Origin of the sequence: Dictyoglomus sp. NZ13-RE01 (assembly GCA_002878375.1) — a bacterium.
Classification (GTDB): domain Bacteria; phylum Dictyoglomota; class Dictyoglomia; order Dictyoglomales; family Dictyoglomaceae; genus NZ13-RE01.
Genome location: NIRF01000001.1, coordinates 230,685 through 461,370 on the forward strand (window position 1 = coordinate 230,685; position 230,686 = coordinate 461,370).

Annotated in this window: 226 protein-coding genes, 13 tRNA genes, 1 other RNA gene and 7 pseudogenes (2 of these 247 only partly in view); 56 read left to right on the forward strand and 191 right to left on the reverse strand. The window is 33.0% G+C overall.

Annotation, left to right across the window (positions count from 1 at the left end; translation table 11 throughout):
* From CBR30_01190 to CBR30_01245, 12 genes are all read right to left on the reverse strand, one after another.
* Positions 1–1,170 carry the 5' portion of an ATP-dependent DNA helicase RecG gene (locus tag CBR30_01190; GenBank protein ID PMQ02296.1) on the reverse strand. 1,167 nt of this gene lie to the left of the window's left edge, so only the first 1,170 of its 2,337 coding nucleotides appear in the window; the start codon lies at positions 1,168–1,170; its stop codon lies beyond the left edge, outside the window.
* Entirely contained in the window at positions 1,167–2,804 is a 1,638-nt protein-coding gene (locus CBR30_01195; protein PMQ02297.1) for a fatty acid-binding protein DegV, read from the reverse strand. Before CBR30_01195 ends, CBR30_01190 begins: the two co-directional genes overlap by 4 nt.
* A 1-nt stretch (position 2,805) precedes the next feature.
* Positions 2,806–3,240, reverse strand: coding sequence for an Asp23/Gls24 family envelope stress response protein (locus tag CBR30_01200; protein ID PMQ02298.1), 435 nt, complete (start codon positions 3,238–3,240; stop codon positions 2,806–2,808).
* Positions 3,212–4,078: a peptide ABC transporter permease gene (locus CBR30_01205; GenBank protein PMQ02545.1), complete on the reverse strand. Its 867-nt coding sequence runs from the start codon at positions 4,076–4,078 to the stop codon at positions 3,212–3,214. The genes CBR30_01200 and CBR30_01205 overlap by 29 nt, the downstream gene beginning before the upstream one ends.
* Positions 4,079–4,110: 32 nt before the next feature.
* On the reverse strand, positions 4,111–5,040 hold the full coding sequence (locus CBR30_01210) for a peptide ABC transporter permease (GenBank protein ID PMQ02299.1): 930 nt from the start codon (positions 5,038–5,040) through the stop codon (positions 4,111–4,113).
* 65 nt (positions 5,041–5,105) lie between these two features.
* On the reverse strand, positions 5,106–6,668 hold the full coding sequence (locus CBR30_01215; GenBank protein ID PMQ02300.1) for a peptide ABC transporter substrate-binding protein: 1,563 nt from the start codon (positions 6,666–6,668) through the stop codon (positions 5,106–5,108).
* 62 nt (positions 6,669–6,730) lie between these two features.
* Positions 6,731–6,952 (reverse strand): preprotein translocase subunit SecG, encoded by a 222-nt coding sequence (secG, locus tag CBR30_01220; protein ID PMQ02301.1) that lies wholly within the window; start codon positions 6,950–6,952, stop codon positions 6,731–6,733.
* Between the two features lie 17 nt (positions 6,953–6,969).
* Positions 6,970–7,719, reverse strand: coding sequence for a triose-phosphate isomerase (locus tag CBR30_01225; GenBank protein PMQ02302.1), 750 nt, complete (start codon positions 7,717–7,719; stop codon positions 6,970–6,972).
* 23 nt (positions 7,720–7,742) lie between these two features.
* A complete protein-coding gene (locus CBR30_01230) occupies positions 7,743–8,102 on the reverse strand; it encodes a dynein regulation protein LC7 (GenBank protein PMQ02303.1) in 360 nt (119 codons plus the stop codon).
* Positions 8,103–8,120: 18 nt separating this feature from the next.
* A complete protein-coding gene (pgk, locus tag CBR30_01235) occupies positions 8,121–9,311 on the reverse strand; it encodes a phosphoglycerate kinase (GenBank protein PMQ02304.1) in 1,191 nt (396 codons plus the stop codon).
* 61 nt (positions 9,312–9,372) lie between these two features.
* The gene (locus tag CBR30_01240) at positions 9,373–10,335 is read right to left on the reverse strand and encodes a hypothetical protein (protein PMQ02305.1); all 963 of its coding nucleotides are present in this window, start codon (positions 10,333–10,335) and stop codon (positions 9,373–9,375) included.
* Complete coding sequence (locus CBR30_01245) at positions 10,325–11,206, reverse strand: RNase adaptor protein RapZ (GenBank protein PMQ02306.1); 882 nt, start codon at positions 11,204–11,206, stop codon at positions 10,325–10,327. The genes CBR30_01240 and CBR30_01245 overlap by 11 nt, the downstream gene beginning before the upstream one ends.
* A gap of 73 nt (positions 11,207–11,279) precedes the next feature.
* Between CBR30_01245 and CBR30_01250 the strand changes: the two genes are divergently transcribed.
* Positions 11,280–13,205: a penicillin-binding protein gene (locus CBR30_01250; GenBank protein PMQ02307.1), complete on the forward strand. Its 1,926-nt coding sequence runs from the start codon at positions 11,280–11,282 to the stop codon at positions 13,203–13,205.
* On the opposite strand, the gene CBR30_01255 is transcribed toward CBR30_01250, so the two are convergent.
* From CBR30_01255 to CBR30_01295, 9 genes are read right to left on the reverse strand one after another with little or no spacing between them, the layout of a single operon-like run.
* Positions 13,192–13,821 carry a bifunctional phosphoribosyl-AMP cyclohydrolase/phosphoribosyl-ATP pyrophosphatase gene (locus CBR30_01255; GenBank protein PMQ02308.1) on the reverse strand — a complete coding sequence of 210 codons (630 nt, stop codon included), beginning with the start codon at positions 13,819–13,821 and terminating at the stop codon, positions 13,192–13,194. The genes CBR30_01250 and CBR30_01255 overlap by 14 nt on opposite strands.
* 2 nt (positions 13,822–13,823) lie before the next feature.
* Positions 13,824–14,582 carry an imidazole glycerol phosphate synthase subunit HisF gene (locus tag CBR30_01260; protein PMQ02309.1) on the reverse strand — a complete coding sequence of 253 codons (759 nt, stop codon included), beginning with the start codon at positions 14,580–14,582 and terminating at the stop codon, positions 13,824–13,826.
* Positions 14,576–15,292, reverse strand: coding sequence for a 1-(5-phosphoribosyl)-5-((5-phosphoribosylamino)methylideneamino)imidazole-4-carboxamide isomerase (locus CBR30_01265; protein ID PMQ02310.1), 717 nt, complete (start codon positions 15,290–15,292; stop codon positions 14,576–14,578). The genes CBR30_01260 and CBR30_01265 overlap by 7 nt, the downstream gene beginning before the upstream one ends.
* Positions 15,270–15,893: an imidazole glycerol phosphate synthase subunit HisH gene (gene hisH, locus CBR30_01270; protein PMQ02311.1), complete on the reverse strand. Its 624-nt coding sequence runs from the start codon at positions 15,891–15,893 to the stop codon at positions 15,270–15,272. The genes CBR30_01265 and hisH overlap by 23 nt, the downstream gene beginning before the upstream one ends.
* A complete protein-coding gene (locus CBR30_01275) occupies positions 15,890–16,453 on the reverse strand; it encodes an imidazoleglycerol-phosphate dehydratase (GenBank protein ID PMQ02312.1) in 564 nt (187 codons plus the stop codon). The genes hisH and CBR30_01275 overlap by 4 nt, the downstream gene beginning before the upstream one ends.
* Positions 16,450–17,499: a histidinol-phosphate transaminase gene (gene hisC, locus CBR30_01280; GenBank protein ID PMQ02313.1), complete on the reverse strand. Its 1,050-nt coding sequence runs from the start codon at positions 17,497–17,499 to the stop codon at positions 16,450–16,452. The genes CBR30_01275 and hisC overlap by 4 nt, the downstream gene beginning before the upstream one ends.
* A complete protein-coding gene (gene hisD / locus CBR30_01285; GenBank protein PMQ02314.1) occupies positions 17,499–18,779 on the reverse strand; it encodes a histidinol dehydrogenase in 1,281 nt (426 codons plus the stop codon). The genes hisC and hisD overlap by 1 nt, the downstream gene beginning before the upstream one ends.
* Entirely contained in the window at positions 18,763–19,416 is a 654-nt protein-coding gene (locus CBR30_01290) for an ATP phosphoribosyltransferase (GenBank protein PMQ02315.1), read from the reverse strand. Before CBR30_01290 ends, hisD begins: the two co-directional genes overlap by 17 nt.
* Positions 19,409–20,233 (reverse strand): ATP phosphoribosyltransferase regulatory subunit, encoded by an 825-nt coding sequence (locus tag CBR30_01295; protein ID PMQ02316.1) that lies wholly within the window; start codon positions 20,231–20,233, stop codon positions 19,409–19,411. Before CBR30_01295 ends, CBR30_01290 begins: the two co-directional genes overlap by 8 nt.
* Before the next feature lie 110 nt (positions 20,234–20,343).
* Here CBR30_01295 and CBR30_01300 point away from each other — a divergent pair, with 110 nt between their 5' ends.
* The 3 genes from CBR30_01300 (at position 20,344) to CBR30_01310 (ending at position 22,627) form a co-directional block, all read left to right on the forward strand.
* On the forward strand, positions 20,344–21,078 hold the full coding sequence (locus tag CBR30_01300; protein ID PMQ02317.1) for a 16S rRNA (guanine(527)-N(7))-methyltransferase RsmG: 735 nt from the start codon (positions 20,344–20,346) through the stop codon (positions 21,076–21,078).
* Between the two features lie 41 nt (positions 21,079–21,119).
* The gene (locus CBR30_01305) at positions 21,120–22,244 is read left to right on the forward strand and encodes an N-acetyltransferase (GenBank protein PMQ02318.1); all 1,125 of its coding nucleotides are present in this window, start codon (positions 21,120–21,122) and stop codon (positions 22,242–22,244) included.
* A gap of 68 nt (positions 22,245–22,312) precedes the next feature.
* Positions 22,313–22,627, forward strand: a complete 315-nt coding sequence (locus tag CBR30_01310; protein ID PMQ02319.1) for a transcriptional regulator — start codon at positions 22,313–22,315, stop codon at positions 22,625–22,627.
* A 52-nt stretch (positions 22,628–22,679) separates the two neighbouring features.
* On the opposite strand, the gene CBR30_01315 is transcribed toward CBR30_01310, so the two are convergent.
* Positions 22,680–23,927, reverse strand: coding sequence for a hypothetical protein (locus CBR30_01315; protein PMQ02320.1), 1,248 nt, complete (start codon positions 23,925–23,927; stop codon positions 22,680–22,682).
* 180 nt (positions 23,928–24,107) lie between these two features.
* Between CBR30_01315 and CBR30_01320 the strand changes: the two genes are divergently transcribed.
* Genes CBR30_01320 through CBR30_01330 form a run of 3 tightly spaced genes read left to right on the forward strand, consistent with a single transcriptional unit; the run spans position 24,108 to position 27,974 of the window.
* On the forward strand, positions 24,108–24,509 hold the full coding sequence (locus CBR30_01320; GenBank protein ID PMQ02321.1) for a heat-shock protein: 402 nt from the start codon (positions 24,108–24,110) through the stop codon (positions 24,507–24,509).
* Between the two features lie 17 nt (positions 24,510–24,526).
* Positions 24,527–26,911 (forward strand): endopeptidase La, encoded by a 2,385-nt coding sequence (lon, locus tag CBR30_01325; protein PMQ02322.1) that lies wholly within the window; start codon positions 24,527–24,529, stop codon positions 26,909–26,911.
* Positions 26,871–27,974 carry a hypothetical protein gene (locus tag CBR30_01330; protein ID PMQ02323.1) on the forward strand — a complete coding sequence of 368 codons (1,104 nt, stop codon included), beginning with the start codon at positions 26,871–26,873 and terminating at the stop codon, positions 27,972–27,974. The genes lon and CBR30_01330 overlap by 41 nt, the downstream gene beginning before the upstream one ends.
* A 28-nt stretch (positions 27,975–28,002) precedes the next feature.
* Here the strand turns inward: CBR30_01330 and gap are convergent, their stop codons facing one another.
* The 5 genes from gap to CBR30_01355 all read right to left on the reverse strand — a co-directional run bounded on the left by gap (position 28,003) and on the right by CBR30_01355 (position 36,404).
* Positions 28,003–29,016 carry a type I glyceraldehyde-3-phosphate dehydrogenase gene (gene gap, locus CBR30_01335; protein ID PMQ02324.1) on the reverse strand — a complete coding sequence of 338 codons (1,014 nt, stop codon included), beginning with the start codon at positions 29,014–29,016 and terminating at the stop codon, positions 28,003–28,005.
* Positions 29,017–29,103: 87 nt separating this feature from the next.
* Positions 29,104–31,530, reverse strand: coding sequence for a leucine--tRNA ligase (locus tag CBR30_01340; GenBank protein PMQ02325.1), 2,427 nt, complete (start codon positions 31,528–31,530; stop codon positions 29,104–29,106).
* Between the two features lie 76 nt (positions 31,531–31,606).
* A complete protein-coding gene (locus tag CBR30_01345; GenBank protein ID PMQ02326.1) occupies positions 31,607–34,387 on the reverse strand; it encodes a hypothetical protein in 2,781 nt (926 codons plus the stop codon).
* Positions 34,388–34,392: 5 nt separating this feature from the next.
* On the reverse strand, positions 34,393–35,685 hold the full coding sequence (locus CBR30_01350) for an ABC transporter (protein ID PMQ02327.1): 1,293 nt from the start codon (positions 35,683–35,685) through the stop codon (positions 34,393–34,395).
* Positions 35,682–36,404 (reverse strand): multidrug ABC transporter ATP-binding protein, encoded by a 723-nt coding sequence (locus CBR30_01355; protein ID PMQ02328.1) that lies wholly within the window; start codon positions 36,402–36,404, stop codon positions 35,682–35,684. The genes CBR30_01350 and CBR30_01355 overlap by 4 nt, the downstream gene beginning before the upstream one ends.
* A gap of 170 nt (positions 36,405–36,574) precedes the next feature.
* On the opposite strand from CBR30_01355, the gene CBR30_01360 reads away from it, so the two are divergent.
* The 4 genes from CBR30_01360 to CBR30_01375 are packed head-to-tail and all read left to right on the forward strand — an operon-like array spanning position 36,575 to position 39,398.
* Positions 36,575–37,024, forward strand: coding sequence for a transcriptional repressor (locus CBR30_01360; protein PMQ02329.1), 450 nt, complete (start codon positions 36,575–36,577; stop codon positions 37,022–37,024).
* Positions 36,996–37,238: a ferrous iron transport protein A gene (locus CBR30_01365; GenBank protein PMQ02330.1), complete on the forward strand. Its 243-nt coding sequence runs from the start codon at positions 36,996–36,998 to the stop codon at positions 37,236–37,238. The genes CBR30_01360 and CBR30_01365 overlap by 29 nt, the downstream gene beginning before the upstream one ends.
* The gene (gene feoB, locus CBR30_01370) at positions 37,222–39,192 is read left to right on the forward strand and encodes a ferrous iron transport protein B (protein PMQ02331.1); all 1,971 of its coding nucleotides are present in this window, start codon (positions 37,222–37,224) and stop codon (positions 39,190–39,192) included. The genes CBR30_01365 and feoB overlap by 17 nt, the downstream gene beginning before the upstream one ends.
* The gene (locus CBR30_01375; protein PMQ02332.1) at positions 39,180–39,398 is read left to right on the forward strand and encodes a hypothetical protein; all 219 of its coding nucleotides are present in this window, start codon (positions 39,180–39,182) and stop codon (positions 39,396–39,398) included. Before feoB ends, CBR30_01375 begins: the two co-directional genes overlap by 13 nt.
* Here the strand turns inward: CBR30_01375 and pyrF are convergent.
* From pyrF to CBR30_01405, 6 genes are read right to left on the reverse strand one after another with little or no spacing between them, the layout of a single operon-like run.
* Positions 39,358–40,086 (reverse strand): orotidine-5'-phosphate decarboxylase, encoded by a 729-nt coding sequence (gene pyrF / locus CBR30_01380; protein ID PMQ02333.1) that lies wholly within the window; start codon positions 40,084–40,086, stop codon positions 39,358–39,360. The two genes, CBR30_01375 and pyrF, sit on opposite strands and share 41 nt — an antisense overlap.
* A complete protein-coding gene (locus tag CBR30_01385; protein PMQ02334.1) occupies positions 40,083–41,006 on the reverse strand; it encodes a dihydroorotate dehydrogenase B catalytic subunit in 924 nt (307 codons plus the stop codon). Before CBR30_01385 ends, pyrF begins: the two co-directional genes overlap by 4 nt.
* Positions 41,003–41,749 carry a dihydroorotate dehydrogenase electron transfer subunit gene (locus tag CBR30_01390; GenBank protein ID PMQ02335.1) on the reverse strand — a complete coding sequence of 249 codons (747 nt, stop codon included), beginning with the start codon at positions 41,747–41,749 and terminating at the stop codon, positions 41,003–41,005. Before CBR30_01390 ends, CBR30_01385 begins: the two co-directional genes overlap by 4 nt.
* Entirely contained in the window at positions 41,742–43,040 is a 1,299-nt protein-coding gene (locus CBR30_01395; protein ID PMQ02336.1) for a dihydroorotase, read from the reverse strand. Before CBR30_01395 ends, CBR30_01390 begins: the two co-directional genes overlap by 8 nt.
* A complete protein-coding gene (locus CBR30_01400; protein PMQ02337.1) occupies positions 43,021–43,965 on the reverse strand; it encodes an aspartate carbamoyltransferase in 945 nt (314 codons plus the stop codon). Before CBR30_01400 ends, CBR30_01395 begins: the two co-directional genes overlap by 20 nt.
* Positions 43,966–43,975: 10 nt before the next feature.
* Entirely contained in the window at positions 43,976–44,527 is a 552-nt protein-coding gene (locus CBR30_01405; protein ID PMQ02338.1) for a bifunctional pyr operon transcriptional regulator/uracil phosphoribosyltransferase, read from the reverse strand.
* A gap of 208 nt (positions 44,528–44,735) precedes the next feature.
* On the opposite strand from CBR30_01405, the gene CBR30_01410 reads away from it, so the two are divergent.
* Both CBR30_01410 and CBR30_01415 read left to right on the forward strand, forming a co-directional pair.
* Positions 44,736–45,473 carry a hypothetical protein gene (locus CBR30_01410; GenBank protein ID PMQ02339.1) on the forward strand — a complete coding sequence of 246 codons (738 nt, stop codon included), beginning with the start codon at positions 44,736–44,738 and terminating at the stop codon, positions 45,471–45,473.
* A gap of 24 nt (positions 45,474–45,497) precedes the next feature.
* Positions 45,498–46,267: pseudogene (locus CBR30_01415) on the forward strand (alpha/beta hydrolase).
* A 55-nt stretch (positions 46,268–46,322) separates the two neighbouring features.
* Here CBR30_01415 and CBR30_01420 read toward each other — a convergent pair.
* Together CBR30_01420 and CBR30_01425 are read right to left on the reverse strand one after the other, a co-directional pair.
* A pseudogene (locus tag CBR30_01420) lies at positions 46,323–47,552 on the reverse strand (histidine kinase).
* Positions 47,553–47,738: 186 nt separating this feature from the next.
* A complete protein-coding gene (locus CBR30_01425) occupies positions 47,739–47,921 on the reverse strand; it encodes a hypothetical protein (protein PMQ02340.1) in 183 nt (60 codons plus the stop codon).
* 150 nt (positions 47,922–48,071) lie between these two features.
* Between CBR30_01425 and CBR30_01430 the strand changes: the two genes are divergently transcribed.
* Together CBR30_01430 and CBR30_01435 are read left to right on the forward strand one after the other, a co-directional pair.
* Positions 48,072–49,814, forward strand: coding sequence for a DNA polymerase III (locus CBR30_01430; protein PMQ02341.1), 1,743 nt, complete (start codon positions 48,072–48,074; stop codon positions 49,812–49,814).
* On the forward strand, positions 49,798–50,661 hold the full coding sequence (locus CBR30_01435; GenBank protein ID PMQ02342.1) for a tRNA (adenine-N1)-methyltransferase: 864 nt from the start codon (positions 49,798–49,800) through the stop codon (positions 50,659–50,661). The genes CBR30_01430 and CBR30_01435 overlap by 17 nt, the downstream gene beginning before the upstream one ends.
* Here CBR30_01435 and recJ read toward each other — a convergent pair.
* From recJ to CBR30_01520, 17 genes are all read right to left on the reverse strand, one after another.
* On the reverse strand, positions 50,561–53,056 hold the full coding sequence (recJ, locus tag CBR30_01440; protein PMQ02343.1) for a single-stranded-DNA-specific exonuclease RecJ: 2,496 nt from the start codon (positions 53,054–53,056) through the stop codon (positions 50,561–50,563). The two genes, CBR30_01435 and recJ, sit on opposite strands and share 101 nt — an antisense overlap.
* Positions 53,057–53,929 (reverse strand): protein translocase subunit SecF, encoded by an 873-nt coding sequence (secF, locus tag CBR30_01445; protein PMQ02344.1) that lies wholly within the window; start codon positions 53,927–53,929, stop codon positions 53,057–53,059.
* Between the two features lie 22 nt (positions 53,930–53,951).
* Entirely contained in the window at positions 53,952–55,151 is a 1,200-nt protein-coding gene (gene secD, locus CBR30_01450) for a protein translocase subunit SecD (GenBank protein ID PMQ02345.1), read from the reverse strand.
* Between the two features lie 28 nt (positions 55,152–55,179).
* Positions 55,180–55,461 (reverse strand): preprotein translocase subunit YajC, encoded by a 282-nt coding sequence (gene yajC / locus CBR30_01455; protein PMQ02346.1) that lies wholly within the window; start codon positions 55,459–55,461, stop codon positions 55,180–55,182.
* The gene (locus CBR30_01460) at positions 55,437–56,600 is read right to left on the reverse strand and encodes a tRNA guanosine(34) transglycosylase Tgt (protein PMQ02347.1); all 1,164 of its coding nucleotides are present in this window, start codon (positions 56,598–56,600) and stop codon (positions 55,437–55,439) included. Before CBR30_01460 ends, yajC begins: the two co-directional genes overlap by 25 nt.
* Before the next feature lie 8 nt (positions 56,601–56,608).
* Positions 56,609–57,628, reverse strand: coding sequence for a tRNA preQ1(34) S-adenosylmethionine ribosyltransferase-isomerase QueA (locus CBR30_01465; GenBank protein ID PMQ02348.1), 1,020 nt, complete (start codon positions 57,626–57,628; stop codon positions 56,609–56,611).
* A complete protein-coding gene (locus tag CBR30_01470) occupies positions 57,619–58,701 on the reverse strand; it encodes a hypothetical protein (protein PMQ02349.1) in 1,083 nt (360 codons plus the stop codon). The genes CBR30_01465 and CBR30_01470 overlap by 10 nt, the downstream gene beginning before the upstream one ends.
* Positions 58,698–58,922 carry a hypothetical protein gene (locus CBR30_01475; protein ID PMQ02350.1) on the reverse strand — a complete coding sequence of 75 codons (225 nt, stop codon included), beginning with the start codon at positions 58,920–58,922 and terminating at the stop codon, positions 58,698–58,700. Before CBR30_01475 ends, CBR30_01470 begins: the two co-directional genes overlap by 4 nt.
* Positions 58,916–59,797: a diacylglycerol kinase gene (locus CBR30_01480; GenBank protein PMQ02351.1), complete on the reverse strand. Its 882-nt coding sequence runs from the start codon at positions 59,795–59,797 to the stop codon at positions 58,916–58,918. The genes CBR30_01475 and CBR30_01480 overlap by 7 nt, the downstream gene beginning before the upstream one ends.
* A complete protein-coding gene (locus CBR30_01485; GenBank protein ID PMQ02352.1) occupies positions 59,794–60,339 on the reverse strand; it encodes a hypothetical protein in 546 nt (181 codons plus the stop codon). The genes CBR30_01480 and CBR30_01485 overlap by 4 nt, the downstream gene beginning before the upstream one ends.
* Positions 60,336–61,328, reverse strand: a complete 993-nt coding sequence (locus tag CBR30_01490) for a Holliday junction branch migration DNA helicase RuvB (protein PMQ02353.1) — start codon at positions 61,326–61,328, stop codon at positions 60,336–60,338. The genes CBR30_01485 and CBR30_01490 overlap by 4 nt, the downstream gene beginning before the upstream one ends.
* Positions 61,329–61,332: 4 nt before the next feature.
* Entirely contained in the window at positions 61,333–61,905 is a 573-nt protein-coding gene (gene ruvA, locus CBR30_01495) for a Holliday junction branch migration protein RuvA (protein ID PMQ02354.1), read from the reverse strand.
* Positions 61,902–62,381, reverse strand: coding sequence for a crossover junction endodeoxyribonuclease RuvC (locus CBR30_01500; protein PMQ02355.1), 480 nt, complete (start codon positions 62,379–62,381; stop codon positions 61,902–61,904). The genes ruvA and CBR30_01500 overlap by 4 nt, the downstream gene beginning before the upstream one ends.
* Positions 62,382–63,131, reverse strand: coding sequence for a YebC/PmpR family DNA-binding transcriptional regulator (locus CBR30_01505; GenBank protein PMQ02356.1), 750 nt, complete (start codon positions 63,129–63,131; stop codon positions 62,382–62,384).
* A 98-nt stretch (positions 63,132–63,229) separates the two neighbouring features.
* A complete protein-coding gene (locus tag CBR30_01510; GenBank protein PMQ02357.1) occupies positions 63,230–64,765 on the reverse strand; it encodes a bifunctional ADP-dependent NAD(P)H-hydrate dehydratase/NAD(P)H-hydrate epimerase in 1,536 nt (511 codons plus the stop codon).
* On the reverse strand, positions 64,762–65,103 hold the full coding sequence (locus CBR30_01515) for a hypothetical protein (protein PMQ02358.1): 342 nt from the start codon (positions 65,101–65,103) through the stop codon (positions 64,762–64,764). Before CBR30_01515 ends, CBR30_01510 begins: the two co-directional genes overlap by 4 nt.
* A gap of 32 nt (positions 65,104–65,135) precedes the next feature.
* Positions 65,136–66,413: a phosphopyruvate hydratase gene (locus CBR30_01520; protein ID PMQ02359.1), complete on the reverse strand. Its 1,278-nt coding sequence runs from the start codon at positions 66,411–66,413 to the stop codon at positions 65,136–65,138.
* A gap of 123 nt (positions 66,414–66,536) precedes the next feature.
* On the opposite strand from CBR30_01520, the gene CBR30_01525 reads away from it, so the two are divergent.
* The 5 genes and pseudogenes from CBR30_01525 to CBR30_01545 all read left to right on the forward strand — a co-directional run bounded on the left by CBR30_01525 (position 66,537) and on the right by CBR30_01545 (position 73,307).
* On the forward strand, positions 66,537–67,121 hold the full coding sequence (locus CBR30_01525) for a phosphoribosyltransferase (protein PMQ02360.1): 585 nt from the start codon (positions 66,537–66,539) through the stop codon (positions 67,119–67,121).
* A pseudogene (locus tag CBR30_01530) lies at positions 67,118–68,715 on the forward strand (glycosyl transferase family 1). The gene CBR30_01525 and the pseudogene CBR30_01530 overlap by 4 nt, the downstream one beginning before the upstream one ends.
* Before the next feature lie 12 nt (positions 68,716–68,727).
* Entirely contained in the window at positions 68,728–71,205 is a 2,478-nt protein-coding gene (locus CBR30_01535) for a mannose-1-phosphate guanyltransferase (protein PMQ02361.1), read from the forward strand.
* Entirely contained in the window at positions 71,202–72,089 is an 888-nt protein-coding gene (locus CBR30_01540) for a hypothetical protein (GenBank protein PMQ02362.1), read from the forward strand. The genes CBR30_01535 and CBR30_01540 overlap by 4 nt, the downstream gene beginning before the upstream one ends.
* A 15-nt stretch (positions 72,090–72,104) precedes the next feature.
* A complete protein-coding gene (locus tag CBR30_01545) occupies positions 72,105–73,307 on the forward strand; it encodes a 3-dehydroquinate synthase (protein ID PMQ02363.1) in 1,203 nt (400 codons plus the stop codon).
* A gap of 6 nt (positions 73,308–73,313) precedes the next feature.
* Here CBR30_01545 and CBR30_01550 read toward each other — a convergent pair.
* From CBR30_01550 to CBR30_01570, 5 genes are all read right to left on the reverse strand, one after another.
* A tRNA-Arg gene (locus tag CBR30_01550) sits at positions 73,314–73,390 on the reverse strand.
* Between the two features lie 16 nt (positions 73,391–73,406).
* A tRNA-His gene (locus CBR30_01555) sits at positions 73,407–73,483 on the reverse strand.
* Between the two features lie 19 nt (positions 73,484–73,502).
* Positions 73,503–73,579 (reverse strand) — tRNA-Arg (locus CBR30_01560).
* Positions 73,580–73,587: 8 nt separating this feature from the next.
* Positions 73,588–73,662 (reverse strand) — tRNA-Gly (locus CBR30_01565).
* A 5-nt stretch (positions 73,663–73,667) separates the two neighbouring features.
* A tRNA-Pro gene (locus CBR30_01570) sits at positions 73,668–73,744 on the reverse strand.
* A 201-nt stretch (positions 73,745–73,945) separates the two neighbouring features.
* On the opposite strand from CBR30_01570, the gene CBR30_01575 reads away from it, so the two are divergent.
* A complete protein-coding gene (locus tag CBR30_01575) occupies positions 73,946–74,461 on the forward strand; it encodes a hypothetical protein (GenBank protein PMQ02364.1) in 516 nt (171 codons plus the stop codon).
* 106 nt (positions 74,462–74,567) lie between these two features.
* On the opposite strand, the gene CBR30_01580 is transcribed toward CBR30_01575, so the two are convergent.
* The 10 genes and pseudogenes from CBR30_01580 to rplU all read right to left on the reverse strand — a co-directional run bounded on the left by CBR30_01580 (position 74,568) and on the right by rplU (position 83,057).
* A complete protein-coding gene (locus CBR30_01580) occupies positions 74,568–74,975 on the reverse strand; it encodes a cupin (protein ID PMQ02365.1) in 408 nt (135 codons plus the stop codon).
* 19 nt (positions 74,976–74,994) lie between these two features.
* Entirely contained in the window at positions 74,995–75,525 is a 531-nt protein-coding gene (locus CBR30_01585; GenBank protein PMQ02366.1) for a flavodoxin, read from the reverse strand.
* 30 nt (positions 75,526–75,555) lie between these two features.
* The gene (locus tag CBR30_01590) at positions 75,556–77,514 is read right to left on the reverse strand and encodes an esterase (protein ID PMQ02367.1); all 1,959 of its coding nucleotides are present in this window, start codon (positions 77,512–77,514) and stop codon (positions 75,556–75,558) included.
* An 88-nt stretch (positions 77,515–77,602) separates the two neighbouring features.
* On the reverse strand, positions 77,603–78,460 hold the full coding sequence (locus tag CBR30_01595) for a 2,5-diketo-D-gluconic acid reductase (GenBank protein ID PMQ02368.1): 858 nt from the start codon (positions 78,458–78,460) through the stop codon (positions 77,603–77,605).
* Positions 78,461–78,484: 24 nt separating this feature from the next.
* Positions 78,485–79,689, reverse strand: a pseudogene (locus CBR30_01600) (alcohol dehydrogenase).
* An 80-nt stretch (positions 79,690–79,769) separates the two neighbouring features.
* Positions 79,770–80,110 (reverse strand): annotated as a pseudogene (locus CBR30_01605) (aldo/keto reductase).
* Between the two features lie 453 nt (positions 80,111–80,563).
* On the reverse strand, positions 80,564–81,157 hold the full coding sequence (locus CBR30_01610; GenBank protein PMQ02369.1) for a nicotinic acid mononucleotide adenylyltransferase: 594 nt from the start codon (positions 81,155–81,157) through the stop codon (positions 80,564–80,566).
* The gene (locus CBR30_01615) at positions 81,147–82,445 is read right to left on the reverse strand and encodes a GTPase ObgE (GenBank protein ID PMQ02370.1); all 1,299 of its coding nucleotides are present in this window, start codon (positions 82,443–82,445) and stop codon (positions 81,147–81,149) included. Before CBR30_01615 ends, CBR30_01610 begins: the two co-directional genes overlap by 11 nt.
* Positions 82,446–82,733 carry a 50S ribosomal protein L27 gene (locus tag CBR30_01620; GenBank protein ID PMQ02371.1) on the reverse strand — a complete coding sequence of 96 codons (288 nt, stop codon included), beginning with the start codon at positions 82,731–82,733 and terminating at the stop codon, positions 82,446–82,448.
* Between the two features lie 12 nt (positions 82,734–82,745).
* Positions 82,746–83,057 carry a 50S ribosomal protein L21 gene (gene rplU, locus CBR30_01625; GenBank protein ID PMQ02372.1) on the reverse strand — a complete coding sequence of 104 codons (312 nt, stop codon included), beginning with the start codon at positions 83,055–83,057 and terminating at the stop codon, positions 82,746–82,748.
* Positions 83,058–83,333: 276 nt separating this feature from the next.
* Here rplU and CBR30_01630 point away from each other — a divergent pair.
* The 8 genes and pseudogenes from CBR30_01630 (at position 83,334) to CBR30_01665 (ending at position 90,623) form a co-directional block, all read left to right on the forward strand.
* Positions 83,334–83,409, forward strand: a tRNA-Lys gene (locus CBR30_01630).
* 9 nt (positions 83,410–83,418) lie between these two features.
* Positions 83,419–83,496 (forward strand) — tRNA-Glu (locus tag CBR30_01635).
* 3 nt (positions 83,497–83,499) lie between these two features.
* Positions 83,500–83,575 (forward strand) — tRNA-Val (locus CBR30_01640).
* Positions 83,576–83,672: 97 nt separating this feature from the next.
* Positions 83,673–84,332: pseudogene (locus CBR30_01645) on the forward strand (hypothetical protein).
* Between the two features lie 300 nt (positions 84,333–84,632).
* On the forward strand, positions 84,633–86,156 hold the full coding sequence (locus CBR30_01650; protein ID PMQ02373.1) for a DNA methyltransferase: 1,524 nt from the start codon (positions 84,633–84,635) through the stop codon (positions 86,154–86,156).
* Positions 86,153–87,421: a restriction endonuclease gene (locus tag CBR30_01655; GenBank protein ID PMQ02374.1), complete on the forward strand. Its 1,269-nt coding sequence runs from the start codon at positions 86,153–86,155 to the stop codon at positions 87,419–87,421. The genes CBR30_01650 and CBR30_01655 overlap by 4 nt, the downstream gene beginning before the upstream one ends.
* Positions 87,418–90,306 carry a deoxyribonuclease HsdR gene (locus CBR30_01660; protein PMQ02375.1) on the forward strand — a complete coding sequence of 963 codons (2,889 nt, stop codon included), beginning with the start codon at positions 87,418–87,420 and terminating at the stop codon, positions 90,304–90,306. The genes CBR30_01655 and CBR30_01660 overlap by 4 nt, the downstream gene beginning before the upstream one ends.
* A complete protein-coding gene (locus CBR30_01665; GenBank protein ID PMQ02376.1) occupies positions 90,303–90,623 on the forward strand; it encodes a metal-dependent hydrolase in 321 nt (106 codons plus the stop codon). Before CBR30_01660 ends, CBR30_01665 begins: the two co-directional genes overlap by 4 nt.
* 277 nt (positions 90,624–90,900) lie before the next feature.
* Here CBR30_01665 and CBR30_01670 read toward each other — a convergent pair whose 3' ends face one another.
* The 13 genes from CBR30_01670 to CBR30_01730 form a co-directional block, all read right to left on the reverse strand.
* Positions 90,901–91,071 (reverse strand): YvrJ family protein, encoded by a 171-nt coding sequence (locus CBR30_01670; protein PMQ02546.1) that lies wholly within the window; start codon positions 91,069–91,071, stop codon positions 90,901–90,903.
* Between the two features lie 21 nt (positions 91,072–91,092).
* Positions 91,093–91,518, reverse strand: coding sequence for a hypothetical protein (locus tag CBR30_01675; protein ID PMQ02377.1), 426 nt, complete (start codon positions 91,516–91,518; stop codon positions 91,093–91,095).
* Positions 91,519–91,520: 2 nt separating this feature from the next.
* Positions 91,521–91,757 carry a hypothetical protein gene (locus CBR30_01680; protein ID PMQ02378.1) on the reverse strand — a complete coding sequence of 79 codons (237 nt, stop codon included), beginning with the start codon at positions 91,755–91,757 and terminating at the stop codon, positions 91,521–91,523.
* 82 nt (positions 91,758–91,839) lie between these two features.
* A complete protein-coding gene (locus CBR30_01685) occupies positions 91,840–92,064 on the reverse strand; it encodes a hypothetical protein (GenBank protein ID PMQ02379.1) in 225 nt (74 codons plus the stop codon).
* A gap of 30 nt (positions 92,065–92,094) precedes the next feature.
* Complete coding sequence (locus tag CBR30_01690) at positions 92,095–92,319, reverse strand: hypothetical protein (protein ID PMQ02380.1); 225 nt, start codon at positions 92,317–92,319, stop codon at positions 92,095–92,097.
* 168 nt (positions 92,320–92,487) lie between these two features.
* Positions 92,488–93,957: a hypothetical protein gene (locus tag CBR30_01695; protein PMQ02381.1), complete on the reverse strand. Its 1,470-nt coding sequence runs from the start codon at positions 93,955–93,957 to the stop codon at positions 92,488–92,490.
* 113 nt (positions 93,958–94,070) lie between these two features.
* Positions 94,071–94,271: a hypothetical protein gene (locus tag CBR30_01700; protein ID PMQ02382.1), complete on the reverse strand. Its 201-nt coding sequence runs from the start codon at positions 94,269–94,271 to the stop codon at positions 94,071–94,073.
* Positions 94,268–94,558, reverse strand: coding sequence for a hypothetical protein (locus CBR30_01705; GenBank protein PMQ02383.1), 291 nt, complete (start codon positions 94,556–94,558; stop codon positions 94,268–94,270). The genes CBR30_01700 and CBR30_01705 overlap by 4 nt, the downstream gene beginning before the upstream one ends.
* A 1-nt stretch (position 94,559) precedes the next feature.
* Positions 94,560–95,453, reverse strand: coding sequence for a hypothetical protein (locus CBR30_01710; protein PMQ02384.1), 894 nt, complete (start codon positions 95,451–95,453; stop codon positions 94,560–94,562).
* Complete coding sequence (locus CBR30_01715) at positions 95,296–96,006, reverse strand: hypothetical protein (protein ID PMQ02385.1); 711 nt, start codon at positions 96,004–96,006, stop codon at positions 95,296–95,298. Before CBR30_01715 ends, CBR30_01710 begins: the two co-directional genes overlap by 158 nt.
* Entirely contained in the window at positions 95,996–96,325 is a 330-nt protein-coding gene (locus CBR30_01720) for a hypothetical protein (protein ID PMQ02386.1), read from the reverse strand. Before CBR30_01720 ends, CBR30_01715 begins: the two co-directional genes overlap by 11 nt.
* Positions 96,322–96,531, reverse strand: a complete 210-nt coding sequence (locus tag CBR30_01725) for a transcriptional regulator (GenBank protein ID PMQ02387.1) — start codon at positions 96,529–96,531, stop codon at positions 96,322–96,324. The genes CBR30_01720 and CBR30_01725 overlap by 4 nt, the downstream gene beginning before the upstream one ends.
* A gap of 34 nt (positions 96,532–96,565) precedes the next feature.
* Entirely contained in the window at positions 96,566–96,811 is a 246-nt protein-coding gene (locus CBR30_01730; GenBank protein PMQ02388.1) for a hypothetical protein, read from the reverse strand.
* Between the two features lie 131 nt (positions 96,812–96,942).
* Here CBR30_01730 and CBR30_01735 point away from each other — a divergent pair, with 131 nt between their 5' ends.
* The 10 genes from CBR30_01735 to CBR30_01780 all read left to right on the forward strand — a co-directional run bounded on the left by CBR30_01735 (position 96,943) and on the right by CBR30_01780 (position 102,603).
* Positions 96,943–97,263 carry a transcriptional regulator gene (locus CBR30_01735; GenBank protein PMQ02389.1) on the forward strand — a complete coding sequence of 107 codons (321 nt, stop codon included), beginning with the start codon at positions 96,943–96,945 and terminating at the stop codon, positions 97,261–97,263.
* Between the two features lie 14 nt (positions 97,264–97,277).
* Positions 97,278–97,727 (forward strand): hypothetical protein, encoded by a 450-nt coding sequence (locus CBR30_01740; GenBank protein PMQ02390.1) that lies wholly within the window; start codon positions 97,278–97,280, stop codon positions 97,725–97,727.
* Between the two features lie 316 nt (positions 97,728–98,043).
* Positions 98,044–98,122, forward strand: a tRNA-Asp gene (locus CBR30_01745).
* Between the two features lie 20 nt (positions 98,123–98,142).
* Positions 98,143–98,219: transfer RNA gene (locus CBR30_01750), tRNA-Thr, on the forward strand.
* 7 nt (positions 98,220–98,226) lie between these two features.
* The gene (locus CBR30_01755) at positions 98,227–98,649 is read left to right on the forward strand and encodes a polyunsaturated fatty acid synthase PfaC (protein PMQ02391.1); all 423 of its coding nucleotides are present in this window, start codon (positions 98,227–98,229) and stop codon (positions 98,647–98,649) included.
* The gene (locus CBR30_01760) at positions 98,636–98,887 is read left to right on the forward strand and encodes a 2-oxoglutarate:ferredoxin oxidoreductase (protein PMQ02392.1); all 252 of its coding nucleotides are present in this window, start codon (positions 98,636–98,638) and stop codon (positions 98,885–98,887) included. Before CBR30_01755 ends, CBR30_01760 begins: the two co-directional genes overlap by 14 nt.
* A 13-nt stretch (positions 98,888–98,900) precedes the next feature.
* A complete protein-coding gene (locus CBR30_01765) occupies positions 98,901–100,148 on the forward strand; it encodes a glutamate-5-semialdehyde dehydrogenase (protein ID PMQ02393.1) in 1,248 nt (415 codons plus the stop codon).
* Between the two features lie 9 nt (positions 100,149–100,157).
* Complete coding sequence (proC, locus tag CBR30_01770) at positions 100,158–100,970, forward strand: pyrroline-5-carboxylate reductase (GenBank protein ID PMQ02394.1); 813 nt, start codon at positions 100,158–100,160, stop codon at positions 100,968–100,970.
* A gap of 4 nt (positions 100,971–100,974) precedes the next feature.
* Complete coding sequence (locus CBR30_01775) at positions 100,975–102,141, forward strand: serine protease (GenBank protein PMQ02395.1); 1,167 nt, start codon at positions 100,975–100,977, stop codon at positions 102,139–102,141.
* Entirely contained in the window at positions 102,142–102,603 is a 462-nt protein-coding gene (locus tag CBR30_01780; protein PMQ02396.1) for a 23S rRNA (pseudouridine(1915)-N(3))-methyltransferase RlmH, read from the forward strand.
* Here the strand turns inward: CBR30_01780 and CBR30_01785 are convergent.
* From CBR30_01785 to hrcA, 27 genes are all read right to left on the reverse strand, one after another.
* Complete coding sequence (locus CBR30_01785) at positions 102,600–103,670, reverse strand: permease (GenBank protein ID PMQ02397.1); 1,071 nt, start codon at positions 103,668–103,670, stop codon at positions 102,600–102,602. The two genes, CBR30_01780 and CBR30_01785, sit on opposite strands and share 4 nt — an antisense overlap.
* Before the next feature lies 1 nt (position 103,671).
* Entirely contained in the window at positions 103,672–106,008 is a 2,337-nt protein-coding gene (locus tag CBR30_01790) for an endonuclease MutS2 (protein ID PMQ02398.1), read from the reverse strand.
* On the reverse strand, positions 106,005–108,410 hold the full coding sequence (locus CBR30_01795) for a phenylalanine--tRNA ligase subunit beta (protein PMQ02399.1): 2,406 nt from the start codon (positions 108,408–108,410) through the stop codon (positions 106,005–106,007). The genes CBR30_01790 and CBR30_01795 overlap by 4 nt, the downstream gene beginning before the upstream one ends.
* 15 nt (positions 108,411–108,425) lie before the next feature.
* Positions 108,426–109,448, reverse strand: a complete 1,023-nt coding sequence (locus CBR30_01800) for a phenylalanine--tRNA ligase subunit alpha (protein ID PMQ02400.1) — start codon at positions 109,446–109,448, stop codon at positions 108,426–108,428.
* Positions 109,445–110,248 (reverse strand): 23S rRNA methyltransferase, encoded by an 804-nt coding sequence (locus CBR30_01805; GenBank protein PMQ02401.1) that lies wholly within the window; start codon positions 110,246–110,248, stop codon positions 109,445–109,447. Before CBR30_01805 ends, CBR30_01800 begins: the two co-directional genes overlap by 4 nt.
* On the reverse strand, positions 110,248–110,589 hold the full coding sequence (locus tag CBR30_01810) for a 50S ribosomal protein L20 (protein PMQ02402.1): 342 nt from the start codon (positions 110,587–110,589) through the stop codon (positions 110,248–110,250). Before CBR30_01810 ends, CBR30_01805 begins: the two co-directional genes overlap by 1 nt.
* Positions 110,590–110,607: 18 nt before the next feature.
* Positions 110,608–110,811 carry a 50S ribosomal protein L35 gene (rpmI, locus tag CBR30_01815; GenBank protein PMQ02403.1) on the reverse strand — a complete coding sequence of 68 codons (204 nt, stop codon included), beginning with the start codon at positions 110,809–110,811 and terminating at the stop codon, positions 110,608–110,610.
* On the reverse strand, positions 110,801–111,355 hold the full coding sequence (locus CBR30_01820) for a translation initiation factor IF-3 (protein ID PMQ02404.1): 555 nt from the start codon (positions 111,353–111,355) through the stop codon (positions 110,801–110,803). Before CBR30_01820 ends, rpmI begins: the two co-directional genes overlap by 11 nt.
* A gap of 22 nt (positions 111,356–111,377) precedes the next feature.
* The gene (rpoD, locus tag CBR30_01825) at positions 111,378–112,403 is read right to left on the reverse strand and encodes an RNA polymerase sigma factor RpoD (protein ID PMQ02405.1); all 1,026 of its coding nucleotides are present in this window, start codon (positions 112,401–112,403) and stop codon (positions 111,378–111,380) included.
* 27 nt (positions 112,404–112,430) lie between these two features.
* Positions 112,431–114,182: a DNA primase gene (locus CBR30_01830; protein PMQ02406.1), complete on the reverse strand. Its 1,752-nt coding sequence runs from the start codon at positions 114,180–114,182 to the stop codon at positions 112,431–112,433.
* Complete coding sequence (locus CBR30_01835; protein PMQ02407.1) at positions 114,182–115,216, reverse strand: deoxyguanosinetriphosphate triphosphohydrolase; 1,035 nt, start codon at positions 115,214–115,216, stop codon at positions 114,182–114,184. Before CBR30_01835 ends, CBR30_01830 begins: the two co-directional genes overlap by 1 nt.
* A gap of 45 nt (positions 115,217–115,261) precedes the next feature.
* Positions 115,262–117,934 (reverse strand): pyruvate, phosphate dikinase, encoded by a 2,673-nt coding sequence (locus CBR30_01840; protein ID PMQ02408.1) that lies wholly within the window; start codon positions 117,932–117,934, stop codon positions 115,262–115,264.
* Positions 117,935–118,013: 79 nt separating this feature from the next.
* The gene (locus tag CBR30_01845; GenBank protein PMQ02409.1) at positions 118,014–120,086 is read right to left on the reverse strand and encodes a glycine--tRNA ligase subunit beta; all 2,073 of its coding nucleotides are present in this window, start codon (positions 120,084–120,086) and stop codon (positions 118,014–118,016) included.
* A complete protein-coding gene (gene glyQ, locus CBR30_01850) occupies positions 120,079–120,981 on the reverse strand; it encodes a glycine--tRNA ligase subunit alpha (GenBank protein PMQ02410.1) in 903 nt (300 codons plus the stop codon). The genes CBR30_01845 and glyQ overlap by 8 nt, the downstream gene beginning before the upstream one ends.
* 14 nt (positions 120,982–120,995) lie before the next feature.
* On the reverse strand, positions 120,996–121,682 hold the full coding sequence (gene recO / locus CBR30_01855; GenBank protein ID PMQ02411.1) for a DNA repair protein RecO: 687 nt from the start codon (positions 121,680–121,682) through the stop codon (positions 120,996–120,998).
* Complete coding sequence (gene deoC, locus CBR30_01860; GenBank protein PMQ02412.1) at positions 121,675–122,334, reverse strand: deoxyribose-phosphate aldolase; 660 nt, start codon at positions 122,332–122,334, stop codon at positions 121,675–121,677. The genes recO and deoC overlap by 8 nt, the downstream gene beginning before the upstream one ends.
* A gap of 10 nt (positions 122,335–122,344) precedes the next feature.
* On the reverse strand, positions 122,345–123,241 hold the full coding sequence (locus CBR30_01865) for a GTPase Era (GenBank protein ID PMQ02413.1): 897 nt from the start codon (positions 123,239–123,241) through the stop codon (positions 122,345–122,347).
* Between the two features lie 13 nt (positions 123,242–123,254).
* Positions 123,255–123,641 (reverse strand): cytidine deaminase, encoded by a 387-nt coding sequence (cdd, locus tag CBR30_01870; GenBank protein ID PMQ02414.1) that lies wholly within the window; start codon positions 123,639–123,641, stop codon positions 123,255–123,257.
* The gene (locus tag CBR30_01875) at positions 123,634–125,232 is read right to left on the reverse strand and encodes a CTP synthetase (protein PMQ02415.1); all 1,599 of its coding nucleotides are present in this window, start codon (positions 125,230–125,232) and stop codon (positions 123,634–123,636) included. Before CBR30_01875 ends, cdd begins: the two co-directional genes overlap by 8 nt.
* The gene (locus CBR30_01880) at positions 125,225–126,505 is read right to left on the reverse strand and encodes a gliding motility protein GldE (protein ID PMQ02416.1); all 1,281 of its coding nucleotides are present in this window, start codon (positions 126,503–126,505) and stop codon (positions 125,225–125,227) included. The genes CBR30_01875 and CBR30_01880 overlap by 8 nt, the downstream gene beginning before the upstream one ends.
* A 6-nt stretch (positions 126,506–126,511) precedes the next feature.
* The gene (locus tag CBR30_01885) at positions 126,512–126,895 is read right to left on the reverse strand and encodes a diacylglycerol kinase (GenBank protein ID PMQ02417.1); all 384 of its coding nucleotides are present in this window, start codon (positions 126,893–126,895) and stop codon (positions 126,512–126,514) included.
* Positions 126,895–127,329: an rRNA maturation RNase YbeY gene (gene ybeY, locus CBR30_01890; protein ID PMQ02418.1), complete on the reverse strand. Its 435-nt coding sequence runs from the start codon at positions 127,327–127,329 to the stop codon at positions 126,895–126,897. The genes CBR30_01885 and ybeY overlap by 1 nt, the downstream gene beginning before the upstream one ends.
* The gene (locus CBR30_01895) at positions 127,310–128,224 is read right to left on the reverse strand and encodes a phosphate starvation-inducible protein PhoH (GenBank protein ID PMQ02419.1); all 915 of its coding nucleotides are present in this window, start codon (positions 128,222–128,224) and stop codon (positions 127,310–127,312) included. The genes ybeY and CBR30_01895 overlap by 20 nt, the downstream gene beginning before the upstream one ends.
* A gap of 12 nt (positions 128,225–128,236) precedes the next feature.
* Entirely contained in the window at positions 128,237–128,407 is a 171-nt protein-coding gene (locus CBR30_01900; protein PMQ02420.1) for a 30S ribosomal protein S21, read from the reverse strand.
* Between the two features lie 25 nt (positions 128,408–128,432).
* Positions 128,433–129,686 carry a tRNA (N(6)-L-threonylcarbamoyladenosine(37)-C(2))-methylthiotransferase MtaB gene (locus CBR30_01905; protein ID PMQ02547.1) on the reverse strand — a complete coding sequence of 418 codons (1,254 nt, stop codon included), beginning with the start codon at positions 129,684–129,686 and terminating at the stop codon, positions 128,433–128,435.
* A gap of 10 nt (positions 129,687–129,696) precedes the next feature.
* A complete protein-coding gene (locus CBR30_01910; protein PMQ02421.1) occupies positions 129,697–130,440 on the reverse strand; it encodes a hypothetical protein in 744 nt (247 codons plus the stop codon).
* A gap of 3 nt (positions 130,441–130,443) precedes the next feature.
* Positions 130,444–131,472, reverse strand: coding sequence for a heat-inducible transcription repressor HrcA (hrcA, locus tag CBR30_01915; protein ID PMQ02422.1), 1,029 nt, complete (start codon positions 131,470–131,472; stop codon positions 130,444–130,446).
* Positions 131,473–131,606: 134 nt separating this feature from the next.
* On the opposite strand from hrcA, the gene nagA reads away from it, so the two are divergent.
* Positions 131,607–132,752, forward strand: coding sequence for an N-acetylglucosamine-6-phosphate deacetylase (gene nagA / locus CBR30_01920; protein PMQ02548.1), 1,146 nt, complete (start codon positions 131,607–131,609; stop codon positions 132,750–132,752).
* Here nagA and CBR30_01925 read toward each other — a convergent pair.
* The 8 genes from CBR30_01925 to CBR30_01960 are packed head-to-tail and all read right to left on the reverse strand — an operon-like array spanning position 132,749 to position 141,366.
* The gene (locus CBR30_01925) at positions 132,749–133,990 is read right to left on the reverse strand and encodes a phosphoribosylamine--glycine ligase (GenBank protein ID PMQ02423.1); all 1,242 of its coding nucleotides are present in this window, start codon (positions 133,988–133,990) and stop codon (positions 132,749–132,751) included. The two genes, nagA and CBR30_01925, sit on opposite strands and share 4 nt — an antisense overlap.
* A gap of 12 nt (positions 133,991–134,002) precedes the next feature.
* Positions 134,003–134,611 (reverse strand): phosphoribosylglycinamide formyltransferase, encoded by a 609-nt coding sequence (locus tag CBR30_01930; protein PMQ02424.1) that lies wholly within the window; start codon positions 134,609–134,611, stop codon positions 134,003–134,005.
* Positions 134,608–135,636 (reverse strand): phosphoribosylformylglycinamidine cyclo-ligase, encoded by a 1,029-nt coding sequence (locus CBR30_01935; GenBank protein ID PMQ02425.1) that lies wholly within the window; start codon positions 135,634–135,636, stop codon positions 134,608–134,610. Before CBR30_01935 ends, CBR30_01930 begins: the two co-directional genes overlap by 4 nt.
* Positions 135,609–136,997, reverse strand: a complete 1,389-nt coding sequence (locus CBR30_01940; protein ID PMQ02426.1) for an amidophosphoribosyltransferase — start codon at positions 136,995–136,997, stop codon at positions 135,609–135,611. The genes CBR30_01935 and CBR30_01940 overlap by 28 nt, the downstream gene beginning before the upstream one ends.
* A gap of 2 nt (positions 136,998–136,999) precedes the next feature.
* Positions 137,000–139,135, reverse strand: a complete 2,136-nt coding sequence (locus CBR30_01945) for a phosphoribosylformylglycinamidine synthase II (protein PMQ02427.1) — start codon at positions 139,133–139,135, stop codon at positions 137,000–137,002.
* A gap of 10 nt (positions 139,136–139,145) precedes the next feature.
* Complete coding sequence (gene purQ, locus CBR30_01950; protein ID PMQ02428.1) at positions 139,146–139,823, reverse strand: phosphoribosylformylglycinamidine synthase I; 678 nt, start codon at positions 139,821–139,823, stop codon at positions 139,146–139,148.
* Positions 139,814–140,074: a phosphoribosylformylglycinamidine synthase gene (locus tag CBR30_01955; GenBank protein PMQ02429.1), complete on the reverse strand. Its 261-nt coding sequence runs from the start codon at positions 140,072–140,074 to the stop codon at positions 139,814–139,816. Before CBR30_01955 ends, purQ begins: the two co-directional genes overlap by 10 nt.
* Positions 140,071–141,366 (reverse strand): adenylosuccinate lyase, encoded by a 1,296-nt coding sequence (locus CBR30_01960; GenBank protein PMQ02430.1) that lies wholly within the window; start codon positions 141,364–141,366, stop codon positions 140,071–140,073. The genes CBR30_01955 and CBR30_01960 overlap by 4 nt, the downstream gene beginning before the upstream one ends.
* A 158-nt stretch (positions 141,367–141,524) precedes the next feature.
* Between CBR30_01960 and CBR30_01965 the strand changes: the two genes are divergently transcribed.
* Complete coding sequence (locus CBR30_01965) at positions 141,525–142,082, forward strand: macrodomain protein (protein PMQ02431.1); 558 nt, start codon at positions 141,525–141,527, stop codon at positions 142,080–142,082.
* Here the strand turns inward: CBR30_01965 and CBR30_01970 are convergent.
* Complete coding sequence (locus tag CBR30_01970) at positions 142,059–142,703, reverse strand: lysine transporter LysE (GenBank protein ID PMQ02432.1); 645 nt, start codon at positions 142,701–142,703, stop codon at positions 142,059–142,061. The two genes, CBR30_01965 and CBR30_01970, sit on opposite strands and share 24 nt — an antisense overlap.
* Positions 142,704–144,527, reverse strand: a complete 1,824-nt coding sequence (locus tag CBR30_01975) for a hypothetical protein (GenBank protein ID PMQ02433.1) — start codon at positions 144,525–144,527, stop codon at positions 142,704–142,706. It lies immediately after the preceding gene.
* A 67-nt stretch (positions 144,528–144,594) separates the two neighbouring features.
* Between CBR30_01975 and CBR30_01980 the strand changes: the two genes are divergently transcribed.
* Complete coding sequence (locus CBR30_01980; protein PMQ02434.1) at positions 144,595–146,871, forward strand: alpha-glucosidase; 2,277 nt, start codon at positions 144,595–144,597, stop codon at positions 146,869–146,871.
* Positions 146,852–147,814 (forward strand): glycerophosphodiester phosphodiesterase, encoded by a 963-nt coding sequence (locus CBR30_01985; protein ID PMQ02549.1) that lies wholly within the window; start codon positions 146,852–146,854, stop codon positions 147,812–147,814. Before CBR30_01980 ends, CBR30_01985 begins: the two co-directional genes overlap by 20 nt.
* Here CBR30_01985 and CBR30_01990 read toward each other — a convergent pair.
* On the reverse strand, positions 147,809–149,056 hold the full coding sequence (locus CBR30_01990) for an MFS transporter (GenBank protein ID PMQ02435.1): 1,248 nt from the start codon (positions 149,054–149,056) through the stop codon (positions 147,809–147,811). The two genes, CBR30_01985 and CBR30_01990, sit on opposite strands and share 6 nt — an antisense overlap.
* Positions 149,057–149,135: 79 nt before the next feature.
* Here CBR30_01990 and CBR30_01995 point away from each other — a divergent pair, with 79 nt between their 5' ends.
* The 3 genes from CBR30_01995 to CBR30_02005 are packed head-to-tail and all read left to right on the forward strand — an operon-like array spanning position 149,136 to position 151,200.
* Complete coding sequence (locus CBR30_01995; protein ID PMQ02436.1) at positions 149,136–150,158, forward strand: polysaccharide deacetylase; 1,023 nt, start codon at positions 149,136–149,138, stop codon at positions 150,156–150,158.
* Positions 150,158–150,505, forward strand: coding sequence for an endonuclease (locus CBR30_02000; protein ID PMQ02437.1), 348 nt, complete (start codon positions 150,158–150,160; stop codon positions 150,503–150,505). Before CBR30_01995 ends, CBR30_02000 begins: the two co-directional genes overlap by 1 nt.
* 2 nt (positions 150,506–150,507) lie before the next feature.
* On the forward strand, positions 150,508–151,200 hold the full coding sequence (locus CBR30_02005; protein ID PMQ02438.1) for an RNA pseudouridine synthase: 693 nt from the start codon (positions 150,508–150,510) through the stop codon (positions 151,198–151,200).
* Positions 151,201–151,210: 10 nt separating this feature from the next.
* On the opposite strand, the gene CBR30_02010 is transcribed toward CBR30_02005, so the two are convergent.
* Together CBR30_02010 and CBR30_02015 are read right to left on the reverse strand one after the other, a co-directional pair.
* Positions 151,211–151,879 carry a hypothetical protein gene (locus tag CBR30_02010; GenBank protein PMQ02439.1) on the reverse strand — a complete coding sequence of 223 codons (669 nt, stop codon included), beginning with the start codon at positions 151,877–151,879 and terminating at the stop codon, positions 151,211–151,213.
* Positions 151,876–152,979 carry a hypothetical protein gene (locus CBR30_02015; protein ID PMQ02440.1) on the reverse strand — a complete coding sequence of 368 codons (1,104 nt, stop codon included), beginning with the start codon at positions 152,977–152,979 and terminating at the stop codon, positions 151,876–151,878. The genes CBR30_02010 and CBR30_02015 overlap by 4 nt, the downstream gene beginning before the upstream one ends.
* 181 nt (positions 152,980–153,160) lie before the next feature.
* Between CBR30_02015 and CBR30_02020 the strand changes: the two genes are divergently transcribed.
* Both CBR30_02020 and CBR30_02025 read left to right on the forward strand, forming a co-directional pair.
* Entirely contained in the window at positions 153,161–154,474 is a 1,314-nt protein-coding gene (locus tag CBR30_02020) for an alkaline phosphatase (GenBank protein ID PMQ02441.1), read from the forward strand.
* Entirely contained in the window at positions 154,474–154,653 is a 180-nt protein-coding gene (locus CBR30_02025; protein PMQ02442.1) for a hypothetical protein, read from the forward strand. Before CBR30_02020 ends, CBR30_02025 begins: the two co-directional genes overlap by 1 nt.
* 28 nt (positions 154,654–154,681) lie before the next feature.
* Here CBR30_02025 and CBR30_02030 read toward each other — a convergent pair whose 3' ends face one another.
* The 11 genes from CBR30_02030 to CBR30_02080 form a co-directional block, all read right to left on the reverse strand.
* A complete protein-coding gene (locus CBR30_02030; GenBank protein ID PMQ02443.1) occupies positions 154,682–155,764 on the reverse strand; it encodes a 1,4-beta-xylanase in 1,083 nt (360 codons plus the stop codon).
* 74 nt (positions 155,765–155,838) lie between these two features.
* On the reverse strand, positions 155,839–156,699 hold the full coding sequence (locus CBR30_02035; GenBank protein ID PMQ02444.1) for a 50S ribosomal protein L11 methyltransferase: 861 nt from the start codon (positions 156,697–156,699) through the stop codon (positions 155,839–155,841).
* A 2-nt stretch (positions 156,700–156,701) separates the two neighbouring features.
* Complete coding sequence (locus CBR30_02040) at positions 156,702–157,451, reverse strand: hypothetical protein (GenBank protein ID PMQ02445.1); 750 nt, start codon at positions 157,449–157,451, stop codon at positions 156,702–156,704.
* Between the two features lie 51 nt (positions 157,452–157,502).
* Positions 157,503–159,767: an alpha-glucosidase gene (locus CBR30_02045; protein PMQ02446.1), complete on the reverse strand. Its 2,265-nt coding sequence runs from the start codon at positions 159,765–159,767 to the stop codon at positions 157,503–157,505.
* A gap of 18 nt (positions 159,768–159,785) precedes the next feature.
* On the reverse strand, positions 159,786–160,823 hold the full coding sequence (locus CBR30_02050; GenBank protein PMQ02447.1) for a LacI family transcriptional regulator: 1,038 nt from the start codon (positions 160,821–160,823) through the stop codon (positions 159,786–159,788).
* A complete protein-coding gene (locus tag CBR30_02055; protein PMQ02448.1) occupies positions 160,804–161,430 on the reverse strand; it encodes a hypothetical protein in 627 nt (208 codons plus the stop codon). Before CBR30_02055 ends, CBR30_02050 begins: the two co-directional genes overlap by 20 nt.
* Before the next feature lie 13 nt (positions 161,431–161,443).
* Positions 161,444–162,910, reverse strand: coding sequence for a hypothetical protein (locus CBR30_02060; GenBank protein PMQ02449.1), 1,467 nt, complete (start codon positions 162,908–162,910; stop codon positions 161,444–161,446).
* 27 nt (positions 162,911–162,937) lie between these two features.
* On the reverse strand, positions 162,938–163,795 hold the full coding sequence (locus CBR30_02065) for an ABC transporter (GenBank protein PMQ02450.1): 858 nt from the start codon (positions 163,793–163,795) through the stop codon (positions 162,938–162,940).
* A gap of 11 nt (positions 163,796–163,806) precedes the next feature.
* The gene (locus tag CBR30_02070) at positions 163,807–164,667 is read right to left on the reverse strand and encodes an ABC transporter (GenBank protein ID PMQ02451.1); all 861 of its coding nucleotides are present in this window, start codon (positions 164,665–164,667) and stop codon (positions 163,807–163,809) included.
* Between the two features lie 61 nt (positions 164,668–164,728).
* Positions 164,729–166,123: a sugar ABC transporter substrate-binding protein gene (locus CBR30_02075; GenBank protein ID PMQ02452.1), complete on the reverse strand. Its 1,395-nt coding sequence runs from the start codon at positions 166,121–166,123 to the stop codon at positions 164,729–164,731.
* 108 nt (positions 166,124–166,231) lie between these two features.
* Positions 166,232–166,744: a hypothetical protein gene (locus CBR30_02080; GenBank protein ID PMQ02453.1), complete on the reverse strand. Its 513-nt coding sequence runs from the start codon at positions 166,742–166,744 to the stop codon at positions 166,232–166,234.
* A gap of 473 nt (positions 166,745–167,217) precedes the next feature.
* Between CBR30_02080 and CBR30_02085 the strand changes: the two genes are divergently transcribed.
* The 6 genes from CBR30_02085 (at position 167,218) to CBR30_02110 (ending at position 173,991) form a co-directional block, all read left to right on the forward strand.
* Positions 167,218–169,110: a laminarinase gene (locus tag CBR30_02085; protein PMQ02454.1), complete on the forward strand. Its 1,893-nt coding sequence runs from the start codon at positions 167,218–167,220 to the stop codon at positions 169,108–169,110.
* Between the two features lie 84 nt (positions 169,111–169,194).
* Positions 169,195–170,274 carry a tRNA guanosine(34) transglycosylase Tgt gene (tgt, locus tag CBR30_02090; GenBank protein PMQ02550.1) on the forward strand — a complete coding sequence of 360 codons (1,080 nt, stop codon included), beginning with the start codon at positions 169,195–169,197 and terminating at the stop codon, positions 170,272–170,274.
* Positions 170,256–171,044: a hypothetical protein gene (locus tag CBR30_02095; protein ID PMQ02455.1), complete on the forward strand. Its 789-nt coding sequence runs from the start codon at positions 170,256–170,258 to the stop codon at positions 171,042–171,044. Before tgt ends, CBR30_02095 begins: the two co-directional genes overlap by 19 nt.
* Positions 171,037–171,909: a 16S rRNA (cytidine(1402)-2'-O)-methyltransferase gene (gene rsmI / locus CBR30_02100; protein PMQ02456.1), complete on the forward strand. Its 873-nt coding sequence runs from the start codon at positions 171,037–171,039 to the stop codon at positions 171,907–171,909. Before CBR30_02095 ends, rsmI begins: the two co-directional genes overlap by 8 nt.
* Entirely contained in the window at positions 171,906–172,913 is a 1,008-nt protein-coding gene (locus tag CBR30_02105) for a phosphate--acyl-ACP acyltransferase (GenBank protein PMQ02457.1), read from the forward strand. Before rsmI ends, CBR30_02105 begins: the two co-directional genes overlap by 4 nt.
* 1 nt (position 172,914) lies before the next feature.
* On the forward strand, positions 172,915–173,991 hold the full coding sequence (locus CBR30_02110; GenBank protein ID PMQ02458.1) for a type IV pili twitching motility protein PilT: 1,077 nt from the start codon (positions 172,915–172,917) through the stop codon (positions 173,989–173,991).
* On the opposite strand, the gene CBR30_02115 is transcribed toward CBR30_02110, so the two are convergent.
* The 6 genes from CBR30_02115 to CBR30_02140 all read right to left on the reverse strand — a co-directional run bounded on the left by CBR30_02115 (position 173,978) and on the right by CBR30_02140 (position 182,175).
* Complete coding sequence (locus CBR30_02115; GenBank protein ID PMQ02459.1) at positions 173,978–174,532, reverse strand: YfcE family phosphodiesterase; 555 nt, start codon at positions 174,530–174,532, stop codon at positions 173,978–173,980. The two genes, CBR30_02110 and CBR30_02115, sit on opposite strands and share 14 nt — an antisense overlap.
* Before the next feature lie 7 nt (positions 174,533–174,539).
* The gene (locus CBR30_02120) at positions 174,540–175,265 is read right to left on the reverse strand and encodes a serine/threonine protein phosphatase (GenBank protein ID PMQ02460.1); all 726 of its coding nucleotides are present in this window, start codon (positions 175,263–175,265) and stop codon (positions 174,540–174,542) included.
* Entirely contained in the window at positions 175,262–175,768 is a 507-nt protein-coding gene (locus CBR30_02125) for a spore gernimation protein (GenBank protein ID PMQ02461.1), read from the reverse strand. Before CBR30_02125 ends, CBR30_02120 begins: the two co-directional genes overlap by 4 nt.
* Positions 175,769–175,786: 18 nt before the next feature.
* Positions 175,787–177,184 (reverse strand): transcription termination factor Rho, encoded by a 1,398-nt coding sequence (locus CBR30_02130; GenBank protein ID PMQ02551.1) that lies wholly within the window; start codon positions 177,182–177,184, stop codon positions 175,787–175,789.
* Between the two features lie 130 nt (positions 177,185–177,314).
* A complete protein-coding gene (locus CBR30_02135; GenBank protein PMQ02462.1) occupies positions 177,315–179,561 on the reverse strand; it encodes a ribonucleoside-diphosphate reductase, adenosylcobalamin-dependent in 2,247 nt (748 codons plus the stop codon).
* A 1-nt stretch (position 179,562) separates the two neighbouring features.
* Entirely contained in the window at positions 179,563–182,175 is a 2,613-nt protein-coding gene (locus CBR30_02140; GenBank protein PMQ02463.1) for a hypothetical protein, read from the reverse strand.
* Between the two features lie 116 nt (positions 182,176–182,291).
* On the opposite strand from CBR30_02140, the gene CBR30_02145 reads away from it, so the two are divergent.
* On the forward strand, positions 182,292–183,332 hold the full coding sequence (locus CBR30_02145) for a 6-phosphofructokinase (GenBank protein PMQ02464.1): 1,041 nt from the start codon (positions 182,292–182,294) through the stop codon (positions 183,330–183,332).
* A 4-nt stretch (positions 183,333–183,336) separates the two neighbouring features.
* Here CBR30_02145 and CBR30_02150 read toward each other — a convergent pair whose 3' ends face one another.
* Positions 183,337–183,807, reverse strand: a complete 471-nt coding sequence (locus CBR30_02150; GenBank protein ID PMQ02465.1) for a hypothetical protein — start codon at positions 183,805–183,807, stop codon at positions 183,337–183,339.
* Positions 183,785–184,288 carry an HIT family hydrolase gene (locus CBR30_02155; GenBank protein PMQ02552.1) on the reverse strand — a complete coding sequence of 168 codons (504 nt, stop codon included), beginning with the start codon at positions 184,286–184,288 and terminating at the stop codon, positions 183,785–183,787. Before CBR30_02155 ends, CBR30_02150 begins: the two co-directional genes overlap by 23 nt.
* Positions 184,289–184,365: 77 nt before the next feature.
* Here CBR30_02155 and CBR30_02160 point away from each other — a divergent pair.
* A tRNA-Leu gene (locus CBR30_02160) sits at positions 184,366–184,455 on the forward strand.
* A 3-nt stretch (positions 184,456–184,458) separates the two neighbouring features.
* Here the strand turns inward: CBR30_02160 and pfkA are convergent.
* The 52 genes and pseudogenes from pfkA to CBR30_02420 form a co-directional block, all read right to left on the reverse strand.
* Positions 184,459–185,415, reverse strand: a complete 957-nt coding sequence (pfkA, locus tag CBR30_02165) for a 6-phosphofructokinase (GenBank protein ID PMQ02466.1) — start codon at positions 185,413–185,415, stop codon at positions 184,459–184,461.
* Positions 185,412–186,230, reverse strand: coding sequence for an acetyl-CoA carboxylase carboxyl transferase subunit alpha (locus CBR30_02170; protein PMQ02467.1), 819 nt, complete (start codon positions 186,228–186,230; stop codon positions 185,412–185,414). The genes pfkA and CBR30_02170 overlap by 4 nt, the downstream gene beginning before the upstream one ends.
* Entirely contained in the window at positions 186,227–187,075 is an 849-nt protein-coding gene (locus CBR30_02175; protein PMQ02468.1) for an acetyl-CoA carboxylase, carboxyltransferase subunit beta, read from the reverse strand. Before CBR30_02175 ends, CBR30_02170 begins: the two co-directional genes overlap by 4 nt.
* A gap of 29 nt (positions 187,076–187,104) precedes the next feature.
* Positions 187,105–190,485 carry a DNA polymerase III subunit alpha gene (locus CBR30_02180; GenBank protein ID PMQ02469.1) on the reverse strand — a complete coding sequence of 1,127 codons (3,381 nt, stop codon included), beginning with the start codon at positions 190,483–190,485 and terminating at the stop codon, positions 187,105–187,107.
* A gap of 19 nt (positions 190,486–190,504) precedes the next feature.
* A complete protein-coding gene (locus CBR30_02185) occupies positions 190,505–190,804 on the reverse strand; it encodes a hypothetical protein (protein ID PMQ02470.1) in 300 nt (99 codons plus the stop codon).
* Positions 190,805–190,828: 24 nt separating this feature from the next.
* Positions 190,829–191,431 (reverse strand): uracil-DNA glycosylase, encoded by a 603-nt coding sequence (locus CBR30_02190; protein ID PMQ02553.1) that lies wholly within the window; start codon positions 191,429–191,431, stop codon positions 190,829–190,831.
* Positions 191,424–192,086: a protein-L-isoaspartate O-methyltransferase gene (locus CBR30_02195; GenBank protein ID PMQ02471.1), complete on the reverse strand. Its 663-nt coding sequence runs from the start codon at positions 192,084–192,086 to the stop codon at positions 191,424–191,426. The genes CBR30_02190 and CBR30_02195 overlap by 8 nt, the downstream gene beginning before the upstream one ends.
* Position 192,087: 1 nt before the next feature.
* Entirely contained in the window at positions 192,088–192,939 is an 852-nt protein-coding gene (locus CBR30_02200; GenBank protein PMQ02472.1) for a spermidine synthase, read from the reverse strand.
* Between the two features lie 13 nt (positions 192,940–192,952).
* Positions 192,953–193,225, reverse strand: coding sequence for an acylphosphatase (locus tag CBR30_02205; protein ID PMQ02473.1), 273 nt, complete (start codon positions 193,223–193,225; stop codon positions 192,953–192,955).
* 12 nt (positions 193,226–193,237) lie between these two features.
* A tRNA-Pro gene (locus CBR30_02210) sits at positions 193,238–193,313 on the reverse strand.
* Positions 193,314–193,325: 12 nt separating this feature from the next.
* Positions 193,326–193,401: transfer RNA gene (locus CBR30_02215), tRNA-Pro, on the reverse strand.
* A 26-nt stretch (positions 193,402–193,427) separates the two neighbouring features.
* Positions 193,428–193,658: a cell division topological specificity factor MinE gene (minE, locus tag CBR30_02220; protein PMQ02474.1), complete on the reverse strand. Its 231-nt coding sequence runs from the start codon at positions 193,656–193,658 to the stop codon at positions 193,428–193,430.
* Between the two features lie 10 nt (positions 193,659–193,668).
* Positions 193,669–194,463, reverse strand: a complete 795-nt coding sequence (gene minD, locus CBR30_02225; GenBank protein ID PMQ02475.1) for a septum site-determining protein MinD — start codon at positions 194,461–194,463, stop codon at positions 193,669–193,671.
* A 9-nt stretch (positions 194,464–194,472) separates the two neighbouring features.
* Positions 194,473–195,060, reverse strand: a complete 588-nt coding sequence (locus CBR30_02230; protein ID PMQ02476.1) for a septum site-determining protein MinC — start codon at positions 195,058–195,060, stop codon at positions 194,473–194,475.
* Complete coding sequence (gene mrdA, locus CBR30_02235; protein PMQ02477.1) at positions 195,041–196,786, reverse strand: penicillin-binding protein 2; 1,746 nt, start codon at positions 196,784–196,786, stop codon at positions 195,041–195,043. The genes CBR30_02230 and mrdA overlap by 20 nt, the downstream gene beginning before the upstream one ends.
* Positions 196,773–197,219 carry a hypothetical protein gene (locus CBR30_02240; GenBank protein ID PMQ02478.1) on the reverse strand — a complete coding sequence of 149 codons (447 nt, stop codon included), beginning with the start codon at positions 197,217–197,219 and terminating at the stop codon, positions 196,773–196,775. The genes mrdA and CBR30_02240 overlap by 14 nt, the downstream gene beginning before the upstream one ends.
* Complete coding sequence (locus CBR30_02245; protein ID PMQ02479.1) at positions 197,204–197,989, reverse strand: rod shape-determining protein MreC; 786 nt, start codon at positions 197,987–197,989, stop codon at positions 197,204–197,206. The genes CBR30_02240 and CBR30_02245 overlap by 16 nt, the downstream gene beginning before the upstream one ends.
* The gene (locus tag CBR30_02250; protein ID PMQ02480.1) at positions 197,989–199,029 is read right to left on the reverse strand and encodes a rod shape-determining protein; all 1,041 of its coding nucleotides are present in this window, start codon (positions 199,027–199,029) and stop codon (positions 197,989–197,991) included. Before CBR30_02250 ends, CBR30_02245 begins: the two co-directional genes overlap by 1 nt.
* A gap of 19 nt (positions 199,030–199,048) precedes the next feature.
* On the reverse strand, positions 199,049–199,627 hold the full coding sequence (locus tag CBR30_02255) for a septum formation inhibitor Maf (protein PMQ02481.1): 579 nt from the start codon (positions 199,625–199,627) through the stop codon (positions 199,049–199,051).
* Complete coding sequence (locus CBR30_02260; GenBank protein PMQ02482.1) at positions 199,620–200,462, reverse strand: hypothetical protein; 843 nt, start codon at positions 200,460–200,462, stop codon at positions 199,620–199,622. The genes CBR30_02255 and CBR30_02260 overlap by 8 nt, the downstream gene beginning before the upstream one ends.
* Positions 200,447–201,178, reverse strand: coding sequence for a lipopolysaccharide biosynthesis protein (locus CBR30_02265; GenBank protein PMQ02483.1), 732 nt, complete (start codon positions 201,176–201,178; stop codon positions 200,447–200,449). Before CBR30_02265 ends, CBR30_02260 begins: the two co-directional genes overlap by 16 nt.
* Complete coding sequence (gene csaB, locus CBR30_02270) at positions 201,175–202,182, reverse strand: polysaccharide pyruvyl transferase CsaB (GenBank protein ID PMQ02484.1); 1,008 nt, start codon at positions 202,180–202,182, stop codon at positions 201,175–201,177. The genes CBR30_02265 and csaB overlap by 4 nt, the downstream gene beginning before the upstream one ends.
* Positions 202,179–203,213: a peptide chain release factor 2 gene (locus tag CBR30_02275; protein ID PMQ02485.1), complete on the reverse strand. Its 1,035-nt coding sequence runs from the start codon at positions 203,211–203,213 to the stop codon at positions 202,179–202,181. Before CBR30_02275 ends, csaB begins: the two co-directional genes overlap by 4 nt.
* An 81-nt stretch (positions 203,214–203,294) precedes the next feature.
* Complete coding sequence (locus CBR30_02280) at positions 203,295–205,760, reverse strand: preprotein translocase subunit SecA (GenBank protein ID PMQ02486.1); 2,466 nt, start codon at positions 205,758–205,760, stop codon at positions 203,295–203,297.
* Positions 205,761–206,297 (reverse strand): ribosomal subunit interface protein, encoded by a 537-nt coding sequence (raiA, locus tag CBR30_02285; GenBank protein ID PMQ02487.1) that lies wholly within the window; start codon positions 206,295–206,297, stop codon positions 205,761–205,763. It lies immediately after the preceding gene.
* An 18-nt stretch (positions 206,298–206,315) separates the two neighbouring features.
* Positions 206,316–207,032, reverse strand: a complete 717-nt coding sequence (locus CBR30_02290) for a hypothetical protein (protein ID PMQ02488.1) — start codon at positions 207,030–207,032, stop codon at positions 206,316–206,318.
* A complete protein-coding gene (locus CBR30_02295) occupies positions 207,013–208,155 on the reverse strand; it encodes a UDP-N-acetylglucosamine 2-epimerase (non-hydrolyzing) (GenBank protein ID PMQ02489.1) in 1,143 nt (380 codons plus the stop codon). The genes CBR30_02290 and CBR30_02295 overlap by 20 nt, the downstream gene beginning before the upstream one ends.
* Positions 208,152–209,030 carry an agmatinase gene (speB, locus tag CBR30_02300; GenBank protein ID PMQ02490.1) on the reverse strand — a complete coding sequence of 293 codons (879 nt, stop codon included), beginning with the start codon at positions 209,028–209,030 and terminating at the stop codon, positions 208,152–208,154. The genes CBR30_02295 and speB overlap by 4 nt, the downstream gene beginning before the upstream one ends.
* Positions 209,017–209,418 (reverse strand): adenosylmethionine decarboxylase, encoded by a 402-nt coding sequence (speD, locus tag CBR30_02305; protein ID PMQ02491.1) that lies wholly within the window; start codon positions 209,416–209,418, stop codon positions 209,017–209,019. Before speD ends, speB begins: the two co-directional genes overlap by 14 nt.
* Positions 209,419–209,504: 86 nt before the next feature.
* Positions 209,505–210,332, reverse strand: a complete 828-nt coding sequence (locus tag CBR30_02310) for a hypothetical protein (protein PMQ02492.1) — start codon at positions 210,330–210,332, stop codon at positions 209,505–209,507.
* A gap of 15 nt (positions 210,333–210,347) precedes the next feature.
* A complete protein-coding gene (locus CBR30_02315; protein ID PMQ02493.1) occupies positions 210,348–211,028 on the reverse strand; it encodes a rhomboid family intramembrane serine protease in 681 nt (226 codons plus the stop codon).
* Between the two features lie 6 nt (positions 211,029–211,034).
* Positions 211,035–211,412, reverse strand: coding sequence for a reactive intermediate/imine deaminase (locus tag CBR30_02320; GenBank protein PMQ02494.1), 378 nt, complete (start codon positions 211,410–211,412; stop codon positions 211,035–211,037).
* A complete protein-coding gene (gene rdgB, locus CBR30_02325; protein ID PMQ02495.1) occupies positions 211,387–212,022 on the reverse strand; it encodes a non-canonical purine NTP pyrophosphatase, RdgB/HAM1 family in 636 nt (211 codons plus the stop codon). Before rdgB ends, CBR30_02320 begins: the two co-directional genes overlap by 26 nt.
* Entirely contained in the window at positions 212,016–212,738 is a 723-nt protein-coding gene (locus CBR30_02330) for a ribonuclease PH (GenBank protein PMQ02496.1), read from the reverse strand. The genes rdgB and CBR30_02330 overlap by 7 nt, the downstream gene beginning before the upstream one ends.
* A gap of 4 nt (positions 212,739–212,742) precedes the next feature.
* Positions 212,743–213,663 (reverse strand): lantibiotic ABC transporter, encoded by a 921-nt coding sequence (locus tag CBR30_02335; protein PMQ02497.1) that lies wholly within the window; start codon positions 213,661–213,663, stop codon positions 212,743–212,745.
* Complete coding sequence (locus tag CBR30_02340) at positions 213,660–214,187, reverse strand: fumarate hydratase (protein ID PMQ02498.1); 528 nt, start codon at positions 214,185–214,187, stop codon at positions 213,660–213,662. Before CBR30_02340 ends, CBR30_02335 begins: the two co-directional genes overlap by 4 nt.
* Positions 214,184–215,023: a fumarate hydratase gene (locus tag CBR30_02345; protein ID PMQ02499.1), complete on the reverse strand. Its 840-nt coding sequence runs from the start codon at positions 215,021–215,023 to the stop codon at positions 214,184–214,186. Before CBR30_02345 ends, CBR30_02340 begins: the two co-directional genes overlap by 4 nt.
* Entirely contained in the window at positions 215,010–215,330 is a 321-nt protein-coding gene (locus tag CBR30_02350; GenBank protein ID PMQ02500.1) for an acyl-CoA synthetase, read from the reverse strand. Before CBR30_02350 ends, CBR30_02345 begins: the two co-directional genes overlap by 14 nt.
* Before the next feature lie 3 nt (positions 215,331–215,333).
* Positions 215,334–216,674, reverse strand: a complete 1,341-nt coding sequence (locus CBR30_02355; protein PMQ02501.1) for a 3-methylaspartate ammonia-lyase — start codon at positions 216,672–216,674, stop codon at positions 215,334–215,336.
* On the reverse strand, positions 216,675–217,919 hold the full coding sequence (locus CBR30_02360) for a methylaspartate ammonia-lyase (protein PMQ02502.1): 1,245 nt from the start codon (positions 217,917–217,919) through the stop codon (positions 216,675–216,677).
* A 6-nt stretch (positions 217,920–217,925) separates the two neighbouring features.
* Entirely contained in the window at positions 217,926–219,377 is a 1,452-nt protein-coding gene (locus CBR30_02365) for a methylaspartate mutase subunit E (GenBank protein PMQ02503.1), read from the reverse strand.
* Positions 219,361–220,758 (reverse strand): glutamate mutase, encoded by a 1,398-nt coding sequence (locus CBR30_02370; GenBank protein ID PMQ02504.1) that lies wholly within the window; start codon positions 220,756–220,758, stop codon positions 219,361–219,363. The genes CBR30_02365 and CBR30_02370 overlap by 17 nt, the downstream gene beginning before the upstream one ends.
* A gap of 1 nt (position 220,759) precedes the next feature.
* Positions 220,760–221,173 carry a methylaspartate mutase subunit S gene (locus CBR30_02375; protein ID PMQ02505.1) on the reverse strand — a complete coding sequence of 138 codons (414 nt, stop codon included), beginning with the start codon at positions 221,171–221,173 and terminating at the stop codon, positions 220,760–220,762.
* A gap of 3 nt (positions 221,174–221,176) precedes the next feature.
* The gene (locus tag CBR30_02380; GenBank protein ID PMQ02506.1) at positions 221,177–222,277 is read right to left on the reverse strand and encodes a peptidase; all 1,101 of its coding nucleotides are present in this window, start codon (positions 222,275–222,277) and stop codon (positions 221,177–221,179) included.
* A complete protein-coding gene (gene murI / locus CBR30_02385) occupies positions 222,249–223,061 on the reverse strand; it encodes a glutamate racemase (protein PMQ02507.1) in 813 nt (270 codons plus the stop codon). Before murI ends, CBR30_02380 begins: the two co-directional genes overlap by 29 nt.
* Positions 223,037–224,593, reverse strand: coding sequence for a hypothetical protein (locus CBR30_02390; protein ID PMQ02508.1), 1,557 nt, complete (start codon positions 224,591–224,593; stop codon positions 223,037–223,039). The genes murI and CBR30_02390 overlap by 25 nt, the downstream gene beginning before the upstream one ends.
* A 115-nt stretch (positions 224,594–224,708) precedes the next feature.
* Positions 224,709–225,060, reverse strand: a transfer-messenger RNA (tmRNA) gene (ssrA, locus tag CBR30_02395).
* A 1-nt stretch (position 225,061) separates the two neighbouring features.
* Entirely contained in the window at positions 225,062–225,523 is a 462-nt protein-coding gene (locus CBR30_02400) for an SsrA-binding protein (GenBank protein PMQ02509.1), read from the reverse strand.
* Positions 225,524–225,542: 19 nt separating this feature from the next.
* Positions 225,543–226,535, reverse strand: coding sequence for a UDP-glucose 4-epimerase GalE (gene galE, locus CBR30_02405; GenBank protein ID PMQ02510.1), 993 nt, complete (start codon positions 226,533–226,535; stop codon positions 225,543–225,545).
* A gap of 3 nt (positions 226,536–226,538) precedes the next feature.
* Positions 226,539–227,906, reverse strand: a complete 1,368-nt coding sequence (locus tag CBR30_02410) for a lipopolysaccharide biosynthesis protein (protein PMQ02554.1) — start codon at positions 227,904–227,906, stop codon at positions 226,539–226,541.
* Between the two features lie 9 nt (positions 227,907–227,915).
* Positions 227,916–229,654 (reverse strand): annotated as a pseudogene (locus CBR30_02415) (polysaccharide biosynthesis protein).
* A 7-nt stretch (positions 229,655–229,661) separates the two neighbouring features.
* A protein-coding gene (locus CBR30_02420) for a polysaccharide biosynthesis protein (protein PMQ02511.1) crosses the window boundary here: on the reverse strand, positions 229,662–230,686 show its 3' portion. It continues 391 nt past the right edge of the window; only the last 1,025 of its 1,416 coding nucleotides appear in the window; the start codon falls outside the window, past its right edge; the stop codon is at positions 229,662–229,664.

A 230,686-nucleotide genomic window follows, 5' to 3' on the forward strand; every position in this document is an offset into this window, starting at 1 on the left:
GGTCTTACCAGAACCAACATCACCCTGAAGAAGCCTATGCATGGGTCTTCCAGAAGCAAGATCCACTTTTATCTCTTCCCAGACCCTTTCTTGAGCAGGAGTTAATTTAAAGGGTAGATCTTCAATAAATTTTTTAACTAAAGGTGTATCTGTTTTAAAAACAGGAGCATTGCAAAATTCAATCTCTTTCTTTTTTTGTACCAAAAGAATCTGCATCAAAAGAAGTTCCTCAAAAACAAGCCTTTTAGTGGCACTTCCCATTAATAGGAAGGATGTAGGAAAATGCTTCTCAAATACACTAATAGGCTTATCCATTAAATTGTATTTTTCTTTCAATCTTGGTGGCAAATTATCTTCTATAAAGGGAGCGTACTGGTTCAATACATCATATATTAACTGTCTCATAACCTTTTGAGACAGACCTTCAGTTAAAGAATAGATAGGAACAATTCTCCCTACATGTAAAGTTTCCTCTTTTCCTTCCTCCAATATTTCATATTCTGGATTCTCTATCTCAAGGTATCTGTATCCTTTTTGTACAATTCCAGAGAGTAAAATTTCTGAACCGATAGGAATATTTTTCTTTATAAATTTTTGATTGTACCAAATAGCATAAATAAAACTTGATCCATCTGTTAATTTGGCACGAAGTATAGGTATACCTTTATACGGTGTTTTTCCCTCCTCATAATCAATTACTTTTACCCTTAAAGTGACTTTTTCCCCTATTCCTACTTGTGATATCCTTTTTAAACGGGATCGATCATCATAGTCTCTTGGATAGTAATATATTAAATCCTCTAAGGTATGTATCTCTAACTTCTCCAGTAGTTTTGCCCTTTTTGGACCAACCCCTTTTATAAACTGGACAGGTTTTTGGAAGAAATCCTCATCGGTATAGTATTCAATAGCTAAATCAAGAATATCAAAAATTTGGGATATAGCTTTTTTTCTCTCTTCTAAGTTTTTTTCAGAATAACCAGTGATTAACTCCAATACTTTTGAAGTCCAATATCCTTTCCATTGAGGAAATTGATTAATAATAGCTTTGGTTGTTTTTTCTAAACCATATTTTATGCTTTTATCGGAATAATTAGTAGAAATTTCGTTCTCTAATATTTCCTTTAATCTTTTTAGTAATTTTATGCGATCTTTACTGAGAACATTCATTCTAACCCTAAGTAGTAATAGTAAAAGGGTTGTCCACCATACATTAATTCAATAGTTAAATTGGGATATGTTTCTGTTAATTTATTATAAAGTTTTTCCGCCTCTTCTTTACTAACTTCCTTCCCATAATACAAAGTAATAAGCTCTATTTTTTTCTCCTGGTTAATAATGTTATTAATTAGATTTATAACTACTTCTTCTATACTTTTACCAACATACACTATTTTATCATCAACTATACCTAATATATCTCCTTCACTAATAGAAAAGCCATTTATATTTGAATCTCTAATGGCTTTAGTTACTTCACCTACTCTTATCTTATTAATGCTATTTTCAAATTTACTCTTTATTTGTTCAATGGAATCCCTTGGATTATATTCTATTAATGCTCTTATCCCCTCTAAAACATGCTTTGTCGGAATTATTATAACCTTGTCATTATATAACTTTTCTACTTGTTGAGCTGCTAATATAACATTCTTGTTATTTGGAAATAGAAAGATTTTTTTTGCATTTACCTGCTCAATAGCACTAATCAATGATTCTACACTGGGATTTAGTGTTTGACCACCATTTATAATGTAATCAACAGAAAAGCTTCTAAATATTTCATTTATTCCATCTCCCCATGAAACTACCACAAATCCAATCTCTTTTTCTTCCTTCTTTTTTGTGGCTTGAGAATCTATCTCTTTTCTAATTCTCTCCTCATGCTGTTCCGCCATATTGTCTATTTTTATTCTTGATAGGCTTCCAAATTGTAGAGCTTTATCCAAAACCTTTCCAGGATTATTTGTATGTATGTGGACCTTTAACATTCCAGGAGCCTCTGCAGTTACGATACTATCTCCTTGCGATTGCAAGAAACTTTTGAATTCTGAAAAATCGACATTTTCCTGAGATACAATGACAAACTCTGTACAATACTGATATGTAAGAACCTGTTTTTCAATTACCTCTAACTCAGGTCTTTCTTTTATTAGTGTCTCTTCCTTCTCAACCTTTATTCTTTCTCCTAATAGTCCCCTATAGAATCCTTCCCAAAAATAAACAAGTCCTTGTCCACCTGCATCTACGACTTGGGCTTCTTTTAAAATTGGCAAAAGATTAGGAGTATTTAAAAGGGCTTCTTTTGCTTTTTCCAACATTCTCCTTGTTATTTCTACAATATCTTTTGTATCCTTAAGGGAGCGTGTTGCTTCTTTAACTCCTTCTCTAAGTACTGTAAGAATTGTTCCCTCTGTTGGTTTTAATACTGCTCTATAGGCAACCTTAGTTGCTTCTTGCCAAGCCTTTACCCATGTAATTGCATCTACTTTTTCTTTGTCCCTTATATACTCTGCGAATCCTCTTATTATCTGAGAAAGAATAACACCTGAATTTCCCCTTGCTCCCATAAGTGAGCCTTTTATTGCAGATTCTGCAACGTTTTTCAAGGTTTTAACTTTTTGCTTTTTAATTTCATTAAGGGTTGATTTTAATGTATATAACATGTTTGTGCCTGTATCTCCATCGGGTACAGGAAAAACATTTAATAAATCAACCTCTTCCCTATGTAGTTCCAATTGATTTACTGCATTTTCAAATAAACTTTCTAATAATTCTCCATTTATCTCCAATACCTTTTGCAAGCTAACCTTCCTCCCAATTAAATGTTTCTTCTTTTTTATCCTCCATAACTCTTATTCCCCATACATTCACATTAATTTCTTTTATTGATAAGCCAGTTATTCTCTCCAAATTCCATTTTACTCTTTCCATAACATTATGAGCAACCTCTGGAATTCTCACTCCATAAGCAACAATTACATAAAGCTCTATGATTAATCCCTCTTCAGTTACATGGACTTGAACCCCTTTATTTATCTCTTCTAAATGGAGGAGTTCTGATATTCCATCCATTATACTTCTAACAGCCATTCCTACTATACCATAGCTTTGCAATGCAGAAAGACTTGCCAATGTAGCAATGGCATTCTCTGAGATTTCCACCCAGCCAATCTCTGTATAGTACCTTTGAGAAGATTTATTTCCAGTCTTATATATATAATCTCGGATCCAACGCATCTCTTAAACCATCCCCTAAAAGATTAAAGCCAAAAACTACTATCATAATGACAACACCTGGGGCTACAGGATACCACCATCTACTCCTCAAATAAGCTAATCCAGCCTGCACCATAGAGCCCCAACTTGGAGTTGGTGCCTGCACACCTAAGCCAAGAAAACTTAACCCAGCCTCTAACATGATCATACCGCCCATTCCTAAAGTAGCCTCAATGATTATTGGAGATAAAGCATTGGGAAGAATATGTCTAAATAGAATTCTCCATGTTGATGCACCAATTGCTTTTGCACTGGCAATAAAATCTCTTTCTCTTAAACTCAATACTTGTCCTCTAACAATTCTTGAGACGCCCGCCCATCCTATAAGAGCCACCGCTATGTATAAATTTTGAATGCCTGTTCCTAAGGTTGCCACTACCGCTATAACGAAAAGAAGAAAAGGAAAGGCAAAAAGAATTTCTACTATTCTCATTATAAGATCATCAATCCATCCGCCATAATATCCTGCAATTAGTCCCATAACAGTTCCTAAGGAGATGGATATAATCTGAGCAAAAAAGGCAATTTGAAGAGAGGTACGAGCCCCATGGATTAGTCTACTTAGTATGTCTCTACCAAACTCGTCAGTTCCTAAAATATGTTCTCTGTTTGGAGGAAGTAGGGATTTGGACAAATCTACTTGTAGAGGATCGTAAGGAGCAATATGGGGAGCAAATAGAGCAACAATGACAAAAACTAATACTATAATAAAGCCAACAATCGCTAATTTATTCTTAATTAATCTTTTTATAGCAATTCTCCATAAGCTTCTTGGTTTTCTAACTCCCTGACTTTTCATAACATTTTCTACGGCCATTTATTAAAACCTCCTTATTCATAACGAATCCTTGGATCAATAAGTGCATACGAAATATCTACAACCAAATTTGCAATAATATAGATAAAAGCAATAAATAATACTGTACCCTGAATAATAGGAAGGTCTCTATCCAGAATCCCTTGCACAGTTAATCTACCAAGACCTGGCCAAGCAAAAATGGTCTCTGTCAATACTGCTCCGGTTAAAAGATCACCAACAACCATACCTGCATAGGTAACAACAGGTATAAGTGCATTTCTCAAAGCATGTTTAAATATAACTAATCTTTCGGGCACTCCCTTTGCCCTTGCTGTAATAATATATTCTTGCCTTATAACTTCTAACATTGATGACCTTGCGAGTCGAGCAAAATAAGCAGCAGGTCTTGTTCCTAAAGCAATTGCAGGAAGCACGACCGCCTTTAACCCATATTCACTTATGTATCCTCCTAAAGGGAACCATCCCAAATTATAACTAAAAATCAATAAAAGAATAATACCAACCCAATAAACAGGGGCAGATACCCCTAATAAAGCAATAACCATGGCTGTATAATCAAACACAGAATACTGTTTTACTGCGGATATGATTCCTGCAGTAACTCCAAGTCCAATAGCAATAATAAAAGCAAATAAAGCCAAAACTATAGTAGCCTTAAATCTTTCTAAAATAGATTCTAATACTGGAATATTTGTTTTAAATGATCTTCCAAAATCAAGCCTTATTATTCTACCTAAAAATAAAAAATATTGAATATACCAAGGTCTATCTAATCCCCAACTCTTTCTAATCTGTTCTAATACTTCGGGATCTGCACGTTGTCCTGCAATTAATCGGGCTGGATCTCCAGGAGCAATATAAAATAACGCAAATGTAATCAATGTAACTCCAATAAATACTGGTATTGCTTGAATTAATCTTCTTATTAGATATCTATACAACTCTTATCTCTCCTCCTTCTATATAATTTCAGGAGGGGAAATTTCCCCTCCTGAGACAAGATAAATTATTTCTTAGATAACCAAACAACTCTATATCTTACACCGGAAAGTCCTGTTAATGGATCTACATACAATCCATGGACCCATGGTTGATATATTGGTTGAGAAACGTAGTAGTAAATAGGTACAATAGGCATATCCTCTAATATGATTCTTTCTGCCTCATTATAGTATTTAACTCTTAAATTCCAACTGGATACTTTTCTTGCTTTATTAGTTAACTCATCAACCTTTGGATTCTCATAGAAGCTATGATTTCCACCCTCTCCAAAGTTTGCTGAGTTGAAGAGTACCCATAGGAAGTTGTCTGGATCAATATAGTCTGCAACCCATCCAAGTCTATATACAGGAAGCTTACCTTTATCTAATAGGTCTAAGTAAACTGCCCAGTCATAATTCTGTATCTTTGCATTAATACCTATAGCTAATAAATTAGCCTGAATTGCTTCCATAATTCTTTGATGAGCCTTGCTTGAGTTATAGTATATTACAACCTCAGGAAGTCCTTTTCCACCAGGATATCCTGCTTTCTCTAATAATTTCTTTGCCTCTTCCACATTATAACTGAAGTTTTCTTTTGCCCAATTATATAAGTCTTTACTGAAACCAGGCATTGATGGAGGAAGAATTGTATATGCAACTTCCGCTCTATTTCTTCTTATAACTTTTACAATAGAATCTTTATCTATAGCTCTCGCTATTGCCCATCTTAGATATTTGTTATCAAAGGGTTTCTGTTTTACATTAAATCCTAAGTAATAAATACCAAGAATTGGTTTCGATAAGATATATGGTTTGTATTTTGGATCGTTACTTACCCTATCCCATTCAGGATCAGGAACACCCGTTATATCAAGATTCCCTTTCTCAAAATTCATAAAGTCTACATTCTCATCAGGAATTATTGCCCATTCTATTGCATCGGTATATGGTCTTCCTCTAAAGTATTTTAGATTGGCTTTAACTCTTATTTTTACATCATGTTTCCATTCATCAAATATATAAGCTCCAGTTCCTACAGGCTTAGTTGCAAAATCTTTTCCAAGTTTCTCAACCTCTTCCTTAGGAACAACCCAGAAACATGAATAAGTTAAAGTAGATAGGAAGGGAGCAAAAGGTTCTTTTAATGTTATTTCTAATATGTATTTACTTTTTGCCACCACATCCTTGATTGGGTCTGTGAAGTTTGCCCTTGGTGATGCAGTCTTTGGATCCATTACTCTCTTTATTGAGTATACGAAGTCCTCTGCAGTAACTTTTCTTCCGTTATGGAAGTATACATCATCTCTTAAATAAAAGGTATACTTGAGCCCATCATTAGATATACTCCAACTTTTTGCTATAACAGGGACTACTTTCCCATTAGGATCATATTCTACCAAACCATCAAATATTTGCCTTGCTACCTCATCGGATGCTGTATCTGTTATCATCGCAGGGTCTAATGTTGGTGGATCATTTACCAAACTTCTTCTCAATACACCACCATATTGGGGTGTTTGAGCTAAAGAAGACCCAAATAAGGTAATTAAGAAAACTAATAAAAGAAGAATACTTATACGTTTCATAGCATACCTCCTTACAAAATATAAACTTTTTTTGGAAAAAATTTTTTAAGTAAATCACCTCCTCATTTAATTAAGAATAAAAGAGTAGAAGTAATCATGAAAAGAATTGCAAGAACTACCGTAGCTTGTTTTAAGGTTCTCTCCATTTTTCTCTTTGCTTTATAAAATACAGAAGCTCCACCACCAATGAAGCCCAAACCTTCTCCAACTTCAGATTGGAATAATATTACCGCAATTAACCCAATTGATATTAGAAAATGAAGAATCAAAAGTACTGTAAACATTCTCATCTCTCCTTATTTTAAATTTTTACTATTTCCCAAAAGCTTTTTGCCTTTAAACTTGCTCCACCCACTAAAGCGCCGTCAATTTCTGGCTGTGACAAAAATTCACCAATATTATTTGGATTTACACTCCCCCCATACTGAATTCTAACCTTTTGGGCTACCTCCTGAGAATATTTTTCCTTTATAACATTCCTAATTAAAAGGGCTACTTCATTTGCATCCTCACCTTTTGCTGAGTGCCCTGTTCCAATAGCCCATACAGGTTCGTATGCTATTACTAAATTTTGCAATTTATCTCCATCAATTCCTTCTATTGCTTTAGAAACTTGTCTTATAATTACTTCCTCAGTTTTACCTTTCTCTCTTTCTTCCCATTTTTCTCCTACACATAGAATTGGAGTTAGTCCAAATTCATATGCAGATTTTATTTTTTTGTTTACATTTTCATCAGTCTCTCCAAAATATTGTCTTCTTTCAGAATGCCCAATAATAACATACTCACAGTCTAAGTCTTTAAGCATTATTGGAGAAATCTCCCCCGTAAAAGCACCTTCTTTTTCCCAAAAAAGATTTTGTGCTCCTAATTTAAAAGGAGTACCTTTCAGTAAATTCCGAGCCACATAAAGGGATGTAAAGGGTGGACAAATTACTACTTCTTTATCTTCGTAATTAGAAGCAAGCTCTATAAACTCCCTTATAAATTCCTCCGTCTCATGGGTAGTCTTATACATCTTCCAGTTTGCAGCTATAATTTTTTTTCTCATACTTCCTCCTTATTACACTAATCTTATTGTATTAATCTTATAAGTTTGTAAATAACCTTCTTTATAGCATTTCTTATTTTCCCAAAATTTGCTCCAGGATTCGCTACAACAACTAATGTTGCAGGCTTTCCTTCAATTGGATAAATAAAAACTGCTCCCTCCTCAAATATGATTATTACTTCCTTTGTGGAACCCTTTGCTAATTCATTTCCTATCATAGTAGTAGCTCTTAACCCACCCGATGCAACAGCCCCCAGAGCCTCTGGATCTATTGAATCCTTAGTTGCTTTATCAATTACTAAACCATCATCACTGGCAAGAAGAGAAACCTGGACACCCTCAATTTCAAGAATCTCATTTAAAATAGGTTGAAAGTCAGCCAAAGTCTCCCCCTCTAAATTTTATTTATCTTTAAGAACCGCAATACCGGGCAAAGTTTTCCCCTCGAGAAATTCTAAAGAGGCTCCTCCACCTGTGGATATATGTGTAAATTTATCCTCAAGACCAAATTTTGCCACGGCAGATGCGGTATCTCCACCTCCCACAATACTTACACAATTCTTATTATTGGCAATAGCCTCTGCAATCTTCTTCGTTCCCTCAGCAAATTTGTCCATCTCGAATATTCCCATTGGTCCATTCCAAATAATAGTCTTTGCATTTTTAATCTCTTCAACAAACTTACTTATAGAATTTGGACCGATATCTACACCTATATCATCTGGTGCAAATTCCCCCATTTTCTTTATAGTAGTCTCTGTATTCTCAGAAATTTCTTTTACTACAACTGCATCATCTGCAATAATAAGTTTTACTCCCTTTTCTTTTGCCATATTTATAAATTCCTTAGCTAACTCTATTTTATCTTCTTCCAGTTTTGATTTACCTACTTCATATCCAAGAGCCTTCCAAAAAGTAAACATCATTCCTCCACCAATTAGTAACGCATCTACCTTACCAAGAAGATTCTGAATAACTCCTATCTTATCAGAAACCTTTGCACCACCCAAAATACATACAAAGGGTCTTTCTGGACTCTCTAACGCCTTTCCCATAATTTCTATTTCTTTTTTTACCAATAAACCAGCATAAGCAGGTAAATATTGAGCAACACCAGCAGTTGAGGCATGGGCTCTATGAACAGTACCAAAAGCGTCACTTACATAAATATCTCCTAATTTTGCTAATTTCTTGGCAAATTCAGGATCATTTGCCTCTTCCTCTTTATAGAATCTAACATTCTCCAATAAAATTACTTCCCCTGGTTTCATATTATTTACTTCTTTTTCAACTTCCTCACCAATACAATCATTAAGTTTTTTCACTGGTCTTCCTAAAAGCTCACTTAATCTTTTTGCTACAGGATCAAGACGTAAATCATCCTGAAATCCCTTTGGTCTTCCTAAATGAGACATAAGAATAACTTTTGCCTGTTTTTCTATTAGGTATTGAATTGTAGGTAAGGCTTCTCTAATCCTTCTATCATCTGTAATAACTCCGTTCTTTATAGGAACATTAAAATCAACTCTTACTAATACCCTCTTTCCCCTCAGTTCTTCATCCTTTAAATCCAATATCGTCATTTTAGCCATTATCAATTCCTCCCTTCTTTTAAGAATATTATAGAATTGTGAGTTTTTTTGTCAAATGAAATTAATATAAAAACTTATTAATTATGAATTTTGCTAATTTATCAGGATCGTGTCTAACCATATCATTTTCATATATAAATTCACCCGTTAAAACCTCAACATCAAATTTTCCAAAATTCTCAATATCTGGATAAACTATATCTGCCCCTACAGCTCTATACTTTTTCAATAACTCTTCCTTTGGCACTTGAGTATTTATTATAACATAATCTACAGGAACAAACCCCAAATGCTCCACTATTACCCTTAAATGATCAGAGGCAGAGAAACCAATAGTCTCAAAAGGTTGAGTCATTACGTTACATATATAAACCTTTGGTACATTCACTTTTTTAAGAACATTCTTGATATCTTCAATCAAAAGGTTAGGAAGAATACTTGTGTAAAGACTACCAGGTCCAATTACTATTAAATGCGAATTTTTCAATGCATATAATGCCTCTGGTGTTGCTGTGATAGGGGTATCAGATACTAAAAAAAGTCTTTTTATCCTGCTTTTATGATATGAGGAGATAGCTGTTTCTCCAATTATTTCCTCACCGTTTTCAAACAATGCCTTAAGTTTTACTTTACACAAGGTTGATGGAAAAACCTGTCCTTTTATAGCTAATACCTTACTTGCCTCCTTAATCCCTAAAAGAAAATCCCCAAGAATATCCGCCATTGCTGCAAGAAACAAATTCCCAAAAGAGTGTCCCTTCAATTCTCCATTATTAAATCTATACTGGAACAGTTTTGTCATTAATGCTTCTTCATCAGCTAAAGCGACAAGACAATTTCTAATATCACCAGGTGGTAGAATATCTAAATCCCTTCTTAATCTTCCAGAGCTTCCCCCATCATCACTTACTGTAACGATAGCATTAAGCTTTAGAGGATATTTCTTCAATCCTCTTAATACTGTTGAGAGCCCTGTTCCTCCACCAATTATAGTTACGCTTTTCAATTCTTTCTTATGATACATCCTTATCAATATCTCTATGAAAAACTTTTACATAATATTTTGAGGACAAATAATCCTTTAATTCTTCAGCAATAACAACCGCTCTGTGTCTTCCTCCAGTACAGCCTATAGATATGTTAAGATAAGTTTTTCCCTCTTCCTGATACAACGGGATTAAAAAATCAAGAAGATTCTTTAGTTTGTTAAGAAACTCTTGAGTTTCTTTTCTCTCCAATACAAAATTTTTTACTTCCTTATCGAGTCCTGAAAGCTTTCTTAAATTTGGGTCATAAAAAGGATTAGGTAAAAATCTAACATCAAAGATTAAATGAGAGTCCAATGGAATTCCATATTTAAATCCAAAGGAGTATATTGTAATATTTAAATTTATTTTTAAGTTATATCCAAAATCTTCAATATATTGCAATATGATCTCTTTTAATTCCTTTGTCGTAGTTTTACTTGTATCAATAATGTAAGTTGCTAAGCTCCTTATGTCATTTAATCTTTCTTTTTCTAACCTAATACTCTCTAAAATACTTCTTCCCTCTTTTAATAAAGGATGTCTTCTCCTCGTCTCATTATATCTCCTAATTAAAACTTCTTCGTCCGCTTCTAAGAATAAAAGTATATATTTAGGAATAATCTTTTTTAGATCATTTAAGACGTCTCTAAAATTTTGAAGAAATTCCTCACTTCTAATATCAGAAACTAAAGCCACTTGGGATATTTTCCCATCAGTATTCATACATAAATCCACTAAAGTAGGTATCAAATTAGGTGGTAGATTATCAACACAGAAAAATCCACTATCCTCTAAAATATGTAATACTTGAGATTTTCCTGCGCCAGAAAGCCCTGTAATAATTATTAGCTGAAAATCATTCCTCATAGACTTTATTATATCTTATTTTTGATATAAAATAAATACTAAGTTTAATTTATTTTGGAGGGATAAAGGAAGGATGAATAAAAAAGCAATAAACGAAATATCAGTAATGCCAAAAAAAGAAAGAAAATTTTGGAAGGTTTTAAAATTTACAATTCTTACAGCTTTAATTTTAGTACTAATTTCTTTTACCTTTGCTTCCATATACGTAGTATCTGTACTAAAATCCGCTCCATCCATTGAGAAATGGACGGAGATAAGACCAAGTCAAACAACAATTATATATAGCAGTGACAATAAAATCTTAGGAAGGATCTATAAAGAGAATAGAATAATTGTTCCCCTCTATAAAATATCTCCATATTTACAAAAAGCAGTAATTGCTTCTGAAGATAAAGACTTCTATAACCATTCAGGAGTTAGCATAAGAGGAACAATTAGGGCTTTATGGAAAGATTTAACTGGTACAGGACCTTTGCAAGGAGGAAGTACAATAACACAACAAGTAGCTAAACTACTATTCTTGTCTCCAGAAAGAACCATAAGAAGAAAAATACAGGAAATTTACATTGCAACAAAATTAGAAAAATATTACACAAAACAGGAAATATTAGAGATATATTTGAATTTAGTTTACTGGGGAAATGGAGCATACGGTGCGGAGTCTGCAGCACAAACATACTTTGGAAAATCTGCAAAGGATCTAAATTTAGAGGAAAGTGCAATGCTTGCTGGAATACTCCCTGCACCTGAGTTATACAATCCCTTCAAAAATATTGAAAAGGCAAAACAATTAAGAAACATTGTCTTAGAAAAAATGTTAGAAGAAGGTTATATAAGCCAAGAAGAGTTTAAAAAGGCATATAACTCTCCAATTAAGTTAATAACTAAAAAAACATCCCAATATCTTGCTCCATATTTTTTTAATTATGTCCTCAAAGAATTAATTCAAAGATTTGGTGAAGAAACAGTTTATAAAGGTGGATTAAAAGTATACACAACGCTTGATCTAAATTTACAAAAATTTGCGGAGGATGCATTAAACAAAATTATTAATAAATATGGCAAAGACTACCATGTAAGCCAGGGAGCATTAATTGCTATAGAACCTAATACGGGATATATTAGAGCATATGTAGGAGGATTAGATTATAATAAAAGCCAGTTTGATAGGGTAAGTCAAGCAAAAAGACAACCTGGTTCAGCTTTCAAACCTTTTGTTTATCTCACTGCTATTCAGAGGGGATTTAAGCCCACAGATCTTCTTGAGGAAAGAGAGATATCCTATAAATTTGCAGGAAAAGTATGGAAGCCTCAAAACTATGATCAGAAATTACATGGAACAGTAACTTTAGAGGAAGCTTTAAAAAATTCTTACAATATAGCTACGATTATGTTATTAGAAGAGATAGGCGTGAGCGATGTTATAAAAAATGTAAAGAAAATGGGCATAGAAAGCGAAATAGAGCCAAGCTTAGCATTAGCTTTAGGATCGTATGTTGTTACACCATTAGAGCTAACAAGAGCCTACGCATGTATTGCAAATGGTGGATATAGAATAAATCCTATTGCCATACTGAGGGTTGAAGATAGCAAAGGGAATATACTTCTTTCAAATGAACCTCAATTAACAAAAGTTCTAGATACAGAGGTAGTAGCTACTTTGGTAAAGATGATGAAAAAAGTCATATTGGAAGGGACAGGGACAAGAGCAAATATAGGCAGACCATGTGCTGGAAAAACTGGAACTACTGATGATTATAGGGATGCATGGTTTATCGGATTTACTCCCGATCTTTGTACAGGCGTTTGGGTAGGAAATGATGACTATTCTCAAACCAAAAAAGTTGTAGGAGGATTTATTCCTGCTTTGATTTGGAGAGAATTTATGTCAAATGCTTTAAAAGATAAGCCGGCAAAAGACTTTGACTTTTTATATGCTCCTCCCCCAGAGGAAACATATACGGATACTCAAAGCCAAACAGAAACTAAAGCTCCATAGGATCTTTATGTCTTCTTATAAGTTCCTTAATAATATCCCTTAAGGAAAGATCTTTTGATACTAAAGCAATTAGTAAATGGTATAAAAGATCTGATGCCTCATAGATTAGCTCTTCTTTTTTATTTTTAATGCCTGAAATAACTGTCTCTATAGCTTCTTCTCCAACCTTCTGAAATATCCTCTCTTCACCCTCCCTAAAAAGCTCCGCAGTATAAGATCCCTCAGGTAATTTTTCTTTTCTATCTTTAATTACTTCTTCCAAATGAAACAAAAAATTTTCTTCTAAATTTTTAATTCCTCTAAAAAAGCAACTGAAATTTCCTGTATGACATGCCACACCTATCTGCTCAACCATTAACAAAAGAGTATCTCCATCACAATCTATTTTTATATCCTTCACTTTTTGTATATTACCAGAGGTTTCGCCCTTATGCCATAACTCTTTTCTACTTCTACTCCAATACCAGGCTTCTTTTGTTTCAATCGTCTTTATCAATGCTTCTTTATTCATATAAGCAAGCATTAATACCCTTCCAGTAATATAATCCTGTACTATGACTGGAATTAATCCTTTCTCATCAAATCTTACCAAACTTACAAGTTCATCAAAATCCATTATTACACCTCTCTAATATGTACATTCTTATTTTTCAAATAATCTTTTACTTCTTTCACAGTGTATTCACCGTAGTGAAAAATAGATGCAGCAAGCACTGCATCAGCACCAGACATTAAAGCTAAATAAAGATCTTCAAGCGAACCTGCACCACCTGATGCTATTAATGGAATATTTAATATAGAAGATGCTCTTTTTATTAAATCCAAATCGTAACCTCTTCTATGACCATCCGCATCTATACTCGTTAATAAAATTTCTCCAGCTCCCCTATTCTGCACCTCTCTCAGCCATTCAAAAACATCTATTCCTGTAGACTCCTTTCCACTTTTAATATATACCTCCCATTTACCTTGTGAAATCCTCTTAGCATCCACAGCAATAACCAGGCATTGACTTCCAAATTCATCTCTTACCCTATTTATTATCTCAGGATTTAATACAGCAAAGGTATTTAAGGAAACTTTATCCGCTCCAGCCCTTAATAAATTACGAATATCTTCTATACTCTTAATCCCGCCCCCCACTGTTAAAGGTATAAAAATCCTTTTTGCAATATCTTCTACAAGCTTTAAAAAGGTCTTTCTATTTTCCAGTGTTGCAGTTATATCTAACAAAACTAATTCATCCGCTCCTTCTTTTTCATATCTTTCTGCAAATTCTATGGCAGGACCTATCACCTGAAGGTTTTCAAAACTCCTTCCTTTAACTACATTTTCACCAATTGTATCAAGACAGGGTATAATTCTTTTTGCTAACATATAAACTCTCCTAAATCTATTTTTCCTTCATATAATGCTCTTCCAACAATTACTCCTTTTATTCGATTTCCATAGTCACCATTAATCTCTTTAAGCTTTTCAATATCCATGGTAGAAGATATACCACCTGCAATCCATAAGTAAAAATTTGTATTTTCTAACACATTTCTTATTAGTTTCACGTTAATTCCTTGTAGAGTACCATCTCTACTAACATCTGTAAAAATTACCTCCCTAAAACCTGCGTACTCTATCTTATCTATTACTTCATTCCATGATATGTTCTCTTTCCATCCTTTAATTACCACAGAATTTCCCATCACATCTATACTTGGTATAATTTTTTCTCCAAATTGGAGCCTTAAATTTCTTAAAAAATCTTTATTCTCCTTTAATAAACTACTGAAAATGACTCGCCAAGCACCAAAAGATAAAATTTTTTCAATTTTTTCTATGGTTCTAATACCTCCTCCTACCTCAACAGGTATTGGGATATTTTTTATTATCTTTTCAATTATTGGAAGACTTTCTTCATCTCCAACTATGGCGCCCTGTAAATCAATCACATGTAATGCTTTAGCGCCTTTCTTATACCAGTAAAAAGCCACATCAAAGGGATTTTCTAAACTAAAAAGGATTTTACTCTCTCTCCCTTGTTCCATTCTCACAGTCTTGCCTTGGTAAATATCAACAGCAGGAATAACTATCATATACATGCTCCACAAAGTTTTTTATTATCTTTAGTCCCAAGGTACTACTTTTTTCAGGATGAAACTGTACACCAAAAATATTATCCTTCTGAATTATGGATGGAAATGTGCCCTCATAATCGGTTAAACCTACAATGATGTCTTTTTCACATTCTACATAATAAGAATGTACAAAATAAAAGAAAGAATTATTAGGGATATCTTTTAAAATGACAGAAGGATTAATAATCTCTACCTGATTCCAACCAAGATGTGGAAGTTTAAAGCTCTTCAATTTCTTTACTTTACCCTTCAAAATACTTAGCCCTTTCATTTCCATATCTACCGCCTCTTCGCTTTCTTCAAATAAAATCTGCATACCCAAGCATATACCCAAATAGGGTTTCTCTCCAAGTAAATCCTTCAATGTATAAAAATTCCCATTCAGACGCAAGTTTTCTACTGCTTGTACAAAATTCCCTTGCCCAGGAAAAACTAAAGCATTACTTTTCTCCCACTCTCTTGGATCAGAAGAAATTTCAGCTCTTATTTTTAAAAAATCAAAAGCCTTTTTAATACTAAATAAATTTCCTCCACCATAATCAATAATGGCTATTTTCATATTATCCCCTTTGTAGAAGTTGTTGTGTCAGAAATTTCACAAGCCTCCTTTAAAGCCATGCCTAAAGACTTGAAAATTGCCTCCTGTATATGATGTATGTTTTCTCCATATAAAATAATTACATGTAATGTAATTTTACTTTCGTTCACAAAAGCCCTTAAGAACTCCTTAACTAATTCATGCTCAGTTGTCCTATATTGAGAATTATCTTTAAAATTCAAATATGGTCTTCTACTTATATCTAACGAAGTCATTACCAAAGCATCATCCATAGGAACTATTTTATTGGAAAACCTCTTAAAATTATACTTATAAATTATGTTATAAAAAGCAGTTCCAAGACAAAGTCCTACATCCTCAACTAAGTGATGAAAATCTACATCAATATCACCTTCCGCCTTCATCTCCAAATCAAAAGAAGCATAAAATATTAAAGTCTCCAATAAATGTTTCCAATATGGGATAGGAAAATCTCCAATAAATCTTCCTTTTCCATCAAGATTTAGCTTTAGTTTTATTTTTGTTTCCCTTGTTGTTCTTTCTAATTCATATTTCCTCATGATAACACCTCTGATAAACAATTTAAAAACTTCTCATTTTCCTCTCTACTTCCAATTGTAACCCGTAGACAGTTTTCTAATAGAGGCTCTTTGCTAAAATCCCTTAGGGCAATCCCCCAATCAACAAGCTTTCTATCCAACAACTCTTTCTTTTCGGTTCTAAAGAGCAAAAAGTTTGTTGTTGATGGAAAAACCTTAATGTTTTCAAACTTTCTCATTGTAGAATATACTTCCTCTTTATACCTTAAAATTTCCTCTATTCTTTTCTCTAAAATATCCCAATATTTAAGTACTATAGTCCCTGTAATCTGAGAAAAAATATTTAAGTTATAAGGAAGTCTAAAGTTTTCCAAGTAATTTATCAAATTTCTATGGGCAACAAGATATCCTAATCTTACACCTGCACAGGAAAAAGCTTTTGAGAAAGTCCTAAGGATCATAATATTTGGATAATCATTTATCAAGTCAATAAAGGAAACTTTTGAAAACTCATAATAAGCCTCATCAATAAGAATGATACTATTAAAATCTAAAATCTTATCTAAATCTGAAGGCTCAATTAATAAATTTCCCGTTGGATTATTAGGATTACATATTACAATTAATTTAATACTTCTTTTTTTATAGCTATCCAATTTTTCCCATGGCATTGAAAAATCTTCTTTATTTAAAAACAAGTCATGAATAATTACATCTTTTTGTTGAAAGATCTTTTTATAGAGAGGAAATGTTGGTTGAGGGAGTATTACTTCATCTCCTTCTGATAGAAGGGCATTCGATATGATGTTTATAATTTCCCCTGAGCCATTACCAAGTAGAATATTCTCATAAGGAATTTTTAAAAAATCCGCTAATGCATTTTTTAACTCATAAGCCTTGCTATCAGGATACCTATTCCAAGGCGTATTTAATAACTTATTAATTACCTCTTGTTTTATTTCCAATGGTAAATCATAGGGATTTTCATTTCTTGCCAAAGAAATAGGTAAATCTTTAACCTCAACCTTATATCCTGTATAATCTTTTTTAATTATCTCTTCCCACATTAACTTTTTCCCCCAAAATAGTTTTTTAGACTTTTTTCATGCATAAAGAATCCCTCTTCTCTTGCTATTATACTTCCATATTTTGAAATTTCTCTAATATCTTCATCACTTAAATTGACAAAACTAATTCTTTTTATAAAAGTGTTTACACTTAATCCTGATGAAAAGATTGCTCTTCTACCTGTAGGTAAAACATGACTTGGTCCTGCTATAAAATCTCCAAAAATAGAGGAATGATTTATAAATATGGCACCTGCATTATTAATATGTGGTATATATTCCATGTAATTATTACTAAGAATTTCTAAATGCTCAGGGGCTATATGATTAATGATTTCTATAGCATTCTTCTTATCTTCTACTAATATTATAAAACTATTTTTCATTGATTCTTTTAGAATAGCACTTCTCATTGCCTTTTCAATCTCAATATTTATCTCTTTTACTATATCATCTACTATTTCTTCATTTTCAGTTATGATCCATCCTCTGTCATATGGGGAGTGTTCTATTTGAGCCAAAAAGTCACAAACAACTTTCTTAATATCTATTTCTTTTTCCTTATCAATCAAAATAGCAATTTCACTGGGTCCATTAATACCATCAATACCAACTTCCCCAAAAACCATCTTTTTAGCTAAAGCTACATATATATTTCCTGGGCCAACAATCATATCCACTCTTGGAATACTTTCTGTTCCATAAGAAAAAGCAAATATAGCTTGAGCTCCCCCTAAGGTATAAAATTTTGAAAAGTTTAATACTTTCAGTGTATATAAAAATAATTCATTATAAGTTTGTTGGGGAGGAGTAGTAATATAAATTTCTTTAACCCCTGCAATTAATGCTGGAATTGTAGTCATAATAATTGTTGAGGGATAAACGGCTCTTCCCCCTGGTACATATATTAATACCTTTTCAACAGGTTTTATAATCTGCCCCAATAAGCTATTTTTATCATTAGTAAAAAACCAAGAATTAATCCTTTCTCTTTCATGAAATTCACTTACTCTCTTGATCATTACATTAATGCTATACTTAACCTCATCTTCTATACTTAAAGTATCCGCTTTAATATTTTCCAAACTATATATGAAACCTTTTTCACTTAGATCAATATTGTCAAACTTTTTAGTCAAAGAAATTAAAGCATTATCTCCATACATCAGTACTTCTTGCATAATATTTTTCAATTCTTCCTCTACTTTATACTCCCACTTCTTCCTTTCCACTTCAAAATCGACTTTAAAAAAATCACTGCCTTTAATCACTCTGATCATTCTCCGCCTCCTCCATTTTAGCTATCAAATCTAAAACCTCATCCTTCTTAAAAGCAAAACTTACCTCATTAATAATAAGCATCGCTGATGTTTCAAATATGACATCCTTTATCTCTAATCCATTCTCTCTTAAAGTATTTCCTGTCTCCACAAGATCTATGATACAGTCCGCTATGTTAGCTATAGGAGCAAGCTCAACAGATCCATTCAACTTAACAATTTCATAATCTATTCCTTTCCATTTATTATTAAAATATTCTTCCGAAACCTTAGGATATTTTGAAGCAACCTTAACAGATTCTTTACTTTTTATGTCCCATTCAGGATAGCTTGCCAAAACCATCTTACAATAACCAAACCTAAATCTTCCCATTATAACCACATTACTTTTTCTCTCTCTAATTACATCTCCCCCTACAATTCCAATCTCCGTAATTTTTTCCTCCACATAAACGGGAATGTCCCAAGGTTTCACCAAATAAATCTCAAAAACATTACCTCTCCATACTAACTTACGAGATAACTCATCTAATTCAGGTAGAGAGCTATCTATTTCCCTTAATAAGTTCCAACTTCTATTAAATAATCTTCCAGTAGGAATTGCTATCTTCAACAACAAAACCAGCTCCTTATTTATAGATTTCTCTTAAATTATCCTCAATAAAAGCAAAACCAATCCCACTTATCTTTTCTCCCTTTTCATTATACTTAATATAACTTCCCCCACCACCAATAGCTTTTTTAAGATTAGAAATATAAACCTGAAAAATAATGCCATCGTAATATTCATATGGTCTTAAAAGTATTGGAGAAATAGAAATTTTTTCATTATCTATACCGCCCTTTATTAACTCATCTTTAAAAGATTTTAGTTCTTCAAGGACTGTATTAATGTCATTATCCTTGATAACACTTCTTGGATAATAAACCAAAGATTTCATTAATTCCTTATTTAAAGACTCTTCTATTAAACTCACATAATCTCTTTTCAAGGCAAATTTCCTCAGTTTTTCCATATTTTCTTCTTTTTCTTTGGAGTACAAATAGTTCCAAATTTTAGTGGAATTTATCTCGATGATGAACTCCTTTATATTTAGTTTTGAAAATATCTCATATATAAGATATATAGCCTCAAAATCTCTTGAAATTTTATTCTCTTCAATTAACTCCCACCCTATTTGATATCTCTCCTGAATTTCCCCATTTATATAGGAAAATATTGGTCCCATATAATAAAGTCTTAGGGGTTCTCCATAATAGGAAACTTTTTGTATTACAAGGGATGTTATTTCTGGTCTTAATGCAACTACCCTACCTTTCCCATCTATAATCTTCACAATATTGTTTTCTTTCCATAAGGAAAGATCTCCCATTGTGGGGACTATAATCTCTTTATAACCCCTTTTTCTTAATGTATCTCTAATAATCTCAGATATATTCTCTACTATCTGCATACTTTATTTCTTTAAAGTATTAATATGATAAAATTATAAAGACAAAATTCAAAAATGTCAAATTCTTTTTATTATTGACAGAACCAATCATATTTTTTAGACTGAAAAACATGGAAAGATATAAGTTTGAAAAAAGCTTAAAAGATAAACTATTTAATTTTAATATAAATCTTACCCAGTCTGAGATTGATTTGTTTTATACATATTACGAAATACTCGTTTTTTGGAATAAAAAATTCAATTTAACTGCTATAGAAGATGAACAGGAAATAATATTAAAACACTTTGTAGATTCTTTAATACTAAAATTAACCATTGAAAATGAGGAGCTCGAAAAAGTTATTGATATAGGAACTGGAGCAGGTTTTCCAGGAGTCCCATTAAAAATAATAAATCAAAATTGGAAATTAACACTTCTTGAAGCCCAAAAGAAAAAAGTTGAATTCCTTAAAGAGCTAATAAAGGAACTTAATTTAAAAGATGTAGAAATTTTATGGGATAGAGCGGAAAATTTGGGAAGAATGAGAGGTTTCAGAGAAAATTTTGACCTGGTATTAGCAAGAGGCGTGGCAAAACCAGAGATTGTTTTAGAATATGCTGTTCCTTTTGTAAAAATTAATAAGATCTATTTAGCTCAAACAACTCCTAAAAGTATTGATCATTGGAAAGAAGTTTCAAAAATATCTGAGATGTTAGGAGCTAAATGGGAAAAAGAATATTACTTTTCCTTTGATGACAATAATAGAGCTGTAATTAAGTTTAGAAAAATAAGATCTACTCCTGAAAAATACCCAAGAAAGCCGGGAATTCCCGAAAAAAGACCATTAGATCCAAGCAAATTATGATATAATCTTAAAAAATTTTTAAGAAAGGGAGAGAGGAAAAAATGGAAATTGTAGAGGTTGTATCAAAAAAAGAGAAGAAAGACTTTATAATGTTTCCTTTTGAATTATATAAAAACGATCCTTTATGGGTACCTCCTTTAATTAGTGATATGAAGAAAATAATTAATGGAGAGGGAAGCCTTCTTTTTCAAAGTGGTCCACACACATTTTTCTTAGCTTATAAAGGGAACAAGGTTGTAGGAAGACTTGCTGTAGGTATAGATGAAAAGACAAATAAAATTCAAAATAAAAGTGAAGGATATATCACTTTATTTGAGAGTATAAATGATAGAGAAGTAGCCTTTTCTCTTATTGATACCGCAATAAAATGGTTGAAATCAAAAGGCATTACCTATGTTTCAGCCTTTGTATCTCCAACAAACGGTGATGATTACAGAGGAATGTTAATTGAAAATTTTCAAGATCCACCCCTCATCTATACAACTTATAACCCTCCTTATTATATTGATCTTTTTGAAAATTATGGATTTAAAAAAGACCATGTTTTCTTAGCTTTTAAATACAATTTAAAATCTCTACCTTTAGATAACGCATTAAAGGTAATAGAATATGCTAAGAGAAAATATAATTTTATAGTAAGACCTGCAGACTACTCTCGTGTTAGAGAAGAGGCATTAGCAATACAAAAGGTTATTGCAAGATCTTTAATACCTTTGGAGTACGATTACCTTCTTCCCCCAACAGAGGAAGAAATGCTTGCTATTGCAAAAGACCTAAAGAGTTTTATTCCCCCACAATTTGTTCAATTAGCCTGGTCAGGTGATGAACCTATAGGTGTTGCCGTAGCCATTCCAGATTATAATCAGGTATTGAAAAAACTAAATGGTAGGTTATTTCCCATTGGTTGGTTAAAATATCTTTGGTATAAGAGAAAAATAACAAGAGCAAGAGTATTTATACTTTTTGTAGTACCAGAATATCAGTCAAAAGGTGTGCCATCCGCTCTCTTTATTGAGTTACTTAAGCATGCAAGAAACATTGGATATGAATTTGCGGAGGGGTCTACAATAAATATTAATAATGAAAAGATGTGTAGAGAAGCTGAAGGAGCAGGTGGTATTCCTTATAAAAAATATGCCATATATGGAAAAAGTATTGAATCTTGACAATTACTCATCTTATTTTATAATGTATAAAGTTATTAAAATTTTAAAAGAAAAGAGGTAAGGGTGATATGGAGAAGGAGAAGAATAAATTAACAATCGAAGAGTGTGAAGGCTTAGCAGATGTTTTTAAATCTCTTTCAAGCTCTGTAAGAGTACATATACTTTGTACTCTATCAGAGGGAGAAAAGAGTGCTGGAGAAATTGCAAAAGCAGTCAATGCATCCTTTGCTAACACATCCCAAAACCTAAAAGACCTATATAATTTAGGTCTATTAAAGAAGAAGAGAGTTGGACAACATGTTTATTATGCTCTTGCTAATGATGATGTAATGGAATTATTAAAGTTGGTTTATAAGCTTAGATATAGAACTGTAACTAAATAATCTTAGTTGCGAGGGGTCGGAAGGGGGTCAACCGACCCCTCGCCCTTTACCCTTAGAACTGTATTGAACCAGATATAGAAGCTACCAAAGGTTGAGTATTCTGAATAGTCTCTACTATGGATCCCTGGGCTAAGTAACCTAATCCTGCATCAACTCTTATAAACAATAAGTTTACTCCTGCGCCTAATGTATAGTACAGTGGAGTAAAGTTAGGATCTAATATGGCACCGCCTCTTACCACAAATACAAGTAATGGTTGTTCTACTCCCAATCTGTAAAGGACTGGCTGGAAGTTGTTATTTAAATCTACATCAAAGGCAACCCTTGTATTCAAAGTAGGAACCTTTAATAATGCACCTGCTTTTAATGTGAGAGGAGGAATATTTATTTGGTCTGAAGATATATAGTATGGTCCATCTGTATAGGTGCTATCATAAACTAATATTGGTTCTCCACTCTGTGTATCTATCTCCCAATGGTAATATTTAATATGATGGTGTATATCTCCCTCAATACCTTGACCATAAACATTTTGAGCAGAAATTCCAAGAGCAAAGTTATCAGAAAGTTTTAAATACCCACCTAAATCTAATACCCAGTATTTATAGAGTTCTTCATAATCTTCTACTTTTAGGTAATTTTCAAATCCTGTATTTTCACTGTAAGTTTCTAATGCTAAACCAGCTGGAGTTAATTTTGAATCTATTTTAATAGGTTTTGCATATCCATTTATATTAACTCTAAAGTTAGCACCTACAGAAAGTTTCAAATCTCTACTGTTTATAATAGGTAATGCAATTGTTAAGGCTCCATTTGCATCAAAATTACTATCTAAGTAAACATTTGCTTCAAAAAGTGTATATGTAGTATAGGTAGCCTTATAATAATTAAAACTTGGTGATGCATCTCCCCAGAGTGTTAACCCAACCCTTCCAATTCCAAGATTAGCATATCCTGTTAAGAAAACATTTCCTGATAGCTCGTCATCAGGTGGCTCTTGGTCATTCATAAACATCTTGAGATATTCTACAAACTTGTTAAGACTTTCAAGGGTAGTTTCATCAACTGGAGCAGATCCAAGTCCAGCCTTTAGAGTAAAGCTATTATATTCACCCATTAAAGCAGGATTAAATATGGCAGAGGTTGGAGAATCACCAAGAGCGGTCATTGCTCCTGCCATACCAAGGGCTCTTGGATCCTTTGCAAGAGAAGTTATAGGATCCTCAAATGTTACTGCCCAGGTATAGATAGGAATTAAAAGGAACGCTAAGATTAGAAGAGATATAATTTTGGTTCTCATATTTTATCCTCCCTTCAAAATTATTCTTATTTAAGTTTATCATTTTCAATTTGATAATACAAATTTTCAACTTCATTGTCTGTGATGTATATCACACTTTCTTTGTGATTTTAGACACATGATAGCTTTAAATGGTATAATTAGTTTAAAAGGAAATTAAGTTTAGTAATGGAGGCAAAAATGAAGAAAGATGAAATCTTTTTAAAAGAAAGTGACTATTTCCGCAGTCAAATATACAGATTGGTTGATTGTTTTTATAGGCAAGGTAGTAGGGTACCTTTTCAATGGGGTGCCTGGATACCAGCAGTAGATGTGTATGAAACAGAGGATAAAATAGTAGTCTTAGTAGATATTGCAGGTGTAAGCAAAGATAACATTGATCTGACCTTTCAACAAAATAAGTTGATTATAAAGGGAACAAGACCTGCAAAAGTATATTCAGACCCAGAAATATATTATCAAATGGAGATAAATTTTGGACCTTTTGAGAGAGTTATAGAACTACCATGTCCAGTGGATGGAGAAAATGCAGAAGCAATTTACAAAGAAGGTTTCTTAGAGATCATTCTTCCCAAAAAGTAAAGAAAGGAGGAAAGTTAATGGACGAACAAGAATTAAAAAATCTACCCGAAATTCCAGAGATATTGCCTATTTTGCCTCTAAGGGAAACTGTTGTCTACCCCCAAATGTTAATTCCGTTAGTTGTTGGAAGGGAGAAAAGCCTAAAGCTTATTGAGGATGCTGCAGCAGGGAATAAAATTATAGGACTTTGCATGCAGAAAACTCCTGTGGAAGAGCCCACTTACGATGATATACATAGAATAGGAACAGCTGGAATAATAGTAAGAATGTTAAGATTTCCAGACAATACTATAAGACTATTTGTCCAAGGTTTACAAAGAATAAAAATAGAAGAGTTTATACAGAGTGAGCCATACTTCAAAGCTAAAGTCTCTCTTATAAAAGAAACCTACGAAAAAACTATAGAAATAGAGGGAGCAATGAGAAATATTATCTCCCTCTTCCAAAGAATGGCATCCCTAATACCTCAATTCCCAGAAGAGCTTTTAATTAATGCAATGAACATTCAGGATCCAGGAAGATTAGCAGACTTCATTGCCTTTAATCTAAACATTAATGTAAATGAAAAGCAAGAAATTTTAGAAACCATAGATATTAAGGAGAGACTTCAAAAAGTTACCTTCTATCTCAATAGAGAAATAGAAATATTAGAAATAGCAAATAAAATTCAAAATGATGTTAAGAACGAGATAGAGAAAAGCCAAAGAGAATACTTCTTAAGACAACAAATGAAAGCTATACAAAAGGAGTTAGGAGAAATTGATCCTCGTGAAATGGAGGTAAATGAACTAAGACAAAAATTACAAGAGGCAAAACTACCTCCAGAAGCAATGAAAGAGGCAGAAAGGGAATTAGAAAGACTTGCCCAGATGCCCCCAGGATCTGCCGAATACACTGTAACAAGAACTTACTTGGATTGGATGATTTCTCTACCTTGGAGTAAGAGTACTGTAGATAATTTAGATATACAAAAGGCGAAAGAAGTATTGGATGAAGATCATTATGATTTAGAAAAAGTAAAGGAAAGAATATTAGAATACTTAGCGGTGAGAAAATTAAAAGAGGATATGAAAGGACCTATTCTTTGCTTTGTAGGACCCCCAGGAGTTGGTAAAACATCCTTAGGTAAATCTATAGCAAGAGCCTTAGGAAGAAAATTTGTAAGGATATCCTTAGGTGGAATAAGAGATGAGGCAGAGATAAGAGGTCATAGAAGAACATACGTTGGAGCATTACCAGGTAGAATAATACAAGGAATGAGAAAGGCGGAGTCAAACAATCCTGTATTTATGCTTGATGAAATTGACAAAATTGGTACAGACTTTAGAGGAGATCCTGCAGCAGCATTATTAGAAGTTTTAGATCCCGAACAGAATAATAGCTTTGTAGATAATTACTTAGGAGTTCCCTTTGATCTTTCTAAGGTAATGTTTATAGCAACTGCAAATGTGCTTTATACAATTCCTCCAGCTCTTTTAGATAGAATGGAGATCTTGGAGCTTCCAGGATATACTGAAATAGAAAAGATTGGAATTGCAAAGGGATTCCTTATCCCAAGACAATTAAAAGAACATGGTCTAAGTGAGGAACAACTTAGTTTTGAGGAAGATGCTATTAGAAAGATTATAAGAGAATATACAAGAGAAGCAGGGGTAAGAAACTTAGAGAGAGAAATAGCATCAATATGTAGAAAGGTTGCAAAAGGATATGCAGAGGGGAGTATTACTGAGAAAGTAGTTATTACTGAAGAGGAGATTCCTAAATATTTAGGTGTCCCAAAATATACATATGGCATGAAGGGAGAAAAAGACGAAATAGGAGTTGCTACAGGTTTAGCATGGACTGAAGCTGGAGGAGACATCTTATTTGTAGAAGCATTGGTAGTTGAAGGAAGAGGTAATTTAATATTGACAGGTAAATTAGGAGAAGTAATGCAGGAGTCTGCCAAAGCGGCACTTTCTTATGTTAGATCAAAGGCAAAAGAGTTAAATATCAACTACGAAATCTTTGAAAAGTCAGATATACATATTCATGTGCCATCTGGTGCCATACCTAAGGATGGTCCATCCGCAGGAGTAACCATTGCAACTGCCCTTGCATCTGCTCTTACTAAAAGACCTGTCAAGAAAGATATTGGAATGACTGGTGAGATCACATTGAGAGGTAAAGTTCTTCCTGTAGGAGGAATTAGGGAGAAAGTTTTAGCAGCACATAGAGCAGGACTTTCCGCAGTAATTATGCCTAAAGAAAATGAGAAGGACTTAGAAGAGATTCCAGAAATAGTAAGGAAAGAATTGAAGTTTTACTTTGTAGAGCATGCGGACGAGGTTTTAAATCTTGCCCTTTTGGAGGTGAAGGCGAGTGATACTGAAAGAAAGCCTGAGGAGGTTAGGGGATCTTAACTTTAGCCCCTACCTCATAACTTCCCTTTATCTAAATATTTCACCTTTGGATTATCCGAAAGGTGAGTATAGGTTGATCTGGAAAAATTTTCAGAAGGAGATTGAAAAATACAACACAGAAGATAGAGATATAAAAATGTCTCTTCTTGGTGATGCGGAAAGAATATCACAATTTCTTGATCAGGAAATTACAACTCATGCAAATACTTTAGTATTTTTCTCCTGTAGTAGCAAAGATTGGTTTGAAGTTTATCCTTTGTATCCAAAATTAAAGTCAAAATTAGTTATAGATAAGGATCCATATACAAAACCTATTGCAAGGCTTCTTGCCTCCCAAAACCCATATTTAATATTACTTGTATCAAAAGATAAGGCACGAATATTTACATACTATTTAGGAGAGTTAAGCGAGGAAGAAGATGTAAGCACAGAAATTCCAAAAAAACACAAACAGGGAGGATGGTCTGCAGCTACATGGCAGAGATGGCATGAAACTCATGTTACATGGCATCTTAAAGATGTTGTTGAACATACTTTAAAAATTGTTGACGATAAAAAAATAATTCTTGGAGGAACTCTTCCTACTATAGCAGAATTTAAAGATCTATTACCCAAATCACTATCAGAAAAGGTAGTTGGGGAATTTACTGTAGAATTTGAAGCACCAATAAAAGAGGTATTAGAAAAAGCGGAAGAATTTATAGATAATTATGAGAAAAGAACAACTGAAGAATTAGTAGAAAGAATATATACTAATACGAAGAAAGGGAAAGAATCAACTTTTGGTTTAGACGAAGTCGCATATATGGTTTATCAAAATAGAGTACATACTTTATTAGTAAGCGAAAATTTTGAGAAACCTGGTTATCAATGCCCTAAATGTTCCTTTATAAGCTCATACTTAGAAATTTGTTCATTTTGCAATGTTCCTATGGAAAAAAGAGCGGACATAGTAGATGAAACCATAGAGATGGCTATCAACAAAGATGCAAGATTAATATTCATAAAGGATCAAGAGTTAGGAAAGAAAATTGAAAATATAGGTGCTTTATTGAGGTTTTAAAAAAAGGGGGCAAAAATGCCCCCTTTTTTTATAGTCTTTCTGCAATAAAGTTTGTTAAATCTGCTAATCTACAAGAATAGCCCCACTCGTTATCATACCAAGCAAATACTTTTACTAAATTTCCTCCAATTACGATAGTTGATGGTAAGTCTACAACAGTAGAATATGTTGTTCCCTTGAAATCAGAAGATACTAATTCTTCCTCTGTAACTCCTAAGATTCCCTTCATTCTTCCCTCAGCAGCCTTCTTAAATGCAGAGTTTACTTCTTCTACTGTAACATTCTTTTGGAGTACACAAACTAAATCTGTTACTGATACTGTTGGAGTTGGAACCCTTAATGCAACTCCATGCATTTTACCATCGAGTTCTGGTATAACTTTACCAATAGCCTTTGCAGCACCAGTAGAAGTAGGAATAATATTTAGTGCTGCAGCTCTTGCTCTTCTTAGATCTTTGTGGGGTAAATCTAAGACTCTTTGGTCGTTTGTGTAGGAGTGTACAGTAGTCATCAAGCCCTTTTCAATACCAAAATTATCTAACAATACTTTTGCGACTGGAGCCAAACTGTTGGTTGTACAAGAGGCATTAGAAATTATATGATGTTTTTCTGGATCATACTTTTCCTCGTTAACTCCAAGTACGATAGTAATATCTTCACCTTTAGCTGGTGCAGAGATAATTACTTTCTTTGCTCCTCCGGAAGTAATATGTACCTTTGCTTTCTCTGCATCAGTAAATAATCCAGTAGATTCTATAACTACTTGTACTCCAAGATCCTTCCAAGGTAAATTAGCTGGGTCTTTTTCTGCAAATACTTTAATTTCCTTTCCATCTATAACAATTGATTTATCAGTGTATTTTACATCACCTTTAAAGGCTCCATAGTTGGAATCATATTTAAATAAATGAGCAAGAGTTTTGGTGTCAGTAATATCATTAACAGCCACTACTTCAATTTTATCAGCATAAAAATCTAATAAAGCCTTCAAAACTTGTCTACCAATTCTACCAAAGCCATTTATACCTACTTTTACCGCCATAATACACCTCCTATGGACTTATTTAATTATTTTACAAACTTGATTATATCACAAATATATTCTACTTTTATTAAAAAAGTTTTAAAATTATACATAAAAACTTAATAATTTACCTGGCACAAAGACTATCTTTTTTGGATTTTTATCACTTAGATATTTTTTAACATTCTCCCTCTGCATCGCTAACCTTACAGCAGTATCCTCGTCTATATCAGCAGGCACTTCAATTCTATCTCTTACTTTTCCATTTATCTGTATTACTAAAGTTACAACATCCTCTTTAATTAATTCTGGATCATAATTCGGCCATGATTGCATGTGTATTGAATATTGATAACCTAATTCTTGCCATAATTCTTCAGTTATATGAGGGACAAAAGGAGAGAGTAAAAGCAATACATTCTTTATACCTTCATTAAAAATTTTTGTTCTTCCATACTTTCTTTTATATTCTGTTAATGCATTAGTAAATTCCATAATCATTGCTATGGCTGTATTGAATTTGAAATTTTCAATATCTTCTGTTACCTTCTTAATAGTCTTATGAAGCATTCTCAATATTTTTTTATCTTCCTCAGAGTCTTGCTCTTTTGGTTCCTCCTCTTCTAAAGCTAACCTCCAAAGTCTATTCAAAAACCTATTTGCTCCTTCTACCCCCTCATCACTCCACTCCATATCGACTTCAGGAGGTGCTACAAAAAGAATAAATAATCTTGCAGTATCAGCCCCATAATTTTCAACCATATAATCAACAGATACAATATTCCCTAAGGATTTTGACATGATCTGTCCATCCTTGTATACCATTCCTTGTGTGAACAATCTTTTGAAAGGCTCCCTCACAGGACTATATCCTGCATCATAGAGCACTTTTGTTATAAATCTTGAATAGAGTAAATGTAGTATTGCATGCTCAATTCCACCTGTATATTGATCAACAGGAAGCCAATACTCCGCTTTCTCTCTTGAGAAGGGTTCTTTATCATTATGAGGATCTGTATATCGGAAATAATACCAAGAAGAATCTACAAAGGTGGCAAGAGTATCTGTTTCTCTTCTTGCAGGTCCTCCACACTTTGGACATTTTGTATTAACAAATTCTGGCACTTTAGCTAATGGACTTTCTCCTGTACCTGTCGGCTGAAAATCATTTAAATCAGGAAGTAAAACAGGAAGATCCTCATATGGTACTGGGACTATGCCACAATTTGGGCAGTAGATGATAGGTATTGGAGCCCCCCAATATCTCTGTCTTGAGATCAACCAATCTCTTAATCTATACTGTACTTTTCTTTTGCCTAAACCAAGTTTTTCAAACTTTTCTATAATTAAATTCCAAAATTCTTTGCTATTTAAACCATTATATTCACCAGAATTTATCATAATACCTTCCCCTTCATAGGGAAGCTCAGGTTCTTCACCATTTTCTAAAGCAATAACCGTTTTTATAGGAAGATTAAACTCTTTTGCAAATTCAAAATCTCTTGAGTCATGGGCAGGAACTGCCATTATTGCTCCTGTCCCATAACCACCAAGTACATAATCCGCCACATATATTGGAACTAATTCTTCTGTAAGAGGATGAATGGCATAACTTCCTGTGAATACTCCTGTTTTCTTTTTCTCTAAGGTTCTTTCAAGTTCGCTTTTATTTTTTGCTCTTGTAACATACTCCCTTACTTTATCCAAATACTCTGGCTTAGTTAACTTTTCCACTAAAGGATGTTCTGGAGCCAAAACCACAAAAGTAATACCAAAAATAGTATCAGGTCTTGTAGTAAAGACAAAAATCTTCTCATTAGAATCTTTAACTTTAAAATAAAATTCAAGACCCTCGGATCTACCTATCCAGTTTTTCTGCATCAACTTAACTTTTTCTGGCCAATACTCTAAGGTATCAAGATCCTTTAGTAAATCTTCTGCATATTCTGTGATCTTAAAGAACCATTGTTCAAATTCTCTCTTTTCAACCTCTGATTTACATCTCCAACATTTACCATCAATAACTTCTTCATTTGCAAGCACTGTTTTACATGTAGGACACCAATTAGCAGGAGCCTTCTTCCTATAAGCAAGTCCTCTCTCATAAAGCTTTAAAAATATCCATTGGGTCCATTTATAGTAATCAGGAGAACAGGCTGTGACTTCCCTATCCCAGTCATAGACAACTCCCATCTTAAAGAGTTGTTCTTTCATCCTTGCAATATTTCTATAGGTCCAATCTTTTGGATGGACACCATGTTTAATAGCTGCATTTTCTGCAGGTTGTCCAAAGGCATCCCATCCCATAGGATTTAAAACGTTATAACCTCTCATAGTATAGTATCTTGCTATCACATCTCCAATGGTATAATTTCTCATATGTCCCATATGAAGATCGCCAGATGGATAAGGAAACATAACTAAGGTATAATATTTTGGCTTGTCCTTAACCTCAGTTACATAATATAATCTATCACTTTGCCATTTCTTCTGCCACTTTGGTTCTATCTCCTGAGGATTATATTTTTTCATATCTCTCCCTCTCTTCTCTTTACAAATTTTGTAATATATTGTGTATTATATAAAAGTAGAGAAGAAAGGTAAAGTATTAAAAGCCTTCTCCAACCCCAATCGTTAGATAGTAATTGCCATTTTCATTTGGATTTTTCAGCCCTTGATATACTGGAAAGGCATATCCTATATTCAAGGAAATAGGTAAATCAAGAAAAGTTGTGAAATTGTAACTAAGCTCAAAACCTAAACCTAATTTCAATCCCTTTTCATCTATCTTATCCTGTGTATTCCAAACTCCTCCCAACTCAGAAAACACTTTAAAATTCAAAGACCTAAAAATGAATAGGTTAAGAATTTTCATCTCTTGTTCTCTAATAATTGGTAAACTCCAAGTTGTTTTCAAAGTCCACTTAAAATTGCCAGTGTACTTATCTTTTAAAGACATCCAATCACTTAGATCAAAAATTTCATCTTCCGGAGAATTTACCGATGTATATCCTAATTTATTACTCACACTTAAATAGCTATGAGGAAAGACTAAGAAGAACTTATTTAAGGACCACTCAACCTTAATAAAGTTTTCTTGCTGGAAAGGGATAGAAGTTCTTATATGAAAATCATTTTGCATTGCTAAAGAATAATAGTCGTTAAGCTTAGAAATATTAACATCAAAATAGCCATAATTGATATATCCTAAGGTTAGTCTTAGTTGATAAGCAGGTTGCCACAAGTTTCCACTAACGCCAAGATCAAACTTCTGCCAGAAGTTTTTTGTTAATGAGGCTTCTCCTGCAAAATAGTTTGGATATATCCAGAGTAGTGAGAATGAAAAATTATCATTTCTTGGTAGATATCTAACAAATTGGAAGAAAGTTCCTTGATATGTTTCTTCTTTATCCTGCAAATAAAAGCTCTCAAGACTCCACTTATGATCAATAGGATCGTACCCTTCTATATGATAGGAAAGGTATGATATCTGCCCTGTTGTAAGATCAATGAAAAATGATGGAATTAAATCATAGTATATGACATATGCATCTAATGGTATTACTCTTTTTGATGTATAAATAATTTTTCTGGGCATTGAATTATTTAGTCTATTAATATCGGGGATTTTTGAATCAGGATCTAATAAAACCCTTACAACCTTTGATTTTGTTTGATAATTCAAATTCACATCCTTTTCATTTCCATAGTAGATATCCTTTACTTCTTCTCCATTCTCCAAAACAAGTAAAATCTCTACAGGAAGTATCCCCTCCCCTTCCCTTCTTATATGAATCTTTGTATTCCAGCCATCTAATGTGGGATAACTTGAAAAATCTAATACCTGCCAATCAATGGTAGCTGTAGAATAAAACCAGGTATTGAAAAATCCTGAGAAGTCTTTATGAGTAACCTCCTCCAAGATACTTTCAAAATCTTTTGTAGTTGCTAATTTCCCTTTATAACGTTCAAAGAATAATTTTAGCACATTATTAAATTTTTCCTCGCCTATTTCAAAAGCTAATGCCCTTAGTAAAAGATATGCCTTTCCATAAACTTTTGTTTCGTAACCATTATAGATACTATTCCAGTAATCTTTTACTATAGGTTCATCCCATTTATCCTTAACAGATAGTAAATAGGGAAGTTCTACTTGACTTTCCCTTAAGTTCCACTCCCCTAAAACATTATCCTTTAAATACTCCAAAAAGTAATCATCCCCTAAATCAGGAATAAGGTTTCCACCCTTTGATCCATATTTCTCCTCAAAATAATATATAGAGGAATACTGAGCAAAAGCTTCAGAAAGCCAATTCTCAGCATCAAAATCTGCTCCAACCCCAATTCCCCACCATAGATGGGCGATCTCATGAGCTAATAACCATTCATTTATTCTTTCTAATAAAAAGGGTGTAAATAAGTCTGATGAGTAAAAAATGCTATTTCCAAGAATAATTAATCCATCCGCTGTCATCCCCCAATATCCTTCAATCTGACCTTCTACAATTACAACTCTTTTATGACCTGATGGACCATATAGAGAAATATATTTATCCATTATCTCCCGGGCATAGGTTGCCAGAATTCTTGCCTTATACTCCCTTCCTGGATAGAAATATACTAATATTTCAGGATCTCTTTGAGATGGAAACTTATAAACTTGATAATTAGGACTTATTGCAATAGGCAAAGATCTTCTCGGACCATAATTTATACCTACTACTTTTTTCCATGAATCATCCGTAATCTCCTCTTTTTGTTCATCAACACCTAAAGCAACCTTATAATTCTTAGGAACCAAAAGTTCCACGCTAAAGTTGCAGGAAACAAGTCTTCCTCCTTTATCCCATTCCCCATCGCTAAAGTAAAGTTCTTGTGGAAACCAACCAAATCTCCAAACAAAGGAATCTTTTGCAAAGGAATTATCCCCAAAATATGCTCTTGGGAATTTTGTGGAAAAGAGGATCTTTAGAGTAAAAGATTTTCCAGGTAAAAGTGGGTATGGAAGTATTACTTTAAGATAGTTGTCTTCCAATGAGTAATTGGAGAATAAAATTTTACCTTTCTCATAGCTATAATTTAGAGGAATTCCATCTTTATCAAAAACATTTTTTACCTCCGTATAGCCTGGGTCAAAACCTCCAACATAATTAGGGTCCTGTAATACAGGGTTAATGTGTGGATTTTTCTCTTTTAAAAGATTCGCAGGAAGATAGAAATATATCTCCTTTAACTCTTGCGAAGTATTATTGTAATAATCTACCTCTACATATCCACTAATTAAATAACTTTGAGGATTAAGCTGAGCAAATATCCTATAATTGGAAACCTGGGCATAAGCAGGTACAATAAGAAAGATGAAAAAGATTATATAAACTAATTTTTTCATATCTTCTATACTCCTCCTACAGTAGATTTTTTACCCTTAAATCTAAGTTTCATGGTTAAAATTCTATCTGTAGAGAAGATCTTACTTGCAATTAGTATCAAAATAGCAAAAACAACAAGCATATAAATGATCCCATAATATACAATGGAGTAATTACCAAGAAGTACATTTTGAGATGCAATAAAAGGATGACTAAAAGGAATTATCCAAACTAATATCTTTAGAGGAAGAGATAAAGAGTTTATATCCGAGAACAAAGAAAGAAAATAAGGAATGATAACGAGGAATGTCAATGGTAAACTGGCACTCTGAGCACTCTTAAGGTCCTCCGCCAGTACTCCTAAAATAGTAGAAAGAGCTAATGCACATAATATAGCTAAAAACAATGAAATGCCCAATAAAACATAACCTTCGGTGGTGAATTGTAGCCCTAACTTTTGTGCCACCCCCTTTATTTGATCACTTACACTAATATCTCCCATAAAACCACCCATATAGAATCTAAATCCAAACATATAAATTCCAGCGGATATTAATCCTACAAGTCCTGCTCCAATCATTTTTGCTACAACAATCTGACTTCTACTTATAGGAACAGTAAGAAGGGTTTCTAAGGTTTTGTCCTGTTTCTCCATGGCAATGGCGGAAAGTACCATTTGAGAAGAATACATTATAACCATCATAAGAATAATTGGTATAAATACTGACTGAGAATAAACAAAACTACTTACAGCCCCTGCTGAACCTTCTGCTACTTTATCTTTTACTATTACAAATTCTTTAGTCTTTATAGGATTCTTCAGATTATCTGGGTCAATATCGGGAAACTTTTCTTTTATGAAATTGTCGGATAAATATCTATTAATTGCTGAAATTACTTCATTTACAATAGAAGAGCTAACAGAAGAACTAAGAGAAAGGCTACGTATAAAAGAATAAGTCTCAATCTCTTTTAACTGAAATTTTGATATACCTGAGGCAAATCCTTCAGGTATTATTAATAGGAAATCAATTTTATTTTCTTTTGCATAACTTATAGCAGATTCTCTATCCTTTTCCTTTAATAAATGAATCTTGAAATTGGCAAAGGATAGATTGTTTAAGATATCTTCAGAAAGCTTTGATTTATCCAAATCAAGAACATATATATCTCTAAAACTTATTGCCTTCTTTGTCTCCGTTTTTACTAATGAGCCCATAAAATAAAAGAGAGCAATAGTAAAAAGCAGAGAGAAAATTAATTGAGGTGTAATTAACTCCCTTATCTCTTTTCTTATGAGATTTAAAAACTTTCTCATGCTACTATCCTCCTAAATACTTCCTCTAAATTTCTTGAATTATATTTCTCTTTTAATTCCTGAGGGGTACCCACATCTAAAATTTTTCCTTTATCAATAATTGCAACCCTGTCAGAAAGAAACTCTATCTCTAACATGTTATGAGAAGATAGAAGTACAGATACTCCTTCTTCAACAAACTTTCTAATAATCTCTCTTATCTCAAGAGAATTAATAACATCCAATCCTGAGGTCGGCTCATCTAAAATTGCAAGCTTTGGCTTTATCATTAATGCTCTTGCAAGTAATAATTTTCTCACCATTCCTTTACTATAGGTCCCAACTTTATCCTTTAACCTATCCCCCAAACTTGCAATTTTCTTTGCTCTCTCAACAAACTCTTCTACCTCTCTACTATCTTGAGCATAAAAATTTGCCATAAACCGTAAATATTCAATTCCAGTCATATTTTTGTATGCTCCGGCTTCTTCAGGTAAATAACTTATTCCTTCTCTTATCTTCTCAGGATTTTTCTTTAAATCATAACCCATAAATTCAACTCTTCCATCAGAAGGGGTTAAAAGAGTTGCAATAATTCTTAGGGTTGTTGTTTTTCCTGCACCATTGGGACCAATAAGCGCAAAGATTTCACCTCTTTTTACTTCAAAACTGATCCCCTTCAAAGCCTCAAACTTTCCATAAGTTTTCTTAAGGTTTTCAACAATCAATATTTCATCCACAAAAAACTCCCCCTTTCATTATTTCTCCATGTCAATTTTACCATAAAATATTACAATTTTTTTAAAAATCCTTTTAAAAATAAACTTTACTAATTCACTATGTTATTGCAAAAGATTTGCAATTATCTTAAAATAATTAATGAAAAAAAAATTTGCAATAAGGAGAGCCTATGAAGGAATTAAGAGAAAGTCTAAAAAACTTTGGTTTTAGATTGAGTAAACAAAGAATGCTTGTTTTACAATTTTTTGAAGAGCATAAAACCGGACATTATTCTATAAATGACATTTACAAATATCTATCTGAAAAATATAGCAACATTTCCTATACTTCAGTTTACAGAACCTGCAAACTTTTAGAAAAACTTGGATTAATAAGAGCAATCTCTTTTGAAGAGAGACATATCCATTACGAAAGCAATTTATCTCTTCATTTGCATTATCAATGCCTAATTTGTGGAAAAGTTTTTGAGGATGAAAAAGAATGGATAAAAGAATTAGAAGAAAAACTTTATAGGGAAGATTTTGAAATTAAATCCTATAGAATCCAAGTTTATGGCATATGTAGTGAATGTAGAAAGAGAGGTGAAAGCAATGGTAAAAACATTGTATCAAATGAATAAAGGAGAAAAGGGTAAAATCCTTTTAATTAAAGGTGGAAGAGGAAAAATATTAAGATTGGCAGAGATGGGATTAATCCCAGGGGAAGAAGTAGTTTTATTGCAAAAGAGTATAGGACCAGTGATTGTTAAGGTAAAAGATACTAATTTAGCCCTTGGACGTGGTATTGCAGAGTCGATTCTTGTGGAGGTTGAAACGAATGAAAAAGAAAATTAGGGTTGCATTAGCTGGAAATCCAAATGTAGGAAAAAGTACAGTTTTTAATCTTCTAACAGGTCTTAGACAACATGTGGGTAACTGGCCAGGTAAAACCGTTGAGAAAAAGGAAGGAATATATGAGACTAATAATTATATTATTGAAATTATTGACCTTCCAGGAACTTATAGCTTAAGCTATCATTCTTTAGAAGAACAAATAGCAAGAGATTTCATCATAAATGAAAAGCCAGACATTGTTGTAGTTATAGCGGACGCAACTGCTTTAGAAAGAAATTTATATCTTCTTTCTCAACTTTTGGAATTACATCCTAAAATCATCTTAGCAATTAATATGATTGATCTCCTTAAGGAGAAGAAGTACAAGCTTAATTTTGAGAGACTAAGTAAGAAATTAGGGATACCTGTAGTTCCTATGATTGCCAGCAAAGGTGAAGGTATCAAAGAACTTGTAAATAATATAATTAATCTATTTGAAAACAAAATTCAACTCAATCTAACATTACCAAATTATCAAGATTTAGAGCCTTTGATAAGTGAGTTAGAGAATATATTGTCATCAAAAGAATGTAGTATACCAGTTCGCTGGTTAGCAATTAAGATCTTAGAAAACGATCAAGAATTTATAGAATACGTTAAGAAAAATTATGATTTCACAATTATACAGAAAATTATTGGAAAGAGAGAAGATTTACCAGTATTAATTGCAAGCTATAGGTATAAATGGATTAAGGATTTATTAAAAGATGTACTGGAAAAGCCAAAAACTCAAGTTATAACCCTAACGGATAAGTTGGATACAGTATTTACTCATCCAATTTTAGGATTTTTTATAGCATTATTTGTATTATTCTCCATATTTTACTTTACATACTTCATAAGTGGAATATTCATAGAACCATGGTCAAAAATCTTGGATTACTTTAAACTTCTTTTGCAAAATACCTTCAATTTTCTTCCCAATTTCCTAAATAACTTTACTTTTGATGGAATTTGGTCTGGTGTCTCTATATTATTTAATTTCATTCCACTATTAGTAATATTTCTCTTCTTTTTAGCATTATTAGAAGATACAGGGTATTTAGCAAGAATTGCTTTTGTAACGGATAGACTTATGCACACTCTCGGACTACATGGAAAAAGTTTCATTCCACTCATTTTAAGCTCTGGATGCAATGTAGTTGGTATCATGGGAACGAGAACAATAGAGGATGAAAAAGATAGAACTCTTCTAATCTTAGTAAGTTCATTTATCCCTTGCCTACCAAGAATTATTGTTTCAGCCTTTTTTATTAGTATCTTTTTTCCAAAGTATTCCGCTTTAGTTTTAATTTCTCTATATTTAATTAGTTTATTTTCAGTATTCATTAATAGCAAAATAATTGGCAAATTCATCATTAAGACTTCATTTAATCCCCTAATTATGGAATTACCGCTATATAAATTGCCAAACATGAAAGTAGTATTACTTTATATTTGGGAAAATTTAAAGTCCTTTCTTAGAAGAGCAGGTACAGTTATAGTTTTACTCTCTGGCATCATTTGGATTTTATCCAATTATCCCTCCTCTAATTTGGAAGATTCATTCTTATCTCAATTAGGAAAAATAATTTTACCGATATTCAAGACTATGGGATTTAACTGGCAATTAGTTATTGCTTTAATAACTGGGTTTGTTGCAAAAGAGTCAAGCCTTTCTACCCTCTCTACCATATATCAGAAAGCCGGTCTTGATTTAACACAGGCTTTAAAAACTCAATTTACTCCTACAACCATATATGCCTTTTTAGTTATGCAACTTTTATATATACCTTGTTTAGCAACTTTAGCAACAATCTATAAAGAAACCCATTCTAAGAAGTGGACCGCCTTTAGTGTGTTCTACTCTTTAGTGTATGCCTACATTCTTTCCTTCATTGTATACATTATTGGAGGATTATTATGGAAGAGTTAAAAAATGTTTTGGATTTCATTAGAAAAAATAAAATTGTTTCAATAAATGAGATAAAAACAAAGTTCCATCTCTCTGATGAAGAGATGGAACTTATTATCATCCAACTAAAGGATTTAGGATTTTTTATTAGTAAAGAAGAAAACAAGTGTAAAAGTTGTCCATATTTTAAATCCTGCTCTCAAGGATGTCTGAAATCTGATCTCTAATATTCTTAATAACTTGTGCAGGATTATCACTCTTAGTTATAGGTCTACCAATTACTAAGAAATCTGATCCTTTTTCCATTGCCTCTCTTGGTGTCATAACCCTTTTCTGATCATCTTTTAAATTCTTCTCAAGTCTTATTCCAGGTGTAACAATTATGAGTCTTTTTTTAATGTTATTTCTTATTAATTCAATCTCCCAAGGGGATGCTACAACACCATCTAAACCTGTTTCCTGTGCTAACTGGGCTAAGAATAAAACTTGTTCAGGTAATGAACGAGAAATTCCCCAACTTCTTCTTAATGTTTCTTCAGAAAAACTTGTTAAAACAGTAATCCCTAATAAATAAGGAGTATCTGTATGATTCTCATTTTTAAATCTCTCTACCACCTCCACAGATTTTTTAAGCATTTCCTCTCCACCTAAAATATGAAGTGTTAACATCATTGGGTTCAATTCTAATAACTTTTCTATGGTTCTAACTACTGTATTTGGTATGTCAAATAACTTTAGGTCTATAAAAACTTCCCCTCCTAACTCCTTAATCTTTGTCACAATCTTAGGACCAGCGGAAGAGAATAACTCTAACCCAACCTTAAAATTCTTCACATAAGGGAGCAAAGTCTCAACCATATGAAGAGCTTCAGACTCGGTAGGAAAATCTAAGGCAACAATAATAGGATCCTTCATAGGATATTATCCTCCTTTCTTTTATGAGCAAAACCTATTAAATCTTGAATACTCTCATCTTCTATATTCCTATACAGATCTTCTACTAACTCTTTTCCAATCATAGGATTTATAAAATTAGCTGTTCCAACCTCTACTAATGATGCACCAGCAAGAATATATTCTAAAACATCAGTATAATTTATAATTCCACCGCATCCTATAATAGTAATACCTGTTTTCTCATAAACTTCCCATACATATCTAAGAACTAAAGGTTTCACTGCAGGACCTGAGTATCCAGCAAAAATTCTCTTAAAAGCAGGTTTCCTATTCTTCCAATCAATAGCCATTCCTAAGAAAGTATTAAATAGGACTACAACATTTACTCCAACATTTTTTAGCCCTAAAACTATATCGACTATATCTTTTGCTTCAGGGGAAAGTTTCACCCACACCGGCTTTTTTGAAATCTTCAATACCTTTTTTACCAAACTTATTAGAGAATCCTTATCAACCCCAAAATGCATTCCACCTTTATCTACATTAGGACAGGAAACATTTAATTCTATAGCAGATACCTTTGTATCATTTAAACTCTTAATGAGATCCAGATATTCACTCTCACTCTCTCCTGCAATTGAAACAATTATATTAGTATCTATCCTTTGAAGTTTTTCTATTTCTTCACATAGAAATGCTTCTATTCCTGGATTTTCTAAACCTATAGAATTTAATATACCAGAATAAGCTTCCCATATTCTTGGAGGAGGGTTACCTTTTCGGGGTTTTAAGGTTATACTCTTTGTAACTATTCCTCCTAAAATACTTAAATCATAAAATTTTGATATCTCTTCTCCAAAACCAATAGTTCCTGATGCTAATAATATAGGATTTTTAAAAGTAAGATCTCCAATCTTAACTTCCAATCTATTATTCATAGTATTACCTCAGCTCCTGATAAAACTGGACCATCCTTACATATATGCATATTTTTATCCTTTCCCCCTATATAACAGCTTAGGCATATCCCAATCCCACAACCCATTCTCTCCTCCAAAGACAAATATAATTTTCCTTTGTCCTCTATCATTTCCCATATTTTTTTCAACATTAATATGGGACCACAGGCGTAAATGAGATCATACCTATCTAAATCCTCTATATAATCTGTAATTATTCCTCTATTACCTAAACTTCCATCCTCAGTGGTAATTACCAAGCTATGTGAATTATCAATGAAATTAGAAAGAATAATATTAGGTACATAAGTTGAAAATCCCAAATAAATATCAGGCTTTATTCCCCCTCTATTCAGTTCTAACAGCAAAAAGTTTAATGGAGCAATTCCTATACCACCTCCTATTATTGCGATTTTTTTAGAAACCTCAGGGTATGGAAAACCTCTTCCCAAAGGAGCCAATACTTTTAGTTTTTCTCCTCTTTTTCTTTCTGAAAGTAAACTTGTACCTCTTCCTTTTATTTGATACAAAAATTCCAAGGAATCTTCTGAAGCATTATAAAAACTAAAGGGTCTTGAAAGTAATGGGTCTAAACTATTATTTATTCTTATCATAGCAAACTGTCCGGGATATATTTGAAAATCAAAATTATTTTTAATCTTTAAAAGATATATATCTTTGAATAAATTTTTATTTTCTAAGATCTCACAATCTCTATACATTTACTATCCTACCCTCTTTATATACAATCTTCCCATCTACTATGGTTAAGACTGGCCACCCTTTTAAACTCCATCCTTTAAAAGGAGTGTTTTTACCAAGAGAGAAAAATTCGTCAGGGTTAACCTTCTTTTCTAAATTAAGGTCGATCATAGTAAGGTTTGCCTTTAGTCCTTTAGCTAAAGGTGTATAAGGAATATTAAAAATCTTTGCAGGATTATAAGACAATTTTTTAAATAATTTTAAGAGTGGAATTTTTCTCTCATAATAACCGTATGTTATAATGAGAGGTATAACCGTCTCTATTCCGGAAATTCCAAATTCTGCTAAGTTATATTCCTTTTCTTTATCATCTCTATGATGCGGTGCATGATCAGATGCAATTACATCTATAATATCTTCATCCAAAGCTTTCCAAAGACTATCAACATCCTCCTTTGTTCTTAAAGGAGGATTAACCTTTGTATCTGGATCATAATTCGTCTTAATTATGTAATCTTCCGTTAAAGTTAAATGATGAGGAGTTACTTCACATGTAACCTTTATATTATTCTTTTTACCCCATTTTATCATTTCTATACTTTGCCATGTAGAAACATGGGCAATATGTATTTTCCCACCTGTTAATTGAGACAAAAATATATCCCTTATTACAATACTTGACTCTGCAACCCAAGGAATTCCTTTGAGTCCTAAGATTGTAGCTGTTTTACCCCAATTAATAGAACCTTCGCTCGATAAATTTACATCTTCACAGTGTTCAACAATTGGAACATCAAACATTTTTGAGTATTCTAAAGCACATCTCAATAACTCACTATTCATTACACAATTTCCATCATCAGAGAAGGCTTTTGCACCAGCACGATACATATCTCCAAGTTCTGTCAATTCCTTTCCTTCTCTTCCCTTTGTAATTGCTCCCATAGGATATATCTTTATGATGTTAATCTCCTCCGCTCTCCTTCTAACATAATTGACCATGGCACTATTATCAATTGAAGGGTCTGTATTTGGCATACATAAAACTCCTGTAAATCCGCCAGCTGCTCCTGCCATACTTCCAGTAAGCATATTCTCCTTCCATTCATATCCAGGCTCCCTAAAATGAACATGGGTATCTATTAAGCTTGGTACAATAATCTTCCCTTCCCCATTAATCTCTTCTGCATCTGAAACTCTAATATATTCATCAATCTCTCTTATAATTCCATCCTCAATTAAGATATCTTTCTTTTCCTGAAAGTCTTTTTCTGGATGAATAAGAAGTACATCATGAATTAAAAGTCTCATCCAATTTACCTCCTCCCAATATGAGGTAAAGAATTGCCATTCTTATTGCAACACCATTTGTAACCTGTTCATTTATAACTGAATATTTACTATCAGCCACTTCAGATGTTATCTCTACTCCTCTATTCATAGGACCGGGATGCATAATTAGAACATCCTTCTTAGCTTTTTTAACTCTTTCTTCGGTAATGCCAAAAAGCATATTATACTCTCTGAGAGTAGGAAATAATCCCTTCTTTTGTCTTTCAAGCTGCAGCCTTAAAACATATATGATGTCTGCAGATTTTATAGCGGAGTCTACATCATAGGTAACTTGAACGCCTAAATCCTCAATTCCTGGAGGTATTAATGTGCTTGGTCCACAAACTACTACCTCATTTCCAAGGGTCTTCCAAGCATATATATTTGATCTTGCCACTCTACTATGCATTATATCTCCAACAATAGCAACTTTTAAATCGCTTATTTTCTTTTTCTTTTCGAAAACCGTAAACACATCAAGAAGGGCTTGAGTTGGATGTTCATGCATACCATCGCCAGCATTTATCACAGAGCACGACACATTTTGAGCAATAAAATTACAAACCCCAGAAGAACTATGTCTTATTATGAAAGCATCAATTCCCATAGCTTCCAAAGTCTTTACTGTATCTAATAAAGTTTCTCCCTTTTGCACACTACTTACTGATACTGATATACTTATGGTATCAGCACTTAAATATTTTGCAGCAAGTTCAAAAGAAGATCTCGTTCGTGTACTTGGCTCATAGAATAATGTACATATTGTTCTTCCTCTTAGAGTAGGCACTTTCTTTATAGTTCTTTTAAGAATTTCTTTCATAGAATTAGCAGTCTCGATAATTAACAAAATATCATCTTTACTTAACTGTTCAATTCCAAGAAGATGTTTATGATTCCATCTCATAAATATCACCTCATTCCTCTTTTAAATCTAAAATTACAACCTCATCAACGCCATCTGTTTCTTCTAACCTTACTTCAATCAGTTCTTTACGAGAGGTGGGTACATTTCTTCCTACATAGTCCGCTCTGATAGGAAGTTCCCTATGCCCCCTATCTATTAATACTGCTAATTGCACTGTTTTTGGTCTTCCAATATCCATAAGAGCATCCAATGCGGATCTCACTGTTCTTCCAGTATAAAGTACATCATCAATTAGGATTACATCTTTCCCATCAATGGGGAAATTTATTTCTGTTTTTCCTACTATTGGTTGCTCCAATCTAATCCCTATATCATCTCTATAAAGCGTAATGTCGAGCATACCAACTGGTGGTTCAATGTTTTCGATTTCCTTCAAATATTTTTGTAATCTTAAAGCTAATGGAACTCCTCTCTTTCTAATTCCTATCAGAACAATATTCTCAATACCTTTATTTCTCTCTACAATTTCATGGGCTATCCTCCTTAATGCCCTTCTAATACCTTCTTTATCTAAGATTTTTGCCTTTTCTTGATAAATCATAGGTCCCTCCTTTAAAAAAATAAAAGCAGGCAACATCCCTTTTCTGGGATACTGCCTGCTTATTTTTTAAGAAACATAAATTATTTTTCAATTTTCCTCCCTTTTTAGCCTCACTGGGCTAATTTAAAGGTCGGTTTATTATAAGGGGAAAATTTAAAAGTGTCAATTTAATCTTTACCATTTTTCTTTATAGTATTATAATAAAGTCATGATTAAAAAAGAGATGGAAAATGTTAAATTTAACATAAATTTTATCGTTATAATACTACTCACAATATTTATTAACCTTTTTCCCTTTAGTAGTAATAAAGAATTAATAGTAAGCTCCTATGCTTTAATATTTGATATAATTTTAGTTTTATTAAGTTTTTACAAAATATTTAAAACTCCTCAAATAAAAGATTATATTAAATTTCTTTTTATTTCTTTTTTACTTTGGACCATTGGTGATTTTGTGATTTTTTACAAAATCTTTACCAATATTCCCATTAAGTTTGTAGGTCTTGAGGATGTATTTTATATTCTATTTCCTATACCAATTTTTCTTCTCTACTTGCATTTTTTCAAAGAAAGAAGTTTCAACATTCAAAAACCATTCATTATTCTTGGATTATTAGCTTTTATTGTTCTTTTATTAGGAATAGCTTATCCATTGATAGCTTACAGCTCTTACTTTTCAATAATTGAAAAAATAGTGTGGATATACTACGCTATCACCGATTTTCTATTAATATTCCTATCCATCTCTTATATTCAATCTTTAAAAAGAGATTCATCTTATTACCTTTTCTTTGCAATTTTCTTATTCTCTTTATTATATGGTTTAGCGGATATGATATTCTCTATGAGTTCAATATGGCTTAATCCTTTAGAGAATCTTACTAATACCTCGTTAATATATGAATTATCCTTTATACCTATCTTATGGTATTTAACTAACTATTAATAAAAATTAAGGAGGTAAGGGCTTATGAAAGAAAAAAGGGAACCAGTAGTCTTAATCAATAATGGAGAAAAAATATTTGGAGTTATTCACATTCCTGAAAAAACACCTACACCTTTTGTTTTACTTTGTCATGGATTCACTGGTACAAAAATAGAACCCCACAGAATTTTTGTCAAAACTGCAGAAGCTTTGACAAACGCAGGAATAGGAGCTCTTCGAATTGATTTTAGAGGATCAGGAGATAGCGAAGGTTCATTCAAGGATATGACTTTAGAAGGAGAAATATCTGATGCCATGGTGGCAATTGATTATTTATTGAACAATGAATTTGTAGATAAAGAAAAAATTGGAATATTAGGATTGTCCATGGGTGGGGCTGTTGCAAGTATGGTTTCTGGAAGAAACAACCACATTAAATCTTGTGTCTTGTGGTCTGCTGTTTGCCATTTTGATATATTTTTCAATAGAAGTCCAGAAGAAATGGGAAAAATTAAGGATTATGGAGATTTCTTAGACTTAGGCGGAAATCCAGTCGGAAAAAATTTTTAGCAGAAATAGCTACTAAAAAGCCATTAGAGGAAATTAAGAGAAGACCCCTACCTGTTTTAATAATTCATGGCTCTGGTGATTTTGTAGTACCTATACAACATGCCTATGATTATTTCAATGGTCTCAAAGATACACACAAAGTTAAATTAGAAATTATTGAGCAAGCAGATCACACATTTAACTCCATTGAATGGGAAACCCAAGTAATAAATAAAACTGTTGAATGGTTTAAAAATACTTTATAAAAAGTAGGGGGAGCTACCCCCTACTTTTTATATATTTTTCAGGATCTTTTTCAAATTATTGCCAATCTAATAACCTTTTTTCTCCCTCTATCTTTTTAATATCAGTTATATCTTGAGTAACTTCCAAAGTTCCCAAGTAGTTTCCTTCCTTATCCCTTACAGCAAAATATCTTATATATATTAGTCTCCCCTCCAAATTTATCCAAAATTCAGCAGAATCTTTTGTACCCTTTTTGAATTCATTTAATATTTTCTCAACTATATGAACACTTTTTTGGGGATGACATTGTTGTACTTTTCTCTCAATGACTGCTCTTGTTCTAACAAAAATTCTATCTTTTGTTTCACTAAAATATTTTACCTCATCATCTTTTCCAACAAAAGTAATATCAACGGGAAGAGTATTCAATACTGCCTCTAATTCTTTTAAAGTAAAGCTTCCTGATGGTAGATTAATTACACCCTCCCCAACTTTAGGCTCTTCCTTTTTAATCTGCTCTCCAAAGGAAACCAAAACATCTTCAGGAGTAAAGCAACAATATCCAATTTCGTCAAATTGCAATCTTATATCCTTTCACTCCTCTTCTGATATTACTTGTTTACTCATAGGAAATAAAACATTATTCTCTTTATAAAAATGGCTGGCTAACATCTCTGATAAATTTGAAGAGAGAAGGGATAATTTTATTATAAACTCATCAAATTTTAAATTTTTATAAGTGTCTAAAAGCTCATATATATCTTTTTTATAGCCCTAATCTTATCATGATCCATCCACATAATTGCAGGTGGTTCAGTTATGCCATGCTTTTCAATATAAGGGAATAAAACATTTTCTTCTCTCAAATAATGTTTTTCAGATTCCTTGAAGTGCTTTACAATATCTTTTATCTCCGTCATTATATTTTCACAAGATTCAAAACTGTCATATGATCTCAAGCTATTTGTAAGACTTATTAGTTTATCTGTATAATCTAATAAAATTCTATGCTCTTCCATAAGAATAGAGATTGGATGCCCCTTTTCTGCTTTCTTGTTCTCCTTTTCTAACGCCTCTTGAAAAACAGATAAAATGGACTTCACATAATCTCATAACTTCTTCTCTTGGCATCCCCTCTTTTATAAGTTCTTGCTCAATCTCTGCAATCTCAGTAGAGGATACACTTCCAAATATCTCCTTAAATTGTTTTTTTAATACCTCAGGATCCTCTCCTTCGTGGATCTTTTTAATTAATGTCTTCAACATTTCCTTTTTGCTCATTCTCATCCCAAAAATCTCACTCATTTTAAAACCTCCTTTTTATTTTTATATTGGTGGAGAAAATTTCCTTAACCTTAAAGAATTAGTTACTACAAAAACTGAACTGAAAGCCATAGATATACCAGCTATCATTGGATTTAATAGTATATGGAAGAATGGAAATAGCACGCCACCTGCAAAGGGACGTTTTCTTAGAAACAATATCGTAACCTATACTTCAATTTTCTCTTTAATTTCCTTTAAATTTATATGATCCGCCTGAATTTCTACCCTTTCCAAAGGAAAATTAACAGTAACACTCTCTAAGCTTGGTAAATCCTTTAAACTTTCCTCAATCCTCAATGCACAACTTGCACATGTCATACCACTTACAGGTATTATAAACTTCTTCATTTTTACAACCTCATCTTCTCAGCAAATTTTCTATACAATAATATTTTATACTAAATTAGTAGGAAATCAAGAGTATAAATTCAAAATAAATTATGATAAAATTATCTTAAAAATTACATTATCACATGAGTTTAAAAGGATGTGATGTAAATGAAAAATAGTGAGGTTGCAAAAGCATTATATGAAATTGCAGCCTTATTAGAAATAAAAGGAGAAAACAAATATAAAGTAGCAGCATATACAGAGGCTGCAATGAGAATTGAAAATTTGCAGGAGGATATAGAAAAGTTATACAAATTGGGAAAATTAAATAAGATTAAAGGTGTAGGAGAAAGTATTGGACAAAAAATAGCTGAATATTTGGAAACTGGTAAGATTTCATATTTAGAAGAACTAAAAAAAGAAATACCTCCTGAGGTTTTGGAGTTAGAGAAAATACCTGGAATAGGTCCAAAATTAGCTTACAGATTATATAAAGAATTAGGCATAAAGGATATAGATAGCTTAGAGAAAGCAGCAAAAGAAGGTAGAATTAGATTGTTACCAAGATTAGGTGAAAAGGTAGAACAAAACATTTTAGAAGGGATAAAACAATTTAGACAAAGCAGTGAAAGGATACCTTTGGGTATTGCTCTACCAATCGTCGAAGAAATTATATCCTATTTATCCAACAACCCATATATAACCAATATTACTCCAGCAGGTAGTATTAGAAGAAGAAAAGAGACTATCGGTGATATTGATATCTTGATTACAACAAAGGACATGGAAAGAGTAAATGAACAACTATTGAAGCTACCTATTTTAAAAAATATTCTTGCTGCAGGCACAACAAAAACCAGCATTATAGTAGAGCCTGGAATCCAAGTAGACTTTAGGGTTGTTGAGGATGAATCCTTTGGTGCTGCGTTACAATATTTTACAGGCTCAAAAAATCACAATATAAAATTAAGAGAACTCGCCCTTAAAAAGGGATTAAAAATTAACGAGTACGGAGTATTTAGATTATCTGATAATAAAAAAATAGCAGGAGAAAAAGAGGAAGAGATATATGAAGTGCTCGGTCTACAATATATACCCCCTGAACTTAGAGAGGACCAAGGTGAAATTGAGTTAGCTATGCAAAATAAGATACCTATATTAATAGAAGAAAAGGATATAGTGGGAGAAATGCATTCTCATACTAATTGGAGTGATGGCATGAATACTATAGAGGAGATGGCAAATTATGCATATAAACTTGGCTATAAGTACTTAGTAATATCTGATCATAGTCAGGCATTAGGAGTAGCAGGAGGATTGACTCCCGAACAAATAGAAAAGCAAAGAAGGGAAATTTATGAACTGAATAAAAAATTTAAAGATTTTAGAATAATACATGGCATTGAGGCAAATATACTAAGTGATGGTAACTTAGATCTTCCAAATGAAGTTTTGGAAAAATTCGACATAGTAATAGCAGGACTTCATTCTGGGTTTAAACAATCAAAAGAAAAAATTACAGAGCGATTAATATCCGCTATAAAAAATCCTTATGTAGATATCATAAGTCATCCAACAGGAAGATTGATAAATAAGAGACCTGCTTATGAGGTAGACTTAGATGCCATATTAGAAGCTGCAAAAGAAACTGGAACTATTTTGGAAATAAATGCTCAGCCAGACAGATTGGATTTATGCGACTTAGATGCAAGAAGAGCAAAAGAAAAATATGGTATACTTCTTTCTATTGGTACGGACGCCCATGATATTCGTAGCTTCTCACTAATCAGGTATGGAATTTTTGTAGCGAGAAGAGCCTGGCTCAAGAAAGAAGATATATTAAACACCTATCCTTGGGAAGAAGTACAAAAAAGACTGAAAAGGGCAAAGTTAAATGCAAAGAATTTATAATAGAGGAAAGTTCAGAGAAGGAGACTTAGTAGTTCTTTGGGAAGAAAAAAGAAAACATTTAATAAAGTTAGAAAAAGATAAAATCTTCTTCTATAATAAGGGGTCCATTCCCCATAATGATATTATAGGTAAGGAAGAAGGAAGTGTAATCTACTCTTCTCATGGAGGAAGAATTATAGCTTTCCGTCCAACCTTTTCAGATTATATTTTAGAAATGCCTCGTGGAGCACAGATCATCTATCCTAAGGATATTGGTATTATTCTTATATGGGCAGATATATTTCCAGGTGCAAAGATAATAGAGGCAGGGATCGGATCTGGTGCTCTTACTATTGCACTACTCCAGGCAGTCGGAGAAGAAGGACTTGTTGTCTCTTACGAAATTAGAGAGGATTTTGCAAATAGAGCCATGAAAAATATACATAACTTTCTTTTGGAGCCCAAAAACCATGTCCTAAAGCTGAAAAATATATATGAAGAAATAGAAGAAGAGGACTTTGATAGGTTAATATTAGATCTACCTGAACCTTGGCGAGTTGTTCCGCACGCTGTTAAAGCCCTCAGACCAGGTGGGATTTTTCTGGCATATACTCCTACAATCATACAAGCCCAAAAAACAGTAGAAGCCCTAAAAGAAACAAAACAATTTGTTCTAATTGACACTTTCGAAACTTTATTGAGACCTTGGCAAATAGAAGATTTATCAGTTAGACCTTTCCATAGAATGGTTGCTCATACAGCGTTTATTACTTTGGCTCGAAAGCTTCATAATAGAATAGAAGAGAATAAATTTCAGAGAGACGACCTCTCTGAAGAAGAAGTAGAAAATCAAGAGCATTCTTTTTAAAAAATACTTGCTCTTCCCTCAAGAGAGTATTCAACTTTTCCTGAAGTCTTTTATAAGCCTCTAATATTTCATCCTTTCCAAAAAATAGATAAGAATGTTTTGATATTTTTGTCCATCTTCTTAACTCTGATAAAAGCAAGGGAGGGCTTTGAAAAACCAAATGGTTGTAATATTTAAAGGGGTATTGTGTGGGATAAAATAAAGCATTTATTCTTTTAAAGGTTTCTTCCTCCTTAATCCTATTTTTAGAAAATCTAAGATCAGCCAAAAATGGTCTTGATGCCTTTGAAGAATATCTTATGAATCTGATGTTTAAAAGTTTAGATATATCTAAAAAAGTTTTTTCATCGTTTATTAACGTGATAAAAAATATATGAGACTTTAAATTTTTTACATACTTTTCATAAAGATCCACAAAATCATTTATTGATAGCAATAATTCTGCATCCTCCCAAACTATTAAAGATGCTTTCTCTAAATAATCCAAATTTTTCTCTAAATTCCATGGAGAAATAAAAGTTAAATCATTAAATTGCCAATATTCTTTGTTCCAAGATGAAGTTACTATAATTACCTCTTTCTTTATTTTCCTTATTTTTTCTATAAGCAAATTTTTTTCTATATCATTATCTACATTAATCAGATATCGCCCTTTTTCTCTTTTTGAATGTTGAATATTTATTTTTGCTTTATCCGCTAACTTAAAATCTTCCAAGTGAAATTTATAGAATTTTTCACCGCCAAAACTACCTTTATGGATTCTAACCACCATATCCATAAATTCATTCTTATTGTTCTGGAGCTTATCAGTGGTTCCAAAACCCGTTACCGACAAAACAGTGCCAGAAACATCAACTACTCTTACATTAAATCTTTTTCCTGGCTTATATTCATACAGATCTTGAACAGTAGAATTAGGAATAAGAAAATAGGGCTCCTCGTTTCCTGGTCCAAAAGGAGATAATCTTTCAATATCTAAAAACAAATTTGAATTAATCTCTTTAATATCAAGTTTTGCATCAATTTTAATCTTTGGAGATAAATCCAAATCACCCCACAACTTCCAGGCAAGTTCAATAGCGGATTTATAAAATTTATCCCATTCACTCTTTTCAATACTAAAACCAACTGCAGATTTATGTCCACCAAACCTACTAAGGTAGTGGGAGAGGCTTTTGATAAAGTTGTATATATCTACATCTTCCACTCCTCTACCTGATCCAACCACATATTCATCTTCAATTCTACCCAATAATACAGGTCTATTATATTTCTCCGCCAAATCTGCAGCTACTAATCCTAAAACTCCTTTATGCCAATTTTCATTGTAAAGTATAATTATTGGCACATTATCATTTTCTTTCCTAAAATATTCCTCAATTAATTCTTCTGCAGAATTATAAACTTCATCTTTAATCCTCTGCCTTTCTCGATTTTCCCTATCTAAAATTTCTGCAAGCTCTAATGCTATATTTTCATCTTCTGTAAGAATAAGATCTATCGCCTCTTTTACTTCCCGAAGTCTACCAATAGCATTTAACCGAGGAACTAAATAAAAAACAACATCTTTTGTATCGAATGAAGAATAATTACTAAGTCCTGCTTTTTTTATAAGATGTTTAATTCCAAAATTTTTAGTATTGATGAGCTCCTTTAGACCATGTTTAACCAATACTCTATTTTCATCCTTTAATTCTACTTGATCTCCCAAAGTACCTAAAGTAACCAATTCGAATATTCCCTTTTCATTAAATAAGTTATAATTTAATTTTTCTGCTATTGCTTGTATAAACTTAAAAACAGTGCCAACTCCTGCAAGATATGGGAATGGATAATTCTTAAGATGAGGATTAAATACTATTAGTGCATCTGGAATATTATTTTGCATTGGAATATGATGATCAGTAATAATAACTTCTAAACCATTTCTCCTAAGATAATTAACCTCCTCTATACTATTTATCCCACAATCTACCGTAATAAGTAAGCTATATTCAGAAAGGTTTAATTTTTGAAGAGTCTCTTTTTTTAAGCCATAACCTTCAACTAATCTATGAGGAATATAATAGTCCGCTTCCCATCCCCATTTTCTAAGAAATTTCAATAGAAGTGCTGTAGATGTTATACCATCTGCATCATAATCTCCATATATGAGAATCTTTTTTTTCTTATCCCTAATATATAGAAGATAATCTATGGCTCTTTCAAGTTCAGAAAAGTATTTAAAAGGATCGTGAAGATTTTGAAAAGAAGGGTTAAGGAATTTACGAGCAGATTCTACATCGGTAATATCACGATTAACAAGAAGACGGGCAAGAAGAGGAGATATGTTTAAATTTCTTATAAGCTCCTCTTCTTGCCTTTCATTTCCAGGCAAAAAAACCCATTTGAACATTTAAGCTTTTCTTACTTCTCTAAATTCAGTAAGTAGTCCTGATGCAACAAATATGTTGGAATAGGTACCTAAAAGGATACCTAAATATAATGCAATAATAAAGGGTCTTAAAACCTCACCACCCATAATTAATAAAGGAGTAATAGCAAGCAAAGTAGTAATAACAGTATACAAAGTTCTTACTAAAACCTGGTTTATACTCTTATTTGCTACTTTCACGAAATCCTCTTTAGGATACAACTTTATATTTTCTCTTATTCTGTCAAAAACAATAATGGCATCATTAATGTCATAACCAAGTAATGTTAATAAAGCTGCAATAAAGGAAGGACTTACCTCCCACTGGAAAATTGAAAAAAGACCAATGGTACCTAAAATTACAAAGGTTTCACCTACAATTGCAGAAATTGCATAATCAAATCTAAATCTCAGTGTAATATAGACTAACATTACTATTACTGCTAAAACTGAAGCAAGAATAGCCTTTTCAGTTAATTCTTTACTTATTGTAGGCTCTATGGTTGTTAAATCCTTCCCTGTATATTTACCAAGAATTTTTTCTAATTCGGACGAAAGCTTTTTATACTCTTCATCATTTAAGGGCTTTGTTCTTATCCATACTTCTTTTAAATCAGAGGCTGTTTGTACCATTGACTTTGCAAACATACTATTTACAATTCTTCTTATCTCTGATATCTGTTTTGTATTTAGAGGATTTTCTAATTTATAATGGATTAATGTTCCACTTTGAAAATCTATACTATAATTTAACCCTTTTGTAAAAAGTGAAACAATACAGATTATTATAAATATTAGAGAAACTGCAAAATAAAACCTTCTAACATTCTTGCCTAAAAAGTTTATCTCTTTCACTTCTTTATCCTCCCTTCTAAAACTAAAAACCAATAAGCTTTGTTGCTTTTCTAAGGAAAGGCAATTGTAGTAGGTTCTCTAATAGGGTTCTTGTAACTGTAATTGCTGTGAACATACTAAGGGCAACACCAATGGACAAAGTCACTGCAAAACCCCTTACTGGACCTGTACCAAAGTAGAATAGTATTAAAGCACCAAGAATAGTTGTAACATTACTATCTATGATAGCACGGAGTGCATTTCTAAAACCTGCATCTAAAGAGGCCATTGGAGTTTTTCTCTTTTCAAACTCTTCTCTCATTCTAACAAATATTAAACAGTTAGCATCTACAGCCATACCAATGGACAAGATTATTCCTGCAATACCTGGTAATGTTAAAGTTGCTCCAATAAGTTTTAAAGCAGCTAAATCCAATATAACGTATAAAATCAAAGCTATATCTGCTACCAAACCAAGAAGTCTAAATACAATTAACATAAACAAAATAACAAGAATACCGCCTATAATTCCTGCCTTATAAGCAGATTCCATTGTATCTTTTCCCAATGTTGGATCAATAGTTCTATTTTCAACAACCTTTACGGGTACTGGCAATGCTCCTGCTCTAAGTAGTATTGCTAACTTTTGTGCCTCATCCAAGGTAAATTTTCCTGTTATTACTCCAACACCTTGTGTAATTGCATCTTTAATTATTGGACTGGATATTACTTTTCCATCAAGAACAATAATTACAGGCTTTCCTATATTTTTTGATGTGAAATCGGCAAAGATTTTTGCGCCTTCAGGAGTCATTTCAACCCTTACTTGAGGCTGACCCAACTGATCAAATTCAACTCTTGCATCTTTCAAGGCGGATCCAGTTAGTATTGTTTTTTCGTGTTCATCTTTAAATTCTAACAATGCAGTTTGACCTATTATCTCTAAAGCTCTTTCTGGATCCTTTATTCCTGGCAATTCAACAACTATTCTATCCGCACCCTCCCTATATAAAGATGGTTCTGTAACACCTAATTGGTCGATTCTATTTCTAATTACTTCAATGGTTCTTCGAACTGCATCATCTGTTATTTCTACATTAGGTGCTTTTTGGCATTGCAAAGTTACTCTAATACCACCTTTTATATCAAGTCCTAATCTAAATGGATAAGTTAAAAGAATCCATAAAGCAACAGCAGAAACAATAACAATAAAAGCAGTTTTATACTCTGATCGAATATTCATAATTTTTTATCTCCCCTTTCTCTAATTATTATTCCTTAAGTTTATATGCTACACCTTCACGAACCATTTCAATAATTATTCCCTTTCCAAAAGATACCTGCAATATTTTAGTTTGCTTATTTACTGCAACAATCTGTCCTATTAATCCACCTTTTGTTACTATTTTATCTCCAGCCTTTAAAGATTCCAACATTTCTTGCCTTCTTTTTTCTTCTCTTCTTTGAGGGACTATTGCAATAAAGTAGAAGATTGCTATTACAACTCCCCAAACAATTAATAAACTAATTAAACTCCCAGTATTTTGGTCCATAGCTCCTCCTTCTCCAATCTATTTTCTCTGTCATTACTAAGAAATCTCTTAAGAAAACTTTTTTTATACTCCTCATACCTCCCTTCTATTATACTTCTTTTTAATTCAGACATAATCCTAAATAAAAATCTTAGATTATGAATAGTTAAAAGTCTATAGGAAAAGGTTTCATATTGAAGATACAAATGTCTAATATATGCACGGCTAAACTTTCTACAAGTATAACAATCACAGTCTTCTTCCAATGGGGATAAATCTTCTTTATAGATAGCATTTTTTATATTTCTTCTCCCATCTCTTGTATAAAAAATCCCATGACGAGCAAGTCTCGTTGGCAAAACACAATCAAACATATCAATACCAAACCCTACCATAACAACGAGATCCTCAGGAGCTCCCACCCCCATAAGATATCTTGGCTTATCATCTGGCAAATTATCTGTAATAAATTGCGATATTTCATACATCAACTCTTTTGGTTCTCCTACACTAATACCACCTAAAGCAAAACCATCTAATGGCAATTCCAACATTTTGTTAATAGCTTCCAGTCTAAGGTCTTTGTAAAATCCTCCCTGAATTATACCAAATAGATTTTGATAATGTTTTCTATTGTTATAGTTTATACTTCTTTTCAACCATTCAATAGTTAGTCTTAAAGCTTCTTCAGTCTCCCAATAATCCGCCCCATATCCAAGACAAACATCTAAAGGCATGACAATATCTGAACCCAACTTACTCTGTGTATCAATAACAAGTTCTGGAGTAAAAAAATACCTTGTACCATCAATGTGAGAACTAAAATGGATCCCATCATTATCAATCTTTCTCAGTTTTGCTAAGCTAAAAACCTGATAACCTCCACTATCTGTCAAAATAGGACCATCCCAAGACATAAATTTATGTAAACCACCTGCTTTCTCAATTATTTCTGGTCCTGGTCGTAAAAATAAATGATATGTATTACTTAAAATAATTTCTGCTCCCTGCTCCCTGACCTCCTCAGGTGATAGAGTTTTTACAGCTCCTTGTGTGCCTACTGGCATAAAGACAGGAGTTGTTATTTCTCCATGATAAGTCTCTATCTTACAGATCCTTGCTTTACTCTTTTGATCCCTTATCAATACTTCAAATTTCATCCTACACCTCAATATATAAACATGGCATCTCCAAAGCTATAAAATCTAAATCTTTCTTCAATGGCTTTTGCATATGCTTTTTTCATTAAATCATATCCCATAAATGCGGAAACTAACATTAATAGGGTAGATTTTGGAAGATGAAAATTTGTTATTAAACCATCAATTATTTTAAATTCAAATCCAGGATAAATAAATAAATCAACAAGACCTTTTCCCGCCTTTACCCTACTACCCTCTCTATTTCCTTCCAAGGTCCTTGTAACAGTAGTTCCCACTGCTATTATTCTCCTTCCCTCCTCTTTTGCCTTATTTATCCTGTAACTAACTTCTTCTGAAATCTCATAGTATTCTGGATCAATCTTATGTTTTGTAATATCATCTACAACTACAGGTCTAAAAGTACCTAAACCAACATGTAGAGTTATATATAAAATTTCAATTCCCATATTTTTTAAATTCTCTAATAACTCAGGAGTAAAATGTAAACCTGCGGTAGGAGCAGCAACTGAACCTAACTTTTTAGCATAAACTGTTTGGTATCTTTCTGGATTTTCCAAAGGTTTTTTAATATAAGGAGGTAAAGGTATCTTTCCAATCTCAGGCAAAATATTTTCTAAATTTGGCGTTGAGAACTTGAGAAGAAATATACCATCTTCATTTCTTTCTAATACTTCACAAAACACATCATCCTTAAAAAGAATTTTAGATCCAATTTTTGCTCTCCTTCCTGGTTTTATGAGAGCAGAGAAGGTCAAATCATCTATCTTCTTCAACAACAAAACCTCTATTTTAGCTCCTGTCTCTTTTCTTCCATATATTCTTGCAGGTATTACCTTTGTATCATTTAAAACTAATACATCACCTTTTCTCAAAAACCTGTGAATATCTCTAAAAATACAGATAGATATCTCTCCACTCTCCCGAGATACTACCATTAATTTGGAGCTATCCCGTGGTTCTACTGGTTCTTGGGCTATCAATTCTTCTGGCAAATAGTAATCATAATCAGATAATTTTAGTACCATCTTTTTATATCTACCCCTTGATAGTAGTACTTTAAAATATCCTTATAATTATAACCTTTTTCTGCCAAATACTTTGCACCCTTTTGAGACATTCCAACACCATGCCCATAACCCTTTCCTTTAAAATACATCCCGCCATTTGAAAATTCTATATTAAAAAGAGTACTCGGTAAATCAAAAATCTCTCTCCACAAAGTTCCTTTGATTATATTTTCACCCATTGTATTCTTTAGGACAACATTTTTTACTCTTCCAGTAGCACTCTTCTCTAATTCTATAGTGTCTATATTTTCTAAATTTATATTTATTGATAATAATTTTCTCCTCGTATCTTCAAAAGAATAGTATACTGTCCAACTATCCTTTTCAAGTTCTTCTACATCCTTAACACTTCTCAAATAAGGATAATATCCCCCCCAAACGTCTTCACTATTTTCCGTTATGCCTCCTGAGGAGGAATGAAAAAATGCCTTTATTAAACTTCCATTATAAGTAATAACTTCTCCTATCGTCTCCAATACTGCCTTATTAGAACTTTCCTTCTCATAACTAAAGCCCTTATAAACTTGGCAGTGAGTTGTTGAACACAGATCAAAATCTTTATGTTTTCCCATATTTGCTAATGCATAGGTTCTCGAAGCTACAGCCTGTGCCTTTAAAGCCTCTATTGGATAAGAGGCTGGCATCTCTGCAGGTACAACACCATACAAATATTCCTCTAAATTCAATATATTTATAAGCCATCCGTCATTGTTTATCTCAAAAATACCTCTATATTGGTTAGAATTTATTGTTATTTTCTTATCTTTCTGTGGATATAGAGTAATCGGTAAGCTAAGGATTAAAACGTCCTTACCAAAGTTTAATACTGCACAATTTTCAGAAATTTTTAAATATAGTTCTCCATTTCCTCCCAATTCAATATTAATATAAGAGTTAACAATTAAACCAACATTTGAAATAAATATTTCTCTGTCTATTTTTAAGACACCCACTCTTATGATAGGTATCTCTTGAGAAAAAGAGACCACAAATAATATTAAAAAGAGAACAAAGATACAAAAGATCCTCATTTCAAGATCCTAAATATGATACTTAGGATTATAGTCAAGATAATACTTAAGATAATAGAAGTGGTAACAGGAAAATAAAAGACAAAATTCTTCTTTTCAATCCTTATATCACCAGGAAGACGACCAATAGGAAAGAACTTAAGACCATAGGATAAAACTATTCCCAAAATTATGAGAATGACTCCTAAAATAATCAACCATTTCCCAAATAAATTTAACATAGTTCGATCACACCCCCACATATAACATCTTGTATATTAGGAATATTTTTAACTACTAATTTTTCCGCAGGAATCAATTCTCCATCCATAGTTGCCATTAAATCCTTCTCCCCCTCAATCTTTACCTCTTTTGCCCTATACATTTTTACATGAGGATTAATAGTGTGTTTTCCAAAATAAATTAATGGAAAATAGAGAACTAATTCTAAGGGATGTATTTTCTCCACAATACAAATATCAAATAAACCATCATTTAATCTAGCACTTGGAGTTATTTTCATTCCTCCTGCATAATTTCTTGTATTTCCAATAGCCACTAACGTAATTTCTCCACTCCAAACTTTATCATCCATATAAATGTTACACTTTTTTGGTTTATAATTTTTAAGGGTTAAAAAAACTGATGCCACATATCCAAGCGGTCCCCTAAACTTTAATCTATTTGCTGTTAAATTTGCTTCTGCATCAAATCCCAATCCAGTAACCCCCACAAAATATCTACCATCTATCATGCCTAAATCCATCTTAAAATTTTTGCCCTTTTTAAGTAGCTTAACTGCCTCTTTTAAGTTCTTAGGAATTTTCAAAGATCTTGCTACATCATTCCCTCTTCCAATAGGAAGAATTCCTAATTTAGCTCTACCTCTAAGTCCATTCACAACTTCATTCACTGTTCCGTCTCCACCTGCAGCAACAACTATATCTGCCCCCTTATCCAAAGCCTTTTCAACCTGCTTAAGAGTTCCCTCTCCTCCTAATGTAAACTCAATATCAAAATTAATATTTTCTTTCTCTAACAAAGATTTAATTTCTGGAAATAACTTTTCTCCTCTGCCTTTATTTGCTATAGGATTAACCAATACATGATATTTCATTTCTTCTCTCCTTTCCAGTATCTCTCCTTTTCACTATATATACAACCGCAATATTTTTGTCTATATAAATTTAGTTCCTTAGCCTTATTTATAGCAGTCCTATATTCACTTCTATAGTCATAATAAACAAACTCTATATTATACTCATTTTCTAACATCTTACCAATCTTAAATATTAAATCATGCTTCTGATAAGGACTCATTAAAAGTGTAGTAGTAAATCTATTAAATCCTAAATCTTTAGCAGTTTCTACTGTTTTCTTTAGCCTCATATAGTAACAAACAGGGCACCTTTCATTCTCTCTATAAACTACATTTCGAATAAAACCTTCTAAATCATAATCATCATTTACAATTAACTCTAAATTTTGCATACTTGCATAATTTTTTAAGGTTTCTAATCTCATTTTGTATTCCTGATAAGGATGAATATTGGGATTATACCAAAAACCTTTCACATCATACCCATTCTCTCTTAGCTTTTCAAGGGGATATATCAAACAAACCGCACAACATATATGCAAAAGAAGATCCCTATTCATGAGTCAGCCTCCATTAAATGAGTTAAACCTAAAGGTGTTATTATTCTTCCTCTTGGAGTTCTTTGAATAAAACCAATCCTTAAAAGATAAGGTTCATACATCACTTCTATTGTTTCAGGAGATTCATTCAAAAACTCAGCAAGATTTTTTATTCCTACAGGTCCACCTTTAAAATTATCCCTAATCGCTTTTAATATTTTTCTATCTAACTCATCCAATCCTTTATAGTCTATTCCTAAGAAATTTAGAATTTCTTTAACCTTATCAATACTTAAATTATTAATATCCATAACCTGAATATAATCTCTAACCCTCTTTAGAAGCCTGTTTGCAATTCTTGGTGTACCTCTTGAACGCTTTGCAATCTCCAAGAGTACTTCTTCAGAAAGATTTAAATCCAATATTTTTTGGGATCTTAACAAAATCTCTACCAACTCTTCCTCATTATAATAGTCAAAATTGGCAATAAAACCAAATCTATCCCTTAAAGGATGACTTAATAATCCAGGTCTTGTTGTAGCTCCAACAATAGTAATAGGTGGTAGTTTGAATTTTATTATTCTTGCAGAAGGTCCTTTACCAGTAACTATACTTATAGATAAGTCCTCCATTACAGAATATAATACCTCTTCAAGAGAGGGGGAAAGTCTATGAATTTCATCAATAAATAAAATACTTCTCTCCGATAAAGATGTTAAAATTCCTACTAAATCACCAGTCTTTTGCAAAGTTGGTGCAGAAACCATCTTTATTTCCACATTCTCTTCAGTAGACAAAATTAAAGCCAATGTCGTCTTACCTAAGCCAGGAGGACCACAAAATAAAATATGATCTAAAGCTTCTTTTCTTTCTTTTGCAGCTTTTAAAATAATATCAAGTCTTTCTATAATCTTCTTTTGACCAACAAATTCACAAAGATTCTTTGGTCTTAAAAGATTTTCTAAGGCTGGTTCTTTTTGAACTAAAGAAAAAGAATAATTCTTTCTCATTTATTTACATCTTTCTGAGTATATCTAATGCAATCTTTATTAATTCTTCTATAGATTTCCCTTTCTCCTTTGACAATTCTTTCATTACTTTGTTAACTTCGCTTTTTGTATAACCAAGATTAATCAAAGCATTTGCTACTGTTTCAATTTCATCGCTCTTTTCTTCAATAGGCAATGTCCTCTTAGCAGAGAAAAATATTTTTTGGGCAATTTTTTTTCCAATTCCTGGAATAGAAGTTAAGATCTCCCAATTATTATTTTCTAAAGCATTTTTCCAGTCATTATAAGTAATATTATCTACAATCTTCAAGGCTAATCTCACCCCCACTCCCGGTAATTCCATCAGGCTTTCAAAAAAATCCCTCTCGTCTTTTTCTAAAAAACCATAAAGTCTAATACTTTCCATATTAAAAATCTCACTTACATAAATATCTATTTCTTCTCCTATCTTATCTTTTATTTTTTTTATACTACAATCAGATAGAAATATCCTAAAACTAATTTTATTTAACGAAATTATTAAAACATTATTGTCAACTTCCAATATCTTTCCATGAATATGATTGATAAAACTCAAACTTTATCACCTTTAGTTAAAGAATAACATATACAAAGCGCCAATGCATCTGCAGCATCATCTGGTTTTGGAATTTCCTCTAATTGTAGAAGTTCTTTTACCATAATCTGCATTTGCTCCTTAGTAGCTCTACCATAGCCTACTATAGTCTGTTTTACTTCTAAGGGAGTAAAGGTCTGTAACTTAATATTATGTTGATAAGTAGATAACATTATTACTCCCTGTGCTTGGGCAACATTTATAGCTGTTTTCGTATTCTTATAAAAATATACATTTTCCATTACTACAACATCTGGATTATACTTTTCTAAAATATTAGAAATTTCCATATATACATAGTTTAATCTTTTTTCTACAACCCATTCCTTTGGAGTAGTTAATACTCCATAATCTACTATTTTTAGTTTTTTGTTATTAAAATCAACCAAACCGTAGCCTATAGTGGCTGTTCCTGGATCAATTCCTAAAATTAACATCTAAGACAATTTTTGCAAAATTTCGTCAGGAATATCAAAATTAGCATAAGTTTTTTGTACATCATCATGATCATCTAATTCTTCCATTAGTTTCAAAAGCTTTTCTGCATCTTCACCTTGAACAGGTACTAAATTTTTTGGAACCTTAGTTACTTCTGCTTGAGTTATCTTATATCCTTTAGCTAATAATGCTTCTTTAACAGCAGTGAATTCCTGTGGAGATGTGATAATCTCAATACTATCAGGATCAATTCTTACATCTTCTGCACCAGCTTCTAAGGCATCACTCAAAAGTTGATCCTCATCCACTACACTTTCTTTATCAATGAAAATACTCCCCTTATCTTCAAAAATCCATGAGACACAGCCAGCCTCTCCTAAATTGCCACCATGTTTTGTAAAGATCCTTCTAATCTCAGAGGCAGTCCTATTTTTATTATCTGTTACAACCTCTACCATAATTGCAACACCAGCAGGTCCGTATCCTTCATAAACTACCTCTTCATAAGTTACACCAGGAATTTCTCCTGTTCCCCTCTTAATAGCTCTTTCGATGTTTTCTTTTGGCATATTTGCCTCGCGAGCTCTCTCAATAGCAGCTCTTAATCTTGGATTAGTTTCTGGATTCCCTCCTCCTTGTTTAGCAGCTATTATAATTTCTTTACTTAAATTGGAGAAAAGCTTCCCCTTCTTTGCATCTGTTGCTGCCTTTCTATGTTTAATATTTGCCCATTTTGAATGTCCAGACATTATTCCGCCTCCTTACATTGAAATTTTCAAAAGTATATCTCAATTAGAATTCTACTATATTTTATTAAGTTTGACAAGAAGAGAAAGAATAGGTTAAATCAAGAATTTTCTATAATTTTCTTAAACGCCAAAGGTATGTTTTCAACTATATCTCCTGCAATAAGACCTCTATCTCCAATTGTTTCTTTGTATATCAAAGAAGATAAAGAATGAATATAATTACCTAACACACATGCTTTCTTAATAGAAATTCCCTGAGCTAATAAAGCGGTAAGTATACCTGTCAAAACATCTCCCGAGCCTGCTGTAGCTAAAAGAGAAGATGCAAATGGATTTATATATACATCACCATCTGGAAAAACAGACAAAGAATAAGGACCTTTTAAGATAAGATTTATATTATATTTTTCTGCAAATTTTCTCGAAACATCTATCCTGTTTTCTAAAATGTGTTCTATTGACAAATCAGTTAAACGAGACATTTCCCCTATATGAGGGGTTATTATTATGTTACCTTTATTTAGATAAGACAAAGTAGGTTTAATTGCAGTTAAAGCATCTGCATCAATAACTAATGGCTTATCAATTTTCAAAACCAATTCTTGAATAAATCTTTGAGTAGCTTCAAAGAGTCCAATACCTGGTCCAATCCCTACAGAATCTATTCTCAATTTTTCTATAATTTCAAGAATTTTACTTACACTCTCATAGGATATATAACCACTTTGATCCCCTAATGGAATGAAAATAATCTCTGGATTTTGTCCCCTATGAAGATTACTTATAGATTCTGGAAGAGCAAGGTAAACTAACCCAGCAGAAGTTCTTAAAGCGGACTTTGCAGATAAAATTGGAGCACCACTATACTGGAGGGATCCCCCTATAATTAAAACTTTACCCTTTTCCCCTTTATGAACTCCTAATGGAAATTTAGGAATACTTTTTAAAATATCTTCTTCTTGGACATAGTATATATTAGAAGGAATCAAGTCGTTTAAAAATTTTATAGGAAATCCCAATGGATTAACAACAAGTTCCCCAATGTAATCTATAACCTTTGGATTAAAAAAGCCAATTTTGGGTAAAAACATAGTAACTGTATAGTTTGCTTTGATACAAGCCCCCATAATTTTACCAGAATCAGCATCTATTCCTGTAGGCACATCTATTGAGATAACAGTTTTGTTAAGATTATTAACTTCTTCAATTATACTTACTAACTCATTATCTAATGGTCTCTTTAGACCAATCCCTAAAAGCCCGTCAATAATAATATCAAAAAATCTTATGCTTCTATATTCTTCTCTTAGTGATAAAAATTCTATCTCTGTATTTTTTAAAATCTCATATTGTATCTTCGAAAGCTCAGAAATATTTTTATCCCAATTGTATAAAAAAACTGTTGGCGTTATTCCATTCATATATAGATAGCGCGCAATAACTAAGGCATCTCCTCCATTATTTCCTGGTCCACATAAAACACATATCCTTTTATCCTTTAAATTTATTTTCTCTTTTAATAAGCTAAAAGATTGAGCACCAGCATTTTCCATTAACAACAATGGAGGAATATTATATTCTTTTACCAACTTATTTTCTAAAATTCTTGTCTCTTCAACAGATAAAACCTTCATCTTTTTCCTTCCAATCTCAAAACAACTCTATTTGGCAAACACACAATACTTTCTCCCACTTTTTTAATCCATCCTTGCTTCACACATAATTTATCAGGACATGGAGATGCTATCATTCTAACCCCATACTTAGGATCATACTCAAAATAACTTTTATCTATTACTCCTTCTACACTAAAAACTTTTTTCTCTTGAATTTTTGCCAAATTAATTCTCATTACTTCCTTGTTATTAACTTCGACAACTAAATAGAAAGCTTGCCCACTGGTATAGAAATATACCCAAATAATAAAAGCAATGATTAAAATAGAAAATAAAACTATAAATTCTTTTTTCATAAAATAGGGGTAGATAAACTACCCCTACCTTCTTATCTCCTCTTGAAATTTAAAATCCCTTTATAAACTGCCCCTTCTCCTAATTCTTCCTCAATTCTTAATAACTGATTATATTTTGCAATTCTATCGGTTCTACTTAAGGAGCCTGTTTTAATTTGCCCACTATTGACTGCTACAGCTAAATCTGCAATAAAAGTATCTTCTGTCTCTCCTGATCTATGGGAAATAACTGTTTTATATCCATTTTGATGAGCAAGTCTTATAGTATCAAGAGTTTCTGTTAATGTACCAATCTGGTTTACTTTAATTAGAATTGCATTTCCTATTCCCTTTTCAATCCCCTCTGCTAAAATCTTAGGATTTGTAACAAATATGTCATCACCCACTAATTGAATTCTCTTTCCTAATCTTTGGGTTAGCTTTTGCCATCCTTCCCAATCCTTTTCAGATAATCCATCTTCTATAGAAACAATAGGATACTTTTCTACTAAATACTCATAAAATGCTATCATCTCATCAGAAGATAATGATTTTCCTTCTGCCTGTAAATTGTATTTGCCATCTTCGTAGAATTCACTTGCTGCAGGGTCAAGGGCAAGAGCAATATCTTTTCCAGGTTCAAAACCAGCCTTTTTAATGGCTTCTACTAAAATGGATAGAGGTTCTTCATTCTTTTCTATATAAGGAGCAAAACCCCCTTCATCACCAACATTAGTATTAAGCCCTTTGCTCTTTAATATTGATCTCAAAGTCTGAAAAACCTCAACAGCCCATCTTAATGATTCTCTGAAGTTTGGTCCAAGAGGCACTATCATATACTCTTGGAAATCTAATGGGTTATCTGCATGCTTTCCACCATTAATTACATTCATTAGAGGGACAGGAAGTTCACGGGCTTGAATGCCTCCAAGATAAGCATAAAGAGGAATACCTAAATAATTTGCTCCAGCTCTTGCTACAGCTAAAGACACAGCTAATATTGCATTTGCTCCGAGTCTTGATTTATTTTCTGTACCATCTAATTCTATCATGGTTTTATCAATCAAGTACTGATCTAAGGCGTCCATTCCAATTAATTCAGGCGCAATAATCTCATTTATATTTTTTACTGCCTGAGTAACACCCTTTCCTTTGTATCTTTTTTCATCCTTATCTCTTAGTTCTAAAGCCTCTCTACTTCCCGTAGAAGCCCCTGATGGTACTATTGCTCTTCCCATACTTCCATCTTCTAAATAAACTTCTGCTTCTACTGTTGGATTTCCTCTTGAATCTAAAACCTCTCTTCCAAATATATCTAATATAGTTGGCACAGTTTCACCTCCTGAGAAATTTTTAGAAATATTATAACACTTTAAACTTAAAAATCTTTTAAAGTTCTTTTAAAAACAATACAAATCATATAAAATAAAAGAAAAAAAGATGGAGGTAGAAATATGGAATATATTTCACCATCATGGGAAGAAATATATAAACAATGTATTGACTTAGCCAAAAAAATTAAAGATGACAATTATATTCCTGAAGTAATAGTAGGTGTGGCAAGAGGAGGATGGATACCAGCAAGAATCCTATCGGATCTTCTTGAAAATTCTTATACAGCCAATATAAAGATAGATTTCTATAGAGGGGTTGGTGAAACAAGAGAAAGACCCGTTATAACTCAAACAATATCTACAGGAGTAGAAGGGAAGAAAGTTTTAATTGCAGATGATGTAGCGGATAGTGGGAAAAGTTTAAAAGTTGCAAAAGAACACTTAGAGCATTGTGGTGCTTCTCAGGTAAAGATTGCTACCATTTATTATAAACCATGGTCCATAATTAAACCTGATTACTACATATCTGAGACATCCGCATGGATTATTTTTCCTTGGGAGGTTAACGAGACTCTTCTTAAAATTGCAAAAAACCTAAAGAGTCAAGGTAAATCTCACGATGAGATCTTAGATGAACTTTTTAAAACAGGAGTAAGTAAGGAATTAATAGATAGATTTAGAAGTGATTTTTGGAAAAATCTATGAAGGCAGTTTCTGCAGGTGGAATTATAATTGATGAAAAAAATAGAGTCTTAATACTACAGAAGAGAAATGGATGTTGGGTACTTCCTAAGGGACATGTAGAGGAAGGAGAAAATATAGAAGAAACAGCTATAAGAGAGGTAGAGGAAGAATCAGGTATAAAAGCAAAGATTATAAAATTTATAGGAGAAATAGAATATCATGCAGAAGCCACAGAATTTCATCCTGAGGAAGATAAAAAGGTTTTATGGTTTTTAATGTATCCATTAACGAAAGATATTAATGTGGAAAAGGAAGTATTCATTCAGGGAAAGTTTGTTGATATGAAAACTGCATTAAATTTATTGACATATCCCTTAGAAAGGGAAATGGTTAAAAAGGCTTATAGCTTAATTAAGGAGGACCAAAAATGAAGGTTTTAATGCTTAGCTGGGAATATCCTCCAAGAATCGTTGGAGGCTTAAGCAGGCATGTTTATGGCTTGAGCAATGCTTTAGCTTCTCTTGGCATTGATGTAAAAGTTATAACATGTTGTTCAGACATTGCTCCTGATGAGAAAAATAAAAACCTTGAGGTATATAGAGTGCCATCAAAGATTATAGATACACCTGATTTTTTAAGCTGGATATATTTCTTGAATTTAAATTTTATTAGAAAGTCAATAGAGATATATGAAAGAGATAATTTTGATATTATCCATGCTCATGATTGGCTAAGTGCTTTTGCAGGATACACCTTAAAGCATAGTCTAAAAAAACCTTTAGTTTCAACAATCCATGCTACAGAGTATGGAAGGAATCAAGGTATATATACAAGAGAGCAAAAATTTATTCATGATATTGAATGGTGGCTAACTTATGAATCATGGAGAGTCATAGTATGTAGTAATTCAATGAAGGAAGAAGTTAAGAATCTTTTTAGTCTTCCTGAAGACAAGATAGATATTATACCTAACGGAATAGACATAAAAGATTTGGATTCTGGAGATATTAATTTAGAAGAAATTAGAAAAAAGTATGCTCCTAATGATGAAAAGATAGTACTTTTTATCGGTAGAATGTACTTTCAAAAGGGACCTGAATATTTGCTAAGATCAATTCCTATTGTTCTCTCAAAATTCCCTAAAACAAAATTCATTTTTATTGGTACAGGAGACATGCTTGAACAATTGAAAAGAGAAGCATATGAATTGGGTGTTCAAGAGAATACAATATTTACAGGATTTATCGAAGATAATTTGAGAAATGCCATATTAAAAGTAAGCGATATATGTGTTTTTCCAAGCATTTATGAACCATTTGGTATAGTTGCCTTAGAGGCAATGGCTTTAGAGAAACCTGTTATTGCCTCAAATACAGGTGGCTTTAGTGAAATAATAGAATCTGGTAGGGATGGCATACTTTTCAAACCAAGAGATGTTAGCGAACTTTCTCAAAAGATAATTTTCCTATTAGAAAATCCAGATTATGCAAAGGAGTTAGGGAGAAATGCTAAAGAAAAGGTAGAGAAAATTTATACCTGGGATAAAATAGCAGAAAAGACTTTAGAAGTTTATAATAGAGTTTACAAAGAGTATCAAAATTCCAATTGGAAATAAGGAGGAATTATTATGAGAGCTGTTATAATGGCGGGGGGAGAAGGCACAAGACTTAGACCTTTAACCATAACTCGCCCCAAACCGATGGCACACGTTGTAGGAAAGCCAATCATGGAGTATATAATTGAGCTTTTAGTTAATCAGGGATTTAGAGATATAACTGCAACATTGTATTATTTACCCGAAATTATTCAAGAGTATTTTGATGATGGCTCTTCATGGAATGTTAAATTAGATTACTCTATCGAAGAAACTCCTTTGGGAACAGCAGGCAGTGTTAAGTATGCATTAAGAGATAAAAAAAGAGAAAGAATATTAATAATAAGCGGAGATGCCTTAACAGATATTGATCTAAATAAAGTTTTGGAATTTCATGAAGAGAAAGGAGCCTTAGTTACTATTGTTTTAAAATCTGTTGAAAATCCATTAGAATATGGGGTTGTTATAACTAATGAAGATGGAAGAATAATTAAGTTTCTTGAAAAACCTGGATGGGGAGAAGTTTTTAGTGATACTGTAAATACTGGAATTTACATCTTAGAGCCAGAGGTTTTAGATTATATACCAGAAAATACACCCTTTGATTTTAGTAAAGATCTTTTTCCTTTATTATTAAGCAAAAATGCACCCCTTTATGGATATATAAGTGACTGCTATTGGTGTGATATAGGAGATTTAAATCAATTTTTACAGGCTAATTTTGATGTATTAAATCAAAAAGTGAAAGTTAAAATATCCGGTAGAGAAATATATCCTGGCATATTTGCAAAAGAGGGGATTGAGATCTTTCCAACTGCATATCTAAAACCGCCTGTGTATGTAGGACAATTCACAAGAATAATGGATAATGCTCACATACGTGGTCCTGTTGTTTTGGGAGATAATGTCTTTATTGATAGTGAGTGCAAAATAGAAAGATCTGTGGTTTTTAACAATACTTACATAGGTAAAAAAACTTCTATTTTTTCTGCAATAGTTGGAAATAGATGTAACATAAAGGATCAAGTGAGAATAGAAGAGGGAGCAATTATAGGAGATAATACAAACTTAGGAGGCAAAGTATTTGTCAACAATAATGTAAAGATCTGGCCAAATAAGATCGTAGAAACTGGAACCTTTGTAAATTCAAGTATAATTTGGGGTAGTCATTGGAGAAAAACATTTTTCGGTCAAAGAGGTATTTCAGGCATGATAAACGTAGAAATTACTCCAGAATTGGCAACAAAAATTGGCTCCGCCTTCGGGACAGTACTTCCAAAAGGATCAGATGTAGTCATGAGCAGAGATATTGACCCTGCTTGTAGAATGATAAAAAGAGCTCTACTTACTGGAATTTTATCTACAGGAGTACATGTTTACGACATAAGGACTCTACCTATACCTGTTTCGAAATACTCTGTGCCAAATCTCCTTGCAAAGGCAGGAGTTCATGTAAGACTTTCTCCCTATGATAATGAAAAAATTCTTATTGAATTCTTTGATGAAAACGGAGTATCCATTGATAAAAGTACAGAGAGAAAGATTGAGAATATACTTTTTAGGGAGGATTTTAGAAGAACATATGCAAAAGAGGTTGGAGAAATAAAATTCCCTCCCCATATAATTGAGTACTATTTAATGGGACTTTTGAAAAAAGTTGATACCGAATCTATAAAGAAGAAAAACTTTAAAATAATTGTTGATTACAAAGGAAGCAGTATATCCCTAATACTACCTCATATCTTATCTAATCTAAAGATTGAAAATTTGTCTTTAAATCTCTATGGAGAAAATCTTTCTCTCACATCTATAACCTCTTCTGAATCTCTAAGTAACTTAGTAAAATCTTTTGGCGCTGACTTAGGAGTTGTTTTTACCCATGATGGAGAGAACTTTTCTCTATTTACTCCTCAAGGAAACTACATATCAAAAGATACCCTTATTGCAACAATAGCCCTATTGAATTTCAAAACATTTCCAAACAGCCAAATAGTAGTCCCTGTAACAGTTTCTAACATGATTGAGAAATTAGCAGAAATAGAAGGAGGAAGGGTTTATCGTAGTAAAACTTCTCCCTCTGAGCTTGTGAAAGCAACCCTTAGAATAGGAGCAAAATTAGGAGCAAGTGAAGACGGTATTATATATCCAGAATTTCAATTGTCCTTTGATGGTATATATGGTTTTATAAAAACTTTAGAACTACTTTCTAAAACTGGATACAATATAGATGAAATTTTTATGAGCTTGCCTAATTTATATAAAGTAAAAAATGTAGTTGATTGTCCTATAGAGCTCAAGGGGAAAATAATGAGAAAAATTATAGAGGAAAATATTGAACAATCCATTGATTATACTGATGGAATAAAAATCAATTTTGGAGAATCATGGGTACTGATACTGCCTCATCCAGAAGATCCAGCTTTTGAAGTATACGCAGAAGCAACCTCACTAAAGGATGCCCAGGACCTTTGTAAACTATTCTCAGAGAAAATCACATCATTAATAGGATGATAAAAAATATGTTTGGAAGAACATGGAAAAAGGTAAGAAATATGGAAGAAGTAAAGAAATACTTAATAGCTATAGGGGGCAGAGAGGAGAAAGGGACAGGTTCTGAATTGGTAAGAATAAGACTCCCTTACAGTGTATTTACTTTCTATAATAACGGTACAATCTATTCAACACCCTCCGACGATCCAAAGTTATTTGATGTATGGAAGAAAATAGATGAAATAATCAATGGAAGATTCAAAAAACCTTCCCAGGATTTCCTTATAGGCTTAGATGAAACAGGAAAGGGAGAGGTTATTGGTCCTATCATTTTAACAGGCGTAATTTTTCACAAAGATGACTTTGAGATGATAGATTATATAATTGGCACTGCTGATACTAAGAAGAAACACTCCCTTGATTATTGGAATAAATTATTTAACGATCTATCCAAAGTTAAAAGTGTTTTTTATAAATTTTCTGAGATTTCCCCTGATGAAATTGACAAAAATAATATAAATAGATTAATGGACCTGAAATATAGAGAATTAATTACTTCATTACTGGAAAAGGTAGAAATAGAAAGAACAAGAATCGTAATTGATGACTATGGATTAGGTGAATCATTGAAAACTTTCTTACATAGTTTGAAGGCAGAGGTTATTATCTCAACAAATTCTGAGGACTTTTATTTAGAGACAAAACTGGCATCTGTCATTTCCAAATATATAAGAGAAATTAAAATACAGGAACTTAGGGAAAAATATATCATAGAAGGACTGAACTTTGGTTCAGGAAATCTTGATGACCCAACCACAAAATCTTGGCTTGAAAAGTGGAAGAAAGAAAAAGGTGAATATCCAGAAATAGTAAGAAAAAGCTTCCTGAAAAATTTAAAAATATAAAGGGAGAGGTAAAAAATGATAATATGGGATGATGATTTTTCACAGCTAACTGAATTCTTAAGAAATCAACCAGAAATACCTTTTTTAATATGTGATGAAAACACCTATTTAGCATGTGGTAAGAATATAGAAGAAAGGCTCAGTAATTCAAAAATAAAATACGATATCATAATCTATCCAGGAAATACGCATGCAGACGAAAAAAGTATATGTCAACTTCTCATAAAAACACGAGAAAATTCATTATTTGTATCTATAGGATCTGGAAGTATAACAGATTTAACAAGATTTGTAGCTTATAAACAAAAATTAAGGTTTATTTCGGTTCCTACTGCCCCTTCCATGGATGGATATGCATCTCCAGTAGCTCCTCTTACCATTGATGGTTTAAAATTAACACTCACTGCAAAACCCCCTGAAAATATCTTTATTAACATGAATGTAATAAAAAATTCTCCAGAAATATTAACTTTAGCAGGCTTTGGAGACTTAATGGGTAAATATACAGGACTTTTAGATTGGCAATTGGCTCATATTATAACCGATGAAAAAATAGATTTTAACATTGTTAAAGAAGTTAGAGAGATCTGTGATAGTACATTAAATAGTATAGAAAAAGAGGATTTCTTAAAAAAATTGTTATATGGATTGATCAGGTCAGGAGAACTCATGACTATCTGGGGTAACTCAAGACCTGCTTCTGGAGCTGAACATCATGTTGCCCACTATTTAGAATATAAAGGTTATAAATTATATCATGGTATATGCGTAGGAATATCAACCATATATGTTTTAGATCTTTATGAAAAGTTTTTAAATTTTCTTTCTGAAAATACTCAAGATTTAATAAATTACGAATTAGACATAGAAAAATGGGAAAATCATATTAAAAATATTTTCCCTAATACATACAAAAGGATTTTTGAAGAATATAAGGAACTGCTCAGAGATATAAACAACAAGGAAAAAAGAGCCTTAATTATTAATAAATTAGAAGAAAACAAAGATTACATTAGCAAAATTATAAAAGAGACTCTAAATCATAGGGAGAAAATTATAGAAGGATATAAAAAAATTAATTTTTCAACCAACGCTCTTGACTGGGGAATAACAACAGAAGATATGAAAGAAGCTCTAAAAAATGGTTGCTTTATAAGAAACAGATTTACTATTTTATCTTTCTTATGGTATTTAGGAGTTTTAGAGAGGTTTGTATAAAAAAACTGGCGCGCCCGGGAGGATTCGAACCCCCGACCCACGGATTAGAAGTCCGTTGCTCTATCCTACTGAGCTACGGGCGCACTTTTACTTATATTTTGGGGTGAACGGCGGGACTTGAACCCGCGACCACTGGGGCCACAACCCAGCGCTCTGCCAAACTGAGCTACGTTCACCATAAAATTCCTCTAAAACTGGCGCGCCCAGGAGGACTTGAACCCCCGACCTTCAGATTCGAAGTCTGCCGCTCTATCCAGCTGAGCTATGGGCGCATTTTATTTGGAGCGGGAGACGGGATTTGAACCCGCGGCCCTCAGCTTGGAAGGCTGATGCTCTACCCCTGAGCTACTCCCGCTCGCATGGTCGGGGCAGCTGGATTTGAACCAGCGACCTCCTGGTCCCAAACCAGGCGCGCTAATCCACTGCGCCATGCCCCGCTGGCTAATAAGATAATATAAAAAATTGCTTATTAAGTCAAGTGGTTTTTAATTTAAAAATGGAACACGGAAGGGAGATGGTATCCCCTTAATGGATATTAAAGTTATCAGAGTAGGAGAAGTGAAAAAAGAAAATGGCACTTGGATGTTTTTATGGTATCCTTATTCAAAATACCATAAAGATAGAGGTGTCCAGGTGCCATGTGGAATTATTATACCATAATGAGAGTATCTTTTGATAAAAAATCTCTAAGATATCAAATTGTTCAGTATGCCTTAGAAAAAGGTATCAAACCTACTGCTAAGGCTTTTAATACTACTCCTAAAACAGTTAGAAAATGGCTGAATAGATGGAAAGAAAAAGGTATCTCTGGTCTTATTGACCAAAGTAAGGCTCCTAAAAATCCTAAAAGGTATATCACTCAAGAACAAAAGGATTTAGCTATTAAACTTAAAAAAGAATTCCCTTCTTTTGGAGCAAAAAGGTTAAAAAGAGATTTTGCTCTTTCTCTCTCTGAAAAGGCTCTTAGAAAAATTTGGAAAGAAAATGGTCTCTTAAAGAAGAGAAGAAGAAAACACAAAACAAAGAGAAACTTGAGAGAGATAAAGAAGAATTGGCCTCTTTTCTCTCAGATAGAGGTTGATACAAAATATTTGGATGATATCCTAGGGTATTTCTGTCAGATGTTCAAAAATTATCTCCTAATACTTATTTAAAACCATTGTTAGAAAATAAACAAAACAAAAAAATAGGCTCTTAAAAGAGCCTGCAGCTAAATTGTGTAATAATTAACATATCAAATCAGCAACTTTCCTGAACTTCTCACTGATCAAATTTAAGCTGAAAATAGTATTCATCGTCAACAGGTTCCAACCATTCTACCTCTCCCTTATCAGGGTTTGTTGTAATTGCAATATGAGAAAGAAAACTATTTGGCACTGCACCATGCCAGTGTTTCACATTCGGCGGAATTACAACAACATCCCCTTCTTTTATTATCTTTGCAGACTTTCCTTCTTCTTGATAATACCCTTTTCCACCAGTAACTACTAAAATCTGTCTACCTGGGTGTCTGTGCCAATTATTTCTTGCACCTTCCTCAAAAGTATAAATTGCACAGTTCATAGTTTTATTGTAAGTTACTAATGTTTCAATCCAAACGGTTCCAATAAAATAGCTATTTTGGACTTTAGTTCCTAATGGAAAAATTAGCTTTTCAATCTTATCCATTTGAATTCTCACTTCTCTTTTAAGTTAATAAACCAAGCTTTAATAACCAGTTTTGAATATCTTTATCAGCTTGGTTAACATTGCTTCCTCTAATGGCTAATCCTGGCAACACATTTGCGTTTGGGCACAGTTTCTTTATGTCACGTTCACTGCTCCCAAGTCCACTTCCTTCATGTGTGCAAAATGGAGCAATGGTCTTTCCTGAAAAATCGTAAGACTCTAAAAAAGTAAATACTGTCATTGGCATTGTTCCCCACCAATTGGGATAGCCAAGGAAAACCACTTCATAGGAGCTTATATCCTCAAGTCTATTTGCAAGCTCTGGTCTGGCATTTTTCCGTTTTTCTTCCTTTGCTATTTCTATTGTTTCGTAATAATCTTCTGGATATTGTTTTACTGGCTTGATTTCAAATAAATCACCACCCATTAATTTTTGTATTTTTTGAGCAACTATTTCCGTATTCCCGATTGCCAGGTTTGTAATTCTGCCATTAAGATAATTGTTTCCTCTACGAGAAAAATAAGCGATGAGAATTTTCGAATGTGGCATTGTCTATCAACCTTAAGATTTTTGCAAATGTTATTTTTTTATGTGTCTTTCCCAGAACTTAATAGCATCATTAATCCAACCCTCTGCAACAGTTCCTTCACCAAGTCCAAATCCGTGTGGAAGTCCAGGAAATATTTTTATTTCTGCATCAATTCCCATTTTCTTTAGCTTATTTATTCTATCTTCCATTGTTTTATAAGATGCAATCCAATCATTTGTTCCAACACATGCAAACGTCGGGGGTTCTTTTCCTGTCACTTCTGACAAACCTGTATATTGCATTATGACCACTGCAGGACGTGGATATCTCTTCTCACCAAAACTCTCTGTACCATAGCTCCCAACCCATGTTACAACACGTGCACCAGCCGAACCTCCCCAAAGTGAATAATCTCGCATATCTATTCCGAGTTTATCAGCATTTTCATGTAAGAAAGCAATTGCCCTTGCCAAATCTTCGCAAGCACTCTGCGGACCAGGACGATAAATTAAAGCGAATGCATTATATCCTTTTTTGCTCAGCTCAAGAGCATGTGGAAAGCTATCTTGCATTGCACCAACGTATGCAAACCCCCCACCTGCAACGATAATCGCTGTTTTTGCGCCTTTTTTACCATGGAAAAAGAATAATCCTGTGTCTTTCTTGCTGGGATCTTTGATTTTTTCTTCACTGGTATAAATATCATAAAAAATAGTCTCTCCTGATTCAGCCTGTTCTTTGAGATAATTAATAATTTCTACTGTTTTCTTTGGATTAATGTTGGTATACCACATAAGCGAGAGGTCCCCAAGAGTATCCCCACGATAGTAATTTTTATTCGTTGGAAAAAGAAGTCTACCAAAATCTTTGAAAGCCCAGTATTGCATTACCTCTTCAATTTTTGTATTTGTATCAAAAACTTTGTAATGATGCTCTATCATTAAGGACGAGCGAACCTCCTGCTGTTTATTTTTAGTTTCATCTTGAGCACCCCAAAATGCTTTCAAACCATTATAGATATATTCCATTGCAGCTTGCATATCGTGCGAATATCCTTGTTTAACACGAAACGCAAAATTACCGTCAGCTCTATTATCTACATCGATAAAATAAGGGGATTTTCTCATAAGATCCGCTCTTGCTTTATCATAGCTGTATGCAAAATCATTAGTTCCAGTTATCACAAAGACGAAATAATCGTGAGGATTATACCGTTTAGCTGCAGAAAAGATATTTTCATCGTCAAGAGTCGTTCCACAACTCATTGGCAAGAAATAATAAAAGTAATCAAGTCCATATTGAAATGTTCTCCAAGTTGCTACAGCACCCATTGAAAACCCACCAAATCCACGGTGTTCACGGGAAGATGTAAGATCTTTTTTTGATGTACTTACAGCATAGGTACTGTATACTCCTTCAACAGCAGGGATTAAATCATTTAATAATTCATTATGATAATTTTTTGTAAGCTGCATGGCTAAAGAAAAGTTACTTGAATCCAGTCCATTTTCATTTGTGTTATTATAAGTTGGACATACTATAATTAATGGTTTTATTTCACCTGCAGCGATCGCATTATCAATGACATTTTTAAAAATAGAAGGATGTTCTGGGGTTCCGAGCATTGTTGTTTCATTACCCCAGCCACCATGCATTAAATAAAACACATTATATTTTTGATTTTTGTTATATCCATATGGAAGATATACAATTGCGCGTTTTTTGAGAGGTTTTGATTTTCTATAATAAGAAAAAGATTCATAAGTATAATAGTATAGTTCTGCCAGTGTTCCTGGCTGTTTTGATGTTTTAAAATACTCATCAGGAATTTTTTCTATCTGTTTTGGAATCATGACATTCTGCTTTGCTTTCTGTGAATTTATACTCTGGCTCTCTCTTATTACTGTATTTTCTTTTGTTGCTTCGCTAAGAGATTTGTCCGTGATGCTGCAGGCAGCAAGTAGCAACGACATGATCAGTACCACTTCTATAATTACCATTTTTCGCATTTGCTTACCTCTCTTTTGGAATATACAGTTGAAATGACTCTTTTAAAAAGGGCCCAAAAAGGCCCTTTCAACTATAACTGTTAATAAATTATCTTCTAAGTGAACAAATCCATTTGACAATTTCGGGATCTCTATGTGAAAAGAATGCACTTTCCTTTTTGTCCAGTTTCGCAATTTTCTCCATATCCTCTTGACTCAATTCAAAATCGAAAATACTAATGTTTTCAATCATCCTTTCTCTGTGCACAGTTTTCGGGATTGCGACTATCCCTCTTTGAATTAGCCAGCATAAAATTACCTGAGCAACTGTTTTATTATATTTTTTAGCTATAGATGTCAAAACCTCATTCTGAAAGATGTTGTTTCTACCCTCTGCAAAAGGAGCCCATGCTTCTGGCTGGACATTGTATTTCTTCATAAACTCGATGCTTTCTGTTTGCTGGTAGAATGGATGTATCTCAATCTGATTCACAGCGGGAACTACCTCATGATGAACTATTAAATCCATCAAACGATCTGGTTGGAAATTACTAACACCTATTGCTCTAATTAATCCTTCATGATAAAGCTCCTCCATAGCCCGCCAAGTACAATGTACATCACCAAACGGTTGATGAATCAAATAAAGGTCAATATAGTCAAGCTGAAGATTCCTGAGCGATTTTTCAAATGCTTTCTTGGTTGACTCGTAGCCCGCATCTTGTATCCAAAGTTTTGTAGTAATAAAAAGTTCCTCTCTCTTTACAATTCCTTCTTCAATTGCTCTTTTAATAGCCTTACCAACTGCTTCTTCATTCATATATGCGGCTGCAGTATCGATTAAACGATAACCTACCATTATTGCATCATAAACACACTGTTCACATTGCGCAAGATCAGTAATTTGAAAGACACCATAGCCCAGTATCGGCATTTCAACACCATTATTCAAAACTACTTTTTGCATGTTTAATCCCTCCTTTTGAATTAATTACATTGCCATCCTCAGTATCTCTACAATATCTTCCTTCCTCAAAGGTGGACGACCTGGAAGCTTTCCTTCTTCGTCACAAAGAATTTCCAAAGTCTTATCAGCCCAATAGTAAAGCATCTCATCAGTGACTTTTCCAATTCCTAATTCTGACAAGCGTGTAGGACAACCTATTGAACGTAAGAACTCTTCAAGCCTATCAATACCCTCCATAGCAAGGCTCAAATAGTCTTTACCCATCGCCGAAATACCAAATATGCGCTGAGCAAACTGTACAAAACGTTCTGGGCGAAATCTTGCAGCAAAGCGCATCCATGCTGGGTTCACGACTGCCAGCCCTGCTCCATGGGGAATATCGTACAGTGCGGAAAGTGTATGCTCTATCATGTGAACCGGTGCTACATAATTTGTACCAGCCTGAACCCAGCCGTTCAGGGCAACTATTGACGCCCACTGCACTTGAGTGCGCGCTTCTAAGTCGTTTCCATTATTAACTGCCTTTGGTCCCCATTCCAAGACAGTTTGAATTACTCCTTCGGCAAATCTTTCCTGAATAGGAGTCCCATCTATCCCGTTAAAATAACCCTCGGTCACATGGGTTATTATGTCGCAAACCCCAAAAGCTGTGTGATTCTTGGGCACTGTCATGGTAAGTTCAGGATCCACCACTGCCACACAAGGATAAAGAACTTCAGTTTTGACAAAGGTCTTCAGTTTTTCATCCTCATCATCAATTGTTATTACAGCACCGCAGTTCATCTCCGAGTCGGTTGCAGCTAAGGTAGGAACAGTGATAATGGGAAGAGCTCGCTCCGGAAGTCTGGGCGCTTTTCCTGACTGTACAAGCATATCCTTAGGATTCCCTTCGTAAAGGACTGAGGCTGCAATTACTTTTGAGGCATCCATGACGCTACCGCCACCCATACCTATGACCACATCACATGCCTCTTTTTTTGCCAGTTCTGCAGCACCACTACAGTTGACAGCCGTGGGTTTGGTTCAACACCAGAGAATTCCACCACAGAAACATCCGCTGCTTTAAGACTTGCTACTGCTCGATCAAATGCTCCACTTTTCTTTACACTTCCACCACCAATGACAAGCAGGGCTTTTTTCCCATATTTACTAACTACTTTACCTAACTGTTCTAATGAACCTGCACCAAAGATGAGCCGAGTTGGATTATAAAATTCAAATTTCATCATATATAACACCTCCACTATAGTGTTTTTGTGGTATTTGAATATCAATGCATATTTTGAAAAGGCTTAGTAATATGTCACCAATCTAATTCATTTGATTGGAGTTTTTCCAGCTGCTTATCCAAAAATCTGTCAAAATCCTCGTGTTTTTCGACTTGCCATACAGGAGATTTGGTTGCGAGAAAAAACTTTTCTCTATATTCGTCTTTTAACGCTTCCCCAACTATTTTTTCGCTGTTTCCCATATGGTATGGATATGCAGTATCAACGTAGTTCACACCATGTTCGATTGCAAACCTTATCATCTCTATTGCCTTTTCTTCATCTACTTGAGATGCATCCTCCCCAATGGTGGGAAGTCTCATAGCACCAAATCCCAAAATGGAAGTTTTACACCCGTTTTCCCAAAATCTCTGTATTGCATTATTTTCCCTTCCCTCATTATCAGTCTTAGTATTAAAATGATTGGCACTTTTCAGTTTCATTTAAAGAATTTTGTCAATATGCCATCTATTTTAATTCCTCTGGGTATCGTCCTTCTTGAATAGGAATTTTTATTGGGACAATCAACATATATCTAACTCCAATTGCAGAAACTTCAGGTCTGCTTTTTCCAAGTTTTCTCTTTTCCATAGTAAAAAACCTCCAATTTTTATTTTCTTGTTTTAAATTGTATTTGTTAGAGTTAACTCTAAGTCAATAGGTTTTTTGATTAAGATGGCAAATAGCTATAAATATATATACCAGTCGTAGTAATAGTAATAAGGTATAAGAGAAAGAACCTTTTTTACCTTTATGGTTTGTTTGCTAAGACTTTAACTATATTTTTTAAATATTGGTAACCATGTGCATACCAAATGTCTTTTTATTTAAAATGTTAACCCTTATAAAGATTATGCTTATGGATATATTCCTCTACCGATGAAGGAACAAGGTATTTAATAGATTCTCCCCTTTTTATCTTCTCTCTTATATCACTTGAAGATAATGGGAAATAAGGAAAATTAAACATAATAATATTTGTTTTATTTTTTTCTATAAACAATCTTAAATCATCTGAAAATTCATAAAAACCTCGGCTTCCCACAATTATTTTGGCTAAATCAAGAATTTTTTGAGGTTCCTTCCAAGAAAGAATATAAATAAACGCATCTAATCCCAATAATAAGTATATATCTTCCTGAAGAATTTTCTTTATTTCTTCCAATGTATCTACCATATAAGATATTCCTTCTCTTTTTATTTCTATATCCCATACTTCAAAATGAGGATTATCATTAATAGCCAGTAAAACCATTTCATATCTTTCTTTTTCTCCGGCGGATGGTATATTTCTATGAGGAGGAATTTTATTTGGAATAAAAATAACCTTTTTTAGGCAAAAAGCAACCCTTACAGACTCTGCAAACCATAAATGACCATTATGTATAGGGTCGAAGGTACCGCCAAAGATGCCTATTTTATCCCTCATCCTCTAAAACCAAATGGGAATAAGGTTTAGAATGATAAGTAAATATATAATCCCCAATTTTAATCTTTTCTCCATCTTTAACCTTATATTGTCTTAATAAAGATATAATTCCTCTTCTCCTAATATAGTTTATGAAGTATCCTTGAGCTTGAAAATCATATAGATCTAATCTATTTGCCAAGCTAACCGCTTTTGGATTATTTAATACCCAATAATTTTCTTCTTTTTCCAAAAATACTGAGGGTTTCTTTTCCTCTTTCTCAAATACAACATCCTGAGGTGTTTCTTCTAAATAAACCTTATTTAATATCTCCCACGTCATTGTAACTAATTCTTCTAAATTCCATCCCTCTTTTGCAGATATGAAAATATATGGAATATTTAGCGACTTTAACCATTCAGTAAGAGTTTCAATATACTCTTTATCATCTTTAAAAAGATCTAATTTGTTTATTGCTATAAGCCTTTTTTTATTTAACAATTTTGGATTATACAACATAAGTTCATTTTCAAGGATCTCATAAGCTTTCTGAGGTGGATTTTCTCGATCACTTCCATCAAGAACAAAAACTAAAACAAATGTTCTTTCAATATGTCTTAAAAATTCGTGCCCCATTCCCCTACCTAAATGGGCTCCTTCAATCAATCCTGGAATGTCTGCCACAGTAAAACTGAAATCTTCTCTCTGTACAACACCTAAGTTAGGACTTTTAGTAGTAAAAGGGTAAGGAGCAATTTCAGGATGAGCAGAAGTAATTTTAGATAAAAGAGTAGATTTTCCAGCATTAGGTAAACCTACAAGACCCACATCCGCTATAATTTTCAGTTCCAGGTATAGCCAACGTTCTTCACCTTTTTCACCTTTTTCTGCAAAATATGGAGCTCTCCTTGTAGAAGTTGCAAAGGCGGAATTACCTCTTCCGCCTTTTCCTCCTCTTGCAACCAAAAGTCTTTGTCCAGGATATGTTAAATCACCTATAAGTTCTTGAGTTTCAGCATCAAAAACTAAAGTGCCAACTGGCACTTTAATAATTAAATCCTCACCATTTTTTCCATGCTGTTTTTTACCCTTTCCATGAGCTCCTTTTTCTGCTATAAAATGTTTTTTATATATAAAATCCAAAAGATTATCTAAATTTTCGTCTGCCTCTAATATTACATCTCCGCCTTTACCACCATCTCCACCATCGGGACCACCTTTAGGCACGTATTTCTCCCTTCTAAAAGAAACACACCCATTCCCCCCATCTCCCCCTTTCACATAAATCTTTGCCTTATCCACAAACATTTATTGTACAGGTTGGGTAGAATCTTCAGTCAAGTTTTCAAGTGGTATTACATTTACAAACTTTCTGCCTCTCTTAACAGAAAACTTTACTATCCCAGGGACTAAAGCAAAAAGAGTGTGATCTTTACCCATGCCTACATTAAGCCCTGGGTAAAATTTTGTTCCTCTTTGTCTTACAATGATATTTCCAGGATATACTATCTCATCCTGAAATTTCTTCACACCTAACCATTTTGGGTTACTATCCCTACCATTTCTGCTTGCTCCACCTGATTTCTTATGAGCCATACTACCAACCTCCTATACAATAATTTCCTTAATAGCTACTCTTGTAAAGGGCTGTCTATGTCCATACTTTCTTCTATAATGCTTTTTCCTTTTGAACTTAAAGACAATTATCTTTGGATATTTATCCTGTCTTAAAACTTGTGCTACTACCCTTGCTCCTTCTATATAAGGCTTACCTATAAGGAGCTCACCATCTCTATCTAACAAAAGAACCTTATCAAAAGTAACCTCATCACCCTCTTTTGCATTTAACTTTTCAACCTCAATTATACTCCCAACAGAAACCTTATATTGTTTACCACCTGTTTCTATAACTGCAAACATTTTTCCCTCCTTAATTAAATATATTATTTTACTTTTGACATTCCAATTTATCATTTATAAATTAATCTTGTCAAGAGTAAAATAACTTGATAGGGCAAATTTAGTAGTAATGAGGTAAGAGAAAAAGAAATAGAAAAAGATAAATAGAAGGAGAAAAAAAACACCCTATGAAAAGTTGAGATCAACGATGTTTTTGGTTCATCCTCTTTACCACCTTCATTCCTTATATACTTGACAAAAGTAAGAAGGTATAGTATAAAAATTACGTGCTTGGTTGAGCCGCTAGCTCAGTCGGTAGAGCACCTGACTTTTAATCAGGGGGTCACAGGTTCGATTCCTGTGCGGCTCACCAGTGAGAGGTGCCCTCATCGTCTAGCCCGGCCTAGGACACCGCTCTTTCAAGGCGGTGACGGGGGTTCGAATCCCCCTGAGGGCGCCAAAGGGGCGGATAGCTCAGAGGTGAGAGCGCCTGCCTTACAAGCAGGAGGTCGTAGGTTCAAATCCTGCTCCGCCCACCATCTCTTTTAAATGTATATTTCATCTATATTTCCTCTTTTTTAATCATATTATTAACTCTTTATCTCTTTCACTATTTTTGAAGGAGGCAGGCGTACTATGAAAAACAAAACTGTCTCCTGGAAAAGTTTACTTGATAATTTTTTCTTTTACTCACAAATTAATGGAAAGAGACCTAAAACCCTTCTATGGTATAAAGACACACTAATACCCTTCACAAATGCCGTTCCCCTTGAAGAATTAAATATGTACTCCATTAGCAAATATATTGCATCACTTAGAGAAAGAGGACTAAAGCCTGCCTCTATTGATACTCATATAAGAGCCATAAAAGTATTTTTAAAATTTTTGTATGATGAGGGATATTTAGAAGAAGACATATCAGCAAAAATAAAAAGGTATAAAATTCCAAAGAGTTATCCAAACATTTTAAACGATGAACAAATCTTCAATCTGCTTAAGGCATGCGATAAAAAATCATGGATTGGATTTAGAAATTACGTGATAATTCTCACCTTCTTGGATACTGGAATAAGGCTTTCTGAACTTATTAACCTAACTGTGAACGATGTAAACATAGCAAAAAGAAGCATACTAATAAGAGATGGAAAGGGAGGAAAAGACAGAGAAGTATACATGGGAAAAACCCTTGTAAGGGAGATGGCTAAATGGTTGAAAATGAGAGGATTTTATCCCTATGAGGAGCGAGTTTTTATTACAAAGGATGGATATCCTCTAAAGCCAAGATACATCCAAAAGTTTATTCAAAAATTAGGAAAAGAGGCAGGAATAAAAGGAGTAAGATGCTCTCCTCACACACTCAGGCATACCTTTGCAACAAATTTCATCCGAAACGGTGGAGATGTTTTTTCTCTTCAGAAGATTTTAGGGCACTCAGATATATCAACTTGTATGATATATGTTCACATGGGAGGAAAACAATTGCAGGAGGCAATGATGAAGTTTAGTCCAGTGGATAGATTGGAAAGATATTAGTTTGACTAATCCCTTTCTTTTGGGATATATTATTGATAAGTAGTTCATCATGGAGGCGTAATTATGTGGTTTGGGAAGCTTGACATAACAACACTTGAAAATTGGTTGTGGGAAGCAGCTTGTAGTATTAGAGGTCCTATTGATGCTCCAAAGTATAAAGATTATATTATCCCTCTTATTTTTTATAAACGTTTATGTGATGTTTATGAGGATGAGATTAGAAAGTTAAGTAAAGAGTTTGGAAATGTGGAAACTGTTAAAGATTTAGTTAGTCATGATCGTGGACTTGTTAAATTTTACATCCCTGAAGATTGTTTATGGGAGAATGTAAGAAAGATTACTGTAAATCTTGGTGAAAAATTGACTGAGGCACTAAGGAAGATAGCAAAAGAAAACCCAAAGCTTCAAGGTGTAATTGATATAGTTGATTTTAATGCAACTCAAGCAGGTCAAAGAATTATTGATGATGACAGACTTCAAAATCTCATGCAAATATTAAGTAAATATAGGTTAGGCTTGGAGGATGTAGAGCCAGACATTTTAGGTAGAGTTTATGAATATCTTTTGAGAAAGTTTGCAGAAGGTTCAGGACAAAGTGCAGGAGAGTTTTACACTCCAAGAGAAGTTGGTCTTTTGATGGCTTACTTAATTGATCCTAAAGAAGGCGAAGAGGTTTATGACCCTGCTTGTGGTTCTGGTGGGCTTTTGATAAAAGCGCAACTTGTTCTTAAAGAAAAAAATAATGAAATTAAAAGACCTTTAAAACTATATGGACAGGAGATAAACCCATTAACCTATGCTATGGCGAAGATGAATGCTTTTGTCCACGATATGGAGGCAACTATTGAAATAGGAGACACAATTAGAAACCCTAAGTTTATAGAAGGTGGAAAGGTAAAGAGGTTCGATAAAGTTATTGCAAATCCAATGTGGAATCAAAAATTCCCCCAAGACATCTTTGAAAATGATCCCTATAATAGATTTTCCTTTGGAATTCCTCCCTCAAATCAGAGTGCGGATTGGGGATGGATACAGCATATGTATGCATCTCTGAAAGATAATGGGAAGTTAGTTGTTGTTATAGATACTGGCGTTGTAACAAGAGGCTCAGGAAGTTCAGGAACAGATAGAGAAAAGGAAATAAGAAAGAAATTTGTTGAGCAAGACCTTATTGAGGCGGTAATCCTCTTAGTTGATAACTTATTCTATAACACTACTGCACCAGGAAATATAATTGTAATTAATAAGGCAAAGAAGCATAAGGGAGAGATTTTACTTATTAATGCATCAAAGGAATATGCAAAAGGAAGACCAAAGAATTATCTTACAGAAGAGAATATAAATAAAATTGTGGATGCATATTTCGGATGGAAGGAGATAGAAGGCTTTTCAAAGATTATAACTATAGAGGAGGCACGAAAGAACGATTATAATTTAAGCCCTTCCCGCTATATATCAATTGATGAGGAGGAAGAAATTCCACCTGTTGAGGATATCCTTATTGAGCTTGCAGAAATTGAAGAGGAACGAGAGAAAATTGATAAAGAACTTAAGGAGATTTTAGGAAGGATTGGGTTTGAGGTATGAAGGTAAAAGAAAACGGATTTAAAGAGACAGAAATCGGATTAATCCCAGAGGATTGGGAAGTTGTGAGGCTTAAAGATGTAGCAGTTTATATGAAAGCAGGTGGTACTCCAAGAAGAACGGTAAAAGATTATTGGAATGGGGATATACCATTTGTGAAAATAGAGGATATAACATCGTCCAACAAATATATTTTAACTACTAAGGAATACATCACAAAAAAAGGTTTGGAAAATTCAAGTGCTTGGTTAGTCCCAGAAAATTCTATCTTGTTAAGTATGTATGCAAGTATAGGTGAAGTTGCTTTAACAAAATTTCCTGTAGCCACTAATCAGGCAATTTTAGCTATAATACCAAACACTGATAAGGTATCTATCGATTTCTTATACTATTCACTAAAATTCCATGAGGAAAAACTAAGCTCTTATACAGTTCAAACCACGCAAAAAAATGTTAATAAAGCCATAACTGAAAATCTTTTAATCCCCCTCCCCCCTCTTGATGAACAAAAAAAGATTGCGAAAGTGCTTGATAAAATACAGCAGGCAATAGAGATTCAGGATAAAATCATTGAAAACACCAAAAACCTAAAAAAATCACTCATGCAAAAACTTTTTACAGAAGGGCTTTATGGCGAGGAACAAAAAGAGACAGAAATTGGATTAATTCCTAAGAGTTGGGAAGTGGTGAGATTGGGGGAAGTGGCGGTATTAAATCTAGGAAGAACTCCAGATAGGAGCATTAAAAAATATTGGGAAAATGGTTCAATTCCTTGGGTAAAAATCCAAGATTTAAACAATAATATAATTTATGATACATCAGAAAAAATTTCAGATATTGCATTTAAAGAAAAATTTGGGAATAAATTCGTCCCTCAAGGTACTATATTATTAAGTTTTAAATTGACCATAGGAAGGGTTGGGATTTTGGGAATAGATGCAGTTCATCATGAAGGAATTGTCTCCTTATTTTTGAATGAGGACAAAGTAAATAAAGAATTTTTGTTTTTTCTACTTCAAAATATGGATTATAATGACTACATTGACAATTATGTTAAAGGTAAAACATTAAACAAAGAAAAGTTAAAAATTCTCCCTATCCCCCTCCCCCCTCTTGAAGAGCAAAAAGAGATTGCCCACATATTAAGCACAGTGGATAAAAAAATAGAGATTGAGCAAAAAAGAAAGGAAGTTTTAAAGAGGCTATTTAAAACAATGCTACATAAACTTATGACTGGAGAAATAAGGCTTAAGGAGATAGACCTATGACTCTTATATCCGAAAGTAAAGACGTCCAAGATGTAATAATAGACTATCTACAAGGGATAGGATGGAAATATATCCCGCCTTATGACCTGATGGTATTAAGAAACTTTGAAAGTAGCGAGCCATTAATTACTGATATTCTAAAAAATAAGCTCATAGAACTAAATCCAGGAGTAATAACAGAAAAAAACTTCGATAATATTATTACACGATTAAAACTCACACGTGCCACATTGGAAGGGAATAAAGAAATCCTTGAATACTTAAGAGGAAATAAAACGGTTTATGTAGAAAGTGAGAAAAGGGAAAGAAATGTTAAATTTATTGATTTTGAGAACATAGAAAATAATGACTTTTCATTCACTAAAGAATTTACCTTTAAGGACAAAGAAAACAGAAGACTTGACATTGTCCTATTCATTAATGGAATACCCATCATAGACCTTGAGCTAAAAAAACCTACTGTTTATGAAGCAGAGGAAGAAGCCTTTGAGCAAATTAGTGTCTACAACCATGTACTTCCCGAACTTTTTAAATATTTACAAATTTATGCCATATCTGATGGCATAAACCTATATTATGGACCCACATGGAAGTACGAAAGCAAAACATTTTATAAATGGAAAGTAGAAAATGGACTAAACCTCGAGAAAGCAATCAAAACCTTTTTTGATAAAGAAGAGATAATAAAAGTTATACAATCCTTTATTGTATTCATGACAATAGACGAAGAATTACAAAAATACATCCTTAAACAGCATCAAAGAAGAACCATAAGAAAGGTAATTAAGAGAGTTTTGGAGGAGAAAGATAAGAAGAAAGGACTAATATGGCATACACAAGGCTCCTATAAAACCCTCACAATGATAGTCTTAGCAAACGAACTAAGAAAATTATCAGAACTTGAAAACCCCACCATTCTCGTTGTGGTTGATAGACTTGAACTTGAAGCCCAAATTTACCAAAATTTTCAAGCCTTTGGCTTTCAAAACCTAATTAGAGCGGAAAGTAAAGAACACCTTCAAGACCTTCTTAAATCTGACTATAGGGGACTTATTATTACTACAATACACAAATTTGAAGGAATGCCCAAAAATATCAATAGTAGGGAAAACATAATCGTATTAATTGATGAGGCTCACAGAAGCCAAGAAGGAGACTTAGGAAATTACATGAGAGGAAGCCTGCCCAATGCCTTCTACTTTGGATTTACAGGAACCCCTGTAGACAATACAAAGGTAGGTAAGGGAACATTTATAGCCTTTGGATATCCACCCGACGAGCCTTATCTTGATAAATATACCATTGATGAATCCATACAAGACGGCACAACAGTACCCTTATACTACACCCTAACACAATCAGAGCTACACGTTGATAAAGAAACCCTTGAAAAAGAATTCTTTAAAATCGTTGAAGAAGAAGGAATTACAAGCCTTGAAGGTATAAATAAGATAATTGAAAGGGCAGAAAAATTAAAATCAATATTAAAATCATACGACAGAATAGACAAAATTGCCAAACACATTGCAGAACATTACCAAAAATATGTTGAGCCGTTAGGTCTTAAAGCCTTCATTGTTGCAGTTGATAGAGAAGCCTGCGCCCTCTATAAAGAAGCAATAGACAAATATTTAGACCCTGAATATACAAAAGTTGTTTATACAAGTTACTATAAAGACTCAGACCTTCTAAAAAAATACTACCTTAGCGATGAAGAAGAAAAAAGACTAAGAAAAGAATTTAAATCCCCCGATAAGCTTCCAAAAATCTTAATAGTAACTGAAAAACTTCTTACTGGATATGATGCCCCAATCCTCTATATAATGTATCTGGATAAACCACTAAAAGACCATACACTTCTTCAGGCAATTGCAAGAGTAAATAGACCCTACGAAAACAAAAAAAGTGGCTTAATAATAGACTACATAGGCATATTTGACAACTTACAGAGAGCCCTCTCCTTCTATAGCAAGGATATAGACGCAGGACTTATAGACTTTGAGAAATTAAAAGAAAAATTTAAGCTTCTAATGGATGAGGTGGACAAAATCCTAAACGACTTAAATTTGGAAGAAAAAGAAGAAAAAGACAGAATCTCCAAAATTTTAGACTACTTTTTTGAAGAAGAAAAAAGACAAAACTATTTTAACCTCTTCAAACAGATAGAAGAAATTTACGACATCCTATCACCCGACCCCTTCCTATATGAGTATATAAGAAAATACAAGCTATTAGTTCAAATATACATGATACTATATCAATACTACAACCCAGAGGCAGAAAAAAGGAAAGTAAGAAGAAGCGTATTAAAGAAAACAGAAAAACTAATACAAAAAAATGTTGAATTAGAAAAATTAATTGACTCACTGCCATTATACGAAATAAATAAAGATATTGCCACAACCATTAAAAACGACAATATTCCAGATAGGGTTAAGATAGCCAACTTATACAGAAGTTTAATAAAACACATAGAGGAAAACAAAAAAAGATTCCCCTATCTTATCTCCCTCTCTGAAAAGATTGAAGAAATAATTAAAGAGCTAAAGGAAAGACAAAAAAGCGTTGAATTAGCTCTTGAAGAACTATCAAAAATAGCTGAAGAAATAGCAAACGCAGAATCCGAATTAAAACACTATAACCTAAGCAAAGAAGAATTTAGCTACTTCTGGATACTTAGAAAGTATAAAAAAGATAAACCACAGGAACAGGCAAAGAAAATAGCAAGCCTAATAAACTCATATAGCTATTGGATGTATAACAAAGATGATGAGAAAAATTTAAGAATTAAACTATATAAATTACTTGGGGCATCAACCGAAAATGTAGAGCTTGTCAACCTTATCTTAGGAATGGACAAATTAATTAAGGAGCAAAAAGAATGAAACAAAAAGAAATTGATAAAGAAATTACAAAGGAGAAAATATTAGAACTTTGCAACAAATGGCAGAATATACTAAAGGTCAAAGTAAATAGAATACAAATAAGAAAAATGAAAAATAAATGGGGCTCCTGCTCCTCTAAGGGCAACCTTACACTCAATAAAGAATTAACAAAACTATCCCTTGATTGCGTTGAATATGTAATAGTCCATGAGCTCCTGCACCTCATTGTCCCTAACCACGGAAGAATCTTTAAAACCTTACTTTACACATACCTACCTGACTGGGAAAAAATACATAACAAACTAAAAAATTATTAATTTTCCCCTTAGGGTGGTGGGTGGGAATAGATGTTTTTGGAGCATGTGCGAGCGGATAGTGGCGAGCAGTTATGCGAGCATGAGCGAGCGCAAGCGAGCTGATGCGAGCAAGTGGCGAGCAGTTAAGGGCGAGCACGTGCGACAAAAAACAATTTGCCGAAGGCAAATATTTGAAATTGCGAAGCAAAGCGGAGCAATTTGAAATATGGGCGGGTGGGTGGTGGTTTTTAAAATGTTGTTTGGATTGCGAAGCGTAAGCGAAGCAATGCAAACTCCTTTAACTTTTTTCTCTGTTTGCAATCTCCTTAATGAGTTCTTGGAGTTCAATTATTGTTTTAGTAAGCTCTGAGAGTGCCTCTGTTGATTTCTCAATAGTTTTATCTACTCTTATTAATAGATATAGGGCAACCACAACAGGAAAGCCAACATTACTTATAAGCTGGATCATAGGTTGCAATTCATCCAAATTTTACTTCCTCCTTATGTATAAATATAAATCAAGTGTCCTGTTAATCCAACCAATTAGAAACTTCTCCAATCTTTTATTTTTCTCTGCTATCTCTTTATATTTTTTAATCCTCAAAATAATAAATTCCTTCGGATCATCCCCTGATTTTTTTAAAATCTCTTTTGCCGTCTCAATCCCCATATTAACGGAAGTATCAAATAGTAATATATCAAAGGGATAAGGTAATTTTTCACAACCTGCCTTATCCCAATAATTCCTCCTATAAATTTCCTTTGCCTTCTCTAATGTTAAGTTTTTAATATCAAGTGTGGGATAACTTCTCTGGCTAATACCGTATTTAGTAATTCCTCCTGGATCATCCTTGTCGTCTGAATAAGTCCCTTCCCATTTCAATGTAAAACTAATTGCCTTCTCAAAGTTATCCATCTTTACCTCCAGAGCCTTATAATAATATTTCCAATCTTCTCCCCTTTTGATAAATCCCAAATTGAGAATCCAAAAGGAAATAAAGAAAAAACAAGCCTAATTTTTTGAGGCTCATTTATTGCCTCCTGCAATTTCTCAATATCTCCTTTATATCCAAGAGAAAATAAAAATCCTCCATCCTTATTTAAAAAAACAAGTTCATCATTGGAATAAATTATTTTGAAATCTCCAATTTTCATTTTATTTTTTTTTGTTTGGGGCTTGGCTCGGCGACGCTATCGCACCGCCTCGCACAAGCCCCTACTAATTCACCTCCTTAAATTAAGGATTGTAATAATCTGTAGATGAAGTCTCTACAATTCTGGCGTCAAGTTTACTTATTAGGTCTCCACCTCTTCCTTGAAAAATATTCTTTTGAATTATGGTATCCATTGCGCTTAATATTTCGTCCTGTGTTAAATCATCTCTTGGGTCAGGTATTGTTATAATAAATCTATTCCCTCCAGCATCTGCAAAAGTCATTCTCAAAACCTTTCTTACAGCCAATTAATTCACCTCCTTTCAAATCAAACTAAATTACAAACTTATTAATTCCTCGTCATTTTCTCTTAAGACTTTTACCAATGGGTGCTTTTGTAATCCTGCGAGTAATACTCCTACATCATAAACGTCTTGGTCTGTTGCGTCTGGTTTTACATTGTTGATTGTTCTATACCTTGTAATATTATTTCCTTGTGCGTCCTGTCCAACTACAAGAAGCAACCTTATTTGGTTCATTAACGGAATTGATTGCACAGCCATTTAATCACCTCCTTTCAATACTATATATTGTATTCTCTAATAATATTATAACACAATATATAGTATCATATGGGTAAAAAAAAGGAGCAAGGATTTTCTCCCTGCTCCCTAATTGTCACTCGTCACTTGTCACTCGTTACGTGTCACGCGTCACTCGTTACATATCACTCACTTAGTAGGATATGGTCCTGTATTCCCATCTGCATCAAGCTTTAAGATGTATACATCACTTTTTCCTGCTCCAAAGGATTCTGTATTCCCAGCAACAATGTACCCCCCATCACTTGTCTGTTGAATGGCAAATGCTCCATCACTAGAATCTCCCCCAAAATTCTTTTGCCAAACTAATTCTCCATTTGCATCAAGCTTTAAAATATATACATCACTCCCTCTTGCTCCAAAGGATGTTGTATATCCAGCAACAATATATCCTCCATCACTTGTCTGTTGAATGGAACGTGCTTCATCACCACCCCATCCGCCAAAAGTCTTTTGCCAAACTAATTCTCCATTTGCATCCAGCTTTAGGATGTATACATCTCTTCCTCCTGCTCCAAATGACTTTGTATATCCAGCAACAATATATCCCCCATCGCTTGTCTGTTGAATGGAACTTACTACATCATAATATTTTCCACCAAAAATTTTTTCCCAAACTAATTCTCCATTTTCATCAATTTTTAAGATATATACATCTTCATCTGAATCTCCAAATGATTCTGTATATCCAGCAACAATGTATCCACTATCACTCGTCTGTTGAATGGAGTATGCTTCATCCCAACCACTTCCACCAAAAGTCTTTTGCCATACTAAATTACCGTTTGCATCAAGCTTTAATATGTATACATCCCTTCCTCCTGCCCCAAAGGAACTTGTATATCCAGCAACAATATATCCTCCATCGCTTGTCTGTTGAATGGAATTTGCTTCATCATCACTACTTCCACCAAAAGTTTTTTTCCAAACTAAATTTCCATCGGCATCAAGCTTTAAGATGTATACATCTCCTCCTGCTCCAAAGGAGTATGTATATCCAGCAACAATATATCCTCCATCACTTGTCTGTTGAATAGAATTTGCTTCATCATCACTACTTCCACCAAAAGTCTTTTGCCACAATAAATTTCCATTCTCATCAAGCTTTAAGATGTATACATCACTCCATCCTGCTCCAAAGGAGTATGTATATCCAGCAACAATATATCCTCCATCACTTGTCTGTTGAATAGAATTAGCTCCATCTTCATCGGTTCCACCAAAAGTTTTTTGCCAAACATTAATCGGTGCAGTATTATTTACAATTATGTTTATCCTTACAGCAGATTTGTTCCCTGATTCATCATACGCAATTACTGCAAGATTATAAACCTTATTAGGATAATATAAAGTATTCCATTCAAATTCATAAGGTGATTCATCATCTTCTCCTACTTTTCTATTATCAATATAAAACTCAACTTTTGCTACTCCTACGTTATCACTTGCATTCACTTGGATAGTGATAACTCCTGAAACAGTTTGCCCATTTTTTAGGTTAACAATAGAGACTTTTGGAGGCATTGTATCTACTTCAGAAAAGCTAATTGTGAGAAGAAATAAAAATAAAATTAAGAGGCTTACAAAAACTTTTTTCATATTGTTACCTCCAGAGTTTTAATTTATATCGAGTTCCTTATTTTTATTATATCATAAATTTTTGAAATTGAAAAGCTTGTTTTTACCTCTCCTCACTCGTCACCCATCACCCGTCACTCATCCTCATACGCATCCAAGAAAATTAGTCCCAAAATAGATTTTTCTTTTTTAATTTTTTCAAAGAGATTTTCAATAACTACATCCTCAGAAATTCCGAGTAGTTCAAATTTTATTAATACCTCATTCATCACCTTTCGGAATTCCTCATATTCATTTTCAAGCTCTAAAATTTTAATTAGCTCCTTAGAGTTCATTTTCCCCTCATTAGATTAATAAATTTATCTAAGCTCATTACAACAAGATAATCTTTTCTATCAGCCTTGATAAATAAAAAGTCCTTATCTTCAAGCCATTTATAAATTTCTCTAAATCCGTTTGCTCTCGCCTTTACTTCGCATATAAAATTATCAATTAAAATATCTCCCTTGAGCCAGCTACCACCAGAAAGGGGGATCCTTTTTGCATTTATCCCCCTTTCGTTCAATTTTTTCACAAGCTCGTATTCAATCCTATATCCTTTCCTCTTGCTCTTTTTCCCCATCTTACCAGTCCTGTTGTTTTTTCCTTTTGTCCCTGCCAAGCATAAGGACGGGCTTACACAAGCCGACCATCCTTGAATAAATTCTCTCGCCAAATTTTTCTTTTATCTCTCGCAAGCTTAAATTAGATGTGATTATTGTTGAAAGATTATTTCTGTAGCGGTAATCAAGTAATTGGACAATTTGCTCTTGCACCCACTCGGTATATCTTTCCGCTCCGATGTCGTCTACCAAAAGCACGGGGATTTTTGCAATCTCAGTTATTGGATTAAATTCAATATCTCCTTGATTGAAATAATCCCTTATCTTCTGTATAAATTCAGGGACAAAAACAGCAAATGAAAATAGATCCGTCTTTTGGTTAATCTCGTTTAGAATGGCATATGAGAGATGGGTTTTCCCTGTTCCTGGTGGTCCATACAAAAATATTCCCTTCCCACTCCTATATAATTCATTTTTTAAATACATGTTAGCAAGATTAATAACTTCCGCGTGGCTTTTCTCAATCTTGAAACTTGCAAAGCTTTTTTCAGGCGGAATTTCAATTATGAAGTCTTTTAGTTTTTCCTTCGTCTTCCTGTAAAAGTACATTTTGCACGGCTCATAAGTGATATATACCTTGTCATCTGCTAAAACAAGATTCGGCACTAAGCCAAGGCAACCGTTACATCTTTTCTCCTTGCAACGAGAAAGAATTTCCTCCCCTTCCTCAAAATATTTTACATACTCAACTAAGACCTCATCCTCCACCTTTACGCTTCTTTTGATACGCTCGTAAAAATTCGGGTATAACTGCGGTAGGGACATCTTCTGTTCCTTCAAGCCACTTAGCATAGTATTCGTAGTCATACTCTTCATCATCGGGATCCTCTTCAGGATTTCCATTAGCTGTTCCATCTTTCCCTCCTAATTGATTAGTTAAATTTTTTTCAGAGTTATTATTTATATATAAATATTCTTTATCTGTATCTGTATATGTATCTGTATCTGAATCTGTATCTGTATCTGGGGGCGTTACTGTAACGTTACTGTAACGTTTCATGTCCGTTACATTTTCCGTTTCTGTAACGTTACTGTAACGTTTCATCCCCGTTACACTTTTCTTTTTCTCCCTATACCTTTTTACTCTTTCTGAAGAGCTATCGCTTACATACTGCCTCTTATTCCAATTGGTAACAACCAAAACATTATCCTCCTCGTGCAACATGTATTGTTCTTTAAAAACCTCTATAGCCTTTTTCACTTCCTCAACGGGAACCTGTGCCTCATCCGATATATCCTCAACCGTTATGGGTAAATGCTCAGAAAGTAGAAGCTTTCCCTCAATGGGGCTCTCCTTTGCCATACAAAGAATTGCTATCCAAATCCATCTATAACTAATTGGAAGTCTTCTTATCTTTCTATCCCTTGTTATTTCTGTATAAAGCCTAAGCCAAGTATTATTTGCCATTCACCACCTCCAAGAAAAAGGATAAAATCTCCTTTGCCCTCTGGAATGAAATCTTATCAATCTCATCAATGCCCAGATTAAATTTCTCTCTTAATAGCTCCTTATTGTTCCCTCTCTCAAGAAGCCTCTTCAAAAGTTTTAATTGCTTCTCTGTGATTTTCTTTTCCTCCTTCACTTCCTTATACTCAATAGTTAAAACCTTTTTGCTCTCATCAAAGGTCCTTGGAAGAATATTCTCCTCTGTATAGGAAAAATAAACGACCTCACTTTTTAAAATCTCCTCAAAAATATTTTTTAATTTATCCTTGATGTCCTTCATTTTTCTTCCTCCTTTATCAAATCTTCTAAGGGAACGCCTAAAATCTTTGAAAGCTTAATAAGATGTTCAATTTTTATTCCCCTCTTTCCATTCTCAATCCTCCAGTATGATTGATAATGCTTATAGCCCAATTCCTCCGCCATATCTTTTGCGCTTATTCCCTTCTCCTCTCTTATCCTTTTTATTTTTCTTAAATCAACCTTCATCAAGCACCCCCATATTAAAAAATTGGGGACGGCACTAAAGCCGTCCCTCTATCTCCTCTGGATCAATCTCACCTTCTGGAATATAAAGGTCCTCTCCGTATAAAACTTTATCCTCTAAATAATCAATGAGTAAACTTGCCTCCCTCTTTGTTAAATCTTTACTTGACCTTTTCATAAAGTGAGCATAAATATAATCCCTGTATTTCTCATCGGACCATCCAAGCTTTTTAACTAAAGAGTGGATATAAAACTTTTGTTTATTAGTAATCATTTCGCCCATACTCATAACCTCCTCGGTCAATTTTGATTCTATTCTATAACCTTATCGGTTAGCTGTCAATATTTAAAAAAGGGTATTTATTTTTAGCAGGTTATGTTTTAAAATATAACCAAAGAGGATATACTAAGGAGATGATAGAGATGAGTATTGGAGAAAGGCTTAGAAGTGCGAGGAAGCAAAAAGGATTGACCATAGCAGAACTTGCAAAATTATTGGGAGTTGCTCCAATTACAGTAAGTAGATATGAGACAAACAAAAGAGAGCCCGACATTGAAACCCTAAAAAAGCTCAGCGACATATTAGATGTTTCTGTGGACTATCTACTTGGGAAAGAGGATGTAAAAATTGCAACATCCCTCTCCTATGGAGACCTTTCAGACCTTCCAGAAGAAGCAAGAAGGTCAATTGAAGAATTCATTGAGTTTGTCAGAAAGAAATATGGGAAAAAATAATCTTGAGGTGATGAATGCTTTCTAATCTTCTTAAAATCATTGAAGAAGAAGGTATTCATATTGAGTGGTGGGACTTCAAAGAACCAATCTCCGCTGTCTATGTAGAAATAAATAACTCAAAAATCATAGGACTTAGAAAAGAAATAGTAAGAAGCAACAAAAAACTCAAATGCACCCTTGCGGAAGAGCTGGGACACTACTTCACAGGCTCCACCTACAGCAAAAGAAAACCAAAAAACTACAGAGAAAAAATAGAAATATCAAAAGAAGAATACAAAGCAAAAAAATGGCAAGCCTTTTATCTCATTCCAGAGGAAGAATTCATAAAAGCAATTAAAAAAGGAATAAGGGAAGTTTGGGAGCTTGCAGAATACTTTGACGTAGACGAAGAACTAATAAAATTCTACTTAGACATTCCAAAGGTAAAAGAAAACCTAATTGGAGTATGCAAGTTTGAAGACTAAGGAGAAAAAATGAGAAGAGGAAGAAAACTAACAAAAGAAGAAGTAATAAAAATTCTTGGAGAAGAGATTGGAAGGAATGCAAAAATATTCATAGAACTTGAAAACGAAACAGAAAACTTAGACGAAGAAACAATAAATAAGTTAAAAGAAATAATCAAGAAGAGTCTTGCGAACTCTAAATATTGACACGGAGGTGAGAGTATGATAAAATCTGGACAGTTAAAAATTGGGGCGAAGCGCCTGCCTTACAAGCAGGAGGTCGTAGGTTCAAATCCTGCTCCGCCCACCAAATTAAATATGGTATAATAGATAAAAAGGGGTCGTGGTGTAGCCCGGTTTAACACGCCTGCCTGTCACGCAGGAGATCGCGGGTTCGAATCCCGTCGACCCCGCCATTTTTTATATGGAGGCTATTGCCGGTGTAGCTCAGCTGGTTAGAGCAGCCGATTCGTAATCGGCAGGTCGCCGGTTCGAATCCGGCCTCCGGCTCCAGAAAAGCATGAAAGAAATTGGAAAAGTCATAGATAAAAAAGGAAATAAACTTACAGTTGAATTAAACCCCTCTCCTATTTGTTCCTCTTGTGGATTATGTAGGAGAGGAGAAAATGAAAAATTTTTCTTGGAAGTCATTGATAATTGTTCTGCAGATATTGGTGATATTGTTCAAATAGAGTTAACAAGGTCCTCTTATTTTAAAGCTACTATTTTAATATATCTTGTTCCTCTACTATTCTTTTTATTAGGAGTTTTAGTGGGATATATATTTGGAGATTACAAGAAATATGATCCACAACTCTTTGGATTTATATTTGGTTTTGTATTCTTGACTTTAGGATTTTTATTGGTTAGGTATATAGATAAAAGACTACAAAAAAAATCTAAAAGCTATATTCCTATAGCCAAAAACATTGTTCAAAGATAAATTTATACCTCCAAATGGTTGGAAATTAGTAAAAATACTCCCTAACTACATTATAGGGGAATTAGTAGAGGAATTTCTAAAATCAGAAGGTTTCCATCCAAGATTAGTTTCCTCCTCTATCCCATACACAGACCCCATATACATGGGAAGAGGTGTCCCTGTTTATCTAATTGTCCCCGAAGAAGAATATATACAGGTTATTAAAGTTCTTGAGGAATCTGAAATGGAAACTTATTAGTAGGAGGTGAATTATGGAAAACCTAATTGAGAAATTACATAAGGCAAAAGAAGCAAGTAAAGTCTTAGCAAATTTAAATACAATAGAAAAAAACAAAGCTTTAGAAAAAATAATTGAGTATCTTGATAAAAATAAGGAGTTGATAATAAAGGAAAATTCAAAAGATTTAGAAAAAGGGAAAGAAAAGGGGCTTAGTAAGTCTCTCTTAGATAGGATCTTATTAAATGAAAAACGCATAAATGACATAATAAAAAGTATTGAGGATGTAATAAGGCTTCCTGACCCAGTTGGTGAAATTGTATCAATGCAAAAAAGACCTAATGGCTTATTAGTTGGTCAAATGAGAGTCCCTATTGGAGTAATTGCTTTAATTTATGAAGCAAGACCTAATGTAACAATTGATGGAGCGGTCTTAGCTATAAAATCAGGAAATGCAATTGTTTTAAGAGGTAGTAGTGATGCACTTTATTCAAATATTGTTTTAGCAAATATCATGAGAAATGCATTAAAAGAAACTAATTTACCTGTAGAGAGTATACAGATTATTGAATCACCAGAGCATAGTGTAGTAGAAGAGCTACTACAAATGAGGGATTATATAGACGTAGTTATTCCCAGAGGTAGTGCAAGCTTTATAAAGTATGTAATGGAAAAAGCAAGAGTCCCAGTAATAGAAACTGGAGCTGGAAACAATCATGTTTATGTTGACAATGAAGCAGATCTTGATATGGCGGAGGAAATAGTATTCAATGCAAAAGTACAAAGACCATCTGTTTGTAATGCTATAGAAAAGCTACTTATCCATAAAGATGTAGCAGAAAAGTTCTTACCAAGAATATACAATAGATTAAAGTCTGCAGGTGTTGAAGTAAGAGGATGTCCAGAAACAAGAAAAATTATTCCTGAAATTAAAGAGGCTGTAGAAGAGGATTGGTATACTGAGTATTTAGACTTGATTATTGCTATTAAAATTGTAGATTCTATTGATTCTGCCATTGAGCACATAAACAAATATAATACAAAACATTCGGAGGCAATTGTTACCAATAATTACAATAAAGCTCTTAAATTCTTAAGAAATGTAGATGCATGCGCTGTTTATGTAAATGCATCTACAAGATTCACTGATGGAGGAGAATTTGGTTTGGGGGCTGAGATCGGTATCTCAACACAAAAATTACATGCAAGGGGTCCTATGGGATTAAAGGAACTTACCACAACAAAATATGTTATTTTCGGGGAAGGACAAATCAGAACTTAAGAGGTGAAAATGATGATAGGCATTATTGGTGGAGGTATGATGGGTGAGGCTATTATTTCCGGTATTCTTGAAGGAAATAAATTTCAAGAAGATCAAATATACGTTTCAGAAATTGTAGATGAGAGGCGAGAATATTTAAAAGAAAAATACAATATAAAGGTAACTAAAGAAAATAAAGAAGTATTAGAAAAATGTAAAATTATAATTTTGGCTGTTAAACCGCAAAATATGCAGGAAGTCTTAGAAGAGATAGAACCTTATGTAAAAGAGGAACACATTTTTGTTTCAATAGCTGCAGGAGTACCCATTAGTTTTCTTGAAAAGTATCTGAATAAAGCAAAAAGTGTCTTTAGAATTATGCCAAACCTACCATTAACGGTTAAAAAAGGAACAATAGTAATAACAGGTAATAAAAGTAAAGATGAAAATTTAATATTAATAAAAGATATTTTCTCAACTCTTGGAGAAGTATGGGAACTGCCAGAAAAATATTTTAATATAGTAACTGCATTAACAGGAAGCGGACCTGCTTTTGTAGCATTATTATTACAAAGTTTTACATTAGCAGGAGTTAAGAAGGGACTTCCGTATAATGTAGCAAAAGACCTAACACTACAGCTCTTTTTAGGAGTAATAGAGCTAATTAAAGAAAAAAACTACTCTTTTGAGGATTTAATCAGAATGACAAGTTCTCCAGCAGGGACCACAATAATGGGATTAGAAAAATTGTATAGCTATGGAATAATTGGAGAGATAATGGAGTCTATATCCAAAGCAGAGGAAAGAGCACAAGAGATAGAAAAAATATTTAAGGAGGTGTAGTTTAATGAAAAGAGAAAGAGGAGTATGGCAAGTCTTTCTTGCAATCTTCATTATAGGTGCTCTTTTAGGAGGTTTAATCGGGACAGTTGGAGGTTACTATATTATTAAAAACCAAAATAAATCTTCTGCATCCACAACTACTACAAGTGTTATACCTACTCAAGAAGTCTATGTACCCAAATCCTTAGATGCTTTTGAGAAAGACATTGTTACTATTGTAAATAAAGTAATGCCTGCTGTCGTCAACATTAGTACAGTAACTTTAGTTGAAGACTTCTTCTTTGGAGTAACGCCTGTTTCTGGAGTTGGCTCAGGATTTATTATTGATCCTAAAGGATACATTATTACAAACTACCACGTTGTAGAGGGAGCAAAAAAAATTGATGTAACTTTAGGAGAAAATAAAAAATATAAAGGTAGATTAGTTGGATATGATAAAAGATCAGATCTTGCTGTAATAAAAATAGATGGCGATAATTTCCCTTATTTACCCCTTGGAAACTCTGATAACCTGCAGCCAGGGCAATTTGCTATAGCTATTGGAAATCCCTTTGGATTAAATAGAACTGTAACTCTTGGAATAGTTAGTGCTTTAAATAGGACAATTGTGGAGCCAAATGGAGTAAGGCTTGAAAACTTGATACAAACCGATGCAGCTATTAATCCTGGAAATAGTGGAGGTCCATTGTTAAATATAAAAGGAGAGGTTATTGGTGTAAATACTGCAATACAGAGTAATGCTCAGGGAATCGGCTTCGCTATTCCCATAAATAAAGCCAAAGAAATTGCAGAAAAATTAATTAAGGAAGGAAAAATAACATATCCATGGATTGGAATTAAAGGTTATGCAATAGAACCTGAATTTCTAAACTATATCAAGTTTCCAGTTGATAAAGGGGTTGTTATTGCGGAGGTGATTCCAGGAAGTCCTGCGGATAAAGCTGGACTTAGAGGAGGAGATAGACAAATTTATATAGATGATACCGCTATAATAGTGGGAGGGGATATTATTACAAAGATTGATGGAAAAGCGGTAGAAAGTATGGAGGAATTGAGAGCGGAAGTTCAAAAAAGAAAAGTTGGTGATTGGGTAACAATTACTTATATAAGGGAAGGTAAAGAATATACAGTAAGGCTACAACTTAGTGCTATGCCTGAGAATGTACAATAAGTGATAATTAGAATTCTTGTTGTAGGAAAAATAAAAAATAATTTTATTATAGATGGTGTAAATGAATATTTAAAAAGGATTTCTCCTTATGTAGAGATAGAAATTTTAAACCTACAAAACTTCACAAACCTTCCTCCTCCCGAAGCATTAAAACGGGAGGAGGAAATAATTTTTAAAACCCTCAAAGATTCATATTATATTGCTCTTGATCAAATGGGAAAACCTATATCATCTGAGGAACTTGCTGATTTACTTTTGGACTTTTCCAATAGAGACAAAAAACTTTTTCTTTATTTTGTTATCGGAGGAATATTTGGTCTTTCAGAAAATGTCAAGAAAAAAGCAAGATTAGTTATATCTCTATCTAAATTAACCTTCACCCACGAATTTGCTCTTCTTATTCTATTGGAACAAATATATCGAGCTTTCAAAATAATAAATAGAGAACCCTATCACTATTAGAGTTTCTTTCTCAAAAGTAGAAGCCCAATTATTAGAAATATTATATTTCCTAACCATGCGCCCAATACAGGAGAAATAGTTCCTGCCTTTGCTAAAGACCTTCCTAAGGAAAATATTACATAATAGACAAATATGGTAATGACGCTAAGCCCAAAGCTTAAAGATCTTCCACCCTTTCTTGTTTGTAATCCTAATCCTAATGCTAAAATTGCAAAAACAGGACATGTAAAAGGTAGAGCAAATCTTATGTATAGTTCTGTCCATAAATGCCTTAAATTTAATCCGCTCTCTTTAAAAAATCTAATTTGGTCCATCAATTCCCATATAGACATTTCATTTATAGGTTTTGTAGAAGAAATAATTTGATTTGGATTTCTATTAAAAACGATCTTTTGTTCCTTAAATTCTCCCTGTAATAACATTTCATTTTTTGAATCTAAAACATATATTTTTCCATTATATAAAACCCATCCTTGTCCCAATTCCCACCTTGCCCTTTCAGCTGATATAATCTCTTTAATATTCCCTTTTATATACTCTATGACTAAAATATCGTTTACTTCTTTCCTCTGTGGAGAATATTTTTTAAAAAAATAAAACCTATTATTTTCTCTAAAGAAAACATTCTCCTTATCAGGAACTGGAATAGATTGATATACTGCCTTTGCATATAGCTTTTTTTCTTGCTCCATAGCTTTTGGAGATATCACTTCATTAAAATAAAACATTACAATCAGAATGGTAAAGGAAAATATCAAGAGTGAGGGAAGTATATTGTAAAGACTTGCGCCAGCAGACTTCATTGCCATAATTTCTCCTCTTTCTATAAATTGCCCTATTGTATAGATTACTGCCAAAAAAATAGCCATTGGAAAAGCATAGGTTAAATAAGGAGGTATTTTTAAAATAAAAATCTGTAAAGCAGTCATAAAATCTAAAGATTTACTGATAATTAGATCCATTATCTCAAAAAGAGGAGATACTACAAGAATAGAGGTAAAAATAAAAATGCCAAAAAAGAATACAGGTATAAAATTTTTTAAAAAATACCTGCTTATTATCCTCAACTTACATGGGCTCTTCTAAAAGTACAATAGTAGCCCCTTCACCTCCCTCATATGGTGGTGCCAAATGAAACTCTTTCACATAATTTAATGTAGAAAGATACTCGTGAATTGCCCTCCTCAGCTTTCCTGTTCCTTTCCCATGCACTATTCTTACCCTTGGAAGTCCTGCAAGGAAAGCATCCTCCAAGTATTTCTTCACCATATCCAAAGCCTCATCTACTGTTTTTTGTCTTACGATCAGCTCCATTGGAACATCCCTTTTTCTTTCTATTTTAATAGCCTTTTGTGGAATATTTTCTGCTTTCTCTTCCTCCAATTTTTCAAGCTCTTTCCAAGGAATATTTAGCTTAATCAAGCCAACCTGAACCAATGCAGTCTCTTTCTCCGCATCAACATCTAAAACTATACCTTCATTTTTAGAATTTTTTAACTTAACTCTTTCCCCCATATGGGGAATGTATTTTTCCTCCTTTTCTTCCTTTTGCGAAAGAATATCAATTGTAAGCTCTCTGATTTCTTTCTGTATGTTTTGGGCTTTTTGCATTGTCATGGATTCTTCTTGTATTTTTCTAATAATCTCTCTTAATTTATCATCCCAGTAGGAGAGTTCCTTTAAGAGCTTTGACGTCTCCTTACTCTTCAACAATTCTTTTTCCTTAAAAATATTCCTTTTTTCTTCCTCTAATCTTTCCTTTTCCTTTCTTAACTCTTCTTTTAACCTATAAATCTGCTCCAATTCTTTTTCCAATTTACTCTTTTCCCTTTGTAGATCCCCAATAAGATCCTCAACTCTTAGCTCATCGGTAGACATAAAACTATATGCTCTCTGAATTATAGTTGGTAAAAGCCCTAAATTTTGGGCAACCTTTAATGCATTACTTTTACCAGGAATCCCAATAGTAATCTTATATAGAGGTTTTAAGGTTACTTCATCAAATTCCATGGAGGCATTTTCTATTCCATCATATTTAGTAGCTATTAATTTCAATTGAGGGAAGTGAGTAGCTATAACATTTATGGTACCCTTGAAATGGAAATATTCCAAAAGAGCCAAAGCTAAAGCAGAACCCTCTTGGGGATCTGTGCCTGCTCCTAACTCATCCAGTAAAATAAGAATATTTTCGCTTTTTTCTTTATTTTCTTCTAAATATTTAACCATCTCAATAATATTTGTTAAATGAGAAGAGAAAGTACTAAGATTTTGCTCAATACTTTGTTCATCACCAATATCAAGAAAGACATTATCAAATACTCCTAAAAATGTACCTTCCTTAGCAGGAACAGGAATACCTGCTTGATTTAAAAGAACAAAAAGACCAATAGTCTTTAATGTTACAGTTTTTCCTCCAGTATTTGGACCTGTAATAACTAAAGTATTAAATCTTCTTCCTACTTCCAAAGAAATAGGTACTGCTCTATCTCCAAGGAATGGATGTCTTGCTTCTCTTAAGATTATATATCGCTCTTTTCCAATCTCAGGTATGATACATTTATATTTTTCCGCCCACCGTATCTTGGCATAAACAAAATCTAAATATGACGTTATCTCTAAATTTTCAAGAATTTTATCCTTGTAAGAGAGTACAAGTGAAGTTAATCTTCTAAGGATATTTTCTATCTCTTTTTCTTCTTCTATCTCTAATATTTGCAACTGATTATTTAATTCAACTAAAGGAAGAGGCTCTATATAAAAAGTAAGTCCTGAAGTAGATTGATCATGAACAATTCCTTGAAGTTTGTTTCTAAACTCCTGTTTTACTGGGAGTACATACCTTCCATGTCTTACTGTTATGATAGGCTCTTGTAAGAACTCTCTCCATTCTCGTTGTAGAAAATGTTCCAAAGTCTCTTTTATTTTCTGTTGAATTCTTAGCTTTTTATTTCTAATATTTTTAAGCCCAGAAGATGCAGAATCTAATACTTCGCCATTTTGTATGCATCTTTTTATCTCATTTAAAAGAGAGTTTAAAGAATGCAAATTTTGCTTCCATAAAATTCTTGTTACTTTTACAACCTTCTCCTGATATTCTCTTAATCTATTCCATGCTTCTAATGTGTTTAATATTTCTTCAAATTCTTCAGGATATATTAGTCCTCCTATTTCTCCCTTTTCTATATATCTCCTGATATCCTTAATACCAGAAAAGGAAGGATATCCAAACTCATAAATGGTATTGAAAGCATCCCTGTTCTCAGTATGCCATCTCTCAATGAACGAAATCTCATTTGTAGGGGAAAGAGCCAAAACCCTCTCTTTGCCTATGGATGTCTCTGCTTCTTTTGCTATTTCATTTAATATTTTATCCCATTCTAAGATCTTTAAGGCTTTACTGTTCATTTGGCTCTTAGATATACTCCTATTTCTTTTAAGTTTAATAGTATATTTTCTATCACCTTATCTACTTCTTCATCTGTCAAAGTATGATCTAAAGCCAAGAAAAACAAAGAAAATGCTACACTCTTATATCCCTTTTCGATTTTTTCTCCTTGGTAAAGATCAAAAATCTTTATAGAGGAAAGAAGTCCCATAGAGCTCTCTTTAATTACCTTCTCTACTTTTGAAACCAACATATCCTCAGGTACTAAGAGGGCAAGATCTCTTTTCACTCCTGGATATAATGGCAGAGGCTTAAATTTAGGCTTTTCTTTCAGGTAATTTAATCTATCTAAATTGATTTCGCCAAAATAAACCTTTTCTCTTAAATCATAATTTTGGGCAATTAATGGATGCACCTCCCCCATATATCCATATATATCTTCTCCCACCTTGATATATCCCTGTTTCTCAGGATGTAGAAAAGGAAAACTTGACTTTTCTAAATCAATTTTTAATCCCCATATCTCTTCAAAAATATTTTCAAAAATCCCCTTTAAATCGTAAAAATCAGCTCTCAATAAATCCTGAGGAATATTCCATGAGGATACAAACCATTCACCAGCCAGTAAAATTCCTAAATGCTTCTCCTCGTTATAATTTTCACCATCCTTCAAAAAAACTTTTCCTATTTCAAATATAAATACATCCTTTCTTTGTCTATTGGAATTGGTCTGGGCAACCTTCAAAAGGGATGGGAGTAAAGAGGTTCTAAGTATTGAGTTTTCTTCACTTAAAGGATTAATTAAAGAAATATATGAAGGAAAAGAATTTAATACTCCCGAATTTTCTAATTCTTTATAGGAAATGAAACTATAATTTATAACCTCCCATAATCCAAGAGAAGTTAGTATATTTCTCAATTTTCTTTCAATAATCTCTTCATTTAATGGAGGCAAAACAACTATACCCTTCTGCATAGGTAGTGTTGGTATGTTGTTATAGCCGTAAAATCTCGCAACCTCTTCGATAAGATCAATCTCCTCTTTAATATCCTGTCTATAAGATGGTACTTTAACTTCTAAAACTGGATTTTGAGATAATATCTGAAAACCAATTCTACTCAATTGTTCAATGATCTCACTTTCCTTTAAATCAACACCTAAGATTTTATTTACCCTTTGAAGTCTTAGAAATACTCTATTTTCTTTTGGTAGTTCCTTATAAACATCAATCCTACCCTTTGCTACTTTTCCTTTACCTAAAATTCGCATTAATTCACTTGCTCTATCTAATATGTTACCCGTTTGAACCACATCTACCCCTCTCTCAAATCTCAAAGATGCCTCAGTCCTTAATCCTAACTTTCTTGCACTTCTCCTTATATTAACGGGATTAAAATTAGCAGCTTCTAATAAAATATTCTTAGTATTTTCGGAAATTTCTGTATCCTTTCCTCCCATTATTCCACCAATTCCTACAGGTCTTTTTTCATCCGCTATCACTAATATACTTTCATCAAGTATTTTCTCTTCATCATTTATCAAAACAATTTTTTCATTTTCTTTTGCTCTTCTTGCAATCAACTTTTTCCCCTCTATGAGGTCATAATCATATGCATGAAGGGGTTGTCCCATTTCTAACATAATATAGTTTGTAATATCAACGATGTTATTAATAGATCTCAATCCAACCCTTTCAAGCTTCCATCTAAGCCATAAGGGAGATTTCTCAATCTTAACATCTGTGATTAGTCTTAGGGCAAATCTTGAACATAGATCATAATCCCAAATTTCTGCTCCAGCCAGATTAAATATGGACTCTCCTTCTTCGTATACATCTAATTTAGGTAATTTTAATGGTATGTTGAAGTATGCGGATATTTCCCTTGCTAAACCTATATAACTTAAACAATCTCCTCTATTAGAAGGAATTTCGATCTCCAATAAATAATCTCCATCCCCTAAGTAATCACTTAACTTTTTCCCAACCTCATAATCATCAGGAAGAATCATAATTCCTTCTTTATCCTGGGATATCTCGAGCTCCCATTCGGAACAGAGCATACCCTCAGAAGGAATCTCATCAAATTTTCTCATTGCTATTTCATGTCCTTGAACCTTAGCACCAATTGGAGCTAATGGAACCTTAGCAGATTTAAAAACATTTTTTGCTCCAGTTACTATTGTTAAAATATCTTTTCCATTAAAAACCTTACAAACCAAGAGTTCATCCTTTGTGGGATGAGGTGTTACATCCTTAATCTCACTAATAATAATATCTTTCCAATTATCCCCTATTTTCAATTTCCCATCTTTATACTGATAAGATGCATAAAGTCCTAAATTTCTAAATGCTTTTACAATATCCTCTACACTAACTTCATCTTCCAGATATTCTAAAAGCCACCTATATGAAATAAGCATGAATATTCCTCCCTTTTAGAATTGATTTAAAAATCTAATATCATTTTCATAGAATAATCTTATATCATCAACTCCGTATAACTGCATAGCAATTCTATCAGGTCCCATACCAAAAGCAAAGCCAGTATATTTCTCTGGATCAATGCCTACAACCCTAAACACTTGAGGATGTACCATTCCACAACCTAATATCTCTAACACGCCTGAATATCCACAGGCTTTGCATCCTTCTCCTTTACATACTCCACATTCTACATACATCTCTGCACTTGGTTCAGTAAAAGGAAAGTAACTTGGGATAAAATAAACCTTTCTGTCTTTACCAAAAATCCTATGGGCAAATATTGTTAAAACACCTTTTAATTCTGCGAAAGAGACATCTGTATCAACCGCAAGTCCTTCTATCTGAAAAAACATTGGACTATGAGTAGCATCAGGCATATCCCTTCTGTAACATTTACCAGGTGCAACAATTCTTAAAGGAGGCTTAATCTTCTCCATAACCCTTATCTGCACTGGAGAGGTTTGAGTCCTTAAAAGATGCTCATTATCTACATAAAAGGAATCATGGGATTCTCTAACAGGATGATCATGAGGAATATTTAAGGCAGTAAAGTTATAATAGTCTGTCTCTAACTCAGGTCCATAAACAACTTGAAAACCCATCTCTTTAAAAACGGATACGATCTCTTCAATAACCTGAATCAAAGGATGGATCTTTCCAATAGGTTTCCTTCTTCCAGGCAAAGTTATATCTATTTTCTCCTTGGAAAGTCTTTTTTCCAATGCCAATAATTTTACCCTTTTTTCTGCCTCTTCATACAGCCTTTCTAATTCATCCTTCCATTGATTTGCAAGTTTTCCCCAATATATTCTTTCCTCAGGAGACATTTTTCCCAAGGACCTCAGAATTTGGTTCAGAAAACTATTTTTACCTAAAAACTCCCTCTTAATTTCTTCTAATTCTTTTTCATCGGTTACATTTTTAAGCCTTTCTTTTGCATACTCAACCTTAGAAATGTACTCTTCTTCTCTCATAATCTATTTCCCTCCATTAATCTTTGTTTTTGAGCCTCAAAAAGAAAAGCAGAACCTGCGATTGCCACATTTAATGATTCAACAGTTTCTTTTAGTGGTATACGCAATTTTATTGGATTTAAAGGAGAGTATAATTCCTCTCTAACTCCCCATGCCTCATTACCTAAAATTAAGAGGAAACTCTCTCTAAAGTTATATTGAAAATATATTTTTTCACCTTTTGGGTCCGCAATTACTACTCTATGCCCCTTGAAAAACTCTAAAATCTCTTTATAGGATGCAATCCAAATCGGTAATCTAAAAATTGAGCCCGATGAAGCCCTTATCACTTTATAATTATAAGGATCAACCGTATCCTCAGAAAGTATTAGAGCATCCGCATATAATCCTTCAGAAATCCTTATGAGGGTCCCTAAATTTCCAGGATCTTGAATGCCATCAGAATATATCGCAATATAGTTTTTATTATTTATTAATACATCCCATTTTGGCTCTAAAAATAAAGGAAGCACCCCCAGTATTCCTGGAGGTGTTTCCAATAAGGACAATTTATTCATTAAAGAGTCATCAACAACAGAATAGGAAATAGAATTAAGGAATTCTTTTAATTCCTTATCTTTCTTTTCCCATAATGATTTAGAAATATATACCTTATAAATATAAACCCCACTTTTCCACGCATCCTTTAAAAGTCGCCAACCTTCTACAATACATTTGCCTTTTTCTTTTCGTGTTTTTTTATCTCTTAAACTAATAATTTCCTTTATTTCTGCATTGTGGCGACTTGAGATAAAACTCATTACATTACTTGATTCACCAATTGTTTAAAGGCTTCAGGCTCAGAAATTGCTAACTCTGCAAGCATTTTTCTATTTAACTTTATATTCTGCTTCTGTAACTTAGAGATAAATTTGCTATAGGAAAGACCAAAAGGTCTTACTGCTGCATTAATTCTTACTATCCATAATCTACGAAACTCTCTCTTTTTTCTTCTTCTATCTACATATGCATCATATAAAGCTTTTATTACTGATTGGTTTGCAATCTTAAATATTCTACTTCTTCTTCCTCTAAAACCCTTTGCAAGCTTCAGTATTTCTTTATGTCTTCTTCTTGTTATATAGCCACCTTTTACCCTCATTTTGCTCCTCTCTCCTTTTTAAAATTTATAAGGTAACATTTTTTTAACGTGCCATTCCTCAACATTTTTAATGGCGGATGGAATACTTAATCTTCTCTTTCTTGAACTGGATTTTTTACCTAAATTGTGCCTCATCCCAGCCTTTTTATGCAGGATTTTTCCCGTTGCAGTCACCTTAAATCTCTTAGCAGCAGAAGATCTTGTCTTCAATTTATTGCTCATTTTTTACCTCCTCTAATATTACTTTTTTATTAGTAGACTTTTTAGGAGCAAGCATAACAATTAAAGAAGATCCCATTAAGGGACCTTTTTTCTCTGCTACTCCTAAATCCTCAATATCTTTTAGTATTCTCTCTAAAAGTTTATCACCCCATTCAGTATATATCAATTGTCTACCTTTAAAAAGTATAACAAGTCTTACCTTATTCCCTTTTTCAAGAAATTCTCTAATTTTTTTAAGTTTTACTTGATAATCATGTTCCTCAATATTTGGTCTAATCTTTATTTCCTTAACCTCTATTACCCTTTGGTTCTTCTTGCTCTCTTTCTCTTTTCTTGCCATCTCATACTTGAACTTTCCATAATCCATTATCCTACAAACAGGAGGATTTGCATTTGGTGCAACCTCAACTAAATCTAAATTTCTTTCACGAGCAAGTCTCAATGCTTGATCTAAATGCATTATACCAAGTTGTCTTCCATCCTCTCCTACAACTCTTACCTCCCTTGCTCTAATCTTCTCATTTACTCGATACTCTTTATCTATTTAAAACACCTCCCTATTTAAATTATTCTTCTAAATAATCTTTGATTTTCTTACTTCTTGACGGATGCCTTAATCTTCTCAAAGCCTTTGCCTCTATTTGTCTTATACGCTCTCTTGTTACGTTAAAAAGTTTTCCTACTTCTTCTAAAGTACGAGGTTGATTATCAACAAGCCCAAATCTTAACTTCAATATTTCTCTTTCTCTCTCAGAAAGTTCATTCAAAAGTTCATTAATATCTCTTTTCAAGGATTCCTGAACAGCATAATCCGCTGGACTTAATCCTTTATTCTCAATAAAATCCGCCAATCTATTATCCTCGTCTTCTCCTACTGGCATTTCCAAAGACAAAGGTTCTTGTCCCATTAGACTAATCTCCCTAATTCTTTCTACTGGAAGACCTACCCTCTCTGCAACCTCTTCATCGGTAGGTTTTCTACCTAATTCCTGTGTTAATTGTCTTGTTACCTTATGTATCTTATTCATGGTTTCTACCATATGTACAGGAATTCTTATGGTTCTTGCCTGATCAGCTATTGCTCTTGTTATAGCTTGTCTTATCCACCAAGTAGCATAGGTGCTAAACTTAAATCCCTTTCTATAATCAAACTTCTCAACTGCCTTAATTAAACCCAAATTACCTTCCTGTATAAGATCTAAGAATAAAAGCCCTCTCCCTATATATCTTTTTGCCACACTAACAACCAACCTTAAATTAGCCTCTATTAATTTTTTCTTAGCCTCTTCATCACCCTCTGATGCTCTTTTAGCAAGTTCAACTTCTTCTTCTGGTGTTAATAATGGTATCTTCCCTATTTCTTTTAAATACATCTTTACTGGATCGTCTAACTCTATCTCTTCAGGAAGCTCCAATCCCTCCTCAAGTCCCTCAGTTATCTCTTCTTGCTTTAAATCCTTGAACTCTTCACCTTCAACCAGTTCATGTTCTGCTATAAGATCCTCTATCTCATCCAGATTTTCTTCTGGATAAGGATAATCCGCTAAAATTTCTTCTGGCGTAATTTTATCTGAATATTTCTTATTTCCCATAGAAACATCATCTCCCTTCAATTAATATCATTGTACCCTTTTTAATTGACTGATTAACCATTGAATTTCTTTCTTAATTTCTATTATATATTCCAACTCCTCTTCTGTGTAAGTATCTTTTTCCAATCTTGCAAGCTCTTCCTTTCTTAGCCTAATTTGTTTTTTAATTTGTTCTTCTCTAAATCTATCTAATATATAGCTTAGCTCATTTCTATTAATTTCTGCCAACTTAATTGCTCTTCTTAAAAAATCCCTTTTGTCTTCGTCCCATAAGTTTATAAATTCCTCTAAATTACTTTTATTCTCCCATACTCTCCATTTTCTAATCACTTCTTGGAAAAAAGGAAATGTGAAATCGTCGGGACTCAAACTTTTAATATTAAATTCTTCAACACCTAATAGAATAAATCCTAATAAAATTTCCTCAAGCTGAGATAAACCTAAAACTTTTATTATTTCTGCCTTTTTCTCCGCTTGATAATTTCTCTGCTCTTGTAATATCCTCGTCTTTAAAACCTTTTGAAATATATTCTCTGACACATTCAATTTTTTGCATATATAGGGAATATAACCCTTTACTTTTTCCTGCTGGATAAGTATATTTTTACTACGAAGAATTGAAGATGTCAATATTTCTAAAAGATTTTCTATTTTTTCCTGAAGAGGCATCTCCTCATTTAGAGTATGATCAATAAGAAATTCTAAGGCTTGCCTACTATTATTTAATAATTTTATAAATTTCTCTTTATCATTTTTTTGTATATATTCATCAGGATCTTTATAACCCTGCGGTAAATCAAGCCAAAATACATTCATCCCTTCAAGCTCAAAAATTGAAAGTGCTCTCTTTCCTGCTTGTATTCCTGCCACATCTTTATCGTATGCAATTATTACGTTATTTGTATAGTTTTTTAATAATTTTGCCTGAGAATGGGTCAAAGAGGTACCTAAAGATGCAACAGCTATATTTATACCCTCCTGATGCAACGAAATTGCATCCATGTATCCTTCTACAAGAATAGCTTTACCATCCTTTTTTATCTTCTCCTTTCCGTGATACAAAGCATACAATATTTCTCTTTTATTGAAAATATCCGACTCAGGAGAATTTATATACTTTGGCTCATCATTCCCTAAGGTTCTAGCTCCAAACCCCACAATTTTTCCCCTATGATTAATTATTGGAAAAGTAACTCTCCCTGCAAAAAGATCCCGCCATTCCCCATTTGAATAGAACAAAACCTTACTTTTTATAATATCCTCCTCAGAGAAACCTTTCTTTATTAAATATTTATAAAGAAGCTGAGGATTTTTAGGAGCAAATCCTAAGAGAAAATCCTCTTGAGTTTTTTCCTTAATGTTTCTCTTCTTTAAATATTCTTTACCTTCTTTTCCAAACTTACTACTTAAAAACAAATGATAAAATTCTGCTGTAGATTTAATTATCTCCAAATGAACATCATACTTTTCGCGTTTTTCTTCTTTTTTTGGTAACTCTAATCCAACTTCATTTGCTAATTCTTCTAAGGCGGACATAAAAGATATATTTTTGTAATTCATTAGAAAAGTAAAGACATCGCCACTTGCTCCACAGCCGAAGCAATGATAAAGCCCTTTCTCCGGACTCACATAAAAGGATGGAGTTTTTTCATTATGAAAAGGACAGAGTCCTGCAAAATTTTTCCCAACTCTCTTTAAATTTACATATTTTGATATAACGTCTACTATGTTTACTCTTTCCTTAACCTCATCAACAAAGTCCTCTAAGGAAAGAGCCATTAGAAAAACCTCCAAGGCTTGGGAATATAAATATTTTCAAAAAGCTCTATAGCATATCTATCAGTCATTCCTGCTATATAATCTATTATACCAATTACTTTATCCTCTTGGTTAAAGGGATAGGGAAGCAAATTAGGATTTTTATAAAAATATTCAAAAAGACCTGTAATCAAAAGCTCTACTCTTTTGTTTTCTGACTTTACCTGAGGATTTACATACAAGGTATCATACAAAAATTTTCTTAATTCTTCCATGGCGGATAAAATTTCCTCATCAAATCTAAGAACAGGAGAATCTATACTATTATAAACAACGTTTTGGACCATTGTATTTATTCTTTCTCTATGAGTTTTTCCCAGAATATTAATTACATTCTTAGGAATTTCTTCTTCTTTTATAACTCCAGCACGTAAGGCATCATCTAAATCATGATTTAAGTATGCAATAACATCTGAAACTCTTACAACTTCACCCTCTAAGGTTTCTGAAATTTTTTGAGAATAGCAAACTCTTAAATCCACTTGTCCCTTTGTGTGTTGAAGTATTCCTTCTCTAACTTCCCATGTTAAATTTAGTCCCTTCCCATCTCTTTCAATCTTATCCACTACTCTTAAGCTTTGTTCCGCATGAGAAAAACCTTTTAGATTAAAACTTTTTGCAATATCATCCAGAACCTTTTCACCCATATGCCCGAAAGGTGTATGCCCCAAATCATGCCCCAAAGCGATAGCCTCTGTGAGGTCCTCATTTAGAAAAAGAGCTCTTGAAATTGTTCTTGCAATTTGAGCAACCTCTAAAGTATGAGTAAGTCTTGTTCTGTAATGATCTCCTTCAGGTGCTAAAAAAACTTGAGTCTTATGTTTTAATCTTCTAAAAGCCTTCGAGTGAATTATTCTATCTCTATCCCTTTGAAAACATGTTCTTATAGGGCATTCTTCCTCAGGGATTAACCTCCCCTTAGAGTTTATACTAAGGGTTGCGTAAGGAGAAAGTAAAATTTTTTCTTTTTCTTGTAATTTTTCTCTAATTAACATTAGTAAGGGGAAGAGAAGAGCCTCTTCCCCTCTTCTTCCACCTCTTTAAACAGTTCTATCTATAAAACTCATTTGCTTTTGATATTTAAGAGTTGCATGTGCAGCTGCAAGTCTTGCAATTGGTACTCTAAATGGTGAACAGCTTACATAGTTTAGACCAATCAAATAACAGAACTCAATAGACTTTGGATCTCCACCTTGTTCTCCACAGATTCCAACCTTAAGGTCTGGTCTTGTGGATCTTCCTTTTTCAACTGCCATCCTCATTAGTGTACCAACACCTTCAGTATCTAAGTGTTCAAAAGGATCCTCCTCAATATAACCTTTCTCTCTGTATTTTCCTAAGAATTTACCCTCTGCATCATCTCTACTGAAGGCAAAGGTCATCTGAGTTAAATCGTTAGTACCAAAGGAGAAGAACTCTGCAGTTTCCGCCAACTTATCTGCAATAATTGCTGCACGAGGTACTTCAATCATTGTACCAACCTTGTATTCAATATTAACTCCACTCTTTTCAAGAACTTCTTTTGCAATTCTATGGATCATATCCCCAAGAATCTTCATTTCCGACTCAAGAGCTACAAGAGGTATCATAATCTCAGGTTTTACTGGAAGTCCTTCCTTAGCAACAGCCACAGCAGCTTCCATTATTGCTCTTATCTGCATCTCGAAAATCTCAGGATAAATCATTCCTAATCTACAACCTCTGAACCCCATCATTGGGTTAAACTCATGCAATCTCTTAACAACTTCAAGGAGTTTTTGCTTTTCTTCTAACTCTTTTCCTGTAACTCCTTTTGCCTTCATTAACTCAACTTCTACAGTTAAATCTATTAGAGGTGGTAGGAATTCATGAAGAGGTGGGTCTATTAATCTTATCGTAACTGGTCTACCCTGCATTGCCTTAAATAGACCAATAAAGTCTTCTCTTTGAACAGGTAATAATTTATCAAGTGCTTTTCTTCTTTCTTCTTCAGTTTCCGCAAGAATCATTTCTTGTACTAATGGTAGTCTGTTACCTAAGAACATGTGTTCAGTTCTTGCAAGTCCAATTCCCTCTGCACCGTATTCAAAGGCTTTTTGAGCATCTTCTGGAGTATCTGCATTGGCTCTAACTCCAATCTTTCTTACCTCATCAGCCCAAGAAAGAAGCTCTTTTAATTCATCACTCAAAGTAGGTGGAATCATTGGTACCTCACCTAAAATAACCTCTCCTGTACTTCCATCTATGGTAATAATGTCCTCTTTCTTCACTACCATATCTCCAACCCTGAATTCTTCCTTTTCCAAGTCAATTCGGATTGACTCACAACCAACTACTGCAGGTTTTCCCATTCCTCTTGCTACAACAGCAGCGTGGCTTGTCATTCCACCTCTACTTGTTAATACACCTTGAGCTGCAGCAAGTCCACCAATATCATCAGGTGTTGTTTCTGGTCTTACGAGAATAATTTTTTCTCCTTCTTTACCTCTCTTCTCAGCCTCACGAGAAGAGAATACTACTTTTCCTGTAGCAGCACCTGGAGATGCTGGAAGCCCCTTAGCAATAACTTTCTTAGGTGCATTAGGATCAATTTGAGCATGTAATAATTGGTTAATTTGTTCTGGTGATACCCTGAGAAGTGCTTCTTCCTTAGTTATTAATCCCTCTTTTGCCATATCAACAGCAATCTTTACTGCCGCTCTTGCTGTTCTCTTTGCATTCCTTGTTTGAAGCATATATAATTTTCCTCTTTCAATAGTAAACTCTATATCTTGTACATCTCTATAATACTTCTCTAATAGATCCCTTACCTCAAGTAATTGTTTATATACTTCTGGCATTTCTTCTGCTAATTTTGAAATTGGGCTTGGAGTTCTAATTCCTGCTACAACATCTTCTCCTTGTGCATTAGTTAAATACTCACCATAAAATTCTTTCTCACCAGTAGATGGGTTTCTTGTGAAGGCAACTCCTGTACCACTATCATTACCCATATTACCGAAGACCATTGTAACAATATTTACCGCAGTACCAAGGGTGTGTGGAATATTGTGTAATTCTCTATATTTTATAGCTCTCTCATTATTCCATGAATCAAATACTGCTCTAATTGCCATTTCTAATTGCTGATAAGGGTCTTGAGGAAAATCTTTTCCAGTTTCCTTCTTTACAAGCTCCTTGTAAGCCTCTACTACTTTCTTTAGAGTTTCAGCAGTAAGTTCACTATCTAATTTTACTCCCTGTTCTTCTTTATAATGGTCTAAAATCTCTTCAAATTTCTCATGAGGAATTCCAAGTACTACATTACCAAACATTTGAATAAATCTTCGATATGAATCATAAGCAAATCTTTCATTATTACTTGCTTTTGCCAACCCTTTTACAGTTTCATCATTTAAGCCAAGATTTAAAATAGTATCCATCATGCCAGGCATTGATATAGGAGCACCAGATCTTACAGACACTAAAAGTGGGTTATTGGGGTCCGCAAATTTCTTACCAGTTTTCTCCTCAAGTTTCTTCATTGCAGAAAGAACTTCATCCATTAAGCCATCGGGAAGCCTTCTACCGAGCTCTTGATACTCTTTACAAACCTCAGTTGTAATGATGAAACCCGGAGGTACAGGCAAACCTGCCTTTGTCATATCCGCCAAACCTGCACCTTTACCTCCAAAAAGATTCCTATTCTTTCCATCAGCTTCTTCAAATAAATATACTCTCTTCTTTTTTTCCATTCTTTCTCCTCCCAACCTTATAATTTTTATATCTTTTCAATTATATCATAAAGCTTTTGGATTTTATTTTAATAAAACTTTAAACTTTAGTTATTTTGCTCCAATCTATTACTTCCCAAAATATATTTTTTATCAACATTATTAAAGTTAACCTATTTCTTTTCTCCTCCTCATTAGGAGACATCACAAGAACATTATCGAAAAATCTATCTACTTGTTCACAAAGCTCTAATAGCTCTTTACTTTTCAAGAACTCTAAGTAATCATTAATAACGTTATATTTTTCTATTAGCTCTTGATATTTTTGATAAAGAGCTTTTTCCTCAATCTGTACCAATAAATTGGTATTAACAGAATTTGAAGGAGTGAAATCTTTTGGTATAATTCTTGCCAATCTATTTGCAGAAGTATAAATTTTACCAAATAGATCCATATCCTTTTGAAGTTCAATAACTGAGGATAATCTTTTCTTCACCTTATAAATAGGATCAAAACCCAAAGCTAAGACTCCATTTACTAAATCTACAGGATAATTTTTATCTATGAGAAAATTCCTTAATCTTTGAGTGAAAAATTCATCCGCTTTACCCCAAACATACTCTATATCCCCTTCAAACCCATAAATATCCCACGCTTTTTTAAAGCCATCAAAAATCTTGAACCTATATTCTTTTTCCCATAGAATCTTAATTAACCCATTGGTTAATCTTCTAAGTCCTAAGGGGTCCTCTGAACCAGTTGGGAATAAATTCAGCTTAAAATACCCAGTTAAGCTATCTATTCTATCCGCAATACTAAGGAGATTGGCAAGAAAATTTTCCGAAACATCATCCTCAGATGTTCTTGGGAATATATACTCCTTTATAATATTAGCTACTTCTTTTCTTTCTCCAGATTTTAAAGCATATATTTCTCCCATTATTCCATGAAGTTCAGGATATTCACTAACCATTAAAGTTCCTAAATCTGCTTTGTAAAGTTCTACCGCCCTATTCAATATTTCTCTTTCCTCATTATTTAAATTAAAATATTCCTCTAAATAAGAAACTAATTTTCTAACCCTTTCTACCTTATCCTTTATGGAACCTAAATTTTCATGAAATATAATTCCATCAAGCTTTTTCGTATATTTTTCTAAAGGCTCCTTTTTATCCTCATTATAATAATACTCAGCATCCGAAAGTCTCGCTTTAATAACCTTTTCATTTCCCTCTTTAACTATCTCTATGTCCTTCTCTAAACCATTTCTAATTCCAATGAAATAATTCACTAATTTACCATCTAAATTTTGTAAGGGGAAATATCTCTGCTTTTTTTCCATAGTTACCTTCAAAACTATATCAGGAAGATCCAAAAATCTTTTGTCAAATTCACCTAAAAAGGCAGTTGGGTACTCAACAAGAAAGGTTAATTCCTCTATTAGTTCCTGAGAATAATCTAATTTAAAATTATACTTATTTGCTATATTATCTGCTTGCTCTAATATTTTCTTTTTCCTTTCTTCCTGATCCACAATTACAAAATTTTCTTCCATTAGCTTAAAATAGTCCTTGGCATTTCTTATCTCAATCTTCCTCTCAGGAAGAAATCTTGGAGTATAAGAATAGTAATCCGCTTTTACTTTAGCAATTTCAAGGTCAATCTTTTCCTCACCATATAAAAACAGAATCCATTTAATGGGTCTACCAAATACAAAATCAACATCTCCCCATTTCATCATTTTAGGAAATCTCATGCGTGCTATTATATTTCTTATAACTCCAGGCAAAACTTCTCTTGTTTCTTTTCCCTTAATTTTTCTCTTAAGATATACATATGTACCTTTTTCTGTTTCTTTTACATAAAGATCATTCACCGTTAGTCCATACTGCTGTGCAAACTTTTTAGCAGGTTCTTGCCACTCACCATTATTAAAAGCTACTTTATAAGCTGGTCCTCTAATCTCCTCTTCTTGCTCCTTTTGGTATTCTTCTAATTCAGAAACGTATATGATTAATCTTCTTGGTGTTGCAAAAGTGTTTAAATCCTTATACTCAAGAAAATTAGATTTTAGTTCTGACTCTGCTAACTCTTTCATTTGGCTAAGAGCAGGTCTTAAAAAACTTGCTGGCATTTCTTCTGTTCCAAGTTCAAATATAAGATCTTTAGCCAACTTTTTCTTCCTCCTTCCAACATTTTTTATTAAGAAGGGGATAGCCTAATTTTTCCCTTGATTTTAAATAGTTTTCTGCAGACTTATAAGCAAGCCGTCTAATTCTTGATATATATTCTGTTCTTTGCACAAAACTAATGGCACCACGTGCATCAAGAAGATTAAAAACATGAGAACATTTCAAAACGTAATCATAGGCAGGAAAAGTAAGTCCCATCTCTAATAATCTTTCTGCCTCTTTCTCATATTCATTAAAAAGAAGTCTCAAACGATCAATATCAGCAAGAGAAAAATTATAATGGCAATTTTCTACTTCACTTTGCAAATGAATATCTCCGTAAGTTACATCCCCTTGCCATATAATATCTTTGAAATCATCCACACCCTGGATATACATGGCAATTCTTTCAAGCCCATAAGTTATCTCCGCAGATATTGGGAATAGATTAAATCCACCACATTGTTGAAAATAAGTAAACTGTGTAATCTCCATACCATCCAACCATACTTCCCATCCAATACCCCATGCTCCTAAAGTTGGAGATTCCCAGTTATCTTCTACAAATCTTATGTCATGCTTTTCAATATCAATTCCTATATATCTCAAACTATCCAAATATATCTCTTGAACACGATGGGGAGAAGGTTTTAATATGACCTGGTACTGGTAATAATGTTGCAATCTATTAGGATTTTCTCCATATCTACCATCAGTAGGTCTTCTTGATGGTTCTACATACGCTACTCTCCAAGGCTCTGGACCTAATACTCTAAAAAATGTTGCAGGGTTCATTGTGCCCGCTCCTACCTCAATATCATAGGGCTGTTGGATTATACAGCCCTGTTTATGCCAATACTCATTAAGTTTAAATATGAGCTCCTGAAATGTTAACATATCAATTATCCCTCCTAAATAGCTTTCTCTTTATATCTTTTTATTATTTCTCTTATAGAGTCTGATAAATCCAAATTTAAAGTCAATTCAATATCAGAGTCTATTATACTATTTATTAATCTCAATTCCTCAAAAGAAATGGAAATACCAAAATTCCTACAATCCTTACAATAGGCTTTGTTTTCATTTACATCAATAAATATACTCTCATTATTTTCTAAATTTTTACCGCACTTTCCACAAACATATGGAATAGAAGTAACATAACCCTGTTGCTGAAGAAGTTTCAATAAAAAAATGTCATCTACATTCCTAATATTTTTATATTTTAGATTGTTTAGTGTTTTAAGAAGCATCATAAAAACATCCTTATCAGGAGCCTGAAAAGGTATTACCTCATTCAAAATATTTACTAATTTTGAGGCTGAAAAATACTTCTCTAAATCTCTCTTAATTTCAAGATAGTAATCATACACCTCCCAATTTATCAACCAATCATAATTCCTTCTTATTACAAAATATCCCTTTCCAAATGTAAAGGGATCAACCCTACCTCTTAATCTATTTTTAAGCTTCAAAGCTCCTGGAGCAATCACTTGGTATTTTCCCTTTGTCTTACCATATATGGATAAAAGTAAATTTGCCTCTCCAACCTTTTTACCACTTAATATTATTGCTTCTTCATAATAATATCTACTCATTTAATTCCTGTAATATCTTTATACCATTTGAAGTCCCTATTCTATCTGCTCCCGCCTCAATCATCTTAAGAGCCTGCTCTAAGGTTCTAATTCCTCCAGATGCTTTTATCTTTATTTTATTTTCAACAATAGATTTTAAAAGCTTTATGTCTTCTATTTCTGCTCCTTTTGGACCAAAGCCTGTAGAAGTTTTTACAAAGTGAGCTCCTTCCTCTATAATTAAATTAGTAATATAACGCTTTTCTTCATCCGTTAGATAACAAGTCTCAATAATAATTTTAACAATTCTACCCTGAGCTGCACTCACAACTTCTCTAATATCGCTTCTCAATATCTTTTCATTTCTGTCTTTAAGAGCGGATATATTTATGACCACATCAAATTCATCTGCACCCTTTTTAAGTAGATCTTCCACCTCAAAGGCTTTAACAGAAGAAGAATTCGCACCATGGGGAAAATCAATTACAGTAGTTATTTTTACATCTGAGCCTTTTAATATCTTTACTGCCAAAGGGACAAAATATGGTTGTACACATACTGAGTAAAAATGAAAATCCAATGCAGATCTACAAAATTGCTCAATCTCTTCGGATGTAGCATCAGGTCTCAATAATGTTTGATCAATCATCTTTGCAAGAGTTAACTTATCCATAACACTCCTCCTACATATATCCTAACTCTTTTAAAACTTCTGGCTTTTTTCTCCACTTCTCTTTTACTTTTACCCATAAATCCAAATAAACCTTCCTGCCAAAATAAGCTTCTAATTCTTCCCTGGCAAGAGTGCCTATTTTCTTTAGCATACTGCCATCTTTTCCAATTATTATTGATTTTTGGGTTGGCTTTTCTACTAAAATTGTTGCTCTAATGTATATAAGATTTCCATTTTTTCTTTCTGAAATTTCATCCACATAAACTGCAGTTGAATGTGGAACTTCCTGATATGTAAGGTGAATAATTTTTTCCCTTATTATCTCTGCAATGAAAAACTTATCAGTTTGATCTGATATCATATCAGGTGGGAATAGAAATTCTCCAGGTGGTGAGAGCTCAATTATTTTCTCTACAAGTTTATCTATATTTGTCCCATAAAGAGCTGAAATCTCAACAATTTTATCTTCTGCTATATTTAAACCCATTATTTCCTTTTTCTTTTCTTCTAATCCACCTTTACTTAAAAGATCAATCTTATTCAATACTACTAAAAAGGGTTTATTTTCATTCTTAACGTAGTTCAATAACATTGTATCTTCTTTAGTAAGTTCTTTAGTAGCATCAATTAAAATCAATAAAACATCAGAATCTTTTATTGTTTCCTTTATCACATTCAACATGTACTCCCCCAACAGATGTTTAGGCTCATACCATCCTGGAGTATCTAAAAATATTAACTGTGCTTTGTCTTCTATGGTAAGAACACCTAATATTCTCTGTCTGGTTGTTTGAGGTTTATCAGCTACAATAGATATTTTTTCACCTATTAACATATTTATCAAGGTTGATTTACCTACATTTGGCTTTCCTAATATTCCAACATAAGCTAATTTTGTCTCTTTCATATTCTCCCAACTCCTATTTTAAATAAAAATTTAAAGGTAATAGCTCTCTCACTTTATAAGAATTAAATTTATCTTCTCTACTATTGTAAAGTAAGATATCCATATCCAAAGAAAACTCTGCCATAACTTGCCTACAAGCCCCACACGGAAAAACCCCATCACCATCTTTACCAACTATTATCATTTTAACAAAGTCTCTTTCTCCCTCACTTACCGCTTTAAATATGGCAACCCTTTCAGCACATATTGTAAGACCATAGGATGAGTTCTCAATATTAACTCCTGTATATATTTTCCCAGACTTTGTTAAAAGCACTGCAGAAACAGGAAAATTTGAATACGGAGAGTAAGAATTTTTTAAAACATCTAAAGCTAATTCCCAAAGCTTTTTATCATCCATGTTTTTTCTCCTTTAATACTGCTTCTATAAAACCAAGAAAGAGAGGATGTGGATTTAGAGGTCTCGATTTATATTCAGGATGGAACTGTGTAGCCACAAAGAAGGGATGATCTTTTAGTTCTATGATTTCAACTAATTCATTATCAGGAGATAAGCCAGAAAATACCATACCATGATTTTCCAAGATATCTCTAAAACTATTATTTACCTCATATCTATGTCTATGTCGTTCATAAATTAGGTCTTTTTGATAACATTTATAAGCTATTGTTCCTCTTTTTACTACACATGGATAAGCTCCCCTTCTCATAGTTCCGCCTTTTTCTTCAATATTCTTTTGATTAGGCATTAAATCAATAACTGGATATTGGGTATTCTCATCAAACTCTTTACTATTTGCTCCTTTTAGTCCAATGCTTCGAGCAAATTCAATTACTGCACATTGTAATCCTAAGCATAAACCCAAAAAGGGAACATTGTTTTCCCTTGCCCACCTAATTCCCTCAATCATTCCCTCTATTCCTCTTGCACCAAATCCTCCTGGTACAAGCAAACCATCAGTATCCTTTAAAATATCAGCCACATTATCGCTCTTCACTTTATCTGATTCTACCCATTTTAAGTTCAATTTTACTCCTAAATGTCTTGTAGCATGTTTTAATGCCTGGACCACACTCAAATAAGCATCAGGTAGAGTTGTGTACTTACCAAGTATGGTTATTTTAACCTCTCCTTCTAATGGTTTCTCAACCATCTCTCTCCATTCTTTCAAATCACTTTCCCTATTCTCTAAGCCTAAAAGCTCACATACTAATTTTCCCATGCCCTCTTCTTCAAAATGGAGAGGAATTGCATATATATCCTCCACATCAACACCCGAAATTACTGCTTCAGGCTCCACATCTGTAAATAGGGCTATCTTTTCCCTAATACTTTTAGGAAGACGTTCCTTAGCTCTGCATAAAATAATATCTGGCTGAATTCCTATACTCCTCAATTCCTTTACACTATGTTGAGTAGGTTTAGTTTTCAATTCTCCTGTTGGAAATAAAGAGGGCACCAACGTAACATGTAGGTAAATTAGATTTTGTTTTCCAACATTTTTCCTAAATTGTCTAACTGCTTCCAAAAATGGAAGCCCCTCAATGTCTCCAACAGTTCCACCTACCTCTATTAATACAACATCCGCTTTTGTTGTTTCCGCCACATGTAAGATACTTGATTTTATCTCCTCAGTAATATGAGGAATAATCTGAACCGTTGATCCTAAATACTTTCCTTCTCTTTCTTTTTTAATAACATTAGAATAGATTTTGCCAGTAGTTACATTATTTATGGAAGACAGATTTACATCTAAAAATCTTTCGTAATGACCTAAATCAAGATCTGTTTCTGCCCCATCTTCAGTAACAAATACTTCCCCATGTTGATATGGATTCATTGTACCTGCATCCACATTTATATAGGGATCAAACTTTAATGCAGTCACTGAAAACCCTTTACTTTTTAAGATCCTACCTAAAGATGCCGTAGTTAATCCTTTACCCAAGGAAGAAATAACTCCACCAGTAATGACAATATACTTAGTCATCGCTCACCTCAGCCTTTTCTTCTTTCTTTTCTATATAAGTAATTTTTATTTTCTCAATCCTTTGTCCCTTCATACTCTCTACCTTCAATTTAAAGTTACCTATATCAATCTCTTCCCCTTTTTCTGGCACTCTACCTAAAACATCAAGGACTAATCCCCCTACTGTATCGTATTCAGTCTCCGGTAAACGTTCTTTCCATTTCTCCTCCAAAATTTCATTTAGTTCATAGATATTCATTTTAGCATCAACAATTAAATTATTACTATCTACAAAAGAAAACATTTTCTCCTCTTTATCATACTCATCTTCTATTTCTCCCACAAGCTCTTCTAAAAGGTCTTCTAATGTTACTAAACCAGCAGTCCCTCCATACTCATCAACAACAATCGCCATATGTACTTTTCTTCTTCTCATTTCTTTGAATAGCTCATTTATTTTTGTATTTTCTGGGACATATAAAACTTCTCTGACAATATCCTTTAATTTCTTATTCGGATTTTTATCAGCAAGAGCCTTTAAAACATCCTTAGCATGTACAATACCAATAATATTATCAATACTGCCTTCATAAACAGGAAGACGAGAATGCCCCTCTTCAATTATCTTCTTCCAAGCAGTTTCTAAGGTATCATCAGATTTAACACAGATCATATCAATTCTTGGAACCATAACCTCATGAACTTCTGTGTCCGTGAATTCCATTATATTATTAATAAACTCTTTCTCCTCTTTTTCAATTATACCTTCTTTTTCTCCTATATTGACTAAGGTAATAAATTCCTCAATTGTGCTAAAAGGAGATATAGTTTCCGAAGTTTTTCCTATAACATGATAAAAAATATTGCTAAAAATCAAGAAAATTTTAGTTATAGGGCGCAATATAACGTATATTGGATAAAACAAATAAAAGAAGGTTAATGCAAATCTTTCTTTATATTTTAAACCCAAAGTTTTTGGAATCATCTCTCCAAATATAACAATAAAGAATGTTGAGATTCCAGTAGCTATAGATATACCATAATTCTTAACATAATTTAAAGCAATTTTAGTTGCTAAAGAGGCAATTAAAATATTCACAACATTATTAGCAATTAGAATGGTAGCTAAAAGCTCTTGAGTATTTTCAAGAAGTTTTAACAGTTTCTCCGCCCTCTTGTTTCCCTCTTGTGACAAATGATGTAATCTTACCTTTGTTGAGGAAACAAGAGAAGTCTCTAATGCAGAAAAGAATGCAGAAAGGGATAAAAGGAAAAATAAGGAAAATACCGTCAGAGAACTTCACGCTCCTTTTATTAATAAACTAATCATAGCTATAATATGAGGTAAAAATATCATAATTCCAGAAGCCACAGCTAAAACGGCTAAGATAAACACTGCACTGGCACATAAATCTTTTATAATCTTAATTGTGGGCGAAAAATCATCTTTATAGGCATCTAAAGCCTTTTCAATGGCGGTATTAAAAAATTCAGCACTTATAACTAAACCCGTCCATAAAAGAACAATCAAAAATTCCAATAAAGAAAGCTTAAAAAGTATCCCTGCAAATATAGCAAGAGCTCCAACAATAAATTGAATTTTTATATTTCTTTCATTCCTAAATCCCCAATCTATACCTTCTAAGGAGAATTTTATACTCTCCATTAAATTCCTTGTTTTCATTAGACTACCCAAAGCTTTAATAGATTTTGAGTCTCCCGATCCATTTCTTCTCTATCCTTCTCTGTCTCATGATCATAACCTAATATATGCAAAAGACCATGCAAAGACAAAAAAACAACCTCATCAATTAAAGATTTATTGTTTTCAATGCTTTGCTTTTTGGCGGTAGGTATTGAAATATATATTTCTCCTATGATTCTATTCCTAAAATCTTTTCCTAAATTAAATGACAAAACATCTGTGGTACTATCCTTATTCCTATATTTGCTATTTAGCTCTCTCATTTTCTCATCATCTATGAAAACAAGAGATATATCATAATTAATTGGATGAAGTCCCTTTTTTCTAAGGACTTCCTTAAGAAACTTTTTAATTCTTTCTATGTCCTTACTTTCTAATTCACCTTTATAATTATTATAGATTTCTAAACTCACCTTTTTCTCTCTCCCATCTATCATAAGCTTTAACGATCTTCTTTACTATATCATGCCTTACTATATCCTCTTCTGTCAATTCCACAAAACCTATTTCTTCTATATCTCTTAATATATTCCAAGCAGTTATTAGTCCTGATTTCTGATTCCTATCCAAATCTATCTGAGTTATATCCCCAGTAATAACCATTTTACAACCAGAACCAAATCTTGTTAAAAACATCTTCATTTGTAAAGGAGTAGTATTCTGTGCCTCATCCAACAAAACAAAAGCATCCTTAAAAGTTCTTCCTCTCATGTATGCAAGAGGAACAACCTCTAAAAGCTTTTTCTCCAATAATCTCTCTAATCTCTCATAGCCCAAGAATTCCTCTAAAAAATCATATAACGGCTTTAAATAAGGGTTTGTTTTTTGTTGCAAGTCGCCTGGAAGAAAACCTAACTTTTCTCCTGCCTCTACTACAGGTCTTGTCAATATAATCTTCTTTATTCTTCCTTCTCTCAGAAAAATAAGCCCTGTTACTATAGCTAAGTAACTTTTACCAGTACCTGCAGGTCCTATAACAAAAACTATATCTTTCTTCTCCAGGGCTTCAATATATTTCTTTTGCCCTGGAGAAGAAACTCTAACAAGCTTTTTCTCTAATACTAAAACTTTGCTCTCTAAACTATCCTCAACCTTACTACTACCGTTAATATATTCAGAGATATAATCAACCATTTTGTTAACCCAATCTACATCCCCTTGAATAATAAGTTTTTCCTCAACAACTGATACACTTATAGGATATTCGTTTTCCCATCTCCTTATATCTTTTATTAGCTCTTTCCCTCTCTCAATATTTAGGAATCCTTTTGGCAAAATTAGTTCAGTTTTCGCAGATGGTGTAACCATATATTAATAAATTTACTTCTTCTTTTTAGCTTGAGCTTTTTTACGATTTCTCTTTTCGCTTGGCTTTTCGTAATATTCGTGTCTACGAATATCAGCAAGAACTCCATCTTCTTGAAGCTTCTTTTTGAATCTTTTTAGTGCACTATCTAAACTTTCATCTTTTCCTACTCTTACTTCTGTCACAACTTTCCCTCCTTTCTTACATTAATTATAACTGAGAATTTAAAATTAAACACTCTTTCACCCTTTCCCCAAGTACTCTTTCTTTATCTATATTTTTCAAAATAACTGGCACAAACTCTCCCTTTTCCACCTTCTCATCTTTAAAGAAAACTCTTATATAATTTGAAGTTAGCCCTTCCGCTATCCCATTTTCTATATTCTCTACCAATACCTCCATTCTGCTCCCTATAAACTTTTCCACATATTTCTTCCACAACTCATCACTTAGAGACATAAGTATTCTCTTTCTTTCTTCTACGATTTGAGGAGGCAAAGGCTTCTCAGTATATGCTTTAGTGCCTGGTCTTGGGGAGAAGGGAAAGACGTGAATCTTCATAAATCCAATTTCCTTTGCAAACTCTAATGTATTTTTAAAATTATCTTCTTCTTCTCCAGGAAAACCAACTATTATATCTGTTGCAATAGCAATATCAGGAACTCTTTTTCTTATATTTTCTATAAGACCATAGAAATATTTAGTATCATATCTTCTTCCCATTCTTCTTAATACCTCATCATCTCCACTCTGAAGGGGTATATGTAAATGCTTACAAACTTTTTCCTCAGTAATTACATCTAAAAGATCGGGTGAGAAATCCATAGGCTCAATAGAACTTAATCTCAATCTCTTCAACTCTGGATAATCTAAGATCTTTCTTATAAGATTTGCAAGATTTATGTTCCCACCTAAGTCCTTTCCATAAGCTCCTAATCTAACTCCAGTAAGAACAATCTCCTTATATCCTGAGTTTAATAGGTTCTCAACTTCCCAAAGAACAACCTCAACAGGTTTACTTCTTTCTCTACCTCTTAAAAATGGTACTATACAATAGCTACAAAAGTTATTACAACCATCCTGAACCTTCACTAAAGCTCGAGTTCTTTCGGTTGGTATAGGAGCAACAAAAGAATTCTCATCACCATTAAAAAATTCCCACTTTTCCTTATTATCAAGTAGAATATCCACATCAAGTGGGAAGTTATAACTCTTGAGTCTTTCTGGGTAACAACCTGCTAAAATTATCTTCGCCTCAGGAAATTTTGCCCTGATGAATCTGATAAGTCTTCTTGCTTTTCTCTCCGCTATATGGGTGACCGCACAACTATTAATAAAAACATAATCGGTTTTATTTCCAAAGGGCTTAACTTCCCAACCTTCCTTTAGAGCTAAACTTTTTAACTTTTCTGTTTCATACTGATTTACCTTACATCCAAAGGTATAAAAGCTAATACTTCTTATTTCCAAGGGTTTACTCTAACCCTAAACCTCCCTTCTCATATAAAATCAAAGAGGAAGCAACAATTGCTGCAGTTTCTACTTTTAATATTCTTGGACCCATATTAAAAAAAACTCCACCTCTTTCTTTAAACATCTGGATTTCCCTATCACTAAAACTACCTTCAGGTCCTATAAAAAGATAAATATTATCTTTTACTTCTTTTATTACATTTTTTAGCCCTACTTCAGATTTTTCCCATGCAACTAATATACTTGAATCCTTTGAATCTATATGATTCAAAAGCTCTTCTAAGTTCTTAACCTCGGAAAGTACTGGTATCCTTTTCCTTTCGCTCTGTTTAACCGCCTCTATTATAATCTTCTCCCATCTCTTATATTTTCTCTCAATGTTTTCTTCTTTTAAGTTTACTATACTTCTTTCGGTTTGTAAAGGAAAAAAGCCACTAACTCCTAACTCTGTACATTTCTCAATTATCCATTCCCATTTATCTAATTTGGGTAAGCTTTGACACAAGAATAAATTAAATTTAATTTCTATGTCTTTATTATATTTTTCCAATATTTTAAAAACAACTCTATCTTTTTCTACCTCTTCTATAGATGTCAAAAATAGCTCTCCATCAGGTGATCTAATAATAATCTCTTCTCCCTTTTTATACCTTAAAACTCTAATTAGATGGAAAATCTCCTCTTTATTTTCTAATAATAAATGCTGATTATCTAAGATTTTATCAGCAAGAAATATAGGTGACATAAACTACTTTTCAAAGAAACTACTTATCTTCTCAGATAATACTTTACCCATCAATTCTACTAAGCTTAACATCTTTTCATATTTCATTCTTTTTGGACCAATCAATCCAAGAGTTCCAATTACATTACCCTTCAAAGAATAAACTGTTGCAATAACGCTACATTCATTTAGTTCTGATATTCCTATCTCACTACCTATAAGAATAGTCAATCCATGATTTAAGAAGGCAGAAAACAACAAGGAAGAAATTACTCTCTCCTCTTCAATAACGCTTAGCAAATTCTTAACTTTATTAATGTCTTGAAACTCTAAATGTTTGAATATACGAGATATTCCAGCCAAAAAGACTCCTTCTTCCTTCTCTTTTTCTAAAACTTCCCAGAGAAGTTGTTCTAAACCTATATAAATTTCCTGAGGAATATTAGAAGGATATTTTCTTTCTAACAGAAGCCAATAAACATTTTGTAGTTCTTTATTTGAAAAATTCTGATTCAAAATCTCTTTTGCCTTGATTATCTCAAATTCAGATAATGGCTCTATTAATTTTATTATTCTTTCTTTTACAATACCAGTTGATGTGGTTATTATAAGAGAAATAACACCCTCATTTAACTCTACAAGTTCTATCTTTTTTAGGTAAGTAGAGTTAAGCTGAGGGAATAGTACTACCCCTATAAAAGTAGTTCTTTGTGAAATAATTTCTGCAACTTGCTGTAAAAGAGTCTCCCAATTTAAAGGATATAATAAGGAATAATTTATAAATTGAATATCTTCAGGAGATGGAGGTTCTGTATCCATTAAAAAATCAACATAGAATCTATAACCTCTATCAGATGGTATTCTTCCCGCAGATGTATGAGGTTGAATTAGATATCCAGCCTCTTCCAGGTCTGCCATCTCGTTACGAATAGTAGCAGGACTCCAACCCAAGTGGTATTTTTTTGCCAATACCCTTGAGCTTACTGGTTGTGCAGATTCTATATAGTCTTTAACTGTTATTCTTAGAATTTTTTGTTTTCTTTCGTCTAACATCTTTTAGCACTCTTTTATATAGATTGCTAACCATATATAGGTTATCATTACAACTTTTATATGTCAAGTTTTTGGTATAATGATTATAAGTTAAAACATATGAGGAGGTTTTTTAAATGAAGAATAATAATAGTATGTTAATCTTTGGAGATGTTATAACCCCGGAAGGAATAATCTTTAATGGTGTTGTTGGAATAAAAGAGGGTAAAATTTATTATATTGGGAAGAAAAAGGATCAGCTTGAATATGAAAATTTTTTTGACTTTAAAAATCATTTTATATCTCCAGGCTTTATAGACATTCATATACATGGAGCTTATGGTAAAGATTTTATTGATGGAACAAAAGAAGCAATCAATACTATAACAAATTTTACGTCTCAAACAGGAGTTACCGGTATATTACCTACCATTCTTACGGCACCTATTGAAGTTATGACTAATGCCATAAAGTCCATAGAGGATATTATGGAGACAGAAGAATATATTGGTTCAAAAATTTTAGGAATAAACCTTGAAGGACCTTTTTTAAATGTAAAATATAAAGGAGCTCAAAGGGAAGACTGCATTCTTAAGCCTAATCTTGAAACCCTAAAAAAACTAATCTCAAAGCATACAAAAATAATGACCTTAGCTCCAGAGATTGATGGAAATTTGGAAATAATACAATATTTGAATAAAAATAACATAAAAATATCTGTAGGACATTCTGATGCCACTACAGAAGAATTAATAAAAGCAATCTCTCTTGGTCTTTCCCATGTAACCCACCTCTTCAATGGAATGAGACCATTACATCATAGAGAGCCTGGAATAATAGGATTAGCATTAATAAATGACGAAATCAGTGTAGAATTGATTGCAGATGGTTTTCACTTATCTCCCTATATACTGAATTTGGTTTATAAGATAAAACCAAAGGATAAAATAATACTGATAACAGATTCGATGATGGCAACAGGACTTTCTGATGGAAAATATCTATTAGCTGGTCAAGAGGTCGTTGTAGAAAATGGAAAAGCAACTCTTGCAAGTGGCACTTTAGCTGGAAGCACCTTAACTTTAAATAGGGCAGTTAAAAACATGGTGGAAAAGGTAGGAGTAAAAATAGAAGATGCAGTATATATGGCTTCTTATTCTCCTGCTTTACTATTAGGTTTACAGAATAAAAAAGGAAGCATTGAATTAGGAAAAGATGCAGATATAACTGTATTTGACCGTAATTTCCAAGTTAAAATGACGATCGTAGAAGGGAAGATTGTTTATTTGAATAGATCTTAAATAACTTCTTTTCCTATATCTCTTCTATAATACATATTATCAAAAAATATACCTTCCTCTATGGTTTTATATACTTTACTTCTAATACTTTGGAAGTCATTTCCTACTCCAACCACTGAAAGGACCCTTCCACCTGCAGTTAATAGCTTTCCATCCTTCCTCACAGTTCCCGCATGAAAGATATAAATATCTTCAGTATTAATATTTTTAAAAGTAATTTCCTTTCCTGTCTCATAATGTCCTGGATAGCCCTTTGATGCCAGTACTACACACAAAGCTTTTTTCTGTTTATTCCATGGAAAATCTTTATTTTCTAAAAGGCTACTTAAATCATAATCTAACAATGGAAGTATTACTTGTGCTTCAGGATCTCCTAATCTAACATTAAACTCTAAGACATAAGGATCGTTATTTACTAATATAAATCCCCCATATAAAAAGCCTGTATAATAAATATTTCTTTTATACAACTCTTCCATTAACGGTTTAAAAATTCTATTTGTACATTTTTCAATAATTTCCTCATTTATCCAGGGAACAGGAGCAAAAGAGCCCATTCCACCAGTATTTTCACCTGTGTTTCCTTCTCCTATCCTTTTATAATCTTGAGCTGGAGGTAAATAATAAAACTCATTATTTTTTACTATGGTTATTAGAGAAAATTCTACTCCCTTTAAAAATTCCTCAATTACAACTTTTTCTCCAGATTTACCAAAGACCTTCTTTATCATAAAATCTCTTAAAACTTCTACTGCACTTTCAAAGCTTTCCACAATCTTCACACCTTTTCCTGCACACAGTCCATCCGCCTTTATTACAACAGGGAAATTTACATTTTTAACAAACTCTACTGCGGAATTAAAATCATCAAATACTTTAAACTCTGCAGTAGGAATTTTAGCAGATCTCATAATCTCTTTTGCAAAAGCCTTACTTGACTCAAGTTTTGCAGGTTCCTTTCTTGGACCCCAAATTTTCAATCCTTCCCTCTCAAAAGCATCTACAATACCTAATGTCAATGGATATTCAGGTCCTACAACTGTCCAATCTATTTTAGTTTCTTTTGCAAATTTTACTATACTTTCAATATCATCCACCATTATATCTATACATTTCGCAATCTCAGAAATACCCGCATTTCCAGGTATAGCAAAAATCTCTTCCACCTTTTTATCCCTTGATAATTTCCAAGCTATTGCATGCTCTCTTGCCCCACTTCCAATAACAAGTACTTTCATTTTAAATACCCCCTAATCTTCAAAGATAACCCTTCTTCCATCAAGTCTAAACTTTTTTGTAGAGAGCTTTTCTACCACTTCAACTAATAACTTATGTTCTTTTTTTAGAATACGATCTGCCAAAGTATCAGGAGTATCATCGTCATAAACTGGCACAACTTTCTGCCCAATAATTGGACCTGAATCTATCCCTTCGTCAACAAAATGGACAGTACATCCTGAATATTTTACTCCATACTCCCATGCTTGCTTTTGAGCATGGAGACCAGGAAAGGAAGGAAGAAGGGAAGGATGAATATTTATAATTTTGAGAGGATAAGCAGAAAGAAGTGTTTTACCAACTATTCTCATATATCCAGCTAAAACCACTAAATCCACATTATATTCCTCTAAAATACTTTTAATTTTTTCTTCATATTCTTTCTTCGTTTTATAATCTTCTCTTTTGACAACATAGCATGGAATTTTCGCCCTTTTTGCCCTTTCAATAGCAAGGGCTTGAGGATTATCACTAATCACAACTACAACTTGAGCTGGATAATTTTCTTTCCTACTTGCATTAATCAAAGCTTGTAAATTACTACCTCTTCCTGAAACCAAAACACCCAATCTCTTCTTCAAATAATTTCAACTCCTTCACCTTTTTCTATTACTCCAATAATATAGGCTCTTTCTCCCATATTATTTATAAAGTTTAATATTTCCTTATCTCTATCTTTAATGACTAATATTAATCCAATACCCATATTAAATACTTTAAAAGCCTCTTTTTTAGATATATTACCCTTTTTTATCAAAAACTTAAATATCTCAGGAACTTCCCAACTCTTAGAATCAACGATCGCTTTATAACCCTTAGGTAAAACCCTTACTAAATTTCCCGGAATTCCTCCACCAGTTATATGCGCAATACTTTTTATAGAGGCTCTATAATGTTCCAATAAAGGTAAAATCAAAGGTGGATATAATTTTGTAGGTTTTAGAACTTCCTCTTCAAGAGTATTTCCATTTATCTTAGTGTTCCAAGAAATTCTTTTCTCCTTTATTATATATCTTACTAAGGAATATCCATTGCTATGAATTCCTGAAGAAGATATACCAATTAGTAAATCTCCAACACCAATCTCATCTAATTTTGGTAACAGATTTTCTTCCTCTACAATACCTAAAGCAAAGCCTGCAATGTCCACATCCTTTCCTCTATAGATCCCAGGAAGCTCTGCAGTTTCTCCTCCAACAAGTGCACACTCTACTTTTTTACATGCTTCGGAAACACTAATTAGAATTTTTTCATATATTTCTTTATTAAACTTTCCAAGAGCAAAATAATCAAGAAATGCAATAGGTTTAGCCCCACAAGTAATTAAATCATTCACATTCATTGCTACCAAATCTTGTCCTATATTATCAAGCTTATTCCTTTGAATAGCTAATTTTAATTTAGTCCCTATACCATCAGTAGTTAAAAGTATTAAAGGATTCTTATAATCTTTCCAATTTATTTTCAATACAGATGAAAAACCATTCCAAATAGGTATCACAAAAGAGTTATATGTTTTTTCAAAATAAGGTTTCAAGTTTTTCAAACTTTTCTCAACCTGAGATATATGCACACCAGCTAAACTGTATGTAATTCTTTTTGGCATAGTTCTTTACTCACCACTTTTCTTCCAAAACATTCTCCACAATAACTTTTATTTGGCAATATACTTAATAGTCCCTCCATACTCAGGAAAGCCACAGAATCAAATCCTAAGAGTTTTGCAATTTCGTCTGGGGTATAATAATGGCTTATTAGCTCTCTTACATGAGGAATATCTACTCCATAATGGCAAGGATATATTATGGGGGGAGAAGAAAGTCTCAAATGGACCTCTTTTGCTCCTTCTTTACGGAACATTTCTGCCAATCTCTTAGCAGTGGTACCTCTTACTAACGAATCATCTACCAATATAACTCTCTTATTCTTAACTACATCTCCCATTATCAGAAGCTTAATTCTAACTGCACCTTCCCTCTGATCTTGTCTTGGTTGTATAAAAGTTCTTCCTACATAATGACTTCTCATTAGAGCCATTTCTAAAGGTATTCCACTAAATTCACTAAAACCAATAGCAGCTGGTATTCCAGAATCTGGCACAGGGACAACTATATCCGCAGGAACATAAGACTCCTTTGCAAGTATCCTTCCCATATCTTTCCTATAATTATAAACACTCTTTCCATTATACAAGCTATCAGGTCTGGAAAAATATATGAACTCAAAGAGACAAAACCTTGATTCACCTATTTTATAAACACTCTCTCTAATCTCTCCTTCACTACTTACAAATATTAAATCTCCCCTCTCTAACTCCTTTATACTTTTAACGGGAAGATTTTTAAATGCACATGTTTCAGAAGAAAAAAGTATACTTCCATCCTCTAAAACAGCCATAAACAATGGTCTAAAACCATTTGGATCCTTTACAGCCCAAATTCCCTCATTACTTGCTATCAAAAGTGCATAACTACCATCCACATGATTAAGAGCATTCATTAATCTTTCCTCTAAATTCTTTCCTTCCGCTCTTGCCATCAAGTGAAAAATAACCTCAGTATCTGAGGTACTTTGGAAGATAGCTCCCTCATTTTCAAGCTTTTTTCTCAAAAAATTGGCATTCGCTATATGTCCATTGTGTGCCAAAGCTAAAAAACCATACTTTGGTAAATTAACAATAAGAGGCTGAATATTATTAGGGTTTTGTTTTCCTGAAGTAGAATATCTCACATGTCCAATGGAAATTTTTCCTCTTAATTTTTTCAATATATCATTATTAAAAACATTACTTACCAAACCATAGTCCTTGTGAAAATTTGGCTCTGAAGATTTAAAACTTACTATACCAGCACTTTCTTGTCCTCTATGTTGTAAATTAAGCAATGCATTATATACCAAAAAACTGGATAAATTATATTTTGAAGGTGTAATAGCTCCAGCAATTCCACATTCCTCATAAATAGACATTTTTATTCCCCTCCTAAAATATCTTCAAGGGGTAAAGACAAATAGGGCTTTATTTGGAAATGATCCTTTGAAACTTTCCCTATCTTTACAGTTTTCAATTCATAGTCTTTTATTTTCATCTCAAATAAATCTTTCCTTTCTTCGGGAACCTCAACAACTATTATCCCACTTGCCTCCCCAAATAAAACTTCTTCTTCCTCCTTATCTATATTTAATTCTACATCAATTCCCTTTCTTCCCCAAATACACATTTCCAAAAGAGTATTTACCAATCCTCCTTCACTTAAGTCGTGGGCGGATAATACAATTTTTTCCTTTCTAATATCCTCCATAAAATTCTTTAACCTTCTCTCCCATATTAAATCCACATATGGAGGCTCCCCTGCAATCTGATTATAAGCAAATTTAAGATAATCACTTCCGTCTAATCTAAGCCAATTTAAATCACCAATTAAATACAAAAGATTGCCTTCTTTTTTAAGCCCGGGAGTAATTAAATATGATAAATCCTCCAGCACCCCCACCATACCTATTAAAGGAGTAGGAAATATTCTATTATCTCCTTGCCCATTGTAAAAACTCACATTTCCACTTACAATTGGGATCTCTAATATCCTTGAGGCAAGATTAATTCCTGAAATAACCTCTCTAAACTGGTAGAATACCTCAGGCTCATCTGGATCTCCAAAATTAAGACCATCAGTAATAGCAAGGGGTTTTCCTCCAACACATAAAATATTTCTACATGCTTCTGATACTGCATTCATTGCCCCAATTTTAGGATCCAAATAACAATATCTACCGTTACCATCGATTGTAACAGCTATTCCTTTATTTGTTCCTTTAATCCTTAATACTGCAGAATCTCCCATGCCAGGAGAAATTACTGTATTTGTTTGAATGGAATAATCATATTGAATATAAATTCCCTCTTTTATTTTGACTGAATCTATTAAATGCTTAATATAATCATACTTTTTATCTTCCTTTTTTAATAAAGTATTAATTTTTGGAGTCTCATAACCTTTAAAAGGTGGATCAAATTCAAGAGACTCTTTTGTTAGTAATTTTATTGGTAAATCCACTACTTTTTCCCCTTTAAAGTATGCTATAAATCTTTCCTCATCAATAACCTCACCGATTACCTCTGCATCCACATCCCACTTTTGACAAATTTCTTTTACTTTATTTAGTACATCCGGTCTAATTATAAATAACATTCTCTCTTGAGATTCCGATATTAAAATCTCTTCTGCGGTCATATCCTTTTCCCTTTGAGGAACTCTATCTAAATTTAATATTACCCCTGAATTTCCTCTACTTGCAGACTCGGAGACAGCACTTACAATTCCCGCAGCACCAAAATCTTGCACCCCAATTATTCCATCTTCTAAACTGCATATTTCTAAACTGGCTTCAATTAATAATTTACCCAAGAATGGATCTCCTACCTGAACAGAGGGTCTTTGAGTATGAACCTCTTCATCCAACTTTTCCGACGCAAAGCTTGCACCATGAATACCATCCCTTCCCGTTTTTGCCCCAACAAGGAGAAGTAAATTACCTTTTCCTTCTGCCTTACCTTTATATATCTTTCTATCAGGAGGAATCAATCCTACACACATAACGTTAACTAATGGATTAGAGCTATAACAATCTTCAAAATCAATTTCCCCTCCAACAACAGGAACTCCAATACAATTTCCATAAAAACTTATTCCAGATACAACACCATTAAATAGATAACGATTTCTAAGATTATCTTGAGGACCAAATCTCAACGAATCCAAAAGGGCAATAGGTCTTGCTCCTAAAGCTAAAATATCCCTAATTATACCTCCGACTCCTGTAGCAGCACCCTGAAAAGGCTCTACTGCAGAAGGATGATTATGACTCTCCACCTTAAAAGCTATTTTATAACCATCTCCAATATCTATAATTCCTGCATTTTCTCCAGGACCTTGATATACCCAATCGGATTTTGTAAGAAAATTCTTTAAGTATTTCCTTGAATGCTTATAACTACAATGTTCAGACCATATTACAGAAATAACTGACCATTCTACATCGTTAGGTTCTCTTCCTAAAATCTCAATGGCATGTTTTATTTCCTCTTCTTTTAATCCATGTATTCCCATTCTTTTCACCTCAATTTATAAGGGATAAAAATAATCTTAGTCCTGAATCACTCCCTAAAATTTTTTCAACTGCTCTTTCAGGATGAGGCATCATTCCCATAACATTTCCTCTTCTATTAACAATACCAGCAATATTATTCAAAGAACCATTTGGATTGCTTTTTTCATTTACCTCTCCATTTTCAGTACAATATCTTAACACTACCTGCCTATTCTTTTCTAACAATTCTAATTCTTTTTCTGGAATATAGTATCTTCCCTCTTTATGAGCTATTGGCAACTTGATAATTTCACCCTCTTCATATCTACTCAAAAACTTAACATTATTATTTTCCACCCTCAAATAAACAGGCTTACATATAAAAGTATTGGTATTATTAGGAAGCATAGCACCTGGAAGCAATCCCATCTCCAACAAAATTTGAAAACCGTTACATATTCCAAGTACTAATCCACCCTTTTCAGCAAAATCATAAACACTACTAATAATTGGAGAAAATTTGGCAATTGCTCCAGCTCTTAGATAATCCCCATAAGAAAATCCACCTGGAAGAATAACAGCAGAAACATTTTTTAGATCCTTTTCTTTATGCCACAAAAAAACTGGTTCTAAACCTGCAAGCTGTAGAGCCCAATAAGTATCAAGATCACAATTAGAGCCAGGGAATATAATAATTCCTACTCGCATTTCCCCTCTACCTCAATATAATAATCTTCTGTTACTGGATTTGCTAAAAATATTTCACTCATTCTTTTAACCTTTTCTCTAACTTCATTCTCATTTTCTGCTTCAATTTTCATTCTTAAAATTTTACCCATTCTGACTTCCTCAACCTCATTAAACCCAAGTGAATGTAAAGCATTGTTAATAGTTTTGCCCTGAGGATCAAGAATACCTTCTTTTAAGAATATTTCTAATTTAACCCACCATTTACTCATTTTACCCCTATCCTTTCGTAAATTTTATCTATATTTTTGAAATAATTATCCAAAGAAAAACACCTTTCGATCTCTTCTTTTGTTAATACTTCATTAATTCTACTATCATTCATTACTACATCCTTTAAGGATCTCTTCTCCTGAAGAGCCTCAAATGAATCTTCCTGAATAATAGAATAAGCTGTATCTCTCAACATCCCTTTCTCTGTTAGAGCAATCAATAGATTGGACGAATAAAAGATACCTTGACTAATTTCTAAATTCCTTTTAATGTTTTCTTCGTTAACTTTCAAATCCTTTAAAATATTAATCATTAAGTTTAAAATATAATCAACTAAAGAAGTAGCATCTGGAAAAATTATCCTTTCTGCGGAGGAGTGGCTAATATCTCTTTCATGCCACAAAGAAATATTTTCAAGAGATGTAATAAGATATCCTCTAATAACCCTTGCAAGTCCGCATATTCTTTCCGATAAAATAGGATTCCTTTTATGGGGCATAGCAGAAGACCCCTTTTGTTTTTCCCTAAATGGCTCTTCAAGCTCTGCCACTTCAGTTCTCTGAAGATGTCTTATCTCCTGAGCAAATCTTTCTAATGTGCTTGCTATCATAGCTAAACTGAATATAACTTCTGCATGTCTATCTCTCGGTACAATTTGAGTAGCTACAGGTTCAGGTCTCAAACCTAATATCTCACAAGCTTTTTCTTCAATCTCTGGACGGGTATGAGCTAATGTTCCAACAGCTCCTGAAAACTTACCATATCTAATATTTTCTTTTGCTTTCTTAAGTCTTTCTAAATCCCTTAATAACTCTGAATACCATCCTAAAAATTTAAAACCAAGCGTTATAGGTTCAGCATGCATACCATGAGTTCTGCCAACCATTGGAAGATATTTATACTTTATTGCTTTTTCCTTAACAACATCAATAAGTGTTTTTAAATCATTCTCAATATAATTCAGAGCGGACAAAACTTGCAGAGAAAATGCTGTATCCATTACATCAGAAGAGGTCAAACCTTGATGAATATATTCTGAACCCTTTCCTACGTAACTTGCTACATTAGTCAAAAAAGCTATCATCTCATGGTTATTTTCTTTCTCTATTTCTTTTATCTCATCCACATTGAATTTTGCTCTTGATTCTATCTCCTTAACTAAATCCTCGGATATTTCCCCATAATAAGCTCTTGCTTTCAAAAAAGCCATCTCAACATCTAACCACAACTTATATCTATTCTCATCGGACCAAATTAACTTAAACTCTTTTCTGCAATATCTATCTAACAACTCATACACCCCTTATAAAAAATTAAAAATAGAAACACACATTTATTATGTAACATAATTTTAACAAAAATATCCTAATTTAAAGTTTAAACTTTTTTTAAACACGAGGAATTTTTACAGCGATTTTAAGTATAATATAAGTCAGGAGGTGATAGAAAATGGAAATTATTTTTGAGAAAGAGATCAATGGCGTAAAGATTAAAGTGATTCAAGGAGATATAACACAAGAGAATACTGAAGCAATTGTAAATCCAGCCAACAACTATTTAAAGCATGGAGGAGGTGTTGCAGGAGCTATTGTAAGAGCTGGTGGAGATGTCATCCAAAAGGAAAGTGATGAATATGTTCAAAAATTTGGTCCTCTACCTACAGGAGAGGCAACGATTACTTCTGCGGGTAACTTAAAAGCAAAGTATGTCATCCATACTGTAGGTCCAAGATGGGGAGAGGGAGATGAATATAAAAAGTTGCAAAAGGCAGTTCAAAGCACTTTAAAGTTAGCAGTTGAAAAAGATATAAAAACTATAAGTATCCCTGCTATAAGTTGCGGTATATTTGGATTTCCACCGGATTTAGGGACAAAAATCATCGTAGAAACCATCGTTAATTTTATAAAAAATGAAAAACATTCCTTCAAAGAAATACATCTTATTGGCTTAGGTGAAGATATTCCAAATCTATTTGCTAAAAATCTAAATTCTATTACTGAAAATTAGCACTAAAAAATATATTCCGAATCCTAAGAGGAAAAAGGAAGCAAAATAAAGAATATAGTTATATATTTTTCTCCAAAAGGGAAGGGATAGTCCTTGCCCTATAAATCCTATAAACATATACCAAACATAATCAGAAAGAATGTGCCCAATATAAAAACTTAGGACTCCAAATACTAAGTAGTTTTTTGCTTGTGCAATAAAAGAAACCCCAATTGTAAGCCACCAAAGAAGCCAATAGGGATTTGCCAATGAAGTTAAAGCACCTGCCAAGATCAGAGATGGATTAAAAGAATAATTTATAGGGTTAGAATTTATAGAAATTTCTATTCTCTTCTTTATTAAGCTCGTGAATAAAGAGAGACTCATGTATATCAAAAAAAGACTTCCAAAAAAACTAAAAGATTTTATAAAAACTGGAGTTTTCAAAATACTTTGAACTCCTAAAAGAAGTAAAATTACAAGAATACCTTCAAGGATAGCATGACCCGTTATTATTTCTAAAGACCTTTTCCATCCACCTATACTACTTTGAGCAAGAACTAAAGTCATTAAAGGACCTGGAGCTGAAGCTCCAGAAAAACCCACCAAAAAACTTGTAATAAATAAGCTTAAAATAAACATTTAATCTGCACCTCCTCCGCCTCCTCCACCGCCTCCACCTCCTCCACCTGATGAACCGGAAGAGGTAGAAGACGCCACACTACTTGTGAAAGCATCACTAAAAGATGCTAAAGAAGAATTAAAACTTTCAAAGGAATCAGCTAAATCTACCATATAACCAGAAATTCCTGGTGTAAACCATTGTATATCATTAACAGGAACTTCTAACATCTTCATAGCCTTTAAAACTTCCTTTGCAACTCCTAATACAGTTCCATAAACCAAATATTTCTCCCACATAATTAAGGATTCTGGAGGATGCTTGGAGATAAGAGAAAAGTCTTTTAAAAACCTTTTAAAGGCTTTCCATTTCAATGCAAGAAGTTTTCCCTCAGGAGAATATCTTTTTACAGGTTTTCTAAAAATAATATTTAGAAATACATTTATACTAAGAACAACAATTAAGGCAATTGCATAAGGTAATATATCTTTTAAATTTTTAGAGAAGATGAATAAAAAGACGAAAGTTAGAAACTCTAAGAGAATCCAAACAAACAACCAAATGTTTAATATTTTTAACCCTTCTGTAAGAATCCACCTATTTTTATCATATACATAATACTTTACCAATTTATCGAAATTACTCTTGAAAGATTGCAAATTCTTATTCTTAAGTTCAGATATGTAAAACTCACTACCAAATTCTCCAAATTGCAACAATAACTCTTTCAAATCTTCACTTAGCTCATTTTCCATCTTCTTTCCTGTCAAAACAATCTTATAATCTTTGTGTTTTCTTCCTAAAAATCCCTCCTTTATTTCCTCTACTATTTTTAAATATCCTCTTCTTGCAAGCTCCAAAGTAGATGCAACAATTGAATCAGGTAAAGTACTATCAGATTGATTAATAAGCATATCAACCCAAGCAGGAGGAATATCTGCAGGTGGTTCATGCTCATATTCACCTTGATAATCTACCCTTGGCTCTCTTCCATATTTAAAGTAAGTTCTTAAAGGAGCATAAATTCCCAAAAACAAGAATATAATTATTAGAATTACTAATGTGCCTTTTAATATATCAATCCAAAATCTTTTTCTCTCCTCTTCCCTCCTCCAATTTTCCTCCTCCTTTAATATCTTTTCACGCCCATTCTCTAATATTAAGTTGACCTTACTTTCATCAAGGTTTGTTAGATAGTATCTTGGAAATACTAATCTTACCTCCACCCATTGTTTTTCTGGAATATTTCCTGCATAAGCTAAAATCTTTTTATAATCCTTACTGATCCCAATTTTGCCGTCAATCTTTGGATGAAGAAAATATGAAACTTCATTAATATTTTCTATCTCCTTAGGTAGAGAAACTTCTACCCAGAGCGCAGGAAGCTTTTTTTCCCAATCCCCTCCCCATACTTTCCAATAAAACTCCGCCACATCATTATATACATTTAATCCCTTTATGAGTTTATAATGAACTCTAAAGGTTTTATTAGTATCACTTGCTCTATAAAACCATGTAATTTTGTAACCTTCTGAGGTTCTTGTAAAATTAAAGGTATTTGGAATTCTTTCTTGTGTCTCACGATGATAAGTATAATCCTTTTCTACTCCATTTATAACTTCTTTTACAGAAGCATCCTTTATATCCCAATTTCCATAAGGAATATTTATCCAGGCTCGAGAGTATGATCCAGAAAACCAATAGGATAATTCATTTACAACATCTATCTCCCCATTAGGTTTTATATCATAATATACCTTTGCAAAGTTGAATCCATAATCCTTCGCGTATATTGGTGAGAAGAGTATAAACAAAAATATTAGGAGAAAAATAATCTTTTTCATATTAATTCTCCCAAAAATTTTTAAATGATTATACCATAAATAATTTAATTGATATATAATTAAAGCTATGAAGATACAAGTAATAGACCATAAAATTATAAGAGTTTATTTTCCAGAAAGTGAAAAAGAGAAAAATTCCTTTGCAGTTGAAAAAACCGAACCTATAAACTATTCTATCGAGGAAGCTAATGAAGAAAGCATAATTTTAACAAACAGTCTTAAAATTAAAATAAACAAGAAAAAGAATACATTAAAAATCTATGACCACGACAATAATTTGATACTCTCAGATTATGAAGACTTAGGTTATAAAAAGATAGATAATAAAATTTTCTGTTATAAGGAAATTAGAGATGAAATAGCTTTTTTAGGCTTTGGGGAAAGAACAGGAAGCTTAAATAAGAAAGGTAAAAGATTAATAAATTGGAATACTGACGAACCTCATCACTCACCTAAGGCGGATCCTCTCTATCAATCCCATCCCTTTTTTATTGCCTATAGTCCTACACGAAGCTATGGATTATTCTTTGATCATACAAATTTAAGTTATTTTGATATGGGAAATGAAAATGAGAAGTACTGGTATTTTGCAAGCGAGGGAGAAGAATTAGACTATTATTTTATTTATGGACCAACTCCTAAAGAGGTAATAGAAGGATATACAAAACTTACCGGAAGATATTATATGCCACCCATATGGGCTTTAGGTTTTCAACAATCGAGATGGAGCTATGAAAGTGAGGAAAAAGTAATAAATATAGCGAAGACTTTTAGAAAGAAAAATATTCCATGTGATGTTATCTATCTTGATATAGATTATATGGATGGATATAGAGTATTCACCGTAAATAAAAAGAAATTTCCAAACTTTGAAAAGATGGTAAAGGATTTAAAAGAGGAAGGGTTTAAAATACTTTTAATTGTTGATCCTGGGATTAAAAAAGACGAAAGCTATGAGGTTTATAAAGAAGGAATAGAGAAAGGATACTTTTGTAAAAGAAATAAAGATGTGTATATAGGGTATGTGTGGCCAGGAAAATGTGCATTTCCTGATTTTATTAGAAAAGATGTTAGATCTTGGTGGGGTGAAAAACTGAAAAAATTAATTAATCTTGAAATTAGTGGTATTTGGAATGATATGAATGAACCCTCTTCTCTTTCTAAAATTGAGTACTATCTAATGAGATTACTTTTTTATTTCTTAAAACTAAAAGAACCTCCCTCTCTACCTAAACCTTCAGAATTCAACGCTAAAATTAAAGAGATAAAGAGAAAAACTCTACCCTCAGATGTCTTACATGGAGAAAATCAAGAATTTACTCATGCTGATATTCACAATGCTTATGGGCTTCTAATGACAAAGGCAAGTTTCGAAGGATGGAAAAAGTATAGTGATAAGAGACCTCTTATTGTTTCAAGAGCAGGATTCTCTGGAATTCAAAAATATTCTGCGGTATGGACAGGAGATAATAAAAGCAGTTGGGAACACCTATATATGAGTATCCCTATGCTACAAAATTTATCTTTATCTGGAGTTCCCTTTGTAGGAGCAGATGTGGGTGGCTTTTGGAGAGATTGTACCCCAGAACTTTTTATAAGATGGATACAGCTTGGAGTATTCTATCCCTTCTTTAGAGTACATACCGCCATGAACACAAAACCCCAAGAGCCTTGGAGCTTTGGGGAAAATGTAGAAAAAATAGCCAAAAAATATATTATTTTGAGATATAAACTTATCCCATATATCTACTCTCTTTTTTATGAAGCAAAGGAAAAAGGAATTCCCCCTTTAAGGAGTCTCTTTTTGGAATTTCCAGAGGATATAAATGCAATAAAGCATGAGGATGAATTTATGCTTGGACCTAATCTACTGATCGCTCCCATTTATAAAGAAGGTGAGAAAGAAAGAGATGTATATTTTCCTTCTGGATTTTGGTATGACTTTTATTCATATAAAGAATATAGAGGACCAGGGATTTATAAAGTTTATGCAGATTTAGATACTATTCCAATCTTTGTTAGAGAGGGAAGTATTATTCCTATGTGGGAAGAGCAAAATTATGTAGGCGAGAAAAAACAAAACTTTTTAGAATTGAAAATCTTTCCTGGAAGTGGAGAATTTCTTTATTACGAAGATGATGGTGAAACATGGAACTATGAGAAAGGAGAATTTAACCTTATAAAATTTTCATGCTTTTTAGAAGAAGGTGAGAAATATTTAAAGATTGAATATCTACATAAAGGATATTTAGGAGGTAGGGAAAAATTTATTGTATATGATATTAAAGGCAATAAATGGGAATTTAATGAAGGAGGAGAAATTTATGCTTGTATTGGGACATAGAGGAAATTCGTATAATCCTGAGAACACTTTAAAGGCTTTTAAATCCTCAATAGAAATGGGAGCAGATGGAGTAGAGTTAGATGTACAGAAAACTGCAGACGGAGTTTTAATAGTATCTCATGACGAGAATTTAAAGAGACTAACAGGAATAGATATAAATGTTAGAAGGACTGAATTTAGTAAGTTAAAAAATGTAACTATAAATGGAGAACCTATTGCAACCTTAAAAGATGCCTTAGAATTAATAAAATCTCATGATAAATTTGTAGATATTGAGGTAAAAAATCCCAAGGATTTTCAGGATGTAATAGATCTTGTAAAAGAAATTAAATTAAAGGATTTTATTATCTCTTCCTTTTGGCACAATGGGGTTTTTGAATATAAAAAACTATATCCAGAAATTAAATTTGCCTATCTTTATGCTCATTCCCCAAGAGATCTTTCCGTTTATGTTAAGGAAGTAGATTATCTAAAACCACATTTTTACTATATTAATGAAGATTATGCTCCTTATAGGGATAGAACTATTGCATGGACTGTAGACGATGAAGAAAAAATAAAGGAAATTTTAGATTTTAAAATTTTTGCCATAATATCAAATTTTCCTGATAGGGTTATAAAAATAATGAAAGGAGGAAAAGAAATGTATAGCAATCCATATTTATCCTATTTTCTCCAGATGATAGATAAGAAAAGTATGGTTCAAAAGGAAAATCACATAAGTTTTGAGGCAATAAACTATATGATACCTCTAAGAATTGAAAACCTCTCAATGGATGATGGTGAAATTAAATTAAATAAAGATTTGCCCTTTAATTGGGGATTGGGTGATAGAGTAAGGTTTGAGATAAATATAAAGGGAGAAAACCCGAAAGTTAATATAAAAGTAAGAGAAGTAGGAGAACTATCATTCTCCTTAAAGGAAATATTAAAGTTGTTATGAGACAAAATCTCTCTTTTTAATAGCCTTTTGAATATTAGTGTTTAAAAGAGAAAGCCTTGAATAATAGAAAGAAAATGAAAGGAGGCATATTATACCTCCTAAAAGGACTGTATAGGATGGTCCTATAATATTCCCTAATGCACCACCAAGAAAACTACCAATGGGCATGGCTCCCATAAAAAACATAACATAAAAGCTCATAACTCTTCCCCTTATCTCATCATCTATAACTGTTTGAACTAAAGTATTACTACTCACTACATTTATTATATAGGTGAATCCAATTAATATAAGAAGGAGAAAGGATAGGATAAAAGTTTTAGATATAGAAAAAAGAATTAGACCAAGTCCCATGAATACTAAAGAGTATGCAATATTTCTCTCTATACCTAATATACTTTTCCTTCCAGCAACATAAAGAGCTCCAATTAATGTACCTATTCCTAAAGCCCCCATAAGAAAACCCAATGTTTGAGGACCTCCGTGAAAAACCTTTCCAGCAAACACTGGCATAAGAACTTGGTAAAAAGATGCAACCATACTGCAAATACTTAAATATATTAAGGTATATCTTACAACTAAGAATTTAAACGAATAAACAAAACCTTCTTTTAAATTTTGCAAAATATTATTCTGTGTGGGAATGCTTTTCTTGGGCTTTAGTCTCATAAATAGCAGAGCAATAATGACCGCCAAATAAGATATAGCGTTTATCAAGAAACAAATCCCCTCTCCCAAGAGAGCAACCACAAAGCCACTTATTGTTGGACCTATCAAACGAGCACTATTAAAAATAAAGGAGTTAAGGGCTATCGCATTTGCTAAATCTTCTTTTCTATCCACCATTTCAACAACAAAAGATTGACGGGCAGGTGCATCAACAGAATTCACAACTCCAAGAAATATATTCATTAGAATAATATGCCAAACTTGAATTACTCCAGATAAGGTTAGAATAGAAAGAATCAATGCCTGAATTAGTGCTAAAGTTTGAGTAAGTATTACGATCTTATGCTTATTAAACCTATCAACAAATACTCCTGCAAAAGGAGCTAAAATAAGATTAGGAATTTGCCCAAAAAAGGCGGTGGTACCTAAAAGCCAAGGAGAATTTGTAATTCTATATACAAGCCAACTCATTGCAGTCTGCTGCATCCAGGTGCCAATGACAGAAATTGCCTGTCCCACAAAAAATGAACGATAATTTCTATATTTTAAAGCTCTAAATATATCCTTCATAATCTTAAATTATAGTATTTATTTTACTACAATATGATAAAATATGAAGACAAATTAATAGCAAGTTATTGGAGGCGAATTTATGGTAAGATTTTATAAAATGCTTTATTTATTTGTTGTTCTTTTTATCATGAATATCTCCTATGCGAGATTAGAACCTGATTCTTTACCTTACATGAGTAAAATACCATTTTTAAACATTCCATATAAGGATAAAGTGATTGTCCTTATATACCATCAAATTGATCCTAAAATACAAGGACCAATTTCTGTTTCTCCAGAACTTTTCAAATCTCATATGATTTACCTAAAAGAAATGGGATTCCATCCAATATCCTCCTATGCCTTTGAAAGATTTTTAGAAGGAAAAGGAGAAATCCCTGAAAATGCGATACTTATTACCTTTGATGATGGATATGAGAGTTTTTATAAATATGCATATCCAATTTTAAAAAAGTTTAGATTTCCTGCTATAAATTTTGTGATAGTATCGAGAATTGGAACACCTGGACACCTTACTTGGGATGAGATGAAAGAAATGCTAAGAAGTGGACTTATAACTTTTGGTTCCCACACATATGATTCACATTATTATGCCTTAAGAGATAAATGGGGGCATAAAAGTCCTGTCCTTATAACTCACATCTATTATCCTGAGACAGGCTATAAAGAAGACGATGAAGAATACAAAAATCGTGTCAGAATTGATTTACAGTTATCTAAAATACTGCTTGAAGAAAATCTAAATACTCATATAGAATCTTTATGTTTTCCCTACGGAGCATATAATTCTGAGGTTTTAGAAATAGCAAAGGAATTAGGTTTTAAATATTTTTATACTACCATAAATGGAATTAATAATGTAGAAATAAAAGAGCCATATATAGTAAGGAGGACTCCTGTAGGAAGTTATAATATGAGAATTACAAGATTAAACTTAAAATTAATGAGGACTGCCTTTTATAATGAAAATATATGGCAAATTGTTAGATCCTATATAGAATCATTATCTCAAAAAATCTCAGATATTTTTGGAAAACAAGAAAAAGTTCATCCATCTTTTCCGCCTTTAAAGAAAACTCAAAATAATAAGAGAAAAAATTAATGAAGGGGATTTATATACTTCTCATTAATGTAGAGAAAGACTTAAAAATAAATGTGGGATCCTTAGGAAAAATAGATTTTAAAAAAGGAATTTACTGTTACGTAGGTTCTGCCCAAAATAATTTAGAAAAAAGAATACTTAGACATATTTCAAAAAATAAAAGAAAATTTTGGCATGTTGATTATCTATTAAGTAACAGGTGGGCTAATGTGATAGGAGTAATCTATATAGAAGCGGATAAAAATATGGAATGTAAAATTGCAAGAGAACTTGAAAAGAAAAAAGATTTTATTCCTAAATTTGGATCATCAGATTGTAAGTGTAAATCTCATCTTTTCAGGGTATAGTTATGGATTTTAATTTAAAGGTAATTTATGAAGATAATCACTTATTAGTAGTGGAAAAACCAGCAGGGATATTGGTACAAGGTGACTCCACAAGAAAGATTACACTATTAGAAATTGCAAAGAGTTATATAAAAGAAAAATACAAAAAACCTGGAAATGTATTTCTTGGCATAGTACATAGATTAGATAAAAATGTGTCTGGCGTTTTAGTTTTTGCAAGAAATTCAAAATCTGCAGGTAGACTTTCCCAAGCTTTTAGAGAACATATGGTAGAAAAAGTATATATTGCCCTTACTGAGGGAAATACAACACTAAAAGAAGGAATTTGGGAGAACTATATCTTTTGGGACGAAAGAAACAAAAAAGCTGTTGTTTTTGAAAACGAGGTAACTTATTCAAAGAAGGCTATAACATATTTTAAAGTTATTGAGAAAAGAAAGGAATTAATACTATGGAAACTTTCCCCTAAAACAGGAAGAAAACATCAATTAAGAGCAGAACTTTCTCATATAGGATGTCCAATAGTAGGAGATGTAAAGTATGGCTCCAAAGTTAGGTTTGTAGAAAATGCTATAGCTCTTCACTGTTATAAAATAAAGTTTAAGCATCCCGTAAGAGATGAAATTATGGAGTTTAAAATGGATCCCCCAGTTGCCTTTTATGAAAAATTTGGTTTATTTACTCTTGAAATTTAGTTTTTTCTTTTCACTTGAATTGAACTTCATATAAGGTTTTATACTTCCCATTTAATGACAAAAGTTCCTCATGAGTTCCCTTTTCTACAATCCTCCCATCATCCACTACATATATAACATCCGCATTCTGTATAGTAGAAAGTCTGTGAGCTATAACTAATGTGGTTTTACCCTCCATAAGTCTTTGAAGAGCATTATTTACTAATTCCTCAGATTCAGGATCTAAGGAGGATGTGGCCTCATCTAACAAAAGTATTGGAGAATTTTTTAGTAATGCTCTTGCAATAGCAATCCTTTGCCTTTGACCTCCTGATAAATTTACACCCCTCTCCCCTACCTTTGTATCAAAACCGCCGTGTTCCTCTGTAATAAAATCGAAGGCTAAGGCTTTTTTTGCAAATATTATGATTTCATCATCCTTTGCATCATACTTTCCATAACGTATATTCTCTTTAAAGCTTTCTGGGAAAAGATATACATCTTGATTTGCTACAGAAAACTTTTCTCTTAATCTCTCCAAATTCCACTCTCTTAAGGGTACTCCAAAAATCTTAATATCTCCTTTATTAGGTTTATAAAAGCCAAGAAGAAGTTTCACTATAGTAGATTTTCCACCCCCACTCTCTCCAATTATGGCAACTTTTTCTCCCCTTTTGATTTTTAAATTAATATTTTTCAATACTTCCTTATTACCATATTACCATTATAAGAAAACGAAACATTCTCAAATTCAACTGCATAAGGATAATCTTTAATTCCTTCTTCTATTTCACCAAAGCTTTCTTCTTCTTGATTTAATATTTCCTCTATTCTTTCGCCTGCCGCTTTTGCTTTTCTGTAATTACTTATTATGTTTGGAAAAACATTAACAGAAGCTAAAAAGACATTCAAAAGTTCAATAAAAGCAAGGATTCCTCCTACTGTCATCTCTCCTTTTAAAACCAAACTACCCCCATAAAAGAACATGAGAAGAAAAGGACCAATCTGAAGCATCATTTTTATAGGTTCAAGAACTACTTCATATCTTGCAGACCTTAATCCCTCTTTAAAAGCTTTTTGGAGTTCTTTTACAAATCTATTATGAATTTCCTTCTGAAGATTAAACGATTTTATAACGGCTATACCTGAAATAGAATCTTGAGCTAATGTATTCACATCCCCAAAAGCATCTTGTTGTTTTTGAGTGAATTTTTCAATTGGAGAACTAATGATGACAGAAAGAAATAATATAATTGGGATAACAGTAAAGCAAAATAGAGTCAACTTCCAGCTAATATTTAATGCCAGTATAACCCCCATTATAAAGGTAACAGGATGGTATAAAAGATCATTTAATGACCCCCCTATAAAATTTTGAATAAGGGACAAATCATTTGATAAACGCGATATAAAATCTCCTGTAGAATTGTTTTCTATATATTCTATAGGTACTTTTAATAGTTTCTCACCAATTACAATTCTTAAATTCGCTAAAGTTTTTTCTGCAAATCTTCCAAAGGTGTAGGACTTAATATACTCAAGAAAGATTTTTAAAACTACAATAACTACTACTATAAAGACTATTTCCCTAAAAAGATTTCGATTCATCGTTAGAATTGTATCGGAGATTTTTCTCTCAAAATTTATAAGAGATATATTCAGAAAGGAAATGATAATTGATAGAATACCAGCAAGTATAAACAGTCTAACATCTTTCTTAACAACATTTAAAATTTTTGCTTCTTTTATCATCTTGTAATTCTCCCCATTCCCAAATTTCTTTTTAACATCAGCTTTCATATTTTAATATTAATTCTTATATTTTGTCAATATAAATTTTATAAAATAGAAAGTCAAAATTAATATTTTTAAAAGGTTAAATTTTATCATAAATTAAACTAACATTAAAACTTTTTAATAGCAATTTAGAGTAAGTCATGTTATATTAGAATTGAAAATTTCTAAATAAGGAGGTTTAGGTATGAGTAGAGGTAAGATCCTTTTAATTCTTCTTCTCCTAATCTCCCTACTTACTCTCTCTTTTGCTGAGGTGCCAAAGGTTAAAAACGTAATATTCTTCATAGGTGATGGAATGGGCTTGGAAAGCGTAGATCTATCAAGGATTATCCTCGTAGGGAAAGATGGATACTTAGATTTTGAAAAGGCACCTTATACCGGCATCGCAAAAACCTATTCAGCAAATACCTTAGTGACTGATTCTGCTGCTGCAGGAACTGCTCTTGCAACTGGATTTAAAACCAACAATGCATGGCTAAGCATAACCCCAGACGGAAAACCTGTAAAAACTCTTCTTGAAGCTGCAAAGGAGCTTGGAAAATCAACAGGACTAATCACTACTGTAACTATAACCCACGCGACACCAGCAGCCTTTGGTGCCCACACAACATCAAGAGATGAACTTCCTGTAGCAGATCAATACGCCCAATTTAAATCAGCGGACATATATATGGGAGGAGGATTATCCTATTTTCTTCCAAAATCTAACCCAAAGAGTAAGAGAAATGATGAAAGGAATCTAATAGAAGAATTTAAGCAGGCAGGTTATGAGTTTGTTTCTACGCCAGAAGAGTTAAAAAATGCAAAAGCTCCTAATGGAAAGATTTTAGGACTATTTGATTACGAATATCTCCCATATTTTATGGATAGAGAATTTTTAAAGTCAAAAGTACCTTCTCTGGCAGATATGACAAGAAAAGCCTTAGAAGTTTTAAGTAGGAACAAAAACGGCTTCTTTGTCATGATCGAGGGAGGGAAAATTGACTGGGCAAATCATGCCCATGATGCTGCATGTGCAGCTTGGGAAACTTACGAGTTTAACGAGGCAGTAAAAGTTGCCTTAGAATTTCTCCAAAAGAACTATAATACATTAATCATAGTAACAGCAGACCATGAAACAGGAGGAATAGGGCTCTCTACTGGAAAATATGAGATAACTCCAGATGTTTTAAAGAAACAAAAACTATCTTGCGAGACTTTAGCAGGCTTAGTAAAAGGTAAGAGTGATTCTGAGATCAAAGAAATTTTCAAGGATTATGTAGGTATAGAAGACTTAAAGCCAGAAGAAATTGAAAAAATAAAGAAGGGAGTAACCTTAGATATTGCAAATATTATATCAACAAGAGCTCAAATTGGCTGGACTACAACATCCCACTCTGGTGGAAGTGTGCCTGTTTATGCTTTTGGAAGGGGAGCCCAATACTTTACAGGAGTTTATGACAATACTGATATTGCGAAAAAAATAGCTGATCTTGCTGGTTATACCTTATCAAAATAATGATCTATAAAGTTGATGCTACTTTTGGAGTATTGGTAAAAGTTGGGGATAAAGTGAAAAAAGGAGATAAATTAGGACTCTCTCAAGATTTAAAAGACGTAATAGCAGAAGAAGACGGTGAAGTAAAGAATATAAAATTTGTAGGTGGCGAACATATTTTCATAATTGAGATTGAATAGGTGGGGAAGTAATCCCCACCTTTCTAATTTATTTATTAAAGTTTACAATTTCCCAGAACGCCTTCTTTGGATTTTGATTTGCATCAAAAATAAGAGGATAATCTTTCCTACCTCTCACAGGCCAAAAATCAAGCCATGTAACTCCATCAGTTACGCCCCAAAATGTTACTCCACTAACATAATTTTTATTTCTCCTTAATACTTCAAAAATTCTCTTGTAAACTTGAGCTTGAATATCTAAACGATCCTGAGGAGGATTTTTTGAGAAATTTGCATTCTCATATCTATCCCTATATATAGAAACATCAAGTTCTGTAATCTCAACCTTAACGCCTAAAGAAGCAAATTTCTTAATTGATTCTTCAAGCATTTCAGGAGTAGGCCATTGTAAAAGCCAATGCCCCTGTATTCCTACACCATGAATTGGAATACCCTTTTCTTTTAATTTCTTAACCAACTGATATGCCTTATCCCTTTTTATTGGTTCCTCTAAATTGTAATCATTGTAAAAAAGCAAAGCATTTGGATCTGCCTCATGCGCCCAAATAAAGGCTTTCTCTATAACTTCCTCTCCTCCAATCTTATACCAAGGAGCATCTCTCAAAAATTCACTGGGATTATCAGAAATTGCTTCATTTACCACATCCCAAACAGCCACTTTACCCTTATAATAACCAACCACCTTCATAATATGTTCCTTCAATCTCTGCAAAAGTATCTCTTTACTTACTGGATTTCCATTATCATCCCTAAAAACCCAGGCAGGCACCTGTTGATGCCAAACTAATGTATGTCCTCTAACTCTCATCTTATTCTCCATAGCAAATTCCACAATTTTATCTGCAGGCTCAAACCTGTAAGTTGAGGGGGTAGGATGAATTATTTCCCATTTCATTTGGTTCTCAGGAGTCAAACTATTAAAATGTTTCTTCAAAAGCTCATCGTAAAACTCAATAGTTTCAGGACTAACTGCTGCACCAATAGGAAAGTAATCTTTGTAAACCTGCCAAAGAGAAGGAATCTCACCACCCATAACAACCTCCTTACTTGTAAAAATTAAAGTTATAGAAAGGGATAACATAAGGATGAGTAAAATTTTAAAGACTCTCATATCGGACCTCCACTTTTTTTCTTTTATTATATCCTCTTCTACTTTATTAAGCAATCATTAAATCAATCGTTTTATTAGTACTTAGCCACAACCAAAAACCAATTGTTTTTCTCCTTAATCTCAATAACATTAATATTATTCTCCTTCAATTTATCAACAACCTCTTTTAGTCTGCTCTCAATTATTCCTGAAAATATACAAATGGAATTTTCTTTGAGTATCTTATGCAATTTTTCAATCAATTTTGTAATTAGCTCTGCTGTTAAATTAGCAATTACTAAGTCAAATCTTTCTTCTATTCCTTCGATTAAATTACCTTTTATTACTTCTATAGGAGTTTTATTCAAAGCACTATTCTTCTTGGCAATATCCACAGCTATATCATCAATATCAATAGCCAATACCCTATCAGCTCCAAGTTTTTTTGAAACAATTGCCAAAATTCCTGTTCCTGTTCCTATATCAATAACACTCATACCTGGTTTTAAATAATCCTGAAGAGCCTTTATACACATCAAAGTTGTTTCGTGGGTTCCTGTACCAAAAGCCATCCCTGGATCAATTTCTACTACTATTTTTCCCTCTTTTTCATAATTTTCCCACGTTGGGGTTATCACAATATTCCCAATCTCCACAGGCTTATAATATTTTTTCCATGAGTTTGCCCAGTCTTCTTCATCAGTATAGTTTAGATTAATCTCTATCTTACCAATATCAAGATAATTTGATATAGATTGAAGTCCTTCCCTTATTTTTTCTAAAAGCTTATCAGCATCTACCTTCTCATCAAAATAAGATTTTATAGTTTCATACTCGCCTTTAAGAATATCCTCTCCCACAACAGACACACCTTTTGTTCCTAACTCATTTAACAAATTAAATAAAGCTTCTTCTGCTTCTTTTTTTATTTTTATACTTATCTCAATGTATTTCATAATTACCTCACAAAATTTACTAATTTCCCTATTCCTTCAATTTCTATCTCGATTTTATCTCCAATATTCATAGGTCCGATACCAGATGGTGTTCCAGTCATAATAATATCAAAAGGTTCCAATGTCATAATATGACTAATAAAGCTTACCAAATCCTCAACTTTAAAAATAAAGTTCCTTGTATTAGATTTTTGGACAACTTTATCGTTTAAAATGGCTCTTATCTCGACATTATTAGGGTCTATTTCATCAGTTATAATAGGACCAATTGGCGCAAAGGTATCAAAGGATTTAGCAATGGTCCACTGCCCATCTTTAGGCTGTAAATCTCGAGCAGTAACATCATTACCACATGTATATCCTAAAATATAATCCTTTACTTTTTCCTTGGGAATCATTTTCCCTTTCCTTCCTATAACAATAACTAATTCTGCTTCATAATCTACCCTTTTGCTCATATGTGAAGGATAAATTATCTCATCAAAGGGACCAATAACAGAAGTAGGAGGCTTCAAAAATAATACTGGTGACTTCGGAAGCTCCAATTTTAATTCTTCCGCATGATCTTTATAATTTAGCCCAACACAAATAACTTTCTTTGGCTCACTGGGAGCTAACATCTTTAAATCCTTTAAATCATAAATAATATTAGACAATTCTAAAGGATCAAAGCTTTTTATTCTATTTACATTATCCTCTTCTATAACACCATAAAAAGTTTCTCCAGCATAAGAAAATCTTCCTATTTTCATTACGTCCTCCTCTTAAACTTTTTTTCTGTATTTTAACCAAAATTCTTTATATTAAAAAGATTCTTTTAATAAGACCTCCAGTCTTTCATCAGATTTAAACTTCTTTTCATTGATAAAAATCTCTTTAAGAGGAGGAAAGCCTCTAAGATTTATATAGAATTTTTTAACTCCACTTTGATATCCAGAGTGGGTTTTCTCAATATCAATTCTCAAAACACTTTCTTCTAAGTTAAATTTTATTTCATATAGATTATACTCTCCATTTTTATAATTCATCGTCTTTCCATCATCTTCATAATGAATATATTTTCCTTCTCTTCCCCCATATATCTCTATAATTTTACTTTCCTTCACATCTTCAGTATTTTTTCCTACTTCTTGCTTAACTATTATACTTCCTTCTTTTACAAACAATGGTATTCTATCTATTGGAGCATCTACCAAATAATAATCTTCCCCTTCATATTTACTAATCTGCCAATAATCATACCATACGCCTTTGGGAAGATAAACTTCTCTTTTGGTTTTAGAGGGAAGATAAATTGGCGCTACCAAAAAGCTTTCTCCTAAGAGAAATTCATCATATAGATTATGAGTATTTTCATCTTCTTGATATTCAAAAACCAAAGGTCTCATTACAGGATAACCTTTTTTGCTTGCTATATAAAATAAGTCATAAATATAGGGCAAAAACTCATATCTCATTTTTATATATTTTCTTGCTATATTTTCGTATATTTCACCAAAAGCCCATGGTTCCTGATTCCTTGTATCCAAAGCAGAATGGTTTCTTAAAAAGGGAATAAATATACCAGCTTGTAACCATCTTATAAATAACTCTCCATCACAATCCCCAACAAATCCTCCCACATCCGCTCCAGCAAAAGTAACTCCAGAAAGTCCCATATTCATAATCATGGGAAAGGACATAAGTAAATGTTCATACAAACTTCTATTATCTCCTGTCCATATTGCGGAGTATCTCTGTATTCCACTAAAACCGGATCTTGTTAGGATAAATGGTCTTTCATTTGATTTATATTTCAAAAGTGCATCTTTAGTTGCTATTGCCATATATAAACCATAAAGATTATGAACTTCTTTATGTAAAACTTTTTCACCATCCAAGATATGAATATTGTCTTCAGGCATCGTCAAATTTGGCGTATCAAACACTGATGGCTCATTCATATCATTCCAAATCCCATCTATACCGTCCTTTATAAAATCTATTAATTTTTCTCCCCACCAATCTCTTACCCTTTTCTGGAAAAAATCAGGAAAACAGGCTTCTCCAGGCCAAACTTTTCCAACAAAAGTGATACCATACTTATCCTTTACAAAATAATCCCCTTCGATTCCCTCCTTATATACTTTATAGTCCGGATCTCTTTTTACCCCAGGATCTACAATGATTACCACCTTAAATCCTAATTTCTTTAATTCTTCTAACAGTTTTTTAGGCTCACTAAAACCTTCTTTATTCCAAGTGAAAACCCTATATCCATCCATATAATGAATATCAAGGTAAATCACATCACAAGGAATATCCTTTTCTCTAAAGGTTTTTGCAATCTCCAACACCTTTTCCGCAGGTTCATAACTGTATCTACTTTGCTGATAACCTAAAGCCCATAAGGGTGGAAGCTCCATTCTTCCTGTTAAAAATGTATAGTTTTCAACTACTTCTTTTATATTATCACCAAATATAAAATAGTAGTTCATTTGACCACCATCTGCACCAAAGAAATAATACTCTTCACTTTTCTTTCCCATATCAAAATACGTTCTGTAGCTATTATCAAAAAATATTCCGTAAGTAAATTTTTTACTTAATCCAATAAAAAAAGGAAAGGATGCATAAAGAACATTTGTTGTTTTATTATGAGTTCTAAATTCATCAGTATTCCACATTACAAAATCTTCACCTTTTTTATCTAAATAACCTGCTTTCTCTCCAAATCCATAAAAATGATCATCTAAAAGCTTCTTATAACAAAAAACTTTCTCATCATTAAATTCTACCTCTTTATAATCTTCATTTATAACCTCATCTTCTTTATTTAAAAAAGCAACAGTTAGATCATCCTTATTTATTCTTACTTTTAATGCTGAGCTTTCTAAGATTAGAAATTTCTCATCCTCTTTCACATCATATTTAGAAGGAGCATATTCTTTTCTTTCTATAGCTATTGTATCTTTTCTTCTCTCATCTTTATTTGTAAGGAAAATGTTTACAATTTTATCAGTTATGAATCTAATCTCTATTCTTCTATTCCCTTTCCTAAATAACATGCTTTCTATTTCTCTTATCACTTTTGTACCTCCTTATTTCTATATTTCTTTTACACTTTCTCTTTCTACAAGATGAACAGGCAAAACCACATTTTTTTCTTTTATCTCCTTTCCCTCAAGATAATTAACCAGCATCTCCGCGGAAATTATTCCCTTTTTCTCAATATCTTGATGGACCGTTGTAAGCTTCGGAGTAGAGAGTTTTGAGATTTCTAAATCATCAAATCCTATAATAGAAATATCTTCAGGGATTCTTATACCCATCTCCTGAAGTCCTTTCATAATACTTATAGCCATTATATCTGCAGTTACAAAAATAGCTGTTATATCCTTCCTTCTACTTAATTTCTTACCAAGTTCTATGCACTCATCTACAGTAGCCCCATGTTCCCAAACATTTTCTGGATTGAAAGGTATACATGCCTCTTCCAAGGCTTTTTTATACCCTTTTAATCTTTCTTCAAGTACTCCATGCTCTCTAATCTTTGGAGAAATAAAAAGAATATTTTTATGCCCCTTTTCAATCAGATATTTTGTGGCTATATATCCTCCCTTAAAATCCTCCAATCCTACCTTTAAGATTTCCTCATCATCTATATAACTATCTATTAAAACCATAGGAATTTCATGAGACTTTAAAGCATGATAAAATTCATCATCAAATATTCCTGTTAATATTATTCCATCTAAGTTCCAATTTTTAAGTAAAGTTATTAACTCTTTATCATTGGAAACAGTTCTTAACATGGTAAAATATCCTCTTTTGCTTAGCTCCTTTTCAATTCCACCAACAAGCATGGTATGGAATGGATCTGTAATAAAACTTCCTCTCTCAACTGGAATTAAGGTATTTATTACACCAATTATTTTGGAAGAATTTTTTACTAAAGCTCTTGCAGACATATTTGGTACATATTGTTTCTCTCTTATTATTTTTTCTATTCTTTTAACAGTCTCTGGAGACACCTTATCATAATTTTTATGAATTACATTTGATACAGTAGTAGCACTTACTTTAGCCTCTTTAGCAATATCTTTTATTGTAACTCTCTTTTTTTTATTGTTCTTCTTCACCATATATCTCTAATTCTCCTATTTGCCCTCCTGTAGCTCCAGTATTCTTTATAAATATCAATCTTACATATCGAGTCTTAATAGGATTTGGTAATTTTATATCTACAATATTACTCATTCTGGGATCAAATACATAATCACTATACGGTAAAAGTTCTATATAATTTACCCCATCATTACTTATATATACCGCTAAGGTTTGAGTCCTTCTCACCCATATTTTAGCTGGATTCAAAGCAATTCTTATTGTATGTATAGTACAGATACTCCCTAAATCAACAGTTATTATATTAGGATAGGAATTTGGTTTACCTTCCCAATAACTTGTTATTCTTCCATCATTTGCATACCTAGGCATATATATCTGTGTGTAACCATTTGCTTCTATGGGCTTCTTTAATGCAAGATTTTTCCCTTCAGGAGTGGGCGGTACGATGACTTTATATTGAAACTCTGGTGGTGTACCAACCTCTGTTTGTTCAGGTGTCTTTATTATAATAACATTTTCTGGAGGTACTATCCCTTCTTCATCTGCCAAAGAAGTAATAGGTAATAGGGAAAAAATAATAAGGAATAAATATATAATAAATCTTTTTCTCATCTTTATCATCCCCTTCTTAAAATTATTCAATAGTTACATTTTTAACAAACTTATTAATCTTAAATTTACCTTCATCAAAATTAGTAATTTTCTTACCCAATATATATAAATCTTTAATTTTAACATTCTCAACAGTATGCTCCTCATCATATCCCCAAATTCTTGATGGTGGAAACTTACCATTCAAAACTTTTACATTCTCTATATAAACATCTCTAATATTTCCTCTTTCTCTTGTAGAGGACCATTGACTACTCAATATAGCAATATCAATTAATTGATTGTTATCTCCGGCATCCCCCTCTCCCATTTGAGCATTTTCCACTACTATGTTCTGATATTTTATATTTTTTACAAGAGCGTTATCACCATTATGTATACTTAAAACAGGCTTATGAAAATTGTATAAAACTGTTATATTTTTAAAAGTAATATTTGAGATCGTTGCATTTTCTCTCATACCTTTATTGGTTTTATATCCTATTTCACAAGATTGAGCAAGGTCTGTCCAAATCTGAATATTGTCAAAAGTTATATTATCTGAATTACCCTCATAATTTTTAACAACTAAACTATCATCCCAACTTCTCACAAAGGAATTTTTAGCATAAATATTTCTGCAGGATTGGAAAGTCATTCCATCACCATTAGGGCGTGCAGTTATAATTTTTACATTGTCTACATTAACATTTTCACATTCAAATAAATTCAATGCCCAGGCATTAGGATTTGATATAATTATCCCTTCAATCTTAACATTTTTGCTATATCTAAAATCTATTGGAACTCTTGCTATCTCCCCTGGAAGAATCCAACTACCCCATAAAGTGCCATCTATTATTCCTCTTCCTCTAATAGTAACATTTTCAACACCTGCCCCTCTAATTGTAGTATGTACTACTGCGCCTCCAGATATATATATTGTTTGCCCACTTTCTACTCCAATATCATCTATATTCCATTCTCCAGGTCCTATAAATATAACATTCTTGTCATTTTTATCTGGAATATCCTTTTCAATGGGATTTGCAAAAATATGTACAGCCCTTTTTACAGAGTCATTAAACACAACAGTATAAAAACCAGGCTTATCTATAATGAAAGAAACTGTCTGTCCATCAATTTTTGGTTTTATCCCATAAGAAGAAGGTAAAACAACACAGGACTCAATTTTATCAATATGATTTATCGTTATCTCTATTTTCACTTTACCTTCAAAGTCAAAATAAGTCATAGGTGTTCTTGAAAGGGGTGGAGTACCACTACTTACCCATCTATGAAAATGATTAACAATCTGGTCATAAACAAAGACTTCATAACCTCCAACTTTTATTTTTGTATCTTCTGCAGGTTTTATAGTTTTTGGTCCTTCATAAAGCACTAACTTAGAATCACCTGCGTAAACTACTCTCATAGGTAAAACATTAAAAGATATAGAGAACATAATTACTAAAGAAATTAAAAGAAGAAAAACAAAAATTTGTTTCATAATATACAACCCCCTATAATAAAAATTTTATCCATGGATTCCCGTATGGGTTGCTCCTTCCATTATATATTTTTGGAAGAAAGCAAAAAGAATAATAGGTGGAATCAATGAGAAGACAACTGCTCTTATAATATCCACTGGTGTTGCAACACTTGTCCTAAATTGGAAGAGCCTTACCATAACTGTTTCTTTTCCTGTATTATTTAATACAAGGTATGGTAAAAGAAAGTCAGACCATGCTCCATTAATAGCAAAAATCGTAATTACTGTATTTATTGGCATACTTAGAGGAAAGACTATTCTGAAAAATATATTCAACTCATTTGCACCATCAATTCTTGCTGCTTCAATAAGAGATTGAGGAATAGAATCAAAAAAGTTTTTGTAAAGCACAACATAAAAAGCGTTTGCTCCAAAGGCAAGCCATAAAGGGACAAAAGTTCCTTGAAGTCCTAATCTATTGATATTCATAAATAAGGGAACTAATCCTATAGTATTGGGAACCATTAAACTCCAAAGCACAAGACTATATACAACACTCCAACCTTTTGGTCTTACTTTTGACAAGCTATATGCCAAAAGACCATTTCCAATTACCGCGAATATTACACTACCTATGATTACATAGAAAGAATTTAAATAGTATCTACCAAATTTTAATACTCTCCACGTTTGAATATACTTCTCATAATCAAAGTTTTTTGGTAAAAAGGATGGTTCGTTAACAAATTCACTTAAAGTTTTAAAACCTGAAAGAATAGTCCAAATGATAGGAGTTAAAGCTATTAATACTAAGATTAAAACTACTAAATAAACAAGATAATATAAAATTTTAATCTCTTTTCTTTTCAAATCAAACTCTCTAATTATTCCAGTCTTTTTCATATCAACACTCCCTACATATCTTTTTCTTTCACAAAGGTGTTATATAGGACTGTTATTAGAACTAACATTAACCCAATGAAAACAGAGACTGAAGCTGCTTTTGGATAATCAAATCTTTCAAAGGCATATCTATACATAAGTTGCATAAGGGATAAAGATGCATTATTTGGTCCCCCATTTGTCATAACTAAAGGCTCATACAGAACTTGAAAGACAGCAATTATTTGAAGAACAAGAAGGGAACGAGCCAAATTATATATTTGAGGTATTGTAATGTATCTAATTCTATGTAAAATATTTGCCCCATCAATAACAGACGCTTCATAAAGTTCTGGATTAATATTTTGAAGTCCAGCAAGATAAATAAGCATCGTAGCACCTGCAGATCTCCAAGTCATCATTATTACAATTAGAGGAATAGTCCACTTAGGATTTGTCAACCATGGCTGAGGGGAAATTCCAAATTTTCCCAAAATTATATTTAATAGACCTGTTTCACTTGGTTTATAAATAAAGGTCCACATAAGAGCTACAGCCAAGCCAGGTATAACACTTGGAAGATACAAAGATACCCTTGAGAATCCTTTAAACCTTATTAATTCATTGATTAATATGGCCATAATTATGGGAACTAAAAAGCCAATAATGAGAGACCAAAAAGTATATGAAAAAGTATTTAGAAATGCGGATTTAAAATCTGGATGATTAAATATAAATTTATAATTTGCAAGTCCTACAAATTCTTTTAATCTCATTCCTTGAGCATTAAAAAAGGACAGTATAATACTCTCAATGAGAGGTTCCCATACATAGAAAGAGAACAAAATTAAGGTAGGTAGCATTATTAACCATCCAACTATATTCCTTTTCATTAACTCCTCCCCTAAGTTTGTTTGGGGGCTACCCGTTTTAAGTAGCCCCCTACAGCTTCTTTTATTTATTTACTATTGCATCTAATAATTCTTGAAAATTCTTATTTGCAGTATCTAAAAGTTTCTTAACATCCGCATTTCTATCCGTCACAACAGCTTGCAATACCTTTGTTAGCTCTGCATATAGATCCTGAGTCAATACTGGTTCCTCTGGTCTTAAAACTCCTGGTTTCTTCAACCAGTTATAATAGTCATTGAAAAATCTCATATCCACATTCCTATACTCATTCAATATCTTCTCCTGAGCTTCTAAGTAATCTTTATTTATCCATGCAGGGAAGGATGGTATAACTGGTACTCCATTTTTTACCCTATTTTGAGCATCTTCTTTCATTCCTGCTATAGAATCCTCAGTTACAACTGGAGCCTTACCCATTATTTCCAAGAAGTTCAAAGCAGCCATAACTTCTTCAGATGTCGCTTTATTACTAAACATATATGGTGTTCCACCCATTAACGAGTACTGCCCCTTTGGTCCTCTTGGTACAGGAACAATAGCAAGCTTATCTGGTGGAAGACCATAAACTTGAGTAGGTTGGTTAACTGAATCTTGAGCTCCTAAATACATTGCAGCTCTTCCAGTCCCAATAACTTCAAAACCAGTTCCCCAATTTTCACTTGTTGGATCATCTGTTAATACATCGTATTTCCATCTTAGGTCTTTAATAAAGTTCATAGCAGCGACTACTTCAGGAGAATTTAAATTTGCATACCATTTCCCATCTTTCTGAATTTCAAATTTTGCTCCAAAATCCCATGCAATCTGAGTAAAATGCCAACCACCAGCATTATCCTTAGCTAATAAACAGAATCCTGCTCTTCCTGTTTTCTCTTTTATAATCTTTGCTATATTAGCAAGCTCTGTCCAAGTTTTTGGATACTTTGGTGTTCCATCTGGATTAATTAATCCTGCTTTTCTAAATAAATCAAGGTTTATGTATAAACCTAAGGCATATGCATCTCTTGGAATCCCATATATTCTACCATTTTTGGAAAGAATTGCCTTTACAGATGGGTTCATATATTTATCCCAACCTTTTTTCTTTAGCTCATTAGTAATGTCTTTTACAAATCCTTGAGAGATCAACTTTTGTGGTTCAGTAAACCATGTTTCAAATATTGTGGGGAGTCTTCCAGCTTCTGCAAGAGGGACAAAGGTATCAGGTGAATATTTATAAGTAGCAGGCACTACTTCTACATTAGGATATTTTGCCTCAAACTTTTGTTTCCACTTCTTAAACATTTCTACGTCACTCACCAATGTATCTTCGGGCCACATACCTAATTTCAATACAATCTTTTTAGTTGTTTGGGGATAACCAATTCCTAAAAGAGAAATTATAAAAATGGAAACCAATAAAATTCTTAAAATTGAACATCTTTTTATTTTTTTCATTTTTTCCCTCCCGAAAATTGATATTCATAAATAAAATTGATAAAATATTCTTAACCCTAAGCTCTAAAATCTCCTCCTCAGTTAGAAGCTGAAGGGGGAGATTTTTATTTATTTTTCACTATTGGTTAATATTATGCTTTTTACATATAATTTTGCCTTTACTGCACTACCCTTATTGAGAGCAAAATCTGGTTCTGCCTTAAAACCATCTCCCCATTTTGTTAATCCCTGCTTAAATAGATCAATAATATAGGTAGTATATTCAGTTTTCAATACTATGCCCCATTCAGAGATTGGCTTCTTAATATTTCCAAAAGTCATAACTATTTTAGCGCCATCAGTAGGGTCATCTGTTTTCATTGTAATTTTCACGTATCTATAAGCATCTGGTTCAAGAAAATCGTCCTTGAAATTTAGAGTTACCCATGCATTATCTATACTTGAATCAAAAACTAAAGCTCCATCTTTCAGAGTATATGCTGGTCCATATGGTCCCCAGAATCCATCTCCATTTACTTCAGAAAATGATTCTGCAACAATAAAATCTTCATCATCTGCTAAAACAATACCAAGGGTAACAAGTAGAGTTATCAGAAGAATTGAAAGTATGATTTTTTTCATTTTTTCACCTCCTTTCTATGTAAGATTTAAAGGAGAGATAGGAAAAAACATGTTTCATAAAACCATTTAGTTTAACGTTAAACCTTATTTATATACCAAACCTCCCTTCTTAATTTTCTATTTGGAAATATTATATCAAATTTATATTTGAAATATGGCTTTTAGAGATATTGCATTATTCAGTATTTTTAAAGGGATAATTTTATAAAAATCACATTTTTCCTTAACTTTATTTTGTCAAGGGGTAATTTTACATGAATTTTCTCTCAAGGTGTACTATTAAATACTTATCTTCCTATATTAACTTTATCTCTTTAAAATGGTAGAGGGTTACACATTTTTAATTTTTAATTGACATTTAAAATAGGCTATTATATAATTCTTTGCAGAAAGAAATAAAGGAAAGAAGGTGAGAAGCTAAAAAGTTTTTTCTTCAAAAAATATTCATTCTTAAAAGAAGGAGGAATATTTTTATGAAGCTTTTCTTTTATTCAACAATTTTACTTATGTTAATATTTTTAGCCTCTGGATTAGCCTCTAATCAACCATCATCCTCTACTATTAATATATTGAGTAACGGTGATTTTTCAAAGAATATTATATACATATCTAAGACTTACCCAGAGCTACCAAATGGAGATTTTGATACTAAAGGAACATGGCTATTTAGAACTGGAGATGGAGCAGTTGCAAATGGTGTTGTAGAAAATGGTGTATTTAAAGTAGAAATAACAAATGGAGGTCCACATTCTTGGTCTGTACAACTTTTGCAATCACCAATTAAAGTAGAATATTTAGGAATTTACCAGGTAAGCTTTGATGCATGGGCAAGCAAAAATAGAAATATTGGAGTAAAAGTTGGTGCTAATGGTTATAGGGGATGGACTGCATATAATCCTGGTCCTTCAGGTCAGACTGATGAGTCCGGAGGATATTTAATTAGTATTACTACCGAAAAGAAGACATACACCTTCCAATTCACTATGACAAATCCAACCGATGAGCAGGCAAGATTTGAATTTCAATTAGGGCAAGACGATGGTACAATCTATATAGATAATGTAAGATTGATTAAAGTTGGTACTGCAGAGCCACCAGCTCCTCCACCAGCAATGGGTGCAAAGTATTGGTATAAAGTAGCTTGGCAGCAAGATTTTGAAAATATGGATAGCATAGATGAAAATGTATGGAGCTTTGAAACTGGTAATGGCGGTCCAAATCTTCCTGGTTGGGGTAACGGAGAATGGGAGTATTATAAGAAAGAGAATGCATATATAGATCCTACGGAAAAAGCGCTCGTTATAGAAGCAAGAAAGGAAGATGTAACAGCGGATGATAATGGCGATGGAACTCCCGAGACTTACAATTATACCTCTGCAAGAATGAAGACTCAAACCAAATTTAACTTTACCTATGGAAGAATAGAATTCAAAGCAAAACTTCCAAAAGGAAAGGGAATATGGCCTGCCTTATGGATGTTAGGAGAAAAGATAACACAAGTTGGCTGGCCAGCATGTGGAGAGATTGATGTAATGGAGCTACTTGGACATGAACCAAACAAGGTGTATGGAACAGTTCACGGACCTGGTTATTCTGGCGCTAATGGAAAAGGCTCAAGCTATACATTAAGTACTGGAGATTTCTCTCAAGACTACCATATATTTGCAGTTGAGTGGGATCCTATCGGTCTTACTTGGTATGTAGATGATAATAAGTTCTTCCAAATTACAAGACCCCAATTAGAATTCTATGGTGAGTGGGTATTTGATGATCCATTCTTTATTATAATGAATGTGGCTGTTGGAGGATACTGGCCAGGCTATCCAGATGATACTACGGTATTTCCTCAAAAAATGTATGTAAAATATGTAAAAGTTTATAAAGGCGTAACCATGGAATCTATAAACAACGGTACTTTTGATTATCCATTGGTAAATGATCAAGCTAACAATCCTGATGAGTGGTTCTTATGGTATGGTTCTCCCTATGGAATGGGTGGAACAGCTACAGCAAGTATAGAAAATGGATATGCAGTAGTGGATGTACAAAATTATGGATGGGAGTCTTGGCATGTACAATTCAATCAATGGGTTGGACTTTCTTCAGGAAAGACCTATAAATTAACCTTTAAAGCAAAAGCGGATAACCCAAGAGATATAAATGTCAAATTCCTAAATCCAACTACATATGCTCTCTATGCAAACGGTACCTATTCATTGACAAATGATTGGCAAACCTTTGAACTACAATTTACTTACAATGGTACTGACCCAGTAGTTAATCTATCCTTTGAGCTTGGAAAAACAGCAAATCCTCAAACAGGAAAAGTATACTTTGATGATGTAAGCTTAGAAGTAGTCCAATAAACATAAAATTATGAATTAATTTTGAAGGGAGAGGCTTTCACCTCTCCCTTTTTTATTTTTTCTCTATATGTTAAACTAAATTGTATGAATAAGTTGATACTAAATTTATCAGGAAAAGAGCTAAAACTTCCAAATTTTTTGCCCGATGCCACATATGGTGTTGTCAAATCCTTGGACACAAAGGACCTAAAACAGGTTGGGGTTCATGGATTAGTAGTTAATACATTCCACTTAATAAATAAGCCTGGTATTTCGGTTATTGACTCTTTAAACGGTATCAAGAATTTTATGAACTGGGATGGGATAATTCTTTCTGATTCTGGAGGATTTCAAATCTTCTCTGTTTTAAGAGAAAATCCAAAATTTGGAAGTATAAATGAGGATGAGATAATCCTGAAAAACAATGAAAAAATCATTATTACTCCAGAAAAGATTATTAATGCCCAATTTAAATTGAAATCAGATATTATGATGGCTTTAGATTACTGTACTCATCCTGATGATTCTTATGAGATAAATAAATTATCAGTAAAACTAACAATTGATTGGGGAAAAAGAAGCAAAAAAGAGTATGAAAAACTTATTAAATCAAAGGAAAATTACAAGCCTCTAATATTTGGTATAATTCAAGGAGGAAAAGATAAAAATCTTAGAAAGGAATGTGCAGAAGCCTTAATGGAAATAGGTTTTGATGGGTTTGGTTTTGGAGGTTATCCTATTGATAGTAAGGGAAATTTGATAGAGGATATACTTCAATATACGGCGGAGCTAATTCCCGACAATTTGCCCAAATATGCTATGGGGATTGGAAAACCGGAAAATATAGTTACCTGTGCTCAAATGGGATATAATCTATTTGATTGTGTTATCCCTACAAGAGAAGGAAGAAAGGGAAAGCTATATATTTATAATGATAAGATGGAAAAAGTAGATATCTTTTCAAAGGATTTTTACTCCAATATTTTTATATTAGATGGAAAATATGTAAGAGACAAAAAGCCTATATCAGAGTTTTGTGATTGCTTATTATGTCAAAATTATAGCAGAGCATATTTACATCATCTTTTTAAATTAGAGGATCCCTTAGCTTATAGATTAGCATCTATTCACAATCTAAGATTCTATATGCAATTAATAGATTTAATATGGAAGAAGATATCATAAGAGAAATTCTTAGTAGTAAGAAATATAAAGATATAGAGATTGAATTTTTGAGAAATATTTATAATATCGAGAAAAGTAAGTACAATAATGAAAAACTTATTATAAAATCTGTAAAAAGAAAATTACATCAAGTTTATGGTTCATTCCTAAATCCCAAAATCTTTGATAGGTTGAAAGTATATTTAGAAGAATTGACCCAAGATAATTTAATAGATACATGTAAGAATATATTAAGTCTCCATACATCCACTAAGGAGAGAATAGATTTCTATCCATATATTTATGAGCAGATCTTCTCAAATATACCAAAACCTAAATCCATCTTAGATGTTGCATGTGGATTAAACCCTTTTTCTATTCCCTTTATGAATATAGAAAGAAAAATTCATTATTTTGCATTAGACATAAACTCATCTCTTATAGAACTAATAAATAATTTTCTATTAAAATTAGGTTTACAACCAAAGGCAAAAGTTTATGATGTAATGTATCATCCAATAGATATTCAGGTAGATTTAGCCTTTATATTCAAATTTATTCCAGTCTTAGATAAACTAAGAAAGGATTATATGTTAGAATTTATAAGAAATATTCCATCTTATTATATAGTTGTTTCTTTTCCATTAAAAAGTTTAACTGGAAAAACAAAAGGAATGGAAGAACATTACAATGAAAAATATATATCTAAATTAAGAAATAATTTTTTATTTATTCATGAATTTTCTATTTCAAACGAAAAATTTATAATTATAAAAAAAGAAGATGGGTAAGTTATACGTAATTGCAACTCCTATAGGAAATTTAAAAGATATTACCTTCAGAGCATTAGAGACTATTGAAGAGTGTGATATCTTAGCTGTAGAAGATACAAGACACACTCTTAAGCTTCTGAATCATTACAATATCAAGAAAAAGATGATCTCGTACCATAAATATAATGAGAAGGAAAGAGTAAATCTAATATTAGACCTTTTAAAAAACAAAAACTTGAATGTGGGACTGCTAACTAACGCAGGTACTCCATGCATATCGGATCCTGGATACATAATAGTCAAATGTGCAAGAGAAAATGGAATAGAAGTGGTACCTATTCCTGGTCCTTCTGCAATAACTACCGCCTTATCTATTTCTGGACTTCCATCTAATCAATTTTTATTTTATGGTTTTTTACCGAACAAGAAAACTGAAAGAGAAAAAATATTAACGAAAATAAAAAACACAAAGGTAGAAACTATAATTTTTTTTGAATCGCCAAAAAGAATTACTAACTTAATGAATTTATTAAAAGATTTTTTCCCTAAATCTACAGTATGCGTTTGCAATGAGTTAACAAAAATGTTTGAAAAGGTATACTATGGAAACATTGATAAGGTAGTAGAAGAAATAGAAAATAACCCTCATAAAGAAATGGGAGAATACACAGTGATTATTTATTACAATCCAGAAGAAGAGCCCTCTAAATTAAATCTAAGTGTCGAAGCCTTAATAATTAATGAGTTAGTTACTAATAATCTGAGTCTTAAAGAAGCAATTAATTTGGTATCTAAGAAGTATGGAATATCTAAAAAAGAAGTATATAATAAGGCTATAAATCTTAGAAATAAAATTTTAAACAATGGAGGAGGAAATCTATGACAATTGCACTGGATGCTATGGGAGGAGATTTTGCTCCTCAAGAAACAGTAAAGGGAGCAATTGAGTTTGTTAAGGAATTTCATGAAAAAGTTATTCTTGTAGGTAAAGAGGATCTACTAAAAAGAGAGTTAAGTAACTATAGCTATCCAGAAGAATTAATTGAAATCTATCACGCATCTCAGGTAATAGAAATGGGAGAACATCCAGCTTTTGCAGTTAAAGAAAAAGAAGACTCGTCCATAGTTGTTTGTATGAAACTTCATAAAGAGAATAAGGTTTCCGCCGTTGTATCTGCAGGAAATACTGGAGCTGTAATGAGTAGTGCCCTACTTATCTTAGGAAGAATCCCTGGAATTAAAAGACCTGCTATAGCTACTTTAATACCTACCCTTAGTGAAAAACCTTCCATTCTTTTGGATGTTGGAGCTAATGTCGATTGTAAGAAAGAATACTTAGAACAATTTGCCCTAATGGGGAGAATATATTTAGAAGAGATTTTCAATGTTAAAAATCCAAGAATCGGATTATTAAATATTGGAGAAGAGGAAGGGAAAGGAAATCAGTTGGCACAGGAGACCTATGAACTTCTAAAGAATAACAAATATTTCAATTTTGTTGGAAATATAGAAGGAAAAGACCTTTTTAGCTCTATTGCGGATGTTATTGTATGCGATGGATTTGTAGGAAACATTGCTGTAAAAACAGCGGAGGGTGTAGCGGAAACTCTCTTTACCCTCCTGACAAAAGAACTAACATCAAGTTTGTGGAGTAAAATATTAGCAGGCTTACTAAAACAAAAGTTTAGGAATGTTAAGAAAAAGTTAGATTATAGTGAATATGGTGGTGCTCCTCTTTTAGGAATAAATGGCGTTGTTATAATATCCCATGGAAGATCAAAGGCAAAGGCTATAAAAAACGCCCTAAAGGTATCTTTACAAGTTGTAAAACAAAAAGTTAATGATAAAATAAAGGAAGGTGTTCTTGAAATATCTGGGGGAGGTTAATATGGAAAATAGGTTAGAGAGAATCCTACAAAGAGCTTTAGACTTAAAAGCTTCTGATATCCATTTAAAAGTAGGTGCTCCACCTGCCCTAAGAGTGTTAGGTGATATTACTTTTTTGGAAGATGAGTATCCTATAACTACTGAAGAGCTAAAAACCATGATATTTCCTTTTATTAAACCCCAATTTATCAAGGTATTCGAAGAAAATGGAGAGTTGGATTTTGCTTTTGAAATGGAAAGAAAAGTAAGATTAAGAGGAAATTTATATCTTCAAAGAGGAACTTTAGCGTTAGCATTAAGAATTATACCACTTCAAGTGCCTTCCTTTGAGGAGTTAAATTTACCTCTCACTATACAAAATTTAGTCTCTAAAAAATCTGGTCTTATTTTAGTAACAGGTCCTGCTGGTTCAGGGAAATCTACCACTTTAGCTGCAATGATTGACTTTTTAAACATGAATTATAAATTGAAGATTATTACTATTGAGGACCCAATAGAGTATATATTTAAAGATAAAAACTCTTTTATAACCCAAAGAGAGATTAGATTAGACACAAAGAGTTATAGTACTGCACTAAAAATGGCATTAAGAGAGGATCCAAATGTTATAATGGTAGGTGAGCTTAGAGATTTGGAGACAATCAGCGTTGCTTTACAAGCTGCTGAAACTGGACATTTAGTTTTAAGTACTATTCATACTACAGATACAACTATTACTATCGAAAGAATAATTGATAGTTTCCCTCCTCATCAACAGCATCAGGTAAGAATACAAATCTCAAACGTACTTCAAGGAATAATATCTCAAAGATTATTGAAAAGAAAAGATAGAAAAGGTTTAATTCCCGCCTGTGAGATCCTTGTAGGTACCTTGGCTGTTAGAAAGGCAATAAGAGAAGAGAGAACAAACGAGATTCCTAAAATTATTGAGGCAAGCAAAGTGGACGGTATGCAGTCTTTCAACCAACATTTAGCAGAACTATACTTTAATAAACTTATAAGTGATGAAGAGGCACTAAATGCAAGCCCTTCCCCCCAAGATCTGAAATTACTTCTAAGAGGTATTACTCAGAGCTAAAAATTATACTTTCTTTTATTTCTTTTTTATCGATATCGATTATATAAATTTTATTATCCTCTATTATACCAATAGAACTATAAGGAACTTTTGATAAAGACGGGCTTCCTGGATTTAAGAGTATTACTCTGTCCTTTCTCTTTAGAACTGGAGTATGAATATGCCCAAATATCACAAGATTAACATTATATTTTTCTCCTAAGCTAAATAATTCTTCTTCACTTTTATCTTCCCCATGAGTTAGTAAAATTCTCCATGGCGATACAAAAATAAATGAATAGGGAGAAAGAATGGGGTATTTTATAACAAGCTGATCCACATCCGCATCACAATTTCCCCTGCTTATAATAACAGGTTTATTTAAGTTATTTAAAAATTCCGCAAGTTTAGAAGGTGCATAACCATCTGGAAGAGGATTTCTTGGTCCATGATATAAAATATCCCCAGCATGTAAAATTAAGTCTACATCTCTTAAATAATCTGAAATTTTTTCTAAGAAAGATGTTCCGCCATGGGTATCGCTTATTACTAATATTTTCATGGTACTTCTACCTCCCAAAGGATAATCTTTCCCATAAAGGTCTTGGAAATCCTAAAAGTTGCATCTTTTTCTGAGTAATCTCTATGAGATAATCAACTCTATAAACTTTAAAAACATGGTTCTTTGTATCATATATGCCAAAACTACTTTTCCAATTTCCATCTCTTGGCTGTCCTACGCTTCCTGGATTTATTAAGTATTTATTTTTAGGTTGTATTTCTATTTCTCCCCCTTTAACCATGCTTAAATACTTAATCTCATCATTTTCATAAATAAATACTCCTGCTATATGGGAATGACCAAAGAAATAAATATTTTCATCCATCAAATTAAAATTGGCAAAAACAGAATTATAAGTAACTAAATATTCTTCTAAAGGCTTCCTTATACTTCCATGTACTATTCCACCCCACTCGAAATTTAGTTTCTCTGGTAATTTATAAAGAAACTCAAAATTTTCAGGAGTTATATTCTCTCTGGTCCAATCTATGGCGTATTGGGCAAGAGGGTTAAAATTATCATAGTCTAATCTTCCAACTACAGCAGCATCATGATTTCCTATGATTGATGCGTTGATTTTTTTTATATAACTTACACACTCGTTGGGATTTGGACCATACCCAACTATATCCCCTAAGCAATAGATCTCATCAACTTCTTTTTCTATTTTTTTTACTACTGCTTCTAAAGCTTCTAAATTACTATGAATATCAGAGATTATTCCTATTTTCATTGTGAAATATTCATATTCCTTTCAAGCGGAACAGAAATATCATAATGACCAGCTAAAGTATCCAAAGTAGCATCACCTACTAATATCTGTACCTTCTTTATCCAAGGTAGCTCAGTCAATGTATTAACTATACTGTATATTGTTAGTAGCTCTTCAGTACTACCCCCTGGATGATTATTTTTTAGTTCATTAGAAAAGCTCACATAGGCTATATTATTTCTGATAGAAATTCTCAAAAGTCTTGTCCCTTTTGGAATAGGAGAACGTAAGGAGGGACTTTTAGGTCCCTCCAATAATAGACTAATTACTTTCTTAGCTATATTTTCCTTGTTGAATAGTTTGTCCCAGTAAGATATATCAATATCCCTTTCTTCGTATCTTAAATTACCACTTTTGTAATCATAAAAATAAATCTTAACTTGTGTTTTCTCTCTGAAACTAAAAAGAGCCAAAGTAATAGCAATTATTAAAAATAACAAAGAAATAGTTAGTATTTTTTTCAATGGAGAATCCTCCAAGTTTTATCTTCGTGAATTACTTCTCATAACCTCATCAATAAACCTTAAGAACTCATCGTTACTCCTTGTTTCTCTGAGTCTCTTTTTCAGCATTTCAATAGCTTCTCCTTCTTCTTGACTTAATAATGTTCTCCTAAGTATCCAAAGTTTTTGCAATTTATCCTCTGGATATAAGAGCTCTTCTTTTCTTGTTCCAGATCTTGCAATACTAATTGCTGGGAATATTCTCCTATCTGCTAACTTCCTATCTAACACAAGCTCCATATTACCTGTACCCTTAAATTCCTCAAAAATTACATCATCCATTCTACTACCTGTCTCAATTAACGCAGTAGCCAAAATAGTTAGGCTCCCACCACCTTCTATATTCCTTGCAGCACCAAAAAACTCCTTGGCATGGTGTAATGCGGCAAGTTCAACTCCTCCAGATAGTGTTCTTCCACTAGAAGGCACTGCCCAGTTATAGGCACGTGCAAGCCTGGTGATACTATCTAATAAAATTACTACATGCTCCCCATACTCAACTAATCTTTTTGCTCTCTCCAAAACCAATTTTGCCACCTGAATATGTCTCTCAGGTGGTTCATCAAAAGTAGAACCAATTACTTCTCCTTGTACAGATCTTCTAAAGTCTGTTACTTCCTCTGGTCTCTCATCTACAAGCAAAACAAAAAGCTTAACTTCTTTATGATTCGCAGTAATGCCATTTGCAATCTTCTTGAGCAATGTAGTCTTTCCAGCCTTTGGAGGAGATACTATCAATCCTCTCTGTCCCTTTCCTATTGGTGCCAAAAGATCAATTAATCTCGTATCTAACTCCTGTGGAGTAGTTTCTAATTTTAATCTTTCTGTTGGATGATATGGTATTAGATCATCAAATTTGGGTCTTTGTCTTGATAGGGAAGGGTCCCTGCCATTCACTGTATCTATTCTAAGAATTGCATACCATCTCTCGTTTTCCTTTGGAGGTCTAACCATTCCTCCAATCCAATCTCCATATCTCAGTCCAAATTTCTTAATCTGGGAGGCAGATATATAAACATCCTCTTCACTTGGCTTCCAATTTTTCCTAATAAAACCAAATCCTTCTTCCCTAATTTCTAAATATCCTTCTCTATATACACACTCAAATCCATCAATAATAACCTTGCCCTTCTCCTCTTTTTCTTCCTCTTTTACTTCTTCCTTTTCCTCTACTTTTTCCTCAATAACTTTCTCCTCTACCTTTGGTAGCTCCAAAGTAGAGACAGCAGGAACCCCCTCAGGGGCTTCCCCCTCTTTCTCTAATAATGCTTTTATTAATTCATCCTTTGTCATTCTATAATATCCTGGAATCTTATATTCCTTTGCTATTTCTACTAATTCTGCTCGAGTTTTAAACTGTAATTCTTCTTTTGGGATCATCTGAAACCTCCTTTTTAATGCGTTTTGATTGGCAACATTAGTTTATTTGAAATTTGAAAACAGATTTTTACCCATTATTTATTAGCAGAAATAAGTATAAAATAAATTTTTGTAAAAGTCAAATATTTTAGTAACATTTTGAATATCCACAAACCCTACAAGTTAAACAGCCTTCTTGTATCTCAAGGGGAGAACCGCATTCTGGACAAGGCATTCCTGAATATTCCTTCTCACTTTCTTCTTGTTTTTCTGGTCTAAAGAAGAAGTTATTTTTAGAATTATTTTTTCCTTCCTTTATTAGTATATATTTTTCTAAAGCTTTTGCAATAGCATCTGAGCATGAAAGTATATATTCACCCTCCTCATCCCTTATAGGATTAGGACATCTTATACCCTTAAGCTGTTTAATAATAGAGTTTATATCAATCCCACTTCTTAGAGCTAAGGAAATTAACCTTGATATAGCTTCTGTTTGTGATGCTGCACAACCACCAGCTTTCCCAAGAGTTGAAAATACCTCGCACACTCCTAATTCATCTTCATTTATTGTTACATATAAATTACCGCATCCTGTTTTCATTTTCAAAGTTACACCCTTTGTAACTTGAGGACGTGGTCTTGGTCTTAACTTCTCTTCCATATCCTTCCTCTCCCCTGCCTTTTCTTCTACTTTTAATACTTGAACTGATCTTGATTTATCTCTATAAACAGTAATTCCTTTTAACTTTAATTCGTAAGCCATCAAATAGATTTTCCTTATATCCTCTTCAGTTGCACTGTTTTTAAGATTTACAGTCTTGGAAACTGCATTATCCACATATTTTTGAAAGGCGGATTGCATTAAGACATGGTCCTCAGGAGATATATCCAAGGCTGTAACAAAGATTTTCTTAATTTCACTTGGAATTTCCTCCATTTCCTGTATTGATCCCTTTTCAATTACCTTCTTAATCAATTCATCACTATAAATTCCTTCTTTTATTAGATACTCTTTAAAAATAGGATGAATTTCAAACCACTCACCTAAGCTTACAGTTCTCTTATAGGCTAAAGCAAAAATTGGTTCTATTCCAGAAGAACAATTTGCAATAATACTTATACTTCCTGTAGGAGCTATTGTGGTTAATGTGGCATTTCTAAGCTTCATATTCATTTCTTTGTATATACTCTTCTCCCAATTAGGAAAAACTCCTCTTTCTTCTGCTAATTCCTGTGATTTTTCTCTTGCTTTTTCTGAAATAAATTTCATTAATTTTTCCGCAATATCTCTTGCCTCTTTAGAGTTATAAGGAATCTTCAATTTTATCAATAGATCGTGAAATCCCATCACTCCTAACCCGATCTTTCTATTTGCTTTTGTCATTTCCTCTATTTCTTTTAACGGATAATAATTTGCATCAATAACATTATCTAAGAAGTGAACTGCAGTATAAACTGTCTTTTCCAATTTTCCCCAATCTATCTCATAATTTCCATCTTTCTCCTTAACCATTTTACTCAAATTTATAGAACCCAAATTGCAAGACTCATAAGGTAAAAGTGGTTGTTCGCCACAAGGATTAGTAGCCTCAATTTGTCCAACTCCAGGGGTTGGGTTTTTTCTATTGATCTCATCAATAAATATTATGCCTGGTTCTCCATTTTTCCAGGCTTGTCTAACTATTAAATCAAAAACTTCTTTTGCCCTTAGTCTATTCACTACTTCTCCATTTCTTGGATTTATAAGACTATATTCTTCATCATTTAATACAGCTTTCATAAAATCATCAGTAACTGCTACAGAAATATTGAAATTACTTAATACTCCTTCTTTATCTTTTACTGTTATAAATTCAATAATGTCAGGATGGTCAACCCTCAAAATCCCCATATTTGCTCCTCTTCTTACTCCACCCTGTTTTATAGTCTCTGTTGCAGCATCGTAAACCTTCATAAAGCTTACAGGACCTGAAGCAATTCCTCCTGTAGTCCTTACAATATCACCTTTTGGTCTTAAACGGGAAAAAGAAAATCCAGTTCCACCACCTGATTGATGTATTAATGCGGTATATTTTAAGCTATCAAAGATACTAACCAATGAATCTTCTATAGGTAGTACAAAACAAGCGGATAGTTGTCCTAATGGTCTTCCTGCATTGATCAATGTGGGTGTGTTTGGTAAAAAATCAAGAGAAGTCATTAATTCATAAAATCCATCTCTAATATTTTCCATATCCGCCTTTGGATTGTATAGCTTATCAATTTTGGCAATAGTATCAGCGACTCTGTAGAACATTTCTTCAGGAGTTTCTATTACCTCTCCTCTTTCATTTTTTGCCAAATATCTCTTTTCTAATATAAGTAAAGCTTGCTTAGATAATTCCACTTTTTTCATATTACTTTATCTCCTCCAACCATTTTTTAAATTCCTCATTATTGGGAAAGCGTGATATTGCCTCTTTCAAAACTTTTCTCGCCTCATCCTTTTTACCCATCTTTAAAAGAGTAACAGATAAATTTCCATAGGCTTGAAGATAATTCTTATCTATTTCCAAGGCTTTTTTAAACATACTAACAGCTTCCTCATACTTCCCTTCTTCAAAATAAACTGCACCTAAGTTGTTATAAGCTTCCTGAGAATTCCCATCTATAGAAATAGCTTTCTTAAAATATTCTTCCGCCTTTTTAAGGTCTTTCTCATTATAAGCTTCAATACCAAGTTTTAGATAATATGTTACATCATTTTCTTTAGTTATAAAAGGTATATTAATAGGTTTATTTAGTATCTTAGAGAGAGCCTCTAAATTTTTTCTCGCCAGTATATAATTTGGATCTACCTCTAAAGCTTTTAAGAATGATTTTTCTGCATTTTCAAGATCCCCTATTTTATAATAAGTCATACCAAGATTATTCCAAATATCTGGATTATTTGGATAATATTTTAAAAGTTCCTCATAAATTTTCTTTGCTTTTTCATATTCCTTTTTTTCATAATACTTAGCAGCTAAAAACATATTGGCATCTATATGAGAAGGATCAATATTTAATATCCTATTCGCAATCTCCATAGCTTTTTCATCATTTTTCAGATCTGTAGAGTATAGTCTAAGAAGATTTTCCAAAGGAGGCACAGAATATTTATCAAAAGTTAAAGCCTTTAATAAGTATTCTTCTGCTTTTATTAACATATTTTTGTCTTTCTTATTTAAATTATGATAACCTTGTGCATAATAGGCACCTATTAGATTATAAGTAAGAGATCTATAATAAGCATTTTTCAAAAGATCATCTATATGCTCTTCTCCTAATTTAAAGTACTTTTCTTTTTCATTCTCATCACTGACCCCACCTACAACTTGAAGATATGCCTTGATTATTGCCTCGTGAAAGGCACTCTCTTGGGGACGAAGATTGATAGCCTCTTCAAGTAAAGGTAATGCCTTTCCAGGCTCATTAGAATTAAGATAATCTAAACCATATCTATAAAAGATCTCCGCCCTAAAAAATCTCAAAGAAATAGAAATATACAATAATCCAATAACACCACAAATTACAATTATTATATCCCTTAATAAAGAAGGAACTTTTCTAATATCTATTTCCAATTTATTCTTCTCATCAACAAATCTTAGCCACAAAAATATAAAAGAGATTAAAGACCAGAAATAAAGATAAGTAGCAGAAAGACCGAATAAAACTAAAGCTTGGATCAAGAAAGCTAAAAATCCTGTAAAGGTACCAACTATTAAGGTTTTATCCTCTTCAGGAAATTTAGACAAATTTTTTATAAAGAGAAATATAGTGGTGAAGACAATACCTAAGAATGATACTAAACCAAATAAGCCCTGAGGGAAAAGAATATCCAGATACTCGTTATGCTCTCTATCTGGATAACCTTTTCCTTTATCATATCTGGCAAGATCCAAGGATTTGTAAGGAGTAAAATTAAAAGAGAATGTTTCCGGACCTAATCCCAAAATCAATCTGAAAGATGGAAGTATCTTATCCTTAAATAAATTGATACTATCCCTCCAAGTAAGTCCTCTTGGGTTTGCCTGAGTAAGACCTAAACCATGCCCAATAGTAGAGAACCTCTCCTTTAAGTTAAAAGTACCTAAAGATGTATTAGAAGGATACAACTTACTTTCTAAATATCCAAAGATAGGTATAGAAAGGATTATGACTAAAATTAAAGCAATACTCAAATACTTCTTTATAAGAATATTTTTAAAATCCTTTCCACTTTTCCAATAGTTGAGTAGGAAGAAAAGAGGAAAAGAAATTATGAAGGCTAACCAGGATCCTCTTGTATATGATGCAAGGAGAGTGAAAAAAAGAATGATAAACTCAATAAATAAAAAGATTTTTACATAAATGTTTTTCACTTGAAAAATAAATCCCATAACAATTGGTATAACCATAACAAGATAATGACCTAAGAAATCCGCATGTCCTAATGTAGATATAATTCTTGATTCTGTTCTTACTCTTTCAAACCAAGGATCCCATCTAAAGAATTGTATTAAGCCATAAACACCCACAGCAAAAGCTATAATTACTATACCCCAATAAATATACTTTAATTCTCTCTTAGAATTTATAACATCATGTAACAAGAAAAAGATAATAAAAAAAGTAGAATATGTAAAAAATCCAAGTTGTCTCATATAAGAACCGAATAAACTTAAATATAAATTTGTAGAGAATATTGTAGATAAAATCCACGACAGTGCAAAAAGAAGAACCCAAATAGTTATATTCTTCGCTGGAAGAGTAATTTTCTTTTGCCTAAAGAAAAGCCAAATGCCCCAGATAATTACAGAAAATCCTGTTAAAATACGAAGAACAGTTACTTTTGGTAGTTCGGAAATATCATGAGCCTTCATATAATAAGTAACAGGAATTATCATTATTGCTAATAACAAACAAGAAAAAATTATAAGTCTAAAATAATGATCTCTACTAATTTCAAGTTCTTCTTGCCTGAAATTAATATTTTTCTTTTTCATCTAATCTCCTCCTTTTCATATATTTTTAAAGTCTATCAACGCTAAATAACCTTGTCAATTTTTAAATAAGATAATAAAATTGAGAAGAAAATATCATAGAAAGGGAGGAAGAGAAAATGGAGAAAAAGAGAATTGGAGTACTTACAGGAGGAGGAGACTGTCCAGGTCTCAATCCTGCCATCAAAGGCGTCGTTTATAGAGCTTTAGATTATGGTGATGAAGTTATCGGACTCAAGTATGGTTGGGCAGGACTTTTAAAAGCTGATACTATGCCTTTAACCTTAGAGGTTGTCGAAGATATTTTAGATAAAGGTGGTACAATTCTTGGTAGTTCAAGAACAAATCCCTTTAAAAAGGAAGAGGATGTAGAAAAATGTATAGAAAACTTTAAGAAGTTAGGTTTAGATGCTCTTATAGCCATAGGAGGAGAGGATACTCTTGGGGTTGCATCAAAATTTAGTAGAAGAGGACTTCCTATGGTAGGTATTCCTAAGACCATAGATAAAGATCTTGAAGAAACAGAATATACATTGGGATTTGATACTGCAGTAGAGGTTGTAGTAGATGGTATTACAAGATTAAGAGATACTGCAAAATCCCACGCAAGAGTTATAGTTGTAGAAATCATGGGAAGACATGCAGGCTGGCTTGCTCTCTATGGAGGACTTGCAGGTGGAGCGGATTATATACTCATTCCAGAGGTTGAGCCAAATTTACAAGAATTATATGACCATATTAAGAAACTTTATGCAAGAGGGCATAACTGGGCAGTCGTTGCTATAGCAGAAGGAGTCCAATTACCTGGCTTTACATATCAAAAAGGACAATCTGGTATGGTAGATGCTTTTGGACATGTAAGACTTGGAGGAGTAGGACAGGTATTAGCGGAAGAAATTGAAAAGAATCTTGGAATAGAAACAAGGGCTGTCATATTAAGCCATCTTCAAAGAGGAGGCTCACCATCAATAAGGGATAGAATTCTTGGCTTAAGACTTGGTAAAGCAGCTGTTGACCTCGTACATGAAGGCAAATCAGGGTACTTCATTTCCGTTAGAGGAGAGGAATTGGTTCCTGTAGACATTACATTAATTGAAGGTAAAACAAAGAATGTAAAACCAGAGTTTTATGAAAGCATGAAAACTTTCTTTAATAAATAGTCATCTATGAATTTTTAAGGGAGGAGAAATCTCCTCCCTTTTTCTTTCTTCTTTTCCTATAGCTTATTACTATCTTTTTAACAACAAAATAGCTAAGAACTGAGAATAAAAAAGAAACAATTAGATTCCCTATAAGGTAGGTTACTGCAAAAGATTTTATATGTCCATTTTTAAATACTGTAAAATCTAATTTACCCTCTAATAACAAACTTCCTACGAAATAACTTAAAGACCAAAATATAGGAGATGTAAAATAATTCATGATAAAAGTGCCAATTATAGCGGAGATATAGTTCAGTTTAAAAGCTTTCGCTAATAATAAAGCCAAGATCCCACCAAAACCAAAAGTAGGAAATATTCCTATGAAAACCCCTACTGAAAATCCCATTGCAATTTTTTCTGGAGAATCGTTGATTCTAATTAATCTAATATATAAGTATCTGAGAAATCTTTTAAGGCTTCTTTTTTTCCTCATATATTGCTTTCATTACAGGTTGAAGCTTTCTATAGGTACTTGGCAAATCTTCGGGAATAATTTTGGTTTCTGCAATAGTTAGCATAAAATTAGAGTCTCCCTCCCATCTTGGGACAATATGCAAATGTATATGATCCGCAATTCCTGCTCCTGCAGAAGTACCAATATTCATACCTAAATTAAAGCCATGAGGCATCATAACCCTGGTTAAAGCTTCAATGCTTACCTGAGCCAAAAACATAAGCTCAGTGTATTCTTCTTTTGTAAGATATATTAGATTATCTTTATGAGAATATGGAATTACCATTAAATGCCCATTATTATATGGATATAGATTGAGCATTACAAAACAATAATCACCCCTTAAAAGGATAAGATTTTTCTCGTCATTATTCTCCTTAATATTTTCACAAAAGACGCATTTTTGTTCTTTTGGAGCTGATATATATTTCATTCTCCATGGTGTACATATTCTACGTATGATGCTCATGTGAAATTTCTCCTTTCCCATCTAAACCTTGACATATTTTAAATTTTATAGTTATATTTATTTAGGTTGCCGAAGTGGCGGAATTGGCAGACGCGCCAGACTCAAAATCTGGTGAGTGGGTGACACTCGTGCGGGTTCGACTCCCGCCTTCGGCACCAAAGTTACAATACACTCTCCACTTCATAGAACAATTGAGGATCAACCCTTTTCTTATTGCTAGCCACATCTTTTAATGGTACTAAATGAGGTTTATTTTCTTGCCATCCAACCATAAAACCGCTTTTTCCCTCTACTAATGCTTTTACTGCCTCAACTCCCATAAATGTTCCCAATGTTCTATCCAAAACAGAAGGAGAACCACCTCTCTGAATATGCCCCAAAACCACAATTCTTGTAGATATTCCTAACCTATCTTCGATTTGTTTTCCAATAAAATACGCACTTCCAACTCCTTCTGCGACAACAATTATATTATGTCTTTTTGCCCTTTGTTGTCTTTGTTTTAATTTTTCTACGATATAAGGGAAATCTAAAGGAACCTCAGGAATAAGTATGATATCTGCACCACTGACAAGTCCGGAAGTAAAAGCTATATAGCCACATTCTCTCCCCATTACTTCTATTACAAAGGTCCTTTCATGGGCAGCTGCTGTATCTCTTATTTTATTAATGGCATCAATAACGTTGTTACAAGCAGTGTCAAATCCTATAGAATAATCTGTTCCCCAAACATCATTATCAATACTTCCAGGTATACCAATAACTGAAAAACCTAAGTTATATAAATCGTATGCACCTTTAAGAGAACCTTCTCCGCCAATAACAATTAAGCCCTCAATATTATTTTTCTCTAAATTCTCTAATGCTTTTCTTTGTCCTTCTTCTTTATAAAATTCTTCAGATCTTGCAGTCTTTAGTATTGTGCCCCCTTTCTGAACAATCTCACTAACATCATCCCTACCCAATATTCTAAAATCTCCTTCTATCAGTCCTTGGTATCCCCTCTCAATTCCTATTACCTCAAGTCCATTGGCAATTCCATATCTAACTATTGATCTAATAGCAGAATTCATGCCAGGTGCATCTCCACCACTCGTTAAAACTGCAATTCTTTTCATTTTTTTACCTCCTCTAAAAACTTCCCGTAGTTTCTTATCTTCTCATATCTTTCCTTCAATAGAGTCTCCACAGGTTTATTTTTCAGGTTCTTGTAGGCTTTTTTAAGTGCCTTCCTTATGTTCTCTGCAGTTTTCAGAAGGTCTGTGTGAGCACCACCTTCTGGCTCTGGAATTATTTCATCAACAAGTCCCAAATTAAATAAATCCTCAGCAGTTATTTTTAAAGCAGATGCTGCCTCAGGGGCTTTTGATGCATCCCTAAAAAGAATAGAAGCACATCCTTCTGGGGATATTACTGAATAATAGGCATTCTCCAAAATCATTATATGGTCCCCTACTCCAATTCCTAATGCCCCACCACTTCCTCCCTCACTAAGCACCACAACAATTATTGGTACCTGCAAAAGTGACATTTCTTTTAAATTTACTGCAATAGCCATTGCCTGTCCTCTTTCTTCCGCCCCGATACCAGGATAAGCTCCTGGAGTATCTATAAAACTAAAAATGGGGATATTAAACTTTTCTGCCAATTTCATTATTCTCAATGCCTTTCTATAGCCCTCAGGATGTGGCATTCCAAAATTTCTCTTTATCTTTTCCTGTATATCTTTCCCCTTCTCCTGTCCTATAATAGCAACGCTTTCTCCCTCAAAAAAGCCAAAACCTGTAATTATGGCAGGATCATCACCAAAGTATCTATCTCCATGTAGTTCCACAAAATCTTCAAACAACTCATTTAGATAGTCAAGAAAGGTAGGTCTCTGAGGATGCCTTGCTAAAAGGATCCTTTCCCATGGAGTTAAGTCTTTTCTCATTTTCTCCTCCATAATAGTTTTAGCAAGGTGATAACAGTAGGTCTTAATCTTTTTCTTTCAACTACCATATCTATCATTCCATGTTGTAAAACAAACTCTGCCTTTTGAAAACCTTCAGGCAACTTTTGTTTTATTGTTTGTTCTATAACTCTTGGTCCTGCAAATCCAATAAGAGCACCAGGTTCAGCTATTATAACATCACCAAGAGAGCCAAAACTTGCAAGTACCCCAGCAGTGGATGGATGTGTCAGAATAGTTATATATGGGATTTTAGCTCTATCAAGTCTTGCAATGGCGGATGATGTTTTTGCCATTTGCAATAGAGATATCAAGCCTTCTTGCATTCTTGCACCACCAGATGCTATAACCCCTATCAAAGGAATTTTTTTCTCTATAGATCTTTCAATTGCCCGAGTTACTTTCTCTCCTACTACTGATCCCATACTTCCACCTATAAATCTAAAATCCATAACCATTAAATTTACAGGAATTCCATCCATACGGGCAAGTCCTGTAACTACAGCTTCCTTCAATCCAGTCTCATTTTGGGCTTCTATCAATCTCTGACTATATGGTTTTGTATCCTGAAAACCTAAAATATCATAAGAGATTATATTACTATCAGTTTCTTCAAAAGTGTTTTCATCCACTAATATTTCTATGCGTTCCTGGGCAGTAAGTTGGGAGTGGAAGCCACATTTTATACATACTTTATAATTTTCTAACCAATCCTTGGAATAAATAATTTGATTACATTGAGGACACTTTATCCAAAGACCATCAGGAATATCCTTTCCTTTCGTTTCTCTGGAATCTTTCCTTTTTCCTATGAAATCTCTAAACATGATAAACTTTCCCTTCCTTCAAATTTAGTTTAATATAAACTGGTCAAAGAAAATTTATGAGTATTTCCTAAGATTCTTTTTAAATTAGATAAGAATTCATCATTTATGGATATCCAATACTCTGGTGCCGTTACAATTTTTATACCTTTTATATCTATAATCACAGGGATCATACCTTTATTATTCTTCAAAAGATCTTTCAAATTAAAAAGTACATGATAATCCAAATTATTTGCATCTAATTTTATCTCTAACAAACGTCCCTCTAAATCCCCTACATCCTCCACAATAATCTTAATTCTCTCATTCTCCTCCTTAGGTACTTCTAACTTTCCTCCTATAATAACCTTTTTCCCCTCAATTATCAAATCCTGATACTTATTATAAACCGATGAAAAAACAGTTAAATCCGCTTCTCCTGTCAAATCTTCAAGAGTAGCAAATACCATTTTCTGTTTTTTTCTATCTATAACTTCTCTAATATTTTTCAAAATCCCTGAAATAACTACATATTTTCCATCTTCAAACTCCCTCAAATCATCAATATCATAATCCAATATTTTATTTACTTTCTTTTTCATATCCAACAAAGGATCGTATGATACATAGAATCCTATGACCTCTTTCTCCATCGCCAATAATTCATCTAAAGTAAATTCAGGTAAATTTTCTAAAGCAATGTCTGAAACCCCAAAAGATTCTGTTCCAAACAGAGAAGCTTGGGCCACTTTAATTTTTTTGTTCTTTTGGGCATAATCAATAATTTTATCAATATTAGTCAAAAATGTCCTTCTTGAATAATTAAGACTATCAAAAGCTCCTGCTTTTATTAAACTTTCTAATGCCCTCTTATTTGTGTACTTACTATCTAATCTATTAATAAAGTCTAATATAGAGCTAAATTTTCCATTCTTTTCTCTTTCATTCACAATAGCTTCTGCGACACTCTCCCCCACATTTTTAATTCCAGATAATCCAAATCTTATTCCCTCATCAGTTACAGTAAAACCTACCATACTTTCATTTATGTCTGGTTTCAGAATACTTATTCCCATTCTCTTAACTTCCGCTAAATATCTTAAAAGTTTATCATTATTTCCCATTACGCTTGTTAATACTGCAGACATATATTCCTTGGGATAATATGTTTTTAGAAAGGCAGTTTGATAAGTAATTAAGGCATAAGCTGCACTATGAGACTTATTAAATCCATATTCTGCAAATTTTGCCATATCCTCAAAGATTTCCTTTGCTATTTCCTCTGGAATACCTCTTTCTTTAGCTCCATTTATGAATAATTCTCTTTGCTGTTCCATAACTTCTGGTAATTTCTTTCCCATTGCTCTTCTCAATAAATCCGCTTGTCCTAATGTGAAACCTGCAAGTTTATGTGCAATCTCCATTACCTGCTCCTGATAGACAATAACTCCGTAAGTTTCTGCTAAAATAGGTTCTAATGCAGGATGGATATATTTTACCTCTTCTTCTCCCCTTTTCCTCTTTATATAACTCTCAAGTCTTCCCAAAGGACCAGGTCTATACAATGCTAAAACAGCTATTAAATCCTCAAATTTTTCTGGTTTAACTTCTTTAAGCAAATTACGCATTCCCTTACTTTCTAATTGAAAAACTCCTACTGTTTCACCAGATTGTAAAAGCTCATAAACCTTTTTATCATCCAATGGTATATTATTAATATCTATTTCAATGCCATAACGTCTTTTAATCTCCTTCAATGTATCATTTATTACTGTAAGTGTTCTTAAACCTAAAAAATCCATTTTTAAAAGTCCCAATTCCTCTAAATTCGTCATTGGGAATTGGGTTACTATTTCATTACCTTCCATTATTTGAAGAGGTACGTACTCTACAATAGGTTCTTTTGAAATAACTATACCTGCTGCATGAATTGAAGCATGTCTTGCATAGCCTTCTAATTTTTTAGCAATAGAAATAATTCTCTCATAAGTTGGATTTTGATTTATAAGTTCTCTTAATTCTTCAGAGTTCTCAATAGCTTCGTCGATTGTAGAATTCTGTGGAATCATTTTAGCCAATCTATCTACATCACCATAAGGAACATCTAATACTCTTCCTACATCCCTAATTGCAGCACGAGAAGCCATAGTTCCAAAGGTTATTATTTGTGCTACATGATCTTTTCCATATTTTTCCCTTACATAGTTTATAACTTCTTCTCTTCTTTCAAAACAAAAATCTATATCGATATCAGGCATTGTCACTCTTTCTGGATTCAAAAATCTTTCAAATATGAGTCCCCATCTTGTAGGTTCCAGATTAGTTATTCCTAAAACATAGGCTACTAAAGAGCCTGCTGCAGATCCTCTTCCAGGTCCTACTGGTATTCCTTTACTCTTTGCATAGTTGACAAAATCTGAAACAATAAGAAAGTAACCGGCAAACCCCATCTGCTTTATAATAGATATTTCATAACTGAGTCTTTCTTTAATTTCAGGAGTTAATTCCTTAAACTTTAATTCCGCATTCTTCCAACAGAGTTTCTCAAAATAGGACTCCAATGTTTCTCCTTCTGGGATTTCAAAGGTAGGCAAAATTATTCTATTAAGAGGCAATTCTAAATTACATAATTCAGCAATTTTCAAAGTATTTTCTAAGGCGGTCGGAACATTATAAAAAAGTCTTTCCATTTCCTCGGGGGATCGTAAATAAAATTCGTTTGTTCCAAAACGTAGTCTATTTTTATCGTTTAATTTAGAGCCCGTTTGAATACACAAAAGAATATCGTGAATTTCTGCATCTTCTTTATTTATATAATGCACATCATTTGTAGCAACCACTGGAATTCCTAATTCCTTGGAAAATTTGATTAAAGTAGAATTTACAATTTTCTGCTCAGGAAGTCCATTATCCTGCAATTCTAAATAAAAATCTTCCCCAAAGATATCTAAATATTCATTAATTGCCTTCCTTGCATCTTCAATTCTATTTTGGAGAATTAAAGTAGGAATCTCTCCTGCAAGACAACTCGTTAAAGCTATTAAACCTTTATGGTGATTTCTAAGTAACTCCTTATCAACTCTTGGCTTATAATAAAAACCTTCTAAATAAGAAGCAGTAACAATACGAGATAAATTCTTATACCCCTCTAAATCTTTTGCTAATAGGATAAGATGGTATAAAGAGTTTCTTTGTCCCTTTTTATCAAATCTTGAACCAGGAGTAACATAAACCTCACATCCAATTATTGGCTTTATTCCATTTTCTTTTGCAGTTTTATAGAAATCAATAGCACCATACATTACCCCATGATCTGTCAAAGCAATAGCAGGCATGTTAAACTCTTTTGCCCTTTGCACTAAATCAGGAATTCTACATGCCCCATCTAACAAACTAAACTCAGAATGGACATGCAAATGTACAAAACTCATAGTTTTATCACAGCTGAAATTATATTTGGCTTGGATCTATTCCTAATAGTACAAAAAAGCTTTCTAAAGCCCTTTTTCTTCCTCTTGAGATAGCATCACTACTTTCTCCTATTAGTTTGTATTCTTCTATAGCAATTTTAAGAGTCTCATCAATCCCCTTCTCTTCAATATTTTTGTAAAGCTCTTTATATTTTTCATAACGAGCCTTTGCATTCTGTTCCCAATACTCTCGATCAGAAACTACAGCACTTTTCAAAATATCCTGTTTCGCAAGTTTGGCAAAAGCATCCAAACCTTTTAAAATCTCATCTTTTTCCATAAAAATTTACCTCCATTTAAAATTTTACCAAAAGGATAATTGCTCTTTTGTGAGAGTTTTACTTTCGCTTGTTTCCTTTTCAATAAGGTCCTTTAGTTTTTCAAAATCCCTTTTAATCTCATCCATAACTTTAGCATGATATAATGCAGCTGCAGGATGGTAAGTTACAAATACTAATCTACCCTCTATACTAAAAGTTTTTCCATGATAGGAACTCATATTAATAGGAGTTTTTAAAATAGCATATGCGGAATATCTACCAAGGGTACATATAATCCTTGGATTAATTATTTTTATCTGCGCTTCTAAGTACGGATAACATGCTTTTATTTCATCAGGATTAGGCTCCCTGTTGTTAGGAGGTCTGCATTTTAAAACATTAGCGATATAAACTTCTTCCCTTTTTAGTCCTAAAGACTCAATAAGATTTGTTAATAATTTTCCTGCTGCGCCTACAAAAGGTCTTCCTTCTTGATCTTCATGAAAACCAGGAGCTTCGCCAATAAACATAATTTTTGAATGAATATCTCCTTCACCAAAAACCACATTAGTTCTTTCCTTCCATAGGGAACATTTTTTACAGTTTTTGACCTCTTCTTCCAACTTTTTAATATCTAAATTATTCATGCCATCCATATTTACCTATTAAAGGTACAAAAACTACACCTCCTAAATTATATACTTTTTTCTCTCCATCCTTTTTCACAATTTTATAAAGTGTTTGATATTCTCTACTTCCTATCGGAATTACTATTATACCATTATCTTCTAATTGTTCCCATAGAGGAGGAGGAATATCTGGAGCAGAGGCAGTAACTATTATTCTGTCGTATTTTGCAAATTCTTCCCATCCTTCTGTACCATCACCTAACTTAAAATGAATATTTTTATACCCTAAAAAGGTCAAAAGATCTTTGGCACGCTCCATTAAAGATTTTATTCTTTCAATTGTGTAAACTTCCTTTGAAAGTTCTGCTAATATTGCGGTTTGATAGCCAGAACCAGTACCAATCTCTAAAACCTTTTCTTTCCCTGTTAAATCTAAAGCTTGTGTCATCAATGCTACAATATATGGTTGTGATATGGTTTGACTTTCTCCAATAGGTAAAGCATTATTTTCATAAGCCAAATCCTCTAATTCCTTTGGCAAAAACAAATGTCTTGGTATCTTTCCTATAGCTCTTAGTACAGATTCCGATGTTATACCTTCTTCCCTTAAAAGCTCAATTAATCTTTGCCTCTTCTTTTTATGCTCCCATGTATCAAAGAGTTCTTCTTTCACTCTAATCCCTTAAATATTTTGGAAGATAAAAGAGAGAAAGATGGGTTATACCATCATAAAATCTTAAATCACCTTTAACTTTTTCATTTATAAGATGATTTATCTCTTCCTCTGATCTAAAAGGATTAATTGGACCTTTTCCTGCTATTAAAAAGCCCCAAGTACTATCAAAAGATGGTATATATGTCTGATATGAATAAATATTATTAGAAAATACCTTTTTCATGTTATTTTTTATCCAAAGATGCTTATTGTGTTGTCCCCATTGAGTAGTTTCTCCTTGAGTAACTACTATTCCATCACTACTCAATCTATCCCATACCATTTTATAAAATTCAGGTGTATATAGCCTATAGGCAGGAGTATCTGGATACGGCTCTGGTAGGTCTAAAATAATAATATCAAAAGAGTTTTCATAGTTCTTAATATATTCCCAACCATCCATATATATTAATTTTACTCTTGGATTCCTAAAGGCTCCTTGATGCCATTCTTCTAAATACTGCTCAGCAAAATTTATAATATCCTGATCAATCTCAATAGCAGTTATAGTTAAGTCATGATACTTTAGTAATTCTCTTAAAGTTGCACCTTCACCTGCACCAATCACTAAAACATTCTTTGGCTCAGGATGCAGTATTAGAGCAGGATGCACCAATGCTTCATGGTAAATATGCTCATCCATCTCCGTAGATTGGATTTTTCCATCAATAATCAAACACTTTCCAAAAGTTTTATTTCTAATTATCTGAATCTTTTGCCATTGAGTCTTAACATCTACAAGCACTTCATTAATTGCATAACAATGGTATTGATCTTCTGCCACCTGATCTACATACCAGTGCGAATACATATCTCCCTCTCCTTTAATATATATTAAAATCGTTATATTTTCCTTCCGTTTCTTCCCACTTTACGTCAACTTTCTCTACTACAGCGCCAAAAGGTCCTTGTTCTAATTTTTCTAAAAAAGCTTTCAGAGTTTCTTCATCCCCCTCCCCAATCACCTCTACTCTTCCATCAGACAAATTCCTCACAAACCCATTAATACCTAACCTTTTTGCCCATTTATAAGCAAAATATCTATATCCTACACCCTGAACAATTCCGTAGACAAAAACATGGATTTTCTTTTTCATGATTTATACAACTGGTCGGGGCGACTGGACTTGAACCAGCGACCTCCTACTCCCGAAGCAGGCGCGCTAGCCACTGCGCTACGCCCCGTTAAAAATTTAATGGTCGGGGCGACTGGACTCGAACCAGCGACCTTCCGCACCCCAAACGGACGCGCTAACCCCTGCGCTACGCCCCGACACCTATTAATTATAGCATAAACTTTTAATTTCTTAAAGGAATATCTATCCTTAAAACCGTCTGATTATCTCTACTTGAAACATTTACTTCAATATTTTCTGTATCCAACTGTGAATATTTAGATATTATTTTTATTATATCTTCCTTAATTGAATCAATTGCTCCTTGTTCTAAGCCAGCTCTATCATATATTACCATTACACTAAGGCGTCTTTTAGCTTCAGCTGCAGAGCCAGATCTTCCTGCAGACAACATTTTCTCCTCCTTAAATACTCAAAAATTTACGAAGCCTGTCTATAAATGATTCTTCCTTAAAGAGTACATTCCAATCTACTTTTTCTCCCAACATGCTATCCACAATCAAGCTAAAAGCAAGTCCTGCTTTACTCTTGTTTCCATTTAATATAATTGGCTCTCCTTTATTTACACTAACAATAATCTCCTCATCTTCTGGAACAACTCCTAACAATTTTATTGCCAGAACATCTAATACATCCTCTACTGATAACATGTCCCCTTTCTTTACCATTTCAGGTCTCAATCTATTAATTATTAACACTGTATCTTTAAAACCATTCGCTTCCAAAAGCCCAATTACTTTATCAGCATCTCTAACAGCTGCAACTTCTGGAGTAGTAATAACTATAGCACTATCTGCTCCAGCAATCGCATTTTTAAAACCTTGCTCAATTCCAGCAGGACAATCAATTAATATGTAGTCAAAATTTGGTCTTAGATTTTCAACAATTTCTATTATTTGGGTTCTCTTTATTGCTTCTTTATCTCTTGTTTGTGCTGCAGGAAGTAAGAATAAATTGGACAGTCTTCTGTCTTTTACCAAAGCTTGTCTTACATTACATTTACCTTCAGCAACATCTACGATATTATACACAATTCTGTTTTCTAATCCCAAAAGAAGATCCAAATTTCTAAGTCCAATGTCTGTATCTATTAAAACTACATTGTAACCTTTTAGTGCAAGTCCTGTTCCAATATTTGCAACAGCAGTTGTCTTTCCAACTCCCCCTTTCCCAGAAGTTACGACAATAGACTTTCCCATACTTCCCTCCTAAACTAAGTATAGACTTATTTTTATTTTTTCATTCTCTATATAAGTCCAATATCCAATACCTTTTTCCTTTATCTTTTCCTTATTCCAAATTAAATCAGCAATCTGAAGATGAATAGGATCAAGATCCAAACAGAATATTAATGCCTTTCTATTATCTTCAAAGCCAGCATAAACTGAACCTTTCAATTTTCCAATAATATATATGCTCTTTTCACTAACAACTTCTGCTCCTGGATTTACATCTCCCAAAATTAAAATGTTCTCTCTTGAAAATATTTTCCTACCATTTCTAACTGGACCAATAATAATCTCCGCTAAATTTTTCTCGACAATTTTGGTATTGAAAATATCCCTGTATAACATTATACCAAATTTTTTAAAAATTTCCTGTTGGAAATTATACCACTCTTCTTCATCGATCCTTCTATCCTTGAGATCCACATTCATAGAAATGCCTTTTAGGAAATCTTGTCTTTTCTCCAATTCTTTTTCAATTTCCTCCTTAATCTCAAGCCAAGTTAATGAAGGATCAACCTCTATTTTAATACCATCCCTCAAATTGCCCTTAATGGAGATTTTTGCCAATTTTATTCACCTCTTTATTCTCAAGATAAGATATAATCTTTTGAGCTATAGGTGCACATTTGGCACCTCCACTCTTACCATGCTCTACAAAAACTGTAATTACATATTTAGGAGAATCCAAAGGAAAAACTGCTCCAAACCATGCATGGCTTTCTCCATGAGGATTTTGGGCAGTTCCAGTTTTTCCACCTACTTCCCAAACTTCACTTTTTGCAGCTCTTCCAGTACCTTTCTCAACTACTAATTTCATTCCCTCCTTAAGAATATTCCATGTATCTTTTCTAATATTAACCTTTCTTATGATCTCCGGCTCAAAAACCTTTACTTCATTACCTTCATAGTCAATTATTTTCTTTACCAAATGAGGCTTAAATCCGTACCCTTCAGTAGCTATCATGCTAAGCATTAAATGGATCTCAATAGGAGTTGTTAATATATATCCTTGTCCAATGGACATATTCAAAGTATCTCCAGGATACCAGGACTCCTTAAGTGTACTTTTTTTCCATTCAGGAGATGGAATAAATCCCTTTACTTCTCCAGGTAAATCAATTTTAGTATATGCATCAAGTCCAAAATCTTTTGCCATTTTTGATATACTATCCGCACCTACCCTTAGTCCCAAATTATAAAATACCACATTACATGACTGAGCAATACCGTTAAGAAAATCAATTATGCCGTGTCCCTCCTTCTTCCAGCAAGCAAAATATAAATTACCAAGCTTTAATCCACCTGTGCATACAAATTTTTCTTTTAAGGAGACTTTATTTTCTTCAAGGGCTGTTAACGCAACTATTAACTTAAAAATGGAACCTGGTGGATATAAGCCTGAGATTGCTCTATTGTGAAACGGATTTCTCTCATCAGTAATTAAACTTTGCCACTCTTCCTTAGAAAAACCAATAATAAATTTATTAGGATCAAACTTTGGAGAACTTGCCAAAGCAAGAATTTCACCTGTCCATGGATCCGATACAATAACTGTTCCCACATCATCTCCTAAGGCTTCTTCTGCCAACTTTTGTAATTCCAAATCTATGGTAAGTACCAAATTATTTCCAGGTTTTGGATCTTTGCTTGGCAATAATTTATACTCTTTATTCCCAGAGAAAAGTTCAACACTTTTATAACCTTTTACTCCTCTTAAAAATTTTTCATAATACTTTTCTATTCCCCATTTTCCCACAAAATCACCTAAAGAATAATCACTTTCTTCATCTAATAACTCATCCTTGCTTACTTCTCCCATATATCCAAGAATATGCGATGCAATATCATTATTGGGATAATATCTATAAAGCTCCATGTTAATAGTAAAAGATGGAAGATTTTCTCTGTTCCCTTCTAATAGTGCAATTTCCTTATGATTTAAATCAGATTTTATTAGCATGGCTGGATAATATGGACTTACTTTTTTAAACTTCTTTTCCAAATCTTTATATGGAATATTTAATATCTCACTTAGCTTTTTATACTTCCTCTCATCAAACTCGAAAGGTGGAATTAAATATAGAGAATATTTGACTTTGTTTGATGCCAATATATTGTTATTCCTGTCTAAAATTAATCCTCTTGGTGCTGGAAGAATTATAAATTTTAAATAATTTCTCTTAGCAAGATCACTGTAAAAGTCATATTTTAGAACTTGAATATAAAATAATCTTAGTACTAATAAAGTTATAAGAAATATGATGAGAAAAAGGAAAAACTTAGGTTTTTTCATAATTAGTCCCTAAATAGTTGGGAAGGAATATATAAAAGGGAATAAAAAATAAGATATTTGCAGATATAAAAAATAAGATCTTCTCTGGTAATAGTATATTATATACATTCCAGTAAATGAGAGAAAGAATACTTAGAAAGATGATAATAAGCATAGATATTACTTTATGAGCTAATATTAGTCTTGCTCTCAGAACCTCTAATATAAGAAATATAAAAAACCAAAATAGTAGACTTTGATAAAATGTTGCTGAAGAGAATAGAGCATCCCACAAAGAAATATATAAAAAATAATATCTTGGAATAATATCTTTTAAAAAGACAAAAACATAAAATAAGAGTAGAAAGTAAGGATTAAGATTTCCAAGATTGATTATACTCTGAAATATAGAAATCAATGGTGGAAAAAGTATCAATATCAATAGGTTTTGCAAACCATAACCACCCCTAATTTTGAAATATCTATGAAAGATAAAACTTTAACCTTAGGTAAGAAATAAACAGTATTTTTATTTATCTCCGATATATAACCCACCTTAATACCATAAGGTATATCCTCATCAATGCCTGATGTTACTACTTGATAACCATCCTTGATCCCATTGTCACTAAAGAGATATGAAAGCTCCATATGATCTATAGCACCCTTAATAACACCTTGGTCCTTTGTTTCATATATCACTACCCCAATAGAAAAAGAGGGATTATATATAGTTTCAACCTCAGAAAAATTCATAGATACCTTTCTTATCTTTCCAATCAATTGATCTTCATATATCACGGGCATATTCTCCTTTATGCCATCTTTTTTCCCTAAATTAATCCTAAAGGACAAATTCCAATTAAGAGGATCTCTACCTATGATAAGTGCAGGAATAATATCAAAGTTTTTAAACTTATTACCAAATATTAAAACTTCTTGGTATCTTTTAATATTCTCCAAATTTAATTTGAGGAGTACATTCTCTTTTAACAATTCTTCCGCTTTCTTTTCCCAGTAATCTTTTTCTAATGCAATATTTTTATAAATTGTAAAAACATCAACTATGTTTTTTATTACATTTACTACTCCTTCTTTAGATTCCCAAAAAAATTTTTGAATATTAAAAGTCCAATCTTCTAAGGTTCCTTCATTCCACAAACTTAGAATTATTAAAAAGATTATTATTAAAAAACGCCAATTAATACCTTTTCTTTTTTGCATTAATAGTTTGCTAACTTAGGAAGCATTTGTTTATACCTATCATATTCTTCAATAATTTTCCCTGTCCCCTTCACTACACAATATAACGGCTCATCTGCAACAAAGGCAGGAACTCCTAATTCTTCCGCAATATAATTATCAAGCCCTCTTAGAAGAGCCCCACCTCCAGTTAAAACTATTCCTTTATCCATTATATCTGCTGCAAGTTCTGGAGGAGTTTTTTCCAAAGTATCTCTAATAGTATTAACAATTATATTAACAGTTTCTCTTAAAGCTTCCCTCACTTCCGCAGAGGAAATCTCAATTGTTCTTGGGACTCCGCTTATTAAGTCTCTTCCTTTTACCTCCATATACTCTTTACTTTCTTCAGGATAGATATTGCCCAATTTAATTTTTATTTCTTCCGCTGTTCTTTCTCCTATAAAAAGGCTATATTTTTTTCTTATAAAATGCATAATTGCCTCATCCATCTCATCGCCAGCCACTTTAATAGAACTACTTACTACAATACCCCCAAGAGAAATTACTGCTATCTCAGTAGTCCCACCACCTATATCCACAACGATATTTCCAGAAGGCTCCCATATAGGAATATCAGCTCCCAAAGCAGCTGCTATTGGTTCTGTTACTAACAAAACATCTCTTGCCCCTGCCTGGTAAGATGTATCCATAACTGCTCTTCTTTCAACAGAAGTAGTACCAGAAGGTATTCCTATTACTATACGTGGACTTACAAAAAAGTCCCTTCTATTATGGGCTTTTTCAATAAAATATCTCAACATCTTTTCAGCAGAATCCAAATCTGCAATTACCCCATCTCTAAGGGGTCTCACAGTAACAATCTCTTCTGGGGTTCTACCGAGCATCTTCTTTGCCTCTTCTCCAACAGCAATTACTTTCTTGTCTTGTCTTCTAATGGCAACCATGGATGGCTCAAAAATTACAATTCCTTTTCCTCTCACATAAACTACAGTATTAGCAGTTCCTAAATCTATTCCTAAATCTTTAGAGAATATATTTGCTAAAAAGTTTATTGGCATATTTCCTCCTTTCCTATTTTCATAAAATATTTATTCCTACTTTCTTTAGCAGTAAATATAAATAACCAATGGGTAAACCAACTATATTATAGTAATCACCTTCAATTTTTTCAACGAATAAAGCCCCCTTTCCCTGTATCCCATAAGCTCCAGCTTTATCCAAGGGTTCACCTGTATCAACATATTTTTCAATCTCTTCTCTTGTGTATTTTCTCATTTTCACCATACTTTTTGCAACCTTACAAAAATATCTATTTTCTGGTGTTTCCCATACTACAACTGCAGTAAAAACATAATGCTTTTTCCCCTTTAACTTTTCCAAAATTCTTATTGCATCATCCCTATCCTTTGGTTTACCAATTACTTTCCCCTCTAATACTACAATAGTATCTGCAGAGATAATTACAGCATTAGAAAAATTAGAAGCTACTGCCTCTGCCTTTTTAATGGCATTTTTAAGAACTATGTCTTTTGGTGAGCAATTCTCTTCATTTATCTCCTCAATATTTGGTGGATATACAATAAATTCAAGCCCTAATTCTCTCAACAATTCCTCTCTTCTTGGTGATGCTGAAGCTAAAACAATCTTTTTATTCATTTTTAAAAGACTTGAATCCCTCCCCTAAAACTTCATGGGCTGGAGAAATTACTACAAAAGCTTTTGGATCATTCTTATGGATTATCTCTTTTAGTCTTCCTACTTCTTGCTGACTAACTACACAATACAAAATTTCTCTTTCTTGTCCAGAATAGAGCCCCATACCATAAAATATAGTAGCTCCTCTTCCTAACTCTTCTAATATCTTTTTTCCTAATTCTCTTGGTTTATCGGAAAATATGAGAGCAGATTTCGTGTAAGAAAGTCCTTGCTGTACTAAATCAATCGCATACCCTTGTATAAAAATAACTAAAAGAGCATATAAAGCCAATTCAAAATTAAAAATAAACCCGGCTGTTAATACTATAATCCCATCTATGATAAGTAATGCCTGTCCTAAATTTAGTCCCGTATAATGCGATAATATTTGAGCAAGTACATCAGTACCACCAGTAGAGCCACCATACTTAAAAACAATCCCTAAACCTAAACCAGCAATGAGTCCCCCATAAATCGTAGCTAAGAAAGTATTAGATATAGGTTGAACGGGAAATAAATTAAAGAAATCTACTAAAACAGATAATAAAATTGTACCAAGAAGAGTCTTTATACCAAAATGAATCCCTAACAATTTAATTCCCAAAATAAATATGGGGATGTTTAATATAAGCATAACTATTCCAATAGGGAATTTAAAAAGATGATAAAGAATAATAGCAATACCACTTACCCCTCCTCCAACCAATTTGTTTGGAGCTAAAAACACAACAATACTCAGAGCAACAAGAAGAACACCAAATAATATTCCTAATAGTTCTATTAATTTCTTAAACATAGCCTACTTCTTATAAAAAGATAAAAGAAATAAAATAAATTTGGAGCTCTCTTAATAAATCTTTTTGGCTCTTGCAACATTCTATAAAGCCATTCTAAATGGAGCCTAATAAAAAAATTTGGAGCTCTTTTTTTTCTTTCAGAAAGAACATCAAAACTTCCACCTACACCCATAGCAATCTTTGCTTTTATCTTATCTTTATTATTGTAAATAAAGAACTCTTGCTTTGGAGCACCTAAGGCTACAAATAGTATATCACAATCAATATCACTTATAATCCTTTCTATCTCGTTATTACTAAAATATCCATGATGCCAACCTGCAATATCTAATCCTGGAAATTTCTTTCTTAATTTATTTATCATATCCCTCAATACTTCATCTTTTGCACCTAAAAAATAAACTTTCTTCTTCTTTTTCTCTGCTATTTCTAAAATTTTTACCATAGCATCAATTCCAGCAAATTTTTTCAAACTAACCCTCTTATCCTTCTTAGCAAGTAGTAGCACCCCATCACCATCAGGCAGGTTCAGATCTGCATACTTTAGAATTTCCTTTAATTTGCCATCTTTATGGGCTATTGATATTATCTCAGCATTTGGAGTAAAAATAAGGTTCAATTTTTTTGAGGATAAAAAGGATAAAATTAAGTTCTCAAATTCTAACTCGTCATCAAAAAATATGAATGGTATTCCTAATATTTCCAATTTTTTCATAGACTCTCAATAAACTCCTCTATTTCTCTTTTTAATATATCTCTTTTTTCCTCTGTTATAATCTTCAAATAGGATCGAAGTATTTCTTCTTCCTCCTTAAGCTTGATCCATAAAGGATAAAAATCTGAAATTTCATTAGTATTAATATAATATTTCCATCCCAAATCATCAAGATAAGCTTGAATCTTCTCATCATATGAAATACCTAAAAATGGGATTCCAGCTATTGTGGACAATATAAGAGAATGGAGTCTCATTCCCACAAGATATTTACATGTAGAAAACTTTTCCCAAAAATTATCACTATTACTTGAAACAACTTCTATCTCTTTTATCATCTCTTTATCTAATTTTTTAAATAATTCTAAATCCATGGAATCTTGAAAGGAGAAAAAAATTATTTTTCTATTTTCTTTAAGTAGCTCCTTTAGAATTTTCTCTAAATCCTCAATTTTTAATTCATCCCATGGTCTAAAATTAATACCAATATTCTCTTTATCTCTTCTTACATCTGGAAATTGTGTAAGAAATACAATATCCGGTAAAATTTTTATCTTATCCTTCGGAACATTCAAGTTTTGTAGGAATTGATAAGAAAAACTATCCCTAACATATATTTTTCCACAATGAGGTAATGTAATCTTTAATAAATACCTGCTTATCCTGTATTTTAATGGACTAAAACTTTGTCCAATTATATATACCTTTTTCTTGGTTAAAAGGGCATACCAAAGAATAAACAAATAATATAAGAAAGAATGCAAACTGGTTTTATCTTGAAAGATTCCTCCCCCACCACCAATAACTACATCCGCCCAATTTATAGCTTTTAATAACTCTCTTATTCTATCAAAAAGGATAATTTTATTTTCAGTTTCTTTTTTCTTACTTACTAAAGCTCCTACTAAAAATCTTTCTGAAAACTTATCAATTAGATTTTTTAATAATAGCTCATCTCCTAAGTTTCCTTCACCATAATAACCAAAAAACAAAACTTTCTTCATTTAGATTTCTCTCTTCTCTTTTGCCATTCTTTTATTAAATATGCATTTATAAAAGGATCAATATCTCCATCAATCACCGCTTGAATATTTCCTATTTCTACTCCTGTTCTATGATCTTTAACTAAAGTATAAGGATGAAAAACATAAGACCTTATTTGATTTCCCCAACTGATCTCTTGAACCTCCCCCTTCAAACTTTGAATTTGCTCTCTTCTCTTTCTTTCTTCCAGCTCCTCTAATCTTGCCTTTAGAATTCTTAACGCCATTTCTTTATTTGCATGCTGAGATCTCTCATTTTGGCATTGAACAACAATTCCAGTAGGGATATGGGTAATTCTTACCGCAGATTCCACTTTGTTTACATGTTGCCCACCAGCTCCTCCAGCTCGAAAAGTTTCAATTTTTAAATCTTCCGGCTTAATTTCAACTTTACTATCTGGAAGTTCTGGAATTACCTCAACTAATGCAAAAGATGTATGTCTTCTGTGATTTGCATCAAAAGGAGATATTCTTACTAATCTATGGACTCCTTTTTCACACTTCAGATAACCATAGGCATTTTCTCCTTCTATTAATAAAGTAGCACTCTTGATACCTGCCTCCTCACCAGGTGATATATCAATAATCTTTACTTTATAATTTTTCCTTTCTGCCCATCTTATATACATCCTTAAGAGTATTTCAGTCCAATCTTGAGCATCGGTACCTCCTGTACCTGCATGAAGGGACAAAATAGCATTTCCTTTATCATGGGGATCCTGGAGCATTGATTCCAAGGTAAATTCCTTTAATATTTCTTCAAACTTCTTAAGTCTTTGGTAAAATTCTTCCCTAAATTCTTCTCCTTCTTCCAGTAATTCCTTCCATTCTGAAAGTTCTTTTTCTTCTCTTTCCAAAAATCTCCATTTTTCTAACTTTTCCTTTAAAGTATTATATTTTATATAGAGGTCCTTTAATCTCTCCTGATCGCTCCAATCTCCATGGGAGAGTTCTTTTTCTAAATCTTTTAATCTTTCCTCTTCCTTTTCTATGTCAAAGATACCCTCTCAATTCATTAAACTTATTTATTAATTCTTCATATAAACTTAATAAATCCAATGTTGATACAACCATTATAACCTCCTATTCTTAGAATAGGATTTTGCACTTTTCTCTTCTGTTATGTGTATATTAAATAGATATCTTATACTTTCCCACTCAAAGATCTCTACCATATTCTGAAACATTTCATAAGCTTCCTTCTTATATTCTACTAATGGATCATGATGAGCTATAGCTCTTAAACCTATTCCCTCTCTTAAAACATCCATATCATTTAGATGTTCTATCCACAGTTTATCTATCACATATAGTAAAACTAACTTCTGAATCTGCTTCCAAATCTCATCTCCAAACTCTCTCTTTCTTTCCTCAAACTTTTGCTCAATTTGTTCTCTTAATATCTGAAATATTTCATCGTTATCCTTTTCAATTATACTTTTCCAATCACTTGGTAAAAATCCAAATAAGTTTAAAAATAGTTTATGCCAATTCTCTTTATCCTCATTAACAAGCTCTGCAAAAAATCTATCTATTACTCTATTCAAGATCTTTTTAACTAATTCTTCTAAGTCTTCCTCTAATAGGATTTTTCTTCTTTCCCCATAAACTATTTCTCTTTGCTTGTTTAGTACATCATCATATTCTAACAATTGTTTTCTAATTTCAAAGTTCATCTTTTCTACTTTCGCTTGGCTGTTTTCAATTATCCTTGTTAAGATAGGAGATTCAATAGGTTGTCCATCCTCCATTCCCAAGCGAGACATAATACTTTTTATTTGATCACCACCAAATAATCTCAAAAGATCGTCTTCAAGGGATAGGTAAAAACGTGATGATCCTGGATCTCCCTGCCTTCCAGCCCTTCCCCTTAACTGATTATCAATTCTTCTGCTTTCATGTCTTTCTGTTCCTATTACGTGAAGACCACCAAGCTCAACAACTTTTTTCCTTTCTTCTTCACATATTTTTTTATACTCTTCAAGCTTTTTTTCATATTTTGCTCTATCTTTTTCTGGATCTACTTCTTGTCTCGCTAACATCTCAGGATTTCCACCTAAAAGAATATCGGTACCTCTTCCTGCCATATTTGTAGCAATTGTTACCGCTTTATATCTCCCTGCTTGAGCTATAATATATGCCTCTTTTTCATGATATTTTGCATTTAATACTTGGTGAGGTATACCTCGCCTCTTTAGCATTTGACTTAATCTCTCAGATTTCTCAATAGATGTGGTTCCAACCAATACAGGTCTGCCAATTTTATACATCTCCTCTATCTCATTTACTACTGCATTAAATTTCTCCCTTTCTGTCTTATAAATAACATCTGGGTAATTTATTCTTCTTAGAGGTTTATTGGGTGGAATAACTACTACTTCTAAACCATATATTTTTACAAATTCTTCCTCTTCAGTTGCTGCAGTACCAGTCATACCAGCAAGTTTTTTATACATTCTAAAGTAATTTTGAATTGATATGGTAGCTAAAGTAACATTCTCATCCCTTATTCTTACACCTTCTTTTGCTTCTATTGCTTGATGCAACCCATCACTGTATCTTCTCCCAAACATTAATCTACCCGTAAATTCATCTACAATTATTACTTCTCCATCCTTTACTATATAATCCCTATCCCTTTGAAATAAGTTTAATGCTTTCAAACATTGTAATAAAGCATGAGCTAAATCCATATGTTCAAAATCATATAAATCTTTTACTCCAAGAAACTTTTCCGCTTTTCTCAATCCTTCATCAGTTAAGGTGACAGTCTTTGATTTCTCATCTACTATATAATCCTCATCCTTTTTAAGGTATCTCGCTGCCCTTATTGCAAGCTTGTAGATTTGACTGTTACCCTGGGAAGGTCCAGAAATAATTAAAGGTGTTCTTGCCTCATCTATTAGTATACTATCTACCTCATCCACAATAGCGTAATTTAAAGGTCTCTGTACCAAATGTTCCGGAGACATAGCAATATTATCTCTTAGGTAATCAAAACCAAATTCATTATTAGTTCCGTAAGTGATGTCCGCTAAATATGCCTTCTTTCTCTCTAAAATTGGTGTATCATTTTGTAATAATCCTACTGTCAATCCCAAGGATTCATATATAGGTCCCATCCAATACCTATCTCTTTTTGCCAAATAATCATTAACGGTAACAATATGAACACCTTTCCCTTCTAAAGCATTTAAATAGGCAGGCATTGTAGCTACCAAGGTTTTTCCTTCCCCTGTTTGCATTTCCGCTATCTTTCCCTGATGTAAAACAATTCCTCCCATTAATTGAACATCAAAGGGGCGCATACCAACTTTTCTCTTTGCTGTTTCTCTTACTACTGCAAAAGCCTCTATTAGTAAATCATCAAGAGTTGCGCCCCGTTCTAATCTATTTTTGAATTCAAAAGTTTTATTCCTTAATTCCTCATCAGTAAGTTTAGAAATTTCAGGTTCTAATTCATTTATTCTTCTTACATACTCCTCTAATTTTTTTAAAGTCCTTGCATTGGAATCAAAAAGTTTTGATAATAAACCCATCTACTCCTCCTCCGCAATTATAAGCCCATAATTGCCATCCTTTCTTTTATATAATAGTGATATTTTCTCAGTCTCCGCATCTAAGTACAAGAAGAAATCGTGACCAAGCATTTCCATTTGAAGAATTGCTTCCTCTATATCCATAGGTTTTAGTCCAAATTTCTTTACCTTAACAACTTTTGGTTTTGATTCCTCCTCAGAGGATAGATATTCTGAAAGACTTAATGATCTTCTTCCTTTATCTATCATCTTCTCTTTTAGCTTTTTCAATTGTGCCTCTAATTTATCAACAACTAAGTCTACACATGTTCTAAAATCTTGGTTCTCCTCTACTGCTTTAACAATTCTACCATTTACCTTAACAGTTACCTCAACAATATGAGTCTTTCCTGCATCTTTTCTGTCTTCCCCTTTAAAAATTACATCAATCTGAGAAATTTGATCATTAAATCTGGAAAGTTTTGAGAATTTCTTTTCAACATACTCCTGCATAGTGGAAGAAACAGATACATTCTTACCAGTAATATTTATTTGCATAATTAAACCTCCTCCAAATTAATTTATTGCCCTACAGATAACAAAAACATAAATCTTATTACATCTTCCATTTCTCAATTCCTTTGCACATTCCCTTATTGTTGCCCCTGTAGTATAGACGTCATCAACAATTAAAATATTCTTCCCTTCAATATCAACATTTTCCATTAGTTTAAAGGCGTTTTTCACATTTTCCAACCTTTCTGCTCTCCCCAAATTTTTCTGTTCTAATATAGGTCTTTCCTGTTTCAAAGTAGAAACAACAGATAATTGCAATTCTCTACTTAAATATTTCGCAAGAATATAAGATTGATTGTATCCTCTCTTTTTTTCTTTATCTTTCCACATAGGAACATAAGTAATTAAATCAATATCCCAATTCCTGCTCAATATCCTTTCTCTACCCATCTTGGCAAAGGTTTTTGCGATGTAAGGTTTATGCTCAAATTTGAATTTAGATATCAAATCTTCCCAAATTCCTTTATAGTAACCTAAGAATTCAAAACCTTCTATCAAAATATTATTCTCTTTTTTACAATTATAACAAACTTTCTCTGGAAAAGTAAGAGGTGCTCCACATAATAAACAATAGTTTTCTCCAAACTTCAATTTTTCTCTACATTTACTACAAATATATCCTTCTAAATATCTACCACAAAGGACACAGCGCTCAGGGAAGATTATATCTAAAAAGGGTTCGAAAATTTCAAAAAGATTATTCACCTTTAAATTCATCAGGTAACTTGTCTGAAAGTTTGAAATAATATCTAAGAGCTTGAACTATTCTTTCGCTTGCTCTTCCATCCCCATAAGGATTAACAGCATTTGACATCTTCTCATACATTTCTTTATTCATTATTAAGTTAGATACTTCTTCCACAATTTTTTCCCTTGATGTTCCTACTAATTTTACAGTTCCAGCCCTTACTGCTTCTGGTCTCTCAGTGACATCCCTCAAAACTAAAACTGGTTTTCCTATTGAAGGAGCTTCTTCCTGAATACCTCCAGAATCTGTCAATACTAAATAGGAATTAGATATTAAATATACCATTGTACGATAATCTACAGGTGGAATTATAAATACTCTTTCGTGAGATCCTAAAATTGGTGAAAATGCATCCCTTATTAATGGATTAGGATGCATAGGGAAAACTATATAAATATCTTCAAACTTATCTAATAAATCCTTTAAAGCAAGAGCAATATTTTTCATGGGATCTCCCCAATTTTCTCTTCTATGACTTGTTATTAATATCATTTTTTTTCCATCCAATATAGGAACTTCAGAAGGCTTAAAATCACCTAAATTTTTGTATACAAATAAAAAGGCATCAATCACAGTATTTCCAGTAACAAATATTTTATCTTCAGGTATATTCTCCTTAATCAAATTAACTTTAGCTGATTTTGTTGGAGCAAAATGGATATCCGCTAAAACTCCTGTAAGATGCCTATTCATCTCCTCTGGATATGGCTGGTATTTATTATAAGTTCTTAAACCAGCCTCTACATGACCAATAGGAATTTTATAGTAGAAGGCGGATAAACTTGCAGAAAATGTGGTTGTTGTATCTCCGTGAACAAGTACCATATCAGGTTTATCTTTCTCCCATATATCTCTTAATCCCTGTAAAACCTTTACAGTAATATCAGTTAGAGTCTGACCCTCCTCCATAACATTTAAGTCGTAATCCGCATCAAGACCAAATAAATCCATTACCTGATCTAAAAGTTCTCTATGTTGGGCGGATAAAATGATTTGCACAAAAAACTCTTTAGAGTTTTTCAAGGCATAAGCAAGGGGAGCCATTTTTATAGCTTCGGGTCTTGTTCCAAAGACTAAAGCAATCTTAATCATTTCTTAGAAAACTCTTTATAATATCCAATAATCTTATATATTAAGCGAGCCACTATATAATCTGGAGCAATAAAACCAGGAATTGGTGAAAACTCAACCACATCTATTCCTAAAACTCTTTTATTTTTAAAAACTTCCTTTAACAACGAAGTAACCTCAAACCAGTTTAGACCATAAGGCTCTGGTGTTCCTACTGAGGGAATCAATGAAGGGTCAAAAACATCTAAATCCAAAGTGATATAAACATTATCATCTAAGGAATCTATCACTTTGGATAGCCAATTTTTATCCTCTCGGATTTCATATGCCCAAAAAACCTTGATATTTTCTTTCCTATTGATAAAATCTCTTTCTTCTTTTGAAAGACTCCTTATGCCCACCTGAACTAAAGGAAGACTTTCCCCAGCTTTCCTTAGAGCACAAGCATGATGATAAGATGTACCCTCATATTCCTCTCTTAGATCAGCATGGGCGTCCAAATGCAAAACACTAAAACTACCAAATTTTTCTTTATATGCAGATAGTATCCCAATAGTAATAGTATGCTCTCCACCTAAAAAAATTGGAAACTTCCTCTTATTTATTAAATCAATGGTTAAATCTTTTATGTATTTGAGTGGTAAAACTAAGTCGCTAATAGGAAGCAAAGGCTCAGGGTAAGTATAAATACCTATTTCCGCAGGTATTGTATCTAATTCTTCATCATAAAGCTCCAAATTGTAAGATGCGCTTAGAATTGCACTGGGACCTTCTTTTGTACCTTTTCTATAAGAAGTTGTTACCTCATAGGAAAGAGGAACAACAACCACCTGAGCCTTATCAAATGTAACATTAGAAACTCCTGCAAAAGAAGGATTCAGTTTAACCTGCTCCATTTCTACCTCTTCTCAAAAGATGGACAGGAAACTCTCTTCCTCTTACTAAGATCTCCCATTCTATCTTCTCTGGTTTGAATTTTTCTTCAATAATAGCTTTAGCTTTATCTATATCAAATAATTTACAGGAGAAAATATCTATACTTACATAATTTAAATCAGGCCACGTATGAATTGCTATGTGACTTTCTGCAATAATAACTACTCCAGAGACCCCCCAATCCATGGGATCTTCTTCAGGAAGATATCTAATAACATATGGAGGCATGATTTTGTGCATACCAATCATTGTTGGAAGTTCATCAAGAACTCTATATATATAATTGACATCCTCTAATAACTCTTTGGGACACCCATATAAATCTAAAACAAGATGCGGTCCTAACATCTCTCTTCTCTCTATACCCCTTTCCTTTTAAAATTCAAAGCTAAATATACATCAAACCCCCCTCTATGTCAATAATAATTTTTTATTTATTCTTTTCCATATCTACCCTTATAGGGGACAGGAATGTATTGAACCGATGGTTTTCCAGTTTGAGTTTGAGGGTATAAACTCATTAATGCATAAATCTCAGGAGGTAAACCTACTTTTACAGGGAGGCCAATTTTTATTGCCTCTTCAACAGTAATTGGATAATCATGAGTCCATCTTCCAGACGTTAAAATCTCTGCAATTTCCATAGCTTTTTCTTCAGACATGTTATTATTCCTCAGAAGTTCATAAACTGCATTCTTAACCTGATTCATAGCTTTTTCTGCTATATCTGCCAGAATAAGAGTTTTATCTTCAACCTTATCTATACCTTTTTTATTTACTGCGGAAAGAATGGATGCCGCTGGATACTCTCCAAGTTGAGGATCAACAGGACCTAAAACTGCATTCTCATCCATGACTATCTCATCAGCAGCAAGGGCAATAAAAGTTCCACCAGACATAGCATAATGAGGAACAAACACAGTAACTTTTCCTTTATGTTGACTTAAGGCATGAGCAATCTGTTCTGCTGCTAAAACTAACCCACCTGGAGTGTGCAATACTAAATCAATTGGCATATCTTCAGGAGTTAATCTAATTGCCCTTAAAACTTCCTCTGAATCTTCTATATTAATGTATCTTGCAATAGGAACACCCAAAAGGCTCATAGCTTCTTGACGATGAATTAAAGTTATTACTCTAGATCCCCTCTTTTTCTCCAAAGATTGGATTATTCTATATCTTTCCGCCTCAATTATCCTCTGTCTTACAATTGGAGAAAAGGCGGATATTAAAAATATTAACCAAAAAATATCCCAAAACATTAAATATACACCTCCTTAGTAATAGTAAAAATGGTATCTTCTATATTTTTTTAATCTTGGAGCAAGAATTAATCCAAAAACAAACCCTCCAATATGAGCCCACCAAGCAACTCCCCCTGTAAATTCATATAAGGCTAAAGAAAACATTCCAGAAAAAAGTTGAATTAAAAACCAAAAAAGTAAGTAAAAACCTGCAGGAATATAAATGAATTCTATAAAAAATCCTAATATGGCAAAAGTTAAAATTTTTGCGCTAGGAAAATAAACTAAATATGCTCCTAAAACACCCGCTATTGCCCCACTTGCTCCTATAGTGGGAATTAATTTATTAAAACTAAAAATTCCCTGCACTAAGTTGGCAAATATTCCTGCTGAAAGATAAAAAATTAGATATCTAAAATGTCCCATACTATCTTCCACATTGTCCCCAAAGATATATAAATATAACATGTTTCCCAAGATATGAGCCCATCCTCCATGTAAAAAGATAGAGGTAAACAAAGTGAGAATATTATGAGGGAACATGGATAATTCGAATAGCCGTTGAGGAATAAAACCATATTTCCAAAATACGAACTCTCGTAAATTATTACCCAAACTCAATTCCCAAAAAAACACAATAAAATTAATCACAATAAGGGTAATATTTACAATTGGAAACCTTCTTGATGGTATATTATCCTTTAAAGGTATCATATTGCTCTAAATTATAGCAGTTGCTTCAATTTCAATACGTACATCCTTTGGAAGTCTTGAAACCTCTACTGTTGAGCGTGCAGGTGGCTTATCTTTAAAGTATTCTGCATAAACTTCATTCATTTGAGAAAACTCCTCAAGGCTTTTCAGAAAAACTGTTGTTTTAACTATATTTTCTAAACTTCCTCCTATACTTTCAATTATAGCCTTTATATTTTCTATTACTCTTTTAGTTTGTTCTTTAATGTCCCCTTCCACCAAATTTCCAGTTTTTGGATCTATAGGTATTTGACCAGATATAAAAACAAAATTTCCAACTTTGATCGCCTGAGAATACGGACCTATAGCTTTGGGTGCATTATCGGTGAAAATAACTTCCTTCATGATTGCCCTCCTCAATTAAATTTTTAATAATCTCCTTTGCCTTAAGAAAAGCCTTTGTCCTATGGCTTATCTTATTCTTATCTTCATTAGATAATTCGCCAAAAGTTTTTCTTAGGGGTGGATAATAAAATATGGGATCATAACCAAAACCAAAATTTCCCTTAATTTCCCAATTTATATACCCCTGAACTCTTTCTTCAATAAAAATTGGATTTTCTTTATCTTCAGGAGTTATTATAGCTAAACAACATACAAATTCTGCCACTCTATCCTCCCATTCCACATTCTTCATCTTATCAAGAATCAAACGCATTCTCTCTTCATAGGATATATCTCCTAAATATCTTGAAGAGTATATGCCAGGTTCATTATTCAAAAATTTAATCTCTAAACCAGAGTCCTCTCCTATTGCAGGAAGATTTGTTTTTTCACACACATAGAGTGCCTTTATAAGAGCATTTTCTCTATATGAGGATCCACTTTCTTCTGGTAACTCATATATAGAAAATTCCTTTGGACTAACCAAAAACCCTGAAATATCCTTTAATATTTCCTTTATTTCTCTTATTTTGTTATCATTCATGGTCGCTAAAACAATTTTTCTCATAATAACCCCAAAACCCTTTTTTGTGCTTCTATTAACTGTGCAATACCTTTTTGAGCTAAACTTAGCATTTTTTCTAACTGCTCAAGGGTAAAAGGAGTTTTTTCTGCTGTTCCCTGTATCTCTACAATTTTAAAAGTCTCAGTCATTACAACATTAAAATCAACTTCCGCTCTCATATCTTCTTGAGCTGCTAAATCCAAAAGAATCTCATTATCGAGTATCCCTACTGAAACTGCTGCTAAAAATTCCTTTATGGGAAATTCTTTTATAACTCCCTCTCTTTTTAATTTAGTCAGTGCATCATAGAGAGCTACAAAAGCACCAGTAATAGCAGCTGTTCTTGTGCCTCCATCCGCCTGAATTACATCTGCATCAACCCATATAGTTCTCTCTCCTAACTTACTTAAGTCAACAACTGCCCTCAAGGATCTACCAATGAGTCTTTGAATTTCATGAGACCTTCCATTTATCATGCCTTTTGTTACATCTCTCACCTTTCTTTCAGGTGTTGAGCCAGGTAACATTCCATATTCTGCTGTAAGCCAGCCTTGATTTGTTCCTTTTAAAAAAGGAGGTACTTTATCTTCTATCGAGACAGCACATAAAACTTTCGTTTCTCCCATCTCTATTAATACAGAACCTAAAGGATATTTAAGATAGTTTCTAAATATACGTATAGGTCTTAAATCCGAATTACTTCTTTTATCCGCTCTTATCATACTCTTACCCTTTCTCCTTTAGTATTTTTAATACCTTATTATACTCTTCCATACTTACAAAACCAACTAAAAGAAAACAATCATCAATAGGTGAATATATGTATTCTGGATACAATACGAACTCATCTATTTTACCAGTACTTTCTACATGCAAACGAGGACCTGTACATTTAATAATCTTATCACCAATCTTTATATGCTGAGAATCATAATAGCTAACAGGTAAATTCATAGATATATACTTTCTTACTTCTTGCTCAATCAAGTCAATCTCTATATGAGGTTTTTCTTTGAGAAATATAACAAATCCATGTATAACATCACTATGAGCTTCTATTAATCTCGAATATCCATAATCTTCTAAGACAATTCCTGTTAAGTCTTCTGCGGTATGAGCTTTTAACCGGAATTCGAGAGATTTAAAAACTATATCCGCAATTTCCTGAGGTTCTGGACCAAATATGTTTGGTCTTACTATAATAACCTCTTCACCAATACCTATTAGTATATCCGCATTCCTCTTTAAATAAGGGTATATTACTTCAAAATGTTCCACTACAACCTTTCTATCCTTTTCTAAAGCTCTTTTAATTGCTTCTGCCAATATATAAATTGATACAAAGGCAAGCTCAAACCTTACATCAACATGATAAATATAATCCCTGAAAACATTCCTTTCATAATCTTCTAATAATGGTAATGGACGTCTATATATTCCTTCATCATCATTTGTTAGATTTAGTCCTGGAAAGAGCCCTCTTATCAATAGAGATTTTCCAGAGCCAGCAGAACCTATTATACCTATCAATTTATCGAAGGGTGAAAGATAATTGTGAGAAATTATATTGCCAAGAAGAACTAAACGTGCCTCTCCTCTTGGAGCATAATAAACGGCTTGTCTTAGTAGAACTTTCTCGCTTTTCATTTTTCTAAATAATAATCTCTACCAGAGGAGTCTATTGCTACCATTACAGGAAAATCATATAGTTCTAAGAGATAAATTGCTTCCGGACCTAAATCTTCATATCCAACAAGCTGGAACCTCTTTATTCTCTCAGAAAAATAAGCACCTGCTCCTCCTACTGTAGCAAAATAAATACCTTTGTATTTTCTAATAGCAGTTCTAACTTCTTCTCCTCTCTTTCCTTTACCAATAAATCCTTTTACTCCTTTTTCCAGCAAAATTGGAACATAGGGATCCATTCTCATACTTGTAGTTGGACCACAAGCCCCAATAATTCTCCCAGGAGGAGTGGGAGAGGGTCCCATATAATATATTACTGAGCCTTCTAATTGAAAGGGAAGTTTTTCTCCTCTCATTAAAGACTCAACTATTCTCTTATGGGCAGCATCCCTTGCAGAATAGCATTCTCCATATAATCTAACCCACTCTCCAACCTTTAAATCCTCAATAACTTCATCCTTTAATGGTAAATAAATTTTCCTCATATAACAATTTCACCCCATCTTACAGCAGAACACTGCAAAGTAACTGCCAAAGGAAGACCTGCTATATGGGTAGGAAAGCTTTCTACAAATACATCTAAAGCTGTTAATTTTCCCCCAAAACCCCCAGGACCAATATTTAGATCATTTACTCTTCTCAATATCTCTTCCTCTAATCTTCTTAAATGCTCTTTATCGTTTCTTTTAAAAAGGGGTCTCATTATAGCCTTTTTAGATAAATAGACAGCTTTTTCCATTGTACCACCTAAACCAACACCAATTATTAAAGGAGGACATGCATTAGGTCCGTAGTTTTTTACATGCTCAACTACAATATTTATAATTTCCTCTTCGGACGTTGTTGGCAGAAGCATCTTAACCATACTGGCATTTTCACTCCCAAATCCTTTTATCATTACACTAATCTTTAAATTATCTCCTGGAATATAGTCCCAATGAACAATTGGTGGTGTATTATCAAAGGTATTTTCTCTTATGATAGGGTCTTTTACTACAGATGGTCTTAAATAATTATTCAAATATACTTCTCTCACTGCTTTGTTTAAATAATCCATTATAGGACCCTCAATACATACATCTTCTCCTTTTTCAATAAAGATTAAAACCATCCCACAATCTTGACAAATAGGGATTTTCTTCTCCTTTGCAATTTGGGAATTTTCTATTAGAATATCCAAAACAATCTTAGCATTAATATTTTCTTCTTCATTCCTTTTTCTTTTCCATTCTAACAAAACATCATCCCTAACATTAAAATTTACATACTCAATTAATTCTTTAACCTTTTCGTAAATTTCATTAGCATTAACCATTCTCATCTTCTATCTCAACCTCCAAAAGAGGAGCATGTTGTTGGGCACCATAAACGTCAGAATCTCCAAAATCTCCAGAGGATATGTATCTTTTAATATTAGCTTTTACAGCAAAAGCTGGATCAAAATAAAAAACAGATAATACATCCTCAGGAGGAATATTATATAAGCTTGCCCACCAATCAGAAGAGAAATAATTTCTTTTTTTCAATTTATAATACATTTGTTCATCTTTAAAAATTATGTCAATTGTTATAATAAAGGGACCACTATTCTTTGTCCTTATCACCCTCGCAATATCAATTAATTTCATATCTCAAACCTCTTTTTTAATGATAGAAATATCTAAATAATTTTCTTTAATGAGATGATAAATAGAGAATCTAAAAACTTCTCCCCATATTACATCAGAAGGAGAAAAAGGAAAAGCCAGGTTACCAGCAGTAGATATTCTTCCAGGATATCCATAATGAAGAAGAGTAGATCTAATAAAACCTATAACAGTCTTCGCAATTTTTTCGTTTTCACTAAGAACTTCAATTAAAAGTCCTATCTCATGACAAGCTTCTTTATTTTTCTCCCATTTTCCCATTACACCATTTTTCCCATACAAATGGAAATGTATTTTAAACTTATCTATCCAATCTGGAAAATTTTCTTTTGTTATTAATTCCATTTCACTTAGTATATTATCTATCTGTGATATAAATATAGGATCTCTAATTCCTGCAAAACATACGCTTCTAAAACCAATAAATTCTGCTCCTTCAATCTTTATCCATTTTTCCTTTGGTGGTATAAACTTTGTACCAGTCACCCTTACCATTCTCTCATTAATTTGAGAAAACTTTGTTTCTTCTAAAGAGATAGTTCCATCAGGACCTGCTAAGTGATAAGGATCTGACTTTTCGTATAGAGTATGGGCAGAGACTGAAAGCACTGTGCACCTTCTTCTTGGATTAAGAGGAAAAACATCAAAATAATCTGAGCTTAGGACTCCTATTAAACCATCTCTTCCGCTACCAGGTTCACTGGCAATAGCTCCACATTCCAAGATTTTGCCTAAATGCAAAGAAAGTCCCATATCATAACCTTTCATAACAGGTATTACTGCAAAAGGTGCTGGATCGTAGCTTCTCCCAGCAATAATTACTTGAGCATCTTCCTTTATCGCTTCCATAAATGGTTCTATACCAATCTGAGCAGTAATATTTGTGCATCTATCAATTATACTTTCATTCAGCTCAAAAGAGCCATCTAAACTACGAATATTTCCATCTTTCAATGCCTTTTTTACTCTTTCTTTATCCACATCAGTGTAAATAATAGAAACCTTAAAATGAATATTTAATTCTTTACATAGACTTTCTACTATAGAATAGGTGAAGTCCACTGATGATTTTGTCCCACATCCTCCAGCACTTCCAATTATTAAGGGAATATCCAAATCTTTAGCCAAAGTCAATAGTAGTGATAGATCTCTCTTTACTGCCTCAGCCTCAACAAAAGATATACCCTTTCCTAAATAATAAGGACCAGGATCTGTAGAACCTGCATCTACCGCAATTAAATCAGGTTTTTCCCTATAAGCTTCCTTATGACTTTCTAAAGGAAAACCATAACCCAATATAGCAGTTGGTGAATAAATCTTAATCATTTATTTATAACCTCTCGCATTAAGAATAGCTATTGTTCTCTCCATCTCATTGTTTACAATCATCAACCCCTCATCAACACCCATGCCAGGCTTTGCTAATATCTGATCCGCCTGAGTTGCTAATGCAATATGGACCGATATTTGGGCAGATCTATCTGTTTCATTACATGTTCCTCCAACATAAGCACCAACTTTATTTTTCTTACACAATAATACCGCTTCTATTGACTTGTGAATGCTACCAAGGACAGGAGTCTTTATTTGTATCATATCTACAGCATCAGCATTTATAAAGTCTTTTATATCTTCCAAACTATTACACCACTCATCCGCAACAATCTCCACATGAATTCCTTTCTCACGCAAAGCTCTTTTCAACTTACTTAGATATTCAATTTGAGCCTCTTTGTTTTCCAAATCTACAGGACCTTCAATTCTAAGCTTATAAGGATAGGCAATTTTTTCTAACTGAGCAAAATAATTAGTAATCTCCTCTAAATTGTAATTAAAGGCTATGCCAATAGTTCCATATACATCTATATGGAAGATTGGCTTATAATTTTCATCTCCCAAAATCTTCACCCTCTCCTTTATCCAACCCAAGTATTCTATTAATTTTTCGCCTCTCCATCCCAACTTCGTTTCTACATTATTAATTAGTCCGTGAGGTAATACATCCGCCCTCTTCATGATCATCTTATCAACATTGTTGTATCTGTCATCTCCCGACTGACAAAATATAGGTACTCTTTTGGCAACTACTGGTAGATTATACTCCTCCGCTATTATTTCAGTCATGGTTTTTCTCTGACTTTTGGAAAAAGCATCAAGAACTGCCTGTGTTAAGCCATATCTAAGTGCGGAGTGTAGCTTAATTGTTCCTATATTCCAATCTTCAATTATCTCTGATAGTTCTCTAAAACTTCTCCATTCTTTGTTTACAATGTTAGGATAAATAATATCGGTGATAATTTCTACAAAGTCTTTTGCTCTAAATAGTGGCTCCCTTCCACCAGCACCAGAGTATTGTATTGCAGCACAATCTCCGAAAGCTATAGAGTCATCCTCCAAGATAAATATTATTGATAAACTTTCTCCCTTTTGGCGAACTGCGTTAAAACCATTTGTCAATGGAACACCTCTATAAGCAAAACCATCCTCTCTTGCACCTGCTTTTATGGCTCTTTGATCATCAAAATAAAAACCCGAAAGCCCAATAGAATATAAAGCCTTTTTTATTCTCATAGTTATCTATCTCCTTGGTCTTCCTATTAATCTTCCTCTACTTATAGCATAAATATCATCTAACACCATTTGGAAAGAAACAGGTCTTTTCTCAAACTTAGCTCTCTCTTCTAATTTCTCTCTATGATAATTTTTAATCTCTTCAGGTATTGGGATGTTTCCAAAATCAAAAAATCTTATAGCTCCATTATTATCCCGTACAGGCATGACTCTACCTAAAGCATATTTACTTGGAGCAAAAGGAACATCTAATACTCCAGCAGAAAAAGCCCTTACTGTTCCTATTAAGAAATCACCATCGCCCAACTCATAAACCTTGTTTAAAATGCTGAGCACTTCATTTTTTATAATCTCTTCCTCTTCTGAAATTAATTTCTCGTCTATAAAGTTTTGATTTTCTAACATTTGCATTATTTGTCTTGTATTCCTTAATGCTTCGCCATTTGCTTCTTTTGTAGGAATTCCAATTGCTTCCTGTGGAGTCTTAACAATAATCTTACTTGCAGGAGCCAAAACACCAGGAATAGTTCCATAACTTATAACTGCAAAGGCTTTTGCATAATCTTCAGGAAATCCTCCCATCCAATGATGAAAAACTGTCGTTACATGTACATCATAGTAACCAAAATCATTTAAGAATTTCTTTGTGAGATTATACATAACCCTTACTGCAGCTACATCCTGAATTAAATTACCTCCCTGTCCATATCCTACGCTTATACTCTTTACCCCCTGTTCAGCTGCAAGAAGTGCCTCTATGATTCCTATACTAATTGATATGCAAGGTGGAACTAAAGTGCCCGTTAGAGGTCCAAAGGACTCTCTATTTATAATAATTCCATGATTTGCATAATATCCTACCAGATAATCCACATATTGCCAATAAAGGAGAGAAGTTTCTAAGGGTACATCCTTTGCGTATGGTATATTATAAGAAATTCCTCCCCCCTCAAAAGAAGTAAAACCAGAGCATAAAGTTATTTCTGCTAATAGTCTTGCATCAGGAGATCCATGTCTTACTTCCACAGGAACATTAACATTTTCTATTATCTCTCTACATCCTTTTACTCCATAGTTTACTGCTGGAAAACCATTTAAAAGATGTCTTCCTTCTCTTAAACTTTCTTCAAGACCATTTTGAGCTTCCTTATATCTATTCTGGCGAGTGTAACTATCAATTGTTGTAGGTAACAAATCTGCACCATTTTCCTCTAAATACTTAAGTAGTTCTATATGATCCTTTAATATAGGAACTCCAGCCCGTGGCTGTAATAGTATCTTTTTCTCTTTCTCTGCAGTTTTTAACACATAATCACACCTTTTATTATCAGGAAGACTTTTCTGATATTCTATTCCAAGATTAAGATCTACTTCTTTGCCAGTAATCCACGTATTTAAAACTTCATCTCTCATCCTAAAAAAATAATTCTCATCCCATCTTTTATTTTTTAATATCATTAGACCTTTCCTCCTTTGAAACCCTTACAATATATTTTGAGATTAGTTTATCAGATTTCTCTGGGAAAATTTCTGAAATTAAACCTATTGCATATAATATATACTCCTTGTCAATAAAAATATCTGGATTTTTAGGTTTAAGAACAAAAGGTTCATTTGGATTAAATAAGGCAAAGGATATTGATTTCAAATTATATGGGTTATAAATTAAAGGTCCACCAGTACCTATTAAAGCCCTTACATCAGTTAAATCTTTTCCATACTGAAAGTACAAACTTCCCATAGGAGAATAAACAACCTCAATATGTCCCACATGTCTTCTTACTGCTATATCTATTGCAACAGAAGCCAATACATGATCAAAATATATGTCTTCTTCTTTTGTTGGAATAAAATCCGTATTCTCTGACAAAAATTTCACCTTTTCTCTATAGGAATTGAGATTACCCAATAAATTTTTCCATACTTCTTCACTTACAGCTTCCCATAACGAGTAAGCACTAACCCTAACCCCTAAATCTCCCTCGACAGTTCTCTTTACATAAGGTTCTGGTAATCCTTTTAAAATAACAAAACTTTGAGTTGGTTTTCCAGACGCAACAGAACAAACATCAGTGGTAGCTCCACCTACATCAACTAGCATTGTTTCTCCATTTAAACTTGAAAACTTCTCACATGCCTTCAGTACTGCAAGAGGAGTAGGCATTACTATACTATCTACAAATTTTTTTGCCTTATCCAATCCCTTTGATATTATTAATCTTTCTAAAAAAATCTCTCTTATCTTGCTTTGAACAGGTGTTATATTTAATACACCAAATTCTGGCATTACATTTTCAGTTATATAAATTTCCTTTTTTGCTTTCTCAAATATCCTATGAACCTCATCAGCTACATCCTTATTTCCAGCATAAATGACTGGTATATCTAAATCTAAACTACTAAGTTTTTTAGCATTAATAAGAGGGTAATATTTGTTTCCGCCATCTGTTCCGCCCGCCAAAACTATCAAATCAGGTTTCAATCTATAAATTTCATCCAAATCACTTTCCGAAAGTTCATAGCTATAGGTTTTTATCACCTTTGCACCAGCACCAAGGGAGGCTCTTTTTGCTGCCTCTGCAGTTAAATCTGGGACTAAACCAACTGCTACAATTCTTAACCCACCTTTTGCACTACTTGTTGCTCTTCTCACGTCAAAATCTTCTATTTTCTTACCTGTCTGCTTAAAAACTTCAGATAATGCATTATTTAATCCTATAGTTATATCAATATTTGCTGTTGACGGAGCTTTAGCCTTGGCAATAAGCTCGCATTTATCCAAATCAAAAGCAGATACCTTAGTAAAAGTACTACCCAAATCAAAAAACAATCCCAGCATACTACTTAAGTCCTAAATCCTTTTTTAGATCTTCTATAACTTCATCAGGCAGTGTCTTTGGTGGATAAACTCTATGAAATCCAAGTTGCTTAAATTTTTCTTCTACTTCTTTCCAATCTTTCTGCCCTACACCTAAATTACCACCTATATAGAGGATAATGTTTTCCAAACCTGCTTCAATCAATTTTTCTTTAAAACCTTGACAATCTAATTCAGCGTGTCCATATAAAGAAGAAACCAATATAGCCCTTGCTCCTGTCTCTAATGCAGCCTTGATAAAGTCCTCTTGAGAAGATAAGACCCCAATATTTACAACATCAAATCCCGCATTCCTTAATGCATAATCCAAAACTCTTAAGCCTACTGCATGTACATCCGCTCCAATAACACCAAGGACAATAGTCTTTTCTCCCATACATCATTCTCCTTTTAACAACTCATATACTATTTTTGAAAGATTAAATAAATTATCTATCTTCACTTTTTCTTCTACAGAATGGGGATTTTCAATTGCAATTCCTACATTTAATGCCTTAATCCCCTTTTCATTAAATATATTTGCATCACTTCCACCGATTGTAGATTTGAGTTTCAATTCAATTCCCAATTTTTTAAAGACATTATTTATATTTTTAATAACATCCTCATCATCCTTTATGCTATACCCTTTATATAAATCTTCTCTTTTCAATTCCCATTTCCCTTGTTTTAGTTCAATCTTTTTAAGACTATTTTTTAGATTATCAAAACAAGCTTCTACTTTATTGTTATCCAAACTTCTGAACTCTCCCTCTAAATAAACTTCATCTGGAATAATATTCGTGGCTCTTCCTCCTCTTATAATACCCACATTTCCAGTTGTCTCCTCGTCCAATTTACCCCATCTTGACTCAAGAAGAAACTCACTTGCAAGTAAAATTGCGTTCACACCTTTTTCAGGCTCCGCACCAGCATGAGAAGCCTTTCCATAGATATTTATATAGAATCTTGAATGATAAGGAGCTTTTGTTATAACAGTTCCTAAATCTCCATCTGCATCAAGAACATACCCAAACTTTGAGTTTAACAATGAAAAATCTAAATTTTTTGCTCCAAGTAAGCCAACTTCTTCAGCTATGGTAAATACTATTTCCGCCCTTTTTACTTTTATGTTATCTTCTTTTAGAGCAGTAATTGCCTCCAAAATTGCACTAATTGCAGCTTTATCATCAGCACCAAGAATAGTATTTCCGTCAGTTATTATATTTCCATCAAGGATTATGGGATTAATATTTTCTCCTGGAGTTACAGTATCCATATGTGCACAAATAAAGAAAGGTTCCCCATCCCCTTCTAAATAGCCAATTAAATTATTTGCATTACTTCCAATCTTTTTTCCTGCATTATCTTCTTTAAACCTTATATTAAGTCTTTCAAATTCTTTTTTAATATAACTACTGAATTCTCCTTCTTTAAAAGATATACTTGGAATTCTTACCATTTCAATAAATCTATTTACCAATCTCTCCCTTGATAACACTTAATTCACTCCTTTCTAAATCTTTTCTTTCAACCTTCCAGTCAACCTTCAATAGATTATGAACAATCTCTTGAAATTCCTTCTCTTTATCACTCACATAAATAATAATATTATAATACTCACTTTTATTGTCATCCTTTGTAACTAATCTTAAAATCTCCTCAGATGGATCTATAATAGTAAGATTTGGATAATTCCTTTTGATAACAGGAGCCACAAAAGGTAAATGAGTACAACCAAGAATCAGTCCATCTATTCCTTTATCTAAGAGTGGCTTTAAGCATTTATTTAGTTCCTTTTCTACAATTTCTCCATCTATTATTCCCATTTCAATAACATCTAAAAGAGGTCCTTCACTACAGGATTCTACAAAGACCTCTATATTCCCATACTCTTTTTTAATTAGATATGGATATACACCACTCTCCTTCGTTCTACGAGTAGCTAAAACCCCTATTTTTTCTCCTTTGAAATTTGACAAACCTAAAATTGCAGAATGAACTATGCTATATATGGGAATGGAAAATCGGGATTTAAGATATTCATAAGCATTTGAAGAGGCAGTATTACACGCTATAATTACTTCATCTACCTTTTGCTCTATAAAAAATTGTACTATATCCTCAACTCTCTTCTGAATAAAATCTACAGGTTTAATACCATAAGGAAAATACTTTGTATCCGCAAAATAGATAACATCCCTTGTTATACTATTATCAACAAGACTTTTTAATACTGTAAGTCCACCAACACCAGAATCTAAGATCCCAAACTTTTTACCCATTCTTCTATTGCCTCCTGTATTTTTTCTACTAAATTATTTTGATATTCTTCTGTTGTTAATAATTTTCTTTCATCGTCATTGCTCAAAAAACCAGTTTCAATTATAATTCCTGGTATAGGAATACGAGACAATACATAGAATCTTCCTTGTCTCATATTTCTTACATTATAATATCTTGAAAGAACTCGATAAATAGTCTGTGCAAAGGGAAGAGAGAAATCAGTAGCATAATAAAGTTCTATTCCCTTTATTTCAGGTGAAAGTGCAGCATTAGAATGAATACTGATGAATAGAAATTTTTCTTGATTAGAATTATTATTGCTATTTAAATAATCCTTTACTATATTTACCCTCTCATCCAATGTGACAGTTACATCTTTATCTCTTAAAAGAACCACATTATAGCCAGCCTTTTTTAAAATATCTGCAAGCTTTAGTGAAATTTTCAGATTCAAATCCTTTTCCTGTATATTAGAGTAAATTGCACCGGGATCTGTTCCTCCATGTCCTGGATCAATAAAAATAACAAACTTATTCCTAAAATTTTCTTCTGTTTTCTCACTATTCTCTTGAATAGGGAATGATACCCTTAACGTATTTGTAAAGCTTTCTTCCTCAGCTATGGTAGAAGTATAAACATCAAAGACAATTCTTAGATTTTTTGTTTCATTATTTAAAATTCCTATTCGAATTTTTTCTACAGGACCTTCATTAACAACAATAGTATCTGTTAGAGTGTTTTTAAAATTAGGGAAGAAGTCATAATATATTCTCTCTGGGTCTTTTAAATTTCCCTTAGTATAAGTAAAGGAAGAGTCAAAAGATATATTAAATATTAGTTTGTCGTTATTTTTAGACCAATTTATATTCAAAAGACTACCAACTTTCTTCTCATCTTTTATGGTCTCTTTATAATTAAAAAAATCAACAACAAGCTCTCCCTTTGCTTGAGAAATTTTATAATCAAGAACACCCTTAGTAAATTCAATAACAACTCTTACCACATATGGTTCTGTAGAGAACTGAGAATATCTTATTTGTTTAATACCAGATATTTTCGAGATTTGTTCTTTCTTTTCAATGACTATACAATCTCTTATATCTATGACCAATCTATTAGGATCTTTCAAAGTAAAGAAACTAAAAGAGGGAACATCTTGTGTTCTAAATTTTATAAATATTTTATCATTACTTTCTAAAATTTGTTCTAAAATTTGTAATATATAAATATTTTTTTCTTTAATTATTAACCTGTAACCTAAAAAGGAGAAAAAAGATTTAGCGGGAATATAAATATCATCTTCCTTAGCCATTACAGGCTCCAACAAATTTAATTTTTTATCCCTAATAATTGCTTCTTTATTTCCTATGGTCCCTTTAAAAAGAACTTCTTTTTCTCCTTTAAGAAGGAAAATATTTTTATTCTCTATTTTTAACGTGGTTTGAAGTAAGGATGAAATAAGTTTTAGAGGTAAATAAACTTCTTCCCCTTGGAGGATAGGAGTAATTATTATTTTATCTTTGCTATTCAAGTAATATAAAGAAAAAATTTCTTCCCCTAAGGAAGAGAAGAAACCCAATAAAAAGGTAAAAAATAATAAATAAAAAAGAATTTTTCTGTAAATTACTACTTCCTCCTTAATTAATTGGTGGAGGCGGCGGGAATCGAACCCGCGTCCAAAGAGTAGGAGCCAAAAACCTCTACAGGCTTAGCGGAAGTTTTACATTTTTCGGAATCTATAGACTCCCTTCCGCCGGATTCTATAGATTCCTATCCCATACTTTTTCTCCCTCTCTTATGGGAGTCGAGAGGGATAGCTGGCTAATCTCACGCCCATCTTAACCCTGCCAGCCCGGGTTAAGAGGACGTAGCTGCTAAATTATGCAGCTAATGCTAAATTTGTGTTGGCACTTCTTTTTTGCCGTTGTTTTATGAGGTGACGGCACCTCAGCCTGCAGTTTTTGACCCCCAAACTCCTTGTCGAAACCATTCGCCCCCATTAATACTTTATCTTAAAGGCTCTTTCTAGTTCTCTTTTTTCCGCCTTTTCTGCTAAATCCCGTCTCTTATCGTAAAGTTTCTTTCCTTTAGCAAGCCCTAATTCTACTTTTGCCCATCCTCTATTATTAAAATATATAGAAAGAGGAATCAATGTCAAGCCTTTTTCTTTTATTTTTCCAATTAAATGGGCTATCTCATCTTTATGCATCAATAATTTTCTCGGTCTTTTTGGATCATGGTTATATATATTTCCTTTATCATAAGGACTAATATGTAAATCATAAAGCCATAACTCTCCATTCTTAATATCTGCATAGCTATCAACTAAGCTTACTTTTCCTTCTCTTAAGGACTTCACCTCTGTTCCAGTAAGAGCTATCCCAGCTTCGTAAGTTTCGAGAATAAAATAATCATGTCTTGCTCTTCTATTTACCGCAACTACTTTTTTCTCCTTCTTCATACTTAAATTATATCACAAATTAATCAGAATAACCATTTGGATGGTTTTTAAACCAATTCCATGCGGTTTTAATAATATCTTCCAATTCTTTATATTTTGGTTCCCATCCTAAATCCTTTTTTATCTTTTCTGAACTTGCTATAAGCACTGCAGGATCTCCAGGTCTTCTTGGTCCCTCTTTTACGGGTATATTTCTGCCTACTACCTTTTCTGCTATTCTTATCACTTCCTTTACAGAAAAGCCCCTTGAATTTCCTAAGTTATAATAATCAGAACTTTTTCCATTAAATAAGGCTTCTAAGGCTAATATATGGGCATAACTTAGATCAGAAATATGTATATAATCTCTGATGCAAGTACCATCTGGTGTAGGATAATCAGTGCCATAAATTTCAATATATTCTCTCAATCCAAGAGCAGTCTTCAAAATCAAAGGAATAAGATGAGTCTCTGGATTATGATCTTCTCCTAATTCTCCCTCAGGGTCCGCACCTGCAGCATTAAAATATCGTAGAGAAATAAACTTTACCCCATAAATTCTATCATACCATTTTAAAATATCCTCAAACATTAATTTAGATGCTCCATATACACTTGTAGGAACTGTTGGATGATCTTCTTTTATAGGAATTTCAATAGGTTCTCCATATACAGCTGCAGTTGAAGAAAATATTATATACTTTACATCATTTCTAACCATACAATCAAGAAGATTTAATCCCCCCAATATATTGTTTTCAAAATATTTATATGGGTTTGTCATAGACTCCCCCACCAAACTTGCAGCTGCAAAATGTAGCACCCCGATGATTTTATTAGATGAAAAAAAATCAGCAAGTTTCTTTTTATCTCTAAGATCTATATTATAAAAGTAGGGAGTTTTAACAGCGGATCTATGTCCTTTTTCCAAATTATCAATTACAATAACCTGATATCCTCTTTTCAATAAATCCTTAACTACATGACTACCTATATAACCAGCACCACCAGTTACTAAAATCTTCTTCTCCATAGCTCACACTCCAGCCTTTTTTAATTCCTCTTTAAACTTTACCCAAAATTCTAAGAAAAAGGCTAAAAATATGCCTAAGAATACACTGCTTACTCCTGCCACAAGCACATTTAAAGTAGTGGAAGGTTTACTCTTTTTCTCAGGAGGTATTGCATAATCAACTACCTGTATTGTAATAGACTCTTTTGCCTCATTTACTTTAGCCTGCTCATATTGAGAAGTAAGCAAAGTATACACTGTCTCTTGAACCTTTACATTTCTCATCAACCTTGCCAATTCAAGCCCCAAAGCAGGAAGATTACTCAGTTTCTTCTCGTATTTAGAAATTACTTCATCTAATGCCTTTTTCTTTGCGGAGTTAAATATAATACTTAGTTGTAGTTGGAAAAGCTGATCAAGAGATGAATTTCCGATTGCCTTAACTAATCTTTCTATTTCATCTTTCATAGCCTTCTTTGTCATCTCTATACTTGCCTTTACTGCTGCAACTTTTGGATGCTCAGGACCATACTCTAAGGAAAGCAACGCCAAATCAATTTCCTGATTAATTAACTTTTCTCTCCAATTTGCCAAGGTAGAAGTTTCAGTTAAGGAAGTGATAGCTAATATATCACTCTTCTGGATATTTGCCTGTCTTATAAGCATGTTTTGTAAATCGGTGAGATTTCTTTTTGCAAGAGTTATAGACATTTCAGTTGATTCTCTATCAGAATATAATTTTGCCAAATTATCAATTATTGTTTTTGCTTCAGTATCTACATCAAAAAGAAGATTTTTCTCCTGAAATTCTTTTAATTTTTCTTCCGCTTGCTTTAAATCTTTTTCCACTCTTTTTAATTGTTCTTCAAGAAACATTCTCTCTCTTTTGGCAGAGCTAATATTTAAAGAACTAATAATTTTGTCTAATGCGGATATAAAACTATTAGCAATATCTGCAGAAAGTTTAGGATCCCTTGCCTCTACAGTTATAGTGATTGTGTTTTCTTTCTCATTATAATTTACTCTTACACTCTTTCTTAAATTTTCTATCTTCTCTTCGCGAGTTTTTCCTTCAATATAACTATCCAGTTTCAATTTATCAAATACATACTCTGCTGCACTTCTACTCTTCAAAATTGCTATATAATTTGCTCCAATGCCAGATAGTCCTAAAGCTCCAATACTTATAGGAAGACTAGAGGCAAGTGCTTGCAAAGCCCCAGAAGACTGCTCAGAAGGAGCCAAAATTACCGCTGATGCAGAATATATTTTGGGAGCTAAAAGGCTATATACTAATGCTATTACAACAGATAAGATAAATAATGTAATAATCAATATTCTTCTCTTCCATATAACTTGAAATAATTCTACTAAACTAATTTCTTCATCCATTTCTATCACCTACCATCCTATTAAGGGTCCTATTGTAGTCTTAATTACTCCAATAGACATAATTATTTGAACAATATCCTGCCAGCCCTTTATGAAAACTTCAGGAACAAAGACTATATCATTTTCCTTTATCTCAATATCAAGCTTGCTTTGTCCCTTATTTATCAAGTCATTCATATTTACATTAATAACCTTAGATTCCCCATTCTCCTCTCTTATAATGGAAACTTTATTTAGATTTGCCCTATCTTTTAAACCTCCTGCCAGACTTATATATTCTGTGAGTCTTCTTCCCTCTTTATATTCAAAAGCACCAGGATTATTCACTTGCCCTAATACATACACTAATCTTCTTTTCTCCGCTATGTATATAGTATCTCCATCTTGCAATGATAAATTATCTTCCTCTTTTCCTTTTAAAACGTTATCTGTATTAAAAGTATATACTACTTTCTTTCTTTCAACTACTCTTTCCAATTGCCCATTCTCTCTACTTGCTTTTGGAGTTAATCCTCCAGCACGAAGAATCATATCCCTTATTTTATCTCCTGGATTTACCTCATAAACACCTGGATTCCTTACTTCTCCCAATATTTTTATAGTTCTAATTACAGGGGGGACATATATGACATCTCCTGGATAAACTTTAATATCCTCCTCAGATGCTTCCCCCAATACTAATGTTCTATATAAATCAACTATAACCTTATCATTTGGATTTCCTTTTCTTCTTATCTCAATATTTCTTAAACTTCCATTAGGTAGAACTCCTCCAGCACTATTTATTATTTCACTTATTTTTGCCCCCTCTTGGGTCTGACCAGATACCACCGTACCCTCAGGTGTAGTTCCCACCTTTTCAACTAATTGCACAGGTCCAGGATTTTTAACATATCCTAACACATAAACCCTTTTTACTTCAGCAAGGACACTTATAGTATCTCCATCCTGCAAAACCAAATTCGCCTTTTCTCTCTCTTCTGGTTTTCCATAAAATAGACTATAGAGGTCAAGCTCGATTCTTTCTCCTGTAATCTTGTCTAATGTAGCTCCAAATAAAGATGCACTTGCTGTAAACCCTCCTGCCATATTTATAATATCCAAAAGCTTCTCCCCTTCCCTTATCTCATATATCCCTGGACTTTTCACCTGACCAAGTACCCTCACATACTTTTTCATCAAAGGAACATATACTAAATCTCCATCTTCAAGATATGGGTTTTGGCTTAGATCTCCATTTTTTAAAAACTGTAAGTAATCAATTTCTATTATCTTATTTCCCCTCTTTATCTGTATCCCCCTAACTGATGCAGAACTCCTTAAACCTCCTGCCATCTTTATTAAATCATCTAACCTGCTTAAAGCAGAAAGGATATAGGTCCCTGGATTTGCTACCTCACCAGAAATAAATACCTTTATATTACGAGGATATAAAAGATCAATGGAAACAACACTTTTAGGATAAAATCTTATTAATTGCCTCGAAATCTCTTTTTGGGCATTTATCAAACTTAATCCTGAAATTTTTATACTTCCAATCAAGGGTAAGGATATGGATCCTGTTAAAGAAACTTCCAAGTCAAAAGTATCAGTAACATTATTTTCTCTTATTAAAAAACCCTAATCTTATCGCCAGGACCTAAGATATAACTTTCCGGATCTATTTGAGTTAGGTAAACTTTCTCTTGCGCAAAGGATATTGTAAGTAGAAGAATGAAAAATAAAAGGACTATAAACTTTCTCATCATAACCTTTTTACTCCATCCTTACAGGTATGTTTACTATATCTCCATCCTCTAACTCAATATTATAAGTTTCATCACCCTTAGTAAATAATGTTGTCAAATCAAGATTTATAATCTTCTTTGTTTCTGTAATGTATCTCTCAAGGGTAACATTTTTCAAGTCCGCTCTAACAGTAAAACCTCCAGCCATCTCAATCAAATCTTTTATCTTTTCTCCCTTTTTAATCTCATAAATTCCAGGAGCTTTAACCTCTCCAAGTATTTTTACACTTTTTTCCATTAAAGGTACATATATAATATCTCCTGGAATTAATTTTATTGCCTCCTCATTAGTATCACCTTTTACTAAGACTTTAAATAAGTCTACTTCTTTTATCACTTTACCTTCTCTGATAATCTGTACCTTTCTTTGACTACCAAATGGTAATATCCCTCCTGCTCTACTAATAAACTCACTGATTTTGGCTCCTTCCCTTATATCACTTTCTCCTAAAGCCATACCTTCTGATGTTACAAGAGTAAATGCTTGTGGTTTAGATACATAACCCAATACATATATCCTATTTACCTTTGTAGGAACAATTATAGTATCACCATCTTGCAAAGCTATATTTACCTTCTCATCCTTCTCAAAAAGCAACTTAAATAAATCTATCTCAATAATCTCTCTTTTGTTTTCTTTCTGCCTTTCTATCACTCCTCCAAATAGATCCGCATTAACAGTAAGAGAACCTGCCATATTTATAACATCCAAAAGCTTCTCCCCTTCCCTTATCTCATAGATCCCTGGACTTTTCACTTGACCAATAATTTTTACGCTTTTTTTCATCAAAGGAACATATACTAAATCTCCATCTTCAATATATGGGTTTTGGGTTAAATCTCCATTCTTTAAGAACTGTAAATAATCAATCTCTATTATCTTATTTCCCCTCTTTATCTGTATCCCCCTAACTGATGCAGAACTCCTTAAACCTCCTGCCATCTTTATTAAATCATCTAACCTGCTTAGAGCAGAGAGGATATAGGTTCCTG

Bases quoted from the DNA above. Each gene is read 5' to 3' on its own strand.
- CBR30_01200 (PMQ02298.1), bottom strand. From the start codon at position 3,240: ATGCGTTGGATCCGAGATTATATATATAAGACTGGAAATAAATCTTCT.
- CBR30_01205 (PMQ02545.1), bottom strand. From the start codon at position 4,078: ATGAAAAGTCAGGGAGTTAGAAAACCAAGAAGCTTATGGAGAATTGCT.
- CBR30_01215 (PMQ02300.1), bottom strand. From the start codon at position 6,668: ATGAAACGTATAAGTATTCTTCTTTTATTAGTTTTCTTAATTACCTTA.
- secG (PMQ02301.1), bottom strand. From the start codon at position 6,952: ATGTTTACAGTACTTTTGATTCTTCATTTTCTAATATCAATTGGGTTA.
- CBR30_01225 (PMQ02302.1), bottom strand. From the start codon at position 7,719: ATGAGAAAAAAAATTATAGCTGCAAACTGGAAGATGTATAAGACTACC.
- pgk (PMQ02304.1), bottom strand. From the start codon at position 9,311: ATGGCTAAAATGACGATATTGGATTTAAAGGATGAAGAACTGAGGGGA.
- CBR30_01240 (PMQ02305.1), bottom strand. From the start codon at position 10,335: ATGTATCATAAGAAAGAATTGAAAAGCGTAACTATAATTGGTGGAGGA.
- CBR30_01245 (PMQ02306.1), bottom strand. From the start codon at position 11,206: ATGAGGAATGATTTTCAGCTAATAATTATTACAGGGCTTTCTGGCGCA.
- CBR30_01250 (PMQ02307.1), top strand. From the start codon at position 11,280: ATGAATAAAAAAGCAATAAACGAAATATCAGTAATGCCAAAAAAAGAA.
- CBR30_01255 (PMQ02308.1), bottom strand. From the start codon at position 13,821: ATGGATTTTGATGAACTTGTAAGTTTGGTAAGATTTGATGAGAAAGGA.
- CBR30_01260 (PMQ02309.1), bottom strand. From the start codon at position 14,582: ATGTTAGCAAAAAGAATTATACCCTGTCTTGATACAATTGGTGAAAAT.
- CBR30_01265 (PMQ02310.1), bottom strand. From the start codon at position 15,292: ATGATAGTTATTCCTGCTGTTGATATTTACCAAGGCAAGACTGTGAGA.
- hisH (PMQ02311.1), bottom strand. From the start codon at position 15,893: ATGAAAATAGCCATTATTGATTATGGTGGAGGAAATTTATTTAGTATT.
- CBR30_01275 (PMQ02312.1), bottom strand. From the start codon at position 16,453: ATGAGGAAATATGAATTAGAAAGAACAACAAGGGAAACAAAAATAAAA.
- hisC (PMQ02313.1), bottom strand. From the start codon at position 17,499: ATGTGGGAAGAGATAATTAAAAAAGATTATACAGGATATAAGGTTGAG.
- hisD (PMQ02314.1), bottom strand. From the start codon at position 18,779: ATGATCAGAGTGATTAAAGGCAGTGATTTTTTTAAAGTCGATTTTGAA.
- CBR30_01295 (PMQ02316.1), bottom strand. From the start codon at position 20,233: ATGCAGATAGTAGAGAATATATCTGAGATTATTAGAGATACATTAAGA.
- CBR30_01300 (PMQ02317.1), top strand. From the start codon at position 20,344: ATGGAAAGATATAAGTTTGAAAAAAGCTTAAAAGATAAACTATTTAAT.
- CBR30_01305 (PMQ02318.1), top strand. From the start codon at position 21,120: ATGGAAATTGTAGAGGTTGTATCAAAAAAAGAGAAGAAAGACTTTATA.
- CBR30_01310 (PMQ02319.1), top strand. From the start codon at position 22,313: ATGGAGAAGGAGAAGAATAAATTAACAATCGAAGAGTGTGAAGGCTTA.
- CBR30_01315 (PMQ02320.1), bottom strand. From the start codon at position 23,927: ATGAGAACCAAAATTATATCTCTTCTAATCTTAGCGTTCCTTTTAATT.
- CBR30_01320 (PMQ02321.1), top strand. From the start codon at position 24,108: ATGAAGAAAGATGAAATCTTTTTAAAAGAAAGTGACTATTTCCGCAGT.
- lon (PMQ02322.1), top strand. From the start codon at position 24,527: ATGGACGAACAAGAATTAAAAAATCTACCCGAAATTCCAGAGATATTG.
- gap (PMQ02324.1), bottom strand. From the start codon at position 29,016: ATGGCGGTAAAAGTAGGTATAAATGGCTTTGGTAGAATTGGTAGACAA.
- CBR30_01340 (PMQ02325.1), bottom strand. From the start codon at position 31,530: ATGAAAAAATATAATCCTCAGGAGATAGAACCAAAGTGGCAGAAGAAA.
- CBR30_01345 (PMQ02326.1), bottom strand. From the start codon at position 34,387: ATGAAAAAATTAGTTTATATAATCTTTTTCATCTTTCTTATTGTACCT.
- CBR30_01350 (PMQ02327.1), bottom strand. From the start codon at position 35,685: ATGAGAAAGTTTTTAAATCTCATAAGAAAAGAGATAAGGGAGTTAATT.
- CBR30_01360 (PMQ02329.1), top strand. From the start codon at position 36,575: ATGAAGGAATTAAGAGAAAGTCTAAAAAACTTTGGTTTTAGATTGAGT.
- CBR30_01365 (PMQ02330.1), top strand. From the start codon at position 36,996: ATGGTAAAAACATTGTATCAAATGAATAAAGGAGAAAAGGGTAAAATC.
- feoB (PMQ02331.1), top strand. From the start codon at position 37,222: ATGAAAAAGAAAATTAGGGTTGCATTAGCTGGAAATCCAAATGTAGGA.
- CBR30_01375 (PMQ02332.1), top strand. From the start codon at position 39,180: ATGGAAGAGTTAAAAAATGTTTTGGATTTCATTAGAAAAAATAAAATT.
- pyrF (PMQ02333.1), bottom strand. From the start codon at position 40,086: ATGAAGGATCCTATTATTGTTGCCTTAGATTTTCCTACCGAGTCTGAA.
- CBR30_01385 (PMQ02334.1), bottom strand. From the start codon at position 41,006: ATGAATAATAGATTGGAAGTTAAGATTGGAGATCTTACTTTTAAAAAT.
- CBR30_01390 (PMQ02335.1), bottom strand. From the start codon at position 41,749: ATGTATAGAGATTGTGAGATCTTAGAAAATAAAAATTTATTCAAAGAT.
- CBR30_01395 (PMQ02336.1), bottom strand. From the start codon at position 43,040: ATGAGACTTTTAATTCATGATGTACTTCTTATTCATCCAGAAAAAGAC.
- CBR30_01400 (PMQ02337.1), bottom strand. From the start codon at position 43,965: ATGAGATGGAATCATAAACATCTTCTTGGAATTGAACAGTTAAGTAAA.
- CBR30_01405 (PMQ02338.1), bottom strand. From the start codon at position 44,527: ATGATTTATCAAGAAAAGGCAAAAATCTTAGATAAAGAAGGTATTAGA.
- CBR30_01410 (PMQ02339.1), top strand. From the start codon at position 44,736: ATGATTAAAAAAGAGATGGAAAATGTTAAATTTAACATAAATTTTATC.
- CBR30_01425 (PMQ02340.1), bottom strand. From the start codon at position 47,921: ATGAAGAAGTTTATAATACCTGTAAGTGGTATGACATGTGCAAGTTGT.
- CBR30_01430 (PMQ02341.1), top strand. From the start codon at position 48,072: ATGAAAAATAGTGAGGTTGCAAAAGCATTATATGAAATTGCAGCCTTA.
- CBR30_01435 (PMQ02342.1), top strand. From the start codon at position 49,798: ATGCAAAGAATTTATAATAGAGGAAAGTTCAGAGAAGGAGACTTAGTA.
- recJ (PMQ02343.1), bottom strand. From the start codon at position 53,056: ATGTTCAAATGGGTTTTTTTGCCTGGAAATGAAAGGCAAGAAGAGGAG.
- secD (PMQ02345.1), bottom strand. From the start codon at position 55,151: ATGAATATTCGATCAGAGTATAAAACTGCTTTTATTGTTATTGTTTCT.
- yajC (PMQ02346.1), bottom strand. From the start codon at position 55,461: ATGGACCAAAATACTGGGAGTTTAATTAGTTTATTAATTGTTTGGGGA.
- CBR30_01460 (PMQ02347.1), bottom strand. From the start codon at position 56,600: ATGAAATTTGAAGTATTGATAAGGGATCAAAAGAGTAAAGCAAGGATC.
- CBR30_01465 (PMQ02348.1), bottom strand. From the start codon at position 57,628: ATGGTACTAAAATTATCTGATTATGATTACTATTTGCCAGAAGAATTG.
- CBR30_01470 (PMQ02349.1), bottom strand. From the start codon at position 58,701: ATGAGGATCTTTTGTATCTTTGTTCTCTTTTTAATATTATTTGTGGTC.
- CBR30_01475 (PMQ02350.1), bottom strand. From the start codon at position 58,922: ATGTTAAATTTATTTGGGAAATGGTTGATTATTTTAGGAGTCATTCTC.
- CBR30_01480 (PMQ02351.1), bottom strand. From the start codon at position 59,797: ATGAAATATCATGTATTGGTTAATCCTATAGCAAATAAAGGCAGAGGA.
- CBR30_01485 (PMQ02352.1), bottom strand. From the start codon at position 60,339: ATGAATAGGGATCTTCTTTTGCATATATGTTGTGCGGTTTGTTTGATA.
- CBR30_01490 (PMQ02353.1), bottom strand. From the start codon at position 61,328: ATGAGAAAGAATTATTCTTTTTCTTTAGTTCAAAAAGAACCAGCCTTA.
- CBR30_01500 (PMQ02355.1), bottom strand. From the start codon at position 62,381: ATGTTAATTTTAGGAATTGATCCAGGAACAGCCACTATAGGCTACGGT.
- CBR30_01505 (PMQ02356.1), bottom strand. From the start codon at position 63,131: ATGTCTGGACATTCAAAATGGGCAAATATTAAACATAGAAAGGCAGCA.
- CBR30_01510 (PMQ02357.1), bottom strand. From the start codon at position 64,765: ATGAAGGTTTTATCTGTTGAAGAGACAAGAATTTTAGAAAATAAGTTG.
- CBR30_01515 (PMQ02358.1), bottom strand. From the start codon at position 65,103: ATGAAAAAAGAATTTATAGTTTTATTTTCTATTTTAATCATTGCTTTT.
- CBR30_01525 (PMQ02360.1), top strand. From the start codon at position 66,537: ATGGAATATATTTCACCATCATGGGAAGAAATATATAAACAATGTATT.
- CBR30_01535 (PMQ02361.1), top strand. From the start codon at position 68,728: ATGAGAGCTGTTATAATGGCGGGGGGAGAAGGCACAAGACTTAGACCT.
- CBR30_01540 (PMQ02362.1), top strand. From the start codon at position 71,202: ATGATAAAAAATATGTTTGGAAGAACATGGAAAAAGGTAAGAAATATG.
- CBR30_01545 (PMQ02363.1), top strand. From the start codon at position 72,105: ATGATAATATGGGATGATGATTTTTCACAGCTAACTGAATTCTTAAGA.
- CBR30_01575 (PMQ02364.1), top strand. From the start codon at position 73,946: ATGTGGAATTATTATACCATAATGAGAGTATCTTTTGATAAAAAATCT.
- CBR30_01580 (PMQ02365.1), bottom strand. From the start codon at position 74,975: ATGGATAAGATTGAAAAGCTAATTTTTCCATTAGGAACTAAAGTCCAA.
- CBR30_01585 (PMQ02366.1), bottom strand. From the start codon at position 75,525: ATGCCACATTCGAAAATTCTCATCGCTTATTTTTCTCGTAGAGGAAAC.
- CBR30_01590 (PMQ02367.1), bottom strand. From the start codon at position 77,514: ATGCGAAAAATGGTAATTATAGAAGTGGTACTGATCATGTCGTTGCTA.
- CBR30_01595 (PMQ02368.1), bottom strand. From the start codon at position 78,460: ATGCAAAAAGTAGTTTTGAATAATGGTGTTGAAATGCCGATACTGGGC.
- CBR30_01610 (PMQ02369.1), bottom strand. From the start codon at position 81,157: ATGAGGGATAAAATAGGCATCTTTGGCGGTACCTTCGACCCTATACAT.
- CBR30_01615 (PMQ02370.1), bottom strand. From the start codon at position 82,445: ATGTTTGTGGATAAGGCAAAGATTTATGTGAAAGGGGGAGATGGGGGG.
- CBR30_01620 (PMQ02371.1), bottom strand. From the start codon at position 82,733: ATGGCTCATAAGAAATCAGGTGGAGCAAGCAGAAATGGTAGGGATAGT.
- rplU (PMQ02372.1), bottom strand. From the start codon at position 83,057: ATGTTTGCAGTTATAGAAACAGGTGGTAAACAATATAAGGTTTCTGTT.
- CBR30_01650 (PMQ02373.1), top strand. From the start codon at position 84,633: ATGTGGTTTGGGAAGCTTGACATAACAACACTTGAAAATTGGTTGTGG.
- CBR30_01655 (PMQ02374.1), top strand. From the start codon at position 86,153: ATGAAGGTAAAAGAAAACGGATTTAAAGAGACAGAAATCGGATTAATC.
- CBR30_01660 (PMQ02375.1), top strand. From the start codon at position 87,418: ATGACTCTTATATCCGAAAGTAAAGACGTCCAAGATGTAATAATAGAC.
- CBR30_01665 (PMQ02376.1), top strand. From the start codon at position 90,303: ATGAAACAAAAAGAAATTGATAAAGAAATTACAAAGGAGAAAATATTA.
- CBR30_01670 (PMQ02546.1), bottom strand. From the start codon at position 91,071: ATGATCCAGCTTATAAGTAATGTTGGCTTTCCTGTTGTGGTTGCCCTA.
- CBR30_01675 (PMQ02377.1), bottom strand. From the start codon at position 91,518: ATGGATAACTTTGAGAAGGCAATTAGTTTTACATTGAAATGGGAAGGG.
- CBR30_01680 (PMQ02378.1), bottom strand. From the start codon at position 91,757: ATGAAAATTGGAGATTTCAAAATAATTTATTCCAATGATGAACTTGTT.
- CBR30_01690 (PMQ02380.1), bottom strand. From the start codon at position 92,319: ATGGCTGTGCAATCAATTCCGTTAATGAACCAAATAAGGTTGCTTCTT.
- CBR30_01695 (PMQ02381.1), bottom strand. From the start codon at position 93,957: ATGAAAAAAGTTTTTGTAAGCCTCTTAATTTTATTTTTATTTCTTCTC.
- CBR30_01700 (PMQ02382.1), bottom strand. From the start codon at position 94,271: ATGAACTCTAAGGAGCTAATTAAAATTTTAGAGCTTGAAAATGAATAT.
- CBR30_01705 (PMQ02383.1), bottom strand. From the start codon at position 94,558: ATGGGGAAAAAGAGCAAGAGGAAAGGATATAGGATTGAATACGAGCTT.
- CBR30_01710 (PMQ02384.1), bottom strand. From the start codon at position 95,453: ATGGAACAGCTAATGGAAATCCTGAAGAGGATCCCGATGATGAAGAGT.
- CBR30_01715 (PMQ02385.1), bottom strand. From the start codon at position 96,006: ATGGCAAATAATACTTGGCTTAGGCTTTATACAGAAATAACAAGGGAT.
- CBR30_01720 (PMQ02386.1), bottom strand. From the start codon at position 96,325: ATGAAGGACATCAAGGATAAATTAAAAAATATTTTTGAGGAGATTTTA.
- CBR30_01725 (PMQ02387.1), bottom strand. From the start codon at position 96,531: ATGAAGGTTGATTTAAGAAAAATAAAAAGGATAAGAGAGGAGAAGGGA.
- CBR30_01730 (PMQ02388.1), bottom strand. From the start codon at position 96,811: ATGGGCGAAATGATTACTAATAAACAAAAGTTTTATATCCACTCTTTA.
- CBR30_01735 (PMQ02389.1), top strand. From the start codon at position 96,943: ATGATAGAGATGAGTATTGGAGAAAGGCTTAGAAGTGCGAGGAAGCAA.
- CBR30_01740 (PMQ02390.1), top strand. From the start codon at position 97,278: ATGCTTTCTAATCTTCTTAAAATCATTGAAGAAGAAGGTATTCATATT.
- CBR30_01755 (PMQ02391.1), top strand. From the start codon at position 98,227: ATGAAAGAAATTGGAAAAGTCATAGATAAAAAAGGAAATAAACTTACA.
- CBR30_01765 (PMQ02393.1), top strand. From the start codon at position 98,901: ATGGAAAACCTAATTGAGAAATTACATAAGGCAAAAGAAGCAAGTAAA.
- proC (PMQ02394.1), top strand. From the start codon at position 100,158: ATGATGATAGGCATTATTGGTGGAGGTATGATGGGTGAGGCTATTATT.
- CBR30_01775 (PMQ02395.1), top strand. From the start codon at position 100,975: ATGAAAAGAGAAAGAGGAGTATGGCAAGTCTTTCTTGCAATCTTCATT.
- CBR30_01790 (PMQ02398.1), bottom strand. From the start codon at position 106,008: ATGAACAGTAAAGCCTTAAAGATCTTAGAATGGGATAAAATATTAAAT.
- CBR30_01795 (PMQ02399.1), bottom strand. From the start codon at position 108,410: ATGCTTATTTCATATAGGTGGCTTTTAGAATATCTGGAAGATGAAGTT.
- CBR30_01800 (PMQ02400.1), bottom strand. From the start codon at position 109,448: ATGAGAGAAGAAGAGTACATTTCTAAGGTTGAGTATGCAAAAGAAAGG.
- CBR30_01805 (PMQ02401.1), bottom strand. From the start codon at position 110,248: ATGAGTTTTATCTCAAGTCGCCACAATGCAGAAATAAAGGAAATTATT.
- CBR30_01810 (PMQ02402.1), bottom strand. From the start codon at position 110,589: ATGAGGGTAAAAGGTGGCTATATAACAAGAAGAAGACATAAAGAAATA.
- rpmI (PMQ02403.1), bottom strand. From the start codon at position 110,811: ATGAGCAATAAATTGAAGACAAGATCTTCTGCTGCTAAGAGATTTAAG.
- rpoD (PMQ02405.1), bottom strand. From the start codon at position 112,403: ATGGGAAATAAGAAATATTCAGATAAAATTACGCCAGAAGAAATTTTA.
- CBR30_01830 (PMQ02406.1), bottom strand. From the start codon at position 114,182: ATGGCTCTTTCCTTAGAGGACTTTGTTGATGAGGTTAAGGAAAGAGTA.
- CBR30_01835 (PMQ02407.1), bottom strand. From the start codon at position 115,216: ATGTTAATTAGAGAAAAATTACAAGAAAAAGAAAAAATTTTACTTTCT.
- CBR30_01840 (PMQ02408.1), bottom strand. From the start codon at position 117,934: ATGGAAAAAAAGAAGAGAGTATATTTATTTGAAGAAGCTGATGGAAAG.
- glyQ (PMQ02410.1), bottom strand. From the start codon at position 120,981: ATGTTAACATTTCAGGAGCTCATATTTAAACTTAATGAGTATTGGCAT.
- recO (PMQ02411.1), bottom strand. From the start codon at position 121,682: ATGAGTAGATATTATTATGAAGAAGCAATAATATTAAGTGGTAAAAAG.
- deoC (PMQ02412.1), bottom strand. From the start codon at position 122,334: ATGGATAAGTTAACTCTTGCAAAGATGATTGATCAAACATTATTGAGA.
- CBR30_01865 (PMQ02413.1), bottom strand. From the start codon at position 123,241: ATGAAAGAGACAAAATTAGCTTATGTTGGAATATTAGGAAAGCCAAAT.
- cdd (PMQ02414.1), bottom strand. From the start codon at position 123,641: ATGGATGATAAAAAGCTTTGGGAATTAGCTTTAGATGTTTTAAAAAAT.
- CBR30_01875 (PMQ02415.1), bottom strand. From the start codon at position 125,232: ATGACTAAGTATATTGTCATTACTGGTGGAGTTATTTCTTCCTTGGGT.
- CBR30_01885 (PMQ02417.1), bottom strand. From the start codon at position 126,895: ATGAAAACAAGGAATTTAATGGAGAGTATAAAATTCTCCTTAGAAGGT.
- CBR30_01895 (PMQ02419.1), bottom strand. From the start codon at position 128,224: ATGGTTACACCATCTGCGAAAACTGAACTAATTTTGCCAAAAGGATTC.
- CBR30_01910 (PMQ02421.1), bottom strand. From the start codon at position 130,440: ATGTCACCTATATTTCTTGCTGATAAAATCTTAGATAATCAGCATTTA.
- hrcA (PMQ02422.1), bottom strand. From the start codon at position 131,472: ATGTTAGACGAAAGAAAACAAAAAATTCTAAGAATAACAGTTAAAGAC.
- nagA (PMQ02548.1), top strand. From the start codon at position 131,607: ATGTTAATCTTTGGAGATGTTATAACCCCGGAAGGAATAATCTTTAAT.
- CBR30_01925 (PMQ02423.1), bottom strand. From the start codon at position 133,990: ATGAAAGTACTTGTTATTGGAAGTGGGGCAAGAGAGCATGCAATAGCT.
- CBR30_01935 (PMQ02425.1), bottom strand. From the start codon at position 135,636: ATGCCAAAAAGAATTACATACAGTTTAGCTGGTGTGCATATATCTCAG.
- CBR30_01940 (PMQ02426.1), bottom strand. From the start codon at position 136,997: ATGTCTATTTATGAGGAATGTGGAATTGCTGGAGCTATTACACCTTCA.
- CBR30_01945 (PMQ02427.1), bottom strand. From the start codon at position 139,135: ATGGGAATACATGGATTAAAAGAAGAGGAAATAAAACATGCCATTGAG.
- purQ (PMQ02428.1), bottom strand. From the start codon at position 139,823: ATGCGAGTAGGAATTATTATATTCCCTGGCTCTAATTGTGATCTTGAT.
- CBR30_01955 (PMQ02429.1), bottom strand. From the start codon at position 140,074: ATGAGTAAATGGTGGGTTAAATTAGAAATATTCTTAAAAGAAGGTATT.
- CBR30_01965 (PMQ02431.1), top strand. From the start codon at position 141,525: ATGGAAATTATTTTTGAGAAAGAGATCAATGGCGTAAAGATTAAAGTG.
- CBR30_01970 (PMQ02432.1), bottom strand. From the start codon at position 142,703: ATGTTTATTTTAAGCTTATTTATTACAAGTTTTTTGGTGGGTTTTTCT.
- CBR30_01975 (PMQ02433.1), bottom strand. From the start codon at position 144,527: ATGAAAAAGATTATTTTTCTCCTAATATTTTTGTTTATACTCTTCTCA.
- CBR30_01980 (PMQ02434.1), top strand. From the start codon at position 144,595: ATGAAGATACAAGTAATAGACCATAAAATTATAAGAGTTTATTTTCCA.
- CBR30_01985 (PMQ02549.1), top strand. From the start codon at position 146,852: ATGCTTGTATTGGGACATAGAGGAAATTCGTATAATCCTGAGAACACT.
- CBR30_01995 (PMQ02436.1), top strand. From the start codon at position 149,136: ATGGTAAGATTTTATAAAATGCTTTATTTATTTGTTGTTCTTTTTATC.
- CBR30_02000 (PMQ02437.1), top strand. From the start codon at position 150,158: ATGAAGGGGATTTATATACTTCTCATTAATGTAGAGAAAGACTTAAAA.
- CBR30_02005 (PMQ02438.1), top strand. From the start codon at position 150,508: ATGGATTTTAATTTAAAGGTAATTTATGAAGATAATCACTTATTAGTA.
- CBR30_02015 (PMQ02440.1), bottom strand. From the start codon at position 152,979: ATGAAAGCTGATGTTAAAAAGAAATTTGGGAATGGGGAGAATTACAAG.
- CBR30_02020 (PMQ02441.1), top strand. From the start codon at position 153,161: ATGAGTAGAGGTAAGATCCTTTTAATTCTTCTTCTCCTAATCTCCCTA.
- CBR30_02025 (PMQ02442.1), top strand. From the start codon at position 154,474: ATGATCTATAAAGTTGATGCTACTTTTGGAGTATTGGTAAAAGTTGGG.
- CBR30_02030 (PMQ02443.1), bottom strand. From the start codon at position 155,764: ATGAGAGTCTTTAAAATTTTACTCATCCTTATGTTATCCCTTTCTATA.
- CBR30_02035 (PMQ02444.1), bottom strand. From the start codon at position 156,699: ATGAAATACATTGAGATAAGTATAAAAATAAAAAAAGAAGCAGAAGAA.
- CBR30_02040 (PMQ02445.1), bottom strand. From the start codon at position 157,451: ATGAAAATAGGAAGATTTTCTTATGCTGGAGAAACTTTTTATGGTGTT.
- CBR30_02050 (PMQ02447.1), bottom strand. From the start codon at position 160,823: ATGGTGAAGAAGAACAATAAAAAAAAGAGAGTTACAATAAAAGATATT.
- CBR30_02055 (PMQ02448.1), bottom strand. From the start codon at position 161,430: ATGATAAAGATGAGAAAAAGATTTATTATATATTTATTCCTTATTATT.
- CBR30_02060 (PMQ02449.1), bottom strand. From the start codon at position 162,910: ATGAAACAAATTTTTGTTTTTCTTCTTTTAATTTCTTTAGTAATTATG.
- CBR30_02065 (PMQ02450.1), bottom strand. From the start codon at position 163,795: ATGAAAAAGACTGGAATAATTAGAGAGTTTGATTTGAAAAGAAAAGAG.
- CBR30_02070 (PMQ02451.1), bottom strand. From the start codon at position 164,667: ATGAAAAGGAATATAGTTGGATGGTTAATAATGCTACCTACCTTAATT.
- CBR30_02075 (PMQ02452.1), bottom strand. From the start codon at position 166,123: ATGAAAAAAATAAAAAGATGTTCAATTTTAAGAATTTTATTGGTTTCC.
- CBR30_02080 (PMQ02453.1), bottom strand. From the start codon at position 166,744: ATGAAAAAAATCATACTTTCAATTCTTCTGATAACTCTACTTGTTACC.
- CBR30_02085 (PMQ02454.1), top strand. From the start codon at position 167,218: ATGAAGCTTTTCTTTTATTCAACAATTTTACTTATGTTAATATTTTTA.
- tgt (PMQ02550.1), top strand. From the start codon at position 169,195: ATGAATAAGTTGATACTAAATTTATCAGGAAAAGAGCTAAAACTTCCA.
- CBR30_02095 (PMQ02455.1), top strand. From the start codon at position 170,256: ATGGAAGAAGATATCATAAGAGAAATTCTTAGTAGTAAGAAATATAAA.
- rsmI (PMQ02456.1), top strand. From the start codon at position 171,037: ATGGGTAAGTTATACGTAATTGCAACTCCTATAGGAAATTTAAAAGAT.
- CBR30_02105 (PMQ02457.1), top strand. From the start codon at position 171,906: ATGACAATTGCACTGGATGCTATGGGAGGAGATTTTGCTCCTCAAGAA.
- CBR30_02110 (PMQ02458.1), top strand. From the start codon at position 172,915: ATGGAAAATAGGTTAGAGAGAATCCTACAAAGAGCTTTAGACTTAAAA.
- CBR30_02115 (PMQ02459.1), bottom strand. From the start codon at position 174,532: ATGAAAATATTAGTAATAAGCGATACCCATGGCGGAACATCTTTCTTA.
- CBR30_02120 (PMQ02460.1), bottom strand. From the start codon at position 175,265: ATGAAAATAGGAATAATCTCTGATATTCATAGTAATTTAGAAGCTTTA.
- CBR30_02135 (PMQ02462.1), bottom strand. From the start codon at position 179,561: ATGAAAAAAGTGGAATTATCTAAGCAAGCTTTACTTATATTAGAAAAG.
- CBR30_02140 (PMQ02463.1), bottom strand. From the start codon at position 182,175: ATGAAAAAGAAAAATATTAATTTCAGGCAAGAAGAACTTGAAATTAGT.
- CBR30_02145 (PMQ02464.1), top strand. From the start codon at position 182,292: ATGGAGAAAAAGAGAATTGGAGTACTTACAGGAGGAGGAGACTGTCCA.
- CBR30_02150 (PMQ02465.1), bottom strand. From the start codon at position 183,807: ATGAGGAAAAAAAGAAGCCTTAAAAGATTTCTCAGATACTTATATATT.
- pfkA (PMQ02466.1), bottom strand. From the start codon at position 185,415: ATGAAAAGAATTGCAGTTTTAACGAGTGGTGGAGATGCACCTGGCATG.
- CBR30_02170 (PMQ02467.1), bottom strand. From the start codon at position 186,230: ATGAGAAAAGACTTAACTCCATGGGAAAGGATCCTTTTAGCAAGGCAT.
- CBR30_02175 (PMQ02468.1), bottom strand. From the start codon at position 187,075: ATGTTTAGAGATTTCATAGGAAAAAGGAAAGATTCCAGAGAAACGAAA.
- CBR30_02180 (PMQ02469.1), bottom strand. From the start codon at position 190,485: ATGAGTTTTGTACATTTGCATGTCCATTCTGAGTTTAGTTTGTTAGAT.
- CBR30_02185 (PMQ02470.1), bottom strand. From the start codon at position 190,804: ATGGAAAAAGATGAGATTTTAAAAGGTTTGGATGCTTTTGCCAAACTT.
- CBR30_02190 (PMQ02553.1), bottom strand. From the start codon at position 191,431: ATGAATAATTTAGATATTAAAAAGTTGGAAGAAGAGGTCAAAAACTGT.
- CBR30_02200 (PMQ02472.1), bottom strand. From the start codon at position 192,939: ATGTATTCGCACTGGTATGTAGATCAGGTGGCAGAAGATCAATACCAT.
- CBR30_02205 (PMQ02473.1), bottom strand. From the start codon at position 193,225: ATGAAAAAGAAAATCCATGTTTTTGTCTACGGAATTGTTCAGGGTGTA.
- minE (PMQ02474.1), bottom strand. From the start codon at position 193,658: ATGTTGTCTGCAGGAAGATCTGGCTCTGCAGCTGAAGCTAAAAGACGC.
- minD (PMQ02475.1), bottom strand. From the start codon at position 194,463: ATGGGAAAGTCTATTGTCGTAACTTCTGGGAAAGGGGGAGTTGGAAAG.
- mrdA (PMQ02477.1), bottom strand. From the start codon at position 196,786: ATGAAAAAACCTAAGTTTTTCCTTTTTCTCATCATATTTCTTATAACT.
- CBR30_02245 (PMQ02479.1), bottom strand. From the start codon at position 197,989: ATGCAAAAAAGAAAAGGTATTAATTGGCGTTTTTTAATAATAATCTTT.
- CBR30_02250 (PMQ02480.1), bottom strand. From the start codon at position 199,029: ATGCCAATAAACTTTTTAGCAAATATATTCTCTAAAGATTTAGGAATA.
- CBR30_02255 (PMQ02481.1), bottom strand. From the start codon at position 199,627: ATGAATAAAAAGATTGTTTTAGCTTCAGCATCACCAAGAAGAGAGGAA.
- CBR30_02260 (PMQ02482.1), bottom strand. From the start codon at position 200,462: ATGTTTAAGAAATTAATAGAACTATTAGGAATATTATTTGGTGTTCTT.
- CBR30_02265 (PMQ02483.1), bottom strand. From the start codon at position 201,178: ATGAAAAAATTGGAAATATTAGGAATACCATTCATATTTTTTGATGAC.
- csaB (PMQ02484.1), bottom strand. From the start codon at position 202,182: ATGAAGAAAGTTTTGTTTTTTGGTTATTATGGTGAAGGAAACTTAGGA.
- CBR30_02280 (PMQ02486.1), bottom strand. From the start codon at position 205,760: ATGGGTTTATTATCAAAACTTTTTGATTCCAATGCAAGGACTTTAAAA.
- raiA (PMQ02487.1), bottom strand. From the start codon at position 206,297: ATGCAAATAAATATTACTGGTAAGAATGTATCTGTTTCTTCCACTATG.
- CBR30_02290 (PMQ02488.1), bottom strand. From the start codon at position 207,032: ATGAATTTAAAGGTGAATAATCTTTTTGAAATTTTCGAACCCTTTTTA.
- CBR30_02295 (PMQ02489.1), bottom strand. From the start codon at position 208,155: ATGATTAAGATTGCTTTAGTCTTTGGAACAAGACCCGAAGCTATAAAA.
- speB (PMQ02490.1), bottom strand. From the start codon at position 209,030: ATGGAGCAGGTTAAACTGAATCCTTCTTTTGCAGGAGTTTCTAATGTT.
- speD (PMQ02491.1), bottom strand. From the start codon at position 209,418: ATGTTAGGACCGCATCTTGTTTTAGATTTATATGGGTGTCCCAAAGAG.
- CBR30_02310 (PMQ02492.1), bottom strand. From the start codon at position 210,332: ATGTTTTGGGATATTTTTTGGTTAATATTTTTAATATCCGCCTTTTCT.
- CBR30_02315 (PMQ02493.1), bottom strand. From the start codon at position 211,028: ATGATACCTTTAAAGGATAATATACCATCAAGAAGGTTTCCAATTGTA.
- CBR30_02320 (PMQ02494.1), bottom strand. From the start codon at position 211,412: ATGAAGGAAGTTATTTTCACCGATAATGCACCCAAAGCTATAGGTCCG.
- CBR30_02330 (PMQ02496.1), bottom strand. From the start codon at position 212,738: ATGATAAGAGCGGATAAAAGAAGTAATTCGGATTTAAGACCTATACGT.
- CBR30_02335 (PMQ02497.1), bottom strand. From the start codon at position 213,663: ATGAAAAGCGAGAAAGTTCTACTAAGACAAGCCGTTTATTATGCTCCA.
- CBR30_02340 (PMQ02498.1), bottom strand. From the start codon at position 214,187: ATGAGGAAAATTTATTTACCATTAAAGGATGAAGTTATTGAGGATTTA.
- CBR30_02345 (PMQ02499.1), bottom strand. From the start codon at position 215,023: ATGAGAATGGTTAATGCTAATGAAATTTACGAAAAGGTTAAAGAATTA.
- CBR30_02350 (PMQ02500.1), bottom strand. From the start codon at position 215,330: ATGAAATTAATTGATATTGCGAGGGTGATAAGGACAAAGAATAGTGGT.
- CBR30_02355 (PMQ02501.1), bottom strand. From the start codon at position 216,674: ATGATTAAGATTTATTCACCAACTGCTATATTGGGTTATGGTTTTCCT.
- CBR30_02360 (PMQ02502.1), bottom strand. From the start codon at position 217,919: ATGAGAATAAAAAAGGCTTTATATTCTATTGGGCTTTCGGGTTTTTAT.
- CBR30_02365 (PMQ02503.1), bottom strand. From the start codon at position 219,377: ATGATATTAAAAAATAAAAGATGGGATGAGAATTATTTTTTTAGGATG.
- CBR30_02370 (PMQ02504.1), bottom strand. From the start codon at position 220,758: ATGCTGGGATTGTTTTTTGATTTGGGTAGTACTTTTACTAAGGTATCT.
- CBR30_02375 (PMQ02505.1), bottom strand. From the start codon at position 221,173: ATGGGAGAAAAGACTATTGTCCTTGGTGTTATTGGAGCGGATGTACAT.
- murI (PMQ02507.1), bottom strand. From the start codon at position 223,061: ATGGGTAAAAAGTTTGGGATCTTAGATTCTGGTGTTGGTGGACTTACA.
- CBR30_02400 (PMQ02509.1), bottom strand. From the start codon at position 225,523: ATGAAGAAGGAGAAAAAAGTAGTTGCGGTAAATAGAAGAGCAAGACAT.
- galE (PMQ02510.1), bottom strand. From the start codon at position 226,535: ATGGAGAAGAAGATTTTAGTAACTGGTGGTGCTGGTTATATAGGTAGT.
- CBR30_02410 (PMQ02554.1), bottom strand. From the start codon at position 227,906: ATGGATGAAGAAATTAGTTTAGTAGAATTATTTCAAGTTATATGGAAG.